The sequence below is a fragment of the Pseudomonas putida genome (genome assembly GCF_002025705.1).
Lineage (GTDB): Bacteria > Pseudomonadota > Gammaproteobacteria > Pseudomonadales > Pseudomonadaceae > Aquipseudomonas > Aquipseudomonas putida_J.
Map to the genome: position 1 here is coordinate 883,375 of NZ_CP018846.1, position 224,178 is coordinate 1,107,552.

Annotated in this window: 202 protein-coding genes, 6 tRNA genes, 3 rRNA genes, 2 pseudogenes and 1 riboswitch (2 of these 214 cut by a window edge); of the genes and pseudogenes, 108 read left to right on the plus strand and 105 right to left on the minus strand. The window is 62.9% G+C overall.

The genetic code is table 11. The annotated features are described in order from the left end of the window. Positions 1 to 458, minus strand: the start of a protein-coding gene (gene argF, locus BUQ73_RS04075) for an ornithine carbamoyltransferase (RefSeq protein ID WP_079226779.1). It extends 463 nt beyond the left edge of the window; only the first 458 of its 921 coding nucleotides appear in the window; the start codon lies at positions 456 to 458; its stop codon lies off the left edge, out of view. 384 nt (positions 459 to 842) lie between these two features. Here argF and BUQ73_RS04080 point away from each other — a divergent pair, with 384 nt between their 5' ends. After that, positions 843 to 2,951: a molybdopterin-dependent oxidoreductase gene (locus tag BUQ73_RS04080; RefSeq protein ID WP_079226780.1), complete on the plus strand. Its 2,109-nt coding sequence runs from the start codon at positions 843 to 845 to the stop codon at positions 2,949 to 2,951. Positions 2,952 to 3,042: 91 nt separating this feature from the next. Beyond that, the gene (gene grxD / locus BUQ73_RS04085; RefSeq protein ID WP_027918973.1) at positions 3,043 to 3,378 is read left to right on the plus strand and encodes a Grx4 family monothiol glutaredoxin; all 336 of its coding nucleotides are present in this window, start codon (positions 3,043 to 3,045) and stop codon (positions 3,376 to 3,378) included. A 56-nt stretch (positions 3,379 to 3,434) separates the two neighbouring features. On the opposite strand, the gene bfr is transcribed toward grxD, so the two are convergent. Together bfr and BUQ73_RS04095 are read right to left on the minus strand one after the other, a co-directional pair. After that, entirely contained in the window at positions 3,435 to 3,908 is a 474-nt protein-coding gene (gene bfr, locus BUQ73_RS04090) for a bacterioferritin (protein ID WP_003258014.1), read from the minus strand. Positions 3,909 to 4,109: 201 nt separating this feature from the next. After that, the gene (locus BUQ73_RS04095) at positions 4,110 to 4,331 is read right to left on the minus strand and encodes a bacterioferritin-associated ferredoxin (RefSeq protein ID WP_027918972.1); all 222 of its coding nucleotides are present in this window, start codon (positions 4,329 to 4,331) and stop codon (positions 4,110 to 4,112) included. A 214-nt stretch (positions 4,332 to 4,545) separates the two neighbouring features. On the opposite strand from BUQ73_RS04095, the gene BUQ73_RS04100 reads away from it, so the two are divergent. Further along, a complete protein-coding gene (locus tag BUQ73_RS04100; protein ID WP_027918971.1) occupies positions 4,546 to 5,148 on the plus strand; it encodes a peroxiredoxin in 603 nt (200 codons plus the stop codon). 83 nt (positions 5,149 to 5,231) lie between these two features. Here the strand turns inward: BUQ73_RS04100 and rnt are convergent, their stop codons facing one another. Next, positions 5,232 to 5,843 (minus strand): ribonuclease T, encoded by a 612-nt coding sequence (gene rnt, locus BUQ73_RS04105; protein WP_225923474.1) that lies wholly within the window; start codon positions 5,841 to 5,843, stop codon positions 5,232 to 5,234. Between the two features lie 59 nt (positions 5,844 to 5,902). Further along, positions 5,903 to 6,949: a dihydroorotase gene (gene pyrC, locus BUQ73_RS04110; protein WP_079226782.1), complete on the minus strand. Its 1,047-nt coding sequence runs from the start codon at positions 6,947 to 6,949 to the stop codon at positions 5,903 to 5,905. 130 nt (positions 6,950 to 7,079) lie between these two features. Between pyrC and BUQ73_RS04115 the strand changes: the two genes are divergently transcribed. Then, positions 7,080 to 8,030: a flagellar protein MotY gene (locus BUQ73_RS04115; RefSeq protein WP_079226783.1), complete on the plus strand. Its 951-nt coding sequence runs from the start codon at positions 7,080 to 7,082 to the stop codon at positions 8,028 to 8,030. Positions 8,031 to 8,264: 234 nt separating this feature from the next. After that, on the plus strand, positions 8,265 to 9,482 hold the full coding sequence (locus BUQ73_RS04120; RefSeq protein WP_060483998.1) for an argininosuccinate synthase: 1,218 nt from the start codon (positions 8,265 to 8,267) through the stop codon (positions 9,480 to 9,482). A 72-nt stretch (positions 9,483 to 9,554) separates the two neighbouring features. On the opposite strand, the gene BUQ73_RS04125 is transcribed toward BUQ73_RS04120, so the two are convergent. After that, on the minus strand, positions 9,555 to 9,995 hold the full coding sequence (locus BUQ73_RS04125) for a hypothetical protein (protein ID WP_079226784.1): 441 nt from the start codon (positions 9,993 to 9,995) through the stop codon (positions 9,555 to 9,557). A gap of 307 nt (positions 9,996 to 10,302) precedes the next feature. Between BUQ73_RS04125 and BUQ73_RS04130 the strand changes: the two genes are divergently transcribed. After that, a complete protein-coding gene (locus tag BUQ73_RS04130) occupies positions 10,303 to 10,929 on the plus strand; it encodes a response regulator transcription factor (RefSeq protein ID WP_079226785.1) in 627 nt (208 codons plus the stop codon). Positions 10,930 to 10,973: 44 nt separating this feature from the next. Here BUQ73_RS04130 and BUQ73_RS28445 read toward each other — a convergent pair whose 3' ends face one another. The 8 genes and pseudogenes from BUQ73_RS28445 to metG all read right to left on the minus strand — a co-directional run bounded on the left by BUQ73_RS28445 (position 10,974) and on the right by metG (position 17,297). Beyond that, positions 10,974 to 11,150, minus strand: a complete 177-nt coding sequence (locus BUQ73_RS28445) for a PA3496 family putative envelope integrity protein (RefSeq protein ID WP_192858684.1) — start codon at positions 11,148 to 11,150, stop codon at positions 10,974 to 10,976. 104 nt (positions 11,151 to 11,254) lie between these two features. Continuing rightward, positions 11,255 to 11,893 carry an endonuclease III gene (gene nth, locus BUQ73_RS04135; protein ID WP_079226786.1) on the minus strand — a complete coding sequence of 213 codons (639 nt, stop codon included), beginning with the start codon at positions 11,891 to 11,893 and terminating at the stop codon, positions 11,255 to 11,257. A gap of 4 nt (positions 11,894 to 11,897) precedes the next feature. Beyond that, entirely contained in the window at positions 11,898 to 12,416 is a 519-nt protein-coding gene (locus BUQ73_RS04140) for an Rnf-Nqr domain containing protein (RefSeq protein ID WP_079226787.1), read from the minus strand. Continuing rightward, the gene (locus tag BUQ73_RS04145; protein ID WP_079226788.1) at positions 12,409 to 13,011 is read right to left on the minus strand and encodes an RnfABCDGE type electron transport complex subunit G; all 603 of its coding nucleotides are present in this window, start codon (positions 13,009 to 13,011) and stop codon (positions 12,409 to 12,411) included. The genes BUQ73_RS04140 and BUQ73_RS04145 overlap by 8 nt, the downstream gene beginning before the upstream one ends. After that, positions 13,008 to 13,979, minus strand: coding sequence for an RnfABCDGE type electron transport complex subunit D (locus tag BUQ73_RS04150; RefSeq protein WP_079226789.1), 972 nt, complete (start codon positions 13,977 to 13,979; stop codon positions 13,008 to 13,010). Before BUQ73_RS04150 ends, BUQ73_RS04145 begins: the two co-directional genes overlap by 4 nt. Before the next feature lie 10 nt (positions 13,980 to 13,989). Beyond that, positions 13,990 to 14,622: pseudogene (locus BUQ73_RS04155) on the minus strand (RnfABCDGE type electron transport complex subunit B); the annotation flags it as partial. Beyond that, positions 14,619 to 15,167, minus strand: a complete 549-nt coding sequence (locus tag BUQ73_RS04160) for an Rnf-Nqr domain containing protein (RefSeq protein ID WP_079226791.1) — start codon at positions 15,165 to 15,167, stop codon at positions 14,619 to 14,621. The pseudogene BUQ73_RS04155 and the gene BUQ73_RS04160, both read right to left, overlap by 4 nt. Before the next feature lie 90 nt (positions 15,168 to 15,257). Continuing rightward, complete coding sequence (metG, locus tag BUQ73_RS04165; protein WP_079226792.1) at positions 15,258 to 17,297, minus strand: methionine--tRNA ligase; 2,040 nt, start codon at positions 17,295 to 17,297, stop codon at positions 15,258 to 15,260. Positions 17,298 to 17,453: 156 nt separating this feature from the next. Here metG and apbC point away from each other — a divergent pair, with 156 nt between their 5' ends. After that, a complete protein-coding gene (apbC, locus tag BUQ73_RS04170; protein ID WP_079226793.1) occupies positions 17,454 to 18,548 on the plus strand; it encodes an iron-sulfur cluster carrier protein ApbC in 1,095 nt (364 codons plus the stop codon). A 191-nt stretch (positions 18,549 to 18,739) separates the two neighbouring features. Here the strand turns inward: apbC and BUQ73_RS04175 are convergent, their stop codons facing one another. Beyond that, positions 18,740 to 18,949, minus strand: a complete 210-nt coding sequence (locus BUQ73_RS04175) for a cold-shock protein (RefSeq protein WP_003254922.1) — start codon at positions 18,947 to 18,949, stop codon at positions 18,740 to 18,742. Between the two features lie 328 nt (positions 18,950 to 19,277). Here BUQ73_RS04175 and dcd point away from each other — a divergent pair, with 328 nt between their 5' ends. Both dcd and BUQ73_RS04185 read left to right on the plus strand, forming a co-directional pair. Continuing rightward, positions 19,278 to 19,844: a dCTP deaminase gene (gene dcd, locus BUQ73_RS04180; protein ID WP_012313046.1), complete on the plus strand. Its 567-nt coding sequence runs from the start codon at positions 19,278 to 19,280 to the stop codon at positions 19,842 to 19,844. A gap of 98 nt (positions 19,845 to 19,942) precedes the next feature. After that, complete coding sequence (locus tag BUQ73_RS04185; RefSeq protein WP_079226794.1) at positions 19,943 to 20,170, plus strand: hypothetical protein; 228 nt, start codon at positions 19,943 to 19,945, stop codon at positions 20,168 to 20,170. Here the strand turns inward: BUQ73_RS04185 and pdeM are convergent, their stop codons facing one another. The 10 genes from pdeM to BUQ73_RS04235 form a co-directional block, all read right to left on the minus strand. Next, a complete protein-coding gene (gene pdeM / locus BUQ73_RS04190) occupies positions 20,171 to 20,830 on the minus strand; it encodes a ligase-associated DNA damage response endonuclease PdeM (RefSeq protein WP_079226795.1) in 660 nt (219 codons plus the stop codon). Further along, complete coding sequence (locus BUQ73_RS04195) at positions 20,827 to 23,277, minus strand: ligase-associated DNA damage response DEXH box helicase (protein ID WP_079226796.1); 2,451 nt, start codon at positions 23,275 to 23,277, stop codon at positions 20,827 to 20,829. The genes pdeM and BUQ73_RS04195 overlap by 4 nt, the downstream gene beginning before the upstream one ends. Positions 23,278 to 23,345: 68 nt before the next feature. Then, positions 23,346 to 24,461 (minus strand): succinylglutamate desuccinylase/aspartoacylase family protein, encoded by a 1,116-nt coding sequence (locus tag BUQ73_RS04200; protein WP_079226797.1) that lies wholly within the window; start codon positions 24,459 to 24,461, stop codon positions 23,346 to 23,348. A 96-nt stretch (positions 24,462 to 24,557) separates the two neighbouring features. Continuing rightward, a complete protein-coding gene (locus tag BUQ73_RS04205; protein ID WP_079226798.1) occupies positions 24,558 to 26,216 on the minus strand; it encodes an ATP-dependent DNA ligase in 1,659 nt (552 codons plus the stop codon). Beyond that, positions 26,213 to 27,229: a ligase-associated DNA damage response exonuclease gene (locus tag BUQ73_RS04210; RefSeq protein WP_079226799.1), complete on the minus strand. Its 1,017-nt coding sequence runs from the start codon at positions 27,227 to 27,229 to the stop codon at positions 26,213 to 26,215. Before BUQ73_RS04210 ends, BUQ73_RS04205 begins: the two co-directional genes overlap by 4 nt. A gap of 466 nt (positions 27,230 to 27,695) precedes the next feature. Beyond that, the gene (locus BUQ73_RS04215) at positions 27,696 to 30,137 is read right to left on the minus strand and encodes a penicillin acylase family protein (protein WP_079226800.1); all 2,442 of its coding nucleotides are present in this window, start codon (positions 30,135 to 30,137) and stop codon (positions 27,696 to 27,698) included. Positions 30,138 to 30,461: 324 nt separating this feature from the next. Beyond that, positions 30,462 to 30,665, minus strand: coding sequence for an SEC-C metal-binding domain-containing protein (locus BUQ73_RS04220; RefSeq protein ID WP_060486211.1), 204 nt, complete (start codon positions 30,663 to 30,665; stop codon positions 30,462 to 30,464). 7 nt (positions 30,666 to 30,672) lie between these two features. Then, positions 30,673 to 31,149 (minus strand): LEA type 2 family protein, encoded by a 477-nt coding sequence (locus BUQ73_RS04225; protein WP_079226801.1) that lies wholly within the window; start codon positions 31,147 to 31,149, stop codon positions 30,673 to 30,675. A 2-nt stretch (positions 31,150 to 31,151) separates the two neighbouring features. After that, entirely contained in the window at positions 31,152 to 31,628 is a 477-nt protein-coding gene (locus tag BUQ73_RS04230) for a YchJ family protein (RefSeq protein ID WP_079226802.1), read from the minus strand. 2 nt (positions 31,629 to 31,630) lie between these two features. After that, the gene (locus tag BUQ73_RS04235; protein ID WP_060486212.1) at positions 31,631 to 32,125 is read right to left on the minus strand and encodes a DUF6231 family protein; all 495 of its coding nucleotides are present in this window, start codon (positions 32,123 to 32,125) and stop codon (positions 31,631 to 31,633) included. 159 nt (positions 32,126 to 32,284) lie between these two features. Between BUQ73_RS04235 and BUQ73_RS04240 the strand changes: the two genes are divergently transcribed. The 4 genes from BUQ73_RS04240 to BUQ73_RS04255 all read left to right on the plus strand — a co-directional run bounded on the left by BUQ73_RS04240 (position 32,285) and on the right by BUQ73_RS04255 (position 34,904). Then, the gene (locus tag BUQ73_RS04240) at positions 32,285 to 32,974 is read left to right on the plus strand and encodes an OmpA family protein (RefSeq protein WP_079226803.1); all 690 of its coding nucleotides are present in this window, start codon (positions 32,285 to 32,287) and stop codon (positions 32,972 to 32,974) included. An 88-nt stretch (positions 32,975 to 33,062) separates the two neighbouring features. Beyond that, entirely contained in the window at positions 33,063 to 33,776 is a 714-nt protein-coding gene (locus BUQ73_RS04245) for an OmpA family protein (protein ID WP_079226804.1), read from the plus strand. Positions 33,777 to 33,877: 101 nt separating this feature from the next. After that, positions 33,878 to 34,153 carry a DUF1145 domain-containing protein gene (locus tag BUQ73_RS04250; RefSeq protein WP_079226805.1) on the plus strand — a complete coding sequence of 92 codons (276 nt, stop codon included), beginning with the start codon at positions 33,878 to 33,880 and terminating at the stop codon, positions 34,151 to 34,153. Beyond that, positions 34,146 to 34,904 (plus strand): collagen-like triple helix repeat-containing protein, encoded by a 759-nt coding sequence (locus BUQ73_RS04255; RefSeq protein WP_079226806.1) that lies wholly within the window; start codon positions 34,146 to 34,148, stop codon positions 34,902 to 34,904. Before BUQ73_RS04250 ends, BUQ73_RS04255 begins: the two co-directional genes overlap by 8 nt. Before the next feature lie 274 nt (positions 34,905 to 35,178). Here BUQ73_RS04255 and BUQ73_RS04260 read toward each other — a convergent pair whose 3' ends face one another. Beyond that, a complete protein-coding gene (locus BUQ73_RS04260; RefSeq protein ID WP_027918941.1) occupies positions 35,179 to 35,643 on the minus strand; it encodes a CopD family protein in 465 nt (154 codons plus the stop codon). A gap of 98 nt (positions 35,644 to 35,741) precedes the next feature. Between BUQ73_RS04260 and dinG the strand changes: the two genes are divergently transcribed. From dinG to BUQ73_RS04290, 6 genes are all read left to right on the plus strand, one after another. After that, complete coding sequence (gene dinG / locus BUQ73_RS04265) at positions 35,742 to 37,886, plus strand: ATP-dependent DNA helicase DinG (protein WP_079226807.1); 2,145 nt, start codon at positions 35,742 to 35,744, stop codon at positions 37,884 to 37,886. 81 nt (positions 37,887 to 37,967) lie between these two features. Beyond that, positions 37,968 to 40,205 (plus strand): beta-galactosidase, encoded by a 2,238-nt coding sequence (locus BUQ73_RS04270; protein ID WP_079226808.1) that lies wholly within the window; start codon positions 37,968 to 37,970, stop codon positions 40,203 to 40,205. A gap of 143 nt (positions 40,206 to 40,348) precedes the next feature. Further along, entirely contained in the window at positions 40,349 to 41,494 is a 1,146-nt protein-coding gene (locus BUQ73_RS04275; protein WP_079226809.1) for a serine hydrolase domain-containing protein, read from the plus strand. 99 nt (positions 41,495 to 41,593) lie between these two features. Continuing rightward, positions 41,594 to 42,571 (plus strand): OmpA family protein, encoded by a 978-nt coding sequence (locus BUQ73_RS04280; RefSeq protein ID WP_079226810.1) that lies wholly within the window; start codon positions 41,594 to 41,596, stop codon positions 42,569 to 42,571. A 19-nt stretch (positions 42,572 to 42,590) separates the two neighbouring features. Then, positions 42,591 to 43,238 (plus strand): pyridoxamine 5'-phosphate oxidase, encoded by a 648-nt coding sequence (pdxH, locus tag BUQ73_RS04285; RefSeq protein ID WP_079226811.1) that lies wholly within the window; start codon positions 42,591 to 42,593, stop codon positions 43,236 to 43,238. Positions 43,239 to 43,461: 223 nt separating this feature from the next. Beyond that, the gene (locus BUQ73_RS04290; protein WP_027594232.1) at positions 43,462 to 43,926 is read left to right on the plus strand and encodes a glycine zipper 2TM domain-containing protein; all 465 of its coding nucleotides are present in this window, start codon (positions 43,462 to 43,464) and stop codon (positions 43,924 to 43,926) included. A gap of 206 nt (positions 43,927 to 44,132) precedes the next feature. Here the strand turns inward: BUQ73_RS04290 and BUQ73_RS04295 are convergent, their stop codons facing one another. From BUQ73_RS04295 to BUQ73_RS04325, 7 genes are all read right to left on the minus strand, one after another. Further along, positions 44,133 to 45,740 carry an NAD(P)/FAD-dependent oxidoreductase gene (locus BUQ73_RS04295; RefSeq protein ID WP_079226812.1) on the minus strand — a complete coding sequence of 536 codons (1,608 nt, stop codon included), beginning with the start codon at positions 45,738 to 45,740 and terminating at the stop codon, positions 44,133 to 44,135. A gap of 103 nt (positions 45,741 to 45,843) precedes the next feature. Continuing rightward, entirely contained in the window at positions 45,844 to 46,518 is a 675-nt protein-coding gene (locus BUQ73_RS04300) for a COG3650 family protein (protein WP_079226813.1), read from the minus strand. A 237-nt stretch (positions 46,519 to 46,755) separates the two neighbouring features. Then, positions 46,756 to 47,457 carry an ABC transporter ATP-binding protein gene (locus BUQ73_RS04305; protein WP_003254879.1) on the minus strand — a complete coding sequence of 234 codons (702 nt, stop codon included), beginning with the start codon at positions 47,455 to 47,457 and terminating at the stop codon, positions 46,756 to 46,758. Next, positions 47,458 to 48,225, minus strand: a complete 768-nt coding sequence (gene livG, locus BUQ73_RS04310; RefSeq protein WP_008097486.1) for a high-affinity branched-chain amino acid ABC transporter ATP-binding protein LivG — start codon at positions 48,223 to 48,225, stop codon at positions 47,458 to 47,460. Beyond that, on the minus strand, positions 48,222 to 49,478 hold the full coding sequence (locus BUQ73_RS04315) for a high-affinity branched-chain amino acid ABC transporter permease LivM (RefSeq protein WP_079226814.1): 1,257 nt from the start codon (positions 49,476 to 49,478) through the stop codon (positions 48,222 to 48,224). Before BUQ73_RS04315 ends, livG begins: the two co-directional genes overlap by 4 nt. After that, positions 49,475 to 50,398 (minus strand): high-affinity branched-chain amino acid ABC transporter permease LivH, encoded by a 924-nt coding sequence (gene livH / locus BUQ73_RS04320; RefSeq protein WP_027918932.1) that lies wholly within the window; start codon positions 50,396 to 50,398, stop codon positions 49,475 to 49,477. Before livH ends, BUQ73_RS04315 begins: the two co-directional genes overlap by 4 nt. A 186-nt stretch (positions 50,399 to 50,584) precedes the next feature. Next, on the minus strand, positions 50,585 to 51,700 hold the full coding sequence (locus BUQ73_RS04325; protein WP_079226815.1) for a branched-chain amino acid ABC transporter substrate-binding protein: 1,116 nt from the start codon (positions 51,698 to 51,700) through the stop codon (positions 50,585 to 50,587). A 360-nt stretch (positions 51,701 to 52,060) separates the two neighbouring features. Here BUQ73_RS04325 and BUQ73_RS04335 point away from each other — a divergent pair, with 360 nt between their 5' ends. Beyond that, complete coding sequence (locus tag BUQ73_RS04335; RefSeq protein ID WP_079226817.1) at positions 52,061 to 52,366, plus strand: DUF2288 domain-containing protein; 306 nt, start codon at positions 52,061 to 52,063, stop codon at positions 52,364 to 52,366. 264 nt (positions 52,367 to 52,630) lie between these two features. On the opposite strand, the gene BUQ73_RS04340 is transcribed toward BUQ73_RS04335, so the two are convergent. After that, entirely contained in the window at positions 52,631 to 54,814 is a 2,184-nt protein-coding gene (locus BUQ73_RS04340; protein ID WP_079226818.1) for a hypothetical protein, read from the minus strand. Between the two features lie 197 nt (positions 54,815 to 55,011). On the opposite strand from BUQ73_RS04340, the gene BUQ73_RS04345 reads away from it, so the two are divergent. After that, positions 55,012 to 55,899: an NAD(P)-dependent oxidoreductase gene (locus BUQ73_RS04345; RefSeq protein ID WP_079226819.1), complete on the plus strand. Its 888-nt coding sequence runs from the start codon at positions 55,012 to 55,014 to the stop codon at positions 55,897 to 55,899. Here BUQ73_RS04345 and BUQ73_RS04350 read toward each other — a convergent pair. Next, entirely contained in the window at positions 55,799 to 58,063 is a 2,265-nt protein-coding gene (locus tag BUQ73_RS04350; protein WP_079226820.1) for a putative bifunctional diguanylate cyclase/phosphodiesterase, read from the minus strand. The genes BUQ73_RS04345 and BUQ73_RS04350 overlap by 101 nt on opposite strands. A 280-nt stretch (positions 58,064 to 58,343) precedes the next feature. After that, entirely contained in the window at positions 58,344 to 61,190 is a 2,847-nt protein-coding gene (gene rapA, locus BUQ73_RS04355) for an RNA polymerase-associated protein RapA (protein WP_079226821.1), read from the minus strand. Positions 61,191 to 61,321: 131 nt separating this feature from the next. On the opposite strand from rapA, the gene BUQ73_RS04360 reads away from it, so the two are divergent. From BUQ73_RS04360 to BUQ73_RS04380, 7 genes are all read left to right on the plus strand, one after another. Continuing rightward, on the plus strand, positions 61,322 to 62,017 hold the full coding sequence (locus BUQ73_RS04360; RefSeq protein ID WP_079226822.1) for a M949_RS01915 family surface polysaccharide biosynthesis protein: 696 nt from the start codon (positions 61,322 to 61,324) through the stop codon (positions 62,015 to 62,017). Positions 62,018 to 62,122: 105 nt separating this feature from the next. Next, the gene (locus BUQ73_RS04365; RefSeq protein WP_079226823.1) at positions 62,123 to 62,452 is read left to right on the plus strand and encodes an aspartate-semialdehyde dehydrogenase; all 330 of its coding nucleotides are present in this window, start codon (positions 62,123 to 62,125) and stop codon (positions 62,450 to 62,452) included. A 67-nt stretch (positions 62,453 to 62,519) separates the two neighbouring features. Continuing rightward, a complete protein-coding gene (locus BUQ73_RS28450) occupies positions 62,520 to 62,681 on the plus strand; it encodes a hypothetical protein (RefSeq protein WP_177326697.1) in 162 nt (53 codons plus the stop codon). Positions 62,682 to 62,816: 135 nt separating this feature from the next. Next, positions 62,817 to 62,933: a cytochrome c oxidase subunit CcoM gene (gene ccoM / locus BUQ73_RS28835; protein WP_027918924.1), complete on the plus strand. Its 117-nt coding sequence runs from the start codon at positions 62,817 to 62,819 to the stop codon at positions 62,931 to 62,933. Between the two features lie 170 nt (positions 62,934 to 63,103). Further along, a complete protein-coding gene (locus BUQ73_RS04370) occupies positions 63,104 to 65,092 on the plus strand; it encodes an FUSC family protein (RefSeq protein ID WP_079226824.1) in 1,989 nt (662 codons plus the stop codon). Further along, positions 65,079 to 65,285, plus strand: coding sequence for a DUF1656 domain-containing protein (locus BUQ73_RS04375; RefSeq protein ID WP_027918922.1), 207 nt, complete (start codon positions 65,079 to 65,081; stop codon positions 65,283 to 65,285). Before BUQ73_RS04370 ends, BUQ73_RS04375 begins: the two co-directional genes overlap by 14 nt. Positions 65,286 to 65,296: 11 nt before the next feature. Next, positions 65,297 to 66,166 (plus strand): HlyD family secretion protein, encoded by an 870-nt coding sequence (locus BUQ73_RS04380; protein WP_079226825.1) that lies wholly within the window; start codon positions 65,297 to 65,299, stop codon positions 66,164 to 66,166. Between the two features lie 135 nt (positions 66,167 to 66,301). On the opposite strand, the gene BUQ73_RS04385 is transcribed toward BUQ73_RS04380, so the two are convergent. Then, positions 66,302 to 67,060, minus strand: a complete 759-nt coding sequence (locus BUQ73_RS04385; protein WP_079226826.1) for an SDR family NAD(P)-dependent oxidoreductase — start codon at positions 67,058 to 67,060, stop codon at positions 66,302 to 66,304. A gap of 113 nt (positions 67,061 to 67,173) precedes the next feature. Between BUQ73_RS04385 and BUQ73_RS04390 the strand changes: the two genes are divergently transcribed. Then, entirely contained in the window at positions 67,174 to 68,109 is a 936-nt protein-coding gene (locus BUQ73_RS04390) for a LysR family transcriptional regulator (protein WP_079226827.1), read from the plus strand. 87 nt (positions 68,110 to 68,196) lie between these two features. Next, on the plus strand, positions 68,197 to 68,517 hold the full coding sequence (locus BUQ73_RS04395) for a DUF2025 family protein (protein WP_079226828.1): 321 nt from the start codon (positions 68,197 to 68,199) through the stop codon (positions 68,515 to 68,517). 8 nt (positions 68,518 to 68,525) lie between these two features. Here the strand turns inward: BUQ73_RS04395 and BUQ73_RS04400 are convergent, their stop codons facing one another. Continuing rightward, the gene (locus tag BUQ73_RS04400; protein ID WP_079226829.1) at positions 68,526 to 71,096 is read right to left on the minus strand and encodes an EAL domain-containing protein; all 2,571 of its coding nucleotides are present in this window, start codon (positions 71,094 to 71,096) and stop codon (positions 68,526 to 68,528) included. A 55-nt stretch (positions 71,097 to 71,151) separates the two neighbouring features. After that, a complete protein-coding gene (locus BUQ73_RS04405) occupies positions 71,152 to 72,225 on the minus strand; it encodes a diguanylate cyclase (RefSeq protein WP_079226830.1) in 1,074 nt (357 codons plus the stop codon). A gap of 130 nt (positions 72,226 to 72,355) precedes the next feature. Between BUQ73_RS04405 and BUQ73_RS04410 the strand changes: the two genes are divergently transcribed. Then, positions 72,356 to 73,450, plus strand: a complete 1,095-nt coding sequence (locus BUQ73_RS04410) for an MBL fold metallo-hydrolase (protein ID WP_079226831.1) — start codon at positions 72,356 to 72,358, stop codon at positions 73,448 to 73,450. A 2-nt stretch (positions 73,451 to 73,452) separates the two neighbouring features. Here the strand turns inward: BUQ73_RS04410 and BUQ73_RS04415 are convergent, their stop codons facing one another. Further along, positions 73,453 to 74,337, minus strand: a complete 885-nt coding sequence (locus tag BUQ73_RS04415) for a formate/nitrite transporter family protein (RefSeq protein ID WP_079226832.1) — start codon at positions 74,335 to 74,337, stop codon at positions 73,453 to 73,455. A gap of 457 nt (positions 74,338 to 74,794) precedes the next feature. Between BUQ73_RS04415 and BUQ73_RS04420 the strand changes: the two genes are divergently transcribed. The 11 genes from BUQ73_RS04420 to BUQ73_RS04470 all read left to right on the plus strand — a co-directional run bounded on the left by BUQ73_RS04420 (position 74,795) and on the right by BUQ73_RS04470 (position 87,943). After that, positions 74,795 to 76,331, plus strand: a 16S ribosomal RNA gene (locus BUQ73_RS04420). Between the two features lie 85 nt (positions 76,332 to 76,416). Next, positions 76,417 to 76,493: transfer RNA gene (locus BUQ73_RS04425), tRNA-Ile, on the plus strand. 36 nt (positions 76,494 to 76,529) lie between these two features. Next, positions 76,530 to 76,605, plus strand: a tRNA-Ala gene (locus BUQ73_RS04430). A 243-nt stretch (positions 76,606 to 76,848) separates the two neighbouring features. After that, a 23S ribosomal RNA gene (locus BUQ73_RS04435) occupies positions 76,849 to 79,740 on the plus strand. Between the two features lie 149 nt (positions 79,741 to 79,889). After that, a 5S ribosomal RNA gene (rrf, locus tag BUQ73_RS04440) occupies positions 79,890 to 80,005 on the plus strand. The 16S, 23S and 5S rRNA genes sit together here with 2 tRNA genes alongside, the layout of an rRNA operon. Positions 80,006 to 80,297: 292 nt before the next feature. After that, positions 80,298 to 81,941: an acetolactate synthase large subunit gene (locus BUQ73_RS04445; protein WP_060483672.1), complete on the plus strand. Its 1,644-nt coding sequence runs from the start codon at positions 80,298 to 80,300 to the stop codon at positions 81,939 to 81,941. Between the two features lie 179 nt (positions 81,942 to 82,120). Then, positions 82,121 to 82,675 (plus strand): UPF0149 family protein, encoded by a 555-nt coding sequence (locus BUQ73_RS04450; RefSeq protein ID WP_079226833.1) that lies wholly within the window; start codon positions 82,121 to 82,123, stop codon positions 82,673 to 82,675. 123 nt (positions 82,676 to 82,798) lie between these two features. Next, the gene (locus BUQ73_RS04455) at positions 82,799 to 83,422 is read left to right on the plus strand and encodes a glutathione S-transferase family protein (RefSeq protein WP_079226834.1); all 624 of its coding nucleotides are present in this window, start codon (positions 82,799 to 82,801) and stop codon (positions 83,420 to 83,422) included. Positions 83,423 to 83,450: 28 nt separating this feature from the next. Continuing rightward, positions 83,451 to 85,463, plus strand: a complete 2,013-nt coding sequence (locus tag BUQ73_RS04460) for a pyridoxamine 5'-phosphate oxidase family protein (RefSeq protein WP_079226835.1) — start codon at positions 83,451 to 83,453, stop codon at positions 85,461 to 85,463. 92 nt (positions 85,464 to 85,555) lie between these two features. After that, the gene (locus tag BUQ73_RS04465; RefSeq protein ID WP_079226836.1) at positions 85,556 to 86,452 is read left to right on the plus strand and encodes a LysR family transcriptional regulator; all 897 of its coding nucleotides are present in this window, start codon (positions 85,556 to 85,558) and stop codon (positions 86,450 to 86,452) included. A gap of 195 nt (positions 86,453 to 86,647) precedes the next feature. Continuing rightward, entirely contained in the window at positions 86,648 to 87,943 is a 1,296-nt protein-coding gene (locus BUQ73_RS04470; RefSeq protein ID WP_079226837.1) for an MFS transporter, read from the plus strand. A gap of 134 nt (positions 87,944 to 88,077) precedes the next feature. Here BUQ73_RS04470 and BUQ73_RS04475 read toward each other — a convergent pair whose 3' ends face one another. The 8 genes from BUQ73_RS04475 to BUQ73_RS04510 all read right to left on the minus strand — a co-directional run bounded on the left by BUQ73_RS04475 (position 88,078) and on the right by BUQ73_RS04510 (position 96,165). Continuing rightward, complete coding sequence (locus tag BUQ73_RS04475; RefSeq protein WP_079226838.1) at positions 88,078 to 88,947, minus strand: aldose 1-epimerase; 870 nt, start codon at positions 88,945 to 88,947, stop codon at positions 88,078 to 88,080. After that, positions 88,947 to 89,867: an EamA family transporter gene (locus BUQ73_RS04480; protein ID WP_079226839.1), complete on the minus strand. Its 921-nt coding sequence runs from the start codon at positions 89,865 to 89,867 to the stop codon at positions 88,947 to 88,949. Before BUQ73_RS04480 ends, BUQ73_RS04475 begins: the two co-directional genes overlap by 1 nt. 194 nt (positions 89,868 to 90,061) lie before the next feature. After that, positions 90,062 to 91,342 (minus strand): TRAP transporter large permease, encoded by a 1,281-nt coding sequence (locus BUQ73_RS04485; RefSeq protein ID WP_027918043.1) that lies wholly within the window; start codon positions 91,340 to 91,342, stop codon positions 90,062 to 90,064. Beyond that, on the minus strand, positions 91,343 to 91,870 hold the full coding sequence (locus BUQ73_RS04490) for a TRAP transporter small permease (RefSeq protein ID WP_079226840.1): 528 nt from the start codon (positions 91,868 to 91,870) through the stop codon (positions 91,343 to 91,345). It lies immediately after the preceding gene. A 67-nt stretch (positions 91,871 to 91,937) separates the two neighbouring features. After that, positions 91,938 to 92,909 carry a TRAP transporter substrate-binding protein gene (locus BUQ73_RS04495; RefSeq protein WP_079226841.1) on the minus strand — a complete coding sequence of 324 codons (972 nt, stop codon included), beginning with the start codon at positions 92,907 to 92,909 and terminating at the stop codon, positions 91,938 to 91,940. Between the two features lie 74 nt (positions 92,910 to 92,983). Continuing rightward, positions 92,984 to 93,859, minus strand: a complete 876-nt coding sequence (locus BUQ73_RS04500; protein WP_079226842.1) for a glucurono-1,5-lactonase — start codon at positions 93,857 to 93,859, stop codon at positions 92,984 to 92,986. Positions 93,860 to 93,886: 27 nt separating this feature from the next. Beyond that, complete coding sequence (locus BUQ73_RS04505; protein ID WP_079226843.1) at positions 93,887 to 94,693, minus strand: NAD-dependent epimerase/dehydratase family protein; 807 nt, start codon at positions 94,691 to 94,693, stop codon at positions 93,887 to 93,889. A 227-nt stretch (positions 94,694 to 94,920) separates the two neighbouring features. Then, on the minus strand, positions 94,921 to 96,165 hold the full coding sequence (locus BUQ73_RS04510) for an OprD family porin (RefSeq protein WP_079226844.1): 1,245 nt from the start codon (positions 96,163 to 96,165) through the stop codon (positions 94,921 to 94,923). Positions 96,166 to 96,467: 302 nt separating this feature from the next. Here BUQ73_RS04510 and BUQ73_RS04515 point away from each other — a divergent pair, with 302 nt between their 5' ends. Both BUQ73_RS04515 and BUQ73_RS04525 read left to right on the plus strand, forming a co-directional pair. Next, positions 96,468 to 98,849, plus strand: coding sequence for a glucose/quinate/shikimate family membrane-bound PQQ-dependent dehydrogenase (locus BUQ73_RS04515; protein WP_079226845.1), 2,382 nt, complete (start codon positions 96,468 to 96,470; stop codon positions 98,847 to 98,849). A gap of 205 nt (positions 98,850 to 99,054) precedes the next feature. Beyond that, positions 99,055 to 99,891 carry a hypothetical protein gene (locus BUQ73_RS04525; RefSeq protein ID WP_079226847.1) on the plus strand — a complete coding sequence of 279 codons (837 nt, stop codon included), beginning with the start codon at positions 99,055 to 99,057 and terminating at the stop codon, positions 99,889 to 99,891. Between the two features lie 735 nt (positions 99,892 to 100,626). On the opposite strand, the gene BUQ73_RS04530 is transcribed toward BUQ73_RS04525, so the two are convergent. From BUQ73_RS04530 to BUQ73_RS04545, 5 genes are all read right to left on the minus strand, one after another. Continuing rightward, positions 100,627 to 101,169 carry a hypothetical protein gene (locus BUQ73_RS04530; RefSeq protein WP_192858685.1) on the minus strand — a complete coding sequence of 181 codons (543 nt, stop codon included), beginning with the start codon at positions 101,167 to 101,169 and terminating at the stop codon, positions 100,627 to 100,629. 298 nt (positions 101,170 to 101,467) lie between these two features. Beyond that, positions 101,468 to 102,004, minus strand: a complete 537-nt coding sequence (locus tag BUQ73_RS04535) for a Bro-N domain-containing protein (protein WP_079226849.1) — start codon at positions 102,002 to 102,004, stop codon at positions 101,468 to 101,470. 201 nt (positions 102,005 to 102,205) lie between these two features. Then, the gene (locus BUQ73_RS04540; RefSeq protein WP_027918055.1) at positions 102,206 to 103,456 is read right to left on the minus strand and encodes a ribonucleotide-diphosphate reductase subunit beta; all 1,251 of its coding nucleotides are present in this window, start codon (positions 103,454 to 103,456) and stop codon (positions 102,206 to 102,208) included. 526 nt (positions 103,457 to 103,982) lie between these two features. Continuing rightward, positions 103,983 to 104,114, minus strand: coding sequence for a hypothetical protein (locus tag BUQ73_RS28820; protein ID WP_265349609.1), 132 nt, complete (start codon positions 104,112 to 104,114; stop codon positions 103,983 to 103,985). A gap of 141 nt (positions 104,115 to 104,255) precedes the next feature. After that, a complete protein-coding gene (locus BUQ73_RS04545; RefSeq protein WP_027918056.1) occupies positions 104,256 to 107,135 on the minus strand; it encodes a ribonucleoside-diphosphate reductase subunit alpha in 2,880 nt (959 codons plus the stop codon). A 658-nt stretch (positions 107,136 to 107,793) separates the two neighbouring features. On the opposite strand from BUQ73_RS04545, the gene BUQ73_RS04550 reads away from it, so the two are divergent. Further along, a complete protein-coding gene (locus BUQ73_RS04550; RefSeq protein ID WP_079226850.1) occupies positions 107,794 to 108,492 on the plus strand; it encodes a response regulator transcription factor in 699 nt (232 codons plus the stop codon). Continuing rightward, entirely contained in the window at positions 108,489 to 110,090 is a 1,602-nt protein-coding gene (locus tag BUQ73_RS04555; protein WP_079226851.1) for an ATP-binding protein, read from the plus strand. The genes BUQ73_RS04550 and BUQ73_RS04555 overlap by 4 nt, the downstream gene beginning before the upstream one ends. A 3-nt stretch (positions 110,091 to 110,093) precedes the next feature. Here BUQ73_RS04555 and BUQ73_RS04560 read toward each other — a convergent pair whose 3' ends face one another. Next, on the minus strand, positions 110,094 to 110,795 hold the full coding sequence (locus BUQ73_RS04560) for a 4'-phosphopantetheinyl transferase family protein (RefSeq protein ID WP_079226852.1): 702 nt from the start codon (positions 110,793 to 110,795) through the stop codon (positions 110,094 to 110,096). Between the two features lie 67 nt (positions 110,796 to 110,862). Next, positions 110,863 to 111,657 carry a dienelactone hydrolase family protein gene (locus tag BUQ73_RS04565; RefSeq protein WP_079226853.1) on the minus strand — a complete coding sequence of 265 codons (795 nt, stop codon included), beginning with the start codon at positions 111,655 to 111,657 and terminating at the stop codon, positions 110,863 to 110,865. Between the two features lie 129 nt (positions 111,658 to 111,786). Between BUQ73_RS04565 and BUQ73_RS04570 the strand changes: the two genes are divergently transcribed. From BUQ73_RS04570 to BUQ73_RS04585, 4 genes are all read left to right on the plus strand, one after another. Next, positions 111,787 to 112,392 carry an outer membrane beta-barrel protein gene (locus tag BUQ73_RS04570; RefSeq protein WP_079226854.1) on the plus strand — a complete coding sequence of 202 codons (606 nt, stop codon included), beginning with the start codon at positions 111,787 to 111,789 and terminating at the stop codon, positions 112,390 to 112,392. A gap of 165 nt (positions 112,393 to 112,557) precedes the next feature. Further along, on the plus strand, positions 112,558 to 113,235 hold the full coding sequence (locus BUQ73_RS04575; protein ID WP_079226855.1) for a response regulator: 678 nt from the start codon (positions 112,558 to 112,560) through the stop codon (positions 113,233 to 113,235). Beyond that, a complete protein-coding gene (locus BUQ73_RS04580) occupies positions 113,232 to 114,578 on the plus strand; it encodes an ATP-binding protein (RefSeq protein WP_079226856.1) in 1,347 nt (448 codons plus the stop codon). The genes BUQ73_RS04575 and BUQ73_RS04580 overlap by 4 nt, the downstream gene beginning before the upstream one ends. A 414-nt stretch (positions 114,579 to 114,992) precedes the next feature. After that, the gene (locus BUQ73_RS04585) at positions 114,993 to 116,315 is read left to right on the plus strand and encodes a dicarboxylate/amino acid:cation symporter (RefSeq protein WP_027918064.1); all 1,323 of its coding nucleotides are present in this window, start codon (positions 114,993 to 114,995) and stop codon (positions 116,313 to 116,315) included. Between the two features lie 57 nt (positions 116,316 to 116,372). Here BUQ73_RS04585 and BUQ73_RS04590 read toward each other — a convergent pair whose 3' ends face one another. Next, on the minus strand, positions 116,373 to 116,867 hold the full coding sequence (locus BUQ73_RS04590) for a SprT family zinc-dependent metalloprotease (protein WP_079226857.1): 495 nt from the start codon (positions 116,865 to 116,867) through the stop codon (positions 116,373 to 116,375). 130 nt (positions 116,868 to 116,997) lie between these two features. Continuing rightward, a complete protein-coding gene (locus tag BUQ73_RS04595) occupies positions 116,998 to 117,597 on the minus strand; it encodes a Yip1 family protein (RefSeq protein ID WP_027918066.1) in 600 nt (199 codons plus the stop codon). 263 nt (positions 117,598 to 117,860) lie between these two features. On the opposite strand from BUQ73_RS04595, the gene ttcA reads away from it, so the two are divergent. Together ttcA and BUQ73_RS04605 are read left to right on the plus strand one after the other, a co-directional pair. Then, positions 117,861 to 118,685, plus strand: a complete 825-nt coding sequence (ttcA, locus tag BUQ73_RS04600) for a tRNA 2-thiocytidine(32) synthetase TtcA (protein ID WP_027918067.1) — start codon at positions 117,861 to 117,863, stop codon at positions 118,683 to 118,685. A gap of 4 nt (positions 118,686 to 118,689) precedes the next feature. Continuing rightward, complete coding sequence (locus BUQ73_RS04605) at positions 118,690 to 119,361, plus strand: DNA-3-methyladenine glycosylase I (RefSeq protein ID WP_027918068.1); 672 nt, start codon at positions 118,690 to 118,692, stop codon at positions 119,359 to 119,361. Positions 119,362 to 119,462: 101 nt separating this feature from the next. Here the strand turns inward: BUQ73_RS04605 and BUQ73_RS04610 are convergent, their stop codons facing one another. The 3 genes from BUQ73_RS04610 to arsC are packed head-to-tail and all read right to left on the minus strand — an operon-like array spanning position 119,463 to position 120,824. Beyond that, positions 119,463 to 119,876, minus strand: coding sequence for a DUF2069 domain-containing protein (locus tag BUQ73_RS04610; RefSeq protein WP_079226858.1), 414 nt, complete (start codon positions 119,874 to 119,876; stop codon positions 119,463 to 119,465). Continuing rightward, entirely contained in the window at positions 119,869 to 120,474 is a 606-nt protein-coding gene (wrbA, locus tag BUQ73_RS04615; RefSeq protein ID WP_016501124.1) for an NAD(P)H:quinone oxidoreductase, read from the minus strand. Before wrbA ends, BUQ73_RS04610 begins: the two co-directional genes overlap by 8 nt. Further along, on the minus strand, positions 120,471 to 120,824 hold the full coding sequence (gene arsC, locus BUQ73_RS04620) for an arsenate reductase (glutaredoxin) (protein WP_027918070.1): 354 nt from the start codon (positions 120,822 to 120,824) through the stop codon (positions 120,471 to 120,473). Before arsC ends, wrbA begins: the two co-directional genes overlap by 4 nt. An 85-nt stretch (positions 120,825 to 120,909) precedes the next feature. Between arsC and BUQ73_RS04625 the strand changes: the two genes are divergently transcribed. After that, positions 120,910 to 121,374, plus strand: coding sequence for a TlpA disulfide reductase family protein (locus BUQ73_RS04625; protein WP_079226859.1), 465 nt, complete (start codon positions 120,910 to 120,912; stop codon positions 121,372 to 121,374). Between the two features lie 34 nt (positions 121,375 to 121,408). Here the strand turns inward: BUQ73_RS04625 and BUQ73_RS04630 are convergent, their stop codons facing one another. The 4 genes from BUQ73_RS04630 to BUQ73_RS04645 all read right to left on the minus strand — a co-directional run bounded on the left by BUQ73_RS04630 (position 121,409) and on the right by BUQ73_RS04645 (position 126,312). Beyond that, positions 121,409 to 121,813: an META domain-containing protein gene (locus tag BUQ73_RS04630; protein WP_027918072.1), complete on the minus strand. Its 405-nt coding sequence runs from the start codon at positions 121,811 to 121,813 to the stop codon at positions 121,409 to 121,411. Next, positions 121,810 to 122,247 (minus strand): hypothetical protein, encoded by a 438-nt coding sequence (locus tag BUQ73_RS04635; protein ID WP_079226860.1) that lies wholly within the window; start codon positions 122,245 to 122,247, stop codon positions 121,810 to 121,812. Before BUQ73_RS04635 ends, BUQ73_RS04630 begins: the two co-directional genes overlap by 4 nt. Positions 122,248 to 122,278: 31 nt before the next feature. Further along, a complete protein-coding gene (locus tag BUQ73_RS04640; protein WP_079226861.1) occupies positions 122,279 to 123,268 on the minus strand; it encodes a 2-hydroxyacid dehydrogenase in 990 nt (329 codons plus the stop codon). 284 nt (positions 123,269 to 123,552) lie between these two features. Next, positions 123,553 to 126,312 (minus strand): response regulator, encoded by a 2,760-nt coding sequence (locus BUQ73_RS04645; RefSeq protein ID WP_079226862.1) that lies wholly within the window; start codon positions 126,310 to 126,312, stop codon positions 123,553 to 123,555. Between the two features lie 193 nt (positions 126,313 to 126,505). Between BUQ73_RS04645 and BUQ73_RS04650 the strand changes: the two genes are divergently transcribed. The 7 genes from BUQ73_RS04650 to BUQ73_RS04680 all read left to right on the plus strand — a co-directional run bounded on the left by BUQ73_RS04650 (position 126,506) and on the right by BUQ73_RS04680 (position 134,877). Beyond that, entirely contained in the window at positions 126,506 to 127,222 is a 717-nt protein-coding gene (locus tag BUQ73_RS04650; protein ID WP_079226863.1) for a response regulator transcription factor, read from the plus strand. 3 nt (positions 127,223 to 127,225) lie between these two features. Further along, positions 127,226 to 128,662: a sensor histidine kinase gene (locus tag BUQ73_RS04655; protein ID WP_079226864.1), complete on the plus strand. Its 1,437-nt coding sequence runs from the start codon at positions 127,226 to 127,228 to the stop codon at positions 128,660 to 128,662. Between the two features lie 94 nt (positions 128,663 to 128,756). Continuing rightward, positions 128,757 to 129,656, plus strand: a complete 900-nt coding sequence (cysM, locus tag BUQ73_RS04660) for a cysteine synthase CysM (protein WP_079226865.1) — start codon at positions 128,757 to 128,759, stop codon at positions 129,654 to 129,656. Continuing rightward, positions 129,657 to 131,015, plus strand: coding sequence for a 23S rRNA (uracil(1939)-C(5))-methyltransferase RlmD (gene rlmD / locus BUQ73_RS04665; protein ID WP_079226866.1), 1,359 nt, complete (start codon positions 129,657 to 129,659; stop codon positions 131,013 to 131,015). It begins immediately after the preceding gene. A 96-nt stretch (positions 131,016 to 131,111) separates the two neighbouring features. Beyond that, positions 131,112 to 133,352 (plus strand): GTP diphosphokinase, encoded by a 2,241-nt coding sequence (gene relA / locus BUQ73_RS04670; protein ID WP_079226867.1) that lies wholly within the window; start codon positions 131,112 to 131,114, stop codon positions 133,350 to 133,352. 125 nt (positions 133,353 to 133,477) lie between these two features. Continuing rightward, a complete protein-coding gene (gene mazG / locus BUQ73_RS04675; protein ID WP_079226868.1) occupies positions 133,478 to 134,311 on the plus strand; it encodes a nucleoside triphosphate pyrophosphohydrolase in 834 nt (277 codons plus the stop codon). Between the two features lie 26 nt (positions 134,312 to 134,337). Continuing rightward, positions 134,338 to 134,877, plus strand: coding sequence for a DUF2058 domain-containing protein (locus BUQ73_RS04680; protein ID WP_079226869.1), 540 nt, complete (start codon positions 134,338 to 134,340; stop codon positions 134,875 to 134,877). 58 nt (positions 134,878 to 134,935) lie between these two features. On the opposite strand, the gene BUQ73_RS04685 is transcribed toward BUQ73_RS04680, so the two are convergent. From BUQ73_RS04685 to purM, 4 genes are all read right to left on the minus strand, one after another. Next, entirely contained in the window at positions 134,936 to 135,118 is a 183-nt protein-coding gene (locus BUQ73_RS04685; RefSeq protein ID WP_012270943.1) for a hypothetical protein, read from the minus strand. A 326-nt stretch (positions 135,119 to 135,444) separates the two neighbouring features. Beyond that, on the minus strand, positions 135,445 to 136,155 hold the full coding sequence (locus tag BUQ73_RS04690; RefSeq protein ID WP_079226870.1) for a DUF3108 domain-containing protein: 711 nt from the start codon (positions 136,153 to 136,155) through the stop codon (positions 135,445 to 135,447). 8 nt (positions 136,156 to 136,163) lie between these two features. Then, entirely contained in the window at positions 136,164 to 136,817 is a 654-nt protein-coding gene (gene purN / locus BUQ73_RS04695) for a phosphoribosylglycinamide formyltransferase (protein ID WP_079226871.1), read from the minus strand. After that, complete coding sequence (gene purM / locus BUQ73_RS04700) at positions 136,817 to 137,875, minus strand: phosphoribosylformylglycinamidine cyclo-ligase (protein WP_027918086.1); 1,059 nt, start codon at positions 137,873 to 137,875, stop codon at positions 136,817 to 136,819. The genes purN and purM overlap by 1 nt, the downstream gene beginning before the upstream one ends. 253 nt (positions 137,876 to 138,128) lie before the next feature. Between purM and BUQ73_RS04705 the strand changes: the two genes are divergently transcribed. The 5 genes from BUQ73_RS04705 to BUQ73_RS04725 all read left to right on the plus strand — a co-directional run bounded on the left by BUQ73_RS04705 (position 138,129) and on the right by BUQ73_RS04725 (position 142,583). Beyond that, a complete protein-coding gene (locus BUQ73_RS04705) occupies positions 138,129 to 139,199 on the plus strand; it encodes a DUF2066 domain-containing protein (RefSeq protein ID WP_079226872.1) in 1,071 nt (356 codons plus the stop codon). Between the two features lie 12 nt (positions 139,200 to 139,211). Then, the gene (locus BUQ73_RS04710) at positions 139,212 to 140,285 is read left to right on the plus strand and encodes an AI-2E family transporter (RefSeq protein ID WP_079226873.1); all 1,074 of its coding nucleotides are present in this window, start codon (positions 139,212 to 139,214) and stop codon (positions 140,283 to 140,285) included. A gap of 152 nt (positions 140,286 to 140,437) precedes the next feature. Continuing rightward, positions 140,438 to 141,145, plus strand: a complete 708-nt coding sequence (gene hda / locus BUQ73_RS04715; RefSeq protein WP_079226874.1) for a DnaA regulatory inactivator Hda — start codon at positions 140,438 to 140,440, stop codon at positions 141,143 to 141,145. Between the two features lie 127 nt (positions 141,146 to 141,272). Further along, positions 141,273 to 141,911, plus strand: a complete 639-nt coding sequence (locus tag BUQ73_RS04720) for a C40 family peptidase (protein ID WP_079226875.1) — start codon at positions 141,273 to 141,275, stop codon at positions 141,909 to 141,911. Positions 141,912 to 142,049: 138 nt separating this feature from the next. Continuing rightward, entirely contained in the window at positions 142,050 to 142,583 is a 534-nt protein-coding gene (locus tag BUQ73_RS04725; RefSeq protein ID WP_079226876.1) for a C40 family peptidase, read from the plus strand. Between the two features lie 3 nt (positions 142,584 to 142,586). Here BUQ73_RS04725 and BUQ73_RS04730 read toward each other — a convergent pair whose 3' ends face one another. Together BUQ73_RS04730 and BUQ73_RS04735 are read right to left on the minus strand one after the other, a co-directional pair. Next, positions 142,587 to 143,903 (minus strand): PQQ-dependent sugar dehydrogenase, encoded by a 1,317-nt coding sequence (locus BUQ73_RS04730; protein ID WP_079226877.1) that lies wholly within the window; start codon positions 143,901 to 143,903, stop codon positions 142,587 to 142,589. An 87-nt stretch (positions 143,904 to 143,990) separates the two neighbouring features. Then, on the minus strand, positions 143,991 to 144,908 hold the full coding sequence (locus BUQ73_RS04735; RefSeq protein WP_060483783.1) for a LysR family transcriptional regulator: 918 nt from the start codon (positions 144,906 to 144,908) through the stop codon (positions 143,991 to 143,993). A 124-nt stretch (positions 144,909 to 145,032) separates the two neighbouring features. Between BUQ73_RS04735 and BUQ73_RS04740 the strand changes: the two genes are divergently transcribed. Beyond that, the gene (locus tag BUQ73_RS04740) at positions 145,033 to 146,091 is read left to right on the plus strand and encodes a tartrate dehydrogenase (protein WP_079226878.1); all 1,059 of its coding nucleotides are present in this window, start codon (positions 145,033 to 145,035) and stop codon (positions 146,089 to 146,091) included. A gap of 2 nt (positions 146,092 to 146,093) precedes the next feature. Here the strand turns inward: BUQ73_RS04740 and BUQ73_RS04745 are convergent, their stop codons facing one another. Then, entirely contained in the window at positions 146,094 to 146,672 is a 579-nt protein-coding gene (locus BUQ73_RS04745) for a hypothetical protein (RefSeq protein ID WP_079226879.1), read from the minus strand. 166 nt (positions 146,673 to 146,838) lie between these two features. Further along, positions 146,839 to 147,061, plus strand: a riboswitch (cobalamin riboswitch). A gap of 118 nt (positions 147,062 to 147,179) precedes the next feature. Here BUQ73_RS04745 and cobO point away from each other — a divergent pair. The 14 genes from cobO (at position 147,180) to BUQ73_RS04810 (ending at position 158,385) form a co-directional block, all read left to right on the plus strand. Then, positions 147,180 to 147,791, plus strand: coding sequence for a cob(I)yrinic acid a,c-diamide adenosyltransferase (gene cobO, locus BUQ73_RS04750; protein ID WP_079226880.1), 612 nt, complete (start codon positions 147,180 to 147,182; stop codon positions 147,789 to 147,791). Then, a complete protein-coding gene (locus BUQ73_RS04755; protein ID WP_079226881.1) occupies positions 147,788 to 149,083 on the plus strand; it encodes a cobyrinate a,c-diamide synthase in 1,296 nt (431 codons plus the stop codon). Before cobO ends, BUQ73_RS04755 begins: the two co-directional genes overlap by 4 nt. Continuing rightward, positions 149,080 to 149,730 carry a 5,6-dimethylbenzimidazole synthase gene (bluB, locus tag BUQ73_RS04760; protein ID WP_079226882.1) on the plus strand — a complete coding sequence of 217 codons (651 nt, stop codon included), beginning with the start codon at positions 149,080 to 149,082 and terminating at the stop codon, positions 149,728 to 149,730. The genes BUQ73_RS04755 and bluB overlap by 4 nt, the downstream gene beginning before the upstream one ends. Continuing rightward, positions 149,727 to 150,635: an adenosylcobinamide-phosphate synthase CbiB gene (cbiB, locus tag BUQ73_RS04765; RefSeq protein ID WP_079226883.1), complete on the plus strand. Its 909-nt coding sequence runs from the start codon at positions 149,727 to 149,729 to the stop codon at positions 150,633 to 150,635. The genes bluB and cbiB overlap by 4 nt, the downstream gene beginning before the upstream one ends. Then, positions 150,628 to 151,620, plus strand: coding sequence for a threonine-phosphate decarboxylase CobD (gene cobD / locus BUQ73_RS04770; RefSeq protein ID WP_079226884.1), 993 nt, complete (start codon positions 150,628 to 150,630; stop codon positions 151,618 to 151,620). The genes cbiB and cobD overlap by 8 nt, the downstream gene beginning before the upstream one ends. Next, complete coding sequence (locus BUQ73_RS04775; RefSeq protein WP_079226885.1) at positions 151,617 to 153,071, plus strand: cobyric acid synthase; 1,455 nt, start codon at positions 151,617 to 151,619, stop codon at positions 153,069 to 153,071. The genes cobD and BUQ73_RS04775 overlap by 4 nt, the downstream gene beginning before the upstream one ends. A 1-nt stretch (position 153,072) precedes the next feature. Continuing rightward, positions 153,073 to 153,594, plus strand: coding sequence for a bifunctional adenosylcobinamide kinase/adenosylcobinamide-phosphate guanylyltransferase (cobU, locus tag BUQ73_RS04780; protein WP_079226886.1), 522 nt, complete (start codon positions 153,073 to 153,075; stop codon positions 153,592 to 153,594). Next, a complete protein-coding gene (gene cobT / locus BUQ73_RS04785) occupies positions 153,591 to 154,646 on the plus strand; it encodes a nicotinate-nucleotide--dimethylbenzimidazole phosphoribosyltransferase (protein WP_079226887.1) in 1,056 nt (351 codons plus the stop codon). Before cobU ends, cobT begins: the two co-directional genes overlap by 4 nt. Next, positions 154,643 to 155,200: an alpha-ribazole phosphatase family protein gene (cobC, locus tag BUQ73_RS04790; RefSeq protein ID WP_079226888.1), complete on the plus strand. Its 558-nt coding sequence runs from the start codon at positions 154,643 to 154,645 to the stop codon at positions 155,198 to 155,200. The genes cobT and cobC overlap by 4 nt, the downstream gene beginning before the upstream one ends. 1 nt (position 155,201) lies before the next feature. Continuing rightward, positions 155,202 to 155,936 carry an adenosylcobinamide-GDP ribazoletransferase gene (locus BUQ73_RS04795; protein WP_079226889.1) on the plus strand — a complete coding sequence of 245 codons (735 nt, stop codon included), beginning with the start codon at positions 155,202 to 155,204 and terminating at the stop codon, positions 155,934 to 155,936. Between the two features lie 61 nt (positions 155,937 to 155,997). After that, complete coding sequence (locus BUQ73_RS04800) at positions 155,998 to 156,402, plus strand: MarR family winged helix-turn-helix transcriptional regulator (RefSeq protein WP_079226890.1); 405 nt, start codon at positions 155,998 to 156,000, stop codon at positions 156,400 to 156,402. A 63-nt stretch (positions 156,403 to 156,465) separates the two neighbouring features. Beyond that, entirely contained in the window at positions 156,466 to 157,668 is a 1,203-nt protein-coding gene (locus tag BUQ73_RS04805) for an MFS transporter (RefSeq protein WP_079226891.1), read from the plus strand. Continuing rightward, complete coding sequence (locus BUQ73_RS28825) at positions 157,665 to 157,787, plus strand: hypothetical protein (protein ID WP_265349610.1); 123 nt, start codon at positions 157,665 to 157,667, stop codon at positions 157,785 to 157,787. The genes BUQ73_RS04805 and BUQ73_RS28825 overlap by 4 nt, the downstream gene beginning before the upstream one ends. Positions 157,788 to 157,833: 46 nt before the next feature. Continuing rightward, positions 157,834 to 158,385 (plus strand): glutathione peroxidase, encoded by a 552-nt coding sequence (locus BUQ73_RS04810; protein ID WP_079226892.1) that lies wholly within the window; start codon positions 157,834 to 157,836, stop codon positions 158,383 to 158,385. Between the two features lie 332 nt (positions 158,386 to 158,717). On the opposite strand, the gene BUQ73_RS04815 is transcribed toward BUQ73_RS04810, so the two are convergent. Beyond that, positions 158,718 to 158,978: a DUF2798 domain-containing protein gene (locus tag BUQ73_RS04815; protein ID WP_079226893.1), complete on the minus strand. Its 261-nt coding sequence runs from the start codon at positions 158,976 to 158,978 to the stop codon at positions 158,718 to 158,720. A 114-nt stretch (positions 158,979 to 159,092) separates the two neighbouring features. Here BUQ73_RS04815 and BUQ73_RS04820 point away from each other — a divergent pair, with 114 nt between their 5' ends. Further along, complete coding sequence (locus tag BUQ73_RS04820; RefSeq protein ID WP_079226894.1) at positions 159,093 to 160,022, plus strand: LysR family transcriptional regulator; 930 nt, start codon at positions 159,093 to 159,095, stop codon at positions 160,020 to 160,022. Between the two features lie 42 nt (positions 160,023 to 160,064). On the opposite strand, the gene BUQ73_RS04825 is transcribed toward BUQ73_RS04820, so the two are convergent. From BUQ73_RS04825 to BUQ73_RS04835, 3 genes are all read right to left on the minus strand, one after another. Next, positions 160,065 to 161,351, minus strand: coding sequence for an OmpP1/FadL family transporter (locus BUQ73_RS04825; protein WP_079226895.1), 1,287 nt, complete (start codon positions 161,349 to 161,351; stop codon positions 160,065 to 160,067). A gap of 146 nt (positions 161,352 to 161,497) precedes the next feature. After that, positions 161,498 to 161,980 carry a hypothetical protein gene (locus BUQ73_RS04830; protein ID WP_027918111.1) on the minus strand — a complete coding sequence of 161 codons (483 nt, stop codon included), beginning with the start codon at positions 161,978 to 161,980 and terminating at the stop codon, positions 161,498 to 161,500. A 248-nt stretch (positions 161,981 to 162,228) separates the two neighbouring features. Next, a complete protein-coding gene (locus BUQ73_RS04835; protein WP_027918112.1) occupies positions 162,229 to 162,453 on the minus strand; it encodes a hypothetical protein in 225 nt (74 codons plus the stop codon). A 953-nt stretch (positions 162,454 to 163,406) separates the two neighbouring features. Between BUQ73_RS04835 and BUQ73_RS04840 the strand changes: the two genes are divergently transcribed. Next, on the plus strand, positions 163,407 to 163,766 hold the full coding sequence (locus BUQ73_RS04840) for a sel1 repeat family protein (RefSeq protein ID WP_079226896.1): 360 nt from the start codon (positions 163,407 to 163,409) through the stop codon (positions 163,764 to 163,766). A 154-nt stretch (positions 163,767 to 163,920) separates the two neighbouring features. Continuing rightward, on the plus strand, positions 163,921 to 165,294 hold the full coding sequence (gene rmuC, locus BUQ73_RS04845) for a DNA recombination protein RmuC (RefSeq protein WP_192858714.1): 1,374 nt from the start codon (positions 163,921 to 163,923) through the stop codon (positions 165,292 to 165,294). Here the strand turns inward: rmuC and BUQ73_RS04850 are convergent. Further along, a complete protein-coding gene (locus tag BUQ73_RS04850) occupies positions 165,266 to 168,742 on the minus strand; it encodes a hybrid sensor histidine kinase/response regulator (protein ID WP_079226898.1) in 3,477 nt (1,158 codons plus the stop codon). The two genes, rmuC and BUQ73_RS04850, sit on opposite strands and share 29 nt — an antisense overlap. A 126-nt stretch (positions 168,743 to 168,868) precedes the next feature. Beyond that, positions 168,869 to 170,047 (minus strand): MFS transporter, encoded by a 1,179-nt coding sequence (locus BUQ73_RS04855; RefSeq protein WP_079226899.1) that lies wholly within the window; start codon positions 170,045 to 170,047, stop codon positions 168,869 to 168,871. Between the two features lie 149 nt (positions 170,048 to 170,196). Between BUQ73_RS04855 and BUQ73_RS04860 the strand changes: the two genes are divergently transcribed. The 3 genes from BUQ73_RS04860 to BUQ73_RS04870 all read left to right on the plus strand — a co-directional run bounded on the left by BUQ73_RS04860 (position 170,197) and on the right by BUQ73_RS04870 (position 173,197). After that, on the plus strand, positions 170,197 to 170,928 hold the full coding sequence (locus BUQ73_RS04860; RefSeq protein ID WP_027918116.1) for a GntR family transcriptional regulator: 732 nt from the start codon (positions 170,197 to 170,199) through the stop codon (positions 170,926 to 170,928). Between the two features lie 139 nt (positions 170,929 to 171,067). Further along, positions 171,068 to 172,342 carry an MFS transporter gene (locus tag BUQ73_RS04865; protein WP_060483707.1) on the plus strand — a complete coding sequence of 425 codons (1,275 nt, stop codon included), beginning with the start codon at positions 171,068 to 171,070 and terminating at the stop codon, positions 172,340 to 172,342. A 21-nt stretch (positions 172,343 to 172,363) separates the two neighbouring features. Beyond that, entirely contained in the window at positions 172,364 to 173,197 is an 834-nt protein-coding gene (locus tag BUQ73_RS04870) for an amidohydrolase family protein (RefSeq protein ID WP_079230478.1), read from the plus strand. A 198-nt stretch (positions 173,198 to 173,395) separates the two neighbouring features. Here BUQ73_RS04870 and BUQ73_RS28875 read toward each other — a convergent pair whose 3' ends face one another. Together BUQ73_RS28875 and BUQ73_RS28880 are read right to left on the minus strand one after the other, a co-directional pair. Next, positions 173,396 to 174,259, minus strand: a complete 864-nt coding sequence (locus BUQ73_RS28875; RefSeq protein ID WP_416171815.1) for a methyl-accepting chemotaxis protein — start codon at positions 174,257 to 174,259, stop codon at positions 173,396 to 173,398. Between the two features lie 39 nt (positions 174,260 to 174,298). Then, a pseudogene (locus BUQ73_RS28880) lies at positions 174,299 to 175,315 on the minus strand (methyl-accepting chemotaxis protein); the annotation flags it as partial. A gap of 267 nt (positions 175,316 to 175,582) precedes the next feature. On the opposite strand from BUQ73_RS28880, the gene BUQ73_RS04880 reads away from it, so the two are divergent. Further along, on the plus strand, positions 175,583 to 177,460 hold the full coding sequence (locus BUQ73_RS04880; protein ID WP_079226901.1) for a 1-acyl-sn-glycerol-3-phosphate acyltransferase: 1,878 nt from the start codon (positions 175,583 to 175,585) through the stop codon (positions 177,458 to 177,460). A gap of 10 nt (positions 177,461 to 177,470) precedes the next feature. Here the strand turns inward: BUQ73_RS04880 and sugE are convergent, their stop codons facing one another. From sugE to rdgC, 3 genes are all read right to left on the minus strand, one after another. Next, the gene (sugE, locus tag BUQ73_RS04885) at positions 177,471 to 177,788 is read right to left on the minus strand and encodes a quaternary ammonium compound efflux SMR transporter SugE (protein ID WP_054900524.1); all 318 of its coding nucleotides are present in this window, start codon (positions 177,786 to 177,788) and stop codon (positions 177,471 to 177,473) included. A 95-nt stretch (positions 177,789 to 177,883) separates the two neighbouring features. Next, complete coding sequence (locus BUQ73_RS04890) at positions 177,884 to 178,849, minus strand: bile acid:sodium symporter family protein (protein WP_079226902.1); 966 nt, start codon at positions 178,847 to 178,849, stop codon at positions 177,884 to 177,886. 201 nt (positions 178,850 to 179,050) lie between these two features. After that, positions 179,051 to 179,971 carry a recombination-associated protein RdgC gene (rdgC, locus tag BUQ73_RS04895; protein ID WP_079226903.1) on the minus strand — a complete coding sequence of 307 codons (921 nt, stop codon included), beginning with the start codon at positions 179,969 to 179,971 and terminating at the stop codon, positions 179,051 to 179,053. Positions 179,972 to 180,188: 217 nt separating this feature from the next. Between rdgC and BUQ73_RS04900 the strand changes: the two genes are divergently transcribed. The 4 genes from BUQ73_RS04900 to BUQ73_RS04915 all read left to right on the plus strand — a co-directional run bounded on the left by BUQ73_RS04900 (position 180,189) and on the right by BUQ73_RS04915 (position 180,690). Continuing rightward, positions 180,189 to 180,264 (plus strand) — tRNA-Val (locus BUQ73_RS04900). A 13-nt stretch (positions 180,265 to 180,277) separates the two neighbouring features. Beyond that, positions 180,278 to 180,354: transfer RNA gene (locus BUQ73_RS04905), tRNA-Asp, on the plus strand. A gap of 170 nt (positions 180,355 to 180,524) precedes the next feature. Then, positions 180,525 to 180,600, plus strand: a tRNA-Val gene (locus BUQ73_RS04910). Positions 180,601 to 180,613: 13 nt separating this feature from the next. Further along, positions 180,614 to 180,690 (plus strand) — tRNA-Asp (locus BUQ73_RS04915). 133 nt (positions 180,691 to 180,823) lie between these two features. Here BUQ73_RS04915 and map read toward each other — a convergent pair. Next, the gene (map, locus tag BUQ73_RS04920; RefSeq protein ID WP_079226904.1) at positions 180,824 to 181,600 is read right to left on the minus strand and encodes a type I methionyl aminopeptidase; all 777 of its coding nucleotides are present in this window, start codon (positions 181,598 to 181,600) and stop codon (positions 180,824 to 180,826) included. 357 nt (positions 181,601 to 181,957) lie between these two features. On the opposite strand from map, the gene BUQ73_RS04925 reads away from it, so the two are divergent. From BUQ73_RS04925 to nirD, 3 genes are all read left to right on the plus strand, one after another. Further along, positions 181,958 to 185,968 carry a bifunctional nitrate reductase/sulfite reductase flavoprotein subunit alpha gene (locus BUQ73_RS04925; RefSeq protein WP_079226905.1) on the plus strand — a complete coding sequence of 1,337 codons (4,011 nt, stop codon included), beginning with the start codon at positions 181,958 to 181,960 and terminating at the stop codon, positions 185,966 to 185,968. Positions 185,969 to 186,261: 293 nt separating this feature from the next. Beyond that, on the plus strand, positions 186,262 to 188,811 hold the full coding sequence (nirB, locus tag BUQ73_RS04930) for a nitrite reductase large subunit NirB (RefSeq protein ID WP_079226906.1): 2,550 nt from the start codon (positions 186,262 to 186,264) through the stop codon (positions 188,809 to 188,811). Further along, positions 188,811 to 189,173: a nitrite reductase small subunit NirD gene (gene nirD / locus BUQ73_RS04935; protein WP_079226907.1), complete on the plus strand. Its 363-nt coding sequence runs from the start codon at positions 188,811 to 188,813 to the stop codon at positions 189,171 to 189,173. The genes nirB and nirD overlap by 1 nt, the downstream gene beginning before the upstream one ends. 139 nt (positions 189,174 to 189,312) lie before the next feature. On the opposite strand, the gene BUQ73_RS04940 is transcribed toward nirD, so the two are convergent. The 4 genes from BUQ73_RS04940 to BUQ73_RS04955 all read right to left on the minus strand — a co-directional run bounded on the left by BUQ73_RS04940 (position 189,313) and on the right by BUQ73_RS04955 (position 193,335). After that, positions 189,313 to 190,263: a 2-hydroxyacid dehydrogenase gene (locus BUQ73_RS04940; protein ID WP_079226908.1), complete on the minus strand. Its 951-nt coding sequence runs from the start codon at positions 190,261 to 190,263 to the stop codon at positions 189,313 to 189,315. Positions 190,264 to 190,287: 24 nt separating this feature from the next. Beyond that, complete coding sequence (locus BUQ73_RS04945) at positions 190,288 to 191,046, minus strand: SDR family oxidoreductase (RefSeq protein ID WP_079226909.1); 759 nt, start codon at positions 191,044 to 191,046, stop codon at positions 190,288 to 190,290. Positions 191,047 to 191,064: 18 nt separating this feature from the next. Further along, positions 191,065 to 191,775, minus strand: a complete 711-nt coding sequence (locus BUQ73_RS04950) for a fumarylacetoacetate hydrolase family protein (RefSeq protein ID WP_079226910.1) — start codon at positions 191,773 to 191,775, stop codon at positions 191,065 to 191,067. Between the two features lie 219 nt (positions 191,776 to 191,994). Then, entirely contained in the window at positions 191,995 to 193,335 is a 1,341-nt protein-coding gene (locus BUQ73_RS04955) for an MFS transporter (RefSeq protein WP_079226911.1), read from the minus strand. A gap of 327 nt (positions 193,336 to 193,662) precedes the next feature. Between BUQ73_RS04955 and BUQ73_RS04960 the strand changes: the two genes are divergently transcribed. The 6 genes from BUQ73_RS04960 (at position 193,663) to BUQ73_RS04985 (ending at position 198,063) form a co-directional block, all read left to right on the plus strand. After that, positions 193,663 to 194,592, plus strand: a complete 930-nt coding sequence (locus tag BUQ73_RS04960; RefSeq protein ID WP_079226912.1) for a helix-turn-helix transcriptional regulator — start codon at positions 193,663 to 193,665, stop codon at positions 194,590 to 194,592. 10 nt (positions 194,593 to 194,602) lie between these two features. Next, positions 194,603 to 195,535, plus strand: coding sequence for a pca operon transcription factor PcaQ (gene pcaQ / locus BUQ73_RS04965; RefSeq protein ID WP_027918133.1), 933 nt, complete (start codon positions 194,603 to 194,605; stop codon positions 195,533 to 195,535). Between the two features lie 248 nt (positions 195,536 to 195,783). Continuing rightward, on the plus strand, positions 195,784 to 196,539 hold the full coding sequence (locus BUQ73_RS04970; RefSeq protein WP_027918134.1) for an FKBP-type peptidyl-prolyl cis-trans isomerase: 756 nt from the start codon (positions 195,784 to 195,786) through the stop codon (positions 196,537 to 196,539). A gap of 278 nt (positions 196,540 to 196,817) precedes the next feature. Further along, positions 196,818 to 197,258 carry a YkvA family protein gene (locus tag BUQ73_RS04975; RefSeq protein ID WP_079226913.1) on the plus strand — a complete coding sequence of 147 codons (441 nt, stop codon included), beginning with the start codon at positions 196,818 to 196,820 and terminating at the stop codon, positions 197,256 to 197,258. A gap of 101 nt (positions 197,259 to 197,359) precedes the next feature. Further along, on the plus strand, positions 197,360 to 197,698 hold the full coding sequence (locus BUQ73_RS04980; protein ID WP_079226914.1) for a helix-turn-helix domain-containing protein: 339 nt from the start codon (positions 197,360 to 197,362) through the stop codon (positions 197,696 to 197,698). Further along, positions 197,695 to 198,063: a hypothetical protein gene (locus BUQ73_RS04985; protein ID WP_027918137.1), complete on the plus strand. Its 369-nt coding sequence runs from the start codon at positions 197,695 to 197,697 to the stop codon at positions 198,061 to 198,063. The genes BUQ73_RS04980 and BUQ73_RS04985 overlap by 4 nt, the downstream gene beginning before the upstream one ends. An 8-nt stretch (positions 198,064 to 198,071) precedes the next feature. Here BUQ73_RS04985 and BUQ73_RS04990 read toward each other — a convergent pair whose 3' ends face one another. Continuing rightward, positions 198,072 to 199,124, minus strand: a complete 1,053-nt coding sequence (locus BUQ73_RS04990) for an EAL domain-containing protein (RefSeq protein WP_079226915.1) — start codon at positions 199,122 to 199,124, stop codon at positions 198,072 to 198,074. A 118-nt stretch (positions 199,125 to 199,242) separates the two neighbouring features. Further along, positions 199,243 to 201,324 (minus strand): carboxy terminal-processing peptidase, encoded by a 2,082-nt coding sequence (locus BUQ73_RS04995; protein WP_177331622.1) that lies wholly within the window; start codon positions 201,322 to 201,324, stop codon positions 199,243 to 199,245. Between the two features lie 142 nt (positions 201,325 to 201,466). On the opposite strand from BUQ73_RS04995, the gene BUQ73_RS05000 reads away from it, so the two are divergent. Beyond that, positions 201,467 to 202,429 (plus strand): NAD(P)H-quinone oxidoreductase, encoded by a 963-nt coding sequence (locus BUQ73_RS05000; protein ID WP_079226916.1) that lies wholly within the window; start codon positions 201,467 to 201,469, stop codon positions 202,427 to 202,429. Positions 202,430 to 202,561: 132 nt separating this feature from the next. Here the strand turns inward: BUQ73_RS05000 and BUQ73_RS05005 are convergent, their stop codons facing one another. The 6 genes from BUQ73_RS05005 to BUQ73_RS05030 all read right to left on the minus strand — a co-directional run bounded on the left by BUQ73_RS05005 (position 202,562) and on the right by BUQ73_RS05030 (position 207,869). After that, the gene (locus tag BUQ73_RS05005; protein ID WP_079226917.1) at positions 202,562 to 203,215 is read right to left on the minus strand and encodes an HAD family hydrolase; all 654 of its coding nucleotides are present in this window, start codon (positions 203,213 to 203,215) and stop codon (positions 202,562 to 202,564) included. Between the two features lie 14 nt (positions 203,216 to 203,229). After that, complete coding sequence (locus BUQ73_RS05010; protein ID WP_079226918.1) at positions 203,230 to 204,219, minus strand: ABC transporter ATP-binding protein; 990 nt, start codon at positions 204,217 to 204,219, stop codon at positions 203,230 to 203,232. A gap of 1 nt (position 204,220) precedes the next feature. Next, complete coding sequence (locus BUQ73_RS05015; RefSeq protein ID WP_079226919.1) at positions 204,221 to 205,015, minus strand: ABC transporter permease; 795 nt, start codon at positions 205,013 to 205,015, stop codon at positions 204,221 to 204,223. Beyond that, positions 205,005 to 205,844, minus strand: a complete 840-nt coding sequence (locus tag BUQ73_RS05020) for an ABC transporter permease (RefSeq protein WP_079226920.1) — start codon at positions 205,842 to 205,844, stop codon at positions 205,005 to 205,007. The genes BUQ73_RS05015 and BUQ73_RS05020 overlap by 11 nt, the downstream gene beginning before the upstream one ends. Next, positions 205,841 to 206,647 carry an alkaline phosphatase family protein gene (locus BUQ73_RS05025; RefSeq protein WP_079226921.1) on the minus strand — a complete coding sequence of 269 codons (807 nt, stop codon included), beginning with the start codon at positions 206,645 to 206,647 and terminating at the stop codon, positions 205,841 to 205,843. The genes BUQ73_RS05020 and BUQ73_RS05025 overlap by 4 nt, the downstream gene beginning before the upstream one ends. Before the next feature lie 157 nt (positions 206,648 to 206,804). Next, positions 206,805 to 207,869 carry an ABC transporter substrate-binding protein gene (locus tag BUQ73_RS05030; RefSeq protein ID WP_027918145.1) on the minus strand — a complete coding sequence of 355 codons (1,065 nt, stop codon included), beginning with the start codon at positions 207,867 to 207,869 and terminating at the stop codon, positions 206,805 to 206,807. A 317-nt stretch (positions 207,870 to 208,186) separates the two neighbouring features. On the opposite strand from BUQ73_RS05030, the gene BUQ73_RS05035 reads away from it, so the two are divergent. After that, positions 208,187 to 208,900, plus strand: a complete 714-nt coding sequence (locus BUQ73_RS05035; protein WP_079226922.1) for a UTRA domain-containing protein — start codon at positions 208,187 to 208,189, stop codon at positions 208,898 to 208,900. Between the two features lie 97 nt (positions 208,901 to 208,997). Here the strand turns inward: BUQ73_RS05035 and BUQ73_RS05040 are convergent, their stop codons facing one another. The 7 genes from BUQ73_RS05040 to minC form a co-directional block, all read right to left on the minus strand. Next, positions 208,998 to 211,151 carry a mechanosensitive ion channel family protein gene (locus BUQ73_RS05040; protein WP_079226923.1) on the minus strand — a complete coding sequence of 718 codons (2,154 nt, stop codon included), beginning with the start codon at positions 211,149 to 211,151 and terminating at the stop codon, positions 208,998 to 209,000. Between the two features lie 44 nt (positions 211,152 to 211,195). Next, complete coding sequence (locus BUQ73_RS28455; RefSeq protein ID WP_165837385.1) at positions 211,196 to 211,363, minus strand: hypothetical protein; 168 nt, start codon at positions 211,361 to 211,363, stop codon at positions 211,196 to 211,198. 207 nt (positions 211,364 to 211,570) lie between these two features. Next, positions 211,571 to 212,860: a M18 family aminopeptidase gene (locus BUQ73_RS05045; protein WP_079226924.1), complete on the minus strand. Its 1,290-nt coding sequence runs from the start codon at positions 212,858 to 212,860 to the stop codon at positions 211,571 to 211,573. A gap of 151 nt (positions 212,861 to 213,011) precedes the next feature. Then, complete coding sequence (locus tag BUQ73_RS05050) at positions 213,012 to 213,647, minus strand: RluA family pseudouridine synthase (protein WP_027918149.1); 636 nt, start codon at positions 213,645 to 213,647, stop codon at positions 213,012 to 213,014. Between the two features lie 147 nt (positions 213,648 to 213,794). Beyond that, complete coding sequence (gene minE / locus BUQ73_RS05055; RefSeq protein ID WP_003252572.1) at positions 213,795 to 214,049, minus strand: cell division topological specificity factor MinE; 255 nt, start codon at positions 214,047 to 214,049, stop codon at positions 213,795 to 213,797. 3 nt (positions 214,050 to 214,052) lie between these two features. Further along, positions 214,053 to 214,865 carry a septum site-determining protein MinD gene (gene minD / locus BUQ73_RS05060; RefSeq protein ID WP_054893840.1) on the minus strand — a complete coding sequence of 271 codons (813 nt, stop codon included), beginning with the start codon at positions 214,863 to 214,865 and terminating at the stop codon, positions 214,053 to 214,055. A 99-nt stretch (positions 214,866 to 214,964) separates the two neighbouring features. Next, on the minus strand, positions 214,965 to 215,735 hold the full coding sequence (gene minC, locus BUQ73_RS05065) for a septum site-determining protein MinC (RefSeq protein ID WP_079226925.1): 771 nt from the start codon (positions 215,733 to 215,735) through the stop codon (positions 214,965 to 214,967). 111 nt (positions 215,736 to 215,846) lie between these two features. Here minC and BUQ73_RS05070 point away from each other — a divergent pair, with 111 nt between their 5' ends. After that, positions 215,847 to 216,782 (plus strand): lipid A biosynthesis lauroyl acyltransferase, encoded by a 936-nt coding sequence (locus BUQ73_RS05070; protein ID WP_027918152.1) that lies wholly within the window; start codon positions 215,847 to 215,849, stop codon positions 216,780 to 216,782. A gap of 175 nt (positions 216,783 to 216,957) precedes the next feature. Further along, on the plus strand, positions 216,958 to 218,106 hold the full coding sequence (locus BUQ73_RS05075) for a patatin-like phospholipase family protein (RefSeq protein ID WP_079226926.1): 1,149 nt from the start codon (positions 216,958 to 216,960) through the stop codon (positions 218,104 to 218,106). Positions 218,107 to 218,160: 54 nt separating this feature from the next. Here the strand turns inward: BUQ73_RS05075 and BUQ73_RS05080 are convergent, their stop codons facing one another. After that, positions 218,161 to 218,907 carry a VacJ family lipoprotein gene (locus BUQ73_RS05080; protein ID WP_322114593.1) on the minus strand — a complete coding sequence of 249 codons (747 nt, stop codon included), beginning with the start codon at positions 218,905 to 218,907 and terminating at the stop codon, positions 218,161 to 218,163. A gap of 76 nt (positions 218,908 to 218,983) precedes the next feature. Beyond that, entirely contained in the window at positions 218,984 to 220,282 is a 1,299-nt protein-coding gene (locus BUQ73_RS05085; protein WP_079226928.1) for a serine/threonine protein kinase, read from the minus strand. Positions 220,283 to 220,471: 189 nt separating this feature from the next. Between BUQ73_RS05085 and BUQ73_RS05090 the strand changes: the two genes are divergently transcribed. After that, positions 220,472 to 220,837, plus strand: a complete 366-nt coding sequence (locus BUQ73_RS05090) for a hypothetical protein (protein WP_079226929.1) — start codon at positions 220,472 to 220,474, stop codon at positions 220,835 to 220,837. 138 nt (positions 220,838 to 220,975) lie between these two features. Here BUQ73_RS05090 and BUQ73_RS05095 read toward each other — a convergent pair whose 3' ends face one another. Beyond that, positions 220,976 to 222,544: a beta (1-6) glucans synthase gene (locus tag BUQ73_RS05095; RefSeq protein ID WP_079230479.1), complete on the minus strand. Its 1,569-nt coding sequence runs from the start codon at positions 222,542 to 222,544 to the stop codon at positions 220,976 to 220,978. A 197-nt stretch (positions 222,545 to 222,741) separates the two neighbouring features. Between BUQ73_RS05095 and BUQ73_RS05100 the strand changes: the two genes are divergently transcribed. From BUQ73_RS05100 to BUQ73_RS05110, 3 genes are all read left to right on the plus strand, one after another. Continuing rightward, positions 222,742 to 223,602 (plus strand): glycine betaine ABC transporter substrate-binding protein, encoded by an 861-nt coding sequence (locus tag BUQ73_RS05100; RefSeq protein ID WP_079226930.1) that lies wholly within the window; start codon positions 222,742 to 222,744, stop codon positions 223,600 to 223,602. Positions 223,603 to 223,824: 222 nt separating this feature from the next. After that, positions 223,825 to 224,136 (plus strand): DUF485 domain-containing protein, encoded by a 312-nt coding sequence (locus tag BUQ73_RS05105; RefSeq protein ID WP_027918159.1) that lies wholly within the window; start codon positions 223,825 to 223,827, stop codon positions 224,134 to 224,136. Next, positions 224,133 to 224,178, plus strand: partial view of a cation acetate symporter gene (locus BUQ73_RS05110; RefSeq protein ID WP_079226931.1) — the beginning only. It continues 1,619 nt past the right edge of the window; the window shows 46 of its 1,665 coding nt (coding positions 1–46); it begins with the start codon at positions 224,133 to 224,135; its stop codon lies off the right edge, out of view. Before BUQ73_RS05105 ends, BUQ73_RS05110 begins: the two co-directional genes overlap by 4 nt.

Below are 224,178 nucleotides of genomic sequence, written 5' to 3' on the forward strand. Positions count from 1 at the left end.
GTCTTGCCCTGGATCGAGCCGCGGTGCTCGAGGAAAGTCTGCATGTCGGCCAGCAGCTGGCACGGGTGCGACTCGTCGGACAGGGCGTTGATCACCGGTACACGGGATTTGGCGGCGAACTCGGTCAGGGTGCTGTGGGCGTGGGTACGGATCATCACCACGTCAAGCATGCTCGACAGAACGATTGCGCTGTCACCGATCGGCTCGCCACGGCCCAGCTGGGTGTCGCGTGGCGAAAGGAAGATGGCCTGGCCACCGAGCTGGATCATGCCGGCTTCGAACGACACGCGGGTACGGGTCGAGGACTTCTCGAAGATCATGCCCAGCACACGGTTCTTCAGGGGCTCGAACAGCACGCCGCGCTTGCGCAGGTCCTTCAGCTCGATGCCTCGGCGGATCACACCGAGCAATTCGTCGGTGGTGAAATCCAGCAGGGAGAGAAAGTGCCTAGCGCTCATGATTGACTACCTTATCTGCAACGGTATGCAGGTCGACCGTATGGTTTTTTTTGACAACGGGAGTGACCTGCGGCGTAAGCCGCACGGGGCGGACGAAATGGGGAAAGGCGCAATACTATAATTAAATGTCGCCTGAAACCAAGAGGGGAAACAGCGGCTCGTTTCAAAGGATGTTGCAAAGGGTGTCGTAACCCTTGAGCCAGTGCTGTTTTTTATTTGTTACAGACGGTTGTACACGGCTTGCTGGCAATTTGGCAAATGCCTGTCGTGAATCGTGTGCCTGATGTCGCGGGATTCACGTCGCGAAGCGCGCTGGCCGGCGCAAGGGCTGCGGCGCATAGTCGTGGCTCGACGACTCCCTAAACCAGCAAGGCAGAGGCGGCCATGACCAAGACCCTGCACCACCGTGCCTGTCACCTGTGCGAAGCGATCTGCGGCCTGAATATAGAAGTCAGCCGCGAAGACGACGGGCGGGCGCTGATCAGCTCGATCAAGGGTGACCCCGCAGACCCGTTCAGCCGCGGCCACATCTGCCCCAAGGCAGTCGCCCTGCAGGACATCCAGAACGACCCGGACCGCCTGCGCCAGCCTCACCGGCGGGTAGGGGGCGAGTGGCAGCCAATCGGCTGGGACGAGGCTTTTGCCTTGGCCGCCGACAGGCTGTGGGCTGTCCAGCAGGCTCACGGGCGCAATGCCGTGGCGGTCTATCAAGGCAACCCCAGCGTGCACAACTATGGGCTGATGACACATAGCAACTACTTCCTCGGCCTGCTCAAGACCCGTAACCGCTTTTCCGCCACCTCGGTTGACCAGCTGCCGCAGCACCTGACCAGCCATTTGATGTATGGCCACGGCTTGCTGTTGCCGATCCCGGATATCGACCACACCGACTTCATGCTGATCCTTGGCGGCAACCCGCTGGCCTCCAATGGCAGCATCATGACCGTGCCGGATGTGGAAAAGCGCCTGAAGGCCCTGCGCGGGCGGGGTGGTCGCCTGGTGGTGGTCGATCCCCGGCGCAGCGAAACTGCTGCCATGGCCGACCACCATCTCTTTATCCGGCCCGGCGGCGATGCGGCCTTGCTTTGCGGCCTGCTCAACACGCTGTTCGAGGAGCATCTGGCACGTGGCTCGCATTTGCCGGTGAGCGGCCTGGAGCAAGTGCGTGAAGCGATCCTGCCGTTCAGCGCGGAGGCGATGAGTGCTCACTGCGGCATTCCCGCAACCCAGATACGCCAACTGGCGCGAGACTTTGCAGCTGCAGACAAGGCAGTCTGCTATGGGCGCATGGGGGTCTCGACCCAAGCGTTCGGCACGCTGTGTCACTGGCTGGTGCAGGTGATCAACCTGATTACCGGCAACCTTGACCGAGAGGGTGGGGCGCTGTGTACCGAACCTGCGGTCGATCTGGTGGCAACCACTTCGGGTGGTCATTTCAATGCGTGGCAAAGCCGGGTTTCGGGCCTGCCTGAATACGGCGGCGAGCTGCCGGTGGCGGCCCTTGCCGAAGAGATGCTGGTCCCCGGGGAGGGCCAGGTGCGCGCCCTGGTGACAGTCGCTGGCAATCCGGTATTGTCCACGCCCAACGGCCGGCAGCTGGATACGGCGCTGGACGGGCTCGAATTCATGCTCAGCATCGACCTCTATATCAATGAAACCACCCGCCACGCCGACCTGATCCTGCCTTCGACTTCGGCGCTGGAAAATGATCATTACGACAGCACCTTCAACCTGCTGGCCGTACGCAATGTAACCCGTTTCAATCGCGCCATCCTGGCCAAGCCGGAAGGCGCATTGCATGACTGGGAAATCTTCGTCGGCCTGGCGCAGGCGTTCGCCGAGCGTGCCGAACTCGCGCTGAAACCGACCTGGCCGCCGGCGCAGATGATCGATGTGGCCTTGCGCAAGGGGCGCTATGGCGAAGGCACCGGATGGAATCTCTCGCTGCCGGCCTTGGATGAGCACCCCCACGGGCTTGATTTGGGGCCGCTGCGGGCCAACCTGGCGTTGCGCCTGGCGACCGCCAGCAAAACCGTCGAGGCGGCGCCGCAGGTGCTGCTGGATGACCTGCAGCGGTTGGCCTTGCAGGCACCGCCTGCGCCGGGCGAGTTGCTGCTGATTGGCCGCCGTCACGTGCGCAGCAACAATTCATGGATGCATAACTTCCATCGCCTGGTCAAAGGCAAGCCACGCCATCAACTGCTGATGCACCCGCAAGACCTGCAGCAACGGCAACTGCAGGATGGCCAGCGGGTGCGTATCCGTTCACGCACCGGCACGCTGGAGGTCGAGGTACAGGCCTGTGAAGACATGATGCCGGGGGTGGTCAGCCTGCCCCATGGCTTCGGCCACGGCCGCCAGGGCGTGCAGTTGCAGGTTGCCCAGGCACAAGCGGGTGTGAGTGCCAACGACCTCACGGATGAACGCCTGCGTGATCAGGTTTCCGGTAATGCTGCGCTCAATGGCGTCCCCGTGCAGGTCGAGGCCGCATGAGCAACGGTAAGGCCGAGCATGCTGCTCGGCTTTCCGATACAATGCGTCACCGTGCCGACGACAGTGTCGGAAAGTTCAGCCGAGGTGCTACATGGATATCATCGAAACGATCAAAGAGCAGATTGCCAACAACACCGTTCTGCTTTACATGAAAGGCTCGCCGAATGCCCCGCAGTGTGGCTTCTCCGCGCGTGCTTCGCAGGCCGTGATGGGTTGCGGCGAGAAGTTCGCCTACGTCGACATCCTGCAGAACCCGGAAATCCGCGCCAACCTGCCAAAATACGCCAACTGGCCGACCTTCCCGCAACTGTGGGTAGCCGGTGAGCTGGTTGGCGGTAGCGACATCATGCTGGAAATGTTCGAGAAGGGTGAGCTGCAGACCCTGATCAAGGAAGCGGCTGCCAAGGCCAAGGCTTCCGAAGCCTGATATCAGGCAGCCATAAAAAAACCCGCTCAAGGCGGGTTTTTTTATGGCTGGAGAATTTACTCTTCGCCCATCTGCGATTGCAGGTAGTTCTCGATGCCGATCTTGTCGATCAGGCCGAGCTGGGTTTCCAGCCAGTCGATGTGCTCTTCCTCGGATTCGAGGATGTCTTCGAGCATGTCACGCGAACCGAAGTCGCCGGCGGTTTCGCAGTGGGCGATGGCCGCTTTCAGGTCGACCAGGCCCTTCTGTTCGATTTTCAGGTCGCACTCGAGCATCTCTTTGGTGTGCTCGCCGATCAGCAGCTTGCCCAAGTCCTGAACGTTCGGGATACCTTCGAGGAAGAGAATACGCTTGATCAATTTGTCAGCGTGTTTCATCTCGTCGATGGATTCCTTGTACTCGTGCTTGCCGAGCTTGTTCAGGCCCCAATCTTCGTACATGCGCGCGTGCAGGAAGTACTGGTTGATCGCGACCAGCTCGTTTCCGAGGATCTTGTTGAGATGCTGGATGACGCTTACGTCGCCTTTCATGTCGGGTTCCTGCCCTGTAGAAGTGTGCCAATACAGGGAAGTTTGAGCCCGATACCCAGGGCTGTCAAACCTAAGTTATTGAATAATAAGTGAAAATTAATAGGAATAAGAATGTTTGTGAACCGCGTTGAAGCGCTAACTTATTGATATACAGGCATAAAAAAACCGGACACAAGGTCCGGTTCTTCAAATTCGGTAACATCAGGCAGCAGTAAATTCTACCGGGTAGGGCAGGGCGGCGTGCTGGCTCACCTGCAATTCGGTGAGGGTCTCGCGGACCACCTGCTTGGCCAGGCAGGCGCATTTGCCACACTGGCTGGCGACATTGGTCGCAGCTCGGACTTCCTTGTAACTGCAGCATCCTTCATAGATCGCATCGCGGATCTGTCCGTCGGTGACGCCGACACAAAGACACACATACATAAGGGCTGACCATCGCGGGTTGAGTCGATGGGTTGGAGCTTAATGTTAATGAGAATGCTTGTCAAAGGACTTTCTGAGAGGGCCGTGCTTGAGCGACCGACGGTTGCATTCGGCCTGTCACGGCAAGCCGTGTATGATGGTCGGCCTTTGTTGGATGTCGGGCAAGCCTGCCTTGGCCCGGCAAACGGTTCTTCACCCTCATCTGGAGATTACAATGAGCGTACTCGTTGGCAAACAAGCCCCCGACTTCACCGTCCCGGCCGTCCTCGGCAACGGCGAGATCGTCGACAGCTTCAACCTGGCTTCGGCCATCAAGGGCAAGTACGGCCTGGTGTTCTTCTACCCACTGGACTTCACCTTCGTCTGCCCGTCCGAGCTGATCGCCCTGGACAACCGCATTCCTGACTTCCAGGCGCGCAACGTTGAAGTGATCGGCGTTTCGATCGACTCGCACTTCACCCACAACGCCTGGCGTAACACCCCGGTCAACGCCGGTGGTATTGGCCAGGTCAAGTACACCCTGGCAGCCGACATCACCCACGAAATCTGCAAGGCCTACGACGTCGAGTCCGAAGGCGGCGTAGCCTTCCGTGGCGCCTTCCTGATCGACACCAACGGTGTAGTCCGTTCGCAGATCGTCAACGACCTGCCACTGGGCCGCAACATGGACGAACTGCTGCGTCTGGTCGACGCCCTGCAATTCCACGAAGAGCACGGCGAAGTCTGCCCTGCCAACTGGAAGAAAGGCGACCAAGGCATGACCGCTTCGCCAGAAGGCGTTGCTGCTTACCTGAGCGAGAACGCTGGCAAGCTGTAATTGCCACGCGCATAAAAAACCGGCCCATGTGGCCGGTTTTTTTTGCCTGGGTTCCGGGGGCATGGCGCCCCCGGAATTTCGACTCAATCGTTGAAGTCGCGCCAGCCGCCCATTTCTTTCCAGCGGTTGACGATGCCGCAGAACAGCTCGGCAGTCTTCTCGGTGTCGTAACGCGCCGAGTGCGCCTCGCGGCCATCGAAGTCGATGTCGGCGCTCTGGCAGGCCCGCGCCAGTACGGTCTGGCCATACGCCAGGCCAGCCAGGGTGGCGGTATCGAAGCTGGAGAACGGGTGGAACGGGTTACGCTTGATATCGTTGCGGGTTACTGCCGCATTGAGGAAGCCAAGGTCGAAGCTGCTGTTGTGGCCGACCAGGATCGCCCGTTTGCAGCCGTTGGCTTTCAGTGCCTTGCGCACGCCGCGGAAGATGTCGGTGAGCGCGCTTTCTTCGCTCACGGCCATGCGCAGCGGGTGGTCCAGCTTGATGCCGGTGAACTCCAGCGCGGCGGGCTCGATATTGGCCCCTTCGAACGGTTCTACCCGGTAGAAGTAGGTGTGCTCGGGGAACAGGAAGCCTTTCTCGTCCATGCCGATGGTCACTGCGGCGATTTCCAGCAGGGCGTCGGTGGCGCTGTTGAAGCCGCCGGTCTCGACATCCACCACTACTGGCAGATAGCCACGGAAGCGCTCGGCCATCGGGTGGCGCGAGCCGCTGCCGACCTGACCGTCCTGGTCGTCTTCGTAGAGGTCTTCGCTCACGCGTTGTCCTCCAGCAGGCGCCAGCGCAGTTTTTCACCGGCGCGCAGCGGGATCACGGTCTGCTCGCCAAACGGCAGGCTGTCCGGGGCAGTCCACTCTTCGCGGACCAGGGTGATGGTATCGGTGTTCGCTGGCAGGCCATAGAAAGCCGGGCCGTGCAGGCTGGCGAACCCTTCCAGCTTGTCCAGCGCATTGCGCTGCTCGAACGCCTCGGCGTACATCTCGATCGCCGCATAGGCGGTGTAGCAGCCGGCGCAACCACAGGCGGCTTCCTTGGCGTGACGGGCGTGCGGAGCCGAGTCGGTGCCGAGGAAGAACTTCGGGTTGCCACTGGTGGCCGCGTCCAGCAGCGCCACCTGGTGGGTGTTGCGCTTGAGGATCGGCAGGCAATAGAAGTGCGGGCGGATACCGCCAACCAGCATGTGGTTGCGGTTGTACAGCAGGTGCTGGGCAGTGATGGTAGCGCCGACGTTGGCCGGGGCCTCGGTCACGAACTGTGCGGCATCACCGGTGGTGATGTGTTCGAACACCACTTTCAGGGACGGGAAGCGCTCGACCAGGCGGCGCATGTGCTCGTCGATGAAGCGCTTCTCGCGGTCGAACACGTCGATTTCGCTGCGGGTCACTTCACCGTGCACCAGCAGCGGCATGCCGACCTCGGCCAGCGCCTCGATGGCCGGGAAGATGTTGTCGATGCTGGTGACGCCCGAATCGGAGTTGGTGGTGGCGCCGGCGGGGTACAGCTTGGCGGCGTACACGATCCCGCTGGCCTTGGCCGCGCGGATGTCCTCGGGGCTGGTGCGGTCTGTGAGGTATAGCACCATCAGCGGTTCAAAGCGGCTGCCGGCCGGGCGGGCGGCAAGGATGCGCTCGCGGTAGGCGCTGGCTTCGACGGCATTGCGCACCGGCGGGACCAGGTTGGGCATGATGATGGCACGGGCGAAAGTACGCGCCACATCGCCAACGGTATGGGGCAGGACGGCACCATCGCGCAGATGGATGTGCCAGTCGTCGGGACGCAGGAGGGTCAGGCGATCGGACATTGGGAATTCCAGGCGGGTCGAACTCAGGCCCCAATGCTACCGGAAAACCCCGGGCCGAGCACGGCTATCAAGTTTTCCGGCAAGTGTCCGATAGCCTGCCTGTAAGCCGTCAGAATTTGTGGAGCCGCCCGTGCGCCAGCGTTACCTAGCCCTGTTGACCCTTGTCGCCAGCCTGCCGGCCGGCGCACTGACCTTCCAGACCCGCATGGAGAATGTCGCCTGGAAAGTCGAGGGTGACCAGTTCGAATGCCGGTTGATCCAGCCGATCGACGGTTTCGGCAGTGGCGAGTTCGTGCGCAAGGCCGGTGAACAGCCGGTGTTCCAGCTGCGTTCGGCCAGCAATGTGCTGGGCGCAGGCTCCGCCACCTTGCTGGCGGCCGCTGCCCCTTGGCAGCCGGGCCGTGGTGATGTGAACCTCGGCGCCGTACGCATGGCCCGCAGCGGCGTGCTGTTCAGCTCGTCGCAGAGCCAGGCCAGCCGCCTGATCAACGGTCTGCTCGATGGCCGCAGCACAGTGGTGCGCAATTACACCGCCGAAGGTGGGCGGGTGATGGAAGTGCGAGTATTGCCGGTGAGCTTCGCCAAGGCATACAGCGACTATCAGGTGTGCGCCAGCAAGATGCTGGCGATGAATTACGACCAGGTTCGCCAGACCCAGGTCGGCTTCCCGGGCGGTGGCGTCGACCTGGACGCCGATGCCCGCGCGCGGCTGGACGTGATTCTCGATTACCTCAAGGCCGACCCGACGGTGAACCACATCGAACTCAACGGCCATTCCGACAACAGCGGCAATCGACTGACCAATCGCGACACTTCGCGGCGCCGGGCTTTGGCCGTTGCCGATTACTTCAAGGCCCACGGTGTGCCTGAAGAACAGATCGTCGTGCGCTTCCACGGCGAGCGTTATCCATTGGTGAAGAACAACAGCCCGGCCAATCGGGCGCGTAACCGTCGGGTGAACATCGAGCTGGATCGGCTGGCGGCGGTGGAAAAGCCAGCTGCTCAGCCGGCTCAACAGGCTGCCCCGGCTACACCTGTGGTCCCTCCGGCCGCTGCGGCGCCGGGTGCTAAAGCGCTCTGATTTGCCAAGAGCTTGCGGAGGCACGCCTTATCAGTTTCAGCGCCTGTGAGATCGAGCGCCGCCCCCGCGGCGCTTGATCCCACAGGCGCTGAAACTGTCACGGCAAGCACAATCCGACGTCGCGCTGCTGACAGTTCCTGTCGCTTTGTCGTCAGAAGCTGTCGCCCCACTGTAAATTTATCCGCAAGGCCGGTAGAATCGGTCCCTTTCCGTACAACCCCGTGGAGTGATGGCATGGCGGACGTAAAAAAGGTCGTACTGGCGTATTCCGGCGGCCTTGATACTTCGGTGATTCTCAAGTGGCTGCAGGACACCTACAACTGCGAAGTGGTGACCTTCACCGCTGACCTGGGTCAGGGCGAAGAAGTCGAGCCGGCTCGCGCCAAAGCTCAGGCGATGGGCGTAAAAGAGATCTACATTGACGACCTGCGCGAAGAATTCGTGCGTGACTTCGTCTTCCCGATGTTCCGCGCCAACACCGTCTACGAAGGCGAGTACCTGCTGGGTACTTCCATCGCTCGCCCGCTGATCGCCAAGCGCCTGATCGAAATCGCCAACGAAACCGGCGCCGACGCCATTTCCCACGGCGCTACCGGCAAGGGTAACGACCAGGTCCGCTTCGAGCTGGGCGCCTACGCGCTCAAGCCAGGTGTCAAGGTCATCGCCCCATGGCGCGAGTGGGACCTGCTGTCCCGCGAGAAGCTGATGGACTACGCCGAGAAGCACGGTATCCCGATCGAGCGCCACGGCAAGAAGAAGTCGCCTTACTCGATGGACGCCAACCTGCTGCACATTTCTTACGAAGGCGGTGTCCTGGAAGATACCTGGACCGAGCACGAAGAAGACATGTGGCGCTGGAGCGTCTCGCCAGAGAACGCCCCGGACCAGGCTACCTACATCGAACTGACCTATCGCAATGGTGACATCGTAGCCATCGACGGCGTCGACATGAGCCCGGCCACCGTGCTTGCCGAGCTGAACCGCATCGGCGGCGCCAACGGTATCGGCCGTCTGGACATCGTGGAAAACCGCTATGTGGGCATGAAGTCCCGCGGCTGCTACGAAACCCCTGGCGGCACCATCATGCTCAAGGCCCACCGCGCCATCGAGTCGATCACCCTGGACCGCGAAGTCGCTCACCTGAAAGACGAGCTGATGCCGAAGTACGCCAGCCTGATCTACACCGGCTACTGGTGGAGCCCGGAGCGTCTGATGCTGCAGAAGATGATCGACGCTTCGCAGGTCAACGTGAACGGCGTTGTGCGCCTGAAGCTGTACAAGGGCAATGTCATCGTGGTGGGTCGCAAGTCGGATGATTCGCTGTTCGATGCCAATATTGCAACCTTCGAAGAAGACGGCGGCGCCTACAACCAGGCCGATGCTGCTGGCTTCATCAAGCTCAATGCGCTGCGCATGCGCATCGCCGCCAACAAAGGCCGTGGGATGCTCTGAGCATCTGGCTGAACTGGCAAATGAACCCCGGCCTTGGCCGGGGTTTTTTTTGCCTGCTGGATCGTGCTCTGATCAATGCCCATGGGATAAACCCTCAGGCAAGCGGGTGGTCGAAAGAACGATACATTGGTGCAGTTCCATGTTGCACAAGCGTAACTCTCTGTTCTCGGTTGGCTGCTGGGCAATGGCTTGCATCACTTGTTGCTCAATCATTTTCTGCGCGTCAGGGCCGGAGAACATCATGGTTACTGATTCTTGCGTATCGGCCCCCCCCGCCAGCTCGGGCGTGCGCTTCAGCTCGGCCTGATCGGGTTTGTAAAAGGACTTGTAGTTGAAGTTCAGGGTGAGGAAGAACAGAGCAGTGAGGAAGAACGGAAACCCTACAAGGAACCATGTGTAGTAGGTCTGACTTTTTTCGCTGAGAAAAGGCAGTGTTGCCAAGGCAGAGGCTTCGATGATGCCAGCGAAGATAGCGATTATCGTAAGCGGAGCAACAGTTTGGTTATCGGTCATGTTATTGCCTCCGGCATGTACCGCTTATCAATAACCTACTGACCTCTTCCCCTAAATTGTGGACTTTTTCCCGGTGAGGGAATTTGTTCGCGAGGTCGATGAAAAGCGCGAATGGATTATTGTTCCTTCGCGTGTTCGCAAGAACTTTCGAGAAGATCTTGTAAATTTTTTCTTGTAGGAAAATTCCCAAACCGACGTAGGGTTCATCTATTCGGCTATTTGTACGGGGAATGGACGCGCCATTGAGCGTTCTGCTCGGTTATTGTGAGGCGGTCGTCAAAGCAAAATAACGAATGATGGATATCGCATGAATAAAGTCCTTATCGTGGATGATCATCCGGTCATACGCTTGGCAGTGCGCATGCTGATGGAGCGGCATGGGTACGACGTGGTCGCGGAAACCGACAACGGCATAGCCGCCTTGCAGCTCACGCGTGAACACCTTCCCGATATTGTCGTACTGGATATCGGCATTCCAAAACTTGATGGGCTGGAAGTCATCGCCCGCATGGCAGCTGCCAGCCCTGGTAGCCGTGTGCTGGTACTGACCTCACAAGCACCCGGGCACTTTTCCATGCGCTGCATGCAGGCGGGTGCCGCTGGCTATGTGTGCAAGCAGCAAGAACTCACCGAGCTGCTCAGTGCTATCAAGGCCGTGCTCTCCGGTTACAGCTACTTCCCCAATCAGGCCTTGCACAAGTCGCGTGGGCGGGTAGGGGGCGCAAGCGAGTCTGAGATGGTCGATCGCCTGTCGGCAAGGGAGATGATGGTTCTGCAGCAGCTTGCACGGGGCAGGTCCAACAAAGAGATCGCCGACAGCATGTTCCTCAGCAACAAGACGGTCAGCACCTACAAGACCCGTTTGTTGCTGAAGCTCAATGCCCACTCGCTGGTGGACTTGATCGAGCTGGCCCGGCGTCATGACCTGAACTGAACCGCGCATGTAAAAAGCCTCCGCGAAGGAGGCTTTGCATGGGATTACAGGTCGTAGTCGAAATCGGCGAGTTGCCGTTGCAGGCGCCGTTCTTCGAGGAGGTTGTCTATGGTGCGACGCTTGCTCAGGTTGGTCTTCGCGGTTTCCACCTGAGGCTCCGCTTCGTCGTCAGTGGTGGCAAAGTCATCTTCGATCGACAGGTCGTCTTTATCGGTACTCATGAGTCGCTCCAAGCCAAAGGGCCATTGGCCGTCCTTATAGCGAGAAAGCGGAGTCCGGTAAAAAAGATTTTTTCAATCGCGCGGCAGCAGTTTTTGCTATTGGCTCAATCGTCGGAGGTCTTGTGCTTGTATTCGCAAAGATCTTCGATGCGGCAGCTGCCGCAACGTGGCTTGCGAGCCTGGCAAACGTAGCGGCCATGCAGGATGAGCCAATGGTGGGCATCGAGCAGGTAATCTTTGGGGACGAACTTGAGCAGTTTCTTCTCGACTTCGAGCACGTTCTTGCCTGGTGCGATCCCAGTGCGGTTGCTGACCCGGAAGATGTGCGTGTCAACGGCCATGGCCGGCTGGCGGAAGGCGGTGTTGAGCACCACGTTGGCGGTCTTGCGGCCAACGCCTGGCAACGCCTCCAGTGCTTCCCGCGTCTGCGGGACTTCGCCGTCATGGCGTTCGATCAATAACCGGCACGCCTCGATGACATTCTTGGCCTTGCTGTTGTAGAGGCCGATGGTCTTGATGTATTCGCTCAGCCCCTCGACCCCCAGAGCATGAATAGCCTGCGGTGTATTGGCGACCGGGAAAAGGCGCGCGGTCGCCTTGTTGACGCCGACATCGGTGGACTGAGCAGAAAGCGTCACGGCAACCAGCAGCTCGAAAGGGGTGGTGTAAGCCAGTTCCGTTTTCGGATCGGGATTATCTTCGTGCAGCCTGCGAAAGATCTCCAGGCGTTTGGCGGCATTCATGGGGTCAACGCTTTCCTTGACGACGTGTGAGGGTGGGGCCTAGCCAATTGTACAAGGCCAGCAGGGTGCCGAGCAGTAGCAGCGCACCTGCCGGCAGGTTGGCCAGATGCATGCCCGCGACCTGGTCCAGCCATTGGCGACCAGCACCTAGCAGCAGGCAGGCGAGCAGCACGCCAGGCAAATGGAGCAACAGTTGCCGCCAGCGGCCTGCGCTTGGCAGCAGTATGTCGATGGCAAGGCATTGCAGGCAGATCAGCGCTGGGAAATAGCCAAGCGCCAGCGCCAATGGCAATGCCCAGGCGCGCAGCGCCAGTTGCAGGCAACTGACAAGCGCAGCAAGCAACAGCAAGCTTGCCAGCCAGTATTTCGCGCCGTTGAGGGTTGCCCGCAATGGGCTTAGCAAGCATTGGTGGAGTAGCGGCAGCACGAGCATGCACAGGCCGATGGCAAAAGCCTGAGGCAACGTTCGCGTTGCGCCAAGCAGTGGAGCCAGGCCGGTTGCCAGCAAGCAGAATCTATTCATGGTCGGGAGCTCCCAGCAGTTCGCTGCGATGCTGGTCAAAATAGCGCAATGCCTCTTGCTGGGCGTCGATGACTGCCCGAGACGTAACGGTCGCACCGGCCAGCTGGTCGAAGTCGCCCTGGTCGCGCCGGATCGCCCAGTGATCGCCAAGGCCATGCTTGGCAAACTGCTCCAGCCAGCCAGACTGCGGATCGGCAATCTGGGCGCCCAAGCCAGGGCTTTCCTGCTGTTCGACCACCCGAGTGCCGATCAGGCGGCCAGCGGTGTCGATGGCAATGGTCAGCCTGATAGGACCGGCATAGCCTTGTACCTGGCTCACCAGCACGATGGCGGTTGGCGAAGTGCCGCGGGTTGCGCGATAGGCAGCGAGTACCTTGCTATGCAGCGGCTGATCGGCTGGCAATGGCAACGCGCTTTCCAGCGGATGGTTATCGTAGCTTTGCGTCGGCAGCGCTGCGAGGAACTGGCTTGCCTGCAACTGGCGCTCGGCATCGACGATGGCGGGGCGGGTCCAGTGTTGCCAGGCCAACGTCACCGCCACCGCCGAGCCACCGAGGGCAAGTAGCAACAAGGTGCTGCGAATGGGCGCGATCATGGCAAGACCTGCTGGCGCCGCAAGGCGAACCGATCCAGGGCGGGCGCGGTCAGGTTCATCAGCAGGATGGCGAATGCCGTGCCATCCGGGTAACTGCCCCAGGTGCGAATCAGGTAGATCAGCGCGCCTGCGCCAAAGCCGAACAGCAGCTTGGCCAGATTGGACTTGGGGCCGGACACCGGTTCCGTGGCGATGAAAAATGCCGCCAGCATGGTTGAGCCGCTGAACAGGTGCAGCAGTGGCGAGCCGTTTGAATCCGAGCCGGAACCATTCCAGGCCAGCAGACTGAATAAGAACAGTCCGCTCAGCAGGCCTGCCGGGGCATGCCAGCTGATGACCTTGCGCAGCCACAGAAACAGCCCGCCCAACAGCAGGGTCAGGTTGATCCATTCGCTGCTGCTGCCGCCGACGCTGCCAAAACCTGGGTGGCTGGCGAACAGCTCGTCGATGGTCAGGCTGCGATTGTGGCGCAGGCCGTCGAGAATGGTCGGTCCCGCCCAAGCATCGATCTGGGTAGCACTGCCAGACACCAGCTGAAGGCTGTCGATAAAGCCAAGGGCCTGGCTGGGCCAGTGAGTCATTTGCAGTGGAAAGTTCAGCAGCACAAAGGCGTAACCGACCATCGCCGGGTTGACCAGGTTGCGGCCCACTCCGCCGAAGGCCTGCTTGCCGACGCCGATGGCAATGCATGCCGCTGTTACTGGCAGCCACCATGGTGCCGCTGCTGGCAGTGCGATGGTCAGCAGCACGGCCGTTACCAGGGCGCTGCCATCGTTCAAAGCCGGCAGAACAGGCAGGCGACGTACTGCCAACAGTGCCGCCTCGCAGCTCAGAGCACAACTGGCGCACAGCAACAGGCTGAACAGTACTCCCCAACCCTGCGTCCAGAACGAAACGAGCAAGCCGGGTATGCAGGCCAGCAACACCAGGCCCATGGCCCTGCGTAGTCGTGGGTCAGGGCTTGTCATGTTCAGGCCCCGCCGCGGCGGTTTGCTGCGCCTTGATGCGTTCGAGGGCGGCCTTGATCGGGTCTGCCGCGCCTTTTGCGGCCTCGGCCGAACGTGCCAGGCGCTGCGCTTCCCGGCGCGCCACATCGCGTAGCAGCCGGGCGCTTCGCTGTTCATGGCGCTGGCGCGCATGTTCGCGGCGCTGGCGGCGGGCCTGCAGTTGCTCGGGGGTATGGGCCAGGCCGCTGACAATCGGTACCACCGCCGCCGGCAGTGGGCGCATGTCGATGCAGTCGACCGGGCAGGGTGCCAGGCAAAGGTCACAGCCGGTGCATTCGCTGGCGATGACCGTATGCATCAGTTTTGCGGCACCGATGATGGCATCTACCGGGCAAGCCTGGATGCACTTGGTGCAGCCGATGCATTCGGCTTCGCGAATGTAGGCAACCTGGGGCGGTGCGCTGCCACGTTGCGGGTCCGGCGCCAGCAGCGGTACCTCGAGCAGCGCGGCCAACGCGGCGATGGTTTCTATGCCGCCCGGCGGGCACTTGTTGATTGCCTCGCCCGCAGCCAGGCCTTCGGCGTAGGGCCGGCAACCATTGTGGCCGCATTTTCCGCATTGGGTCTGCGGCAACAGGGCGTCGATACGTTGAATCAAGTTCATTGCGTGAAAAGTCCGTTGAAACCCGAGAACGCCAGGGCCATGACACCCGTACCGATCAATGTAATGGGCAGGCCGCGCAGCGCGGCTGGTATTTCAGCGTGCTGGCTGCGCTGGTAAAGGTCGTCAAACAGCGTCAGCGCAAGCCAGAAGCCCAGGCCGGCCAGTATCCCCACGTTCAACGTTGCAAGCGCGCTGGTGTTGTTTCCCGTCACTTGCAGTGCCAGGCCTAGCAGCAATGCATTGCCCAGCATTGGCCGCCCAAGGTGCCTGGTGGGCCACTGCGGACGTAGCCTTGCCAGCATCTGCGGCACTCCCCATGCCAGCAATCCCAGCCAGGGCAGGAGCAGGAACAGGCGCAGGTCCTGCGCATGCAAGGGCGCTACGATCACCCGTTCGAGCACTTGCCCGCCGATTATCCCGAGAGCTGTCGACAAGGCACCTGCCAGGCCGCACACGTGCAGCCGCAGCCGGCTTGGCGGCTGTTTTTGCAAGAGCAGATGGCTGAACAGCGCAGCGCTGGCCAGGATCAGCATGTAGTCGTTCATGTGAATGACAATAGCCGGGAAACGCCTTGCACGTCCGGCATTGGCGCAGCAGATGGAGCTGCCCCGGCGGTGAGGCCGGGGCAGGGGGGGTTACTTGATGCGCTGACCAGGCTTGGCGCCGCTGTCAGGGCTGAGCAGGTAGATCTCTTCGCCGCCCGGGCCGGCCGCCATGACCATGCCCTCGGACACGCCAAAACGCATTTTCCGCGGCTTGAGGTTCGCCACCATCATGGTCAGGCGGCCTTCCAGCTTGGACGGGTCCGGATAGGCCGACTTGATACCGGAGAACACGTTGCGGCGCTCGTCACCGATGTCCAGGGTCAGTTGCAGCAACTTGTCGGCCCCAGGCACGGCTTCGGCCTTGACGATCAGCGCGACGCGCAGGTCGACGGCGGCAAAGGTGTCGAACTCGATCTCGGTCGACAGCGGGTCTTTGCTCAGCTCGCCATTGCCAGCTGGTGCCTGTGCTTCGGCGGCCAGCAGGTCTTCCTTGCTGGCGGCAACCATGGCTTCGACCTTGGCCGGCTCGATGCGGCTCATCAGCGCCTTGAATGGGTTCAACTGGTGGTTTTCCAGGCGCGATTGATGATCGTTCCAGGTCAGCGGGGCGACGTTGAGGAACGCTTCGGCATCGGCGGCCAGCAGCGGCAACACCGGCTTGAGGAAGATCACCAGCTGGCGGAACAGGTTGATGCCTTGGGCGCAGATGGCCTGGACTTCGTCCTGCTTGCCTTCTTGCTTGGCCAGCGACCAAGGCGCCTTGTCGGCGATCCAGGCGTTGGCACGGTCGGCCAGGGCCATGATTTCGCGCATGGCACGGCCGAAGTCGCGGCCTTCATAGGCCTCGGCGATCGACGGGGCCGCGGCGAGGAAGGCCTCGGTCAGCTCCGGCGCTGCGTCGCCCGCGACCATCACGCCAGCATTGCCCTTGTGGATGAAGCCTGCGCAACGGCTGGCAATGTTGACGACCTTGCCGACCAGGTCGGAGTTGACCTTCTGCACGAAGTCCTCGAGGTTCAGGTCGAGGTCATCGACGCCACGGCCAAGCTTGGCGGCGTAGTAGTAGCGCAGGTATTCCGGCTGCAGGTGGTCCAGGTAGGTGCGGGCCTTGATGAAGGTACCACGCGATTTGGACATCTTCGCGCCGTTGACGGTCAGGTAGCCGTGCACGTTGACCGCGGTCGGTTTGCGGAAGCCGGCGCCTTCGAGCATGGCTGGCCAGAACAGGGCGTGGAAGTTGACGATGTCCTTGCCGATGAAGTGGTACAACTCGGCCTTGGAGCCTTCGTTCCAGAAGGCATCGAAGTCCAGTTCGGGGCGGCGGGCACAGAGGTTCTTGAAGCTGGCCATGTAGCCGATCGGCGCGTCCAGCCAGACATAGAAGTACTTGCCTGGCTCGCCCGGGATCTCGAAGCCGAAGTAGGGCGCATCACGCGAGATGTCCCACTCCTGCAGGCCGGAATCCAGCCATTCGGCCAGTTTGTTGGCCACGGCATCCTGCAGGGTACCGCTACGGGTCCATTGCTGCAGCATGGCCTGGAAGTCAGGCAGCTTGAAGAAGAAGTGCTGGGAATCGCGCAGTACCGGCGTGGCACCGGAGATCGCCGACTTTGGGTTCTTCAGTTCGGTCGGGGCGTAGGTGGCACCGCATTTTTCGCAGTTATCGCCGTACTGGTCTTCAGCCGCACATTTCGGGCAGGTGCCCTTGATGAAACGGTCGGCGAGGAACATGCCCTTTTCAGGGTCGAAATACTGGGTCACCGAACGGGTGGCGATGTGCCCGGCGTCACGCAGGCGCGAGTAGATCAGGCTCGACAGCTCGCGGTTTTCGTCGCTGTGAGTGGAGTGGAAGTTGTCGAAGTCCACCAGGAAATCGGCAAAGTCACCGCTGTGCTCGGCCTGGACATTGGCGATCAGCTGCTCGGGGGTGATGCCTTCCTTCTCGGCGCGTAGCATGATGGCCGAACCGTGGGCATCGTCGGCGCAGACATAGATGCACTGGTTGCCGCGCAGCTTCTGGAAGCGCACCCACATGTCCGTCTGGATGTACTCCAGCATATGGCCAAGGTGGATGGATCCATTGGCATAGGGCAGGGCGCTGGTGACGAGAATCTGACGTGGCTCGGACATGGTGGCTCGGCTACTTATCTGGCTCGGGTAAAAATGAGGGTGATCGGCCACTATAAAGGGCCGGCGAAGATATTTCACCCCAAGCACGCATCTGCTGACGATTGACGGGTTACGATAGGCGTCTGTTTCGTACTCAGTTTGCCAATGGGAGTGTCCATGAGTGCCGTCACCCGTGCCGCCGTCGAAGGCGTGCTTCGCCAGTACACCGACCCTTACCTGAACCAGGACCCGGTCAGCGCCGGCTGCGTGCGCGCAATCGACATCCAGGCTGGGCAGGTCGCTGTGCAGTTGCAGCTGGGCTATGCCGCCGGTTTGTTCAAGAACGGCTGGGCCCAGGTGCTGCAGACCGCGATCGAAAACCTCGACGGTGTCAGTTCGGCCCAGGTGTCGATCGACTGCCTGGTTGCCGCGCACAAGGCCCAGGCCCAGGTGCCGGCCATGGCCAACGTCAAGAACATCATTGCCGTGGCCTCGGGCAAGGGCGGGGTTGGCAAGTCGACCACCGCCGCCAACCTGGCCCTGGCCCTGGCCCGTGAAGGTGCCCGCGTGGGCATTCTCGATGCCGACATCTATGGCCCGAGCCAGGGCGTGATGTTCGGTATTCCCGAGGGTACCCGCCCGCAGATTCGCGAGCAGAAGTGGTTCGTGCCGATCAAGGCCCACGGCGTCGAAGTCATGTCCATGGCGTTTCTCACCGATGACAACACGCCAATGGTCTGGCGTGGGCCGATGGTGTCCGGTGCGCTGCTGCAACTGGTGACCCAGACTGCCTGGGACGACCTGGATTATCTGGTCATCGACATGCCGCCGGGTACCGGCGATATCCAGCTGACCCTGGCGCAGAAGGTACCCGTGGCCGGCTCGGTAATCGTCACCACTCCGCAGGACCTGGCCCTGCTGGATGCCAAAAAAGGCGTGGAGATGTTCCGCAAGGTCAACATCCCGGTGCTGGGTGTGGTGGAGAACATGGCCGTGCACATCTGCTCGAACTGCGGCCATGCCGAGCACCTGTTCGGCGAAGGCGGTGGTGAGAAGCTGGCGGCGCAGTATGGTGTCGACCTGCTGGCCTCGCTGCCGCTGTCGATGCTGATCCGCGAGCAGGCCGACAGCGGCAAGCCGACGGCGATTGCAGAGCCGGAAAGCCAGATTGCCATGGTCTACCAGGAACTGGCGCGCCAGGTGGGTGCTCGGATTGTCTTGCAGGAAGCGGCGGCGCCGGCAATGCCGAGCATCACCATCAGCGAGGACTGATCTTTGTGGGAGCGGCCTTGTGTCGCGAAAGGGCTGCGCAGCAGCCCCAGCATCTCAGCTTTGACACATCAATCGCTGGGGTCGCTTCGCGACACAAGGCTGCTCCCACAGGACCGCATTGGTGTTTTGAGCAGGCATAAAAAAACCCGCCAGAAGGCGGGTTTTTTGAAAGCTAGGAAGCTGAGATCGACTTAGGCGATCTGAACTTCTTCAGCCTGCATGCCTTTCTGGCCGCGGGTAGCGACGAAAGTAACAGCCTGGCCTTCTTTCAGGGTTTTGAAGCCGTCAGCTTGGATGGCTTTGAAGTGCACGAACAGGTCGTCGCCCGACTGAGGGGTGATGAAGCCGTAGCCTTTCTCATCGTTGAACCACTTAACAACACCGGATTGACGGTTGGACATTTTTCTGTCTCCTTGGACAATTTGATAACGGTCAGGAAAAACCCTGGCCGGGACTGAGCGCAAAGAGAGCAGAAAATTCAGCGATGGGCCGATCAGGATCGTGCATCAAACTAGAGATTCTCGGTGTCACGTGCAGCACAGTGGCGCCACCTTACCCCACTTTCCGCGAGCTGCCAATGGTCTGTGAACGCTTTACGCAAATTCGGATCGGCGGCGGCTACAGCCCCCGTCCGGCGCGGGATGTGGCGTGGAACTTTAACCCAGGCGCCGGGACCGGTAATATGCGCGTCTGGATTTTCCCCTCGCAACTCTTCAGGACACCCCCGCCATGAGCATCAAATCGGACAAGTGGATTCGCCGCATGGCGCAGGAACACGGCATGATCGAACCGTTCGTCGAGCGCCAGGTGCGCGGCGAACACGACAGCCGGGTCATCTCCTTCGGCGTCTCCAGCTACGGCTACGACGTGCGTTGCGCCGACGAATTCAAAGTGTTCACCAACATCAATTCGGCCACCGTCGACCCGAAAAACTTCGACGCCGGCAGCTTCGTCGACGTCAAGAGCGATGTCTGCATCATTCCGCCGAACTCCTTCGCTCTGGCCCGTACCGTCGAATACTTCCGCATCCCGCGCAACGTGCTGACCATCTGCCTGGGCAAGAGCACCTACGCCCGTTGCGGCATCATCGTCAACGTCACCCCACTCGAGCCGGAGTGGGAAGGCCACGTGACCCTGGAATTCTCCAACACCACCACGCTGCCGGCGAAGATCTACGCCAATGAAGGCGTAGCGCAGATGCTGTTCCTCGAATCCGATGAAGAGTGCGAAGTGTCTTACAAGGACCGTGGCGGCAAGTACCAGGGCCAGCGCGGCGTCACCCTGCCACGCACCTGATCCGACGAGCGCGGGGAATTACTTTCCCTGCTGGCACTCCAAGAGTTTGAACAGTGCCGATACGTATGCAGCGTGTCGGCCCTCGTCAGGAGCTGCCAATGAAACTCGACCCCGCAATCAGTGCGAAGCTGGCTGTACTGCAGCCCAACCAGATCGGGTTGCTGGCCTGGTCACTGCTGGCGCACCCGCTGCCCATGCAGGCCGGCGGCGTGCCGCACCAGCCAGATCCCGATACGCCGCAGCCGAAAGAGCCCGGTGAACATCCGCCGATGGAGCCGGGTGAACCAACCCTTCCCGACGAGCCGCCACCTTCTCCGGTTGCCTGACTAGAGGGCAAGTGCCCAGACCTGATCGCCGCCAGCAAGGAAAACGCGGGCGCTCAGGCCTGGCTCGACCAACCATCCCCCGGTGAATTCACCAAATGCCGGCAGCAGGCTGACCTGAGCATCGATCAGGAAGCAAGGTAGCCTGAGTTTTTGCCGAGCCCGTCCTCGCAGCACGAATACCGGATGCACGTGCCCGGCCAGCACTGGGTGGCTGGAGTGAGGCAGCGGTTCGTGCTGCAGGGCAAAGGGTTCCAGCAGCAAAGGTTCGTCCCGTACCTCGATACCCAGCGCCAGAGGTGGGTCACCGGCGTGGTGATCGTGATTGCCTCGCACCAGCACTACCTTCAGCCTGGCATGGCGGCTTCTCCATGTGTGCAGGCTTGCCAGCGTGTCGGGGGAATGCGCAGCGCGCGCGTGAAGAAAGTCGCCGAGGATGATCAACTGCTCGCAATCATGGCTGTTCAGCAATGCATCCAGGCGTGCCAGGGTGGCGGCCGTGGTGCCTCGTGGAACAGGTTGATGCAATGCTCGGTAACTGGCCGCCTTGCCGATATGGACGTCGGCCACCAGTAGGGCGCGGCGGGCTGGCCAGTAGATCGCCTTGTCCGGTAGCAGCCAGAGCGTTTCGCCACAGTGCTCGATGGGCAGATAAGCATTCATGGCCTGTTTGCTGCCTTTTCCAGGTCAGCCACCATACGCGCAATACGGTCGGCCAGTTTTTCTGTGCTCAAGGTCTCGCGCATGCCTTCCACCAACAGCGCGAACGCCAGCGGGCCAGGCCGCTGCAGCTTGCGTAGGTCCAATTGCAGGCGCTGCATCTTGAGCAGCTGGCGGTGCAGCCGCTCGATCTCCAGTTCTTCGCTCAGTACTTCATCGCGGGCCTGGCCGAGCAGCAGGTTGCCGGCATCATGTTTGCGGAACACCTCATAGAACAATCCGCTGGAGGCCTGAATCTGCCGTGTGCTCTTTTGCGCGGCCGGGTAGCCGCCGAATACCAGCCCGGCGATCTGGGCGATTTCGCGAAAACGCCGCAGCGCCATTTCGCCAGCGTTCAGGCTCGCCAGCACGTCTTCCAGCAGCTTGTCGCCCGACAGCGCCTCTGGCAGGCAACTGGCCCAATCCACGCTACTGGGGCTAAGCAGCTCGAAACCATAGTCATTCACTGCGATGGACACCGATAGCGGCTGCACCCGGCTCACTCGCCAAGCAATCAGATTGGCCAGGCCCAGGTTGGCCATGCGCCCGGCGAAAGGGTAAAGGAACAGATGCGAGCCCTGGCGCGATCCCAGCGTTTCGGCCAGCAGCGTGCCGCAGGTGGGTAAGGCCGACCACTGCGACTGCACGGCCAGCAGTGGCCGTACGGCCTGCATCTCCGGGCCGGTAAAGTGCCCATGCGCGGCTGCATCGAGTTGCTTGACCAGCGCGTCGGCCAGTTCACTGGACAGCGGCATGCGCCCGCCATTCCAGCGCGCCACGGCGGCCTTGCGTGCGGTACTACGGCGTACGTAGGCGGTCATGCCTTCGACCCGTACCAACTCCAGGACCCGCCCGGCAAACACCAGGGTATCGCCAGGGCGCAGGCGGGCAATGAAGGCTTCCTCGACACTGCCCAGGTGCTTGCCGCCGCCACCCTTGCTCCAGTACTTGAGCTGCAGGCTGGCGTCGCTGACGATGGTGCCGATGCCCATGCGCTGGCGCCGCGCCAGGCGCTCGCTGGCCACCCGCCAGACCCCGTCGGGGTGCGCCTCTACCCGCTGATAATCGGGGTAGGCAGTCAAGGCGTGGCCACCGTGATTGACGAAGTCCAGGGCCCACTGCCACTGGTCGTCGCGCAGGTCGCGGAATGCCCAGGTGCTGCGAATTTCCTCAAGCAATTCAGCAGGGCGAAAACCACTGCCCAGCGCCATGCTGACCAGGTGCTGGACCAGGACATCCATGCACAGGCGCGGCGAGCGACGCGCCTCGATATGGCCGGCAGCCAGTGCTGCACGGGCAGCGGCGGCTTCCACCATTTCCAGGCTATGGGTCGGCACCAGGGTTATGCGCGAGCGGCGCCCCGGTGCATGGCCAGAGCGGCCGGCACGCTGCATGAGGCGAGCAATGCCTTTGGCCGAGCCGACCTGCAGTACCCGTTCGACCGGCAGGAAGTCCACCCCAAGGTCCAGGCTGGACGTGCAAACGACTGCCTTGAGCGTGCCTTGCTTGAGGCTCAGCTCGACCCAGTCGCGGGTCGCCCGGGCCAGTGACGCATGATGCAAGGCAATTTGCCCGGCCCAGTCGGGGCGAGCGTCAAGCAAGGCCTGGTACCAGAGTTCGGCCTGGGCACGGGTGTTGGTGAACACCAGGCTGCTGGCACTGACGTCGAGCTCATCGGCAACCTGGTCGAGCATCTTCAGGCCCATGTGCCCAGCCCAAGGGAACCGCTCGATGGCATCGGGCAGCAAGGTGTCGACAAGCAGTTGCTTGTCCTGGCGGCCTTTCACCAGTTGGCCACCCCCTGGAAGCAGTACCTCAAGGGCGTGCGGCAGATTGCCGAGCGTGGCCGACAAACCCCAGGTCATCAGGCCCGGATGCCAGCGGCGCAAGCGGGCCAGGGCCAGTTGCAGTTGCACCCCGCGCTTGTTGCCGAGCAGTTCGTGCCATTCATCCACCACCACCAGGCGCAGGCTGGCGAAGTCATCGGCGGCCTGCCCCCGGGTCAGCAGCAAGGTCAGGCTTTCCGGCGTGGTGATCAGGGTGCTTGGCAGGCGCCGGGCCTGGCGAGCGCGCTCGGCGCTGCCGGTGTCGCCACTGCGCACACCGAGCGTCCAGCTCAGGCCGAGCTCATCCAGTGGCATTTGCAGGGCACGCGCCGTATCGGCCGCCAGTGCGCGCATGGGGGTGATCCAGAGCACCTGCAACCCTGCAGGTTGGCGTCCGCTGGCCGGCTTGGCGAAGGCACGCAATGCTGCCAGCCAGAGCGCATAAGTCTTGCCCGCGCCTGTGCTGGCATGCAGCAGCCCTGACTCGCCACGGCCGACTGCCGCCCATATCTGGCGCTGGAAAGCGAAGGGCTTCCAGCCACGGGCGGTGAACCAGGCATTGGCGAGGTCGGCAGGGGCGGGCATGGCGGCGAGAGGTCCTGAGCAGGTTGTGCTTCTACAGACCACTTGCCGCATGCATTGGTTTTAACCGATCAGTTGGCCAGCAGGTATCCGCTGCGGCATACCTGTTCACCCGCGACATGGGCAATGACCATGCCCGCCGTGGCCATGCGCCGTACGCTGCGTGCATACAGCAGGCCGGGTTGGCTGTTGCGTATGGCGGTCACCCGGTCACTCAGCGGGTCGATGATTTCGGCGATCAGTTGCCCGGCTTCCAGGTGCTGGCCGGGGCGGGCGTGATACACCAGCAGCCCGCCAAGGGGCGCGGCCACGGGTTCGACGGCGGCCAGTGGTGTGGCCGGGCGTGGTAGCGCCGGCAGTGGGGCCGCAGTGCCTTCGATGACACTTGCGTGGGTCAGGTAGTCGAGAATCGCCTGGCAGTCCTGGCTAGCCAGGTCATGGTTCACATCGGCCTGGCCACGCAGTTCGACGGTCACCGCGATGCTGCCCAGCGGAATCGGGTAACGCTTGCCGAAGCGTTGCTGCAGTTGCCACCAGACCAGGCTGAAGCATTCGTCGAACGATTGCCCGCCGGAGTCGGTGGCCAAGAGGCTGGCCTGGGCCCCCAGGTAGCGGGCCAGTGGCTCGACTTGTGGCCAGGCTTCCGGGGTGGTGTAAAGATGTTCGACAGCCTCGAAGTCACAGTGCAGGTCCAGCACCAGGTCGGCATCGCAGGCCAGCCGTTGCAAGGTCAGGCGCTGGGACTGCAACGGCGTGTGCGCTGGGTGAGCATCCAGGCCGCGACGCAGGTATTCGCGGATCAATGCCACGTTGTGGGCCGGGTCCTGGGTCAGGTGGCCTTCGATCTGGTCGCCGATGCTGTCGGACAGGTCGACGAAGTTACGGTTGAAATTCTCGCCGCTCTGCAGTTCGAAACGCCCCAGGGGCGCGTCCAGCATCACCTGCTCCAGGCCGACAGGGTTGGCCACCGGTACCAGAATGATCTCGCGCAGCAGGCGACCCTGCTGTTCCAGCTCAGCCAGGCGGCGCTTGAGGTGCCAGGCCACCAGCATGCCGGGCAGTTCATCGGCATGCAGCGAGGCCTGGATATACACCTTGGCGCCACCACGTGGGCCGTAGTGGAAGCTGTGCAATTGGCGGGTAATGCCCGGTACGGGCGAGAGCAGGTCGTGAGTCGAATGGTGCATGGTAGTCCTGGCTGCGTGGCGAAAACGGTCTGCGACGGGTCGGCAGAAAGATAGAAGCATAATTTCCGTTGTCGCGCCTCACCGCGTTGCCTTCTTTCAGACCAGCAATGCCTGCAGGCTTGCCAGGTCATCGGCTTCATCGACCGGCTTGTCCAGGCGCCAGCGCAACATCCGCGGAAATCTGACGGCGATGCCGCTCTTGTGGCGTTTGGACAGCGCAATGCCCTCGAAGCCCAGCTCGAACACCAGGGTGGGGGTGACGCTACGCACTGGCCCGAAAGTTTCCACCGTGGTCTTGCGGATGATTGCATCCACCTTGCGCATCTCTTCGTCGCTTAGCCCCGAATAGGCTTTGGCGAAGGGCACCAGTGCACGGTCGGGCGTGCCGGACGGCGCGTTCCACACGGCGAAGGTGTAGTCGCTGTAGAGGCTGGCACGGCGGCCGTGGCCGCGTTGGGCATAAATCAGCACCGCATCGACGCTGAACGGGTCGATCTTCCACTTCCACCACAGGCCCATGTCCTTGGTCCGGCCCACACCGTACAGGGCATCGCGCTGCTTGAGCATCAGCCCCTCCACGCCCAGGTTGCGCGACTGTTCGCGTTGGCGGGCGAGGTCGCTCCAGTTCTGGCCACCGAGCAGCGGTGAAAGGAGCAGCGGGGCCAAGGGGTACTCGGCCACTACACACTCCAGCTGCTTTCGCCGTTCATGTTGCGGGCGGTTGCGCCAGTCCTCGCCTTGCCATTCCAGCAAGTCATAGGCTTGCAGCACCACCGGGGCGTCAGCCAGGAGCTTCTTGCCCAGGGTCTTGCGGCCGATGCGTTGCTGCAGTACGGCGAACGGCTGAACTGCCGGTACGCTGGAATCAATGCCTGGCTTCCAAACCAGGATTTCGCCGTCGAGCACGGTGCAGTCCGGCAGGCTCTCGGCCAAAGCGTGCAATTCGGGAAAGCGCTCGGTGACCAGTTCCTCGCCGCGCGACCAAATCCACAGCTGGCCATCGCGCTTGACGACTTGGGCGCGGATGCCATCCCACTTCCATTCGATCTGCCAGGCAGCGGGCAGGCCGAGCAAGGCTTCGAATTGCTCTGGTGGGGCCTGGAGGGCGTGAGCCAGGAAGAATGGATAAGGCTGGCCACCGCGCTGGCTATGTTCATCAGCGGACTCTTCGGCGATCAACTTGTGGTAACTGGCGGCCGTAGGGCGATGGCCGATATCGGTATAGCCGACCAGTCGCTGGGCCACGCGTTTGGCATCCAGCCCGGCCAGTTGTGCCAGGGCGCGGGTGACCAGTAGCTTGGACACGCCGACGCGAAAGCTGCCGGTGATCAGCTTCAGGCACACCATCAGGCTGGGGCGGTCCAGTTTTGCCCACAAGGGGAGCAGGCGTTGCCGGGCTTCGTCAGCAGGCAGGTCGCGCAAGGGCAGCAACCGGGTTTCGACCCAGTATGCCAGGCCATGGTCGCTGGCCTGGCAGTCTTCTGGTAGCAGTAGCGAGATGGTCTCGGCCAGGTCGCCCACGGACTGGTAGCTCTCTTCGAACAACCATTCGGGTAGCCCCGCCATTGCCGTGGCCAGTTCGCGCAGCATGCGGGTTGGTACCAGCTGGCGCGGGCGCCCGCCAGCGAGGAAATACACGGCCCAGGCTGCATCCTCGGCGGGCGCTGCAGCAAAGTAGTCGCGCAGGGCCTCGAGCTTGGCATTGCTGGAAGTGGTGGCATCCAGGCGCAGGTACAGATCGGCGAAGGCTTTCATGCCTCAGGCTCCGTGACCGTGGTGTCATCCTCTTCGCCGTATTCGGTGACGAAGGCGCGGGCATCCAGGCCTTGTTCGTTGAGGTAGCGCACCAGCACATTCACCGAGCCGTGGGTAACCATGACCCGTTCTGCTTCTGTCTGGCTGATGGCCCACAGCAGCCCCGGCCAGTCGGCGTGGTCGGACAACACGAAGCCACGATCCACACCGCGCCGTCGGCGGGTACCGCGCAACAACATCCAGCCGCTGGCAAAAGCGTCGCTGTACTCGCCGAAACGGCGCATCCAGCTGCTACCTGCGGCAGACGGCGGCGCCAGAATCAACGCCCGACGCATCAGCGGGTCGTTGCGCGGGACATCACCGGCATAGCGGGTGGCCGGCAGCTGCACGCCAGCTTCGCGGTAGACCCGGTTCAGCGGCTCGACAGCGCCATGCACGAGGATCGGCCCGATGTGCGGGTCCAGCCCATGAAGAATTCGCTGAGCCTTGCCGAAGGCATAACAGAACAGCACGCTGGCCTTGCCTTGCTCACAGTTGCTCCGCCACCAGGCATTGATCCCGGCAAAGATGTTCGCCTGGCTGGGCCAGCGGTAGATGGGCAGGCCGAACGTGGACTCGGTGATGAAGGTATGGCAGCGCACCGGTTCGAAGGCGGCGCAGGTGCCATCCGGCTCGACTTTGTAGTCACCTGAAGCCACCCAGACTTCGCCCTGATACTCGAGACGGACCTGTGCCGACCCCAGGACATGGCCGGCCGGGAGCAGGCTGAGTTTGATGCCGTGATGCTGGATATGCTCGCCGTAAGGCAGGGTCTGCAGGTCGATGTCCTGGCCCAGGCGGCTGCGCAGGATGCCTGCGCCAGGGGCCGCGGTCAGGTAATGGCGGTTGCCGCTGCGGGCATGGTCCCCATGACCGTGGGTGATCACGGCCCGATCGACCGGGCGCCAGGGGTCTATGTAGAAGTCGCCGGGCGGGCAGTAAAGGCCTTCGGGGCGGGCGATGACAAGGTCCATGGCTTCTGTGCGCTGGTTTGGGGTTACCAGTTAGGAACCGTGGCCGTGGGTGGAAGTTCGGATGGAGTTGGGGCTGGCGGGTGCTTGACATGAATAGGTGTCAGGGCTACCTGGTGCTCGCCACTATAGCTGCAGCGCGTGTGAGATCGAGCGCCGCCCGCGCGGCGCATCGCGGATAAATCCGCTCCTACATCTGTTTCGGGCCAGTCACTCCTGTGAAACCAATAGGGACCGCCTTGTTGGCATGGCGATGTATCTCGGCGAGCGCTGATGCAGCTCCGCCTGTCTTGAACCATGCACCAAGGTGGACAGTGGAGACCTCACAGGAGTAAATGGCCCAAAACAGATGTAGGAGCGGATTTATCCGCGATGCGCCGCGCGGGCGGCGCTCGATCTCACACGCGCTACAGCTATAGTGGCGAGCACCTGGCAGCCTTGACCCTCCGGCCGATCTTTCCACCCGCCCTCACTTGCCCGGAACCAACGTCAACCGCTGACTGCCATAGGCCCGCCCGAAGTTCTGCGGCTGCAACGGCAGGCTCATGAACCGCCCCTTGAACCAGGCATCCAGCCCGTCGCTGTAATGCGAACTGGCCGGGTTGCCTGACTGGCCGTTGCTGGTCAGTACCTGCAACGGCTCGGCCTGGCCGAAGTCGACGATCATCCGCGCCGAGGCCGGCAGGCGAGTGTCGAAGTCGCTACCCCAGGCATAAGGGGTCAGCGCCATTGTGGTGAAGTCGCCACCGGCGGCCAGCGGCGAACGGCTCAGCACATCGCCCAGGCCGTGGTAGGCAGGGGCCGGCCAGCGGTACTGGTGCAGCTTGCCCCACTGCCAGGCGCGGCGGTCGCTGCCCAGTTGCGCGGTGCCGGCATCCACGGCGGCGGCCAGGCTGCGGGCGAGGATGGCGGGTTTGTCTTCTTTTTGCGGGGTGTTGCGATCGTCCCAGAACGGGCTGTCGTCGCGGCCCAGCAAGTGGTCGGCCTGTGCCGAGTATGACAGGCGGGCATTGCTGACGAACGCCTGCCAGGCAGGGCTCGATTCCGGGCCGAGGTCGTCGAGGAAGGTCTGCCGGGCCACTTCCTGGAGGAACAGCTCGTACAGCGCGGCATCCGCCGAAACCGGGCTCAGGCGGCCATCAAAGGCCTTCAACCGGGCAAGGGCGTCGCGCGCCTTGTCGCGCTGGGCCGCGGGCAGGGCATTGATCGCCTGCTTGAGCGGCTGGGCCATGCCAGGGGCGTCGAACATCTGCTTCAGCTTGTCAGCCAGCAGCGTCACCTGGTCGTTCTGCAAGGCCATCAGGCTGCGGCTGTCGTGGCGGCCGTTGCCGGCCAGCTGGCCCAGGCGCTCGGCGCGTTCAGGGTAGTACCAGGTGCTGGACAGCTGCATGCCATAGCCCCGCGGCAGGCTGCGCTGGTTGGCGTGGGCGATCCAGCCGGCCGGTGGGTCCTGGTCATAGGGGTGCAGCATCGGGTCGGCGTAGCCGTCCCAGTCATAGCGACCGTCCCAGCCAGGCGATGGCAACAGGCCCTGGCCTTCGCGGCGGTTCGGGTAGCGGCCGCTGACTTGCCAGCCAATATGTTCGGGCTCGGCGAAAACGAAATTGAGCGCGGCTGTTGCGACTTCACGGGTGCTGTCGAAGGCGCGCTCTATGTTCTGTGCGCGGGTCAGGTCGAACAGCGCATCGAGGCTACGGTCGCCTTTGAGCTGTGGCAGGCTCAGCGCCAGGCCCAGGCTGGCGTTCCCTGCCTGGGGGAGCAAGGTGCCGTGGCGGGTGTCGTACATCACCTCGCGCTGTGGGCGCTGGCCGCGAACAAAGAAGGTTTCGCTGCGGGCTCGGGCTGGCAGCCACTTGCCGTCGGCCAGGTAGGTCACCTGGCTGCCCGCATGGCGCAGTTGCTCCAGGTACAGGTCCTGGTTGTCGGCCATCACCGCGCTGCTGCTCCAGGCCAGCTTGCCGTTGTATCCGGCCAGCACGATGGGCAGGCCCGGCAGAGACAGGCCGGCAACCTGGTACTTGCCCGTGTGGATCTGCACCGGGCTCAAGGCCCAGGCCGCGCGGCTGTCGCTGGCCAACAGGCTCTTGCCGCTGCGGCTGCGTTGCGGGCCCAGCGCCAGGTTGGCCGAACCGGGGCTGCCGAGCAGGTCGAGGTCGGCGAGTTTCTGGCTGGCCGCCGCCAACGCTGGCAAGCCTGGCAGCTGGCTGTTGAGGTTCAGGCCCTTGAGTTTTTCCACCTCGGCGTGAGCCAAGGGCTCGTCTGGTGCGCCGGGCAGCAGCCAGGGCAGTTTGTCGTTGCCGACTTTCTGCGCCAGGGTCAGGGCACTGAGCTCTTCCTGCAGGTTCACCGACTGGCTGAAGGCGTACAGGCTGAAGATCAGTGCCGAATCTTCAGGCTTCCAGTATTCCGGGCGATAACCACTGCTGGCCAGGTTGGCCGGCAGCTTGTCGCGGTAACGGAACAGGTAGGCGTTGACCCCACGGGCATACACCTCGAAGAAGCGCTTCAGGCGTGGCGAAGCGTCGGCGTACTGCTGGGCAGCGCTTTGCTTGAGGTTGGCGGCGCGCATCAGCCGGTCGATATCCAGCGCTTCGCTGCCGGCCAGCTCCGCCAGGCGGCCCTGGGCGAGCAGGCGCATGGCGAGCATCTGCTCGATGCGATCACCAGCATGCACATAGCCGAGGGTAAACAGGGCGTCATGGAAACTGCTGCTTTCGATCAGCGGCGCGCCCATGGCGTTGCGCCGGACCGAGACATTCTGCGCCAGGCCCTTGAGCGGCTGCACGCCGGTGCTCGGTGGCACGCTGTCCTGATAGCCACCCATCTGGCAACCGGCGAGCCCGAGCATGCCGAGCAACGTGGCAGCGGCCGTTAACCGCGGGCGGAAGGGAGGAAGGACGGGGGCGGCCATGACAAGGGCTCCTGCAAGGCGTGGCGGGTGTTGTGAGAGGCGCTAAAGGTAGCATGTCGAAAGGGTTTCGGCGCCTGTGAGAACGAGCGCCGCCCGCGCGGCGCATCGCGGATGAATCCGCTCCTACATTTGTTGCAACGTGCCGAGCCTGTTACGCCATGGTCGCCTGCCTTGGCGCATGGCTTGAGCCCTACAAACAAGGCTGACAACCATGGCCTCACAGGCATGGCCACGTTGCAACAAATGTAGGAGCGGATTCATCCGCGATGCGCCGCGCGGGCGGCGCTCGATCTCAAAGGCACTAGAAGTCTTGAGGCTTGAAAATCAAGCGCCGTGGCACTTCTTGAACTTTTTCTGGCTGCCGCACGGGCACGGGTCGTTGCGGCCAACGTCCTTCAGGGCGTTACGCACCGGCTCCTGATGGCCGTGGTTGCAGTGCGGGCCGTGTACATGGCCGTGGTCGTGATCATGCTGATGATCGTGACCGTGGTTGCAGTCAGGGCCATGAACATGGGGTTGCTGGGTCATTGCAGGGTTACTCCGGTATGAGATCGCCGGGGATTATCTCACCACTGCGCGACAAGTGCAGGTCCTGATGGATGATCAGCCCGGTCTCCAGCTCGCCTTGCAGGCGATAATGCAGCGGCTTGCCGCTCTTGAGCAGCTTGGCCAGTGGCTTCAAGTGCTGCCACAGGTTGGTCCGCGCCGTGATCTTGAACGTGCGCCGCGCATGCCCGCCGACACTGCGCCAGAGGCTGACATCATCCTGCGCCAGCAGCAGGTCGTCGAGCCACACCGAATAGCTCAGGTTGCGAATGAAAAGGCGGCTGTCGTTGGGGTTGTCGACGCGCAGATGCAGGACGAACTCTTGTTGCAGCAACCGCGCCTTCACCGTTTCGACCTTGTCCAGGTGCAGCTCCGGCTCGCGCGAGTCATCATCGCCCCAGCTCGCACAGCCAGCCAGCAGAGCCAGCAAGGCGCTGAGCAGGAGCAGGCGGCTGGCGGCGATCATGCTCAGTTACCGACGTAGCTGGCGCAGCACTTCTTGAACTTCTGCCCGCTGGCGCAGGGGCAGGGGTCGTTGCGGCCGGCCTTGAGCGCGACGGTGGGGTCGATGAAGTACCAGCGTCGCTCATGCTGCACAAAAGCAGAACGCTCGCGGTGCTGATGGTCGCCCTCCTGGTCATGCCAGCGCGCAGTGAACGTCACGAAAGCATGTTCGGGCTGCCCGCCGAGCACTTCGGCGCTTTCCACCTCCAGGCCCAGCCAGGTGCTCTGGGCGCTCCACGCCGCCATGGCGGTGCGGTCCAACCCGGCCTGCTGGGCAGGCAGGGTCGTGGCGACCAGATAGTCGACCAGCCCCAAGACGTAGGCGCTGTAGCGCGAGCGCATCAGCGTCTGGGCGTCGGGCGCCGGGGTGCCGGCATGGTAATGCCCGCAGCAGGCGTCGAGCAGATTGCCGCTGCCACATGGGCAAACCGAGACACTCATCATCACCACCAGTACTTGCCGAAGTTTTCAGGGTTGGCCCAGAACTTGGCGTTGAGCCAGTCCGGGACCTGCTTGTAATCATGTAGATCATAGGTGAACAAGCTCAACACCTGCTCATCGCGGCGGAATTTCTCACTGGCCGACAGCGCCAGGGAGAAGAAATCGGTGTCTTGCCAGCCACAGGCGGGCAGGTCGGCCAGCACTGCAACCCGGCTTGCGTTGAGGTTGCGGATACCGCCCAGCAGCTGCAGGCCGGTACGCTTGGGCAAGTGTTCCAGGCAGTCCACCAGCACCGCCAGGTCAAAGCGCTGGGCCGCCAGCGCCGCCGGCAATGGCCCCGGTGCGCAAGTTTCGATGGTCACCTGCGGGTGAGCCTGGGCAAAGGCGTCCAGGGCCGGGAAGCGGGTGCCCACCAACAGCAGGCGTTGTGGGGTGAAGCGCTCTAGCAGGGCGGCCAGGGCTTGTTGCGGAGTGCGCTGGGAAAAACCTTCGGTCATTGCCAATCCTCGTTCAAGTCGTCCAAGACTAGCGGGCTGCTGTCCGCCGGCATAGAGGCAAGTGGCCGCGTCGTGGCTTATTGCTGGCAGGGATGGATTGCGCGGTCTTTACTCCCAGAGATCGGTCTTATGCCGATTCCCCTAGGAGAAGCTACGAAAATGAGCATAGTACGCACAGCGTTACCCCTGGTACTGCTCACCAGTGTGTTGACTGGTTGTGCAGGTTTGCAAAAAACCGACTGGCCGAAGTGTGCTGCCGTCGGGGGCGTCGCCGGTGCCGGCCTGGGTGCCATCGAGAGTTCCAGCTGGGCTGGCTGGGGCGCGCTGCTCGGTGGTGGCCTGGCGGCGGGCTATTGCTGGGCCCACGGCGATGGCGACGAAGACGGTGATGGCGTGCCGGACAGCCGCGACAAGTGCCCAGGCACGCCGCACGGCGTGAAGGTCGATGCCAATGGCTGCCCACCGCCACCTCCTGTCGTCGAGGAAGTGGTGGTGCAGAAAGAGGAAGTGATCGTTATTCGTGATGTGCACTTCGAATTCAACTCATCGCGCCTGACTGCGGCTGATAAAGAGCGCCTGAACACGGTTGCCACCCGCCTGAAGCAGGAAGCACCGAGCGCCCGTCTGACCGTGACCGGCCATACCGATAGCGTGGGCTCCAACAAGTACAACCAGAAACTGTCCGAGCACCGTGCCCATGCGGTAACCGATTACCTGATCGAAAGCGGTGTGCCTCGCGCCAGCTTCGTTTCGGTGGTGGGTGCAGGCGAAACCCAGCCAGTGGCGGACAACGCCACAGCCGATGGGCGTGCCATGAACCGTCGCACCGAGATCAAGATTCAGCGTTGACGCCCTGGCGCCCGCGCCTTGAGAAGTGGCGCGGGCGCGTCTTTAATCCTGTTAGCCGGTCGCGGCCGATGACACAGGAGCATTCATCATGAGTGTAATGTCGAAGGCGGCGTTGCCGTTGCTGATGGTTACCAGCCTGCTTGCAGGCTGCGCCACCCACAGTGATGGCAGTGCGCCCCTCAATCAAAGGACTTGGCCCATCTGCAGCCTGCTCGGCGGTGCGGTCGGTGGTGGCCTTGGCGCCATAGAGAGCTCGAGTTGGGCGGCCGGCGCCGGCGCCCTGGGCGCGATCGCCGGTGGCCTGATCTGCTACGCCCAGGATGGCGACGAAGATGGTGACGGCGTGTTCGACCGTCGCGACCGCTGCCCCGATACCCCGGCCAATACAGCGGTTGACCACATGGGCTGCCCGCTGCCGCAGTACCCGCCGTCCCAGCCCGCACCCGAGCCCAAACCCGAGGTGATCACCCTGGACGATCAGGGTCAGGTAATGTTTGCCTTCAATTCCGCCGACCTCACCCCGGGTAGCGAGGAGCGCCTGAAGAGCCTGCTGCCGCGCCTCAACGAGTTGGGAGTTACGCGCGTCAAAGTGGTTGGCCATACCGACAATGTCGGCTCCGACAGCTACAACCAGGCACTGTCCGAACGCCGTGCTGCCAGCGTTGCCGAGTACCTGATCGGTCAAGGCCTGGCGCCGCAGAAGGTGACCAGCGAAGGCCGTGGCGCCCGTGAGCCGATCGCCGACAACACTACCGATGAAGGGCGTGCGCACAACCGACGGGTGGACTTGCACCTCAACTGACTGCGCTGGCGTGTGCCCTGGCATGCAGGTAGTGTTGGCTGCGCGGCTCGCTGGCTCGGGCCGCGTTGGCATAACAATAAATAGACAGATAGGGGCGGGGTATGAAGTTCATCCTGGGCCTGGGCAAGGTCCTGACCGTGGCGTTCTGGGGCGTGGTGCTGTTCAATCTGATGATGCCGCAGCCGTTGCCGTTGAATTTGCTGATAAATGCGTTGGGCATTCTTGTGCTGAGCCTGCACTTTCTTGAGGTGCTTTTTTTCAATGGCAGCCTGCGAGGCCGTAGCCATCGTTGGTTCGACCGGTTGCAGATCCTGCTGACCGGTATCTTTCATGTCATGTCCATTCCCCGTCCGCAGGAGGCGCCTCGCCATGCGTAAATTGATGTTGCTGGCGGCATTGGCCGCGCCCATGGCCCAGGCGCAGAGCCTGGAAGTCGCCTCCCATTCCATGCTGCGCCTGCCGAACAAATCGGCCAGCGTGCACCTGGAGCAATTGCGCGTGGCGGATTCGGCGACTTTGCTGTTGCCAGCCACGTTGACCGAGCTGAAAGTCGATCATCTGCAACTGGGTCGCGATGCGCGGATTGCCATTGCACCCGCCGAAGCACCGCTGCTTATCGATGTACGCAGTGCTGTGCTGGGCCAGGGCAGCGAGTTCAGCGCCCCGGGGGCGCCTGGCACCTATGAACGGGCTGCCCGCGCTGGGCGTAGCCTGGAGTTGAAACTCGCCGAGGTCGATGCCGAGCGCCTGGCCATCGATGCCCGTGGCGGCGCCGGAGCGCCGGGCTACATTGGCCTTGATGGCGCCAATGGCCAGGCGGGAGGTTGTGCCTGGGGGCAGGCAAGCGGAGGGGCGAATGGTGATGATGGCGGCAACGGGCATGACGGTGCGCCTGGCGGGCGGATTCGCCTGAGCCTGCCGCAGGGCTTCTCGCAGGAGCGCATCGTGGTGCGCCTGGACGGTGGTGCGCCGGGCAAGGCCGGGGCTGCCGGCAAGGCGGGTAAAGGCGGGGCGAGCAAGGGCTGCCTGGTCTATCGCACCGACGCCGGGGCCAATGGCCGACCGGGGCAGGAGGGCCGGCCTGGGTTGGCAGGCGCCGAGGGTGAACTGATCCTGCAGCGTCTCTGAAGGGCATGCCTTTGGATCTGTGGTGCCTGTGAGATCGCGCGCCGCCCGCGCGGCGCATCGCGGATAAATCCGCTCCTACATTTGTTGCAACGTGCCACGCCTGTAAGGCCATGGTTGTCAGCCGGTTAACACGGCTCAAGTCATGCGCCAAGGCTGGCAACCATGGCATAACAGGTTCGGCACGTTGCAACAAATGTAGGAGCGGATTCATCCGCGATGCGCCGCGTGGGCGGCGCGCGATCTCACAGGCACCGAAAATGCTGCGTAGAACCCCTCACATCAACAGCCGTGAACTGGCCACCGCAACCACCGCCAGGCCCAGCAGCAGGTTGATGCCCACCATCCGCCGAATGCGTCCGAGTACCGCGGCGCCCGCCGGCCAGTCCTCGGCCTGCACCGCTGCCTTGAGCTCCGGCAGCAGCAATGCCTGGATGCGCATGAACAGTGCGAACATGGCAATCCCGCCGCCAATCATCACGTGCACATACTTGGGGGCGGTCTCGAAGCCGCTGAAGCGCATGTGCAACATGCCGATACCACTTATCGCCAGAATCGCCACGGCCAGCCAGACCCAGACGAAGAAGCGTCGGAAAACTTCCACCCACAGGCGCAGGCGGGCAGGCCCTTCAAGGGCTGCAACCGTTGCCGGGCGCAGCACCAGCCAGGCGAAGAACATGCCGCCGACCCACACCAGGGCGGCAAGGACATGCAGTGTATAAGGCAGGGCAAAGGCAACCATCCGGATCTCCATGCGGCATAAAGGGCAATAGCGGGGTATGATAGCCGCCCCATGCGAAACACTGAAAATATATCCAGCCCTCCGGGCGCCTGCAGACCATGATCAGCAACGAACTCAAAGCCACCATCCAGGGCGCCTACACGCGTTTTCTCGAAGCCAAGAGCCTCAAACCGCGGTATGGCCAGCGCCTGATGATCGCCGAAGTGGCCAAGGTGCTCGGCGACATCGCCTGTGACGACGAAGGCCGCCGCGCCGGCGAGCCCGCCGTGGTCGCGGTGGAAGCGGGTACCGGTACCGGCAAGACGGTCGCCTACGCGCTGGCCGCGATCCCGGCCGCCAAGGCCGCTGGCAAGCGCCTGGTGATCGCCACCGCGACCGTGGCCTTGCAGGAGCAGATCGTCATCAAGGACCTGCCGGACCTGATGCGCAACAGCGGCCTGAACTTCAGCTTCGCCCTGGCCAAGGGGCGCGGCCGTTATCTGTGCCTGTCCAAGCTCGATATCCTGCTGCAGGAGGGCCACGCGCAGTCGGCCACTGCCCAGTTGTTCGAAGAAGAAGGCTTCCATATCGAAGTCGACGAGCGCAGCCAGAAGCTGTTCAACAGCATGATCGAAAAGCTCGCCGGCAACCGTTGGGACGGCGACCGCGACAACTGGTCGGAGGCCATCGAGGACCAGGACTGGGCTCGCCTGACCACTGACCACAGCCAGTGTACCGGCCGCCACTGCCCGAATTTCCAGCAGTGTGTGTTCTACAAGGCCCGCGAAGGCATGGGCAAGGTCGATGTAATCGTTACCAACCACGACATGGTCCTGGCCGATCTGGCGCTGGGCGGTGGCGCGGTGCTGCCCGACCCGCGCGACACCCTGTACGTGTTCGACGAAGGCCACCACTTGCCAGACAAGGCCATCGGCCATTTCGCCCATTATTCGCGTCTGCGCTCCACCGCCGACTGGCTGGAGCAGACCGCCAAGAACCTCACCAAGCTGCTGGCCCAGCACCCGTTGCCGGGCGACCTGGGCAAGTACATCGAACAGGTACCGGAGCTGGCGCGGGAAGTGCGCACCCAGCAGCAGTTCATGTTCACCCTGTGCGAGCAGGTCGCCGACTTCCGCCCGAGCGAAGACACCGAAGGCCGCGAGCGCCCGCGCTATCGTTTCGAGGGCGGTGTGGTGCCGGAGCAGATCCGCGAAGTCGGCATCGAATTGAAAAAGGGCTTCTCCCGCCTCAATGACCTGTTCACGCGCCTGGCCGACCTGCTCAAGGAAGGCATGGACGGTGAAGTCAACATCGGCATCGCCAGCCACCAGGCCGAGGAGTGGTACCCACTGTTCGGCAGCCTGGTCACTCGTGCCCAGGGCAACTGGGAGCTATGGACCGCGTTCACTGCCGAAGACCCGGAAGACAGCCCGCCCATGGCGCGTTGGCTGACGCTGGCCGAAAGCGGCGCGCTGTTCGACATCGAGGTCAATGCCAGCCCGATTCTTGCCGCTGAAATGCTGCGGCGCAGCCTCTGGAGTGTCGCCCATGGCGCTCTGGTGACCTCGGCCACACTGACCGCGCTGGGCAAGTTCGACCGCTTCCGCATGCGCTCGGGGTTGCCCCGCGATGCCGTTACCTGCGTGGTGCCCAGCCCGTTCGTGCACGGCGATGCCGGCCTGTTGCGAGTCCCCGACCTCAAGGCCGATCCGCGCGACGCAGCGGCACACACTGCAGCGATCATCCGCGAGCTGCCGGGCATCGTCGAAGATGCCCGTGGCGCGCTGGTGCTGTTCTCCTCGCGCAAGCAAATGCAGGAAGTGTTCGATGGCCTGGACCGCGACTGGCGCAAACTGGTGCTGATCCAGGGCAACCTGTCCAAGCAGGAAACCCTGAACAAGCACAAGGCACGAGTCGACGATGGCCAGCACAGCGTGCTGTTCGGCCTGGCCAGCTTCGCCGAGGGTGTCGACCTGCCGGGGGCCTATTGTGAACATGTGGTCATCGCCAAGATCCCCTTCGCGGTGCCAGACGACCCGGTCGAAGCGGCCCTGGCCGAGTGGATCGAAGCCCGTGGTGGCAACCCGTTCATGGAGATTGCCGTACCCGACGCCTCGCTGCGCCTGATCCAGGCCTGCGGCCGCCTGCTGCGTACCGAGCAGGATCGCGGCGTCATTACCTTGCTGGATCGGCGTCTGGTCACGCAGCGCTACGGCAAGGCTATTCTCAATGCGCTGCCGCCTTTCCGGCGGGAGATTTCCTGACGGCCGGAGCACGATGCGCCGGCCCGTTGTCCATTACTCAGTCGCGGGCTCATGAGGGCCTGGAAGGAGAGCCCCAGCCCTATGATCCGCCGCACCTTGCCCGTGGTACTTACCCTGTTGTTCAGCACGCCTTTGCTGGCCGGGCAGCAAACGCTGTTCAGCTTCGTCCGCCCGGCCTCGGTGGTCAATGTGGCGACCGAAGGCACCGGCATGCCGCAGTACAACGCGGAGCAGACGGCCGAAGGCGAGGTGCTCAGGCGGGTGGTGTTCAATCCGGTCGAACGGCCGACCTTGCGCCTGGGCCCGCAGAGCGGCGTGTGGGACTGGTCGGCTGGGCAGTTCCTTACCTTGCGTATGCAAAGCGCCCAGGACTGGGCTTTGACTGTCGACGTCAGCGTGCTCGGCAGCGATGGGCGCACGCTGACCAGCCGTATCGACCTGCCCGCCGGGCCTGCGCAAACCGTCATGGTGCCGCTCAAGGCCAGTTCGCCGCTGAGCCAGGGCATGCGTGCCGGGCCGCCAATGCCATGGGCATACGAAGGGCAGCGGTTGCTGTTTGCCAGCAGTGCCGGTGAGGTCGACCTCAAGCAGGTGGTGTCTGTCAGCCTGACCATACCCAACCCGAAGGTGGCGCAAAACCTGTTGATCGAGAAGGTCGGCATCCAGGACGACGACCTGGCCTACCAGGCGGCCTACCACGAGTTGATCGATGCCTACGGCCAGTCGACCCGAGGGCATTGGCCCGAGAAGATCGCCAGTGACGACCAGCTCAAAGCCGCCGACAGTCGTGAACAGCAGCAACTCAAAAGCTGGCTGGCTGAACTTCAGAAACAGCCACTGGACAGCTACGGCGGCTTGCTGGCTGGGCCGGCGTTCGAAGCCAAGGGCTTTTTCCGCACGCAGAAGCGCGATGGTCGCTGGTACCTCGTTACGCCGGAGGGGCACCCGTTCTACTCGCTGGGCGTCAATGCCGTGGCCGCCGATGGTGGGCGTACCTACGTTGCCGGTCGCGAGAGCATGTTCAAGGCGTTGCCTGGTGACGGTGATGTGCTGTCGGCCTTCTATGGTGAAGGCAACAACGACGATGGCAACGCCTCGTCGCATGGGCGCAGTTTCAAGCAGGGCCGTTGGTTCGACTTCTATGCCGCGAACATGCAGCGCACTTACGGCAAGCCTTGCCCGCCTGCCGTGGAAGGGCAGGCCGCCCCCGAGTGCCCGTCGCTGGCGCTGGATGCCGAGCGTTGGCAGGGGCACACCCTGGACCGGCTGCAGGCCTGGGGCTTCAATACCCTGGGCAACTGGAGCGACCCGGCCCTCGGCCAGGCCAAACGCATGCCCTATACCTTGCCGCTGTCGATTGTCGGTGACTATGCCAGCATCAGCACCGGCATGGACTGGTGGGGCCGTATGCCAGACCCGTTCGACCCACGGTTTGCCATGGCCACTGAACGCGCCGTGGCCATTGCCACGCGCGATCACCGTGACGACCCCTGGCTGATCGGTTATTTCGCCGACAATGAACTGGCCTGGGCTGCGCCCGGCAATGACCCCAAGGCGCGCTATGGTCTGGCTTACGGCACCTTGCGGCTGACTACCGACGTGCCGGCCAAGCGCGCCTTCCTCAAGCAGCTGCGCGACAAGTACCGCAACCAGGAGGGGCTGTCCAAGGCCTGGGGCATCGACCTGCAAGCCTGGGAGCTGATGGAGGACCCAGGCTTCGAGGCGCCGCTGCCGAATCCCGAGCACCCGGAGATCGAGCGTGATTACCAGTATTTCCAGCAGGTATTCGCCGAGACCTACTTCAAGACCATTGCCGATGCACTGAATTGGCATGCGCCCAACCACCTGTTGCTGGGCGGTCGCTATGCCGTGAGCACGCCGGAAGCGGTCAAGGCCTGCGCCGAGTTCTGCGATGTGTTGAGTTTCAATTTCTATACCCTCAAACCCGAAGATGGCTATGACTTTGCCCGCCTGGCCGAACTCGACAAGCCAGTGCTGGTGTCCGAGTTCCAGTTTGGCTCCCGCGACCGTGGGCCGTTCTGGCCAGGGCCGGTGGAAGTGGCAAGGGAAGAGGACCGCGGGCCGGCCTACGGCAACTTCCTCAAGGCCGCCCTGGCACAGCCGATGATCGTTGGCGCGCATTGGTTCCAGTACCTCGACCAACCGGCCAGCGGGCGCTTGCTCGATGGCGAGAACGGCCACCTGGGCCTGGTGGCGATCACCGATGTGGCGTACCCGGGGTTTGTCGAGGCCGTGCGCAAGAGCAACCTGCAGGCCGTTGGTCAGTTGCGCGGCGAACTGGAGAAAAAGGCCCCCTGAACGTCTATTGGGGCGCTCTGCGCCCCTGGTACCGATGACACCTTTGTTTCGTCGCAGACCATCCAGCCCTGCCCAGTAGGCAAAACCGCCAACTACTGAAACAATGCACGCCTTTGTCAGCATGGTCGTACGGAGAACAGCGGGTGCAGATCCAGGGTCACTATGAGCTGAAGTTCGAAGCAGTACGCGAAGCGTTCGCGGCATTGTTCGAGGATCCCCAGGAGCGTGGCGCGGCGCTGTGCATCCAGGTCGGCGGCGAGACGGTAGTCGACCTGTGGGCGGGCAGCGCCGACAAGGACGGCCAGCAGGCCTGGCACAGCGATACCATCGCCAACCTGTTCTCCTGCACCAAGACTTTCACTGCCGTGACGGCGTTGCAGCTGGTGGGTGAGGGCAAGCTTGCCCTGGATGCCCCGGTGGCGCGCTACTGGCCGGAGTTCGCCCAGGCCGGCAAGCAGAACATTACCCTGCGTCAGTTGCTCAGCCACCGCGCCGGCCTGCCGGCCATCCGCGAGCTGCTGCCGGCTGAAGCCCTGTATGACTGGCAGGCCATGGTCGACGCCCTGGCGGCCGAAACGCCCTGGTGGACACCAGGCACCGAGCACGGTTATGCCGCCATCACCTACGGCTGGCTGATCGGTGAACTGATCCGCCGCGTCGATGGCCGTGGCCCGGGTGAGTCAATCGTCGCCCGTACTGCCTGGCCGCTGGGCCTGGACTTCCATGTCGGCCTGGCCGATGAAGAGTTCCACCGCGTGGCGCATATTGCCCGTGGCAAGGGCAACGCAGGTGATGCCGCGGCCCAGCGCCTGTTGCAGGTGACCATGCGTGAGCCCGAGGCGCTGTCGACCCGCGCGTTTACCAATCCGCCGGCCATCCTGACCAGCACCAACAAGCCTGAATGGCGGCGCATGCAGCAGCCGGCGGCCAATGGCCATGGCAATGCGCGCAGCCTGGCCGGCTTCTATGCCGGCCTGCTCGACGGCAGCCTGCTTGAATCCGAACTGCTTGATGAGCTGACCCGCGAACACAGCCTTGGCCAGGACCGTACTTTGTTGACCCAGACCCGTTTCGGCCTGGGTTGCATGCTCGACCAGCCCGATGTGGCCAATGCCACCTTCGGCCTCGGCGCCCGTGCCTTTGGCCATCCAGGTGCAGGCGGTTCGGTCGGTTTCGCCGACCCGGAGCACGACGTGGCCTTCGGTTTCGTGGTCAATACCCTCGGCCCTTACGTGCTCATGGATCCAAGAGCCCAGCAGCTGGTACGCGTGCTTGGCACTTGCCTTTGATCGGGTAAAGCGGGTATTACGCAACCCCTTTGACTATCCTCAATGCCAACGCCTGAAGTGCGTTGGCAAAATATCTATCAATTTCATGGTGTATCGCTGATGTCTTCACATAAAACCTTAGCTCTCGCCCTGTGCCTGGCCGCCATGACCGGTTGCGCCAGCCATTCCCAGGATGCCTCCAAGGATGGCGGCAGCAGCTGGTGGCCGTTCGGTTCGGACAAGGTTGCCGACAAGGAAGTGAAAGCGGCGGTAACCGAAAAGGTCGCCAAGGCCGATGCCAAGTCCGAGAGCGCCAGCCACTGGTGGTGGCCGTTTGGCGGTGATGACCAGCAGGCCAAAGGGCCGGTAGTACCGAAGATCGACGAAAAAGCCACCCAGGCCTGGTTGGACCAATACGAGCCGAAGCTGCGTGAAGCGGTCAAGGACAGCAAGCTGGAGCTGGAGCGCCGTGACAACGTGCTGGTGGTGACCATCCCGGTCGACAGTTCGTACAACCCGGATCGCCCGAACATGCTGCTGCCGATGACCCTGGGCCCGATCACCCGCGTGGCCAAGGCTGTCGAAGGTGACTCGAAGACTGCCGTGCTGGTGCTCGGCCATGCCGACACCAGCGGTGTGGCTGCTGCCAACCAGAAGTTGAGCCTGGAGCGCGCCGCCTCGGTATCGGCGATCTTCCGTCTGAGCGGCCTGCAACGTGACCGTCTGTCGCTCAAGGGCATGGGCTCGGAAATGCCGCGCGCCGCCAACGACAGCCCCGAAGGCCGTGCCCTTAACCGTCGTGTGGAAATGCTGCTGACGCCGCAGAACACCATGCTTGCTCTGCTGGCCAAGTACCAACAGGCGGCTCCAGTGGCCACCCCGGCGTCGATGGTCGCTGTGCAGGACGCCAAGGCGCCGGCGGCCAAGCCCGTAGAAGCCAAGAAACCGGCTGCCAAGCCAGCTGCGAAGAAAGCCGCTGCCAAACCTGCGGCGAAGACCACCGCCAAGAAAAAAGCCGCGCCAGCCAAGCCTGCCGCCAAGAAAGCCGCTACCACCGACAAGAAAGTAGCCGCCAACAGCCCTGCGAAGACCAACTGATCGTCAAGGATACGCAGCCATGACCCAATCCCTGGCCGATATGCGCCGCGACTACACCCGTGATGGCCTGGCCGAAGCCCAGGCCCCGGGTGAGCCGTTCGCCCTGTTCCACCAGTGGTTTGCCGATGCAGTGAAGACCGAGCAACCACCGGTAGAGGCCAACGCCTTGACCCTCGCCACGGTTGATGGCGAGGGCCGCCCGCATTGTCGCGTACTGCTGCTGAAGGGGCTCGACGACCGTGGTTTCACCTTCTTCACCAACTATGACAGCGCCAAGGGCCAGCAACTGCTGGCCAACCCGTTCGCTGCCATGACCTTCTTCTGGCCAGCGCTGGAGCGCCAGGTGCGAATCGAGGGGCGGGTGGAAAAGGTCACGGCCAAAGAGTCGGATGACTACTACCAGGTGCGCCCGCTGGGTAGCCGCCTGGGGGCCTGGGCGTCGCCGCAGAGCCGGGTGATTGCCAATCGTGAGGAGCTCGAAGGGTTGGTCAAGGCCACCGAAGCGCGCTTCTCCGATACCCAGCCGCATTGCCCGGAGCATTGGGGCGGTTACCGCCTGCTGCCGGAGCGGGTCGAGTTCTGGCAGGGGCGGGCCAGCCGCCTGCATGACCGCTTGAACTACCGCCTTGTCAACGGGCAGTGGGCGCGAGAGCGCCTTGCACCGTGACTACCTGGGGCCGCTTTTGCGGCCCCTTGCTTTTCTGTTGCCACAACTTCTGCACACGACGATGGAGTAATCCGTGGCTATGCTTGGTCTGAGCTGTAACGCCCGCATTACTGTCCGTCATGGCTGTACAGGGGCTGAATGGAAATAAATTTTTTGCGTTGGCGCCGTGACAGCCGTCAGTGCGCAGCGTCTAATGGACACCTGTTTTCTGGAGATTGTACCCATGCGTAAATCCGCTTTGCTGGTGGCGACGTTCACCACCATGTCGCTGCTGCTCGGTGGCTGTGCCTCGAGCCTGACCGGTGACAGCTACTCCCGTGATGAGGCCCGTCGCGTGCAGACCGTGCGCATGGGGACCATCGAATCCCTGCGTCCGGTCAAGATCGAAGGCACCAAGACGCCGATCGGCGGCGGTGCTGGCGCCATCGTTGGTGGTGTGGCTGGCAGCGCCGTTGGCGGTGGCCGTGGCAGCATCGTAGCGGCAGTGATTGGTGCCGTGGCCGGTGGCCTGGCAGGTTCGGCTGCGGAAGAAGGCATCACCCGTACCCAGGGTGTGGAAATCACTGTGCGTGAAGACGATGGCAGCATGCGCGCCTATGTCCAGGCCGTGCAGGAGAATGAAATCTTCCGCGTTGGTGACCGCGTGCGCATCATGACTGTTGACGGTACCAGCCGCGTTTCGCACTGATCGCAGCTGTAATTGAAAACCCCGAACGGGCCAGGCCTGTTCGGGGTTTTTTGTTTTTCTGGGCTGGCCTCTTCGCGGCTAAATCGGGGCGCCGAACCGCCGCTCCCACAGGTGCTGCACAGTTTTCAAGGGCTGTGCGATCCCTGTGGGAGCAGCGGTTCGGCGCCCCGACTTGCCCGCGAAGAGGCCGGCCCAGGCAATGCAGCTCAGAGGCCGAGCATATCGCGAGCGACGGCCTCGGCAATGCGGATGCCATCCACACCTGCCGAAAGAATGCCGCCGGCATACCCCGCACCTTCACCTGCCGGGAACAACCCCTTCATGTTCAGGCTCTGGTAGTCCGCGCCACGGGTAATGCGCAGCGGCGAAGAGGTGCGTGTCTCGATCCCGGTCAACACAGCATCATGCAGGTTGTAGCCTTTGATCTGGCGGTCGAATGCCGGTAGCGCCTCGCGGATTGCCTCGATGGCGAAGTCCGGCAGGCTCGGCGCCAGGTCGCCCAGGGTCACCCCGGGCTTGTACGACGGCTCGACGCTACCCAAGGCCGTGGACGGCTTGCCCGCGACGAAGTCACCCACCAGCTGCGCCGGAGCCTGGTAGTTGCTGCCCCCCATGACGTAGGCATGGGCTTCCAGGCGCTCCTGCAGCTCGATGCCGGCCAGCGGGCCGCCCGGGTAGTCGCGCTCGGGGTCGATACCGACGACGATGCCGGAGTTGGCGTTGCGCTCGTTACGCGAGTACTGGCTCATGCCGTTGGTGACGACGCGGCCCGGTTCGCTGGTGGCGGCGACCACGGTACCGCCCGGGCACATGCAGAAGCTGTACACCGAACGGCCGTTCTTGGCGTGGTAAACCAGCTTGTAGTCGGCCGCACCGAGTTTCGGGTGGCCGGCGTACTTGCCCAGGCGCGCCTTGTCGATCAGCGTTTGTGGGTGCTCGATACGGAAGCCCACCGAGAACGGCTTGGCCTCCATGTACACGCCCTTGGCGTGCAGCATGCGGAAGGTGTCGCGGGCGCTGTGGCCCAGGGCCAGGACCACATGACGCGAATGCAGCTGCTCACCGCTCTCCAGCACCACGCCGGTCAGCTGGCCGTCTTCGATCAGCAGGTCGGTAACCTTTTCCTGGAAGCGCACTTCGGCGCCCAGGGCGATCATGTCTTGGCGCATCTGCTCGACCATGCCGGTCAGGCGGAAAGTACCGATGTGCGGTTTGTTGATGTACAGGATCTCGTCCGGCGCACCCGCCTTGACGAACTCTTCCAGGACCTTGCGGCCGTGGTGGTTCGGGTCTTTGATCTGGCTGTAGAGTTTGCCGTCCGAGAAGGTCCCGGCGCCGCCTTCGCCGAACTGCACGTTGGACTCGGGGTTGAGCACGCTTTTGCGCCACAGGCCCCAGGTGTCCTTGGTGCGCTGGCGTACTTCCTTGCCGCGTTCAAGGATGATCGGCTTGAAGCCCATCTGCGCCAGCAGCAGGCCGGCGAAGATGCCGCACGGGCCAAAGCCGACCACGATCGGGCGTTCCTGCAGGCCGGCGGGGGCCTGGCCGACGAACTTGTAAGTAACGTCAGGCGCCACGCCGATGTTGTGATCGTCGGCGAACTTGCTGAGCAGCTCGGCTTCGTTGCTGGCTTCCAGGTCGATGGTGTAGATGAACAGCAGCTCGCTGTTCTTCTTGCGCGCATCGTAACTGCGCTTGAACAGGTTGAAGCTGAGCAGTTGCTCGTCGCGGATGCCCAGGCGCTGGACGATGGCTTCACGCAGGGCTTCGTCGGGATGGTCCAGGGGCAGCTTCAGTTCGGTGATTCGTAGCATGGCAGGGTCCAGTATCCCGGCCATGGGCGGCCGGCGGCTTTACACAAACCGCCAAGTATAAGCTGTTAGCCGCCCCGACTGGCAGGATAAAAGCGCCCGGCGATCAGTTGTCGCGCGCACCGCCGTAGTAACCGCAACCGTGCAGGGTCTGGCCGTCGATGCGCAGCTCGGCGCGCAGGTGGCGCACGGCTCCGGTCGCGCCATCGACGCAGCGTTGCGGGGCGACCCACAGTTCAACGTGCTGGCCGTTGGCTTCGCTGGTCAGGGTCAGGCCGCCGCCGGGTACTTCCTCTTCAAGGAACGGCAGGGGCAGCGGGTCTTTGCCGACGCGGTTGAGCACCATGCCTTTGCCGCTGGCCTTGATGTCCCAGTACGGTTCATGGCCGTTGGCGCGCAGGGTCAGTTGCTTGAAGTTGGGGTCGTCGCAAGCGCGGGTGGAAGGCTCCAGGCGGTACAGGCGGCTGACCTCCAGCTGGCCATCGTTGTCGGCCTGCTTGCTGCCGGTCAGGCGCCCGCGCACGTCGGCGAACAATTTGGCGTTGGCGTCCTTGGCCAGGCTGACGGACTCCTGAAGGATGCCGGTGCCGGCGATATCGTTGATCACGAAGTGGCGGCTTTCACCGCAGGGCTTGAACAATAGCCGGCCGCCACCAGCGCTCAGTTCGCCCTGCATGCGCGTGGTACCGATGTTCGGGTCACGGGGCTGTTCGGCCAGCAGCTGGCAGCCGGCGAACAGGGGCAGCAGGGCACTGAGCAGCAGGGTAGGGGTGAGGCGCATGGGGCGGGCTCCGGGGAATCTTTGCCAAAGAGCTGGCCACGTTACTCAGGCTGGGGGGCGATCACAAGCCCTCGATTGAATGTGCCGGCCTCTTCGCGGGTAAACCCGCTCCCACAGGGATCGCACAGGTTCTGAACACCGTGCAGGACCTGTGGGAGCGGGTTTACCCGCGAAGAGGCCGGCACAGGTCACTCATTTCTGACAGGCAGAAAAAAGGGCCCGAAGGCCCTTTTTCATTCAACCACCCAGATACGCGTCGCGCACCTTCGGGTCGGTCAGCAGTGCCTCCCCCGTGCCCTGCATCACAACCCGGCCGTTCTCCAGCACATACGCGCGGTCGGCGATCTTCAGCGCCTGGTTGGCGTTCTGCTCCACCAGGAACACCGTCACGCCATCGCGGCGCAGCTGTTCGATGATGTCGAAGATCTGCTGGATGATGATCGGCGCCAAGCCCAGCGAAGGCTCGTCGAGCAGCAGCAGCTTGGGCTTGCTCATCAGCGCCCGGCCGATGGCCAGCATCTGCTGCTCGCCACCGGACATGGTGCCGCCGCGCTGGATGTAACGCTCCTTCAGGCGCGGGAACAGTTGCAGGACCTTGTCCAGCTGCTCCTGGTAATCGCCCTTGTCGGTGAAGAAACCGCCCATGGCCAGGTTTTCCTCGACGGTCAGGCGGGCGAACACGCGGCGGCCTTCCGGCACCACCGCGATGCTCTTGCGCATGATGTGCGAGGACGGCTGGCCGACCAGTTCTTCACCGAGGTACTTGATGCTGCCGCTGTGCGCCTGCGGCGAACCGCACAGGGTCATCAGCAAGGTCGACTTGCCGGCGCCGTTGGCACCGATCAGGGTGACGATCTCGCCCTGGTTGATCTCCACGTTGACGCTGTGCAGCGCCTGGATCTTGCCGTAGAAGGTGGAAACGTTCTCGAACTTCAGCATTTACGCTTCCCCCAGGTAGGCTTTGATCACATCAGGGTTGTCGCGGATCTCCTCAGGCGTGCCGTGGGCCAGGGGCGTGCCCTGGTTGATCACGACGATGTGGTCAGAGATGCTCATCACCAGCTTCATGTCGTGCTCGATCAGCAGCACGGTGACGTTGTGCGACTCACGCAGGTAGGCGATCAGCGCCTTGAGGTCTTCGGTTTCCTTCGGGTTCAGGCCGGCGGCCGGTTCGTCGAGCATGATGATGCGAGGCTGGGTCATCATGCAGCGGGCGATTTCCAGGCGGCGTTGCTGGCCGTAGGCGAGGGTGCCGGCAGTACGGTTGGCGAACTCGGTCAGGTTGACCTTCTCCAGCCAGTACTGCGCGCGCTCCATGGCCTCTTTCTCGCTGCGGCGGAAGTTCGGGGTCTTGAACAGGCCGGCGAAGAAGTTGGTGTTCAGGTGGCGGTGCTGGGCGATCAGCAGGTTCTCCAGCGCGGTCATTTCCTTGAACAGGCGCACGTTCTGGAAGGTCCGCACCACGCCCTTGCGGGCGATCTGATGCCCGGCCAGGCCCTGGATCGGCTGGCCGTCGAGCAGGATGGTGCCGCCACTTGGCTTGTAGAAGCCGGTCAGGCAGTTGAACACCGTGGTCTTGCCAGCGCCGTTCGGGCCGATCAGCGCCACCACCTGTTTTTCCTTGACGGTCAGGGCCACGCCGTTGACCGCCAACAAGCCGCCGAAGCGCATGCTCAGGCCGCTGACTTGCAGAATTTCGCGGCTCATCGACGCAGCTCCATGTGGGGACGTTGCATAGGCAGCAGGCCTTGCGGACGCCAGATCATCATCAACACCATCAGCGCACCGAACATCAGCATCCGGTATTCGCTGAACTCACGCATCAGCTCCGGCAGCAGGATCATCACGATGGCCGCGAGAATCACGCCCAGTTGTGAGCCCATGCCGCCGAGCACGACGATGGCGAGGATGATCGCCGACTCGATGAAGGTGAACGACTCTGGTGTCACCAGGCCCTGGCGCGCAGCGAAGAAGCTGCCGGCGAAACCGGCGAAGCAGGCACCCAGGGTGAACGCCGAGAGCTTGATCACGGTAGGGTTCAGGCCCAGCGCACGGCAGGCGATCTCGTCCTCGCGCAGCGCTTCCCAGGCACGGCCGATAGGCATGCGCAGCAGGCGGTTGATCACGAACAGCGCCAGCAAGGCCAGCAGCAGGGCGACCAGGTAGAGGAAGATGACCTTGTTGATCGAGTTGTATTCCAGCCCGAAGAACTCGTGGAAGGTCTGCATCCCCTCGGCGGCCTTGCGCTCGAAGGTCAGGCCGAAGAACTCCGGCTTGGGGATGTTGCTGATGCCGTTGGGGCCGCCGGTCCAGTCGGTGAGGTTACGCAGGAACAGGCGGATGATCTCGCCGAAGCCGAGGGTCACGATCGCCAGGTAGTCACCGCGCAGGCGCAGCACCGGGAAGCCGAGCAGGAAACCGAAGGTAGCCGACATCAGGCCGGCGATCGGCAGGCAGACCCAGAAACTCCAGCCCAGGTAGTGCGAGAGCATCGCGTAGCTGTAGGCACCGACGGCATAGAAGCCGACGTAGCCGAGGTCGAGCAGGCCGGCCAGGCCGACCACGATGTTCAGGCCCAGGCCCAGCAGCACGTAGATCAGGATCAGCGTGGCAATGTCGACCGCCCCGCGTGACCCGAAGAACGGCCACACCAGCGCCGCGACGATCAGGCCGATGATCACATAGCGCTGGGTTTTCGGCAGGGTCAGGTAGTTGCTGACGGCTGGCGGAATCAGCTTGCGATCCGAGCCACGGCCCATCACCGAGCTCCACTGCTTGTCGAACAGCACACGCAGGAACATCAGCACCGAGCACACGGCGATGATACTGATGGTGAACGACCCTTGGCTGTGCACCGCCAGGCTGATGCCGTCGATGCTCAGTTTCAGGCCCAGCACCGGGAAGGCCACGGCCCAGACCAGCAAGGCGCTGAAGAACGCCTGTTTGAGATTTCTGTTCATACTTTTTCAACCTCCGGGCGGCCGAGGATGCCGGTCGGCCGGAACAGCAGGACAAGAACCAACAAGCCGAATGCCACCACGTCCTTGTACTGGTCGCCGAAGATGTCGGCGCCGAAGGCTTCGGCCACGCCCAGCACCAGCCCGCCGAGCATGGCGCCCGGGATGCTGCCGATGCCGCCCAGTACCGCCGCGGTGAAGGCCTTCAGGCCCACCAGGAAACCGGCGTTAGGGTTGATCACCCCGTACTGCATGCTCAGCAGCACGGCCGCCACGGCCGCCAGGGCGGCGCCGATGACGAAGGTCAGGGCGATGATGTTGTTGGTGTTGATGCCCAGCAGGTTGGCCATCTTGATGTCCTCGGCGCAGGCGCGGCAGGCGCGGCCCAGACGGGAACGGGAGATGAACAGGGTCAGGCAGGTCATGGCCACCAGGGTGACCACGAACACCAGGATCTGCATGTAGGAAACCAGGACTTCTTCCGCACCACCCGGCCCGAAGGAGAAGCTCCCTGGGATCAGGTTGGGAATGGACTTGTCCTTCGAGTCTTGCGACAGCAAGACCGTATTCTGCAGGAAGATCGACATGCCGATGGCAGAAATCAGCGGGATCAGGCGGTTGCTGTTGCGCAGGGGGCGGTAGGCAACCCGTTCGATGCTGTAGCCATAGGCACTGGTGACGCAGATCGTCGCGACGAAGGCGACGGTCATCAGGATCGGCAGCGAATGGATACCCATCATGGCCAGGCCCGCCAGGGCAATGAAGGCCACGTAGGAACCGATCATGTACACCTCGCCATGGGCGAAGTTGATCATGCCGATGATGCCGTACACCATCGTGTAGCCGATGGCGATCAAGGCATAGGTGCTGCCGATGGTCAATCCATTAACCAGTTGTTGGATGAAATGGTAGATCTCAGGCATTACAGCGCTCCTAAAAACCTGATTTGCATTTCGCTGGCCGGGGTATGGCCAGGAAACCGCGGGTGACGGTTTTAAGATTTTCAGGTGGGTAGGCCCCCGGATCGCGGGGATCAGGCCCATGAACCTCGTAAAACAAAGCCCACTGCTCGCACAGTGGGCTTCTACGGTCAGCTATTAGTCACGCAGTTACTGAGGGGAGACTTCGGTCTTCGGTTTGCCGAAGTGCCATTCGTAGACCACGAACTTGAAGTCTTTCAGGTCGCCCTTGGCGTCGTACGACAGCTCGCCGGTCGGGGTCTTGAAGGTGCCGGCGTGGATGGCTTCTGCCACCTTGGTGGTGTCTTCGGACTTGGCCGCTTCGATACCTTTGGCGATCAGTTCGACAGCCGAGTAGGCCGGGAACACGAACGGGCCGCTTGGGTCCTTGCCGTCAGCCTTGATGGCATCGACGATGGCCTTGTTTTCAGGGTCGGCGTCGAACGACTTCGGCAGGGTGACCAGCAGGCCTTCGGAAGCGCCCTGGGCGATCTGCGAGATCGAGTCGTTACCCACGCCCTCTGGGCCCATGAACTTGGCTTTCAGGCCTTTTTCCTGTGCCTGGCGCAGGATCAGGCCCAGCTCTGGGTGGTAGCCGCCGTAGTAGACGAAGTCGACGTTGTTCTGCTTGAGCTTCTGGATGATCGAGGAGAAGTCCTTGTCACCGGCGTTCAGGCCTTCGAAGACGGCAACCTTGGTGCCTTTCTTCTCGAGGGTCTGCTTGACCGCGGTGGCGATGCCTTCACCGTACTGTTGCTTGTCGTGCAGGACGGCAACGACCTTCGGCTTGACGTGATCGGCGATGTAGTTGCCGGCGGCCGGGCCCTGGGCGCTGTCCAGGCCGATGGTGCGGAAGATCAGCTTGTAGCCACGGGCGGTGATTTCCGGCGAGGTGGCGGCCGGGGTGATCATGATCACGCCTTCGTCTTCGTAGATGTCGGACGCTGGCTGGGTGGAGCTGGAGCACAGGTGGCCGATGACGAACTTGACGCCGTCGTTGACCACTTTGTTGGCGACTGCCACGGCCTGTTTAGGGTCGCAGGCGTCGTCGTATTCCTTGGCTTCGAGCATCTTGCCATCGACGCCGCCCTTGGCGTTGATGTCCTTGATGGCCTGCTTGGCGCCGATGAACTGCATGTCGCCGTATTGGGTCACAGGGCCGGTTTTAGGGCCCGCGATCCCGATCTTGATGGTATCGGCGGCAAACGAATGGCTGGCTACCCCGGCCAGTACCATTGCGGCGAACAGCTTGGAAATCTTGATCATAGTGCTCCACTCATTCTGTTGTAATTCTTATAGTCCTGGCGGCCAGGGCTACAGACCGGGCGGGATTTGCGGCATGGCCACGCCACACTGCATGCCCACCTTCCCCCGGAACATGTCCCGGAACTGTACCGGTACAGTGTAGAGCGCTGTTCGCGCGCTTGAAAAGCGGGCAAAAAGCGCCTGTTCCGCGGCTTGTCGCATGGTCGACACAAAGATACAAAAAAGCGCCATCACTTTGCCTGCATCCTGGGCTCCACCCCACAACTTCGGAGCCAATCGACCAAATTACATATTTGAAACCGGGTTTTTCTGCAAAAATGCCGGCCTTTTTTCATTGGCCGAATTTGCGGGTACAAACCCATGACTGATCAAACAAGCACCCTCTATGCCAAATTGCTCGGCGAGACTGCGACAATCGAGTGGAAGGCTTTGGAGCGTTTCTGGGCCAAGGGTGACCTGATTTGGGTCGACCCCACTCTTGACCTGATCGAGGTTGCCGCGGCAATGGCCGAGAATCGCAGCGAGATCTTCGCCAAGTGGCGTACTGATGGCACTGTTGGGCCGGTGAGCACCGAGCAGGCGCTCGACCTGCAAAGTCGCGATCCAGAGATCTGGGCGGTGGTGGTTTCGCCGTTCATCGTGATCCAGGTGAAACAAGCGGAATAACAGCGCGCTTTTTTAGTGCTTAAAAATACGCAACCGCCCCATGATGGTGCTTGTTGACGCTCACGTAAGGTGGAAGTAAGTAACAACGGCGGGGCGATTCGGCGGGGCGGTAACAGTTTACGGCATGCGTAATGGGGTGCTGTGCAGCCCTCGCGGGCAAGCCCGCTGCTCCCACAGGCCCGGCGCTGCTTTCATGATCCTGTGGGAGCGGCGGTGCGGCGATCCGACGTGCCTGCGAAGGGCCGCGCAGCGGCCCTGTCAGTATCAGTAATCAACTCGTCCGGTATGGCTGTTCAGCGAAATCACCCGGGTCTTGCCGATGCGGTGGCGGAAGATCTCGCGCAGGTACTTCACGGCCTTCTTCACGCATTCGCGCGACAGGCGGATGTCGTTGATCGACACGAAGCGGCTCTTGTCGTTGATCAGTTCGCGGTACTTCTTCTCATACATCGGCTTTATCGCGTACCAGTTGGTGTCGAGGATCTTCGCCGGGTTTTCGAACTCGTTGAGCAGGTCGTCTATCCGGTCCTCCTCGAAGTGCTCGCTGGTGATGAACTCCAGGATGGCATTGTCCAGGGTGTCATCGAAGCGGTAGGGGGTACGGGCAAAGCAGCGCTTGATGAAAGCCACGATCAGCGTCAGGAAGTCGTCCGACAGGCATGGGCTCTTGGCGATCAGGGTGGTCAGCGACAGGTTGGCCGATGCACCGATCACCAGTGCGTAGCGCTTGAGCGTGGTGTTGGGGAACAGGCTGTTGAGGTGGGTCTTGAGCCGATTGAGGTCCATGTAAGACAGCTTGTAGTCCTTGGGTAGCGAAACGATCGACACCACCGACGAGCAGTTCTTGAAGAAGTGCAGGTCATGCAATGCCGCGGCGTCGTAACCCGAAGCCTGGTATTGCTCCAGCGCCGCGCGATAGCGGCGCGACTCGATCGGCAGCAGGCTGATGCCTTCGATGGCCTGGGTCTGCTTGTTGAAATGCGGCAGGTCGATGGAGCGCAAGAACAGGTCGTCGATGTCCAGGCGCGGGGTTTCGCGTTCGAACACCTTGAACTTGTCCGAACCTTGAACGGGCACTTCGGGCACCACCGACTCGGCATAGGCAATGGCTACCGGGCCGGCCAGGCTCATGAACAGGTCGTTGGCGTCCAGGCGAATGGTTTCGCCAATGTCGATACCGGCACGGCGGAAGTAGTTCTGGTCGTAGTCGGTGGTCACTGCCTGGGCGGTGAGGATGTTGAAAATCTGCTGGGAGATGTACTGGTTGGCGTGCTTCTCCATGGCGTTGACGTCGATGTTGTGGATGGTCCCGTCATCGCTTTCTTCGGCGTAGCGCATGATGTCGTTGGAGATCAGCATCATCGCGTTCCAAGGGCGAATACGGCCCATCACGCTGGCTTCGCTGCTGTCTTCATTATCGAAGTTGTACGAGAAGTCCCATTCTTCCGACAGGTATTTGCACAACAGCCGGCCGGCGTTGATGTGCAGGGCTTCGGACATTTCGCTGCGGTGGTCTGTAGCATTGGGCAGCACGCAGATACCGCTGGTGAAGATCGGCTCGAAGACGAACGAATGCCCGCTCTTGCCGTCGTTCTCCTCGGCCGGCTTGGTGTCGAAGGTTTTGTTCATGTACGAGTACTGCTGGGCCAGGCCGAACTCCGAAGCCATGCCTGAACCGGTACCGCCACCGGCACTGAAGATGTAGAAGTACAGCCGCGACTGGTTGGCCTTGATGCCGCAGGAGTCGATCAGGTACGAGTGGATCAGCTTCCAGTCGGCACTGGAAAAGCGCTGGGTGTCCTTGTTGAGGATGATCTTCGCCAGGTACTGGCCGAGGATGGGCGCGTTGCCGGCACCGCCAGCATGCACTTCGGACAGGTCCATGATCTTCATCTTGCTGTAGTCGCGCAGGAACTCGCCGCGCTCGCCCTTGCGCGAGAAGCGGATACGCCCGGCGATGTCCTTGTCCAGGTCGCCCAGCATCACCAGCGGTTCGACCAGGAACACCGGCTTGATGCCCTTGTTCTGCACCAGGCGCAGGTTCTGGCGGATCCAGCGCGCCGGGCTGTAGCCCGACTCGCCCTTGAGGCGGTCCTCGTTGTTGAACTCATTGAGGAAGAACGTGCGGGCGTTGTAGACCAGTTCGGCCACATCGAGGGCGATGTTCGAGCCGCAACGGCCCAGGCCGATCAGGCAGACCGACGGGAACTGCTGCTCCAGGCGCAGTTGGTCATCGTCCTCGATGTGCTGGTTGCGGGGAAACACCAGGTCACGCAGGCCATCGAGGTTGTCGAGGATGCGCTGGATGTCTTGTTCGGTGAAGTACAGGTATTGCTGTGTCGGTGAGCTGCGTGTCGGCAGTGTGTCACGAACTCCACCGGCGGTCGCTGAGTTGGGTAGAGCCGAAGACTCGGGGACCGCATTGGCAGAAGTGTTCGTAGAGGTCATAGTGCGCCATTTGCCTGGTGTAAGTGATTATTAGTGGGTTATGCCATATGGCCATCACGCGAAATGCCGCGACTCTAGCAGTGCGCCATTTACGGATGCGATAGGGGTTTCCCTTACTTGTTTTAAGGATTTTCTGTCGGGCTGGCATTGCATCGCCCGCTTGTCACGCTTCTTTAATCTTCTGCCTGGAGTCGTTCATGAGTACTGCACTGCCTTCGCTGGGATTTGCCGGGATTGGTTTGATGGGGCTGCCGATGTGTCGGCGCCTGCTGGCCGCGGGTTATCCGCTGACGGTCTGGAACCGCAGCCCGGAAAAATGCGCCGTGTTGGTGGCTGCAGGTGCGCGGTTGGCTGCCAGCCCCGCAGAGTTGTGCCGTGACAGCGACATGCTGCTGCTGTGCCTGGCCGACACAGCGGTAGTGCGCGAGGTGGTGTTTGGCGAGCAAGGTATCGCCGAGGGCGGACGCAGCGGGCAGCTGCTGGTGGACTTCTCCAGCCTCGAGCCGACCGCTACCCGGGAAATGGCCGCCGAGCTGGCCGCCCTGTGCGGCATGGCCTGGCTGGATGCCCCGGTATCCGGCGGCACACCTGGGGCCGAGGCGGGCACCTTGGCGATCATGGTGGGTGGTGAGGCCAGTGACCTGCAGCGTGCGCGCCCGGTTCTGCAGGTACTCGGCCAGCGGGTGACGCACATGGGGGGCGTGGGGGCAGGGCAGGTGACCAAGGCCTGCAATCAGATGATCGTGGCCTGCAATGCCCTGGTGATTGCCGAGGTGGTGGCACTGGCCGAGCAGTCAGGCGTTGATGCCACTTTGATTGCTGAAGCCCTTGCCGGTGGCTTCGCCGATTCGAAGCCGCTGCAGATCCTGGCGCCGCAGATGGCCGAAAGCCGTTTCGAACCGATCAAGTGGCATGTGCGCACGTTGCTCAAGGACCTCGACGGTGCCGTCAAGCTCTCCCGCGAGCAGGGTGCGGCAACTCCCCTCAGTGGCCTCGCCGCGCAATTGATGCGCCTGCACGGTAGCCAGGGCTACCTGCAAAAAGATCCGGCGACCCTGGTAGAGCTGTATCGCAACAAGGGCTGAAGACAGTGTCCTGGCGATCGAGCTGGTCAAGCAGCGGGCGCAGCTCGCTCATTGGCACCGGGCGACTGAGCAGGTAGCCCTGCAGGTAATCGCAGCCGTTGCTGGCCAGGAACTGGTGTTGCTCGACGGTTTCGATGCCTTCGCAGACCACCTCCAGGTGCAGGGTGTGGGCCATGGCGATGATGGCCTGGATGATCTCGCGATCCTTCTGGCTGGCGGGCACATCCTGCAGGAATGAGCGGTCGATCTTCAGCACGTCCAAGGGCAGGCGCTTGAGGTAGGCCAGCGACGAGTAGCCGGTACCGAAATCGTCGATCGACAGGCCGACGCCGTGGCCACGGATGCGCTTGAGCAGGTTGACCGTCTGCTGGATATCACCCATCAGGGCATTTTCAGTGACTTCGAGCTCCAGATGGCGAGGTGCAAGGCCTGTCTGGAACAAGGTCACCTCTACTTCATTGGGCAAGCTTTCGTGGCCCAGGGTCACTGCCGAGCAATTGACCGTGACCTTGAGGCTGGCAAAACCATGCTGGTGAAGCCGGGCCAGGTCCTGGCAGGCGTGGCGCAACACCCACAAGTCGAGGTCGACAATCAGGCCGTTGGCCTCGGCAATGCCGATGAACCTGTCTGGCCCCATCAACCCGTGCAGTGGGTGCTGCCAGCGCACCAGCGCTTCGAGCTTGGCCACCTGGCCGGTGCGCAAGTCGAAGATGGGTTGGTAATGCACGCACAAGCCTCGTTCTTCGAGCAGGGCAATGCGCAGCTCTTCTTCCAGTTGCAAGGCCAGGCTGGCGCGATTTTTAAGATTGCTGTTGAAAAAATTCAGGCTGTTGCGCCCGCTGCCCTTGGATTGGTAGAGGGCCAGGTCGGCATGCTTGAGCAGTTCTTCGGCCGTCTGGCCGTCTTCGGGGAAGATACTGATGCCAATGCTGGTGGTCATGACCATGCGCCGGCCACCCAGGTCGATCGGATCTTTCATCCGTTGCATGATGCGCTGGGCCAGGTGGCGTGCCTCGTCGCGGCTGTTGAGGCTGGTAACCACGCAGAACTCGTCGCCGCCGAAGCGGGCGACCAGGTCGTGGCTGCGGGTGGCGGCCTTGATATGGTTGGCGATCACTTTGAGCAATTCGTCGCCGGCGTCATGGCCGAGGCTGTCGTTGATACGCTTGAAGTGGTCGATGTCGAGGAACATCAGCGCCAGACGGTTTTCGCTGGCATCCAGTTCTGCCAGGCGTTCGGCGAAGAGCTGGTTGAAACCACGCCGGTTGACCAGATTGGTCAGGGCATCGTAATGAGCTGCCTGCTGCAGGGATGCACGGGCCTGGTCCAGTTGGCTGAGCAGCACACCGTAACGGCGCAGGTCGTCTTCCTTGCTTTGCAGCTTCTTGTCGGCCAGGGCGGCGCTGATGCTGCTGCCGCTGATCAGCAAAGTGATGAAGGCCACGGTCAGCCCCAGCTGCAGGCTGTTGTCTGCGGATGGCAGGCTCAGGGCGGTAGAGGCCGGGATCACCAGGGTCATGGCGGCCATGGCGGTAAAGTGCGTGGCGACGATGCCGCCGGCCATCAGCAGGCTGGCGCCATACTTCATGGTCTGGTGGAGGGTGCCGCTGCCATTGCGGAAGTAACGGGCCAGCAGCAAGGCGGCCAGGCTGGTCAGCAGTGCGATGGCAGCGCTGCTCAGCAGCAGGCCGGTCTGGTAATACTGTTGGGCGCCGGTCTGCAGTGCGGCCATGCCGACGAAATGCATGATGACGATGCCCAGGCCGATGAGCAGGGCGCTTTGCAAATAGTGACGCAAGCGCATTTCGATGCGGTCGAGACTGGTCATCGCCATCCAGGCCACCAGCAGAGCGATCAGCAACGACAAGCCTGTGAGCGACACGTCGTAGTGCATTTCCACCGGAGCCCGGAATGCCAGCATGCTGATGAAATGCATGGCCCAAATGCCGCCTGCCAGGCAGCAGGCACCGAGCATGCGCCACTGCCGCTGTGCGGCGGGGTGTTCGCTGTGGGATTGGCGCTCGGCCATGTCGAGGGTGGCGAAGCAGGCTGCGCTGGCCACCGCGAAGGCGATCAGGATCAGCAGCGGCTCATGGCGGCAGTCGATGACGATGCGCCCGCTTACTGGCAGTTCAGTGAACAGTTGCAAACCCAGCCATTCCATCGCTTGCCCTTTGCTCGAGTTTTCACTCGTCTCCGTTCAAGCCCTGTGGAGACTGTCCTGGGGCAGTATAGGAACAGGTGGTTAAACCTTCCTGAATAATGGCACTTTGGCTTCTATAATTTGGTTATCAGGAAAATAGCCGGTTGGCATAACGAACCGAGGCCGCGTTGCGCCCCTTTTGCGACGCGAGGCCGCTCCTACAGAAATATGCGATCTCCTGTAGGAGCGGCCTCGTGTCGCGAAAGGGGCGCAACGCGGCCCCGTCAATTTGGCTGGCTAATCAGCCCGCAACGAGTACGCGAATGGCTTCCAGCCGCAGTGCGGCCTTGTCCAGCATGGCCATGCCCTGTTCACGTTGCTTGCGCAGTGCATCGATCTCGCTGTCACGCACGCTCGGGTTGACTGCCTGCAGTGCAGTCAGGCGCGCCAGCTCTTCGTCGGCCTCGGCGGCCAGGCGGCGTTGGGCTTCAGCCACGCGCTCGACGTGCACCGGCATGACCTTGGCCTCACCACCGCTGATGCGCTTGGCCAGCACGTCGCGCTGGGCCTGAACGAACTTGTTGGCGCTGGCACGCGGTACGCTTTCGAGCTGGTCGTTGAGGGTTTCGAACGCCACACGCGAAGCCAGGTCGTTGCCGTTGGCATCGAGCAGGCAGCGCAATGCCGCTGGCGGCAGGTAGCGGCCCAGTTGCAGGCTGCGTGGTGCCACCACCTCGCTGACGAACAGCAGTTCGAGCAGGACGGTACCCGGCTTGAGCGCCTTGTTCTTGATCAGCGCGACCGCGGTGTTGCCCATCGAGCCGGACAGCACCAGGTCCATGCCGCCCTGCACCATCGGGTGTTCCCAGGTGAGGAACTGCATGTCTTCACGCGACAGGGCCTGGGCGCGGTCGTAGGTGATGGTCACGCCTTCGTCGTCACCCAGCGGGAAGCTGGCGTCGAGCATCTTCTCGCTCGGCTTGAGGATCAGGGCGTTTTCCGAATGGTCTTCGCTGTCGATGCCAAAGGCGTCGAACAGGGTCTCCATGTAGATCGGCAGGGCGAACTGGTCGTCTTGCTCGAGGATGGCCTCGACCAGCGCCTGGCCTTCACCGGCGCCACCGGAGTTGAGCTCCAGCAGGCGGTCACGGCCGCTGTGCAGTTCTGCTTCCAGGCGCTCGCGCTCGCTGCGGGCCTCGCTGACCAGTGCGGTCCAGGCCTTGGCATCGCCACCTTCGAGCATCGGCAGCAGGCGTGGGCCGAACTGGTGCTGCAGGGCGTTGCCGGTCGGGCAGGTATTGAGGAAGGCGTTGAGGCCATCGTGGTACCACTGGAACAGGCGCTCTTGCGGGCTGTCCTGCAGGTACGGGATGTGCAACTCGATGGTGTGCTTCTGACCGATCCGGTCCAGACGGCCGATACGCTGTTCGAGCAGGTCCGGGTGGGCCGGCAGGTCGAACATCACCAGGTGATGGGCGAACTGGAAGTTGCGGCCTTCACTGCCGATCTCGGAGCAGATCAGCACCTGGGCGCCGAATTCCTCGTCGGCGAAGTAGGCGGCGGCGCGGTCGCGCTCAAGGATGCTCATGCCTTCGTGGAACACCGTGGCCGGAATGCCGGAGCGCACGCGCAGGGCGTCTTCCAGGTCCATGGCGGTTTCGGCGTGGGCGCAGATCACCAGGACCTTGGTGCGCTTGAGCATCTTCAGGGTGTCGATCAGCCAGTCGACCCGTGGGTCGAAGCGCCACCAGCGATCGTCATCGCCGATTTCACCTTGGGCCTGGAAGGCCACTTCCGGGTACAGCTCGGCGTGTTCGCCGGCTGGCAGGTCCTGATATTGCTCAGGGTTGGCCAGCGGATACGGGTGCAGCTGGCGCTCGGGGAAGCCCTGAACTGCCGCACGCGTGTTGCGGAACAGCACGCGGCCGGTGCCGTGGCGGTCGAGCAGCTCGCGGATCAGGCGGGCGCTGGCTTGGGTATCGCCATCGTTGACCGCAGCCAGCAGCGCTTCGCCTTCGGCGCCGAGGAAGCCTTGAATGGTGGCGTGGGCCTTGGGTGACAGGCGGCCCTCTTCGAGCAGCTCCTGCACGGCTTCGGCCACCGGGCGGTAGTTTTCGCTCTCGGCGCGGAACGCCGCGAGGTCGTGGAAACGGTTGGGGTCGAGCAGGCGCAGGCGCGCGAAGTGGCTGTCCTGGCCGAGTTGTTCGGGGGTGGCGGTCAGCAGCAGTACGCCCGGGATGACCTGGGCCAGTTGCTCGACCAGGCCGTATTCAGCGCTGACCTGCTCTTCATGCCACACCAGGTGGTGCGCCTCGTCGACTACCATCAGGTCCCAGCCAGCGGCGAACAGCGCGTCCTGGGCCTTTTCGTCATCAACCAGCCATTCCAGGGCGACCAGCGCCAGCTGGGCATCCTCGAACGGGTTGCTGGCGTCGCTTTCAATGAAGCGCTCGGCGTCGAACAGGGCGACCTGCAGGTTGAAGCGCCGGCGCATTTCCACCAGCCACTGGTGCTGGAGGTTTTCCGGGACCAGGATCAGCACGCGGCTGGCGCGGCCGGACAGCAGCTGGCGGTGAATCACCAGGCCGGCCTCGATGGTCTTGCCCAGGCCTACTTCGTCGGCCAGCAATACGCGCGGGGCGCTGCGGTCGGCGACTTCGCGGGCGATGTGCAACTGGTGGGCGATCGGTTGCGCGCGGCAGCCACCCAGGCCCCACAGCGACGACTGCATCTGCTTGCTGGTGTGATGCAGGGTGTTGTAACGCAGGCTGAACCACGACAGCGGGTCGATCTGCCCGGCGAACAGACGGTCGCTGGCCAGGCGGAACTGGATGAAGTTCGACAGCTGGGTTTCTGGCAGGGTGCGAGCCTGGTTCTGGCCATCCAGGCCGTGGTAGACCATCAGCCCGTCGATGTCCTCGACTTCGCGCACGGTCAGCTTCCAGCCTTCGAAGTGGGTGATCTGGTCACCTGGCGAGAAGCGCACGCGGGTCAGCGGCGCATTGCGCAGGGAATACTGGCGGGTGTCGCCAGTGGCCGGGTAGAGCACGGTCAACAGGCGGCCATCCTGCGCCAGGATGGTCCCCAGGCCGAGCTCCGCTTCGCTGTCGCTGATCCAGCGTTGCCCCGGTTGATACTGCTGCGCCATACTGCCTGAACTCCCGCGATGAAAAGCCGGCTATGTTAACGGATAGGCCGGGCGGACCATAGACCAGAAGTCCATCAGTCTAGCTGTTTCATCGCAGAACACCGTCTTGCTGACGAGGGCTACGCACCGATATGCCGCTCAAGCACCGCTGGTTGCACACTTCCCTGGCCATGAGCAGCTTGCTGCTGCTGGCTGCCTGTGAACAGAAAAATTTCGAAACCCTGCCAGCGATCCCGGTCGAGCAGCTCGAAGTGCTGGGCGTGCAGACGCCGATCAAGAGCGTGCACTTTCGCGACCGCGACGGCGAGGGGCTGCTGGTGCTCAGTCGCAGCGATGGCCAGGCAGTCGATGCCGAATCCGAGCAGGAAGTCGACAAGGTGGTGCTCAAGGCCACCCTGTACGGGCGCGCTGCCGAGGGTGACGCGTTCAAGCCGCGCTGGCAGATCGAGCAGGAAACCACCTGCCCGGGGCTGGACCTGGATGTCGACTTCTATACCGATGTCAGTGATGTCAGTGACCTGAACAAGGACGGTGTCGCCGAAGTGACCGTGGCCAGCCACGCCTTCTGTGGTGGCGGCATCGACCCGCATGACATTGCCATCGAGATGCGTGAGGGGCAGAACGCCTACACCATCACTGGCCAGTCGTTGATCACCCCGGCAGGCGAAGAGCCGGTCGGCGGTGAGCGTGAAGACAGCGCCTCGCTGAAAAATGCGCCGCAGGTGCTGCGCGAGCACATGGATTCGGTCTGGCAGCAGGTCTACAAGCGGCCCTGGAGCGAAGCCAGCCCGCCGGCCGACGACGACTCTGAGGACGATGCCGAGTGACAGCTGTCTATACTGGCATGGCGCGGCCCTGAGCGGCCGCCCCCATACCCTTGACGCTCAAGCTGGCTAACGGACGGCCGATACAGTGGGCACAGGAGAACTTCCATGCTGCCGCCGATCATCCCGCTCAGTGCCGCTCCGGTGACCTCGCAACTGGACCCGGTCAAACAGACCCCCGACATCAAGCCGGTGGTGCCTGTGCAGCCTTCGTCCAATGAAAGCGCCATCGACTTGAAGCAGCAGCGCGACCCGCAAGAACAGGTGCTGTTGCTGCGCGAGGAGCAGCGCCGCCAGCAGCAACGGCGCAGCAAAGGCGAAGAGGAGCTGTACAGCGCCGTGCCGGGTGACGAGGTCAACGCCGACAACACTGTGCCGGTGGCACCGCTGATGGGCGAGAACCCGCGCCAGGGCCTGCTGGTCGATATCGAAGTCTGACGCGGGGCTGGTCATGGCCAGCGCCTGGCTTCATGATGCAAGTCTCTGTAGACCGTCGAGCCCACTCATGAGCCAAGACAACCTCATCGACTTCGATGCCGAGCGCGCCAAGCGCATCCATGACCTCAAGGAAAAACGCCTGAACGAAGTGCGCCAGGCCTTCGAGCAGGCCATGCCACTTTCCGCCGCGAAGAAAAAGAAGCCCAAGGGCAAGCCCAAGAAGCGCTGAAACTTGACGCAGGTCAACCCTGCACCCGCCTCGCGTGCCCGGTCCCGGGCAGCATTGACCCTGATCAATTTCCCCCGCCCCCGTATTCGTTACCTTGCATCCATCGGACAACGGCAAACGAATCGGGAGGCCAGCATGTTCTTCGACAATGTGGTTATCGCGGGTGTGGTAACGGTCGGGTTGATGTTTGCATTCTTTGCCGGTCTGGGCATTTTCATCTGGAAGGATTCGCACAAGCGCAAGCCGCGCTGACCTTTCGGATTCACGAGCACGCAAGGCATTTAGGGCGACTTCGGTCGCCTATTTTTTTGTCTGCGTTTTTTGCTGATAAAGATGATTAGCTAGCTAATTAATCGTTCCAGCAGTATCCTGCTCGCCATTGTCTATCGTTTAACTGACCATTCCCCCGCAAGGTCCGATTCGTGCCCATCACCTTCCAGGCCCTGTTCGCACCCAGCAGCCTCGCCATCAAGTTCGCCATCAAGACCCTGCTTGGGGCGGGCCTGGCGTTGTGGCTGGCCATGCGCTGGGGGCTGGAGCAACCGTCCTGGGCATTGATGACTGCGTTCATCGTCGCCCAGCCGTTGTCGGGGATGGTGGTGCAGAAAGGCCTGGCGCGTCTTGCCGGCACCTTGGTCGGTACAGTCATGTCGGTGGTGTTTATTGGCCTGTTCGCCCAGACCCCATGGCTGTTCCTGATTACCTTGGCGCTGTGGCTGGCCCTGTGTACGGCGGCATCCACGCAATTGCGCAGTGCCTGGGCTTATTCGTTCGTGCTGGCCGGCTACACCGCTGCCATCATTGCCTTGCCTGCCATCAATCATCCCTTGCAGGTGTTCGATCAGGCGGTGGCGCGGTGCACTGAAATCTGCCTGGGGATCTTCTGTGCCACGGCCAGTAGCGCCCTGATCTGGCCGATGAGGGTCGAGCAGCAACTCGCCGGCCAGGCGCGCCAGGCCTGGCAGAACGGTCTGCAGGCGGCAAGCGCCATGCTGGGTGGCGAGGATGAAGCACGCAAAGGGCTGCTGGACAGCCTGGGCCGTATCGTTGCCATCGACACCCAGCGCGAACATGCCTGGTTCGAAGGACCACGCGGTCGGCAACGGGCCAGGGCCATTCGCGGGCTGAGCCAGAAACTGATGGTACTGCTGCGTATTTCACGCTCGGTGCGCCGGCAGTGGCGGCAACTGGACGAGCGCGAAGCCGGGCGCCTCGCGCCTTGGCTTGAAGAGGTACGGGCGCTGCTGGTCAACCCCGATCAACCGAGCTTGCTGCTGTTGCGTCAGCGTATCTGGGATGCCGCGCATGATGAGCAGATCAGCTCCGCCGAGCACTTCTGCCTGGCGCGCATGGCCTTGCTGCTGGACTACGCCATGGCCGCCACCCAGGCCATGGACGATGTCGAGGTGGGCAGGGCGCCAAAGGATGTGGCCCAGGGCCTGGCGGCGCATCGCGACTGGTCGCTGGCCTTGTTGTTCGGTTCCCGCAGTGCCTTGGCATTCCTGGTGATGAGCAGCTTCTGGCTGGCCACGGCCTGGCCGTCGGCGCCTGGCGGCCTGGTGCTGACCTGTGTGGTGTGCAGCTTGTTCGCCAGCCGCGAGAACGGGGCACAGATCGGCCTGAGTTTCTTGCGCGGCATCTTTCTGGCGATCCCGGCAGCCTTTCTGGTCGGGCAGATCATTCTGCCGCAATGGAGCAGCTTCGCCATGCTCTGCCTGGGCATGGGCGTGCCGCTGTTCTTTGGGGCACTGGGCATGGCCCACCCGCGCACCGGCGCCACTGCGACTTCCTATTGTCTGCATTTCATCGTGCTGGTAGCGCCGCTCAATGCCATGACGTTCGGTGTGGCGACCATGCTCAATAGCGCCCTGGCCATGTTGATGGGCGTGGGCGCTGCGGTGTTGGCGTTTCGCCTGCTGGTGTTCCGCCATCCGGCCTGGCTTGGCCGGCGCCTGCGCGCCGCGACCCAGAGCGACCTGGTGCGGCTGACCCGGCGCGAATTGCGCGGTGCCGACAGCTGGTTTGGTGGGCGCATGGCCGACCGCCTGATGCAGTTGGCCCGGCATGCCAGCGAGCTGCCGGCCACCGAGCGCAAGCGCTGGGATGATGGCCTGCACGGGCTGGATATCGGTGATGAGCTGGTGCACTTGCGCATGTGCCTGGCGGTGGCCCAGGTGCCATTGGGGGCTGCCGAGCGCGAATACCTGCAGCAGGTCGAGGCGGTGCTGGCCAAAGGCCCGGGCGCTGGCCGCGGGCAGCGCCTGGATACGGCCAGCGAGCAGTTCATCGCGGCTTTACAGCGGGCGCCGGCCAGCGACCCGTTGCGCCTTGCCCAGGGGGCGGTGCTGCAGTTGCAGAAAAGTTGGGGCAAATGGTGCCGCGCGCAGGAGGATGCCCATGGGCTTGCGTGAGTGGGAGCTGGGCGGTGTGCTGCTCAGCCCGTTTCTGATTTATGTGCTGATGGCGCTGGCGCTGACCGGGGTGTTGCGCCTGGTGGTGCAGGCCACGCCGTTGGGGCGCTGGATCTGGCATGAAGCGCTGTTCGACACGGCGTTGTTCGTTTGTGTGCTGTTCCTGGTAGTTCGCCTGTTGGGGCCTTTGTAAGGAGTGATTCAATGCGTGCCGTCGTCCGTACCCTGGTGACCCTGTGCGTGGTCGCCATTGCCGTTCTGGCCGGCTTCAAGCTCTGGCAGTACTACATGCTCACGCCGTGGACGCGTGATGCCCGGGTGCGCGCCGATGTGGTGGTGATCGCGCCAGACGTGTCTGGTTGGGTGCGTGAGCTCAAGGTTCAGGACAACCAGCAGGTCAAGGCTGGCGATCTGCTGATGAGCATCGACCGCGAGCGCTTCCAGGCGGCGTACGACCAAGCCAGCGCAGTGGCTGAAACCCGCACCCAGCAGTTGCACCTGCGTGAGCGTGAAGCGGCGCGGCGCACGGCGTTGGGCCCGGAGGCGATCAGTGCAGAATTGCGCGAGAACGCGCAGATCAACGCCGCCGTCGCCCGGGGTGAATTGCACGAGGCCGAAGCGCAGTTGCAAGTGGCCAAGATCAACCTGGCGCGCAGCGAAGTACGGGCGCCGCGCAGCGGGCATATCACCAACCTGCGCCTGGCCCAGGGCAACTATGTGAACACCGGTGAGTCGGTGATGGCCCTGGTGGATGATTCGACGTTCTACATCCAGGCCTACTTCGAGGAGACCAAGCTGCCGCGTATCCGGGTTGGCGATGAAGTGAAAGTCTGGCTGATGGGCGCGGGTGATGCGATGCAGGGCCATGTGCAAAGCATCAGCCGCGGCATTACCGACAGCAACAGCAACCCGGACAGCCAGCTGCTGCCGGTAGTGGAGCCGACGTTCAACTGGGTGCGGCTGGCGCAACGGATTCCAGTGCGGATCAGGCTGGACCAGATCCCGGAAGGGATGCATCTGAGTGCAGGGATGACCGCCAGTGTGCAGGTGCATGAGGACCAAGCAGAACAGTGATGGCCATTGGGGCTGCTTTGCAGCCCATCGCAGGCAAGCCAGCTCCCACAGGTGGCGGCGCTCTTGATACCGACGCTATACCTGTAGGAGCTGGCTTGCCTGCGATGGGTCGCAAAGCGACCCAGTTTTTCGGCCTTAAAGGAACATCCCGCCAGACACTTCCAGTCGCTGCCCGGTGATCCAGCCATTGCCTTCCTCCAGCAGCAGCGCAATGGCCGCGCCGATATCGTCCGGCAAACCGACCCGCCCCAGCGCAGTATTGCCGGCGATGAAGTCATTGACCTGCTGATTGTCGCGCACCACCCCACCACCAAAGTCTGTCTCGATCGCCCCGGGCGCGAGGATGTTGACGCGGATTGCGCGTGCACCCAGTTCCTTGGCCTGATAACGGGTCAAGACCTCCATCGCCCCTTTCATGGCCGCATAGGCGGCATACCCGGGCAGCGCAAAGCGCGTCAGCCCGGACGAGATGTTGATGATGCGCCCGCCATCGACCAACAAGGGCAACAGCCTCTGAGTCAGGAAAAACGGCCCTTTGAGCTGGATGTTCAGCAACTGGTCGAACTGCGCTTCGCTGGTTTCGCTGAACGGCACATTCAGGCCGATACCCGCATTGTTTACCAGGAAGTCCAAGCGCTCGCGGCCAAACTGTTGCTGCAAGGTTTCACTCAGCCGCTCGGCAAAGCTGGCGAAGCTGCTGCTGTCGCTGACATCCAGTTGCAACATGGCGGCCTTGGCGCCGACCGCTTCGAGGGCCGTGGCTACGCGTTGAGCTTCGTCGGCCTTGCTGTGGTAGGTGCCGATGATGTCGATACCGCGTGCGGCCAGATGTTCGGCGGCATTGCGGCCCAGGCCGCGGCTGGCGCCAGTGATCAAGGCGATCTTGCGAGTCATGTCGAATCCCTCGTGGGTGATGGAGGATTCACAGGTTATTGATCGTGCCGCAGCTGTTAAATCCAGCCAGATCGGAAATACTGTTCGCCTGGGCCGAACAGTTGAGGCGAGCTATGAACAAGTTGGAATTGCTGCGTACGTTCGTTCGCGTCAGTGAGCTGAGCAGTTTCACCCTGGCGGCAGACAGCCTGAGCCTGCCGCGCTCGACGGTATCCGAGCAGGTGAGGGCGCTGGAGCTATTGCTCGGCACTCGCCTGTTTCACCGCACCACGCGACGCGTGCAGGCAACCCAGGACGGTGCCTTGCTGTATGAGCGCAGTAAGGACCTGCTGTCGGGCATGGACGAAATCGAGAGCCTGTTCCGTGCCGACGATGCCGAACTGGCCGGCTGCCTGCGTGTCGACATGCCGACCATGATGGCCCGCCGTGTAATCATTCCGGCCTTGCCGCAGTTTCTGTCGCGATTTCCCAGGCTGGAGGTAGAGATCAGTTGTACCGACCGCCAGGTCGACCTGCTGCGTGAAGGTTTCGACTGCGTGATGCGCATCGGTACGCTGAGTGACCTGGATGTTGTGGCGCGGCCTGTCGGCCAGTTGAGCATGCGCAATTGCGCCAGCCCTGGCTACCTGGCTCGTTACGGCGTGCCGCAGAGCCTGGATGACCTGGCCGGGCACCACCTGGTGCATTACGTGCGCAACCTGGGCACGCGCAGCGCGGGCTTTGAATACCTGCAAGCCGGCCAGGAGTGCTATCAGCCCATGGCCGGCGTGGTCACGGTCAACAATGCCGAGGCCTATTCGGCGGCGTGCCTGGCGGGCCTCGGACTGATCCAGGTGCCTGCAGTCGGTGTGGCGCATCATCTGGCGAGCGGTGAGTTGGTGGAGGTGATGCAGGGCTGGCAGGCGCAGGCCATGCCAGTGTCCTTGCTGTATGCCCGGCAGCGGCATGTGCCACGTCGGGTCCAGGCTTTCATGAGCTGGCTGGGCGGGTTGCTGGCGTCGCAGGTCGACCCAGACGGTGAAAACCTTGGCACAACGATGATCACATGAGCTAGGCTGCCCACTGCGCGTCGCCCAATAGAGGCGACCGTTGCCTGCCTGGCGTGCGTCACTTCCGTTCATTTGCGAGGTTACGTCATGGCCATCACTTCTCAGGACATTTGCAGCGCTGCCGACCAGCTCAATGGTTTTGTCGGCTTTCATGGCAAGCGCGGCGTCCATATCGTGCGGTTTTCCGAAGACGCGTTCGGCATGGACGTGGCGGATGACAGCATCACCCCCTGCAGCGAATTCGTCTGGCGGCCACAACAGGGCGCGCGCATGGCGCTGTGCCGGGAACGCCTGGAGCTTTTGCTGGAACAGCATGTGGATGACCGACTGAACATTGGCGAACCGTTGCGCCTCTACCTGCGGCGTCGCGATCTGCCGGAAATCGTGGCTGAGCGTTCGCTGCGCTGACATGCGCTTCAAGAGGTACCGGCGGACCACCCAAGTTTCTGTTGCAACAATTGCTCGAAGTCGGCCTTGTCCAGCGGCCGACTCAGGTAGTAGCCCTGCACCTCATGGCAACGGTCTTTCTGCAGCGCGCGCAATTGTTGCTCGGTCTCGACGCCCTCGGCCGTCACCGTCAACCCCATCGCCTCACCCAGGTTGATGATCGCTTGTACCACGGCGCGGTCGCTGCCGGCGGTATTGGCCAACCCGGCGATGAAGCGCTTGTCGATCTTGATGCTGTCGAACGGGTAGGTCCGCAGGTAGCCCAACGACGAATACCCGGTGCCGAAGTCATCCATGTTCAGCCGCACACCCAGCTCCTTGAGCGCGAGCATGGTGCCAAGGGCTCCCTCGATGTCGTTGAGCATCACGTTCTCGGTAATCTCCAGCTCCAGCTGCTGTGCAGGGAAGCCGGTTTCCAGGAGAATTTCGCGAACATCGGCGACCACGTCACTGCGCATGAACTGTGCAGGTGACAGGTTCACCGACACCAGCAGGTGCTGCGGCCAGTCGAGTGCATTGCGGCAAGCTTCGCGCAGCACCCAGCGTCCCAGGTTGACGATCAGTTCGCTTTGCTCGGCCAGCGGGATGAAGGTATCAGGCGCGAGCAGGCCTTCTTGTGGGTGCTGCCAGCGCAGCAAGGCTTCGACCGAGACGATACGCAGGTCGCTCATGCGGTAGCGTGGTTGGTAATGCAGGACGAACTCATTGTTCTTCAGGGCGCGTCGCAGGTCGTTCTCCAGCTGGCGACGGTACTGGATCTGCTGGTTCATCTCGGCGGCGAAGTAGCGCCAGGTGCCTTTGCCATCTGCCTTGGCCTGATACAGGGCGATATCGGCGCAGCGGATCAGCTCACCGGCATCGAAACCCTGATTGCGGGTCTGGGCGATGCCGAGGCTGGCGCCGATGTGCAGCAGCTGGTTTTCAAAGGCAATGGGTTGCTGCAGCAGCTCGATCAGCCGCCGGCACAGGCGGTCGATCTCGCTGCGGTTATCCATGCCTGCCAGCACCAGGACGAATTCGTCCCCACCCAGGCGTGCCACCAGGTCGACGTCACGGGTGGTATCGCGCAGGCGCGCGGCCACTTCCTGCAGCACCGCATCACCGGCCGCATGGCCAAGCGAATCGTTGATCGGCTTGAGGTTGTCCAGGTCAAGCAGCAGCAAGGTCAACGGTGGCGACTCGCTGCCGCGTACCAGGGCCTGTTCCAGATGCCTGGCCAGCTTGTTGCGATTGGCAAGGCCGGTCAGTGGGTCGTGCAGCGACAGGTGCTGGATGCGCGCATGGGCCTCGACTTCGTCGGTGATATCGCTGGCAGTTCCGCGAAAGCCGGCGAGCTTGCCATCGAGCCGGATTGGCCGTGCTGATATACGGCAATAGCGGTTCAGGCCATTGTGGTCCCGGTAGGCGCAACGCAGGTTGGCCGGTTGTTCCGAGTCGGTGTCGGTCTGCCCATCGAGCCAGGCTGACAAGGGCGTGGTTTCACAGCTGAGCAGTTGATTCAGTGGCTGGCCAAGCCAGGCCTCGACCGGGTCGTCGGTCACACTGGCGAATCGCTGGGACAGGTAGGTGATCCGTTGCTGCCGGTCGGTTTCCCAGATCCAGTCGGATGCGGCCTCGGCCACTGCGCGAAAACGTTGTTCGCTGGCTTCCAGAGCCTGATTGCTCTTTTGCAGGCGCTGCAGGCTGAGGTCGATGGCGCGAGAACTGCGTAACGCGTGGCGGAACAGGTAAAGCATCACCAGGCCGAGTATCAGCAACGCGCAGAGCAAGGGCGGTAGCACGGCCCAAAGCAGTTGCCGCCCGGGCAGCGGGCTGATCCAGGCCAGGCGGTAACCGGTGTCGCCCAGGGCCACATGCTGGTGACCGTTCTCGTGCTCTTCGTTCTTCTCTATATGCATGCGCGCAAGGCCCGCACCTTCGCCCAGGTGCGCGAGTTTGGCTTCGGTGAGCTGATCGACGAACAGCATGACCGGTGCCTGGCTCACTTCTGCTGCGGTGACGTCCTTGTCCGGGCGTACGGCCGCGGCGCTGAGTACCGCTGGCCAGTTGTTGAAGATGACGAAACGGGTGACTTGCTCGCGGGCGCTGGCGGCCGCGCGCGCGGCATCGATGATTTCAGGCAGGGGCGCATCGATGAAACTGCCCGCAGCGGCCTCGGTAGGCGCGCCTTTGAACAGCGCGTAGGTAGTGCGCTGGTCTTCGACCACGAATACACCTTCGTAACCGCTGGCGCTGTACAGCGATTCACCGACATTCTTTTCTTCATAGGCCCACTGCCAGTCGACCTTGCCAGCCAGGTGCTCGAAGGCTGCGTCCCATACGGCGTAGCTGGACAGAAACTGCCGGGAAGCAAGCAGGCGTTGTTCCAGCGCCTGGGTGGCATGGAAGGCACTGCGCTGTTGCTCTTGCTGGTCGAGGGTGGCCGCGATGTTGAACAGTGCGCCCAGGGTAACCAGGCAGGCGAGGCCGAAGACCACGCAGAAAACGCCGATCAGGCGACGGACCTGAAGACGTGGGGGAGGGCTGGCGGTCCTGGCCATGCGCGAACAACTCCTTGATGACTGCAGTCCCCCGCCGGTCAATCAGCAAGGAGGTTCAGTCAGGATAGGCCAGCCTGAGCGGGGTGGCCTCGCCTTGCGCGAAATTGACCTGGTCGCGACCTCGGTGCTTGGCGCTGTACAAGGCCTTGTCGGCTTGTTCCAGCCAGTGCTCGGGAGACTGGAGGTCGGCGTGGAAGGCTGCCAGGCCGATGCTCAGGCTGATGCGCAGATGCGGCAGTTGCGGGTTGCGGTAGCTGGCGACCTGTTCGCGCAGGCGCTCCATGGCCTGGCAGGCCTGGGCCTCGCTGGTGGCGGGCAGGATCACGCAGAACTCATCACCGCCATAGCGCCCGGCCTGGTCGGATTCACGCAGGTTGCGCTTGAGCTCCTCGCTCATCTGGCGCAGCACGCAATCGCCGACCACATGGCCGAAGGTGTCGTTGATGGTCTTGAAGTGATCGATGTCGATCAGCGCGATCACGGCTGGCGACTGTTGCTGCCGGCAGGCCTGGAACCTGAGTAGCAGCAGGTCTTTCCAGGCACCGTGGTTGAGCAGGCCGGTCAGGCTGTCGGTCAGGCTCAGGGCCCTGAGGCGGCGCTTGTGTTCGGCCAGTTTGATCGCCAGGCGGTAGCACACCCAGCCCAGCGCCAACGGGTAGAGGGTCAGCATTGGCAGGCAGGCATAGACCTGCAGCGTCGTGGCATTCAGCTGCAGCCCGGTGCCCAGCAGTGCACTGGCCAGCAGCATGCCGGCCAGTTGAGCCATGACCCCGCGAACGATCAGGCGCTTGCCACCTGCGGCCACGTTGTTCATGGTCATCATCGATAACACGGTCACGGTCGGCAGCGGGTTGAAGTGCATGGCAGCGGTCCAGAAACCGCCCATCAGCGAATCCAGCAGCAGGTTGCGCTGTTCTGCCTGATAAGGGGCGGCCGAGCGCGATGCCCACTGATAGGCGACATGCGGCCAGAGCAAGCCATTGAACATCAGTAACAGCCAGGCCCAGGTGGGGGGCGATAGCGGTGCCACGGCAGCGGCTACGCTGAACAGGCCGATCCCCAGGCCGATGACGCGCGGCAGGTAGATGCGCTTGACGAATGAGAGTCCCTTGCCGCTGCTATTGTCCATGATGGTCGTTGTTCTTCTGCCGGGGTGCCGTTTATCGCATAACTCAGGTGAATATTGTTGAACAGTGTTTCATCGACGAAGAATGACCTTACAAGCCAATTCACGGTTGATGTGATCCCAGTGGGGTAACATGAAGCCTTTCCTCTTGCTTGGAGTGTTGCTGCTCATGGCTCCCATGGCGAATCCTGGCGACCAATCGGCGCCACAGCGGGACGGACGTTTTCACAACCAGGCCAGCTTGCCCCAGGATGGCGTGCTGAAGAAGCTGCGCATCGGCCTCAAGTACCTGTTCCTGCGCAAACCGCCGGAAACCCGGCCGGCGACGGCAATCAGCGTGCAGCCCATGACCCGCCAACAGGTGCTCGATGCGCCGGACCACAGCCTCTGGCGCCTTGGGCACTCCACCGTACTGCTGAAGCTGCGCGGTCGCTACTTCATTACCGACCCGGTTTTCGCCGAGCGCGCCTCGCCGGTGCAATGGGCCGGGCCGCAGCGCTTTCATGCCCCGCCGCTGGGGCTGGATGAATTGCCGCCGCTGACAGCGGTGATTCTGTCCCATGACCATTTCGACCACCTTGATGAGCAGGCGATTCGCCGGCTGGCTCCCCGTGCCGAGCGCTTTCTGGCACCGCTCGGCGTGGGTGACCTGTTGATCGAGTGGGGCGTGCCCGCAGCAAAGGTCACTCAACTGGATTGGTGGCAGGAGGCCGAGGTCGAGGGGGTGCGCTTCGTCGCAACACCTGCGCAACACTTCTCGGGGCGTGGGCTGTTCGACAGCAATCGCACCTTGTGGGCGTCCTGGGTAGTGATAGACGAGCAGACTCGCGTGTTCTTCAGCGGTGACACCGGTTACTTCTCCGGCTTTGCTGAAATCGGCGAGCGTTTCGGGCCGTTCGACCTGACATTGATCGAGACCGGCGCCTACAACCTGGCCTGGCCCAATGTGCACATGCAGCCGGAACAAAGCCTGCAGGCACATCTGGATCTGCGCGGGCGTTGGATGCTACCGATCCATAACGGCACCTTCGATCTTTCCACCCATGGCTGGCAAGAGCCTTTCGAACGCATCGTCAGCCTGGCCGCTGCGGCCGAGGTGCGGCTGAGCACGCCGCAGATGGGCGAGCGGGTGAGTATCGATTCACCGCACGAAGGGCAGAACTGGTGGCAGCCGCACCCGGCACGTCAGCGGGGCAGGGCGGCCGAGCGGGCTTTGGCGGCGCGCTGAGTTCAGTCCCCGGGCCGCTGCTCACGCTTTTCCTTCTTTAATAGCTGCGATGGCGGCTTGCCGCTGTCGCTGCGTACCTGGGCGTGGCTGATCAGGGCGAAGATGCAGCTGCCGCCGATGATATTGCCGGCCAGGGTCGGCAAGGCGAACGCCAGCCAGAAGCGGCTCCAGGTTTCTTCGCCGGCCCATACCAGGTAGGAAACTTCCACCGAGCCGACGACGATATGGGTGAAGTCGCCCAGAGCCATCAGGTAGGTAATCATCAGGATGATCCAGATCTTGGCGTGCTCCATGGACGGGATCATCCAGACCATGGTGGCGATCATCCAGCCCGAAACGATGCCTTTGGCGAACATCTGACTGATGTCGTTCTTCATGACCTTGCGCCCGACCTCAAGGAAGGCCACGTCGGTCTTGCCGTCGAAGATAGGCAGTTCGAGCATTACCCAGGCCACCAGCAAGGTGCCCGCCAGGTTGCCCAGCAGCACCACACTCCACAGGCGCAGCAAACGCCCGAGGTTGGCCAGGGTGGGCGTGGTCATGATGGGCAGCACCGCAGTGAGCGTGTTTTCGGTGAACAGTTGCTGGCGTGCCAGGATCACGGCAAGAAAGCCGGCGCTGTAGCCGATGCTGGCGATGACCTGGGCACTGCTGCCTTCAGGCAGGCGTGCATAGAGCAACCCCATGGCCATCAGTGAAAGGCCCATGGTCAGGCCAGCGGCCAGGGCCGACCACCACAGTGCCGCAAGCGTACGCTCCAGTTCCTGGTCGCCCTGGGAGCGAATGATCTCGTGCAATACCGCAGCCCGCGGCGGCTGGTTATGGCTGGCTTCCTTTTCTTCGTCCGCCGACAGGCCAGGGGTCTTCTCGCTCTGTGCATCGCTCATGGCCGTTACGCTCCACGGGTTGTTTCTTTACAGAGCGGTGCTTCATGCATTTAGTTGCCAAGGGGCCGAAGATGAAGAGCGAAAGTTTTTTCAGATCAAGGTGTTGACTCTGATTTCAAACCGCGTATTATTCGCCTCCTCGCAGCGTTGAACGCAACGAGGCAAGCGGTAAGTTGTTGAAGTTGAAGGCTTTTGAAAGAAAGCGGATTTAAAAAAACTTCAAATAAACGCTTGACAGCAAATGAGGAAAGCGTAGAATGCGCGCCTCGGTTGAGACGAAAAGCTCTTAACCAAACGCTCTTTAACAAATCGAATCAAGCAATTCGTGTGGGTGCTTGTGAGTACGGACTGATAGTCACAAAGATTATCAGCATCACAAGTGGCCATGCGAGAAATCACATAGTCATTTGAGATTGCTGAGCCAAGTTTAGGGTTTCTTAAAAACCCAAGCAGTATTGAACTGAAGAGTTTGATCATGGCTCAGATTGAACGCTGGCGGCAGGCCTAACACATGCAAGTCGAGCGGATGACGGGAGCTTGCTCCTTGATTCAGCGGCGGACGGGTGAGTAATGCCTAGGAATCTGCCTGGTAGTGGGGGACAACGTTTCGAAAGGAACGCTAATACCGCATACGTCCTACGGGAGAAAGCAGGGGACCTTCGGGCCTTGCGCTATCAGATGAGCCTAGGTCGGATTAGCTAGTTGGTGAGGTAATGGCTCACCAAGGCGACGATCCGTAACTGGTCTGAGAGGATGATCAGTCACACTGGAACTGAGACACGGTCCAGACTCCTACGGGAGGCAGCAGTGGGGAATATTGGACAATGGGCGAAAGCCTGATCCAGCCATGCCGCGTGTGTGAAGAAGGTCTTCGGATTGTAAAGCACTTTAAGTTGGGAGGAAGGGCAGTAAGTTAATACCTTGCTGTTTTGACGTTACCGACAGAATAAGCACCGGCTAACTCTGTGCCAGCAGCCGCGGTAATACAGAGGGTGCAAGCGTTAATCGGAATTACTGGGCGTAAAGCGCGCGTAGGTGGTTTGTTAAGTTGGATGTGAAAGCCCCGGGCTCAACCTGGGAACTGCATCCAAAACTGGCAAGCTAGAGTACGGTAGAGGGTGGTGGAATTTCCTGTGTAGCGGTGAAATGCGTAGATATAGGAAGGAACACCAGTGGCGAAGGCGACCACCTGGACTGATACTGACACTGAGGTGCGAAAGCGTGGGGAGCAAACAGGATTAGATACCCTGGTAGTCCACGCCGTAAACGATGTCAACTAGCCGTTGGAATCCTTGAGATTTTAGTGGCGCAGCTAACGCATTAAGTTGACCGCCTGGGGAGTACGGCCGCAAGGTTAAAACTCAAATGAATTGACGGGGGCCCGCACAAGCGGTGGAGCATGTGGTTTAATTCGAAGCAACGCGAAGAACCTTACCAGGCCTTGACATGCAGAGAACTTTCCAGAGATGGATTGGTGCCTTCGGGAACTCTGACACAGGTGCTGCATGGCTGTCGTCAGCTCGTGTCGTGAGATGTTGGGTTAAGTCCCGTAACGAGCGCAACCCTTGTCCTTAGTTACCAGCACGTAATGGTGGGCACTCTAAGGAGACTGCCGGTGACAAACCGGAGGAAGGTGGGGATGACGTCAAGTCATCATGGCCCTTACGGCCTGGGCTACACACGTGCTACAATGGTCGGTACAGAGGGTTGCCAAGCCGCGAGGTGGAGCTAATCTCACAAAACCGATCGTAGTCCGGATCGCAGTCTGCAACTCGACTGCGTGAAGTCGGAATCGCTAGTAATCGCGAATCAGAATGTCGCGGTGAATACGTTCCCGGGCCTTGTACACACCGCCCGTCACACCATGGGAGTGGGTTGCACCAGAAGTAGCTAGTCTAACCTTCGGGAGGACGGTTACCACGGTGTGATTCATGACTGGGGTGAAGTCGTAACAAGGTAGCCGTAGGGGAACCTGCGGCTGGATCACCTCCTTAATCGACGACATCAGCCTACTGATGAGCTCCCACACGAATTGCTTGATTCATTGTAAAAGACGATGCTGTAAAGCGACCCTGTTATAGGTCTGTAGCTCAGTTGGTTAGAGCGCACCCCTGATAAGGGTGAGGTCGGCAGTTCAAATCTGCCCAGACCTACCATTACATGGTTCAGCCGCGCTGTAGTAGCAGATATACGGGGCCATAGCTCAGCTGGGAGAGCGCCTGCCTTGCACGCAGGAGGTCAGCGGTTCGATCCCGCTTGGCTCCACCACTTCCGCCATACGCAGTCACTTGTCAGAACTTAGAAATGAGCATTCAGTTCGAATGTTGATTTCTGACTTTTGTCAGATCGTTCTTTAAAAATTCGGATATGTGATAGATATAGACTGAACACCAGTTTCACTGCTGGTGGATCAGGCTAAGGTAAAATTTGTGAGTTCTGCTCGAAAGAGCGACGTGCGAATTTTCGGCGAATGTCGTCTTCACAGTATAACCAGATTGCTTGGGGTTATATGGTCAAGTGAAGAAGCGCATACGGTGGATGCCTTGGCAGTCAGAGGCGATGAAAGACGTGGTAGCCTGCGATAAGCTTTGGGGAGTCGGCAAACAGACTGTGATCCAGAGATCTCTGAATGGGGGAACCCACTCAGCATAAGCTGAGTATCTTGTACTGAATACATAGGTGCAAGAGGCGAACCAGGGGAACTGAAACATCTAAGTACCCTGAGGAAAAGAAATCAACCGAGATTCCCTTAGTAGTGGCGAGCGAACGGGGACCAGCCCTTAAGTTGGTTTGAGATTAGTGGAACGCTCTGGAAAGTGCGGCCATAGTGGGTGATAGCCCCGTACACGAAAATCTCTTATCAATGAAATCGAGTAGGACGGAGCACGAGAAACTTTGTCTGAACATGGGGGGACCATCCTCCAAGGCTAAATACTACTGACTGACCGATAGTGAACCAGTACCGTGAGGGAAAGGCGAAAAGAACCCCGGAGAGGGGAGTGAAATAGAACCTGAAACCGTATGCGTACAAGCAGTGGGAGCCTACTTGTTAGGTGACTGCGTACCTTTTGTATAATGGGTCAGCGACTTATATTCAGTGGCGAGCTTAACCGAATAGGGGAGGCGTAGCGAAAGCGAGTCTTAATAGGGCGTTTAGTCGCTGGGTATAGACCCGAAACCGGGCGATCTATCCATGGGCAGGTTGAAGGTTAGGTAACACTGACTGGAGGACCGAACCGACTACCGTTGAAAAGTTAGCGGATGACCTGTGGATCGGAGTGAAAGGCTAATCAAGCTCGGAGATAGCTGGTTCTCCTCGAAAGCTATTTAGGTAGCGCCTCATGTATCACTGTAGGGGGTAGAGCACTGTTTCGGCTAGGGGGTCATCCCGACTTACCAAACCGATGCAAACTCCGAATACCTACAAGTGCCGAGCATGGGAGACACACGGCGGGTGCTAACGTCCGTCGTGAAAAGGGAAACAACCCAGACCGTCAGCTAAGGTCCCAAAGTCATGGTTAAGTGGGAAACGATGTGGGAAGGCTTAGACAGCTAGGAGGTTGGCTTAGAAGCAGCCACCCTTTAAAGAAAGCGTAATAGCTCACTAGTCGAGTCGGCCTGCGCGGAAGATGTAACGGGGCTCAAACCATGCACCGAAGCTACGGGTATCACCTTTTGGTGATGCGGTAGAGGAGCGTTCTGTAAGCCTGTGAAGGTGAGTTGAGAAGCTTGCTGGAGGTATCAGAAGTGCGAATGCTGACATGAGTAACGACAATGCGAGTGAAAAACTCGCACGCCGAAAGACCAAGGTTTCCTGCGCAACGTTAATCGACGCAGGGTTAGTCGGTCCCTAAGGCGAGGCTGAAAAGCGTAGTCGATGGAAAACAGGTTAATATTCCTGTACTTCCAGTTATTGCGATGGAGGGACGGAGAAGGCTAGGCCAGCTTGGCGTTGGTTGTCCAAGTTTAAGGTGGTAGGCTGAGATCTTAGGCAAATCCGGGATCTCAAGGCCGAGAGCTGATGACGAGTGCTCATTAGAGCGCGAAGTGGTTGATGCCATGCTTCCAAGAAAAGCTCCTAAGCTTCAGATAACTGGGAACCGTACCCCAAACCGACACAGGTGGTTAGGTAGAGAATACCAAGGCGCTTGAGAGAACTCGGGTGAAGGAACTAGGCAAAATGGCACCGTAACTTCGGGAGAAGGTGCGCCGGCGAGGGTTAAGGACTTGCTCCGTAAGCCCATGCCGGTCGAAGATACCAGGCCGCTGCGACTGTTTATTAAAAACACAGCACTCTGCAAACACGAAAGTGGACGTATAGGGTGTGACGCCTGCCCGGTGCCGGAAGGTTAATTGATGGGGTTAGCGCAAGCGAAGCTCTTGATCGAAGCCCCGGTAAACGGCGGCCGTAACTATAACGGTCCTAAGGTAGCGAAATTCCTTGTCGGGTAAGTTCCGACCTGCACGAATGGCGTAACGATGGCGGCGCTGTCTCCACCCGAGACTCAGTGAAATTGAAATCGCTGTGAAGATGCAGTGTATCCGCGGCTAGACGGAAAGACCCCGTGAACCTTTACTATAGCTTTGCACTGGACTTTGAATTTGCTTGTGTAGGATAGGTGGGAGGCTTTGAAGTGGGGACGCCAGTTCTCATGGAGCCATCCTTGAAATACCACCCTGGCAACTTTGAGGTTCTAACTCAGGTCCGTTATCCGGATCGAGGACAGTGTATGGTGGGTAGTTTGACTGGGGCGGTCTCCTCCCAAAGAGTAACGGAGGAGTACGAAGGTGCGCTCAGACCGGTCGGAAATCGGTCGTAGAGTATAAAGGCAAAAGCGCGCTTGACTGCGAGACAAACACGTCGAGCAGGTACGAAAGTAGGTCTTAGTGATCCGGTGGTTCTGTATGGAAGGGCCATCGCTCAACGGATAAAAGGTACTCCGGGGATAACAGGCTGATACCGCCCAAGAGTTCATATCGACGGCGGTGTTTGGCACCTCGATGTCGGCTCATCACATCCTGGGGCTGAAGCCGGTCCCAAGGGTATGGCTGTTCGCCATTTAAAGTGGTACGCGAGCTGGGTTTAGAACGTCGTGAGACAGTTCGGTCCCTATCTGCCGTGGACGTTTGAGATTTGAGAGGGGCTGCTCCTAGTACGAGAGGACCGGAGTGGACGAACCTCTGGTGTTCCGGTTGTCACGCCAGTGGCATTGCCGGGTAGCTATGTTCGGAAGAGATAACCGCTGAAAGCATCTAAGCGGGAAACTTGCCTCAAGATGAGATCTCACTGGAACCTTGAGTTCCCTAAAGGGCCGTCGAAGACTACGACGTTGATAGGTTGGGTGTGTAAGCGCTGTGAGGCGTTGAGCTAACCAATACTAATTGCCCGTGAGGCTTGACCATATAACACCCAAGCAATTTGAGCGTTAGGCGCCAAATTGTGGTGGTGAAGATGATACGAACCGAAAGTTCGCACTGTTCACAAAAGCACCACAACATCACATATCCGGATTCGCTGGGCTGTCCATCTGGACATTCTGGCTACAGAATTTCTTGACGACCATAGAGCATTGGAACCACCTGATCCCATCCCGAACTCAGCAGTGAAACGATGCATCGCCGATGGTAGTGTGGGGTTTCCCCATGTGAGAGTAGGTCATCGTCAAGATTCATTTCGCAAAACCCCTATCTGCGCATGCAGGTAGGGGTTTTGTCTTTTCCGCCCTCCGGCAATGCGGCGCTTTGACGCTGCAGCCAAATGTCTTTTGTCTGTATCCTCCTATCTGCACCGTTTGTACGGTGCGACAATATTTCTCGCAAATTAACGTGACTTGTTTGCGCTAAAGCTGCGTCAAGACTTAAGTTCGGGGCAATCCTGGCCCCCGAACCGAGCGATGCCAGCGTACCGTGCTGCGCATTTCTGGACTTCCACCGTCCGATCACTTGAGGTTACAAGCAAGATGGCCAAGGCCGCCGATGTCGTTGTGCAATGCCTGGAAAACGAAGGTGTCGAGTATGTGTTCGGCATTCCTGGTGAGGAAAACCTCGACCTGCTGGAATCCCTGCGCAAGTCGAAGATCAAGCTGGTACTGACCCGCCACGAGCAATCCGCGGGCTTCATGGCCGCCACTTATGGCCGCCTGACCGGCAAGACCGGTGTCAGCCTGTCGACCCTGGGCCCTGGCGCAACCAACCTAGTGACCGCCAGTGCGTACGCCTACCTGGGCGGTATGCCGATGATGATGATCACCGGCCAGAAGCCGATCAAGAAGTCCAAACAGGGCCGCTTCCAGATCATTGACGTGTGCGGCATGATGGACCCCATCACCAAGTACACCCACCAGTTCGCCTCGGCCGACAACATTCCGGCGCGCATGCGCGAAGCGTTCCGCCTGGCTGAAGAAGAGAAGCCGGGCGCCGTGCACCTGGAGCTGCCGGAAGACATCGCCGCCGAGCAGACCGACGCCCTGCCGATCCCGCGCAGCCTGCACCGTCGCCCGCTGGCCGAGCACGTGGCCATTGAAGCCGCCGTCGAGAAACTGCAGAAGGCGCGCAGCCCGATCCTGGTGATCGGCGCCGGCGCCAACCGCAAGATGACCGCCAAGGTCCTCAAGCAGTTGATCGACAAGACCGGCATCCCGTTCATCACCACCCAGATGGGTAAAGGTGTAGTCGACGAGCGCCACCCGCGCTTCCTCGGCAACGCTGCGCTGTCGTCCGGTGACTTCGTCCACCGCGCCATCGAAGCGGCCGACCTGATCATCAACATCGGCCACGACGTGATTGAGAAGCCGCCGTTCTTCATGGTCCGTGGCGGCACCGAAGTCATCCACATCAGCTTCCGCTCCGCCGAAGTCGATGCCGTGTACTTCCCGCAGGTCGAAGTGATCGGCGACATCGCCAACGCCGTGTGGCAGATCAGCGAAGCGCTGACCGACACCGCGCACTGGGACTTCACTCGCCTCATGGCCATCCGTGAAGCCAACGAAGCGCAGATCGCCGAAGGCGCCGACGACAACCGCTTCCCGGTCTACCCGCAGCGCATGGTCGCCGACATCCGTCGCGTACTGCCGTCCGAAGGCATCGTTGCCCTGGACAACGGTATCTACAAGATCTGGTTCGCCCGCAACTACAAGGCCCACAAGCCGAACACCGTGCTGCTCGACAACGCCCTGGCGACCATGGGCGCCGGCCTGCCATCGGCAATGGCAGCGCACCTGGTGTACCCGGACCGCCCGGTGATCTCGGTGTGTGGCGACGGCGGCTTCATGATGAACAGCCAGGAGCTGGAAACCGCAGTCCGTCTGGGCATGCACATCACCGTGGTGATCCTGCGTGACGACGGCTACGGCATGATCCGCTGGAAGCAGGCCAACATGGGCTTCACCGATTTCGGCCTGGACTACGGCAACCCGGACTTCGTCAAATATGCCGAAGCCTACGGTGCCAATGGCCACCGCGTAGAAAGCGCCGAGGCCTTCCTGCCGCTGCTCGAGCACTGCATCAAGACCCCTGGCGTGCACGTGATCGACTGCCCGGTCGACTACAGCGAGAACGACCGCATCCTCAACAGCGAGCTGCGTGAGCGCGCGTTGGCGGTATAAGGCTTAACGGCTTGATCGCCGGCAAGTCGGCTTTCACAGGTTTTTTGCAGGCCCCATGGCCGTTGCAGGACCTTGTGGGAGCTGGCTTGCCGGCGATTGTTTTTGTACAGGCAACAAATCCCTCCAGCTGATCACCATGTGCTAGGGTGCACGCAAATCTTCACCCAGGACGCCCGCACATGCTCCCCGCCCTCAGCGAAAAAGAACTCGCCCGCCTCGAAGACCTGCTGATCACCTACGGCAACGACTATTCGGTGCTTAACCTGGCCGAGCTCAACGGCTTTTTCACCGCCTTGGCCAGTTCCCCGGTCGACGTGCTGCCAGAGCAATGGCTGCCCAATGTCGCGGGTGGCAAGGTACCGAAGTTCAAGAAGCCTGCCCATGAAGAGGCCTACACTGCCTTGATGCTGCGCTATGCCCACCAGGTCGCCGAGCAACTCGCGGAAAACCTCGATAGCTTCGAGCCGCTGTTCGAGGAGAGCGAAGCCGAGGAGGGGCCGGCGATCATCATGGAGGAATGGTGCTTCGGCTACATGCGTGGTACGCAGATCGCTGCCTGGGGCGAGTTGCCGCCAGAGCAGGATCAACTGCTCAAGGCTATTTCACTGCATGGCCTGGAAGACAACTTCGAGTTGCTCGATGCCATGAGTTTCGATGAGTTGCAGGCCTGCGTGCCGCACGTGGTCGAGGCGGCGCGGGGCTTGTATCGCTATCAGAAGCAGTCGCGACACTGATATTCCGATTATTTCGCAAGGCGAAATTATGGTTTGCTCCTTGCACTGATTCTGCTGCCAGCCGAATCAGCGCAGGATGGGCTCCACCACGCACCACCCCGGTGCCTTCCTGGAGCCCAACCCATGATCCAACTCTACAACTTCCCCAAATCGGGCCACGCCCACCGTATCGAGCTGATGCTGTCGCTGCTCGACCTGCCTACCGAACTGGTGTTCGTCGACCTGGCCAAAGGTGCGCACAAGCAGCCAGATTTCCTCGCCCTCAACCCGTTCGGCCAAGTGCCGGTGATCGATGACAACGGCACCGTCATTGCCGATTCCAATGCCATCCTGGTTTACCTGGCCAGCACCTACGACAAGGCTGGCAAGTGGCTGCCCCATGACCCGCTGAATGCTGCGCGCGTGCAACGCTGGCTGTCGGTTGCCGCCGGGCCACTGGCCTTCGGCCCTGCCGCCGCGCGCCTGGTGACCGTATTCGGCGCTTCGTTCGACACCGACGAAGTCATCGGCCGCGCCCACACCTTGCTCAAGGTGATGGATGCCGAGCTGGCCAAGTCGGCATTCCTGGTTGGCGATCAACCAACTATCGCGGATGTTGCCAACTACTCGTACATCGCCCACGCACCCGAAGGCAATGTCTCGCTGGAACCCTACCCCAATGTGCGCGCCTGGCTGGCTCGCATTGAAGCGTTGCCTGGCTTCGTGGCCATGCCACGCACCGCCGTCGGCTTGCAGACTAGCGTCTGAGCCGCCACCCCACGCGAGGAATGCCGCCATGGCGCAACTCCCCAACCATCGCAGCTCGCCCTGGCATGCCGGCGAGAAACGCCTGCAGGAGCAGGTCGGTGTGTCGGAGCGCATGGACGTGTTCGGGCAGAAGGTCATTCGTGACTTCATGCCCGATCAGCACCGCATGTTCTACCAGCAGTTGCCTTTCATCGTCGCTGGGGCTGTGGACTCGGGCGGCAGGCCTTGGGCTACGTTGCTGGAAGGCCCGGAGGGTTTCATCAGCTCGCCCGACCCCCGGCATTTGCTGATCCACACACAGCTGGCCAGTGACGACCCGGCAACGCCAGGGTTGGCCTCTGGCGGGGCCATCGGCCTGCTCGGCATCGAGTTGCACACGCGCCGGCGCAACCGTATGAATGGGTTGATCGCTCAGGCCGCTGGCGGTTGCCTGGATGTGCAGGTGGAACAGTCGTTCGGCAATTGTCCGCAGTACATCCAGCTGCGCGAATACACCCGCGTCGATGAACCGGCTCAAGGGCGCATCGATGCGCAAGGGCTTGATGCCAGCACGGCCGCAATGATCGAGAACGCCGACACATTGTTCGTCGCCAGCTACGTCGAGCATCCGCACGGCCAACGTTCGGTAGACGTCTCGCACCGTGGCGGTCGCCCTGGTTTCGTCAGGGTCGAAGGCAACCGCCTGAGCATTCCCGATTATGCCGGCAACCTGCATTTCAACACCCTCGGCAACCTGCTGGAAAATCCGCAGGCCGGGCTGTTGTTCGTCGATTTCATGACCGGCGATGTATTGCAGGTGACCGGGCGCACCGAGGTGCTGCTCGACAGCCCGCTGATCAAGGCCTTCGAGGGGGCCGAGCGGCTGTGGACGCTGGACATCGAGCACGTCGTGCTGCGCCGCGCAGCGGTGAGCCTGCGCTGGGTTTTCCAGGAATATGCGCCGACCAGCCTCATGACCGGTACCTGGGCCGAGGCGGAGCAACGGCTGCAGCAACGCGAACGGCAGCGTCAGTGGTTGAGCTGGCAGGTCGCACGTGTGGAGCAAGAGAGCCGCGATATCCGCTCGTTCTACCTCGCCACGACCGAGGCGGTGGAATTCTTGCCCGGCCAGCACATTCCCGTTCGTATCTCGCTGGGCGGTGAGGCGCCGCTGATCCGCACCTACAGTTTGTCTAGCGCGCCAGCCGATGGTTTCTTGCGCATCAGCGTCAAGGCGCAGGGGCTGGCGTCGCGCTATTTGCATGAGCGAGTCGGGGCCGGAGACACGCTGGAAGTGCGCCTGCCCATGGGCAGTTTCACCTTGGATAGCAACAGCGACAGGCCGATCGTGCTGATCGGCGCCGGGGTGGGTATCACGCCGCTGATCGCCATGCTGCGCGAGTTGCTGGCGACCGGGCAGGGCCGACGCATCCATCTGTTTCAGGGGGCACGCAGCCTGGGTGAGCTGCCGTTCCAGCAAGAACTGGCCGAATTGCGCGAGCAGGCCGGGACACGCTTGAGCTGGCATCGCTCGCTGAGCCAACCTGAAGCCGAAGCGGTGCAAGGGCGTGATTTCGAACACGCAGGGCGGCTGGGCATCGAGCAGGTGAAAGCGATGTTGGCATTGGATGATTACGACTTTTACCTGTGTGGCCCAGCCAGTTTCACCCAGGACTTGTACGAAGGGCTGCGCGGCGTTCATGTGCCGGATGCGCGCATTCATGCCGAAGCCTTCGGGCCATCGACCTTGCGCCGGCATGGCGATGACAACCAGCCGACGCTGCAGCAGCCACCGGCCGCCAGCGAACCGGTACCCGTGTATTTCGCCAGTTCTGCCAAGGAGGCACGTTGGGCGCCGAGAAGCGGAACCTTGCTGGAGCTGGCAGAGGCGCGCGGGCTGGCACCAGACTTCAGTTGCCGGGGTGGGTCTTGCGGTACATGCAAGACCAAGGTGTTGAGTGGGCAGGTGCATTACCCGAATCCGCCCGCCGAATTGCCAGAAGAGGGTACTGCGCTGATCTGCTGCGCGGTGCCGGCACAGGCGTTGGTGCTGGACCTTTGAGGTGTTCTGCTGCCGGCGACAGGGCCAGTGGAGGCAGCAAAAGTTGAACATATGACTGATAATCCTCGCACCCCCGATGACCAGGAACCTGCATGGACCAGATCCACCTGATGAAGGTGTTCGTCGCCGTCGGCGAGCTGGAAAGCTTCGCCGCTGCGGCCCGTCGCCTGGACATCTCACCCGCCGCCGTCACCCGTGCCGTCAGCGCGCTCGAAGAGCAGATCGGGGTCAAGCTGCTGCTGCGCACCACCCGCAGTGTGCGCCTGACCGAGGCGGGTAGCCGCTACCTGGAAGACACCCGGCACATCCTCGCCAGCATCCATGAAGCCAACGAAGCTGCGGCGGGTATCAATGCCACGCCCAAGGGCGAACTGGCGATCACAGCGCCAATCCTGTTCGGCAAGAAGTTCGTCATGCCCTGCATCGTGCGCTATCTGCAGCAATACCCCGAAGTCGACGTATCGGCGTACTTCCTCGATCGCGTGGTGAACATGGTCGAGGAGGGTATGGACGTGGCTGTGCGTATCGGGCCGTTGCCCGACTCCGGTCTCAAGGCCCTGCGTGTGGGCCGGGTGCGGCGGATGCTGTGTGCATCGCCCGAGTACCTCGCGCGCATGGGCGAGCCGCAGCACCCGTCGGACTTGCCGGAACACGCAGTGATCGCCACCACCAACCTCTCGCCCCGCGCCGGTTGGCGCTTTGGCCTGGCCGACGAGCCGACCTTGGTGCGCATGAAGCCGCGGCTGACAGTCACCAGCAACGACGCTGCAATCGCTGCGGCAGTGGGTGGGCTGGGCATCGCCCGGTTGCTGTCATATCAAGTGGTCGATGAACTGGCCAGCGGCCAGTTGAAGGTCATTCTCGCCGAGTACGAGGAAGCACCCTGGCCGATCCACGTCTTGCACCGCGAGAGCAAGTACGGCTCGGCCAAGGTGCGTTCGTTCATCGACCTGCTGGCGCAGGACCTGCGGGCTCGGCAATTGGATTGACCTTTGAGGTCGTACAACGCAACTGGATTTAACTCGGTTACGATGTTCAAGCCCATTTTTGCTGGTTATGAGTAATTGTTGTTGTACGACGACCTATGACATGGCAATCTTCACCTGAAACAATTTGTCTCATTTAGCCCTGCCGGCGCATGAGACAGATCACCCGTAAATCTAAGAATAAAATTCAGGTGAACAATGAAGATCAAAGGCATCCGTTGGTGGATGGTCAGCCTTGTCACGGCCGGGCTCGTCGTCAACTACCTCGCCCGCAATACCCTCTCGGTGGCAGCCCCTACGCTGATGACCGACCTCTCCATCACCACCGAGCAATACGCCAAGATCGTCGCGACCTGGCAGATGTGCTATGCGCTCATGCAGCCGATCGCCGGTTGGCTCATCGATTTCATTGGTACCAAACTGGGCTTTGCCGTGTTCGCCCTGGCCTGGTCACTGGCCTGTGCAGGCGCGGCGCTGGCCAGCGGCTGGCAGAGCATGGCATTTCTGCGCGGTTTGCTAGGCATGACCGAGGCTGCCGGTTTGCCGGCCGGGGTCAAGGCCACCACCGAGTGGTTCCCGGCCAAGGAGCGCTCGGTCGCCATTGGCTGGTTCAATATCGGTTCTTCGTTGGGCGCGCTGCTGGCGCCACCGCTGGTGGTATGGGCGATTCTGCACAGTGGTTGGCAGTTGGCATTCGTCATCGTCGGCATATCCGGAGTGCTATGGACGCTGCTGTGGATGCTGCTGTACAAGCACCCGCGTGATCAGAAACGCCTGAGCGACGAGGAACGTGACTACATCCTGTCCGGCCAGGAAGCTCATTTCAAGGCCGAGCGGCGCGAGAAGGGCGCCTGGAAGCGCATCTTCAAAACCCGTAACTTCTACGCGATCGCCTCGGCACGCATTCTTTCCGAGCCGGCCTGGCAGACCTTCAACGCCTGGATTCCGCTGTACCTGATGACCGAGCGGCACATGAACATCAAGGAAGTGGCGATGTTTGCCTGGTTGCCGTTCCTCGCTGCCGACATCGGCTGTGTGCTCGGGGGTTACCTGAGCCCGATGTTCCATCGCTATTTCAAGGTGTCGCTGTTCACCTCGCGCAAGATGGTGCTGGTATTCGGCGCCAGCTGCATGATCGGCCCGGCCTGCATCGGCCTGGTCGAAAGCCCGTACACGGCGATTCTGCTGCTGTGCATTGGCGGCTTCGCCCACCAGACCTTGTCGGGTGCGCTGTATTCGATCACCTCGGATTCCTTCAGCAAGGACCAGGTGGCGACCGCGACCGGCATGGGCGGGATGTGCGGCTACCTGGGGGCGGCGCTGTTCACCTTGGTGTTTGGCATCCTGGTCACACAGATAGGCTACAGCCCGCTGTTCGTGGTACTTGCGGCGTTCGATATCGTGGCGGCGGTGCTGGTGTGGAAGGTCGCGCGCGAGGTGCAAGGGGCCGCTTCGCAAAGGCCACTGGCACCGTCGACCGAGGCACTGGCGTAAGGCATGAAATGCAGGGGCCGCTTTGCGGCCCATCGCTGGCAAGCCAGCTCCCTCTTCTGCAGCAATTAGTGCGCTCCCTGTAGGAGCGGCCTTGTGTCGCGATTGGGCTGCGCAGCAGCCCCAGTATCAGGCTGTCACAATGCCTGATACTGCATCCTGAATCCCAGGCTGCTCGTTTCGCCCTCCTGCAGCAGTCTCAGCCCCGGCCGCCCGGGCAAGTGATGCGCATTGATCGGGTGGCTCACCGGCTCGAAGCAGAAAAACGGCTGCTCCTGTGGGCAGAACAACAGAAAGTGCTCGGCGCCGTTGGCGCTGCAGGCCAACCGATAACCCGCGCTCGGCTGCTCGATCACACAGTCACCAGGCCATCCGCTGAAAGCGTGATCAACCACCGCGGCCGGCAGCGTTCGCGCAGTGGCGAAGTTCCAGTTACCAGGTACCGCAGCTTGCCGGGTAGGCAGGTTTCCATCATCTGCCAGCCACACCTTGCGCGCCTCTGCGCGCAGCCTTGTATCGCCGTACCGCGGGAAGTAAGGATGCAGCCCCAGCCCATACCAGGTGGCAGCCGAGTCCAGATGCGTCACATGCAAATCAATACTCAGGCAGCCTTCGTGCAGGTGTATGTCGAGTGCCGCCCGGTAGGCGAATGGCACAGCGCTTTCGAGGACAAGGCGGGTACGTTGCTCGCTGTGATGCTCCACCTGCCAGGCCTGTTGCCAGGCGCTGCCGTGAATCGGGTAGGGGTCATGCCCTGTGTTCGGCGTGAGGGGCAGCCAGCCATCAGGGCGCAGGAAGCCGCCCTCGGCGATGCGGTTGGACCACGGGGCCAAGGGGTAGCAGCCCAGGCGCCGAGGGCTGCCGCTGGCCAGGGCCTCCTCGTCGGATGGGCGCAACAGCGCCTGCCCGGTGGCTCTGGCCTGCCAGTTGACCAGGCTGGCGCCCAGCTCGGGGGCGATGCTCAGGCGGGTAAGGCGGTCTTGCAGGTGCAGCAGGGGGACGCTCATCAGGGCCTCCGGTAGGTCAGCAGGACAATGCCGCATACCACAACGGCACCGCCTATCAGTTGCAGGCCACTGAGTTGCTGGTCGAGCAACGCCCAGCCCAGCAGCAAGGTGGCGATGGGTTCGACGTTCATCACCGGCGCGTTCTGCGCCATGTTCAGTTTCGGCACGCAGACGAACAGCAAGGTGAAGGCCACGCCATACAACACCACGAGGCTGGCCAGCGCCATCCACCCGCTGGCGCTGCCCGGCAACGACAAGCCGGCGGGCATCACGCCGCTGATGCCGGCGACCAGCATGCTGCCGAACACGATCAGCAAGGTCAGCAGGCTGCGCACGGGGCCGCGCACGCTCGCCAGCTTGTGGTCGGTGATCCACAGTGCACAAGCGAACACGCAGGCGGCGCAGAACGCCAGGCCCACGCCCAAGGCCCAGTGCGGACTGGCGTCGCCATCGTCGGCCAGCCGTGCCGGTACATCCAGCGCCAGTACCAGGCCACACAGGATCAGCCCCATGAACAGCACCGTACGCCCGCTCGGGCGGGTACCGCCAAGTGCCCAGGTCAGCAGCGCCAGGAGCATGGGGAAGGTGTTGCCCACCAGCAGCGCCAAGGCCACCGGAATGCGTGCCACTGCCGAATACAGGCACAGGCTCTGGGTGGCGATCAGCAGGCCCAGCAGCAGTTGCCAGCGCCATGTGCCGGCTGGCATGCCCAGCGGCTGGCGCTGCCACAGCACCAGGCTGGCCAGTGCCAGGAAGGTGATACCCGAGCGGCAGAGGATGGCCAGCAGTACGCCGGTGTCGTCGTCGAAGGCGATGCGTGCGGCGATGTGGTTGCCGGCGAACGAACAGGCCAGCAGGGCGAGCAGGGCGATGGCCAGCTGGCGTGGAAAGAAGGTTGCAGTAGAAGAGGGGGCAGCCATGTGCAGGATCCGTTTGCAGGGAGAACCTCGGGCTCTGTAGGAGCGGCCTTGCCGGGGCGCCGGACCGGTCGGAAAGGGCTGCGAAGCAGCCCCAGGGTATGTGCACCAATGCCGAATCCTGGGGCCGCTTTGCGGCCCTTTCCGACCGGTCCGGCGCCCCGGCAAGGCCGCTCCTACAGGTCACCCCGTTGCAGTTACAAGACCACGCTCGGCAGCCACAGCGAAATGGCTGGAATGTAGGTCACTGCCATCAGCACCAGGAACAACGCCAGGTAGAACGGCAGCAGCGCCTTCACCGTGGCTTCGATGCTCACCTTGCCAATCGCTGACCCGACGAACAGCACAGCGCCCACTGGCGGTGTGATCAGCCCGATCCCCAGGTTGACCAGCATGATCATGCCGAAGTGCACCGGGTCTACGCCGATACCGGTAATCACCGGCAGCAGGATTGGCGTGAGGATCAGGATCAGCGGCGCCATGTCCATCACCGTGCCCAGCAGCAAGAGCATGAAGTTGATGCACATCAGGATCACGTAGCGGTTGTCCGACAGGGTCAGGAACGCCGTGGTGATCTTCGACGGGATCTGCATCAGGGTCATCACGTAGCCGAAGCTGGCGGCGAAACCGATCAGGATCATCACGATCGAGATGGTCCGCACGGTACGGTGCATCAGTTTGGGCAGGTCGCGCCATTTGTAGTCGCGGTAGATGAACATGGTCACGAAGAACGACCACACTACCGCCACTGCAGCCGATTCGGTCGCGGTGAACACGCCCGACAGAATGCCGCCGAGAATGATCACCATGGCCATCAGGCCCCACAGCGCTTCACCGGCGATCTTCAACGCCTGGCGCAGCGGGATCACCTCGCCCTTGGGGTAGTCGCGCTTCTTCGCGAAGACCAGGCACAGGCCCATCATCACCGCGCTCAGCAGCAGCCCGGGCATCACCCCGGCCATGAACAGCGAAGCGATCGACACCGTGCCACCGGCCGCCAGCGAGTACAGCACCGAGTTGTGGCTGGGCGGGGTCAGCAACGCCTGCACCGAGCCGCTGACGGTCACTGCGGTAGAAAATTCGCGTGGGTAGCCTTTGCGTTCCATCTCTGGAATCAGCACCGAACCCACCGACGCGGTGTCAGCCACCGACGAGCCAGAGATCGCGCCGAAGAAGGTCGAGGCCATGATGTTGACCAGCGACAGCCCGCCGCGCACGAAGCCCACCAGCACCCCGGCGAACGCCACCAGGCGCCGCGACATGCCACCTTCGGCCATGATCGCCCCGGCGAGGACGAAGAACGGAATGGCCAGCAGCGAGAACTTGTTAACCCCACTGGCCACCTGGATCATCATCGCCTGCAGCGGGATGTCGATGTACCACGCGCCGATCAGCGCCGACAGGCCCAGGGCGTAGGCCACCGGCATGCCCAGCAGGATCAGCGCAATGAAACTGCCCAACAGAATGAACGCATCCATTTACGCCGCCCCCTCGTTTTCTTCCACCAGGTCGAACCGCACCACCTTGCGCTGGCTCTGGTCGCCCAGCAGGAGTTTTTCCAGCACGAAGATCAGTGTCAGCACGCCACCGACCGGGATCGGCGCATAGCTCATGCCCACCCGCACGCTGGGCAGCGAGGCCATGAACTGGTTCCAGGTGGTGACGCACAGCTTGAAGCCGTACCAGGTCATGAACACACAGACACCCACCATCAGCAGTTGCGTGAACACCGCCACCAGCTGGCGCAGTGGTTCCGGCAGGCGGTCGGTAACCATCGCCACTGCCATGTGCGCACCAGCGCGGTAGCTGGCGGCGGCGCCGACGAAGGTGAACAGCACCATCAGCAGGATCGAAACCGGCTCTGGCCAACTGGAGCCGGTGCCGAGTACGTAACGGGCGAAGATGCCCCAGGGAATGATCAGCGACATGGCCAGGATCGACAGCCCGGCGACCCAGATGCAGCTGCGGTACAGCGTGTCATTGACGCGCAGGAAAAGCGTTTTCATAGGCATCACCAAAGCGGCAGGGCAACGGACGTCGCACTGCCGAGGTCATCTTGGAAAAGGTCCGGGCTTACTGGACTGCGTCGATACGCTTCATCAGGTCGGCGTACTGCGCACCGTACTTCTCGCGCACCGGTGCTGTGGCGTCGTAGAACGGCTTGGTGTCGACGGTGATGAACTCGACGCCGGCGGCCTTGAGCTTCTCTTCGCTGGCGGCGGACTTGGCGTCCCACAGCACACGCTCTTCCATCTGCGCCTCGCGGGCGAGTTTCTTCACCAGCACCTGCTGCTCGGGGGTGAGCTTGTTCCAGGTGGTCTTGGACATCACCACCGGCTCCGGCAGGATCAGGTGATTGGTCAGGGTGAAGTACTTGGCGCTCTGGTAGTGGTTGTGTTCGAGCAGGGTTGGCGGGTTGTTTTCGGCACCGTCGATCACCCCTGTCTGCAGGGCGCTGAAGATTTCGCCGGTGTCCATGGCGATGCCGTTGCCGCCCATGGCATTCATCATGTCGATGAACAGCGGGTTGCCTTGCACGCGGATCTTCATGCCCTTGAGGTCTTCGAGGCTGCGCACCGGCTTCTTGGTGTAGAGGCTGCGCGAGCCCCCATCCATCCAGGCCAGGGCGACCAGGTTGAATTCGGAGTTGGTGATCTTGTCGAGGATTTCCTGGCCGATCTCACCGTCGATGACTTTGCGCATGTGCTCATGGTCGCGGAACACGAACGGCATGTTGAACACGTTTACGTCCGGCACCACCGGGCCGACGATGCCGAGGCTGACGCGGGTCATCTGCACAGCACCGATCTGCGCCTGCTCGATGACCTCCTTCTCCGAACCGAGCACGCCGCCGGCGAACATCTTGAAGGTGATTTCGCCATTGCTGGCCTGTTCCAGCTTCTTGCCCATGTTCTGTTCGGCGACCACGGTCGGGTAGCCGGCCGGGTGAATCTCGGCGAACTTGATGTCGAGGGCCGAGGCGGGCATCGACAGGCTGAAAGCGAACGGGAGTACGGCAAGAAGCAGCTTGCGTTTGAAGGTCATGGTGAAACTCCGTGGTTTTTATTATCTGGTTTCGCGCGTGAGTGTTGGGTGCTGCGGTGTTGTGCAGGCCGCGTTCAGCCGCGCCAGGCAGGTTCCTCCAGGCCTTGCACGCCTGGGCGCAGGGCGAACACGCCACCGGCCAGGGGCTGGTCGCTGAGGTCGCCGCCGGCAGGGCGGATCGAGGTGACGAACAAGGTGTCGAGGTTGGCGCCGCCAAAGGCGCACATCGCCGGCTTCTTCACCGGCACGCTGAGCGAGCGATCGAGGCGCCCGTCGGGGGTAAAACGGTGGATCTGCCCGGCGTCGTTGCCGCAGATCCAGTAGCAACCGTCGGTATCGATGGCGGCGCCGTCGGGGCGCCCGGGGAAGGCGCGCATGTCGACGAACAGCCGCTGGTTGTGTGGTGTGCCGCTGTCGATGTCGTAATCGAAAGTCCAGATCTTCTGCACGTTGGGGTGCGAGTCGGAGAGGTACATGCGTGTGCCATCAGGGCTGAAGGCCAGGCCGTTGGGTACGATCATGTCTTTGAGCTGCTGGTGCAGCCGGCCCTCGCCATCGACCCGGTACAACGCGCCAACGTGGGCGCCTTGCTGCATGTCCATGAGCATGCTGCCGGCCCAGAATCGGCCCTGGCGATCACAGCGCCCATCATTGAAGCGCATGCCCGGTTGGGCATGCTCGACCGGGCTGAACAGGCGGCTGTGGAGGCTGCCGTCAGCGTGGGACTGCAGCTGAAATATGCCGCTTTCCATACCGGCGACCCAACCCTGCTCGGTGCGGGCGATGCAGGCGAGCATCTCGTCACCCTGCCAGACCTGATGGGCGCCGTCTCGCCAGCGGTGCAGCTGGCGGGCCGGGATGTCGACCCAGTACAGCGCCTGCTCGGTAGGGTGCCACACGGGGCTTTCGCCGGTGCCGTTGCGGGCGTCGACAATCAGTTCGCAGTGCATGCTGGAGCCTCCTGGCAGTGCGTGGGTTCAGCTGAATGGGCCGGCAGCGACAAAGGCACCGCCCTGGTAGACCATGCTCGGGTCGTCGGCAGCGGGCGCGGGCCTGGCCTCTACCGATGCGCGGAACACTTCGGAGCTGTCTTTGGGCTGGTAGCCCAGGTGTGCGGCGTAGCGGTTGTCCCACCACACGGTACGGTTGTCGGAAGCGCCGTAGACCACGGTGTGGCCGACGTCGGGGGTGAACAGGCCACGTTCGATCAGTTGGGTCAGGTCGTCGTAGCTCAGCCAGGTGCTGAGCATGCGCGGGTTCTGCGGTTCATCGAACGAGGAGCCGATGCGAATGCTGACGGTCTCGATGCCGTAGCGGTCGAAGTAGAAGCTCGCGACATCCTCGCCATAGCACTTGGACAGGCCGTAGTAGCTGTCTGGCCGGCGCAGGGCATGGGCGTCGATCGGCTGGTCCTGGCGGTAGAAGCCGATCACATGGTTGGAGCTGGCGAAGATGATGCGCTTGACCCCGTGCTTGCGCGCGGCTTCGTAGATGTGGAACACGCCGCAGATGTTGGGGCCGAGGATGTCCTCGAACGAATGCTCGGTGGACACGCCGCCGAAGTGGACGATGGCGTCGACGCCTTCGACCAGTGCATGGACCGCAGCCTTGTCGGCGAGGTCGCAGGGCATGACTTCTTCATGGGGGCCGGTGGCAGGGGCCATCGGAGCGATGTCGGAAAGGCGCAGGACCTCGGCACAGCCGGTGAGGCGTTGACGAAGAACCTTGCCCAGGCCGCCTGCGGCTCCGGTGAGCAGCAGGCGCTTGAAGGGGGTGGTGGTCATGGCAGCTCTACTTGTGATTGTTGTAAGTTGTCGTATGACTATGCTGATTATCGGCAGTGCTTTCCGGGGTTGTCAATGCTGCTTCTGCACGTTTCCATGGCCTTGTAGGATCGGCCTTGTGTCGCGAAAGGGCCGCAGCGCGGCCCCAGCATTCGCGCATGTGCTGCAATTTCTGGGGCTGCTGCGCAGCCCTTTCGCGACACAAGGCCGCTCCCACAAAGGCCGGCTTACAGCAGCGACAGCGGATAGTTGAAGATCAGCCGGTTCTCATCGAACTCGTTGTTGCTGTAGTCCCGGCGAATGGTCGAGTTGCGCCATTTCACGCTCAAATCCTTGAACGGCCCGCTCTGGATCACATAGGCCAGCTCCGACTCGCGCACCCACTCCTTGCCATCGGTTACCGCCCCGGAGTGCACATCGCGGCCGCTGATATAGCGGTTCATCAAGGTCAGCCCCGGCACCCCGAGCGTCACGAAGTTGAAGTCATGCCGCACCTGCCACGAGCGCTCGTTGGCATTGTCGAAGCTGGAGTTGTAGCTGTCGTTGGCCAAGGTCCCGCCGCTGGTGCCGTTGACCCGCATCCAGGTATCGCCGTCGACTTTCTGCAGCCCGACCCAGAAGGTGTTGCCGCCATACTTGGCCGAGAACATCCCTGAGTAGGTCTTGTTGTCCAGCTTGCCGGCGCGCTCCGAGCCGTCCTCGCCACCGTGGAAATAGCCCAGGTTGGCGCCGAGGGTCCAGTCGCCCAGCGGCTGGCTGTGGCTCAGTTGCAGGTACTGCTGTTCGTAGACATCCTTGAGTACCGCGTTCCACAGCCCGACCAAGGTCCGGTCCTGGTTGAACTTGTACTCGCCACCGACAAAGTTGAAACGGTCCGACAGGCCGCCGCCGTAGCTCATGTCTTCCATGCTTGCATCGTTGCGCGGGCTGTTGCCACGGAACTGGCCGCCATACAGGGTCAGCCCGGCAATTTCGTTGGAAGTCACCTGGCCACCGCGGAAGGTCTGTGGCAGCGAGCGGCCATCGTCCGAGCGCAGGATCGGCAGCACCGGCATCCATTCGCCGATCTTCAGCTCGGTCTTGGAGATACGCGCCTTGCCCGCCACCGCCAGGCGGCCATAGTCATCCGCCGGCCGCCCGTCGTCATGGCGTGGCAGCAGCGCCGTGCCATAGGTGCCGCCACCGCCATCGAGCTTCAGCGACCACAGCCCCAGCACATCCGCGCCAAACCCCACCGGCCCCTCGGTGAAGCCGGAGCGGGCATCGAGAATGAAGCTCTGGGTCCACTCTTCAGCCTTGCTCTGCGGATTGCTGGGGTTGGTGAAATTACGGTTGATGTAGAAATTGCGCAGGCCCAGCACGGCCTTGCTGTCTTCGACGAAACCCTGGGCGAGGCTGATGCCCGGCATGCCGCCGAGCAGGCTGGCGCCAAGCAGCGCAAAGGGGAGGGTTGTCTGGCAGATTTTCGACATGGGATGGGTCCGCTATGTTGTTTTTGTTATGTGTTGTCGTACAACTGCGGCGTTTTTTATCAAGCGGAAATACACCTGTCAACGCTGGAAAACGCAATAAATTCGCGTCGTCAAGTGAATAAGTACTGGCGATGGCTCTAACTCAAGGACTTGGATGAATTAAAAGTCATACTATGACGCAGGGCGGATTGATGCTTTCTGGCAATGCCGCGCCAATCCAGTCGCAGAATCATCTCGTAATACTATTATTCGTTATCTAACGAGCTAATCGATTCAGTTCAATGGAAACGGAGAATTTGCTGATGAGCACTACCGGTGCTTCACAAACCTCACACCTGCTGCCCAGGCTGCTGGGCGTGGTCATGCTGTTGATGGGCCTGGCCCTCTTGGCCGGCGGCATCAAACTGGCGACCCTGGGCGGTTCGCTGTATTACCTGTTGGCTGGCGTCGGTTTGCTGATAACCGCTGGCCTGCTGCTGGCCGGGCGACGTGAAGCGCTGAGCGTGTACGGTATCGTGCTGCTGCTGAGCACGCTGTGGTCACTGATGGAGGTGGGCCTGGACTGGTGGCAACTGGTGCCACGCCTGGCCCTCTGGTTCGTCCTCGGCCTGATCTTGCTGTTGCCTTGGCTGCGCAAACCGCTGACCCTTGGCCAGCCATACCCGTTGGGTACCGGCGTGCTGAGTGTGGGCGTGGTAGCGGCGGGGCTGATGGCCCTGGCCAGCCAGTTCACCAACCCCGGTACCATTGTCGGCCACCTGGATCGCGACACGGCGGGTACTGCCAGTAGCGCGCCGCAAATGCCAGACGGTGACTGGCAGTCCTACGGCCGCACCGAATTCGGCGACCGTTATTCGCCACTCAAGCAGATCACCCCCGAGAACGTCGGCAAGCTGAAGCTGGCCTGGACCTATCGCACCGGCGACATTCCCGGCCCTAACGACCCAGGTGAGACCACTGCAGAAAACACCCCGCTCAAGGTCAACGGAAAATTATACGTCTGTACCCCACACAGCCAGGTGATCGCCCTTGACCCGGATACCGGCAAGGAAATCTGGCGCTTCGACCCCAAGCTCAGCACCCAGAGCGCTGCCAACTTCAAGGGCTGGGCGCACATGACCTGCCGCGGCGTGGCCTACTTCGATACGGCCAGGTCGCAAGCGAGCCCCGCTGAAGGGCAAGCCTGTGCCAAGCGTGTTTACGTACCCACCGCCGATACCCGTCTGATTGCCCTGGATGCCGATACCGGCAAGCAGTGCGAAGGCTTCGGCGACAATGGCCAAGTCGACCTGACCCGTAACATTGGCACCTTCGCCCCCGGTGGCTACTACTCCACCTCGCCACCCACTGTGGCCGGGGGCCTGGTGATCCTCGGCGGGCACGTCACCGACAACGTATCCACCGACGAGCCGTCAGGGGTGGTCCGCGCCTACGACGCAATCACCGGCAAGCTGGTCTGGAACTGGGACAGCGGCAAGCCTGACGCCACCGCGCCGATCGCCGACGGCCAGTTCTACACCCGCAACTCGCCGAACGTGTGGTCAGTGATCAGTGCCGATGAAAAGCTCGGCCTGCTGTACCTGCCCATGGGCAACCAGATGCCCGACCAGTGGGGTGGCAACCGCACACCGGAAGCCGAGAAATTCAGTGCCGGCTTGGTGGCCCTGGATATCGCCAGCGGCAAGGTGCGCTGGAACTACCAGTTCACCCACCACGACCTGTGGGACATGGACGTCGGCGGCCAGCCGAGCCTGATCGACATCAAGACCGCCGATGGAATGAAGCCCGCGGTCATGGCCTCGACCAAGCAGGGCAGCATTTACGTGCTTGACCGCAGCAATGGTCAGCCGCTGGTGCCGATCCGCGAAACGCCGGTTCCCCAGGGCGCGGTGGAGGGTGACCACACCTCGCCGACCCAGCCGATGTCCGAGCTCAATTTCATGCCGCCGACCCTGCATGAGCGCGACATGTGGGGCGTGACGCCATTCGACCAGCTGCTGTGCCGCATCGACTTCCGCTCCATGCGTTATGACGGCATCTTCACGCCGCCGTCGCTGCAGGGCTCGCTTGTGTACCCGGGCAACTTCGGCGTGTTCGACTGGGGCGGTATTTCGGTCGACCCGGTGCGCCAGATCGCCTTCGTCAACCCCAGCTACATGGCCTTCAAGTCGCAACTGATTCCGGCTGCGAAAATTGCCAGCCAGCCTGCGCGCAAAAGCGAGACCGAAGGCATCCAGCCGAACAAGGGGGCGCCGTATGGCGTGATCATGGGCGCCTTCCTGTCGCCGCTTGGGCTGCCGTGCCAGGCGCCGTCGTGGGGTTACGTGGCGGCCGTGGACCTGACTACCCACAAGGTGATCTGGAAGCACAAGAACGGCACCGTGCGTGACAGCTCGCCCGTGCCGATCCCGCTGACAATGGGTGTGCCGAGCCTGGGTGGGACCTTCACCACCGCCAGCGGCCTGGCGTTCCTCAGCGGCACCCTCGACCAATACCTGCGAGCCTATGACGTGCGTGACGGCAAGGTGCTCTGGGAAGGGCGCCTGCCAGCAGGGGCGCAGACCACGCCGATGACCTACACCGGCAAGGACGGGCGCCAGTATGTGCTGGTGATGGCCGGCGGGCATGGTTCGCTGGGCACCAAGCAAGGCGACTATGTGATGGCGTTCGCCTTGCCGGAGTAACGCGTTTTTTGTAGGAGCGGCCTTGTGTCGCGAATGGGCTGCACAGCAGCCCCGACAATCTCAGCGCTTTCAGTGAAATCCGAGAGGGCCGCTTTGCGGCCCTTTTGCGTCGTTCGCGACCGTTTCTGAACAAACTGCAACAGGTCATGTCTCATGGCCAGCAGAGACATTGACGTTTCATTTCCCCAAGCAAGGAGGCTCCACCATGCAACCTACCCCACCTGCGTCCACCGGCAAGCTGCTCGGCAGCTATGGCTACGGCAAGGCGCTGATCATCAGCATGCTCATTCTGGGCAGTATTTTCCTCGGCCTGGCCGCCTTCGTCGGCTACCTGAGTGTTGACAGCTCCCTGAATTTCAACGGCCCGAAGAACCTTTTCTACTCCACCATCGCCTTGTTGGCAGTGCTCGGTGCAGTGATGTTCGCCCTGGCCCTGTGGCAAAAGAAACTGCGCATTGCGCGTTACGAGGTGTACGAGAAAGGCATCTGCCAGGTCATCGGCAACCAGCGCGACTATGTGCCGTTCAGCGAGATGGGCGACTTCTACCTGTTCGCCTCGGGCCAGACCGCCATTGCCGGCCTGATCAACAACCTCGCCTACCGCCGCAACGCCAGCGAGCCCTTCCGCCGGGTCAACCCACACCTGCAAAAGCTGTACGTGTTCCTTGAGCAGGTGCGTGAGCAGTACCTCAACGAACGCCTGCCGGCGGTGATTGCCACTCTGGAGAACGGCGGTGCAGTGCAGTTCAACTACCTCGAAACGTCGCAGGTGTGGGGCAAGCGCATGAGCGGCGACTTTTTCAATGTCACCACCAAACCCCTGACCATTACTCGCGAGGCCCTTGATGTCGGCGGCCGCAAAGTCGCGCTCAGCAGCCTGCGCAACGTTGATCTCAGCCAGTGGACCGAATTGGTGGTGATCAAGGACGAAAACGGGCAGACCGTGCTGTCGACCGTGGCCACCGGCATCATCAGCTTCGACCTGTTCCTGAATACGTTGCACAACCTGCTCGAAGCCCAACAGGCACAGGTGACCGTGTAGGAGCGGCCTTGTGTCGCGAAAAGGGCGCAAAGCGCCCTCTGCGATCGATCATGTGGAGCTAGTAGCCCGCTGAAGAACAGATCAGCCTGATTGGCATTCTTCGAGAAGCGTTTTTATACTCATCAACGGCCTCGCCCACGACCACGTAGACTGGCAAGTCCAGTCCCGGCACATGGCAACTGAGTGTGCCGTACCCTTCCTGTCGGCGTGGGCGAGGTCTCTTGTTTTTTATTGAGGACAGCTCCAATCGAGCTGCCCTCAAAGCCTCTTGCAGAAGCTGGAAGTCCTGATATGTCTAAAACCAAGCGTATGCGCCAGGCGCCTCAGGCGATACCGACGTCCTGTAAAGCTTCCCTGCCTGTCGATCATGCTGTTCCAAAACAGGACCTCATTGCGACTGTGGCAGATCGACTAGCCTCCCCGCAGCGCATCCGGGTTCAGCTGGAAGACCTCTAGGTACTGGAGTGCCCTGCTTCATCAGAAATGCTCCGCCATCCAATGCAACGGGCGGAAACGTTTTGGACGACCAATGTCGCTTGATCCTGATCCACGAATCATGGAACATAGCTCTGCAACTGCGGAACGACTGACCGGATGAGATTGAGCGTTCCCTGGCCCGAGAGGGTGTTCGCGCAAGGCGAACCGAGGCGAGAGCCGAAGCGGTGTCCGGATCTGCTTTACTGCATGCGAAGAAGGCGCCTATGGCGCCTTTTTTGTTTTTCATTGTTTGACTTGTCAGCGTTTGGTTGCAACCGGTTGGCCAAGATAGACCTTGCCGCAAAGCAGGATGAATCCCATCGAGCCTTTCAGGTTTGGGCCGGGCTTGTCATCCTGGTGATAGGCGCTTTCCACCACCAGGTGCAGATCCTGCCATTGCCGCCGCTCCTTCGACGCACGACGTACCTCGAAGAAGACATGATAGGGACCTTCCGGCGCATCTATGGTGATCGAGTAGCACCAGTTGCGTTCTGCTGAAGTTTCCCAGACCTTGGCTTGCGGATGGTTCAGCGCTTTGATCAGCTGCGGTAGCTGTCGGGAAAGCCGATAGCGGATGGGGCAGAACATTCGAGGTCGAGACGAGCCCATTTCTATGATCGTTTGATCATCTGCTCCGCATTCGTAGCCCCTGCTGAAGCAATGGTTGGAGAAGGTCACATGCACTCGCAGCTTGCGCTTTGCCAGCCGGCTGTCGACGACAAGGGTGAATGGAGCGAGGTGCGAGAGATCGATGCGCTCATTGGCTATTACCAGTGTTGGGAAATACTGCTGACCGGTCAAACCTGCCTCCTTGGTAAGCATCTGTCCGAGGCACGGCAGGCCAGCAGAATCAAGCGCTTTGAGTTCGAAGCCATTTTCATGCGGCTTCGAGGCACTTTCGAGCAGTGTTCAGTTTCGAAACGTGACGGCTGGCGCGATCCTTTGATCAGCGCGCAGCACCTACCGAAGCGGGCCTGTCGAGACGTCGAATTGCTACCAAGCAGGTAACACTGCGCTTGGCACCGGCTTCGCCGGTGCCAAGCCCCGCGTCGTTTGCTTCGCGGGGCAGGCCCGCTTCTGGAGCACCTGCGTAGCCCGGCTAGACCTCGTGTAGTCTGAGCGCTCGCTGAGCACACTCCCGCCAGTTCATCCGGCGTTTCACCAGCGGCGACATTCCATCACCTTCAGCCGCCATCACCACCGGCATATCCCGCATCCTCACCCAAGGCTCACTCTGCCAATACAAAAACGTCGCCGTCCGCCCGCCAGGCCAGCACATCCGCCCCAGCCGCGGCGTTTCTGCATCTCCGTCCACCTGCCCATCACGCAGCACCGCCACCACCTCATGGGTCAGCCACCAGCGCAGATGGCGGTTCTCCGGAACATGGTGATGCGCCAGTAAGGTATAGGCCCCGGACTCGCTGATCATCGTGGTCTTTTGGTACTGCCCATAGCGCAGAAGCTGCACGTTCCGGTATTGGTCCGGGTCGAGCTTGCGGATGCAGTGTTCGTCAAAGAAGCGAGCGCTCAGCCGGCCGAGTTCGTGGGCGCAGAACCAGGCTTGGGATTCGAGCCAGAGGGTGTGGAGTGGGCGGTTGTGGCGGGTGAAGAGGGTAGGGGTATAGAGACTGTCCATGCTTGGCCATCCTGATGAGGGAGAGCCGTTTCTGACGGGAACGGTATTCCGCTATGTGAGCGTTCTTAAGCGCCAGAAAACGTTATCCCGACGCCCAACATCAGGCAATCTCGGAAACTGTAGGAAAGGTCCTGTTTTCAATTCGTGCAGGCATAAAAAAGGCTGCCCTTTGGCAGCCTTCTCGATGATCAGCCCGGACGATCAGTCCCAGCTCAGCGCACCGCCAGTCTGATACTCGATCACGCGAGTCTCGAAGAAGTTCTTCTCTTTCTTCAAGTCCATGATCTCGCTCATCCATGGGAACGGGTTGGTAGTCCCTGGGTACTCTTCCTTCAGGCCAATCTGGGTCAGGCGACGGTTGGCGATGAACTTGAGGTAGTCCTCCATCATCGCTGCGTTCATGCCCAGTACGCCGCGTGGCATGGTGTCGCGGGCGTATTCGATCTCCAGCTGGGTCCCTTGCAGGATCATCTGGGTCGCTTCTTCTTTCATCGCCGCGTCCCACAGGTGCGGGTTCTCGATCTTGATCTGGTTGATCACGTCGATGCCGAAGTTCAGGTGCATCGACTCATCACGCAGGATGTACTGGAACTGCTCGGCAACGCCGGTCATCTTGTTGCGACGGCCCATGGACAGGATCTGGGTGAAGCCGCAGTAGAAGAAGATGCCTTCCAGCACGCAGTAGTAGGCGATCAGGTTGCGCAGCAGCTCTTTGTCGGTCTCGACGGTACCGGTGTTGAATTCCGGGTCGGAGATGGCGCGGGTGTACTTCAGGCCCCAGGCGGCTTTCTTGGCGACCGACGGGATCTCGTGGTACATGTTGAAGATCTCGCCTTCATCCATGCCCAGCGACTCGATGCAGTACTGGTAGGCGTGGGTGTGGATCGCCTCTTCGAAGGCCTGGCGCAGGATGTACTGGCGGCACTCCGGGTTGGTGATCAGGCGGTACACGGCCAGGGCCAGGTTGTTGGCTACCAGCGAATCGGCGGTGGAGAAGAAGCCGAGGTTGCGCATGACGATGCGGCGCTCGTCCTCGGTCAGGCCGTCCATGCTCTTCCACAGGGCGATGTCGGCGGTCATGTTGACCTCTTGCGGCATCCAGTGGTTGGCGCAGCCGTCGAGGTACTTCTGCCAGGCCCAGTCGTACTTGAACGGTACCAGCTGGTTGAGGTCGGCGCGGCAGTTGATCATGCGTTTTTCGTCAACGGCGACGCGGGCCGAGGAGCCTTCCAGCTCGGCCAGGCCTTCGGCAATGTCGAGGGCGTCGAGGGCGGCCTTGGCGCGTTTCACCGCGTCGGAGTCGGCGGCGGTGGCAGCACGGGCTTCCAGGGCGGCGGCACCACCGGCGCTGTCGAGCTTGTCGAGGGTGGCGGCGGCAGTGGCCTGCGCAGGGGTGTTGCCTTTGGCGGCTACTTCGCCGTCTTCCTTGTCGAATTCGTCCCAGCTCAGCATGGTGATTGGCTCCTGCTTGAGGGTTGCCCCTTGGGGTAACCGGTTGGATTTTAAGAATGTGATGCCTGACGCAAGGCCGTTACGGCGAATGGACAGCTCGAGAGGCTGACTCTCGTTACATCTGACTCGTGCCTGGCCAGGCCTCGGGGGAGGGGCCAGGGACATGAATGGGTGCCCTTTTCAGAGGGGGCGAAGTATACCGGAATTCGCTTTCGATCGGGGCGCGTGTCTTGCGGGCGAGGGTAATTTTTCGACCGGTTCTGTGCGCGTCCGTTCAAGGAATCTCGTGTCGTCTTTTACGGGGAGGGAGTTTAGCGGCAAATAGTGCAGTGCACTACATGTTGTGTGTTTTTATTTTGCAGGCACAAGATGCTGGGTCTGTGAAACGTTTGTAGGAGCGGCCTTGTGTCGCGAAAGGGCCGCATAGCGGCCCCAGCAATCTCGCGCTAGTGCCGAGATCTCGGGGCCGCTGCGCAGCCCTTTCGCGACACAAGGCCGCTCCTACAATGACCGTATTTTCAGTGGGCTAGCTGCACTGCTTGCGCAGCGTCTCGACCACATGGGTCTTGGGGTGGTTGCGGGCTTCTTCGACCGAGGTGAAGCGGCCGGTTTCTGCATTGCGACCAATCTTGCGAGTTGCCACTTTTTTTCGCGCCATGGGTTTGCATCCTTTCTGAGAGGTCCTGTCTTTTTACCGAGCCGCGTGAGCGGTGGGCAAAGGGCAGGACTTCTCAATGACGCAGATACAAAAATGCCGCAAAAGAGACGCCCGGAGGCACCCCTTCTGCGGCATCAGGCCTTACTGGCAGGCTTCGCAGTCAGGCTCGTCGATCGCGCAGGCCTTCGGCACTGGCGCAGGGCCGGCTGCCTGGACCGGGGCGCTGTCGCCGCCGCTGGAAACGGCGTTGAGCTTGCCGGTGTTGATGGTCGACTTCTCGGTGCTGGTCGCGGCCAGGGCACGGAGGTAGTAGGTGGTTTTCAGACCACGGTACCAGGCCATGCGGTAGGTCACGTCCAGCTTCTTGCCCGAAGCGCCGGCAATGTACAGGTTCAGCGACTGAGCCTGGTCGATCCACTTCTGGCGACGGGAGGCTGCATCGACGATCCACTTGGTCTCGACTTCGAACGCGGTGGCGTACAGGTCTTTCAGCTCTTGCGGGATACGCTCGATCTGCTGCACCGAACCGTCGTAGTACTTCAGGTCGTTGATCATGACCGAGTCCCACAGGCCGCGGGCCTTCAGGTCGCGGACCAGGTACGGGTTGATCACGGTGAATTCGCCCGACAGGTTCGATTTCACGTACAGGTTCTGGTAGGTCGGCTCGATCGACTGCGACACGCCAGTGATGTTGGCGATGGTCGCGGTTGGCGCGATGGCCATGATGTTCGAGTTACGGATGCCTTTCTGCACGCGGGCACGGACCGGCGCCCAGTCCAGCGACTCTTCCAGGTTGACGTCGATGTACTTCTGGCCACGGGCTTCGATCAGGATCTGTTGCGAATCCAGCGGCAGGATGCCCTTGGACCACAGCGAACCCTGGAAGGTCTCGTAGGCGCCACGCTCGTCGGCCAGGTCGCAGGATGCCTGGATCGCGTAGTAGCTGACCGCTTCCATCGACTTGTCGGCGAACTCGACGGCAGCGTCGGAGCCGTACGGGATGTGCTGCAGGTACAGCGCGTCCTGGAAGCCCATGATGCCGAGGCCGACAGGGCGGTGCTTGAAGTTCGAGTTACGCGCTTGCGGCACCGAGTAGTAGTTGATGTCGATCACGTTGTCGAGCATGCGCACGGCGGTGTTCACGGTGCGTTGCAGCTTGGCGGTGTCCAGCTTGCCGTCGACAATGTGGTTCGGCAGGTTGATCGAGCCCAGGTTGCAGACCGCGATCTCGTCCTTGTTGGTGTTCAAGGTGATCTCGGTGCACAGGTTCGAGCTGTGGACCACGCCCACGTGCTGCTGCGGCGAACGCAGGTTGCACGGGTCCTTGAAGGTCAGCCATGGGTGGCCGGTCTCGAACAGCATCGACAGCATCTTGCGCCACAGGTCTTTGGCCTGGATGGTCTTGAACACCTTGATCTTGTTGTACTCGGTCAGGGCTTCGTAGTACTCGTAACGCTCTTCGAAGGCCTTGCCGGTCAGGTCGTGCAGATCAGGCACTTCCGATGGCGAGAACAGGGTCCACTTGCCGTCATCGAAGACGCGCTTCATGAACAGGTCAGGGATCCAGTTGGCGGTGTTCATGTCGTGGGTACGACGACGGTCATCACCGGTGTTCTTGCGCAGCTCGATGAATTCTTCGATGTCCAGGTGCCAGGTTTCCAGGTAGGCACACACGGCGCCTTTGCGCTTGCCACCCTGGTTAACGGCAACGGCGGTGTCGTTGACTACTTTCAGGAACGGCACGACGCCCTGGGATTTGCCGTTGGTGCCCTTGATGTAGGAGCCCAGTGCGCGCACAGGGGTCCAGTCGTTGCCCAGGCCACCGGCGAATTTCGACAGCATGGCGTTGTCGTGGATCGCGTGGTAGATGCCCGACAGGTCGTCCGGCACGGTGGTCAGGTAGCAGCTCGACAGCTGCGGGCGCAGGGTACCGGCGTTGAACAGGGTTGGGGTCGAAGCCATGTAGTCGAACGACGAGAGCAGGTTGTAGAACTCGATCGCACGGGCTTCTTTGTCTTTTTCTTCCAGCGCCAGGCCCATGGCCACACGCATGAAGAACACCTGCGGCAGCTCGAAGCGCACGCCATCCTTGTGGATGAAGTAACGGTCGTACAGGGTTTGCAGGCCCAGGTAGGTGAACTGCTGGTCGCGCTCGTGGTTGATCGCCTTGCCCAGTTTTTCCAGGTCGAAGTCGGCCAGTGCAGGGTTGAGCAGTTCGAACTCGACACCTTTGGCGATGTAGGCCGGCAGGGCCTTGGCGTACAGGTCGGCCATCTCGTGGTGGGTGGCGCTGTCGGCCACTTCGAGGAAGCCCAGGCCTTCGGCGCGCAGGGTGTCCATCAGCAGGCGGGCGGTGACGAACGAGTAGTTCGGCTCACGCTCGACCAGGGTACGGGCGGTCATTACCAGGGCGGTGTTGACGTCCTTGATGGCCACGCCGTCGTACAGGTTCTTCAGGGTTTCGCGCTGGATCAGGTCGCCATCGACTTCGGCCAGGCCTTCGCAAGCTTCGCTGATGATGGTGTTCAGGCGCGCCATGTCCAGCGGCGCCAGGCTGCCGTCGGCCAAGGTGATGCGGATGCTCGGGTGCGGCTCGACCACGCTGTCTGCGTTGCTGCGGGTTGCGCGCTCCTTGGCGCGCTGGTCGCGGTAGATCACGTAGTCACGGGCGACTTTCTGCTCGCCGGCACGCATCAGGGCCAGTTCGACCTGGTCCTGGATTTCTTCGATGTGGATGGTGCCACCCGATGGCATGCGACGCTTGAACGTGGCGGTGACCTGCTCGGTCAGGCGCGCGACGGTGTCGTGGATGCGCGACGAGGCAGCGGCGGTGCCGCCTTCAACTGCGAGGAACGCCTTGGTGATGGCCACGGTGATCTTGTCGTCGGTGTAGGGGACGACAGTGCCGTTGCGCTTGATCACGCGCAGTTGGCCCGGAGCGGTGGCGGCCAGATCCTGGTTGGAATCGGCGGCCTGCGGCGCCTTGGCCTGCGGGTTCTCGCGAGTTGTGTCGGTTTGCATGGGTGGGTGTCTCCACAGTTTCTATAGTGTTCAGGCGCCTTTTGGGCGCCCACCGTTCCGTCCACTTGCTCGATGGCCCTTGCGGGGATGCGGCATGCACGCGCATCCGCCCGCTCGGGCGTACCGACTTCGGGACAGATCAGGAAATGGGGGCAAGAACCTTGCCGCTCCCTGGCCGAAGTCAAATGCTCTGGGGTGAGCCAAAGCAGGCTGTTCAGTATCCGCTAGGAGCGGTTGGATCGATGAAACCACAACGAGTTCTGCCAGAAAAATCGCTTGAATTTCTCTGCTGACTCATGCTTGGCGTTGGTGACTGAAACCCAACATCTAGTGGTTTGCTGTGCTGGGGATACAAGATAATGCGGTACAGGGGTCTTTGCAAGGCGACCGCCTGTGGATAACTTGTGCGTACTTTGTGAGTGAATAGTGGGTAATCGCTGTAGGCCTAGTGCCAAGTGGTGTGCACTATTTTTCTCTTGGTCGCTGCCCCCCAGGCAGAATTTTTCGGGCGCGAACCCTACCACAAAAAACGGTTCAGTCGAGGCTGCCGCCGGGCAGGTTGGCAGTGCCGGGAGCGGCACGTAGTATCCGAAGCTGATGTTGCCTTTTGGTTAAAGGCCGGTACCGACAGAAAAACAACAATTCAAAGGCAGGGGCCATGGACCAACCCAGCAACCGCATCCTCATCGTCGAAGACGACCAGCGCCTGGCCGAGCTCACCGCCGAATACCTGCAGGCCAACGGCTATGAAGTCGCCGTGGAGGGCGATGGCGCACGCGCTGCCCGCCGTATCGTCGACAGTCAGCCGGACCTGGTGATTCTCGACCTGATGCTGCCCGGCGAAGATGGCCTGAGCATCTGCCGACGCGTGCGTGGTCAGTACCCCGGCCCGATTCTGATGCTGACTGCCCGAAGCGACGAACTTGATCAGGTTCAGGGCCTGGACCTGGGCGCCGACGACTATGTGTGCAAGCCGGTGCGCCCGCGTTTGCTGCTGGCGCGGATTCAGGCGCTGCTGCGGCGCAGCGAAAGCCCGGACAACAAGCGCCACGACCTGGCCTTCGGCCCGCTGCGCATCGACAACCGCCTGCGCGAAGCCTGGCTCGACGCGCAGCAGATCGACCTCACCGGTGCTGAATTCGACCTGCTCTGGCTGCTGGCCAGCAACGCCGGGCGGGTGCTGTCGCGCGAGCAGATATTCACCGCATTGCGCGGGGTCGGCTACGACGGCCAGGACCGCTCCATCGACGTGCGCATTTCCAGGATTCGCCCCAAGATTGGCGATGACCCGATCCACCCGCGGCTGATCAAGACACTGCGCAGCAAGGGCTACCTGTTCGTCGGCGATGCTCCATGAACCACTCGATCTTCCTGCGCATCTACGGCGGCATGCTGGCCGTGCTGGTGCTGGTGGCATTGCTCGGCGTGCTCAGCTTGCACCTGGTCAACGAGGTGCGCGCAGCCCAGCACCGCGAGCGCCTGGCCCAGGGCACGTTCAGCCTGATGGCCGACAACCTGGCGCAGCAGAACGACACAGAGCGCAAGCGCTCGCTGCTGATGTGGGAGCGCTTGCTGGGCGTGCCGCTGACGTTGCAGCCGATGTCGGCCCGCTCGCTGGAGGGGGGGCAGCGCGCGCGCCTGTACCGAGGGTTGGTGGTGGTGGAGAAGACCGGGCCGCACGCCGCCCAGGTGCTGCGCAAGGTTGGTCAGGAAGACCTGTTGCTGGTGGCTCAGGTCAAGCAGGTCAGCGAGCAACTGGCGCGTGCCACGCTTTATCTGCTGGCCGATGAGCTGGTGCGCTACCCGGTGACCGAGCAACAGCAGCGCCTGGCAGAAATAACCCAGAGCAAGGGCTTCGGCTTCGGCGTCGCCCTGCAGCGTATCGAGCGGGTCGGCCTGGACGATGACCAGCGGCGCCGGGTGGAGGAGGGCGACACGGTAATGGCGCTGGGCCGCGACGGTGATTCGATCCGCGTGTTCGCCGGCCTGCCAGGCTCGCCCCTGGTGCTGGAGATCGGCCCGCTGTATCAGCTCAACCCCTATCCGCCGCAGTTGCTGATCCTGATTGCCTTCCTCGGCCTGTGCCTGATCGGCCTGGTAGTGTACTTGCTGGTGCGTCAGCTGGAGCGGCGCGTGTCGGGCATGGCAATCGCCGCCACACGCATCGCCCAGGGCAGCCTGGACACGCGTGTGCCGGCCGGTGATGCCGATTCGGTGGGGCGCCTGGCCGCTGCGTTCAATGGCATGGCCGAGCACCTGCAGCGCTCGCTGAGCATGCAGCGCGAACTGGTGCGCGCGGTGTCCCACGAACTGCGCACCCCCGTGGCACGCCTGCGCTTTGGCCTGGAGATGATCGAAAGCGCGACCACCGAGCAGGCCCGCGCCAAGCACCTGGCCGGCATGGATGGCGATATCCAGGACCTGGACAAGCTGGTCGACGAGATGCTGACCTACGCTCGCCTGGAGCAGGGAGCCCCGGCATTGAAGTTCCAGCGTGTCGAGCTGGATGCCTTGTTCGACCGGGTGATCGAAGAGCTGGCGCCACTCAACAGCAAGGTCCGCCTGGTGCGCGGGGTGTGCCAGGGCAACGACGGTTGCTGGGTCGAGGCCGAACCGCGTTACCTGCACCGTGCGCTGCAGAACCTGGTCAGCAATGCCCTGCGCCATGCCGGGAGTGAAGTGCGCCTGAGCTATCAGCTGGGCCAGCAGCGTTGCCGTATCGATGTGGAGGACGATGGCCCGGGTATCCCTGAAGGTGTCTGGGATCGCATCTTCACCCCCTTCACCCGGCTCGACGACAGCCGCACCCGCGCTTCCGGTGGGCATGGCCTGGGCCTGTCGATCGTGCGGCGGATCATCTACTGGCACGCTGGCCGCGCCACCGTGGGGCGCAGCGAGGCGCTGGGTGGGGCCTGCTTCAGCCTCAACTGGCCGCGCGAGCAGGCGCCGCAGTAGGGCTCAGATGCTTATCAGGCTGAGCAGGTGGCCGTCTTGCAGGCAGAACTGGCCTTCGACCTCGGCGCCGTGTCGCCACTCGGGCGACAGGTCGGTGAGCAGGCGCAGCCGTGCCAGGCCATCGCTGGACCATTCCAGCAACTCGGCATGCTCGAAATAGAAGCGCTTGCGGGTCACTGGGTAGAGAGTCTTGAACAGGCTTTCCTTCAGCGAGAAGGTCAGGGTGACCGTAAGACCCAGCTGGCTGCGGTCCAGCCGGCCGAGCTCGCCTGGTGTCAGGATTTCACCCATCAAGCGTTCGGCGCGTTCGTCATCCAGTAGCGCTTCCTGGTCCAGTCCCAGGCCGCGGCATTCGCCATCGGCGGCCACCACGGCGGCGGCCCAGCCTTTGCCGTGAGTGATCGAGCCATGGATGCCGGCGGGCCAGATCGGAGAGCGATCTTCATGGGTGCCGGGGACGTAGTCGCGACCATCCAGGCGCTGCAGCGCAGCACGGGCGCAGACTCGCCCGGCCAGGTATTCCGCCTGGCGCTTGGCCACCGAGCGCTGCAGGCTGGCGCTGGGCACGATGCCAGCGCGCTGGAAGTCATCGGCGGCCAGATGGGCGGGGTCGAAGGCACAACTGACAAGCACCGCACCGGGCAGCGAGCGGGGCAGGGGCCAGTGGTGCTGGAGCGTGGCGCAGCAGGCGGGGAGGCTGTTCATGGTGGCTATTGTGCCAGCCGTGAGTCCTGTATGGGAGATGGGGGCCATAAAGCGGCCCCGGCGACCTTTACTTGAACACTTGCTTGAAGAACGCCTGCATGTCCGCCCAGGAGCTCTTGTCCGCGGCCTCGTTGTAGCCAATATCCGGCCCGCCATGTTCGCCATGGCTCAGCCGGTCCGCATCCGGGTTGGTGAACCCATGCTTGGCTCCGGGGATACTGACGAACTGGTAGTCGACCTTGGCTGCGTCCATTTCTTTCTTGAATGCGTCCACCTGCTGCGGGGTGACCATGCTGTCGGCCTCACCGTGTTCGACCAGCAAGTGGGCCCGCACAACGCCTGGCTGGGTGACCGGTGTCTGGGTGGCCAGCGCGCCATGGAAGCTCACCACGCCATCAAGCCTGGCACCGCGCCGTGCGGCATCGAGCACCACCTTGCCGCCGAAGCAGTAACCCACCGCGCCAAGCTTGTGCCTGTTGGTGTAGGGCTGTTTCTTCAACAGGTCCAGTCCGGCGTCGAAGCGCTTGGCCGATGCCTCCGGATCCTTGCTCGCCTCGGCCATGAATGCCTGGGCGTCCTGCGGATGCTCGGTGTGCTTGCCTTCGCCATACATGTCGATGGCCAGCGCGCTGTAGCCCAGCGCGGCGAGGTCGCGGGCACGGCGTTTGGCATAGGCGTTCAGCCCCCACCACTCATGCACCACCAGCACGCCAGGGCGCTCGCCCTTCACGGCGTCATCGTAGGCGTAATAGCCGATCAGCGCGGTGCCGTCGGCATCTTGGTATCGGATCTCGCGGGTCTGTACTGCCGCCTGGGCGAGAGCGGCGCTGCACATCAGGGTAAGGGCCAGCAGGGCGCGCATGTTCACTACTCCTTGTTTTGCCGACAAATCGTTCAGCCGCGGTTCAGTCAGGGTTCAGCCGCGGTTCAGGGCACCCTGCTTACTCTAGCTTCCAGACCGCAACAGTGCCTTTAACTGGAGTACCGCGCCATGAAAACCTTCAATTCCTTGCTCGCCGCCATGGCCGTCTGCGCCGCTGGCATGACCTCCGCCCAGGCAGCGGAGGAAAACTTCGCCAGCCTGACCTACGGCCAGACCAGCGACAAGGTGCGCAAGTCCGGCTTGCTGCAGAGCAACACTGGCCACCTCAACGCCGACGGCATCATCGGCAAGGATGACACTTGGGGTGTGCGTCTGGGCCGGATCAACGACCAGGGCCGCTACTACATGACCTACGACAATGTCTCGGGCGACCACAGCGGCCTCAAGCTGCGCCAGGAGAACCTGCTGGGCAGCTATGATCTGTTCCTGCCGGTGGGCGATACCACCAAGCTGTTCGGCGGTGGCAGCCTGGGCATGACCAAGCTGACCCAGGATTCGCCAGGGGCCAGCCGTGATACCGACTACGGTTATGCAGTGGGCCTGCAGGCCGGTGTGATTCAAGAAATCACCGACAATGCTTCGATGGAGCTGGGTTACCGCTATCTGCGCACCAATGCCGCGACCGAGGTAGGCGCCAGCGGTGGGCCGAAAGAAGGCACCTTGCGCCTGACCAGCAGTGCACAAACCTATCTGGCAGCAACTTACAAGTTCTGACCGGCGAGCCGGGTTATCCTGTAACGGCCTTTTCACGGGTGGACCCGCTCCCACAGGGACTGCACACGTTTCGAAGACTGTGCGATCCCTGTGGAAGCGGGTTTATCGAGGCGTCGAACCGCCGCGAAAAGGCCTGTACAGGCAACACATCAAGAGGAGCCTTGAATGAAACTGCTGGTGGTCGAGGACGAAGCCCTGCTGCGGCACCACCTCTACACACGCCTGGGCGAAAGCGGCCATGTGGTCGAAGCCGTGGCCGATGCCGAAGAAGCCCTGTACCAGTCCGAACACTTCCATTTCGACCTGGCCATCGTCGACCTTGGCCTGCCTGGGGTCAGCGGCCTTGAACTGATCGGCCGCCTGCGCAGCCAGGGCAAGTCGTTCCCCATCCTCATTCTCACCGCCCGCGGCAACTGGCAGGACAAGGTCGAAGGTTTGGCCACCGGTGCTGACGACTATCTGGTCAAGCCGTTCCAGTTCGAGGAACTCGAGGCGCGCCTGAACGCCTTGCTGCGCCGCTCCAGTGGTTTCACTCAGTCGACCATCGCCGCTGGCCCCCTGGTCCTTGACCTCAACCGCAAGCAGGCGACCCTGGACGAGCACCCGCTGGCGCTGACCGCCTACGAGTACCGCATCCTCGAATACCTCATGCGTCATCACCAGCAGGTGGTGGCCAAGGACCGCCTGATGGAGCAGCTCTACCCCGGCGACGAGGAGCGTGACCCCAATGTCATCGAAGTGCTGGTCGGCCGCCTGCGCCGCAAGCTCGAGGGCGAGAGCGGTTTCAAACCGATCGACACGGTGCGCGGCCTGGGTTATCTGTTCACCGAGCGCTGCCGATGATCCGCTCGCTGCGGGTACGCCTGATGCTCGCGGCGGCCGTGCTGGCGCTGCTGTTCATGCTGGCGCTGCTGCCGGCCTTGCAGAAGGCCTTCAGCCTGGCCCTGCAGGAGTCGATCGAGCAGCGCCTGGCCTCGGATGTGACCACGCTGATATCCGCCGCGCGCATCGAGCATGGCCAACTGCAGATGCCCGACCTGCTTCCGGACGAGCGCTACAACCTGCCGTACACCGGCCTGCTGGGTTACATCTTCGACCGCGACGGCAACCTGGTCTGGCACTCGCGCGCCACCGCCGACCGGCACATCAATTACCGCCCGCGCTACGACGGGCGCGGCAATGAATTCGCCCGTATCCACCAAGGCGATGGCGAAGAGTTCTTCGTCTATGACGTCGAGATCAAGCTGCTCGGCGGCCAGAGCGCAGCCTTCAGTATTGTGGCGCTGCAGCCGGTGAGTGAGTACAAGGCAACGCTCAGTGGGCTGCGCGAAAAGCTCTACCTGGGTTTTGGCGCTGCCCTGCTGGCCCTGCTGGCGCTGCTTTGGGCTGGCCTGACGTGGGGGCTGCGCTCGTTGCGACGGTTGAGCGTCGAGCTGGATGAGGTGGAGTCTGGTGCCCGTGATGGCCTCAGTGGCGAGCACCCGCGAGAACTGCTGCGCCTCACCCGCTCGCTGAACCGGCTGTTACGCAGTGAGCGCGAGCAACGCGCGCGCTACCGGGATTCGCTGGGCGACCTTGCGCACAGCTTGAAGACACCGCTGGCCGTGTTGCAGGGTGTTGGCGAGAGCATGCAGCAACGTGACGGCGAGCGTGAGCAATCGCGGGTACTGCAAAGCCAGATCGAGCGCATGAGCCAGCAAATCGATTACCAGTTGCAGCGCGCCAGCATGCGCAAAAGTGGCTTGGTGCGCCATAGCGTGCCGTTGCTGCCGGTGCTGCAAAGCCTGTGCAGTACTTTGGCCAAGGTCTACCGCGACAAGCAGGTTGATGTCGATCTGCAGGTGCCTGAACAGTCGCGCGTGCCGATGGAGCGGGGCGCCTTGCTGGAATTGTTGGGCAATCTGCTGGAGAACGCCTACCGCCTGAGCCTCGGGCAGGTGCGGGTTGTATTGCAGGAAGAACCTGGGGTGCTGACGCTGTGTGTCGAAGATGACGGGCCGGGAGTGCCGGCTGACCAGCGTGAGCGGATTCTGGAGCGCGGCGAGCGACTGGACCGGCAGCACCCAGGGCAGGGGATTGGGCTGGCGGTGGTCAAGGACATCGTCGACAGCTACGACGCCGAGCTGACCCTGGGGGATTCTCCGTTGGGTGGCGCGGCGTTCCGCATCACCTTCCACCTTGACTGACCTGTAACCTGCACCGGCCGTTTCGCGGGCAAGCCCGCTCCCATGGGCGCCACACAAGATTCAGCATCTGTGGCGCCCCTGTGGCAGCGGGCTTGCCCGCGAAAGGTCCGGTGTTGGCAAAGACCAGGCAGGGCGGATTCCCGCCATAACCCTTGTACATTTCCCGCCACCGGGCGGAAATCCGCCACCCCTCCTCAGAAAATTCGCCCCGTCGTTGGGCATTTACACCCCGTAAACATTGCCTCTGCACCCAAGATGGGCATTTTGGCATCGCCCTTGCTATCTCACTTGGCAGAGGCCTGCCCAGGCAGCTCGAACACAACGACAAATCCCTCCAGGTGCAGGAGGGTTAGCGATTCAGGTGCCCAACCACCCTGGGAAGGGTGAAGCCGGCACACTTGAGGAAAATGAGCCATGACGACACGTCAGCCGCTGTACAAATCCCTGTATGTCCAGGTGTTGGTCGCCATCACCATCGGCATCCTGCTCGGCCACTTCTACCCCGAAACCGGCGTCGCCCTTAAGCCCTTGGGTGATGGTTTCGTCAAACTGATCAAGATGGTCATCGCGCCCATCATCTTCTGTACCGTGGTCAGCGGCATCGCCGGCATGCAGAGCATGAAGTCGGTCGGCAAGACTGGCGGCTACGCGCTGCTGTACTTTGAAATCGTCTCCACCATCGCCCTGATCATCGGCCTCGTGGTCGTCAACGTGGTCCAGCCGGGCGCTGGCATGCACATCGACGTCAGCACCCTGAACGCCAGCAGCGTGGCTGCCTACGCCGCCGCCGGCGCGCAGCAGACCACTGTCGGCTTCCTGCTCAACATCATCCCGAACACTGTGGTGGGTGCCTTCGCCAACGGCGACATCCTGCAAGTGCTGATGTTCTCGGTGATCTTCGGCTTCGCCCTGCACCGCCTGGGCAGCTACGGCAAGCCGGTACTGGACCTGATCGATCGCTTCGCCCACGTGATGTTCAACATCATCAACATGATCATGAAGCTGGCGCCGCTCGGTGCCTTCGGCGCCATGGCCTTCACCATCGGCCAGTACGGTGTGGGTTCGCTGGTGCAGCTGGGCTACCTGATGGCGTGTTTCTACATCACCTGCCTGCTGTTCGTGCTGGTGGTGCTGGGCGGTATCTGCCGTGCCCACGGCTTCAGTGTCCTCAAGCTGATCCGCTACATCCGTGAAGAGCTGATGATCGTGCTGGGTACTTCCTCCTCGGAGTCGGCCCTGCCACGCATGCTGGCCAAGATGGAGCGCCTGGGTGCCAAGAAGTCGGTCGTCGGCCTGGTGATCCCGACCGGTTACTCGTTCAACCTCGACGGTACCTCGATCTACCTGACCATGGCTGCGGTCTTCATCGCCCAGGCCACTGACACCCACATGGACATCACCCACCAGATCACCCTGCTGCTGGTGCTGCTGGTGGCTTCCAAGGGTGCCGCCGGCGTGACCGGTTCGGGCTTCATCGTCCTCGCCGCCACCCTGTCGGCCGTCGGCCACCTGCCGGTTGCCGGCCTGGCGCTGATCCTCGGTATCGACCGCTTCATGTCCGAAGCCCGTGCACTGACCAACCTGGTCGGCAACGCCGTGGCCACCGTGGTCGTGGCCAAGTGGGTGAAGGAGATGGACGACGACAAGCTGGCCTCCGAGCTGGCCTCCGGTGGCGCGCCGCTGGAAATGAACCTGCCTACCGATGACCTGGGTGTTGCAGAAACCCCGGTTCGTTGAGCCTGGCGCGGTAAAAAAGAAGGCGACCCTCGGGTCGCCTTTCTTGTGCCTGGCTATTTATTCGACGCGCGTTTCGCCGCTGTACACCAGGATTTCCCGGCAGCGCCGGCACAGGTAGCGCCGCCCTTGGCGCACCAGCTTGTGCCGCTGCGCGGTAAACGGGAAATCGCTCTGCGGGCAGGGGCAGCGGTAGATATAGCGGGTTACCACACGCCGCTGCACCTCATAGTTGTGGCAGCGGTTCGGGGGGAGTTCGTACACCCCGCGCATGATCAACTGCCATTCTTCGCCATGGGCCTGGATCCGCTCGCCAAACAGCTGATGGGCCACCAGGTGCGCCACTTCATGGGCGACGGTCTGGCGCAGGAAGTCGTCCTGGTTCTCGCGATACAGTTGCAGGTTGAAGCGCAGCAGGTTCTCGTGCAGGTGGGCGACGCCGGCTTTCTGGCCGCGCAGCTTGAAGCTGACTTCCGGGCGGGGGAAGGGGCGTTTGAAGAAGGCTTCGGCTTGCTGGTAACAGGTTTCGACGCGTTGTTTGAGCAGCTCGGGCATGGCGGGGTGGTTCTCCTGACCGGGCATTATGCCGCAAGCATGGCGCAGCTGCCGAGCCACCGGTCAGCAGGCAGACAAAGGCCGCCTTGCGGCGGCCTTTGCTTGATGCCCTATGTTGGCTGGATCTGATCTAGTTGGTGTACACGGGCCCCACGCCCAAACCCCAGATGATCACGGTTGCAGCCATGATCGCCACCAGAACCACGAGGCCCACCGCCAGCACCGAGCTGGAGAACAGGAAGCCTTCATCTGACGGTATGTTCATGAAGGTCGGCAAGCCGACATACAGCAGGTACACGGTGTAGCAAATGGCAGCGGTTCCCACCAGCATGCCCAGCCACAGGTGCGGATAGAGCGCCGCCAGGCCGCCGAGGAACAGCGGGGTAGCGGTGTAGGTGGCAAAGGCGATGCATTGCGCCATGGACGGGTTGGCGTCGTAGGTGCGGGCCATCCAGTGGATGAAAGCCCCCATGACCGCGACGCCGGCGAGCATCGCCAGGTAGGACATGATGCTCATCCAGATCGCGCTTTCCATGGTCAGCATCACTGCCGGCCGGCCGCCGATCACCCAGCCCACCTGGGTTGTGCCGATAAAGGCCGAAATGGCGGGAATCGCCGCCAAAATGAGCGTGTGCGTCAGGTACATGTGGCTGATGCTTTCTTCTTCGCCACGAATCTCCCGCCATTCCTGGTCGGGATGGGTAAACAGCCCCACAACGTGATGAATCATGCCGGTCACTCCTCTCTATGTTGCCAATCGCCCCCCACATGGAGCGCAAGCGGCCCGAGGCCAGGACACCGAAGCAGAACGGTAATGTGGCCTTATGTCGCAGTATAGGAAGCCAATCCCCGCACAAACCCCGCTTTTTAGAGCAAATTGCGCTGTCAGGGCCGTTGTTGATTCCCTTGAAGTCTTTATCGGAATCCCTACAGGTGAGCGTGGTTTGTGCGTAAAATAGCCGGCTTTTGTCACACCTCGCGGATCCAAGCGCTATGGGCACCCTCTCGGTCAATCAGAACAAACTGCAAAAACGCCTGCGTCGTCTCGCCGGCGAAGCCATCACCGACTACAACATGATCGAGGATGGCGACAAGGTCATGGTCTGCCTGTCCGGCGGCAAGGACAGCTACACCATGCTCGACGTTCTGTTGCACCTGCAGAAGGTGGCACCGATCAAGTTCGAGATCGTCGCGGTGAACATGGACCAGAAGCAGCCGGGCTTCCCTGAACATGTGCTGCCGGCCTATCTCAAAGAGCTGGGCGTCGAGTACCACATCGTCGAGAAGGACACCTACTCGGTGGTCAAGGAGCTGGTACCCGAGGGCAAGACCACCTGCTCGCTGTGCTCGCGCCTGCGCCGTGGCACCCTGTACACCTTCGCCGATGAAATCGGTGCGACCAAGATGGCCCTGGGGCATCACCGCGACGACATCGTCGAAACCTTCTTCCTCAACATGTTCTTCAATGGCGCGCTCAAGGGCATGCCGCCGAAGCTGCGTGCCGACGATGGCCGCAACGTGGTGATCCGCCCGCTGGCCTACTGCAGCGAGAAGGACATCCAGGCCTACTCGGACATGAAGGAATTCCCGATCATCCCGTGCAACCTCTGCGGCTCGCAGGAAAACCTGCAGCGCCAGGTGGTCAAGGACATGCTGGTGGAATGGGAGCGCAAGCACCCGGGCCGTACCGAGAGCATCTTCCGCGCCATGCAGAACGTGGCGCCCTCGCAGCTGGCCGACCGCAACCTGTTCGACTTCACCAGCCTGAAGATCGACGAGAATGCCACCCCTCGCTTCCTCGACGTGGTGAACATCTGAGGCCATGCGCGATTACCAGTGGCTGCACGAGTACTGCCTGAACCGCTTCGGCTCGGCCCAGGCGCTGGAAGCCTTCCTGCCGCAGCCGCGTACGCCGGCGCAGTTGCGCGAAATCGCTGATGACCGCTACCTGTCGACCTTGGCCCTGCGCGTGTTCCGCGCCGGGCTCAAGCACAGCCTGGTGGATGCCAAGTGGCCGGCGTTCGAGCAGGTATTCTTCGGCTTCGACCCGGAAAAGGTGGTGCTGATGGGCGCCGAGCACCTGGAGCGGCTGATGCATGACGAGCGCATCATCCGCCACCTGGGCAAGCTCAAGAGCGTACCGCGCAATGCGCAGATGATCCTCGACGTGGCGAAGGAGAAGGGCAGTTTCGGTGCGTTCATCGCCGACTGGCCGGTGACCGATATCGTCGGGCTGTGGAAGTACCTGGCCAAGCATGGCAACCAGCTGGGTGGGTTGTCGGCGCCGCGCTTCCTGCGCATGGTTGGCAAAGACACGTTCATCCCCACCGACGACATGGCCGCCGCGCTGATTGCCCAGAAGGTGATCGACAAGCAGCCGACCAGCCAGCGTGACCTGGCCCTGGTGCAGCAGGCGTTCAATCAGTGGCACGAGGAAAGCGGGCGACCGCTGTGCCAGTTGTCGGTGATGCTGGCGCATACCGTCAACCATTGAGTCCTGTCTGGACTCTTCGCGGGTAAACCCGCTCCCACAGGGACCGCGCCGCACTTGAGGTCTGTGCTGTACTTGTGGGAGCGGGTTTACCCGCGAAGAAGTTAACTCCCTTCGCCCGCCATGCGCCGTTCGAACTGGAACTTCCAGCGCACATACAGCAACCCGGCAATGAACAGCCCCAGGCTCACCAGCACTTCAACCCAGCCAAACACCGCACGCGCCGGATCGAACGCCGCCAGCACGCCCTTGATGAAATAGATATTCACCACGAAGCAGGTCCAGGCATGCGCCCGGGCGCTGCCCATCAGCATGCCCGGCAGCAGCAACAGCAGTGGCACCAGCTCGATCGCCAGGATCACTTCGACCCGCGCACCATGCAGGTTGGCGAACCACACATTGTTCACCACCAACAAGGCCATCAGGCCGAAGAACAGTGCCAGGCTCAACGCCCGCGTCAGGCGCAGGCGCGGCGCCAGCCATTCCAATGGCGGCAGCACCTTGGGCTTTTTAGCCACGCGCAGCCTCCAGGGCCTTGGCTGTGGTCGCCAGGCGTTGGCCAAGGGCACGGCACAAAGCGATTTCGTGTTGGTCCAGTTCACGCTTGCCATCGGCGCCGGCATGGTGGCTGGCGCCGTAAGGGGTGCCACCGCCACGGGTTTCCAGCAATGCCGATTCACTGTACGGCAGGCCCATCACCAGCATGCCGTGGTGCATCAGCGGCAGCATCATCGACAGCAGGGTAGTCTCCTGGCCGCCGTGCAGGCTGGCGGTGGAAGTAAACACGCCGGCCGGTTTGCCGACCAACTCGCCACCCAGCCACAGGCTGCTGGTGCCATCGAGGAAGTACTTCAGCGGTGCGGCCATGTTGCCGAAGCGGGTCGGGCTGCCCAGCACCAGGCCGGCGCAGTGGCGCAGGTCGTCGAGGGTGGCGTACAGCGCGCCGCTGGCCGGGATGTCCGGGGCGACTGCTTCGCATTCGGTGGAAATCGCCGGTACCGTGCGCAGGCGCGCTTCCATGCCGGCCAGTTCGATGCCGCGGGCAATGTGCCGGGCCATTTCGCTGGTCGAGCCGTGGCGGCTGTAATACAGCACCAGGATGTACGGCGCGCTCACGGCAGGATCTCCAGCACCTTCTCTGGCGGGCGGCCGATGACGGCTTTGTCACCGGCGATCAGGATCGGCCGTTCGATCAGCTTGGGGTGCTGGACCATGGCGTCGATCAGTTGCGTGTCGGTCAACGCCGGGTTGGCCAGGTCGAGGGCCTTGTATTCGTCTTCACCGCTGCGCAGCAGTTGGCGTGGAGCGATGCCCAGCTTGCCGAGCAGGGCCTTGAGCGTGGCGGCGTCGGGCGGGGTTTCGAGGTAGCGCACGATGGTCGGAGCCAGGCCGCGTTGTTCGAGCAGTTCCAGCGCGCCGCGGGATTTTGAGCAGCGCGGGTTATGATAGAGCGTCAAGTCAGTCATGTCGGGTCGCATCCAGCTGGGTGTGGCGGCTATTCTAACCGCAGCGACTGACCTATTTGCTTGAAACTTCGAGAAGGATTGACCCATGGCAAGGCGTCTGGCAGCAGTACTGGCCATCACCGCGAGCCTGTTGCTCGGTGGTTGCGGTGCCGATTACGGCGTGGACCAAGATGGCAAGACGGTAAAGGCGGAACAGATCGACGGGCACTGGGTAGTGCTCAATTACTGGGCCGAATGGTGCGGCCCGTGCCGAACCGAGGTACCTGAACTGAACCAGGCGGCCAAGCAGTGGGCGGCCGATGGTATCAAGGTGGTCGGGGTGAACTTCGATGGCCTGCAGGGCCCAGAGCTGAAACAGGCGGCCCAGGCCTTGGGCATCGGCTTCACCGTGCTGGCCCAGGACCCGGCAGAGCGCTATGACCTGCCACGCAGCGAGGCGCTGCCGGTTACCTACATCATCGACGACAAGGGCAAGGTGCGTGAGCAATTGATGGGCGAGCAAACCCTGGAAGGGTTGCAGGCCAAGATCAAGGCTCTGAAAGGCGCCTGATGCATTTGGGGCCGCTGTGCGGCCTCAAAGATCTTCAGCCTTCCTCAGGCCAGAAGCGCAGCGGCTTGCCTTCGGCCGGCCAGAAGCGCATCTGTTCGATGGGCGAAACGTCCCAGCGCTGCACGGTCTCCAGCGCCTGCAGGAAGTGCTTTTCCTGTTCCATCAACGCCGGTGCACACAGCTTGCGGGTCTTGCCGACCTTGCCGAAGCTCAGGTGCTCACCGTCCAGCGTATACGGCGCAAACCAGTGGTTGCAGCCGGCGTTGCCGTAGGCGCGACCATCGCTGGCCAGGGTCAGGGTCAGGTGGCTGTAGTCGATCAGCGGACGCTCGCCGATCCATTCCAGCACGTAGCTGCGTTCCTGCTGCAGCTTTGAAGGTTCGGCGGCACAGCCGAGCAGGCCGGTGGCAATCAGCGCGCCGGTCAGCAGATTCTTCACTCGGCGCTCTCCTGGCAACGCGGGCACAGGTGCTTGTCGCCACGGCTGGCCCAGCCCAGTTCGGCGATGCGGGCGCTGGCAGCCGGCTGACGGGCCGCCTTGCCGAGTTTGGCGTCGACGGCGAACTCGAAGTCCAGCACCGCGTCGCAGCTGTCGCACTCGACCTTCCAGGTGAGAATCTCCAGCTCGTTGAACACCGGGCCGCTGGCCACGGCAACCCACTGGCCGCGTGGGTTGATCAGGTGCCGTACGCTTTCCACGGTCAGGCGCATGGCCAGGTCCTTGCTGCCCTTGAGGGTCACGATCAGGACGTCGCCTTTGTGCATCGAGCCGCCGTTGCCGGTGACCTGATAACGGCCAGGAACCAGGGCACGGCACTCGATCAGGGTGTGTTGCGGGTTGAAAAGGGTGTAGCGGAAATCGTGTTCGACCATGGGTCCTCCAGAAATGCCGCGTATCCTAGCATCAACCGCTGACCAGATTCTGCGGATTACCCGCCGCCCAGCGGATGATGTTGTCCAGGGTGGTGGCGGCGATTGCGTCCAGTGCCTCACGGGTCAGGAATGCCTGGTGGGCGGTGATGATCACGTTGGGGAAGGTCAGCAGCCGTGCCAGCACATCATCCTGCAGTGGCAAGTCGGAACGGTCCTCGAAGAACAGTTGGGCTTCCTCTTCATAGACGTCCAGGCCCAGGTAGCCGAGCTGGCCGCTTTTCAGGGCGTCGATCAGTGCTGGGGTGTCGACCAGTGCACCGCGGCCGGTGTTGATCAGCATTGCGCCCGGCTGCAATTGGCTCAGGCTTTGCGCATTGATCAGGTGCCGGGTGTGGTCGGTCAGGGGGCAGTGCAGGCTGATGATCCGCGCCTCGCGCAGCAATTCGGGCAGGTCCAGGTAGCGGGCCCCCAGGGCCAGCAGCTCCGGGTTGGGGTAGGGGTCGTACGCCAGCAGCTGGCAGCCGAAACCGGCCATGATACGGGCGAAGGCAGCGCCGATCTGGCCCGTGCCGACCACGCCAACAGTCTTGCCATGCAGGTCGAAGCCGGTCAGCCCGTGCAGGGTGAAGTCACCTTCGCGGGTGCGGTTGTAGGCGCGGTGCAGGCGGCGGTTGAGCGCCAGGATCAGGGCCACGGCGTGCTCGGCCACGGCATGCGGCGAATAGGCCGGCACGCGCACCACCGCCAGGCCAAGGCGCTGCGCCGCCGCCAGGTCGACATGGTTGTAGCCGGCGGAGCGCAGGGCGATCAGCCGTGTGCCGCCATCGGCCAGGCGCTGCAGCACCTGGGCGTCGAGCTCATCGTTGATGAAGGCGCAGACGACCTCGTAGCCTTGCGCCAGGGCGGCAGTGTCGAGGGTCAGGCGGGTGGGCTGGAAGTGCAGGTCCAGGGCGCTGTCGCCAGTTGCCCGGGTGAAGCTTTCCTGGTCGTAGTGCTGGCTGCTGAACAACAGAACGCGCATGGTGAGGGGTTTCCTTTGTGGTGCATGTCTTGGGTTGTGTGGCGCCTGCGAGATCGAGCGCCGTCCGCACGGCGCATCGCGGATAAATCCGCTCCTACATTTGTTGCAACGTGGCCATGCCTGTAAGGCCATGGTTGTCAGCCATTTGTAGGGCTCAAGCCTTGCGCCAGGGCTGGCAACCATGGCGTAACCGCTTCGGCACGTTGCAAAAAATGTAGGAGCGGATTTATCCGCGATGCGCCGCGCGGGCGGCGCTCGATCTCACAGGCGCTAAAACGCTCAAATCAGGCACTCAACCGCGCCTGCGCCGCCAACCGGTTGATCGCCGCATCCAGTTCATCCAGCGCCTGCTGTGCCTGCGGGCTTTCCTGCTTGAGCAGGGTCTCGCTGCGCTGGCAGGCCGCGCGCAGCTGGGGCACGCCGCAATAACGCGAGGCACCGTTGAGCCGGTGCACCTGCTCGATCAGTGTCTCGCTGTCATCCGCCTCGCGTGCGGCGCGAATCGCCTGGCGGTCACTTTCCAGCGACGCCAGCAGCATGGCCAGCATGTCGGCAGCCAGGTCCGGCTTGCCGGCGGCCAGACGCAGGCCTTCGTCCGGGTCCAGCACCGGCAGCTCATGGCTGTCGCCATGCTGCTCGCTGGCCTGCTCCAGCGGCGACGCGCCCAGGCTCAACCCCGTCCATTTCATCACCACCTGGGCCAGCTGCCGTTCGCTGATCGGTTTGGTCAGGTAGTCGTCCATGCCGCTGTGCAACAGGGCGCGTTTCTCGTTGGCCATGGCATGTGCGGTCAGAGCGACGATCGGCAGCGGGCTGCCACTTTGGGTCTTTTCCCACAGACGGATCTGTTCGGTGCAGGCGCGCCCGTCCATGCCAGGCATCTGCACATCCATCAGCACCAGATCGAAGGGCTCCGCCTGCACCGCCTGTACGGCGGCATAGCCGTTGTCGACCGCCAGCACTTCGGCGCCCAGGTCTTCGAGCAGCGTCTGTACCAGCAGCAGGTTGGCTGCATTGTCGTCGACGCACAGTACCTTCGCCCGGCGCTGGTTGCTGTTGGCAAGCCCCGGCTCGGCCAGTGGCCGGCGCGGTTGCACAAGCTCCAGCAGCAGGCGGCGCAACTTGCGCGTGCAGGTCGGTTTGGACAGCAACTGACCATGGCTGTTAGGCAGGTAGGGGTGGTACAGCGCCTGCTCGGTGGTCGGGCACAGCACCACGCACTGGCAGCGCAAACGCTCCAGCTGCTGGTTGTACTGGCCAAGCTGCTCTGGCGAAAGCGTGCCCAGGTTGGCACCGAGCACTGCGAACTCGAACGGCATGCCGGCCTGGAAGCCCGCCTGCACACCCTGCAGCAACTGGTCGTAGGAGGCGAACAGGCTGACGCTCAGGCCGCAATCTTCGAGTTGATGCTCCAGGGCCTGGCGCGCCAGCTCATGGCCATCGACGATTGCCGCTCTGCGGCCGAGCAACGGTTGCAGCGATTGCGCCTCGATATCGTCATGAGCCTTGGGCAGGCTCAGGCTGATCCAGAACTGCGAGCCTTCCCCCGGCGTGCTGTCGACGCCGATCTCACCGCCCATCTGCTCGATCAGGCGCTTGGAAATCACCAACCCCAGGCCTGTACCACCGGGCTGGCGAGCCAGCGAGTTGTCTGCCTGGCTGAATGCCTGGAACAGGGTGCGCACGTCCTGCGGCGACAGGCCGATACCGGTGTCCTGCACGCTGATGCGCAACTGGGCGCTGTCTTCCTGTTCGTCATCGAGCATGGCCCGGACGACGATGGTGCCTTCACGGGTGAACTTGATTGCGTTGCTCACCAGGTTGGTGAGGATCTGCTTCAGCCGCAGCGGGTCACCGACCAGCGACGATGGCGTGTCGCGGTAGATCAGGCTGAGCAGTTCGAGCTGTTTGGCGTGGGCGGCGGGGGCGAGGATGGTCAGGGTGTCCTGAACCAGGTCGCGCAAGTTGAACGGGATGCTGTCGAGCACCAGCTTGCCGGCTTCGATCTTGGAGAAGTCGAGGATCTCGTTGATGATCCCCAGCAGGTTATCGGCAGACTTTTCGATGGTGCTCAGGTAGTCCAGCTGCCGTGGGGTCATCTCGCTCTTCTGCAGCAGGTGGGTGAAGCCAAGGATGCCATTGAGCGGGGTGCGGATTTCGTGGCTCATGTTGGCCAGGAACTCCGACTTGATGCGGCTGGCCTCCAGGGCCTCCTTGCGCGCCATGTCCAGCTCGATGTTCTGGATTTCGATGGTTTCGAGGTTCTGGCGGACATCCTCGGTGGCTTGGTCGATGCTGTGTTGCAGTTCCTCGTGGGCCCCGTGCAGGGTCTCGGCCATGCGGTTGATGCCGCGGGCCAGTTCGTCCAGTTCATGGCTGCCCAAGGCCGGCAGGCGTTCGTCGAGGTGGCCGTCCTTGAGCTGGTTGACCGCATGCTTGATGCGGGCGATCGGGTCATTGATGGTGCGGCTCATGCGCATTGCCAGCAGGCCGCTGAGGGCCAGGCAGGCGAGGATCAGCAGCACGCTGGTGAACAGGTTGCGATAGCCGCGCAGCAATGTGCCGTCGTGGGACAACTCGATCTCGACCCAGCCGAGCAGGCGCTCGGCCTCGGCCGGTACGGCATCGGTGGCCAGGTCGCGATGGTGGCCGAACACCGGCATCAGGTAGCGGGTAGCATCGTTGCCGGTGCGCTGCAGCAACTGCGTGCCGGTGCCGCCACTGGGGGCCTGGTTGATCATGCTCGGGCCGGCGTGGGCCAGACGGCTGCGGTCGGGGGCGAGGAAGGCCACTGCGCGCACGTCGGCCTGCTCCAGGGTCTGCGCGGCGATCCGCTCCAGCTGGGCAGGCGTCTGCCGTGCCAGGGCCGGTGCGGCCAGCGGTGCCAACTGCTCGGCGAGCATCTTGCCGCGCTGCAGCAGCTGGGTGCGCAACTCGTCTTGCTGCAGCCAGGTGAAATAGCTGCCCAGCACCAGCGCCATCAGGCTGGCCGGCAGCAGCGCCAGCAGCAGCACGCGGCTTCTGATTCCCAAACGATCGAGCACACTCGCCTCCTGTGATGTGCCTGGACGCCGTCGTCAGCGCGACGGAACAAAGCGGAAAGTTACTCCGCTGGCTGCGCTAATGCACTCTTTGCATGTCATTTCGTTACCTGGCCAAGGCGTTGGTCGCAGGGCGGTTGCCTGGACGGTGAGCATGCACAATAATTGCGCAACTGAGAATGGATGGCAGTTGCCAATGAATCCTGTAACTAATTACGCCTCCCGCATCCTGGCCATCGAGGACGATCCGGTCCTGGGTGCCTATCTGCACGAAGAGTTGCAGCGTGGCGGTTTTCATGTGACCTGGTGCCGCAATGGGCTGGAGGGCCTGGAGGCGGCCGGTCGGCAGGCTTTCGATGTGGTACTGATGGACATCCTGCTACCAGGCCTCAATGGCCTGGACGCCCTTGCACGGCTGCGTCAGCGCAGCGCCACGCCGGTCATCCTGATGTCGGCGCTGGGCGCCGAGGCCGATCGTATCAGCGGCTTCCAGCGTGGTGCCGACGACTACCTGCCCAAACCCTTCAGCATGGCCGAGCTGCAGGTGCGCATTGAAGCGATCCTGCGCCGGGTTGCCCTTGAGCGTCGTCATCTGCCTCCGCTGGAGGCTGCCGGAAGCGAGTTGCACTTCGACGAAGGGCTGTGTGATGTCAGCCTGGGTGGCCAGCCAGCCGGCATGACTCCCAGCGAATACCGCCTGTTCGACATCCTCTACCGCAATGCCGATGAAATGTTGAGCAAGCCCTTCCTTTACCAACAGGTGCTGCAACGTGGCTATTCGCGGCACGACCGCAGCCTCGACATGCACGTCAGCCAGATACGCCGCAAGCTCAAAGGTATTGGCTACCACGAGCGGCAGATCCGCACCGTGTGGGGCAAAGGGTACGTACTCAGCGTCGGCGAAGCGGAGTAAGCCATGCTTGATCGCCATTCGCTGTTCTGGAAGCTTGCCATCCTGCTGGTGGGCTTCTGCCTGTTGATGATTGGCCTGAGCTACACCTGGGGCCGGCATATGGAAACCCAGAACGCCTTTCTCGACGAGCCGGCCCGCCAGGTACTGCGCGACTATGCCAGCGAGGCAGAAAAAGCCTGGCGCGGCGGTGGGCGCGAGGGGCTGGACCGCTGGGTGGCGGCGATGCACCAGCGCGAACACGGCTGGGTCGGTGTGCTCGACCTCAACCTGCGGCCCCTCGACAGTGCCATGCTCGGCCCCGAGATCATGCAACGTCTCACCCGCCTGCGTGGTGTCGACTGGCCCATGAGCCGGCGCAGTGTCGACCAGCCGTGGTTGCGCATTCCGTTCCCCGGTGCGCCGGAGCAGGGCATGCTGGTGATCGAGCTGCCGCATCGGCTCAATCCTGGCCACTATCGGGTGTTCTGGCAGATCATCACCAATGGCATCATCCCCGGCCTGTTCACCTTGCTGCTGTGCGTCGGTCTGTACCGCATGTTGATCGTCCCGCTCAATCAGCTGCGCGAGCAGGCCAATGCCTGGCGTGCCGACCAGCTTTGCGCACGCCTGGATTCCCGTACCACGGCCCGGCACGACGAGCTGGGCGAACTGGCCCGTGCCTTCGATCAGATGGCCGAGCGGCTGCAAGGCACTGTGATGATGCAGCAGCAGTTGCTGCGCGACCTGTCCCATGAAATGCGCACTCCGCTCAGCCGTCTGCGCGTGGCCTGCGATGGCGAGACCGACCTTGCGCGTCTGCGTGAGCGCCTGAGCCGCGAAGTGGACGGCATGCAGCAGTTGGTCGAGAACACGCTGCAACTGGCCTGGCAGGATGCCGAACGGGCGCCGATGAACCTTGAGCCGATCCAGGTTCAGGCGCTGTGGGACCTGCTGAGCGAAGACGCCAGCTACGAAAGCGGCTGGTCGCCCGAGCGGTTGCGCTGCGAGCTGCCGGGTACTTGCTGGGTGCAGGGCAACCTCAATCACCTGGCCCAGGCCTTGGAGAACATACTGCGCAATGCCATCCGCCATTCGCCGGAAAACGGCCTGGTGCGACTCGGCGGGCAGCGCGAGGGCGGGTATTGGCGTTTGTGGCTGGAAGATGAGGGCGGTGGTGTGGCCGATGAGCATCTGGAGCGGATCTTTGCACCGTTCTCCCGGCTCGATGGCTCACGGCCGGGGGATGGCGGATTTGGCCTGGGGCTGAGCATTGCTCGCAGCGCCATTCAGCGCCAGGGCGGCACACTGTGGGCGGAGAATGGCAAGCGCGGGCTGCGCCTGTGCATGCGCTTGCCGACTCATGTGCCGGGCTCTTTGCCCCACAGGTACAACACTGTGCTTGAGAGCGGCGCTGTCCGTGTGGAAGCAGGCTTGCCCGCAAAGCAGGCGGCGCCGTTATAGCTTGTAGCTATAGCGACCACAGATTGCGTGATATGGCCAGAAGGGGTTTGCCGGTATGATAGGCACCCCTGCCGTCCGGATTGTGAAATACGCCATGACCTTGCAGTACCCAACCATCGCCGATTGCGTCGGCAATACGCCTCTGGTTCGCCTGCAGCGCATCGCTGGCGAAACCAGCAACACCCTCCTGCTCAAGCTCGAAGGTAACAATCCCGCCGGCTCGGTGAAGGACCGCCCGGCACTGTCGATGATCACTCGCGCCGAACTGCGCGGCCAGATCAAGCCAGGTGACACCCTGATCGAAGCCACCTCCGGCAACACCGGCATTGCCTTGGCGATGGCGGCTGCGATCAAGGGTTACAAGATGATCCTGATCATGCCTGACAACTCTACCGCCGAACGCAAGGCCGCGATGACCGCCTACGGCGCCGAGCTGATTCTGGTGACCAAGGAAGAGGGCATGGAAGGCGCCCGCGACCTCGCCGAGAAGCTGCAGGCCGAAGGCCGCGGCCTGGTCCTGGATCAGTTTGCCAATGGCGACAACCCGATCGCCCACTACAACAGCACCGGCCCGGAAATCTGGCAGCAGACCCAGGGCACCATTACCCATTTCGTCAGCTCCATGGGCACTACCGGCACCATCATGGGCTGCTCGCAGTACCTCAAGGAGCAGAACCCCAATGTGCAGATCGTCGGCTTGCAGCCGATGGAAGGCTCGGCCATCCCGGGTATCCGTCGCTGGCCCGAGGAGTACCTGCCGAAGATCTTCGATGCCACGCGTGTCGACCGCGTGATGGACATGTCCCAGCAGGAAGCAGAAGACACCACCCGCCGCCTCGCTCGCGAAGAGGGCATTTTCTGTGGTGTGTCTTCCGGTGGTGCGGTGGCAGCCATGCTGCGCCTGTCCCGCGAAGTCGAAAACGCCGTGATGGTCGCGATCATCTGTGACCGCGGCGACCGCTACCTGTCCACCGGCCTGTTCGACCCGAGCTAAATGTCCAAGAAAAAAAGCAACAGCGGCCTGCGCTTCCAGCCAGCCGGCGGCAACCGCACACCCCAGGTCCCCGTGGGCAAGAAACAGCGCCTGGATATCGAGCGCCTGGCCGGTGACGGCCGCGGCATCGCCTTCCTCGACGGGCGCACCTGGTTCGTCAGTGGCGCCCTGGCCGGTGAAGCGGTCGAAGCGCGCGTGCTCAATGCCCGTGGCAAAGTCGTCGAGGCGCGCCTGGAGCGGGTGCTGCAAGCCAGCCCCGAACGCCGCCAGGCGCCGTGCCGTCACTACGAGCGTTGCGGCGGCTGCAACCTGCAACACCTGCCCCACGATGCCCAGCTGGCACTCAAGCAGCGCACCCTGGCGGAACAGCTGCAACGGGTGGCCGGCGTGCAACCCGAAGAATGGGCCGCGCCCCTCAGCGGGCCGGAATTCGGCTACCGGCGCCGGGCGCGGGTGGCAGTGCGCTGGGACGTCAAGGACAAGCACCTGGATGTCGGCTTCCGCGCTGAAGCCAGCCAGGAAATTGTCGCCATAGATGACTGCGCCGTGCTGGTACAGCCTTTGCAATCTATTCTTCGCCACTTGCCGACTGTGCTGCGTTCGTTGGCCAAGCCGCAAGCGATCGGTCACGTGGAGCTGTTCAGTGGTACCGCCGAAGCCGTGCTGGTACGTCATGTGGCACCGCTGCCAGCCGACGACCTGGCGCGCCTGCAGGCGTTCTGCGACGAGGCCAGGGCGCAGCTCTGGCTGCAAGGCGAGGGTGAGCCGGCACCAGTGGATGCCGAGGCGAAACTGGGCTTTGCCCTGGAGCCTTGGCAGCTCGAACTGGCCTGGCGCCCGGGCGACTTCGTCCAGGTCAACGCCCAGGTCAATACGGCGATGATCGAGCAGGCCCTGGCCTGGCTCGCACCACAGGCTGACGAGCGCGTACTGGACCTGTTCTGCGGCCTGGGCAACTTCGCCCTGCCGCTCGCCCGCCAGGCACGTGAAGTAGTGGCGGTGGAAGGTGTGCAGGCCATGGTCGATCGGGCCGCGGCCAATGCCCGAAACAACGATGTGCATAACGCCGCGTTTTTTCAGGCCGATTTATCGCAGCCTTTGGCAGGCGCCGGATGGGCCGCCGAAGGCTTTTCTGCGGTACTCTTGGATCCACCGCGCGACGGTGCATACGAGGTGGTGCAAGGCATCGCCCGCCTCAACGCCAAGCGCTTGGTGTATGTATCGTGCAACCCGGCCACGCTGGCGCGAGACGCCCAGGTGCTGGTCGGCCAGGGGTACCGGTTAAAAAGGGCCGGGATTCTCGACATGTTTCCTCAGACGGCGCATGTCGAAGCCATGGCGTTATTCGAAGCGGGCTAGCAGGCTGGCCCCTTGGTGCGGCTTCCACGGAAGCGAAGCTGCACGGTGATAGCCAGTGCACCCGTGTGGTGCGCTGTATGGAAAGGTAAAACAAAGATGGTACAGGTGAGAGTGCACCAGCCGGTCAACACAGACGGCAGTATCAATCTCGAAGCATGGCTGGATCACGTGGTGAGCGTCGATTCGGCACTGGATCGCGTGGCGCTGAAAGAGGCTTGCGAGTTCACCCAGGAAATCGAAAAGAAGGGCAACCCGGCCAAGCATTCATGGGCCGATGGTACGTCCAGTTATCAGGCTGGCCTTGAGATCGCCGAAATCCTCGCCGACCTCAAGCTCGACCAGGATTCGTTGGTCGCGGCGGTGATCTATCGCTCGGTGCGTGAAGGCAAGGTGACCCTGGCCGAAGTCGGCCAGCGCTTCGGCCCGGTGGTGTCCAAGCTGATCGACGGCGTGCTGCGCATGGCCGCCATCAGCGCCAGCCTCAGCCCGCGGCAGTCGCTGGTGCTGGGCTCGCAGGCGCAGGTCGAGAACCTGCGCAAGATGCTCGTGGCCATGGTCGACGACGTGCGCGTGGCGCTGATCAAGCTGGCCGAGCGTACCTGTGCGATCCGGGCGGTAAAATCTGCCGATGACGAAAAACGCCTGCGCGTGGCGCGCGAGGTGTTCGACATCTATGCGCCGCTGGCCCACCGGCTGGGCATCGGCCACATCAAATGGGAGCTGGAAGACCTGTCCTTCCGCTACCTGGAGCCTGACCAGTACAAGCAGATCGCCAAGCTGCTGCACGAGCGCCGGCTGGACCGTGAGCGCTTCATCAGCGATGTGATGAACCAGCTGCAGAACGAGCTGCTGGCCACTGGGGTCAAGGCCGACATCAGCGGCCGGGCGAAACACATCTATTCGATCTGGCGCAAGATGCAGCGCAAAGGCCTGGAATTCAGCCAGATCTACGACGTGCGTGCGGTGCGCGTGCTGGTGCCGGAGGTGCGTGACTGCTATACCGCACTGGGCATCGTGCACACCCTGTGGCGGCACATCCCCAAGGAGTTCGACGACTACATCGCCAACCCCAAGGAAAACGGCTATCGCTCGCTGCACACTGCGGTGATCGGCCCCGAGGGCAAGGTGCTGGAAGTGCAGATCCGTACCCACGGCATGCACGAGGAAGCCGAGCTCGGCGTCTGCGCCCACTGGCGTTACAAAGGCACCGACGTCAAGCCAAGTTCCAACCACTACGAAGAGAAGATCTCCTGGCTGCGCCAGGTGCTCGAATGGCATGAAGAGCTGGGCGATATCGGTGGCCTGGCCGAGCAGCTGCGGGTCGATATCGAACCGGACCGGGTCTATGTGTTCACCCCGGATGGCCACGCCATCGACCTGCCAAAGGGTGCCACACCGCTGGACTTCGCCTACCGCGTGCACACCGAAATCGGCCACAACTGCCGTGGCGCCAAGATCAACGGGCGCATCGTGCCGCTCAACTACAGCCTGCAGACCGGCGAGCAGGTGGAGATCATCACCAGCAAGCACGGCAACCCGAGCCGTGACTGGCTGAACTCCAACCTGGGCTACGTCACCACTTCGCGGGCGCGTGCCAAGATCGTCCACTGGTTCAAGCTGCAGGCGCGTGACCAGAACGTCGCTGCCGGCAAGACCTTGCTCGAGCGCGAGCTCAGCCGCCTGGGGCTGCCGCAGGTGGACTTCGAACGCTTGGCCGAGAAGACCAACGTCAAGACCGCCGAGGACATGTTCGCCTCGCTCGGTGCCGGTGACCTGCGCCTGGCGCACCTGGTCAACGCCGCCCAGCAGTTGCTCGAGCCCGAGCGCATCGAGCAGATCGAACTGGTGCCGCGCAAGCCCACCGGCCCGCGTACCGGCAAGCGTGGCGACATCCAGATCCAGGGCGTCGGCAACCTGCTTACGCAGATGGCCGGCTGCTGTCAGCCGCTGCCGGGCGATGCCATTGTCGGCTACATCACTCAGGGCCGCGGCGTCAGCATCCACCGCCAGGACTGCGCCTCGGCGCTGCAGCTGGCCGGGCGCGAGCCGGAGCGCATGATCCAGGTGAGCTGGGGGCCGATCCCGGTGCAGACCTACCCGGTCGACATCGTCATCCGCGCCTACGACCGCCCAGGGCTGCTGCGCGACGTGTCGCAGGTGCTGCTGAACGAGAAGATCAACGTGCTGGCGGTCAACACCCGCTCGAACAAGGAAGACAACACCGCGCTGATGTCGCTGACCATTGAGATTCCGGGCCTGGATGCGCTGGGGCGCTTGCTGGGGCGGATTTCGCAGTTGCCTAACATCATCGAGACGCGGCGTAACCGTACGCCTTGAGACCGCGGCGCCTGATTAGCGGGCAAGCCCGCTCCCACAGGTACAGTGCACATCTTCAGACTTGCACAAATCCCTGTGGGAGCGGGTTCACCCGCGAAGAAGGCGCCACCGAAGGACCTGCTTAAATGACCTACACCCTCGAAGACCTGCTGCACCTCATGGCCCGCCTGCGTGACCCGCAGTACGGCTGCCCATGGGACCTCAAGCAGAATTACGCGAGTATCGTCCCGCACACCATCGAAGAGGCGTACGAAGTCGCCGATACTATCGAGCGCGGCGATTTCGAGCACCTGCAGGGCGAGCTCGGCGACCTCTTGTTCCAGGTGGTCTACTACAGCCAGCTGGCCCGGGAAGAAGGGCGTTTCGAATTCGACGGCGTGGTCGACAGCATCACCCGCAAGCTGATCCGCCGCCACCCCCACGTATTCCCCACAGGCGAGCTGTACGCGCCGCTGGACACGCCCAGCCTGAACGAGGCCCAGGTCAAGTCACGCTGGGAGGAGATCAAGGCCGAGGAACGCGCCGAGAAAAGCCCCCCTGAACAACTGTCGTTGCTCGATGACGTGCCGGCGGCATTGCCGGCGCTGTCGCGGGCGGCCAAACTGCAGAAGCGCGCGGCCACCGTCGGTTTCGACTGGCCAGCGGCGCTGCCGGTGCTGGACAAGGTGCGCGAGGAGCTCGACGAAGTGTTGCAGGCCATGGCCGACAACGATGCCGACGCCCTTGAGGATGAAGTCGGCGACCTGCTGTTTGCCGCTGTGAACCTGGCTCGCCACCTCAAGCAAGACCCCGAAAACGCCCTGCGCCGCGCCAACCGCAAGTTCGAGCGGCGTTTCCGCTTCATTGAGCAGGCATTGCGCGACAGCGGCCGGCCGATTGAAAATTGTAACCTTGACGAGCTGGACGCCCTCTGGGGCGAAGCCAAACGTCAGGAAAAGAACCTGCCCAGCTGCGGCTGAGCTGTTGCATAAGTGAGTGAACATTCATGAGCCTTTCCCTTCGCGACCAATTGCTCAAAGCCGGTCTGGTCAACCAGAAACAGGTCTCGCAGACCAACAAAGCCGAGAAGAAACAAAAACGCCTGGAGCACAAGGGCCAGGTCGAAGTCGACGACAGCCAGCAGCGCATCGCCAAGGAAGCCATGGCCGAGAAGGCCAAGCGTGACCAGGAGCTCAATCGCCAGCAGCAGGAAAAGGCCGAGCAGAAGGCCCGTGCGGCGCAGATCAAGCAGTTGATCGAAGCCACCCGCCTGCCCAAGCTGACCACCGAGGACTATTACAACTTCGTCGACGACAAGAAGGTCAAGCGCATTGCCGTCAACGCCTTGATGCGCACCCGCCTGAGCAATGGCGCGCTGGCCATCGTGTCGCATGCCGGTGGCTACGAAGTGATCCCGCGCGAGGCGGCGGTGAAAATTCAGGAACGCGACCCGAACCGCATCCTGCTGCTCAATACCCATGTCGAGGAGGCCGACGAGGACGATCCGTACGCGGCCTACAAGATCCCGGACGATCTGATGTGGTAAACACGAAAAACCCCGCCTTGGCGGGGTTTTTTATTGGAAGACTGTGTGAGTGCATGGGTCATTGTGTGGTGCGCTGGTTTTCCAGGTCTTCGAGCTCCACCCGGTACTGGTGAGCTTCATGTTCATTGTGGAACATACCTACCAGCTGGCCTTGTTGGTGCACATCCCAGATCCGCACGCCAGCGGCCAGGCCTTCGTGGGACATTTTCGATTCGTCGCGTTCGGTTACTTGGACTGTCATCGTTAAACTCCACTGCTTGAGTTGGCTGCGACACTGTGTCGCACAACCCCTTTATAGAGTTTGTTAGCAGGCTAAGTAAATAAAACGGGCATGAAACAAGTTTCATGAAGACCGGAATGCGGTCAACTTTGTAGGAGCGGCCTTGCCGGGGCGCCGGACCGGTCGGAAAGGGGCGCGCAGCGGCCCCAGGATCTCGGCTCTGTCACAAGATTGCCGGGGCTGCTGCGCAGCCCATTCGCGACACGAGGCCGCTCCTACAAGGGCATCATCCGGGCACAAAAAAGCCCCGCACTGGCGGGGCTCCGGATATTACGGGCTTTAGCGGATCAGTTACCCTTCACCGTCTTGCCATCAACCGTGCCTTCCTGCAGCACGATCACGTACTCCTTGCCATCGGTCTCGACCTGGCGCAACTGCACCAGCAGGTAGTCCCAGTCCTTGGCGAACCACAGCTCGGTGACGCGCTTGTTCTGGCTTGGGGCACGCACACGCTCGACCTTCACCGCCTCGACCTGGCCGGTCTTGGTGGTGATCTTCTCGGTACCGAGCACGCGGAAGTCATAGTTGTCGATCTCGTCCCCGTCGACCACCTGGTAAGTCATGCTTTTCTTGCCGGCTGCCACATCGTGCTGCAGGGCCAGCTGGTAGGACGATTTGTCCAGCACACCGCGGTTGAGCGGCAGGCTGATCGGGTCCTTGCGGTCGGTGCCGGTGATCTTCTTGGCGTTCCAGTCGAAGGTCAGGTCGACGGTCTTGGCCTTGCCCAGGCCGCCGCGCTCGAAGTGGTACTTCTGCGGCAGCAGGGTATCGTTGTCCAGGCGCAGGGTGCTTTGCTCGGTCAGGCTGGCGATCATCATGGAAGCCTTGAAATTAAGGTCCCAGGTACCGTTGGCATTCTTGACCAGGCTGCGTTCGGCAGTGCCGCTCATGGGCAGCTGCTTCCAGTCAGCGGTGTAGCTGGCCGAGAACGGCTTCAGGTCAGCTGCCTGGAGAGGCAGGGCGAGCACAGCGAGAGCCAATAGCAGGGCGCGACGCATAAATTCTCCTAGGGTCGGATCAAGTGACCACTGGCCGGCAGCGGTTGGTCATCCAGTAAGGCACCCTGTTCACCCAGGCGCAAGCGCCCTTGGGCAAACCAGTGCACCGCCAGCGGGTAGATCTGGTGTTCCTGATGGTGGACCCTTTGGGCCAGGCTTTCCACCGTGTCGTCAGACAGCACCGGTACCACAGCCTGTACGACCAGAGGCCCGCCATCGAGTTCCTCGGTGACGAAGTGGACGCTGCAGCCATGTTCGGCGTCGCCTGCCTCCAGTGCCCGGCGATGGGTATGCAGGCCCTTGTAGCGGGGCAGCAACGACGGGTGGATGTTGAGCAGACGGCCCTGGTAGTGGCGCACGAAGTCGCCACTGAGGATGCGCATGAAACCGGCCAGCACCACCAGGTCCGGGGCAAAGCCGTCGATGCGCGCCATCAGCGCGGCATCGAAGGCTTCACGACCGTCGAACTGGGTGTGGTCGAGCACCAGGGTGTCGATACCGACCGCCTGGGCCCGTTGCAGGCCATAGGCATCGGCGCGGTTGGAAACCACCGCGGCGATGCGCACCTGGCTGTCCTGCGCGCGGCAACTGTCGATCAAGGCTTGCAGGTTGCTGCCGGAACCCGACAGCAGTACCACTACATTGCAGGGCTTGCTCGGCATCAGTGTGCCTTGAGGTTCTGCAGTTCGACCTGGGCGGCGCCTTCGGCGGCTTCGGCGATGTGGCCGATGACCCAAGGCTGCTCACCGGCGGCGCGCAGTTCGTTCAGGGCAGCTTCGACCTGGTCCTGGGCAACGCAGATGACCATGCCGACGCCGCAGTTCAGGACGCGGTGCATTTCGTGCTCGTCGACGTTGCCTTTTTCCTGCAGGAAGTCGAACACCGCCGGGCGCTGCCAGCTGGCCACGTCAACCACGGCCTGGGCATTTTTCGGCAGTACGCGCGGGATGTTGTCCAGCAGGCCGCCACCGGTGATGTGGGCCATGGCCTTGACTGCGCCGGTATTCTTGATCAGTTGCAGCAGTGGCTTGACGTAGATGCGGGTCGGCGCCATCAGCAGGTCGGTCAGCGGTTTGCCGTCGAGCTGGGTGTTTTCGATGTCGGTGCCGGACACTTCGAGGATCTTGCGGATCAGCGAATAGCCATTGGAGTGCGGGCCGGAGGATGGCAGGGCGATCAGCGCGTCACCGGTGGCAACCTTGGAGCCGTCGATGATCTCGGCCTTTTCCACCACGCCGACGCAGAAGCCGGCCAGGTCGTAATCTTCGCCTTCGTACATGCCCGGCATTTCGGCGGTTTCGCCGCCAACCAGGGAGCAGCCAGCCAGTTCGCAGCCGGCGCCGATGCCGGTAACCACGGTGGCGGCGACGTCGACGTTCAGCTTGCCGGTGGCGTAGTAGTCGAGGAAGAACAGCGGCTCTGCGCCGCAGACCACCAGGTCGTTGACGCACATGGCGACCAGGTCCTGGCCGATGCTGTCGTGCTTGTTCAGGTTCAGCGCCAGGCGCAGCTTGGTGCCGACGCCGTCGGTGCCGGAGACCAGCACCGGCTGCTTGTAGCCGGCCGGGATCTCGCAGAGGGCGCCGAAGCCACCCAGGCCACCCATGACTTCAGGGCGTGCGGTGCGTTTTGCCACGCCCTTGATGCGTTCGACCAGTGCTTCGCCGGCGTCGATGTCTACACCGGCGTCCTTGTAGCTCAGGGAGGGTTGCTTGCTCATTGATCCAGGCCTTTAAGAGGGAGGGATTCGTAAAAACGACCATGACGGCCAAGGCCGGCTGGGAAGCGGCGGCTGCCTGAAACGTCAGTGGTCTGTGAAGGCGCGCGATTTTATCAGGGTTGCCGTGCAGCGGCCATCCTCAGGCCGACGGGCAGGGCGGTTAATTGCTGAAAAAGGTGTGCGGGTGGTTGATACGCCGCCTTCTGTATAAGCTGCAGGCACATGCTTCATGCGCAACCGGACAGGAATCCCCATGCGACTTCTCAACTTTCTGGCGGCAGGCTGTCTCGTGCTGGCCAGTGTCACCGCGCAGGCCGAAACCGTCTCCGGGCTTTATCAGGTGCGCGAGCCGGTCGAGGGGCAGGGCGCCGAAGCCCGTTCCGCGGCCACTGCCAAGGCCCTCGATACCTTGGTGCTGCGCCTGACCGGCGACCCCAAGGCGGTGCAGAACCCGGCGCTGGCCGGGCTGCGCAAGGACCCGCAACAGATCATCAACCAGGTCGGTACCGAAGCCGGGCCGCCGGAATCGGTACTGGTCGAATTCGACCCCGGCAGTACTGAGCGTGCCCTGCGCAAGGCTGGCCTGGCGCTGTGGGGCAGTAACCGGCCATCCATCCTCGGCTGGTGGCTCAACGACAGCGCCGAAGGCAGCAACCTGGTCGGTGACGGCCAGGCCAGCGCCCAGCCGCTGCGCCGTGCTGCTCAACACCGAGGCTTGCCGCTGCGCCTGCCGCTGGCTGACCTCCAGGAACAACTGGTGGCCAACGCCAAGCAGCTCGAAGGCAACGACCCGGCGGCGCTGCGCAATGCCGCAGAGCGCTACGGCGCCGATGCCTTGCTGGCGGTGCACGCCCAGGAAGCCGATGGCAAATGGCAAGGTAAATGGCAGCTGTGGCTAGGCGACCAGCGTGAGCAGGGTAACGCCGAGGGCGCTGACCAGGCTGCCCTGGCGGACGCTGTCATGCTGGCGGTCAGCAGCCGCCTGGCCCCGCGCTACGTGATCAAGGCCGGTGCCAGCAGCCAGTTGCAGTTGCAGGTGCAAGGCATGAACCTGCGGCGGTATGCCGAGCTGAGCCGTGTGCTGGAGCCCTACGGCCCCCGCCTGCAGATGGCCGAGGGTGGCACGTTGACCTACGCGGTCACTGGCAATCGCGAGCAACTGCGTGCGCAGCTGGGCCTGGCCAAGCTGCAGGAGGTGCCGGTCGAGCAGGTGCCGTCTGCCCCGGTCACACCCGCGCCCGGCGCTGGGGCTGCGCCAGGCCAGCCAGCAACGCCTGCACCTGCCTCGACCAAGCCGTTCGACGGCCTGCGATTCCGTTGGTAAAGGGGCCTATCGATGACTGACATGCGTCGCTGGATCGGCTGGGGTGCTGCACTGCTGATCGCCGTGCTTCTCTATAGCCTGCACAATATTCTCACACCATTCCTGGTAGGCATCTTGCTGGCCTACCTGGCCGACCCGCTGGTCGACCGCCTGGAGCGCCTGGGCCTGTCGCGCACTTGGGGTGTGGTGGTGGTGTTCGGCCTTTTCACTCTTCTGCTGATGGCCTTGCTGCTGGTGCTGGTGCCGTTGCTGGCCAAGCAGTTGCTGCGCCTGTACGAACTGGCGCCGCAGATGCTCGACTGGCTCGAGCATGTGGCGCTGCCCTGGGTGCAGGGCCGCCTGGGCCTTGCCGACGGGTTCTGGAAATTCGACAAGATCAAGGCCGCCATTGGCGCGCACATGGGCCAGACCACCGACATCGTCGGCATGTTGCTGTCCCATGCCACTGCCTCGAGCCTGGCGCTGATGGCCTGGCTGGCCAACATGGTGCTGATCCCGGTAGTGGGTTTCTATCTGCTGCGTGACTGGGACCTGATGATGGCCAAGCTGCGTGGCCTGCTGCCGCGTCAGCGTGAGCCGCAGGTCGTAGGGCTGGCTGGTGAATGCCATGAGGTACTGGGGGCGTTCGTCCGTGGCCAGCTGATGGTGATGGTCGCGCTTGGCGTCATCTATTCCGCCGGCCTGATGCTGGTCGGGCTTGAACTGGGCCTGCTGATCGGCATGCTCGCGGGGCTGGCAGCCATTGTGCCGTACATGGGCTTCATCATCGGTATTGGCGCGGCGTTGGTGGCCGGATTGTTCCAGTTCGGAGGGGACCTGTACCCGATGCTCGGCATCGTCGCGGTGTTCATGGTCGGGCAGGCACTGGAGGGCATGGTGCTGACTCCGCTGCTGGTCGGTGACCGCATCGGCTTGCATCCGGTAGCGGTGATCTTCGCCATTCTCGCCGGCGGCGAACTGTTCGGCTTCACGGGAGTGTTGCTGGCGTTGCCGGTGGCGGCGGTGATCATGGTGCTGCTGCGACATGTGCACGACCTGTACAAAGAATCGGACATGTATGCCGGGGATGTCGACCCGGATCTGTGAATGAGGGGCTGCCATGCAGCCCCTGCAACAGCGCAACTTGTTGATTTTGCTTGTGCTATCCGCCTGCATGATTGTGCGCCCTGCTTTGCGGGTATAGACTTTGCACATTGTTCACCAAAGGCCCCCTGCGGTCCTGCTGACCGCCCGCGAGCATGAAACCACCGATCCAGTTGCCCCTGGGTGTGCGCCTGCGCGATGACGCCACCTTCATCAACTACTATCCGGGCGCCAATGCCGCGGCGTTGGGCTATGTCGAGCGGCTGTGCGAAGCCGACGCCGGCTGGACCGAGAGCCTCATTTATCTGTGGGGCAAGCAGGGCGTTGGTCGCAGCCACCTGCTGCAGGCGGCCACCCATCGCTTCCAGCAGTGTGGCGAACCTGCCGTTTACCTGCCGCTGGCGCAGTTGCTGGATCGTGGTGTGGAGCTGCTCGATTACCTGGCTCAGTACGAACTGGTGTGCATCGACGACCTGCATGTGATCGCCGGCAAGGCAGACTGGGAAGAGGCGATGTTCCACCTGTTCAACCGCCTGCGTGACAGCGGCCGCCGCCTGCTGCTGGCTGCCTCGGCTTCGCCCCGTGAACTACCGATCAAGTTGCCCGACCTCAAGTCACGCCTGACCCTGGCCCTGGTGTTCCAGATGCGCGGCCTGTCCGATGAAGACAAGCTGCGTGCCCTGCAATTGCGGGCCTCGCGCCGCGGCTTGCACCTGACCGACGAGGTCGGCCATTTCATCCTTACCCGCGGCACGCGCAGCATGAGCGCGCTGTTCGACCTGCTCGAACGCCTTGATCAGGCCTCCCTGCAGGCTCAGCGCAAGCTCACGATCCCTTTCCTGAAGGAAACCCTCGGCTGGTAAGCCCCGTAAACACTGGGCTTTGAGCTGCAAAACGAAAAAGTCACATCTTTTTCGATAAAATTTGCAAATGGCCATGATAGAGGGCATAGTTTCACCCTTCTAAAGGATTACAGACACGGTCGTGCCCATGCTGAAGCGCTTCGCACCCCTCGTGCCACTCGCACTCGTGACCCTGCTTTTTGGCTGCGCGGCTCAAGGCCCGGTTTCCCAGCCCCAGGATCACACCCCGATTGCCTCGCAATCGGTCAACAAGGCCAAAGCTTCGCCTTCGTCGGTTTTCGGCGAAGAAGAGCAGGCCACTGAAGATGACCTGGAGGCCTTCTCCAGCAGCAAGCCTTATCAGCTTCCGGTGCTGGCTGACAGCATCCTTGAGCGCGGCATGTCGCTGATCGGCACCCGCTACCGCTTTGGCGGTACCTCGGAAGCCTCAGGTTTCGACTGCAGCGGTTTCATCGGCTACCTGTTCCGCGAGGAGGCTGGCATGAACCTGCCGCGCTCGACCCGCGAAATGATCAACGTCGATGCGCCGAAGGTGGCCCGCAACAAGCTCAAGCCAGGCGATCTGCTGTTCTTCAGCACCAATGGCCGTGGCCGTGTCAGCCATGCCGGCATCTACCTGGGTGACAATCAGTTCATCCACTCCAGCAGCCGCCGCAGCGGCGGTGTGCGCATCGACAGCCTCGGTGACCGCTACTGGAGCAAGACCTTCATCGAAGCCAAGCGTGCCTTGGCCATGGCGCCGACCACCAATATCGCGCGCAACTGATATCAAAATGATATATCCTGCCACGGCGGCGTAGCTTGAAAAAAGCTCGCCGCCGTGCGCATTTACAGAAAGCGTCTAATCTAAATTCTCAACTCTTTTCGGCTGCGGCCGTTCGGTCTCAGACAGGAAGTTCTGGCCATGGCGATGATGGCGCGCTTCGCATTTCTTTCCCTGGTGGCATTGCTAGCCGCCTGCTCCAGCCGTGCCCCGGCACCGGCCCCTGTGGTGCAGCCACAAATCACCTACAGCCAGCCCGAGGGCTCGCCACTGGCTGACGACGTGCTGATCCGTGCGATCGGCCTGGTCGGCACGCCTTACCGCTGGGGTGGCAACACGCCGGACTCCGGGTTCGATTGCAGCGGCCTGATCGGCTACGTGTACCGCGACGCTGCCGGCATCAGCCTGCCGCGCTCGACCCGCGAGATGATCGTCATGCGTGCGCCGACCGTGGATATCAGCGCGCTGCAGTCGGGAGACCTGGTGTTTTTCGCCACCGGTGGCGGCTCGCAGGTCAGTCACGCGGGTATCTATGTGGGCGAAGGGCGTTTCGTGCATGCACCCTCTACCGGCGGCACCGTGCGCCTGGACTACCTGTCCAACAGCTACTGGTCCAAGGCCTACCTGCAGGCCAAACGCGTGATTCCCCAAGGGAATCTCGCGCAGAACCGTTGAGCGCTAGCGTGCCTTGGTCACTCGCCACACCACGTTGCCCACGTCATCGGCGACCAGCACGCCACCGCGCTGGTCGTTGATGACGCCCACCGGTCTCCCTTTGGCCTTGCCATCCTCGTCGAGAAAGCCGGTCAGCAGGTCTATAGGCTTGCCTGCGGGTTTTCCGGCGCTGTCGAACGGTATGAAAATTACCTTGTAGCCACTGTGCGGCTTACGGTTCCAAGAGCCATGCTGGCCCACGAACGCTCCGCGATCGAATGGCGAGGGCAGTACGCCGGGCTCGGCGAAGGCCAGCCCCAGTGACGCCGTATGTGGGCCTACGGCATAGTCCGGCACGAGCGCCGTGGCGACTTTCTGCGGGTTCTGGGGCGCAACCCGTGCATCCACATGCTGCCCGTAGTAGCTGTACGGCCAGCCATAGAAGCCGCCGTCCTTGACCGAGGTGATGTAGTCCGGCACCAGGTCGCTGCCGATCTCGTCACGCTCATTGACCGCTGTCCACAGTGCTCCGCTGTCTGGCTGCCAGGCCAAGCCGTTCGGATTGCGCAGGCCTGATGCGAACAGGCGATGCTGGCCGCTGGCCGGGTCCACCTCCCAGATCGCTGCGCGCCCCTGCTCCTTGTCCAGGCCGTTCTCGCCGACATTGCTGTTGGAGCCTACGGTCACGTAGAGCTTGCTGCCGTCGGGGCTGGCGATCACGTTCTTGGTCCAGTGATGGTTGAGCGGGCCGCCTGGCAGGTCGGTGACCTTGTGGCCTTCCCCGGCAATCTGCATCGCTCCCGGTTCATAGTGGAAGCGCAGCAGCTGGTCGGTATCGGCGACGTAGAAGTCCTTGCCCACCAACACCATGCCGAAGGGGGAATTGAGGCCTTCGATGAACGGTGTGCGAATTTCTGCGACGCCGTCGTGGTCGGCGTCGCGCAGTAAGGTGATGCGGTTGGCGCTGGCTACGCCGGCACCGGCCCGTTTCATCGCCTTGCCCATGAACCAGCCTCGCAGCCCCTTGCCGTCGTCAGGCTTGGGCGGGGCGTTGGTCTCGGCAACCAGGACGTCACCATTGGGGAGCACGTAGAGCCAGCGCGGGTGTTCGAGGTTGTCGGCAAATGCCTGTACCTGGGTGCCCGGGGCTGACTTGGGTTTAGCCCCGTGCGGCCAACCTGTGGCAGGGGCGATGTTGACGGTCGGGATCAGGCTCTGGCGGGGTGGCGGAAGTTGCGGCAAGGGGCCGCTGCCATCGCTCACCTTCAGGTGGGCAGTGTCGCCGCAGCCTCCAAGGCAGGCGAGCAATGTCCACGGCAACAGCATGACGGTGCGTTTCATGTTCGCAGCCCTTTGTGCCGGTGTATGAACATGTGAGCGCGCGCTGTTGCTCAAGGTTCACCGAGCACCGCTCCCGATTGACGAGGCTTAACCGGCCTCTTCCAGGTCCAGGTGATCGATGCGTTCGAAACGCTCGGTGAGAAAATCGATCAGGCGTCGTACCCGTGCCGACAAATGCAATTGCTGCGGATATACCGCGTAGACATCGGCCCGTGTCGGGGTCTGGTCCTCCAGCAACAGCCGCAGGCGCCCGCTGCGCACATAGCGGGCGATGTCCCATTCTGCGCGTAGCAAGATACCGTGCCCCTGCAAGGCCCAGTTCAGTGCCACTTCCCCGTCATTGCAACTGAGCGCGCCCTGTACCTTGATGTTCTGCGTGCGGCCGCCACTGGTGAAGCGCCATACGCCATACGGCGATTCGTTCTGGCGCAAGAAAATGCAGTTGTGCTGGGCCAGTTCCGAAAGCTTCTGTGGGGTGCCGTGCTTTTCCAGGTACAGGGGCGAGGCGCACAGCAGGCGGCGGTTGGAGGCGATCTTGCGGGCGTGGAAGGAGGCGTCCGGCAGGGTGCCGAAACGTATGCCCAGGTCAAAGCCGTGCGACGCCAGGTCCAGTGGGTGGTCACTGATCTCCAGTTGCACTTCGATATCTGGATGGCGCGCATAGAAGTCTGCCAGGGCCGGGCCAATGTAGCGCCGGCCGAAACCCAGTGAAGCATTCACCCGGATCAGCCCTTTGGGCTCCGCGCGGTGCTGGCCGAGCAACTGCTCCACCTCGTCGACCTGGGCGAGGATTCGCGCGGCATGGGCGAAGTACAGCTCGCCCTCTGCAGTCAGGCTCATGGAACGGGTGGTGCGGTTGACCAGGCGAATGCCCAGGCGTGCTTCCAGCGCGGCCAGGCGTTTGCTCACTGCCGGTGGGGTCACGCCCAGTTCGCGTGCTGTGGCGGCCAGGCTGCCTTGCTTGGCCAGCAGGTGGAAGAAGCCCAGGTCCTGTGTCGGATTCATCATTAACCCATGGTTACTTGAGACGTGATTCAGGGTTAACTGCTGCCCTGAGTTCACTACATATACTCGCCTCATCCCCGCTGGCACAAGCCTGGTGGGCCACAACGAGCATGGGAGTCGAGACATGAACAACTACAAGATCGCCGCCATCCCGGGTGACGGCATCGGCGTCGAAGTGATCGCGGCGGGTGTGGAAGTACTGCAGGCCCTGGCTGCCAGGCGCGGTACCTTCACCATGGATTTCGAACACTTCGACTGGGGCTCGGAACGTTACCTGCGTGAGGGCCAGTACATTCCCGAGGATGGCCTGGAGTCACTCAAGGCGTTTGACGCCATCTTCTTCGGTGCCGTGGGCAGCCAGGAGGTGCCTGATCATGTGTCTCTGTGGGGGCTGCGCCTGCCGATCTGCCAGGGCTTCGACCAGTACGCCAACGTGCGCCCGGCGCGCGTGCTGCCCGGGGTTAGCAGCCCGCTGGCCAAGGGCAAGGCCATCGACTGGGTGATCGTGCGCGAAAACTCCGAAGGCGAATACTCCGGCAGCGGTGGCCGAGTACACCAAGGCCTGCCGATCAAGGTGGCTACCGAGGTCTCGACGTTTACCCGCGTGGGCGTGGAGCGCATCCACCGCTTCGCTTTCGAACTGGCCCGCACCCGGCCGGCGAAGCACCTGACGCTGGTGACCAAGTCCAACGCCCAGCGCCACGGCATGGTGCTGTGGGATGAGGTGTTCGCGCAGGTGGCCAAGGATTACCCGGATGTGCGCACCACCCGCGAACTGGTGGACGCCGTGACCACCACCATGGTGCTCAAGCCCGAGCAGCTGGATGTGGTGGTGGCGACCAACCTGCATGCCGACATTCTCTCGGACCTGGCCGCCGCGTTGTCCGGCAGCCTGGGCATCGCGCCCACCGCCAACCTCAACCCGGGCCGCGAGTTCCCATCGATGTTCGAACCGATCCACGGCTCGGCCTTCGACATCACCGGCAAGGGCGTGGCCAACCCGATCGCCACCTTCTGGACCGCAGTGATGATGCTTGAACACCTGGGCGAAGCCGCTGCTGCGCGCGAGCTGATGGCGGCCATCGAAGCGGTGACCGAAAGTGGCCTGCACACGCCGGACCTGGGCGGCAACGCCACTACTCGAGCAGTGACCGATGCCGTGCTGGCGCTGCTGCGCCGCTGAGTTCAGGCCTGCTTCAGCAGCAGCGCCACCCCCGGGAAATACTGGCCCAGCTCGTTGTGCAGCTTGCGATAGGCATAAGGGAAGTACCAGGCGATGGCGCAGGCTGTGTGTTTCTGCAGGTCATCGACCAGGTCTTGCAGTTCTTCCGGGCTGGCATGCTGGCCTGCCTTCCAGGGGGTGATGAACAGCGCCCCCGCTTTCAGCTGGCTGGGGTAGGCCACCTGACGGGCGAGGGCGGTGGTTTCCTGCAGGGCTGCGGCCATGTCCAGCCGGGCGATTTTTGGCCAGCGCTGGCTCACGCTCAGGTAGAGCGCCTCGTCGGCGCTGCAGATCGACAGGTCGCAGCGCCCCTCCAGTTCGCCCTCGTCACGCTGCTTCTTGCTGGCAAACTGCGGCAGGGCTGCCCGTTCGGCCTGCCAGGCAGCTGCGGCGAGCATGCCGATGTTGGCGGCGCTGCCATGCCAGTAGGGGGCTTCGGCATCGCCATTGAACTGGTTGAAGCGGTCGATGCAGTCGACCCAGCGCTCCAGGACCGGCTGCAGAAACTCCAGGCGCGGGTTATTGATGATCTGGCCTTGCATGCTGAGCTCTCCTGTTGTCGTTATGATCGCGTCCAGCGAAAAGTGATGGCTATGTGACATCATTTTATTCAGTGTGGCACAACCTGACGGATCGGCCATTGACCCAGGCCAGTTCGGCCGAAGTAAAAGGCCCCGTCCGATTGACGCTCCCGGTGCAACCCTCTAACCTTCGCGGCGTGTTTCAGGTGCCCTGCCAGCCCCGACTGGGCAGGGTGAAACTGGGAAGCCGGTGGTCGCCAGCATGGCGCGATTCCGGCGCTGCCCCCGCAACGGTAGGTGAGTAGCGGCCGCGCAGGGCCACTGGGTACAGGTACCCGGGAAGGCGCGCAGGCCTGGGCCGAACGGCCCGCTCACAAGCCCGGAGACCGGCCTGAAACTGCCAACGGCATCACGGAGGGTGATGCGCGGTGCACCGTGGCTCCGGCCATGGCTCCTGCGCGTTCTCCGTCTGCCCGCCTATTACCTGTCGCCGCTGTTCACGTGGCGTCAGCCTGCGGAGAACCCTTCATGAGCGAATCCACCGACCGCGACGAACGCCACCTGGCGCGCATGCAGCGCAAGAAGGCGGTCATCGACGAGCGCATCGCCAATTCCCCCAATGAATGCGGCCTGCTGCTGGTGCTCACCGGCAACGGCAAGGGCAAGAGCAGTTCGGCCTTCGGCATGCTCGCTCGCGCCCTGGGTCATGGCATGCAGTGCGGCGTGGTGCAGTTCATCAAGGGCCGCAACAGCACCGGCGAGGAGCTGTTCTTCCGCCGTTTCCCCGAGCAGGTGCGCTACCACGTGATGGGCGAGGGGTTCACCTGGGAGACCCAGGACCGTCAGCGTGACATCGCTGCCGCCGAAGCTGCCTGGGCGGTATCGCGCGCGCTGCTGCAAGACCCGAGCGTGCAGTTCGTGGTGCTCGACGAGCTGAACATCGCCCTCAAGCACGGCTACCTCGATCTGGACCAAGTGCTGAGTGACATTCAGGCCCGGCCACCGATGCAGCATGTGATCGTCACCGGTCGCGCAGCCAAGCCTGAAATGATCGAACTGGCCGATACCGTCACCGAGATGGGGATGCTCAAGCATGCCTTCCAGGCCGGTATCCGCGCGCAGAAGGGCGTCGAACTGTGAGTGAAACGCGCAGCTGCCCGGCGGTGCTGATCGCAGCACCTGCCTCTGGCCAGGGCAAGACTACCGTGACTGCAGCCCTTGCCCGCCTGCACCGCAACCTTGGGCGTAAAGTCCAGGTGTTCAAATGCGGCCCTGATTTCCTCGACCCGATGATCCTTGAGCGGGCCAGTGGCGCACCGGTGTACCAGCTCGATCTGTGGATGATTGGTGCCGAAGAAAGCCGTCGACTGCTGTGGCAAGCTGCACAAGAGGCCGACCTGATTCTGATCGAGGGTGTGATGGGTCTGTTCGACGGCACCCCGTCCAGCGCTGATCTGGCCCGCCACTTCGGTGTGCCGGTGCTGGCGGTGATCGATGGCACGGCCATGGCCCAGACCTTCGGCGCCCTGGCCTTGGGCCTGGCGCGTTATCAGGCCGACCTGCCGTTCGCTGGCGTGCTGGCCAACCGGGTCGGTAGCCTGCGCCATGCGCAACTGCTCGAAGGCAGCCTGACCGAGGGCCTGCGCTGGTATGGGGGCTTGTCACGCGAGCGCGGCATCGAGCTGCCCAGCCGCCATCTGGGATTGGTCCAGGCCAGCGAGCTGAACGACCTGGATGCCCGCCTTGACGCTGCCGCCGAAGCCCTCGGCGCCAGCTGCGACGCTACCTTGCCGCCGCCGGTGGCCTTCGCCGCGCCCGCGCCACAACCGTGCGCTGCGTCGCTCAGCGGTGTGCGCATCGGCGTGGCGCGTGACGAAGCGTTCGCCTTTACATACGGCGCCAATCTCGACCTGCTGCGTGATCTGGGCGCACAGCTGGCATTCTTTTCGCCGTTGCATGATCGTGAGTTGCCAGCAGTAGACAGCCTGTACCTGCCAGGAGGCTATCCGGAACTGCATCACCACGCGCTGGCTGCCAATGCGCCGATGTGCGAAGCGATCCGTGCCCATCACGCCCAGGGCAAGCCGTTGCTGGCCGAGTGCGGCGGCATGCTGTACCTGCTCGATGCGCTGACTGATGTTGCTGGCGAGCGTGCCAAGCTGCTCGGCCTGCTGCCAGGCGAGGCGACCATGCAGAAGCGCCTGGCGGCCCTGGCACTGCAAGCCGTGGAACTGCCCGAAGGCACTCTGCGCGGGCACACCTACCACCACTCGCTGACCAGCACCGAGCTGGAGCCGATCGCCCGGGGCCTGAGCCCCAACGGTGGGCGCGGCAACGAAGCGGTGTATCGGCTGGGCAGGCTGACGGCGTCCTACGTGCACTTCTACTTCCCGTCCAACCCTGACGCGGCGGCGGCGCTGTTGCGGCCATGAGCGATCACGCCTACAGCGCCGCCGAGCGCGCCGCGATCTACCGCGCCATTGGTGAGCGCCGCGACATGCGCCACTTTGCTGGTGGCTCGGTCGCTCCCGAGCTGCTCGCTCGCCTGCTGGCCGCCGCGCACCAGGCGCCGAGTGTCGGCCTGATGCAGCCTTGGCGCTTCATCCGCATCAGCCAGCGTGAACTGCGCGGGCAGATTCAGGCCTTGGTCGAAGAAGAGCGGGTGCGTACCGCCGAAGCGCTGGGCGAACGCTCTGATGAGTTCATGAAACTCAAGGTGGAGGGCATCAGCGACTGCGCTGAAGTGCTGGTGGCAGCGTTGATGGACAACCGCGAGTCGCACATCTTCGGCCGCCGTACCTTGCCGGAGATGGACCTGGCTTCGCTGGCCTGTGCGATCCAGAACCTGTGGCTGGCCGCCCGAGCCGAGGGCCTGGGGCTGGGCTGGGTCTCGCTGTTCGAGCCGCAGGCCCTGGCCGCGCTGCTGGGCATGCCCGCTGGGGCCAAGCCGGTGGCGGTGCTGTGCCTGGGGCCAGTCACCGCGTTCTACGCGCAGCCGATGCTGGTACAGGAAAACTGGGCCGAGGAACGCCCCTTGAGTGACATGCTGTTCGAGAACCAATGGGGAGAACGCCCATGAGCGTCGCTTTGCTGACCGTAGCCGGTGTGGCCCTGGATGCGCTGCTGGGTGAGCCGCAGCGACGGCATCCTCTGGTGGGCTTCGGCAACCTGGCGTCGAGCCTGGAGCGCCGCCTGAATGCCAGCGGGCGCGGCTGGCGCAGCCATGGCGTGAGCGCCTGGTTCCTGGCCGTGGTACCACTGACCCTGGTGGCGTTGATATTGTCCTGGTTGCCCTATGTCGGCTGGTTGGTGGACGTGCTGGCGCTGTATTGCGCCCTCGGTTTGCGCAGCCTCGGGGAGCATGTGCTGCCGGTGGCCAACGCCTTGCGCCAAGGGGATCTGGAAGAGGCGCGGCGCCGCGTCGGCTACCTGGTCAGCCGGGAAACCCGCGAACTGGACGAACCAGCAGTCGCTCGCGCAGCCACCGAATCGGTACTGGAGAACGGCAGCGATGCGGTGTTCGCCGCGCTGTTCTGGTTCGTCGTGGCCGGGGCGCCGGGGGTGGTGCTGTACCGCCTTAGCAACACCCTGGACGCCATGTGGGGTTACCGTAACGAACGCTTCGAGCGCTTCGGTTGGTGCGCGGCGCGCATCGACGATGTGCTGAACTATATTCCCGCCAGGCTGGTGGCGCTGACTTACGCGCTACTTGGTAAAACGCGCCTGGCCCTGGCCTGCTGGCGTAAACAGGCACCGCTGTGGGACAGCCCCAACGCTGGGCCAGTGATGGCCTCGGGGGCCGGTGCGCTGGGTGTCGAACTGGGCGGCCCGGCGGTGTACCACGGTGAACTGCACGAGCGCCCACGCCTGGGTGACGGGCCGATGGCCGATGCCGATGCCATCGAGCGCGGCTGGAGCCTGGTGCAGCGTGGTGTGTGGTTGTGGGTACTGCTGATCTGCGTGGGAGCCTATCTGAATGCTTGAACACGGTGGCCGCCTGCTGCGTGCGGTGCGGCAGTACGGGATCGCGCGGGAAGACTGGCTCGACCTGTCCAGCGGCATCGCGCCGTGGTCTTATCCGATTCCGCCGATTCCACTGGATGCGTGGGCCCGGCTGCCAGAGACCGACGACGGCCTCGAAGACGCGGCGCGGCGTTACTACCGCGCCACCCAGCTACTGCCGGTGGCCGGTTCGCAGGCGGCGATCCAGGCGCTGCCGACATTGCGCCCGGCCGGGCGAGTCGGTGTGCTGTCCCCCTGTTATGCCGAACATCCCCAAGCATGGCGGCGCGCCGGGCATGAGGTGGTCGAACTGGATGAAACCCAGGCCGAAGCCGAGCTCGACAGCCTTGATGTGCTGGTGCTGGTCAACCCGAACAACCCCACCGGTCGCCGGGTATCGCGCGAGCGTCTGCTGGCCTGGCACGCGCGGTTGGCCGAGCGCGGCGGCTGGCTGCTGGTCGACGAAGCGTTCATGGACAACACCCCCGAGCACAGCGTGACCGACTGCGCCGAACGCCCGGGCCTGATCGTGTTGCGTTCGTTCGGCAAGTTCTTTGGCTTGGCCGGCGTACGGTTGGGCTGCGTAGTGGCCGAACCCTCGTTGCTGCAGCGCCTTGCCGAGCTGCTCGGGCCCTGGACCGTCAGTGGTCCGACCCGGGTGCTGGCGCAAGCCTGCTTTGCCGACCACGCGGCGCATCAAGCTCAGATCGAACGCTGTGCGCTGGCCAGTCAGCGCCTGGCAGCACTGTTGCAAGGCGTTGGCCTGGCGCCCAGCGGTGGCTGCGACCTGTTCCAGTACGTGCGCAGCGCGCATGCAGCCCACCTGCATGATTTTCTCGCCCGCCGCGGCATCCTCGTGCGCCTGTTCGAGCAGCCTGCCGCCGTGCGCCTTGGCCTGCCGGCGAATGCCGCAGACGAGCAGCGCCTGGCCCGGGCCCTGGCCGATTATCAGAAGGAAACGGCATGACCACCCTCATGGTGCAAGGCACCACCTCCGATGCGGGCAAGAGCACACTGGTTACCGCCCTGTGCCGCTGGCTGTTGCGCCAGGGCGTCGGCGTGGTGCCGTTCAAGCCCCAGAACATGGCGCTCAACAGCGCCGTGACCGCCGACGGCGGTGAAATCGGCCGCGCCCAGGCGGTACAGGCCCAGGCTTGCCGGCTGGCCCCCCACACCGACATGAACCCGGTGCTGCTCAAGCCCAACAGCGACACCGGAGCCCAGGTGATCATCCATGGTCGCGCGGTCACCAGCATGAATGCGGTGGCCTATCACGACTACAAGGCGATTGCCATGCAGGCAGTGCTGGCCTCGCACCAGCGCCTCACAGCTGCCTACCCGGTGGTGATGGTAGAGGGCGCGGGTTCGCCGGCCGAAATCAACCTGCGCGCCGGTGATATCGCCAACATGGGCTTTGCCGAGGCGGTCGACTGCCCGGTGATCCTGGTTGCCGACATCAACCGCGGCGGGGTGTTCGCCCACCTGGTCGGTACCCTCGAGCTGCTTTCGCCGAGCGAGCAGGCGCGGGTCAAGGGCTTCGTCATCAATCGTTTTCGCGGCGACATCGCGCTGCTTCAACCGGGCCTGGACTGGCTGGAGCAACGCACTGGCAAACCTGTGCTGGGCGTGCTGCCCTATGTCACCGACCTGCACCTGGAAGCCGAGGATGGCATCGACATCCGCCAGGGCGCCAAGGAGGAGCACGTGCTCAAGGTGATCGTCCCGGTGCTGCCGCGCATCAGCAACCACACTGATTTCGACCCGTTGCGCCTGCACCCGCAGGTCGACCTGCAGTTCATCGGCCCGGGCCAGCCGATTCCGGCCGCCGACCTGATCATCCTGCCCGGCTCGAAGAGCGTGCGCGGCGACCTGGCGCAACTGCGCGAGCGTGGCTGGGACAAGGCCATCGAGCGGCACCTGCGCTATGGCGGCAAATTGATCGGCATCTGCGGTGGCCTGCAGATGCTTGGCCGTGAAGTGCACGACCCGCTCGGCCTGGAAGGCGCCGCCGGTTCCAGCCCCGGGCTGGGCCTGTTCGATTACGTGACGGTGCTTGAAGCCGACAAGCAACTGCGCAACGTTGCCGGCGTTCTGAGCCTGGAAGCCGTGCCGGTCGCCGGTTATGAAATTCATGCAGGCGTTACCGCAGGCCCTGCCCTGGAACGGCCCGCCGTGCAGCTCGCCGATGGCCGTTGTGACGGCGCGATCAGTGCCGACGGCCAGGTCCTCGCCACCTACCTTCATGGCCTGTTCGAGGGCAGCCAGTCGTGTGCCGCGCTGCTGCGCTGGGCGGGGCTGGAGAATGCGCAGACCATCGATTACGAGGCCCTGCGCGAACGTGATATCGAGCGCTTGGCCGACCTGGTGGAAACCCACCTGGATACCGCGCACCTGCGAACGCTTTGTGGAGTCGCCTGAGATGCGCAACCTGATCCTCGGCGGCGCCCGTTCGGGCAAAAGCCGCCTGGCCGAGCAACTGGCCAGCGACAGCGGCCTGGCGGTCACCTACATTGCCACCAGCGAGCCGCTCGATGGCGAAATGAACGAGCGCGTGCGCCTGCACCGCCAGCGCCGGCCAGCCGATTGGGGGCTGATCGAAGAACCCCTGGCGCTGGCTGCTGTGCTGCGTGCAGAGGCCGCTGAAGGTCGCTGCCTGCTGGTGGACTGCCTGACCTTGTGGTTGACCAACCTGCTGATGCTCGACGATCAGCAGCGGCTGGCCGCAGAGCGCGATGCGCTGCTCGACTGCCTGGAGCAATTGCCCGGCACAATCATTCTGGTCAGCAACGAAACCGGCCTGGGCGTGGTGCCCATGGGCGAGCTGACCCGCCGTTACGTCGACCTGGCCGGCTGGCTGCACCAAGCCATTGCCGAACGCTGTCAGCGTGTGGTGCTGACCGTGGCCGGCCTACCCCTCATGCTCAAAGGACCCGCTCTATGAACCAAGCCTGGTGGCGTGATGCCTGCCAACCTCTCGACAACGCTGCCATGGACCAGGCCCGCACCCGTCAGCAGCAGCTGACCAAACCTGCCGGCTCGCTCGGCCAGCTCGAAGGCCTGGCAGTGCAACTGGCCGGCTTGCAAGGGCGTGAGCGGCCAACCCTGGATCAGGTCGCCATCACGATTTTCGCGGGCGACCATGGTGTGGTCGAGGAGGGCATTTCGGCCTATCCACAGGCGGTCACCGGGCAGATGCTGCGCAACTTCGTGGGCGGTGGCGCGGCGATCAGCGTGCTGGCGCGGCAACTGCAGGCCAGCCTTGAAGTGGTCGACCTGGGGACCATTGACCCTGAGCTGGAACTGCCCGGGGTGCGTCATCTGCGCCTCGGCGCCGGCACTGCCAACTTCGCCCGCCAACCGGCCATGACCGATGCGCAGCTGCAAGGTGCATTGCAGGCCGGTCGTGACAGCGCCCTGCGCGCAGCGGCCAATGGCGCGCAGCTGTTCATCGGTGGCGAGATGGGCATTGGCAACACCTCTGCCGCCGCCGCGCTGGCCAGCACCTTGCTGGCCTGCCCGGCAAGCGAGTTGAGTGGGCCGGGTACCGGCCTGGACAGCGCAGGTGTGCGCCACAAGGCCGAAGTGATCGAGCGCGCCCTGGTGCTGCACGGCCTGCGCGCCGATGAGCCGCTACAGGCCCTGGCTTGTGTCGGCGGCTTCGAGATCGCCGCACTGACTGGTGCCTACCTCGCCTGTGCTCAGCAGGGCATCGCGGTGCTGGTGGATGGCTTCATCTGCAGCGTCGCCGCACTGCTGGCGGTACGCCTCAACCCGCAGAGCCGTGACTGGCTGCTGTTCGCTCATCAGGGCGCGGAGCCTGGGCACAAGACCCTGCTCGCAGCGCTGCAGGCCGAGCCGCTGCTGGCCCTGGGGTTGCGCCTGGGCGAGGGCAGTGGAGCCGCCTTGGCAGTGCCGCTGATGCGCCTGGCCTGCGCCCTGCACGGGCAAATGGCGACCTTCGCAGAGGCTGCGGTAGCGGACCGCCCGGCATGATTCTCGACCTGCTGCGCCACGGTGAAACCGAGCTGGGCGGCGGCCTGCGCGGCAGCCTGGATGATGCCTTGACCGACAAGGGCTGGGGCCAGATGCGTGACGCGCTGGCAGGCGCAGGCCCCTGGGATGTGCTGGTCAGCTCGCCGTTGCAGCGCTGTGCGCGTTTTGCCGAGCAACTGGGCATGCCGGTTCAGCTTGAAGCCGGTCTGCAAGAGCTGCATTTCGGTGAGTGGGAAGGGCGCAGCGCCTTGCAGATCATGCAAACGCAGGCTGATGCGCTTGGGCGCTTCTGGGCCGACCCTTACAGTTACACTCCGCCCGCAGGGGAGCCTGTCGCGGCCTTCGCCGAACGTGTGCTGTCCGCCATCGCCCGCCTGCACCAGCAACATGCTGGCAAGCGCGTGCTGCTGGTCACCCATGGCGGTGTCATGCGCCTGCTGCTGGCGCGTGCCCGTGGCCTGCCCCGGGAGCAGTTGCTGCAGGTCGAGGTTGGCCATGGCGCCTTGGCGCGCCTGGCGGTGGACGAAGATGGCGCGCTGCTCGAGGTGCTTTGACATGCTGCCGTTCTGGATCGCCTTACAGTTTCTCAGCAGCTTGCCGGTGCGTTTGCCGGGGATGCCAGAGCCCCGTGAGATGGGGCGTTCGCTGCTTTGCTATCCGCTGGTGGGGGCGCTTTTCGGCCTGTTGCTGTGGCTGGCCAGCTACCTGATGCAGGGCGTCGCGGCGCCGTTGCACGCGGCCATGCTGCTGGCACTGTGGGTGCTGCTCAGTGGTGCGCTGCATCTGGATGGCCTGGCCGACAGTGCCGATGCCTGGCTGGGCGGCTTCGGTGACCGCGAGCGCACGCTGCAGATCATGAAGGATCCGCGCAGCGGGCCGATTGCCGTGGTCACTCTGGTGCTGGTGTTGCTGCTGAAGTTCTGTGCCCTGTGGGTGCTGGTGGAGCGGGGCGCAGGTGCCTTGCTGATGCTGGCGCCGGTGGTGGGGCGGGTGGCGATGCTTGGCTTGTTTCTGGTTACGCCCTATGTACGCAAGGGCGGTTTGGGGCAGGCGCTGGCTGAGCACTTGCCGCGTCGCGCGGCGGGTTGGGTGTTGATGGGCAGTGTGTCGCTGTGCCTGTTGATGGGAGGGTGGCTGGCGCTATGGTCGGTCTTGGCCTCGCTTGCAGTGTTCTGCTGGCTGCGGCGGTTGATGTGCCGGCGGTTGGGCGGCACCACTGGGGACACCGCGGGGGCGGTGCTGGAATTGTTGGAGCTGACGGTGGTGTTGGGGCTGGCGTTGAGCATGTGAGCTTGAGCGTGCACATTGAAACTTGTTGCAACAACTCTGACACGGGTATATACACGTATCCATGTTGACCAGTGAATGCATCTGCACCCATCTGCGTCGCGCCGCCCGAGGGGTGAGCCGGCACTACGACGAGGCCCTTGCCGGCTTCGGCATCAATGTCGCCCAGTTTTCCCTGTTGCGCCACCTGCAACGGCTCGATCGCCCCAGTATCACTACATTGGCCGATGCCATGGGCCTGGAGCGCAGTACGCTGGGCCGTAACCTGCGCGTGCTGGAAGCAGAAGGGCTGGTAGCCCTGGCCGACGGCGATGACCAGCGCAACCGCATGGTGTTGCTGACCGGGGCGGGCGAGGCGCGCTTGCAGGCGGCTCACCCAGCCTGGGAGCAGGCGCAGTTGTCGCTGGTCGAGCAGTTGGGCGAAGGGCAGCGTGACGAGTTGGTGCGTTTGCTGGAGCGGCTAGCCTGAATCATTACCACTAGAAGCGGGTATATACCCGTACAACCTTGTGATGTGCTGGAGATAACGACAATGACTTCGGTGTGGCGAACCAGCGGGTGGGTACTTGCGGGGGCGGCGTTGATCCTGGCGCTGTCGCTGGGTGTGCGTCACGGTTTTGGCCTGTTCCTGGCGCCGATGAGCGCTGATTTTGGCTGGGGCCGTGAAGTGTTCGCCTTTGCCATCGCCCTGCAAAACCTTATCTGGGGGCTGGCGCAGCCGTTTGCCGGTGCGTTGGCCGACCGCCTTGGCGCGGCGCGGGTGGTGATTATCGGCGGCATACTCTATGCCGCTGGCCTGCTGCTGATGAGTACCGCCGATTCGGCCTGGTCGCTGTCGCTCAGCGCCGGCCTGTTGATTGGTATCGGTCTTTCTGGCACTTCATTCTCGGTCATCCTCGGTGTGGTCGGCCGCGCGGTCCCGGCGGAAAAGCGCAGCATGGCCATGGGTATCGCCAGCGCTGCCGGCTCCTTCGGCCAGTTCGCCATGCTCCCCGGAACCCTCGGCCTGATCGAATGGCTGGGCTGGTCGTCGGCACTGTTGGTGCTTGGCTTGCTGGTGGCACTGATCGTGCCCTTTGTCGGCCTGCTGCGTGACCGGCCGCTGCCCAGTCATGGTGCGGAGCAGACGTTGGGCCAGGCCCTGCGCGAGGCGTGCTCGCACTCCGGCTTCTGGTTGCTGGCCCTGGGTTTCTTTGTTTGTGGCTTCCAGGTGGTCTTCATTGGCGTGCATCTGCCTGCTTACCTGGTCGACCAGCATCTGCCAGCGACTACCGGCACCACGGTGCTGGCGCTGGTAGGGTTGTTCAACATCGTCGGTACCTATACCGCAGGCTGGCTGGGTGGGCGCATGTCCAAGCCCCGCTTGCTGACCGCGCTGTACCTGCTGCGTGCGGTGGTGATCGCGCTGTTCCTGTGGGCGCCGGTAACGCAGGTCAGTGCCTACTTGTTCGGCATTGCCATGGGCCTGTTGTGGCTTTCGACCGTGCCTTTGACCAACGGCACGGTTGCCACGGTATTTGGCGTGCGCAACCTGTCGATGCTCGGTGGCATCGTCTTCCTGTTCCACCAGCTTGGCGCATTCCTTGGTGGCTGGTTGGGGGGAGTGGTGTACGACCATACCGGCAACTATGACCTGGTCTGGCAGATTTCGATTCTGCTCAGCTTGCTGGCTGCTGCGCTCAACTGGCCGGTACGTGAACGCCCGGTCGCCCGTTTGCAGGCGCAAGCGGCATGAACCGCTACCTGGCCCGTGGGCTGCTGCTTGCGACCTTGGCGTTGCTGCTGGCGCTGGTGTGGTGGGGCTGGCAGCGAGGCGGGTTGGCGTTGATGCAGCTGGGCATGAGCGTTTGTTAAGCGCTACCCTGCAAGTTCAAGGATTATCTTGCAGGAGAAACGAACGATGCGTGCTCATTGGTTGACGATGCCGTTGCTCGCTCTGCTGGCCGCAAGCTCCAGCTGGGCCGCTGATTGTCCGGCGCTGTTGCAGGGCAGCTTGCCTGAGTTGCGAGGCAAGGAGCAGGTCGACCTGTGTCAGCGCTTCGCCGGCAAGCCGCTGGTGGTGGTCAACACGGCCAGCTATTGCGGTTTCGCGCCGCAGTTCGAGGGGCTGGAGGCGACCTACAAGGAATACCACGAGCAGGGCCTGGAAATGCTCGGTGTGCCGTCCAACGACTTCAAGCAGGAAGACGCCGACAGCGAGAAGACTGCCAAGGTCTGCTACGCCAACTACGGTGTGACCTTCACCATGACCAAGACCCAGGCGGTGCGCGGCAAGGATGCGATACCGCTGTTTGCCGAGTTGGCGCACCAGAGCAGCGCGCCAAAGTGGAACTTCTACAAGTATGTGGTGGATCGCAAGGGCAAGGTGATTGGTAACTTCTCGAGCCTGACCAAGCCTGACGATCCAGCGTTCAGGGCCGTGATCGAGAAGGCGATAGCGTCGCATCCGTGAGTGCCTGTCTTGAGTGCTTCAGCGCTTGTGAGATCGAGCGCCGCCCGCGCGGCGCATCGCGGATAAATCCGCTCCTACATCTGTTTCGGGCCAGTCACTCCTGTTAAGCCAACAGGGACCGCCTTGTTGGTATGGTGATGCATCTCTGCGGGCATTGATGCAGCCCCATCCGTCTCGCGTCATGCACCAAGGCGGACAGCGGTAACCTCGCAGGAGTAATTGGCCCGAAACAAATGTAGGAGTGGATTTATCCGCGATGCGCCGCGCGGGCGGCGCTCGATCTCAACGGCGCTGAAATACTCAAGGCTGGCACTTGCCGCCCCCACGCAACCTCAGTGCGTATGCACCGTGATAGCCACCAGCTTTAGCACCACCGGCCTCACCATCAGTACGCACACGAACGCCACTGGCATCGCAAGCTGGTAAGCCTTCAGCACATTGCCCAGATACTCCGGGTTCACTCCGGCATTTGCGGCTGTGATCACGAAGCACATCAGCAGCGCCATGATCGATGACATATAGAACGCGAACACATACGGCGTAGCGCTTGGGCGTAGTTTGCGCCGGCTGCGCGTGTTGGAAAGATTGCTCATGTGAGCTCCTGAATGTTGGCTGAGGGCGCAGGTTAGCAATGCCTCCGGCAGCGGTTGTAGACCAGCTCGATTGAGTTCTTTATAAAGAGATTCTTACGAATCAAAGAACTTGCCATGGATCTGCTCAACGCCATCCGCAGTTTCATCAAGGTGGTCGAAGCCGGCAGTATCGCCGCCGGCGCCCGCAACCTTGGCCTCAGCCCGGCAGCGGTCAGCCAGAACCTGGCGCGCCTGGAAGGGCACTTGCAGGTGCGCCTGCTCAGCCGTACCACGCGCAGCATGGCGCTGACACCTGCCGGAAGCCAGTACTACGAGCGGGTCAGGCACATCGAGCGCGACCTGGCTCTTGCCGAACAAGCAGTCACCACCCCCGATAGCGAGCCGCAGGGTCGGTTGTGTATCGCCTCGACCTCGGCATTCGGTCGTCACGTCCTGGCACCGTTGATCCCGGCGTTCAGCGCCCGCTATCCATTGCTTTCGATAGAGTTGGTAACGACTGATCGCAAGGTCAATCACACCCGCGAAGACGTGGACGTCAGCCTGCGCATCACCCCGCAACTGGACGACCAGTTGCTGGCGCGGCATATTGCTCGGATCCCGTTCATCTGCTGCGCGTCACCGGGTTACCTCGCCAGCGCAGGGTTGCCGACCACCCCCGAGACGTTGCGTGATCACTGCTGCCTGGTATTCCGTTATCCGGTGGATGGCCGTTTCCTGCGTTGGGGCTTCGTGCGTGACGGCATGCGCTTCGAGGCGGAATTTGGCCGCGTATTGATCAGTGACGATATCGATGCCCTGACCCAGATGGCCCTCAACAATGGCGGCATCACCCGTTTGGCCGAGTTCATCGTCAGGCCGCATCTGGCCTCGGGGGCGTTGGTGCCGTTGTTCGAATACAGCGACAGCGGCCAGGCATATGCCCAGACCGAGCCGATGGACATCTATCTGTGCGTGGCTGATCGCTTTGCCCTGACGCCAAAGGTTCGCGCCTTCATGGGCTTCCTGCGCGACGCGCTGGGCGACAGCTGGCAGGTCCAGGCATGAAAAAACCGCCACGAGGGCGGTTTCTTGTGGAGCAGGTACGAATCAGAAACGGTAGGTGAGGGAAGCACCGATACCGTGAGCGCTGTTCTCGTACTTGGCCTGGTAGCTGCCTTTGAGCAGGGCTTCGTTAGCGGAGCTTGGCTGGTTGTTGACCTTGGTGTCTTCCTCCCACAGATAGGAGTAGGCGACATCGATGGTCATGTCGTCGTTCGGGCTCCAACCGGCACCGAAACTGACCGCCTTGCGATCGCCGGTAGGGATGCGTGGCGAGCGGTCGTGGTTGTTGGTCGGCGACTGGTCGACGGAGAAGCCTGCACGCAGGGTCCACTCCTTGTTCACCTTGTAGGAAGCGCCAATGGCATGTGCCCAAGTGTCATGCCAGTTCTGCTCTTCGGTGATGGTCTCCAACGCATACCCTGCTGGTGCATCGTTCTTGACGGTGATGTTTTCCAGGCGGCTCCAGCGGGTCCAGGTGCTACCGGCATACAACGTCCAGTTGTCATCCAGTTCATGAGTGATCGAGAAGTCCACCGACTCTGGCGTCTTGATTTTCAGAGTGGCGTCAAACTTACCGCTCAGGCCGAGCCGCGGAACTGGATAGGAAACACGGGTATCACCTTCGAGTTTGTAGTCGACCATCGAGTGATAGGTCAGGCCCACTCGGGTGCGATCTGTCGCTTGCACGAGGACGCCGATGTTGTAACCGACAGCGGTATCGTCGCCCTTGATCTTCACTTCGCCATCGGGACCACCGCCCAGGAAGGCAGGAAGGGCACGGCTGCTCAGGTTCGAGCCCAGTTCACCCTTGATATGGTTGATGGTTGGGCCAAAGCCGATCGACACCTTGTCGTTGAAGGCATAGCTGACGGTAGGCTGGAAGGTGATGACCTCGACCTTGCTCTTCTTGCCCCAGTAGCGTGCCGCATCACCGTTGCCGTAGTCGGTGACAAGGCCGAATGGTACGTACACACCGAAACCTACGCTCCAGTGGTCATCGATCGGTTTGACGTAATAGCCCATCGGTACGCCGACAGTCGGAACCATATCGCCGTCGGTTTCCCCCCCGAAGCTGCTACCGGGTCCCGAAATGTCAGTTTTGGCGATGACAGCTGCGCCACCCACGGTGACTTGTTCGCGCTTGAGGCGCGACATGCCGGCAGGGTTGCCATACACGGTGCTGGCATCGTCGGCAGATGAAGAACGACCAGCAAAACCGGTACCCATGCCGCTGATACTTTGTTCATTGAGGGCGAAGCCCGAAGCGAACAATTGGCTGGATGCCAGAGCAACGGCTACGCCGAGGGAGGTTTTGAGCATTGCTTTTTTCATTATTAGAAACTCCTTGTGATCTCCGGGGCGAAAAGCTACCAACAAATCACGCGCCGCGCTATAGCCTGAATCACAGGAGATAGAGCGCTTTTGTAGGACAATCCGACCAAAATTCCCTTTTTTCCGATAGTGGTGTAGGACGCTTCTTAAGATGCCTGTGGCAATTTCTGAGCAATGCACAATTGCCAGGCCTGAGTGAAGTCGCGCAGGCGACCTTGAGGGTGGAAAATCTGCCGCCAGATACGCGCCAGGCCGAGCAGGTCATCGGCTGCAGGCAGCAGCGTGGACTGCTCTTCGATGAGCATCCAGGCGATGGCGGTGGAGTAACGCAGGTTTACCGTGAGCTCCAGGTGGGGCCCGCCAAGGAAGGCGTGCTGGCTGGCCAGGCCACGTACCAGGCTGGCCAGCTCTGGATCACGGGCAAGAAAGTCGTCCCAGACGGCCTGGTGACGGCTTTCGCCTATGCGGTAGAGGCCATGGCCTCGGCGGTCGTGCAAGGCTGAACCGAGTGCCGACTGGCTGGCCGCGATACCGAGCAGGAGAGCCTCGGCGCTGGCGCAATGACGATTCAGATAGACCAGGGTTGGTCGGATCACATACTGACACAATTCATTCGCCGCGATACCCATGATGCCCTCGAGCAGTAAGGGACCGACGGGCGCTGGAGCTTGGCAGCTGGTAATTTGTCAGGCCCGCCGGAAGCGGAAAGGACCGCTCGAGTTGAAGTGTAGTGTGATAATCGTGGTGTAAAGGGCTGTTTTTAAATCGATTGCTGCCTGCTTCCTAGTGCTATATGCCCTACGGCAATTAGGCCAAGAACGATCAGGCAGTAGTCGGCAGATGCTATTCAGGCCCTGAATGCCCCGATATTCGCCGCTCACGCGGTAAGCGATTGACGTGTGCGGGCGATTACGGCCTGCAGCGGTTCCGAGCGGCTGTACTGTTCTGGGTACAGGCGTTCGGTGTGGCAGGCGATGCCGTGCTCGTCCACCAGAGTGAAGCTGAAGTTGCCCTTGCGTGGGGCAGTGATCAGGCACTTCAACGGCGAGAAGGCCTGGGAAAGGGTGCCAATGGCAGCCTGAATTTGATGATGAGTTTGCATGTTGTTGGAGGTTCCTGCTTTAAACACGGGGGATATGATCCGTGCATGATAGAAACGTTCCAGTGACGCCTTTATTAAGGGACGAACGAACCTGACTGGAACAGGGCAGCCAGAGAGAGCGCAATCAAAGTGTGGGCGCTTGGGCTGACTGGTAGGTACTTCAGAAGGCAGGCAGCACACCGGGGCCAAGGTTCTAGGCCGTCGGGTGGAATCCTGATCAATCTTCCGGTTGATTCGTGCTTGAACAGCGCTGGGCTGGCGAGGGAATCATCGAGTGGGCCGGTCCTGGTTTCAGCAGCGGTCGTTCGGGAGAGCGATGGGCTGCAAGGACGCTTATGGCCAATTGACTTTCAGCTTGGGTACTAACGAGGCGCACCTTACCGGAAAGGTGCAGCCTTTGCAAGCTTTGCACGTTTCGTCAGGCGAGCCGCGCAGTATGGCGCGTCTTTCGCCTGATGGGAAGAGGGGGCAACTGGCCTCCAACCGGGCCGATGTGCCAATTTCGTGCATCCAAACGCAGGCTTTCGGTGCACTTGTTCACATTCGAGGCGTGACTTGTAACAGCCCGGCAACAGCCCCGTCCAGGCTCGCCAATGACTTGACTGGCACCTTAAGTCAATGAAAAAAAACACTAATTTTTGCTGGTGAAAAAATCGTCAGTTTGACTGTAGGCCCCATTTCACGGGGGTTTGCGGGCTCATTGAAGGGGTTGTCCACCGAGTTATCCACAGGAACTGTGGATTGTCCCGAGCGCTTGCTCTAGGACGGGCGTGCCAGCAAATTAGAGAACTGTCCGACAATCGACAGGCATCAGCCGACCAGCCGGTCATCCACCCGGCAACGTCAAGAAAAGATCATTGAAAAAAAATTTCAATCCTCCGGAAATCGACAGGTCATGCACGAAAAAAAGGAGTAGAGTGGCGCGCCTTTCGAGTTGCCACCCTGCCACAGTCATGAAGTTTCGCGGTAAACCCCTCGCCAGCCCCGCTGTTGCCTCGTCAGCCCCTTCGCCCAAGCGCTTTTCCCTGAAAGTGGCCCTCTGGCTGCTCGACAACCCGCGCCTGGGTGACAAGCATCAGGTCAAGCACATCGCCGGGCGCCTGCTCAAGCAGCCCGCGCGCGAAGGTGTGGTGGTAGCGCAGAGCCGGTTGGGGCAGATGCTCTGCCGCGATTGCGGCAACGCCCGGGACCGCCGCATTGGTCATGAATTACTGCGCCAGGCGGCGCGGGCCGGAGATCGGCACGCGCAGCTGGAGTATGCGCGGCTGTTCCAGGGTGATGCGCCGGAGCAGGCGCCCGATCAGTCAGACTGATAAGCTGCACGCAACTCGCAATAGTGTGGTCGGGGTAAGCATGGCAGTGGATCTGACCAGCATTCTGCTGGGCTTGGTGGCAGGGGCCTTGCCTTGCCTGGCTTGGGTCATGCAGGTGCAGCGCCGTCAGGGTGCGCGTCAGGGCGAGCAGGCCCTGCTCGAGGAGCGTCTGGGCAGTGCGCAACTGGCCCAGGCCGGCCTGCAGGCGCAACTGGACGCCAGCCGCGACGAGGTCAGCGACCTCAGCGAAGCCAACACCGTCAAGCAGACTCAACTGGCCGCCCAGGGCCGTGAACTGGAGCTGCTGCAGATCGATCGGGATAACGCCCGTGATGCTGCCCACGCCTGGCACCTGGAACGTGCCACTCGTGAAGCTGAACTGCGTCGCCTGGAAGCCCAGGCCGCTCGCCTGGAAGCCGAGCTGCGCGAACAGCAGGACAGCCACCAGCAGCGCCTGGAAGACCTTCAGGAGGCCCGTGACACCCTGCGTGCCCAGTTCGCCGACCTGGCCACGAAAATTTTCGACGAGCGCGAACAACGCTTCGCCCAGACCAGCCAGCAGCATCTAGGGCAACTGCTCGACCCGCTCAAGGAGCGCATCCAGGCGTTCGAAAAGCGCGTCGAGGAAAGCTACCAGCAGGAAGCCCGCGAACGCTTCTCGCTGGGCAAGGAGCTGGAGCGCCTGCAACAGCTCAACCTGCGTCTGTCTGACGAAGCCACCAACCTCACCCAGGCACTCAAGGGCCAGAAGACCCAGGGCAACTGGGGTGAGCTGATCCTTGAGCGGGTGCTGGAGCATGCGGGCCTGGAAAAGGGCCGCGAATACCAGACCCAGGTCAGCCTCAAGAGCGCCGACGGCGAGCGCTTCCAGCCCGATGTGCTGATCATGTTGCCCGGCGACAAACAGGTAGTGGTCGATGCCAAGGTCAGCCTCACCGCCTACCAGCAGTTCGTCAGCAACAACGACGAAAACGCCCTGAAGCAGCACGTGCAGTCGCTGCGCAGCCACGTCAAAGGCTTGTCGAGCAAAGACTACAACCGCCTCGAAGGCCTGCACAGCCTGGACTTCGTGCTGCTGTTCGTGCCCATCGAAGCGGCGTTTTCGGCGGCCCTGCAAGCTGAGCCGAATCTGTTCCAGGAGGCCTTCGACCGGCAGATCGTGATCGTCAGCCCCACCACCTTGCTCGCCACCCTGCGGGTCATCGACAGCTTGTGGAAGCAGGAACGCCAGGGCCAGAACGCCCGAGAAATCGCCGAGCGCGCCGGTTGGCTGTACGACAAGTTCGTGCTGTTCATCCAGGACCTGGACGAACTGGGCAACCGCCTGCAGCAAGTCGACAAGGCCTACGCCGCAGCACGCAACAAACTGTGCGAAGGGCGCGGCAACCTGGTCAGCCGCAGCGAGCAGCTCAAGCTGCTCGGGGCCCGTGCCAGCAAAAGCCTGCCGGCCGAGCTGCTGGAGCGGGCACTCGCGGATGAAGCACTGGCCGACGAGGTGGTTATTGAACCAGGCTCAGATGGCGATTGAGCAGGGCGCGCAAGGCCGCCGGCTTCACCGGTTTGGCCAGGTAATCCAGGCCAGCGGCATGCACGGTAGCCAAGGTTTCCTTGCTGCCGTCGGCGCTGATCACCACACCGGGCACCGGCTCGCCCAGGCGCGCCCGTAACCAGCCCATCAGCTCGGTACCGGTTTCGCCGTCATCCAGGTGGAAGTCCACCAGCGCCAGGTGCGGGCGCATGCCCTTGGCCAGCAGTGCCTCGCATTCGGCGCGGTTGCGTGCGGTCCAGACCTGGCAGCCCCAGCGGCTGAGCAGGCTGTTCATGCCGATCAGGATGCTGTCTTCGTTGTCCACGCACAGCACCTGCAAACCGGCCAGCGGCTGGCTCGCCGTTTCCACCGGGGCGCTTGGTGCCGCCACAGCCTGCAGGGCAATAGGCACATTGACGCGGAATACCGTGCCCTTGCCGGGCCAGGAGCGCACTTCCAGCTTGTGGCCGAGCACCCGGCACAAGCCATCGGCGATCGCCAGGCCCAGGCCCAGGCCTTTTTCAGCGCGGGTCTGGTGGCTGTCCAGGCGCTTGAACTCCTGGAAAATCACCTGCAGCTTGTCGTCGGCAATGCCCGGCCCACGGTCCCAGACTTCCAGCCACAGGTGCTCACCCTGGCGGCGCACCCCCAGCAGGATCGGGCTCTTGCCATAGCGCAGGGCATTGGTGAGGAAGTTTTGCAGCACCCGGCGCAGCAGCTTCATGTCGCTGTCGACCCGCAGGCGGCTGCCGCGCAAGCGGAACTCCAGGCCCTTTTCGGCCGCCAGTACCTTGAACTCGGCACCAAGGGTGTCGAACAGTTCGTTGAGGGCGAAAGGTTTGGCGTCGGGAGTGATCTTGCCGTTCTCCAGGCGTGAGATGTCCAGCAGGTCGCTGATCAGTTCCTCGGCCGAACGCAGCGAGCTGTCCATATGCTGCACCAGTTGCTGGGCCTCTTCGTTCATGCCTTCGGCCTGCTGCGACAGGGCGGCGGAGAACAGCCGGGCAGCGTTCAGCGGCTGCATCAGGTCATGGCTGACGGCAGCGAGGAAGCGAGTCTTGGACTTGCTTACCGCTTCGGCCTGGCTCTTGGCTTCCGACAGTGCCTGGTTCAGCTGCGACAACTCATGGGTGCGCTCTGCCACACGCTGCTCCAGCCCTTCGTTGGAATCGCGCAGCGCCTGCTCGGCCTCGCGGAAAGGGGTGATGTCGGTGAAACTCATCACGAAGCCGCCACCGGGCATCGGGTTGCCAATCAGCTCGATCACCCGGCCGTTGGGGAACAACCGTTCGGAAGAGTGGGCACGACCCTGGCGCATCCAGTGCAGGCGCCGCGCCACATGCACTTGCGCCTCGCCTGGGCCACACAGCCCGCGCTCAGCGTTGTAGCGGATGATGTCGGCGATCGGCCGGCCGACGCTGATCAGCCCGTCGGGGTAGTTGAACAGCTCCAGGTAACGGCGGTTCCAGGCCACCAGGTGCAGGTTCTGGTCGACCACGCTGATGCCCTGGTTGATGTTCTCGATGGCGCCCTGCAGCAGGGCGCGGTTGAACTGCAGCACCTCGCTGGCTTCGTCGGCGATGCGCACCACGTCTTCGAGCTGCATGTCGCGGCCTTCGATGGCGGCCTTGACCACGGCGCGGGTCGAGGAACTGCCGAGTACACCGGCAAGCAGGCGTTCGGTGTGCTCGATCCAGTCACCGTCGGCATTCTGGTTGGGGTTGAAACCCTTGCCCTGGCGGTAGGCGAAGCGGATGAAACTCTGCCGCGCGCGTTCCTCGCCGACGAAGCGCGAGGCCAGGTTGAGCAGGTCATCGATCTGTACCGCCAGCAGCGGTTTGCTGCTGGGGCGGGCGCTGGTCTGCTGGCCGATGAAACGGCCCGCCTGCCAGTGCTCCGACACGCGGGTGCGCGACAGCATCGACACCCACACGAACAGGGTGAAGTTGCCTGCCAGCGACAGCACCACGCCCTGGGTCAAGGGGCTGATCGGCAGGTCGAGCGGGTTGCCATGCAGCCAGGCCAGGCCCGGGAACAGCCCGAGCGACAGGCCCAGGCTATGGGCGATGATCGGCAGCACCAAGGTGTAGAACCACAGGAAGATGCCCGCCGCCAGGCCGGCGAACACGCCACGTCGGTTGGCCTGCTTCCAGTACAGTGCACCGAGCATGGCCGGGGTCAGCTGGGTGACGGCGGCGAAGGCGATCTGGCCGATGGTCGCCAGGCTCGCGGTGGAACCGAGCAGGCGGTAGCTGACGTAGGCCAGCAGCAGGATCACCACGATGGTCACCCGGCGCACCGATAGCATCCAGTGGCGGAATGCCTCGAACGGTCTTTCGGCGTTGTTGCGGCGCAGCAGCCAGGGCAGCAGCATGTCGTTGGAGACCATGGTCGACAGCGCCACGGCCTCGACGATGACCATGCCAGTGGCGGCCGAAGCGCCGCCGATGAAGGCGAGCAGGGCCAGGCTCGGGTGCGCTTCGGCCAGCGGCAGGCTGATGACGAAGGAGTCGGATATCACCGTACCCGGCAGCAGCATCTGCCCGGCCAGGGCGATTGGCACCACGAACAGCGCAGCCAGGGCCAGGTACAGCGGGAACACCCAGCGCGCCAGGCGCATGTCCTGGGGTTCGATGTTCTCCACCACGGTGACGTGGAACTGCCGCGGCAGGCAGATGATCGCCATCATCGCCACCGCGGTCTGCACCACCATCGACGGCCAGTTGATGGTTTCCTGCCAATAGCTGTCCAGCTGCACCGACTGGCGTGCCTGGGTAAACAGGTCGTCGAAGCCGTCGTACAGGTTGAACACCACGAACACACCCACGGCGAGGAACGCCAGCAGCTTGATCATCGACTCGAAGGCGATGGCCAGGACCATGCCGCGGTGGTGCTCGGTGACGTCCAGACTGCGTGTGCCGAAGACGATGGCGAACAGCGCCAGCACCAGCGATACCACCAGCGCAGTGTCCTGCACGCGGGTGCCGGTGGCGTCGGCGTTGGCGCCGATCAGCAGGTTGACGCCGAGCACGATGCCCTTGAGCTGCAGGGCAATGTAAGGCAGCACGCCAACCAGGCAGATCAGCGCCACCACCACCGCCAGGGACTGTGACTTGCCGTAGCGGGCGGCGATGAAGTCGGCGATCGAGGTGATGTTCTGCTGCTTGCTGATCAGCACCATCTTCTGCAGTACCCAGGGCGCGAAGATCAGCAACAGGATCGGCCCGAGGTAGATCGGCAGGAACGCCCAGAGCTGTTCGGCAGCCTGGCCGACCGCGCCGAAGAACGTCCAGCTGGTGCAGTACACCGCCAGCGACAGGCTGTACACCCACGCACGCAGACGCGGCGGCAACGGCGTGCTGCGGCGGTCGCCGTAGAAGGCGATGGCGAACATGATGGCCATATAGGCCAGGGCGACCACGGCGATCAGCCCGCTGGACAACGACATGAAAACTCCGGAGCAAAAAAGATAACGCGGTCCCGATCAATCAGTCTGGCACGCAGGCGGCGGTTCGTCAGCGCCGACGATGGTTGTAGGAGCGGCTTTAGCCGCGATTGGCCGGTACGGACGACATCAATCCCGACGGGTACCCAGCCAGTAGAACACGCCGGCCAGTATCACCGACATCACCAGCAGGTAGAAGACCACCCCCGGCCACCACCGCCCCAGGGCGAACCCCACTATCACCGGCCCCAGCGCTGCGCCAAGGTTGGACAGGTTTTGCGCCCCGTAATACACCCCGCGCAGGTGCTCCGGGGCAATCAGGTCGATGAACATGTACTCGGCAGGTATGACGATGATCTCACCGAGGGTGAACACCAGCATTGCCAGGCACCAGCCCATGACCGACCCGGCCATGGCAAAACCTAGCAACCCGGCAATGAACAGCGCCATGCCCGCCAGCAGCCAGGGCATCAGCTGCTGGCGGCCGATGCGCCGGCCAATCAGGTACTGCAGGGCGATCACCGTGACCGCGTTGGTGGTCACCAGGTAGCCGACCAGCCGTGCTGCCTCGCTGGCGCTGCTGGTCACCACCAGGTACTGCGACAGGTAGGCAGTGAACTGGCCGAAAACCACCGCGCTCAGCACGCCTCCGAGGGTGAAGCACACCAGCCGACGGTCACGTGCCAGTCCCAGTGCCACTTGGGCGAAGCCTGCAGCTGGCTGCTCTGGGGTACTGGCCTGCAGCCCTCGGTCGCCCAGGCGCCAATAGGCCAGGCACATGCCAAGGCCGGTCAGCGCCGAGGCGATGAAGGGCAGATGATCGTCGAGCTCCAGCATGGCCACGCCGAGCATCGGACCGACGGCGTAACCGACGTTGCTCAAGGTGTACTTGATGGCAAATACCTCGGCCCGTTGCGCCACTGGCAGCAGTGCGCAGAAGCCCGCCTTGGCGGCGATGTCGACCACGGCCAGGGCCAGGTTGATCAGCACCAGGCAGAAAAAGAACAGCAACGCCGATCGACTGGCAATGGCGGCCACGAAGGCCAAAGCGAACACCAGCGTACTGGCGCTGACCAGGGTGTGATTGCGCACGGTGTCGACCAGGTGCCCGCCGTACAGGCTCAGCAGTGACGCGACGATCAGCGCGCCACCGATCAGCAGGCCGATATGGCCCACCGCAAGCTGGAAATTGTCGGCCAGGTAGACCACCAGGTAGGGCAGGGTGAGGGCCCGGGCCACGGTGAGGGTGAACGTGGTGGCCAGCAGCAGGCGGACGCTGGCGGGGTAGCCTTTCAGGGCGGCGAGCATTGCCACGTCCTTGTTGTGGAGATTTCCGATGCCTGAGCATAAGTGAGGCCGGCAGCGGCGACCAGCGGAGGATTGACAGCCTGCCACCCACGGGGAATACTCTCGAAAAATTCATATATATGTTTACATAACAAGACGAGAGCCGACCCATGCACCCACTGTCCGGTGATGCTCGACTGCCACGCTATCAACAACTGCGCGATCACCTGATCGAGCAGATCGCCAACAACCGCTGGCGCCCGGGCGAGGCCATTCCGACCGAAGCGGCCCTGGCCACCGAGTTCGACATGTCCGTCGGCACCGTGCGCAAAGCCGTCGACGTGCTGGTCGCCGAGGGCGTGCTGGAGCGTCAGCAGGGCCGCGGCACCTTCATCCGCCGCCCGCAGTTCCAGTCTTCACTGTTCCGCTTCTTCCGCTTCGAGACCGCCACCGGCGAGCGGGTGATGCCGGAAAGCCGCATCCTCTCCATCGAGCCGGTACCGGCACCGTCGGCCGTTGCCGAAGCCCTGGGCCTGGCCGCCGAGGCCCAGGTCATTCGCATCGTCCGTACCCGTCTGCTGGGCGCCCAACCGGTGCTCGCCGAAGAGATCTGGCTGCCGCGTCAGACTTTCCAGCCGCTGCTCGACGTCGAACTGCAAAGCAAAGGCCCGCTGCTCTACCCGATCTACGAGGAACTGTGTGGCCAGGTGGTCGCCTATGCCGAAGAGACCTTGACCGCCGAAGCGGTCGACGCGGCCCACGGCCGCTTGTTGCAACTGCCGGTCGACAGCCCGGTGGTGGTGATCGAGCGCCTGGCCCGCGATTACGCCGGCAAACCTCTGGAATGGCGCCGCTCGCGCGGCCACGCGCAGCACTTCCGCTACCGCGTCGACATTCGCTGAGCCGTTAAGCCGGCCGCTTCGCCTTTTACCCGTCTGCGCCGTTCTGCCACGGCGCAGTGGCTTCGCCTGCCCGGTCGCCAGCGTGCCAAGAGCTTCGGCACGCCCGGCCGTAACACACACGACTAGAAGGATAACAATCATGTTCAGCTGGTACCGCCAGATCACTACACGGGAACGCAAGACGTTCTGGGCCTGTTTCGGTGGCTGGTCGCTCGATGCGCTGGAAGTGCAGATGTTCGGCCTGGCCATCCCCGCGTTGATCGCCGCATTCTCCCTGACCAAGGGCGATGCCGGCCTGATCAGCGGCCTGACCCTGGTCACCTCGGCGATCGGTGGCTGGCTCGGTGGCACCCTGTCGGACCGCTACGGCCGCGTGCGGACCTTGCAGTGGATGATCCTCTGGTTCTCCTTCTTCACCTTCCTGTCGGCGTTCGTCACCGGCTTTTACCCACTGTTGTTCGTCAAGGCCATGCAGGGCTTTGGTATCGGTGGCGAGTGGGCGGCCGGCGCGGTGCTGATGGCCGAGACCATCAACCCGAAATACCGCGGCAAGGTCATGGGCACCGTGCAGAGTGCCTGGGCCGTGGGCTGGGGCCTGGCAGTGGGCCTGTTCACCCTGATCTATTCGCTGGTGCCGGCCGAATACGCCTGGCGGGTGATGTTCTTCGTCGGCCTGCTGCCATCGCTGCTGATCATCTGGGTGCGCCGCAACGTGCCGGAGCCGGACAGCTTCCAGCGCCTGCAAAAAGACAAGGCCATCCCCGGCAGCTTCTTCAAGTCCATGGCCGGCATCTTCCGCCCCGAACTGCTGCGCGTGACCCTGCTCGGCGGCCTGCTGGGCCTGGGCGCCCACGGTGGCTACCACGCGGTGATGACCTGGCTGCCGACCTTCCTGAAGACCGAACGCAACCTGTCGGTACTCAACTCCGGCGGCTACCTGGCGGTGATCATCTTCGCCTTCTGGTGTGGTTGCGTGGTCAGTGGCCTGCTGATCGACCGTATCGGCCGACGCAAGAACATCCTGCTGTTCGCCCTGTGCTGCGTGCTGACCGTGCAGGCCTACGTGTTCTTCCCGCTGAGCAATACCCAGATGCTGTTCCTCGGCTTCCCGCTGGGCTTCTTCGCCGCTGGCATCCCGGCCAGCCTGGGGGCGTTCTTCAACGAGCTGTACCCGGCTGACGTGCGCGGTGCCGGGGTCGGCTTCTGCTACAACTTCGGCCGTGTGCTGTCGGCGGTATTCCCGTTCCTGGTCGGCCACATGAGCGAATCCATGTCGCTGGGTAGCGCGATCGGTATCGATGCCGGCATCGCCTACGGCGTGGCCATGCTCGCCGCGCTGTGCCTGCCGGAAACCCGAGGCCGCAACCTTGAGGCCACACCAGCGCCGGCCATGGCTGGCGCTGTCGCCAAGTAACCTGACTGCCCTGTGAAAACCATGCCCGACGTTCCAGCTCCACACCTGACCGCCATCGACAGCCATGCCCATGTCTTCAGCCGTGGGCTGAACCTGGCCAGCGAGCGGCGTTACGCGCCCAGCTATGATGCGCCGCTGGGCGATTACCTGGGCCAGTTGCTGGCCCACGGTTTCAGCCATGGCGTGTTGGTGCAGCCCAGTTTCCTGGGCACCGACAACCGCTACCTGCTCAGTGCCCTGCAGACCGTGCCGGGGCAACTGCGCGGCGTCGTGATGCTTGACCGCGACGTCGAGCGTGAGACCTTGCAGGAAATGGCCCGGTTGGGCGTCAGGGGCGTGCGCCTGAACCTCATGGGGCAAGGCCTGCCAGACCTGACGGGTAGCGAATGGCGACCCATGTTTGAGCGCATCGGCGAACAAGGCTGGCACCTGGAGCTGCATCGCCATGTGGCGGACATTCCTGCGCTGGTGCGGGCACTGGAGCCTTATGGCCTGGATATCGTGGTCGACCACTTTGGTCGGCCCGATGCCCGCCTGGGCCTGGGGCAGCCGGGCTTTGCCGAGCTGCTGACGCTGGGCGGCAAGGGCAAGGTGTGGGTCAAGGTATCGGGTATCTACCGGCTGGAAGGCACGCCGGAGCAGAACCTGGCATTTGCTCGGCAGGCCCTGTGCGCGCTTGAAGCCCACTATGGGGCCGAGCGGCTGATGTGGGGCAGCGATTGGCCGCATACCCAGCATGAGTCGTCGGTGAGCTTCAGCACGGCGGTCGAGCAGTTCGAGGCCCTGGGTTGCTCGGCGCAATTGCGCCGTGCGCTGCTGGTGGAGACTGCGCGGGCGCTGTTCGGCTTCGAGTAATCCGCCAACTTGAAGGCGCCGCAGTATCTGTAGGAGCGGCCTTGCCGGGGCGCCGGACCGGTCGGAAAGGGCCGCAGCGCGGCCCCAGGGTCTTGCGGTTTTGCAGCAATTGCTGGGGCTGCTACGCAGCCCTTTCCGACCGGTCCGGCGCCCCGGCAAGGCCGCTCCTACAGTCAGTACAGCTTTCAGATCAATGACTCAGAAGCGGAACCGGCTGATCATCTGCTGCAACTGCCCACCCAACCGCGCCAGTTCCACACTGGACGCCGAAGTCTGCTGACTGGCTTCAGCGGTCTGTTCGGAAATGTCGCGCACCGTCACCACGCTGCGGCTGATCTCTTCAGCCACCGCACTCTGCTGTTCCGACGCTGCGGCAATCTGCTGGTTCATCAGCTGGATCCCCGACACGCGCTGGGTAATCCCCTCCAGTGCCACCCCAGCCTCACGCACCAGCGCCACGCTGCTTTCGGTCAGGCTCTGGCTCTGTTCCATCAGCTCGCTCACCGAGCGGGTGCCTTCTTCAAGGCTGCCGATCGCCGACTCGATCTCCAGTGTCGATGCCTGGGTACGCTGCGCCAGGCTGCGCACTTCATCGGCCACCACGGCAAAGCCACGGCCAGCCTCACCGGCCCGGGCCGCTTCGATAGCGGCATTGAGTGCCAGCAGATTGGTCTGCTCGGCCACGGCCTTGATCACATCCATGACCTTGCCGATACGCTGGCTTTCGGTGCGCAGGGCGTCCATGGCTGCGCCAGTGGCATCCACCTGGCTGGCCAGGCGGCCGATCTGGGTAACGGCGCGGTTGACCACGCTGTCACCTTCACGGGCTTCGTCGTCGGTGGCGCTGGCGGCCTGGGAGGCTTCGCCAGCATTGCGCGCCACCTCTTGCACGGTGGCAGCCATTTCCTGCATGGCCGTGGCCACCTGGTCGGTTTCCACCTTCTGGTTGTTGGCGCCGGCGCTGGTCTGCTCGGTGATCGCCGAAAGCTCCTCGGTGGCGCTGGCGATCTGCGAAATGCCATCGCGTACCTGGGCGATCAGCTCGCGCAGGTTGCGGGTCATGCCCTGCAGGGCGTTCTGCAATTGGCCGACCTCGTCGCGGCGGCGGCTGGTCGGTTGCTCGCTGAGGTCACCGGCGGCCACCTGCTCCATGGCGCTCAGTGCCTGGCGCAGCGGCTGGCTGATCTGCCGGGCGATCACCACGGCAGCCAGTGCCCCGATCAGCAAGGCAAGCAGGGTGGTGGCGATCTGCAGGGTGCGGGCGAAATGGCTGTCCTTGGCGACCAGCACAGCCTGGTCATCGAGCAGTTGGCCAATGACGCCATTGAGGGTTTCGATGTCCTTGGCCATGGCCGCGCGGTAGCCGACCAGGTTGCTGACCTCGCCGCGGAACGCTTCGACAGCGGTGGCATAGGCCTGTACCTGCTGCTGCAATTGCTGGAACTGCTGCGGGAAGTTGCCATTGAAGCGAGCGACCAGCCCAGGCAGATCGTTCACCGTGGTGGCGATCTGGGTGTTCATCAGCTGCTCGGTCTCGGCGCTGGTGTTACCCGTGTAACCGCGAACGTGGTAGCGCAGCAGGATCAGGTTCTCGCGGATCTGGTTGATCGCCTCGATGCGCACGAAACGCTGTTCGGCATCGGGCAGGGCACGCACCTGGTTGCGAATCTGCTCGATGCTGGCGAACGACTGACTCGCCAGCACGCCCATTTCCTTCTGTGCGGCGCGCATCTTTTCATAGGAACGGAAGCTGGCGGCCTGGTTGGCGCTGTAGCCCTGCAGAGCCTGGTCGGCAGTATTGATCAGCACCTGGCTCTGCGCCCGGATCATCACTTCACGCAGCTTTGCCAGGGTTGGCTTGAACGCCTCCAGCGCGGCCTGCAACTGCTTGCTCTCGGTTGGCGCGCCATTGGCCATGGCGTGGCGCAGGCGCGCTTCGCGCAGGTCGCCCAGGGTGTCGTTGAGGCGTGACACATCGCTGACCACCTCGCTGCGCCGTACCAGGCTGCCCATACCGTCCCAGCTGATGAGCGACTGCACCAACGTCAGGCACAGCACCAGGCCGAAACCGAGGAAGAGTTTATGGGCGATCCTGAGGTCGCCGAACCAGGTAAACATATACTGCCGAGCTCCTTTTCTTATGGGTTGGAGGAGACCTGAGGTCCATTCCTTCTATTAGATATAGTCATCTATATGAATTATCGGCATGTGTAACAAAATCTGAACAGTGCTTTTCATGAAATTGGTGTCACTGTGATATCAAACTGTGCGCTGGTTCCTGAGTCATGCCGTGTCGCTTGCCAGCCCAAGGCTTTCACGTGCAGATTTGTGGCTTGTCGCGCTCCGCGTGCCTCCAATGACAAAAGACACTCAGGAACAAGGACGATGAGTCACCCCTCGCAATTCACCTTGCTCGGCAAGCGGCGTTTCCTGCCGTTCTTCGTCACCCAGTTGCTGGGTGCCTTCAACGACAACCTGTTCAAGCAGTCGCTGATCCTGGCGATCCTGTTCAAGCTCAGCCTGGGCGACGGCGACCGTTCGATCTGGGTCAACCTCTGTGCGCTGTTGTTCATCCTGCCGTTCTTCCTGTTCTCGGCACTGGGCGGGCAGTTTGGCGAGAAGTTCGCCAAGGACGCGCTGATCCGTGCGATCAAGCTGGCCGAGATCGGCATCATGGCGGTCGGTGCCATTGGCTTCGTTACCAACCACCTCACGCTGATGCTGGTGGCCTTGTTCGGCATGGGCACCCACTCGGCGTTGTTCGGCCCGGTGAAGTACTCGATCCTGCCCCAGGCCCTGCGCGAAGAAGAGCTGGTCGGCGGCAACGGGCTGGTGGAGATGGGCACCTTCCTCGCCATCCTGGTCGGCACCATCGGCGCCGGGGTGATGATGGCCACCAACAGCTACGCCACGGTGGTGGCCGGTGGCGTGGTCGGCACCGCCGTGCTGGGCTACCTGGCCAGCCGCTGGATCCCGCGGGCGGCGGCTGCGTCGCCGCAGATGGCGCTGGACTGGAACATCTTCAAGCAGTCGTGGGTGATCCTGCGCATGGGCCTGGGGCAGACCCCGGCAGTGTCGCGCTCGATCGTGGGCAACTCGTGGTTCTGGTTCGTCGGTGCCATCTACCTGACCCAGATCCCTAAGTACGCCCAGGATTGGCTGCACGGCGACGAGACCGCAGTGACCCTGGTGCTGACCCTGTTCTCGGTGGGCATCGCCCTCGGTTCGCTGCTGTGCGAACGGCTCAGCGGGCGCAAGGTGGAAATCGGCCTGGTGCCGTTCGGCTCGTTCGGCCTGACCCTGTTCGGCCTGCTCTGGTGGTGGCATTCCGGTGACGTACCGGCGGGCGCCCAGCCGCACGACTGGCTGGCGCTGCTGGGCATGCATCAGGCCTGGTGGATTTTGCTGTCGATCGTCGGCCTTGGTGTGTTCGGCGGTTTCTACATCGTGCCGCTGTACGCCCTGATCCAGGCGCGCACCGCCGAGGATCAACGGGCCCGGGTCATCGCCTCCAACAATATCCTCAATGCCCTGTTCATGGTGGTCTCGGCGATCTTCACCATTGTCCTGTTGAGCGTGGCCAAGCTGAGCATCCCGCAGCTGTTCCTGGTGGTGTCGCTGTTGAACGTGCTGGTCAACGCCTACATCTTCAGGATCGTGCCCGAATTCACCATGCGCTTCCTGATCTGGCTGCTCAGCCACTCGATGTACCGCGTGCAACACCGTGACCTCGAGCGGATCCCTGATGAAGGCGCGGCACTGCTGGTGTGCAACCACGTGTCGTTCGTCGATGCGCTGCTGCTGGGCGGGGCGATTCGCCGGCCCATCCGCTTTGTCATGTACTACAAGATCTACAACCTGCCGGTGCTCAACTTCGTGTTCCGCACGGCGGGCGCCATTCCGATTGCCGGGCGCAACGAAGACCAGGCGACCTACGAGCGAGCCTTCGCCCGCATCGCCGAATACCTGGCGGACGGTGAGCTGGTGTGCATCTTCCCGGAAGGCAAACTGACCGGCGACGGCGAGATCGATGCGTTCAAGGGCGGCGCCAGCCGTATTCTCGAAGAAACCCCGGTACCGGTGATCCCGCTGGCGCTGCAGGGGTTGTGGGGGAGCTTCTTCAGCCGCGATCCGGCCAAGGGCTTCTTCAAGCGCCTGTGGTCGCGGGTGACCATCGTGGCAGGCGCCGCCATCCCGGTGGAGGCGGCGCAGCCAGAGTCGTTGCGTGAGCAAGTCAGCCGCTTGCGCGGCGACCTGCGTTAAGCGGAAGTGGTCAGCTGGCGCTGACCTTCAGGCCGATCAGGCCGCAGACGATCAGCGCCACACTGACCAGTCGCACCAGGGCCATGGATTCACCGAACAGGATGATCCCGGCGATCACAGTGCCAACTGCGCCCACGCCAGTCCAGATGGCATAGGCGGTGCCCAGCGGCAGCTCCTTCATGGCCAGGCCCAGCAGGCCCAGGCTGATGACCATGGCGCCGACGGTAAGCACAGTGGGGAGTGGGCGGGTGAAGCCGTCGGTGTACTTCAGGCCGACAGCCCAGCCTACCTCGAACAGGCCGGCGAAAAACAGGATGATCCAGGACATGATGCGTCTCCATCGTTGCGAATGATGGGGCCGTCCCCGGGATGGTCACGCGGTGCGTCGTGAGGTCGTCCTCACAGTGGCCATCAGGGTACACATCAATGCCTGGCTGGCTCAACCTCTTCTATGGGGGCCGATGAATCCTCCATCCTGCGGAACCAGGTCGACAGCAGCGCCCCGGAAATGTTGTGCCAAACGCTGAACAGCGCACTCGGCACTGCCGCCAGCGGGGAGAAGTGCGCCGCCGCCAATGCCGCCCCCAATCCCGAGTTCTGCATCCCCACCTCAAGCGCCAGCGACTTGCGCTGGGCCAACGGCAGCTTGCAGAGTCGGCCAGTAAGGTAACCCAGCAGATAGCCGAAGGTGTTGTGCAGCATCACCACCGCCATGATCAGCAGGCCCGACTCGGCGATCTTGGCCTGGCTGGCCGCTACCACCGCGCAGACGATCATCACGATGCTCACCACCGACACCAGCGGCAGCACCTGCACCGCCATCTGCACCCGTGCACCCAGCAGGCGCTGGGCCAGCACGCCGAGCACGATCGGCAGCATCACCAGCTGCAGGATCGACCAGAACATGTCCATGAAGGATACCGGCAGCCAGGCAGAGGCCAGGAACCAGATCAGCGCCGGGGTCAGCAGCGGGGCAAGCAGGGTGGTCACTGCGGCGATCGCCACTGCCAGTGCCAGGTCGCCCTTGGACAGCCAGACCATCACGTTCGACGCCGTGCCGCTCGGGCAACAGCCGACCAGGATCACGCCCACGGCGATTTCCGCCGGCAGGTGGAACAGCTGGCACAGCAACCAGGCCATGCCCGGCATGATCACGAAGTGCGCCACCACGCCAAGGGCCACTCGCCAGGGCTGGCGGGCGAGGGCGGCGAAGTCGTCGAGCTTGAGGGTCAGGCCCATGCCGAACATCACCAGGCCCAGCAGCGGCACGATGGCGACCTTGAGGGCGATGAACCACTGGGGTTGCAGGAAGGCCAGTACAGCGAACACCAACACCCACAGGGCGAAGGTGTTGCCGACGAAGCGGCTGAGGGCGGCGAGGGCGCGCATGGGGCAATTCCTTTTCTATTTATAGCTTTATGAATTTCACTGGCCCCTTCGCGGCGGTTCGACGCTTCGACAAGCCCGCTCCCACAGGTATCGCCACAGTATTCGAGCCTGTGGTGATCCCTGTGGGAGCGGGCTTGCCCGCGAAGAGGCCGGTCCTGGCTAGCGCTTTGAATCAGGCCAGCACCGGTCTTTCAAACCACCTCAGACCCCTTGCGGAATCTCCTCCCCACCCAGCGCTTCGAACAGCACCGGCAGGAATTCGGCAAAGGTCATCATCATCAGCTGGAAGCTGGCATCGAACTGCTGCGCGGCTTCATCACCACCGTCCTGTTCGGCCTGTTCCTGCAGCAGCTCTTCGAACTTCAGGCGTTTGATCACCATCTTGTCGTCGAGCACGAACGACAGCTTGTCCTGCCAGGCCAGGGCCAGCTGGGTGACCACCTTGCCGGTGCTCAGGTGCAGCTGGATTTCCTCGCTGGTCAGGTCCTGGCGTTTGCAACGCACGATGCCGCCGTCTTCGGCGGTGTCACGCAGTTCGCACTCGTCCAGTACATAGAAGCCTTCGGCAGCCTGTTGCGACTTGACCCAGTCGGTCATGGTCGCGGTCGGGGCGATCTTCACCGTGGCCGGGCGCACCGGCAGCGAGCCCATCACTTCACGCAGGGTCGACAGCAGGTCTTCGGCGCGCTTGGCGCTGGCCGAGTTGACCAGGATCATCCCCAGGCGCGGGGCGATGGCGGCGAAGATCATCGAGCGGCGGATGAACGCGCGCGGCAGGAACGCCTGGATGATCTCGTCCTTGATCTGGTCGCGCTCTTTTTTGTAGACCTTGCGCATCTGCTCGGTCTCGATCTCTTCGACCTTTTCCTTCACTGCATCGTTGACCACGCTGCTCGGCAGGATGCGTTCTTCCTTGCGCGCGGCCACCAGCAGGAACTCGCCGCTGACGTGCACCAGGGGAGCGTCTTCGCCCTTGCCGAACGGCGCGACGAAACCGTAGGTGGTCAGCTCCTGGCTGGCGCAGGGGCGGGCCGGCTTGGAGGCCAGGGCGGCTTCCAGCGCTTCAGCCTCGAACGGTACTTCCTGGGTCAGGCGGTAGGACAGCAGGTTCTTGAACCACATGAGGGGCAATCTCTCCTTAATGCATAAGGCGGGCATTATTCTCCGAGCAGTGCTCCGAGGCCAGCCCTGTCATAGGGCCAGCAGGGTCATATAAGGAAAGAAAAGCCCCGGCTGCGCTAGGTCTTTGAAAGGGCTGGGTTTTTTTTTTGAAAAAAGTTTAAAAAGTGCTTGCCAGGGTAGCAGCTCGTCCGTAGAATGCGCGCCACACCGAGACGAAGGGTGATTAGCTCAGCCGGGAGAGCATCTGCCTTACAAGCAGAGGGTCGGCGGTTCGATCCCGTCATCACCCACCACTCGATGTATAGCGCAGCGGTAGTTCAGTCGGTTAGAATACCGGCCTGTCACGCCGGGGGTCGCGGGTTCGAGTCCCGTCCGCTGCGCCATATTCCACTTCCAGGGCCCACTGAACACCCGGAAGTAACAGAGAAAGCGACCTTAGGGTCGCTTTTTTTGTGCCTGAAATTTGTGGCTGATAATTTTTGCGAAAAAGTTGCATCAATGGCTTGCCAGGCTTCTGGTTCGTCCGTAGAATGCGCGCCTCACCGAGACGAATGGGTGATTAGCTCAGCCGGGAGAGCATCTGCCTTACAAGCAGAGGGTCGGCGGTTCGATCCCGTCATCACCCACCACTCGTTGAATAGCGCAGCGGTAGTTCAGTCGGTTAGAATACCGGCCTGTCACGCCGGGGGTCGCGGGTTCGAGTCCCGTCCGCTGCGCCATATTCCGCTTCCAGGGCCCACTGAACACCCGGAAGCCACAAAGAAAGCGACCTTAGGGTCGCTTTTTTTGTTTCTGCATTCTGAATAATTGCGGCGCCTGGTCGCAAAGGGGCGCAAAGCGCCCCCAGCAATCTCAGCGATTACGCTCCTCTTCGCGCAACGTCAGCACCTCGACCCCATCCTCGGTCACCGCCACCGTGTGCTCCCACTGCGCCGACAGGCAATGGTCCCGGGTAATCACCGTCCAGCCATCCTTCAGCGTTCGCGTCCCGCGCCCACCCTGGTTGATCATCGGCTCGATGGTAAACACCATCCCCGGCTGCAACTTCATGCCCATGCCGCGCTGGCCGAAATGCAGTACTTCGGGGCCTTCGTGCATCTGCTGGCCGATACCATGCCCGCAGTATTCGCGTACCACACTGTAGCCAGCCGCTTCGGCATGGGCCTGGATGGCATGGCCGATATCACCCAGTGTCGCCCCGGGGCGTACCTGCTCGATGCCTTTCCACAGTGCGTCGTAGGTGGTGTCGACCAGCCTTTGCGCGTCTTCACTGATCGGCCCGATGCTGTACATCTTCGACGAGTCGGCAATGTAGCCGCCCTGTTCCAGGGTGATGTCGACGTTGATGATCGAGCCTTCCTTCAGCACTTCATCGGCCTTGGGGATGCCGTGGCAGACCACGTGGTCCACCGACGTGTTGAGCGAGTAGGGGAAACCGTACTGGCCCTTGCTGGCCGGGCGGGCCTTGAGCGTATCGACAATGAATGCTTCGGCGCGGTCGTTGATCTGCATCGTGGTCACGCCGGGGCGGATGAAACCGTCGAGTTCGGCAAACACCTGGGCCAACAGCTGGCCGGCGTTGCGCATCAGTTCGAGTTGGGCGGGGGTCTTGAGGATCACCTTGGACATGGAGTGCGGGCTGTAGCTCTTGCTGGAAATTGCCCCAGCATAGCGCCATGGGTCATGTGCTTGCCACCGCGTGGTGCGCGGAGCTCTTGTGGGAGCGGCCTTGTGTCGCGAAAGGGCCGCAAAGCGGCCCCAGGATTTTTGCGGTATCGCTTGAGTTGCTGGGGCCGCTCTGCGGCCCTTTCGCGACACAAGGTCGCTCCCACAAGGGCTGGCCCGCTAATTGCTGAATGACCGCTATCCAGGGCTATCAACGTCGACAGCCCGAAAACCTCACGACAAAGGCGCCGTGTTGCCCCGCTTGCCCAGCAAGTAGGAGCAGCCGGCGCCTTTTTGCGTTCCTGAAAGAGGAGACCGCCCATGACCACCCGCGAAATACGCAGCGTCTGCCCCTACTGTGGCGTCGGTTGCGGCATCGTCATGAGCGTCGCCGACGGCAAGGTCGTCAAGATCAGCGGCGACAAGCAGCACCCGAGCAACTTCGGCCGCCTGTGCACCAAGGGCCTCACCGCGCACCTGCCGCTGACCGCCGCCGGGCGCCTGGAAGACGCCTACGTTCGCCAGCAACGCAGCCAGCAACCGGCACGCAGCAGCATGGACCAGGCCATTGCCCAGGCCGGCGAGCGCTTGCGCGGCATCATCGAACAGCACGGCCCGGACTCGGTGGCGCTCTATGTGTCCGGTCAGATGTCACTGGAGGCCCAGTACCTGGCCAACAAGCTGGCCAAGGGCTTTATCCGCACCCGTCATATCGAGTCCAATTCGCGGCTGTGCATGGCCAGCGCCGGCAGTGGCTACAAGCTGTCGCTCGGTGCCGACGGCCCGCCCGGCAGCTACCAGGATTTCGAACGCGCTGATGTGTTCCTGGTGATCGGCGCGAACATGGCCGACTGCCACCCAATCCTGTTCCTGCGCCTGCTCGACCGGGTCAAGGCCGGCGCCAGGCTGATCGTCGTCGACCCGCGGCGCACCGCTACCGCCGACAAGGCCGACCTGTTCCTGCAGGTGCGCCCCGGCAGTGACCTGGCCCTGCTCAACGGCCTGCTGCACCTGCTGCATGACAACGGCCATACCGATCCTGACTTCATCGCCCGTCACACCGAAGGCTGGGACGAGCTGCCGGCGTTCCTTGACGATTACACCCCTGAACGTGTGGCCGCCATGACCGGCCTGAGTGAAGCCGACATCCGCCAGGCCGCAGAATGGATCGGCACCGCCGGGGAGTGGATGAGCTGCTGGACCATGGGCCTCAACCAGAGCGTCCACGGCACCTGGCACAGCAACGCCATCTGCAACCTGCACCTGGCCACCGGCGCCATCTGCCGCCCGGGCAGCGGGCCGTTTTCGCTGACCGGCCAGCCCAATGCCATGGGCGGCCGCGAGATGGGCTACATGGGCCCGGGCCTGCCGGGGCAGCGCTCGGCCTTGGTGGCCGCGGACCGCGCCTTTGTCGAGCAGCAGTGGGGCTTGCAACCGGGCAGCCTGCGCAGCGAAGGCGGCGAGGGCACGATCGCACTGTTCGAGCAGATGAAAGCAGGCGAGGTGAAAGCCTGCTGGGTCATCTGCAGCAACCCGGTGGCCAGCGTCGCCAACCGCCAACAGGTAATTGACGGCCTGCGCCAGGCCGAGCTGGTGATCACCCAGGACGCCTTCCTCGACACCGAGACCAACCGCTACGCCGATATTCTGCTGCCCGCTGCGCTATGGGCCGAAGGCGAGGGCGTGATGATCAACAGCGAGCGCAACCTGACGCTGATGCCACGCGCGGTCCAGGCACCGGGCCATAGCCTGGCGGATTGGCAGATCATCGCCCGGGTCGCCTGCGCCATGGGCTACGCCGACGCTTTCGACTACCCCAACGCCGAGGCGGTGTACGACGAGATCCGGCGCTTCTGGAACCCGGCCACCGGCTACGACCTGCGCGGGATCGGCTATGAGCAATTGCGCGACAGCCCACGGCAGTGGCCCTGCGCACCCGGCCACGCAGGTGACCGCAGCCCGCTGCGTTACCTGAACGATGGCAGCAGTCAGCAACTGTGGCGCGATGCCGAGGGCAACCTGCCTGAACTGGCGTTCCCCACCGCCAGCGGCAAGGCGCGCTTCTTCGCTCGGCCCTGGCTGCCAGCGCCCGAACTGCCGGACGCCGACTACCCGTGGGTGCTCAATACCGGCCGTGTGCAGCACCAGTGGCACACCTTGACCAAGACCGGCAAGGTTCCGGCGCTGAACAAGCTGGAGCCCGGCCCCTTTGTTGAAGTCCACCCCGAAGATGCCGCCCGCCTGGGCATCGCCGACAAGGACCAGGTCGCCATTCGCTCGCGGCGCGGCCAGGCCGTGTTGCCAGCGCGCATCAGCGACCGGGTCATGCCCGGCAACTGCTTTGCCCCGTTCCACTGGAACGACCTGATCGGCGAGCAATTGGCGATCAATGCCGTGACCTGTGATGCAGTCGACCCGCTGTCGCTGCAGCCGGCGTTCAAACATTGCGCCGTGGCCCTGGAGCGGGTCGCTGGCGAGCGCATAGATGCCCTTGAGCTGAATACCACTATTCCGGAGCCTGCCCGCATGCCGACCGCGACCCTGTCCCGCCTGCTTGGCCTGGACACCTTGCCAGCCCCGGTGCTGGCCGATGACGAGCGTCATTACTTGCAAGGCTTTCTGCTCGGCCTCGATCAGACGCGTGCCGAGGGTGTACCCAGCCTGCCGGCCAGCGCGCCGCTGGCCGCATCCCGGCGGCTGTTCGTAGATGGCTTGTTGGCTGGTCTGTTCGCGCAGCCAGCAGCCACGCCGGTTATCACGATGCCGCGCCATCAGGTGCTGTGGGCGTCGCAGACGGGCAATGGCGAGGGGCTTGCCCAGCGGTGTGCCGAGCGTCTGCGTGGCGCTGGCCTTGAGGTGCAGCTCAGCTGCATGGAGGCGGTAAGCCCCAGCCAGCTGCAAGGCGCGGCCAGTGTGGTGCTGATCACCAGCACCTTCGGTGACGGTGACGCGCCCGACAGTGCCAAGGCGTTCTGGCAGGCGCTGCAAGGCGAGCAGGGTGCCTGCTGCGCGCTGCTGCCTTATGCCGTGCTGGCCCTGGGCGACTCCAGCTACGACCAGTTCTGCGGCTTTGGCCGCAAGCTCGACCAGCGCCTGGCCGAACTGGGTGGGCGCCGCTTGCTGCAACGGGTCGATTGCGAACCGGATTTTGATGACGCCTTCGCCGGCTGGCTCGAAGCCCTGTTGCCGGAGCTCGGCGGCACGGGCACTTCGGCAGCGGTCAGTGAACCAGCACCCATAGCGAACTACAGCAAGCAACAACCGTGGTCGGCCCCGCTGCTTGCAAACCAACTGCTCAACGGCCCGGGGGCGAGCAAGGAAACCCGCCAGTTGGTATTCGACCTGTCCGGCAGCGGTTTCACCTATGCAGCCGGTGATGCCTTGGGCGTATGGCCGCGCAACTGCCCGGCGCTGGTCGAGGAGCTGCTGGCGCTGACGCACCTCGATGGCACGGCGTTGGTGGAATTGAAAGGGCGGCCTGCGATGCCACTGGCCGAGGCCCTGGAAGCGCATCTGGACATCGCCAAGGTCACTCCGCAGCAACTGCAGGCGTTCAGCGCGCATGCCGCCGACCTGCAGCGCCTGCTGCAGCCCGAGTGCAAGGCCGAACTGCAGGACTGGCTGTGGGGGCGGCAGTTGGTCGATGTGCTGCGTGCGTTCCCTCAGCAATTGCCGCTGGATGCCTGGCTCGGCTTGCTCAAGCCGTTGCAGCCGCGCCTGTATTCGATCAGCTCCAGCCCGTTGGCTCATCCGGATCAGGTGCACCTGACCGTTTCCACCGTGCGCTACGGCGAGCGCAAAGGGGTTTGTTCAACGTTCCTCGCTGACCGGACGCAGGCGTTGAAGGTGGCGATCTTCCCGCAGGTATCGAAGCACTTTCGCCTGCCCGAGGACAACGACGTGCCAGTGATCATGGTCGGGCCCGGCACCGGTGTCGCGCCGTTCCGTGCCTTCCTTGAAGAGCGCGAGGCGCGGGGTGCCAAAGGGCCTAACTGGCTGTTCTTCGGCGAGCAGTATGCGGCCACGGATTTCTACTATCAGGAACAGCTTCAGGCCTGGCAGGCGGTCGGGCATCTGCGCCTGGACACGGCGTTCTCGCGGGACCAGGCCGAGAAGATCTACGTGCAGCAACGCATGCTGGAGCAAGGCGCGCAGCTGTGGCAATGGCTGGAGGCGGGGGCGTACTTCTATGTCTGTGGCGATGCCCAGCGCATGGCCAAGGATGTGGATGCGGCGTTGCGTGAGGTGATCGCCGTGCATGGCAAGGTGGATGCGGATGCCTATGTCGAAGCATTGAGCAAGGCCAGGCGGTATCGGCGTGATGTGTATTGAAGTGCCCCAGGATGGTGAGCTCTGCACTTGAAATGTGCATTGGTAGCACTGGCACCTTCGCGGGCAAACCCGTACCCACAAGTGCTTGAGACCAGTGGAGGCCTTGTGGGAGCGGGTTTACCCGTGAAGAGGCCGGCACAGGTAACAGGCTTGGCACAGTCCCTGCTAGATCTCTGTTACAACAAAGCCCACTGATCAACGGCGATCAACCCGGGCCCCCACCGTGATGAATACAGGCAAAGGCGCCTGGAGCTTCGGCTCCAGGCGCTTTTTTTTTGATCGAGGATCGGCTTATGAAGGCAACAGCGAGCGGGCAACGAGAGCGACTGGTCATCGTCGGCAACGGCATGGTCGGCCACCATTGCGTCGAGCAACTGGTCGAACGCGGCGCGCTCGGGCGCTTCGAGCTGCACGTATTCGGCGAAGAGCGCCAACGTGCATACGACCGCGTGCACCTGTCGGAGTATTTCGCCGGCAGCTGTGCCGAGACCTTGGCCCTCTGTGGGCAGGACTACTACGGCAACAGCGGCGTGCACCTGCACCTGGGCGAAGCGGTGCTGGAAATCGACCGCGAACGCTGCGAAGTGGTGACTGCCGAGGGCCGCTACGGCTACGACCAGTTGGTCCTGGCCACCGGTTCCTACCCGTTCGTGCCCCCGATCGAAGGCTCAAGCGGCAATGCTCGCCTGGTTTATCGCACCCTCGACGACCTTGATGCCATTCGCGCCGCAGCAGGCGCAGCGCGCCGTGGCGTGGTGGTCGGAGGCGGCCTGCTCGGCCTGGAAGCTGCCAACGCGCTGAAGTCCCTCGGCCTGGAGGCGCACGTGGTGGAGTTTGCCCCGCGGCTGATGCCGGTGCAGCTGGACGGTGAGGGCGGCGCCGCGCTCAAGGCGCAGATCGAAGCGCTGGGTGTGGGCGTGCACCTGTCGCGCGCCACCCAGTCGATCAGCGCCGGTGAGGCCTACCGCTACCGCATGAATTTCGACGGCGGCGAACACCTGGAAACCGACCTGATCGTGTTCTCCGCCGGTATTCGCCCGCAAGACGCCCTGGGCCGTGCCAGCGGCCTGGAAATCGCCCCGCGCGGTGGCGTGGTGATCGACAACCACTGCCGCAGCAGCGACCCACGCATTTTCGCCATCGGTGAATGCGCCTCGTGGAACGGCAGCGTGTTCGGCCTGGTTGCCCCGGGCTACAGCATGGCGCGCAACCTGGCAGCGTTGCTGATGGGCGAAGCCGCCAGCGAATTCACCGGTGCCGACATGTCGACCAAGCTCAAGTTGCTGGGCGTGGATGTCGGCTCCATTGGCGATGCCCACGGCGCCACACCGGGTTCGCGCAGCTACCGTTTCATCGACGAGGCCAACAGCGCCTATCGCCGCCTGGTCGTGGATGCCAGCGGCAAGCACGTGCTCGGTGCAGTGCTGGTGGGCGACAACAGCTACTACGACACCCTGCTGCAGTACGCGCAGAACGGCATCGTTTTGCCGGCCGACCCTGCAGCGCTGATCCTGCCGCAAGGTGGTGGCGCACCGGCCCTCGGTGCCGACGCCCTGCCCGATAGCGCAACCATCTGCTCGTGCCACAACGTCAGCAAGGGCGCGGTGTGCGCGGCCATCGACAGTGGCTGCGGCGACCTCGCTGCGGTCAAAGGCTGCACCAAGGCGGCCAGCGGCTGCGGCGGCTGTGCGGCGTTGCTCAAGCAGGTGTTCGAACACGAACTCACTGCACGCGGCGTGGTTGTCGACAAGAGCCTGTGCGAACACTTCGCCTACACCCGTCAGGAGCTCTACGGGCTGGTGCGGGTCGAAGGCATCCGCAGCTTCAACGAGTTGCTCGAACGCCACGGCAAGGGCCATGTCGGCTGCGACATCTGCAAGCCGGCGGTGGGCTCGATCCTCGCCTCATGCTGGAACCAGCCGATCATGGACCCGGCGCTGGTCCCGCTGCAGGACACCAACGACACCTTCATGGCCAACATGCAGAAGAACGGCACCTATTCGGTGGTGCCCCGCATCCCTGGCGGCGAGATCACCCCAGAGAAGCTGATCGTGATCGGCCAGGTGGCGAAAAAGTACGACCTCTACACCAAGATCACCGGCGGCCAGCGCATCGACCTGTTCGGCGCCCAGCTGCACGAGTTGCCGCTGATCTGGGGTGAGCTGATCGCGGCCGGTTTCGAGACCGGCCATGCCTACGGCAAGTCGACCCGTACCGTGAAGTCATGCGTGGGCAGCACCTGGTGCCGTTACGGCGTGCAAGACAGCGTTGGCATGGCGCTGCGCCTGGAGGACCGCTACAAGGGCCTGCGCAGCCCGCACAAGCTCAAGTTCGCCGTCTCCGGCTGCACCCGCGAGTGCGCCGAGGCACAGAGCAAGGACATCGGCGTCATCGCCACCGACAAGGGCTGGAACCTTTACATCTGTGGCAACGGCGGCATGCGCCCACGGCACGCCGAGCTGTTCGCTACCGACCTGGATGACGAAACCCTGGTGCGCCTGATCGACCGCGTGCTGATGTTCTACATCCGCACAGCCGACAAGCTGCAGCGCACTTCGGTCTGGCGCGAAAGCCTGGAAGGTGGCCTGGATTACCTCAAGCAGGTGGTGCTCGACGACAGCCTGGGCCTGGCGGCCGAGCTGGAGGCGCAGATGCAGCATGTGGTCGACCAGTATGAGTGCGAATGGGCCAACGCCCTCAACGACCCCGAGAAGCTCAAGCGCTTCCGTACCTTCGTCAACGACCAACGCGCCGACCCGGACGTGCACTTCGTGCGCGAACGCGAACAACGCCGGCCGGTTGCACCCCTGCACCTGATTCCAACCGTCGAGGAGGCTGTCTGATGAACCTGTCCAATGTTGCTGTGAAAACCCAAGAGAACTGGCAGGCGGTATGCCAAACCGAAGACCTGGTGGCCGACTCGGGCGTGGTGGTGTGGCTTGACGGTGCCCAGGTAGCACTGTTCTACCTGCCCGCGCTGGAGCAAAGCCTGTATGCGGTGGACAACCGCGATCCGCGGTCGGGGGCCAATATCATCGGGCGTGGGCTTGTCGGTAGCCTGCAGGGGGAACTGGTGGTAGCGGCGCCGCTGTACAAGCAGCACTTCAGCCTGCAAAGCGGGGCTTGCCTGGAAGATGCCGGGCAGCGGTTGCGGGTGTGGCCGGTGCGGATGAATGGCGGCGCTGTGGAGCTGGCGGTGGCCTGATAATTTGCTGGGGGGCGCTTTGCGCCCCTTTCGCGACACGAGGCCGCTCCTACAGGGGAAGGCGAACTCATGTAGGAGCGGCCTTGCCGGGGCGCCGGACCGGTCGGAAAGGGCTGCAGAGCAGCCCCAGGATCTTGCGTCAGATAACCAACCCCTGCGGCTTGCGCCCGGCAAACACATCCACCAGGCTGGCCACCACCATCTCGCCCATGCGCGTGCGGGTCTGCACCGTGGCGCTGGCGCGATGCGGCTGCAGCACCACATCCTCACGCCCGAACAAGGCCTCGGGCGCCCGGGGTTCATCGGCAAACACGTCCAGCGCCGCGCCGGCGATCTCCCCGGCCTCCAGCGCCGCGATCAACGCCGGCTCATCCACCAGCTTGCCGCGCGCGATATTGATCAGATACCCCTCGGCCCCCAGCGCTTGCAGGACTTCGCGATTGATCAGCGCTTCGCCTTTGTCGGCGGCCGCCGCCAGAATCAGCGCATCGCTGTCCTTGGCCAACTGCACGAGATCCGCCTCGAAGCCGTAAGGCACTTCCAGTGCCTGCAGGTCGGTGTAGCGGATCGGGCAACCGAATGCCGCTGCCCGTTGAGCCACTGCACGGCCGACACGGCCCATGCCGACGATGCCTACGCGCATGCCCGACACCTGGCGGGCCAGCGGCAGTGGTGCCAACGGTGTGGCGCTGGTGGCCCATAGGCCTGCGCGCACGAAACGGTCACCCGTGCAGATACCCCGGCACAAGCCGATCAGCAGGCCGATGGCGAGGTCGGCGACATCTTCGGTGAGGGCGCCGATGGTGGCGGTAACCTGGATACCACGGTCGCGGGCGTAGGCGAGATCCACCGCATCGGTGCCGACGCCATTGACCGCGATCACTTCAAGGTTGGGCAGGCGCGCCATCAGCGCCTGGCTGATACCGGTGTGGCCACCGGTGATCACGCCGCGAATGTGGCTGGCATGCTGGCTGACAAAGGCGTCCTTGTCGGCCTGTTCGTAGTAACGGTGCACGGTGAACAGCTGTTCCAGCCGCTCACGGATTTGCGGGATGAGGATCGGGCTCAGTTGCAGGACTTCGGGTTTCATCGGTCACTCCATCAGAATCAGCGGTCAGCCACGGCCAACGAACGGCATGTTGCTGGCCATCACGGTCATGTTCAGTACGTTGGCGTCCAGCGGCAGGGCGGCGATGTAGCGCACCGCATCGGCCACATGACGCACGTCAAGCATGGGCTCGGCAGCGATCTCGCCATTGGCCTGGCGCACACCACGGGTCATGCGCTCGGACAACTCGGTCAGGGCGTTGCCGATGTCCACCTGGCTGCAGACGATGTTGTACGGCCGGCCATCCAGCGCCAGTGCCTTGGTCAGGCCCAGTACCGCGTGCTTGCTGGCGGTGTAGGGGGCGGTGAACGGGCGTGGGGTGTGCGCCGAGATCGAGCCGTTGTTGATGATCCGCCCACCTTGCGGCTGCTGGCGGCGCATCAGGCCGAAGGCGGCGCGGGCGCACAGGAACACGCCGTCGACGTTGGTGGCGATGACGTTGCGCCAGTTCTCCAGCGGCAGCTCGTCGACCGGTACGGCGGGGGCATTGATGCCAGCGTTGTTGAAGATCACATCAAGGCGGCCGTGCACCTCTTCGATGGTGGCGAACAGGTGCGCGACGCTTTGTTCATCGCGCACGTCGGTGGGCACGGCCAGGGCTTCACCGCCCGCTGCCAGCGCCTGCTCAACCACCGCTTGCAGCGGCTCTGCGCGGCGCCCGGCGAGGACCAGGCTGAAGCCGTCCTCCAGCAAGGCGAGGGCGACGGCGCGGCCGATGCCGCTGCCAGCGCCGGTGACCAGGGCGATTTTCTTGTTCTGATTCATGTTGGAGCTCCGCAAGGTTCAGGCTGCGTTGGCTGTTTGCCCGGCAGGGCGGGGGCCGACGCGCAGGTGCAGTTCGCCGATGCCGTCGATGCCGGCGTGGATCGTGTCGCCCGGGTTCAGTGGCGCGACGCCGGGTGGGCTGCCGGTCATGATCAGGTCGCCCGGGCGCAGTGGTAGCTGGCGGGACAGCCGGCTGATCACCTCGGCCAGAGCCCAGGTCTGCTGGCTCAGGTGGGCGCGCTGGCGCTCCTGGCCATTGACCTGCAGCCACAGCGAGGCATCCAGTGGCCAGGGGCATTCGCTGGCGGGGACGATGGCAGTCATTGGTGCCGAGGCTTCGAACACCTTGGCACCTTCCCAGGGCAGGCCCTCGGCCTTGGCCTTGCGCTGGTGATCGCGGCGGGTCATGTCGAGGCCAGCGGCAAAGCCGAACACGTGTTCCAGGGCATGTTCCGGGGCAATGTCGGCCCCACCCTTGGCGATGGCGGCTACCAGCTCGATTTCGTGGCAGAACTCATCGGTCTGCGGCGGGAAGGGCAGTTCCCCTTGCGCCTCGACCACATTGCTCGCCGGTTTCATGAAGAACACAGGCTCTTGTGGCGCCGGCCCGTAAGCTTCCGGCCAAGGGTAGTTGCGGCCCAGGCAGAACACCCGGCCGACCGGGAAGCGCGCAGCGCTGCCGCGGATCGGCAGGCTGACGATGGCCGGCGGGTTGAACAGGTAGGTCATGGGTGAATCCTCCGTACTGGAGTGGCCAGCGTAAGTCAGAGGCTGGCCGGCAAAGTTGGACGAAAACGGGGTTGGCTTGGACTATCCAAGTAACCTGCGCCGGCCTCTTCGCGGCTAAAGCCGCTCCTACAGAAACAGCGCTGTTCTCAGGTTTGGAGCTATTCCTGTAGGAGCGGCTTTAGCCGCGAAGGGGCCGGCAAGGCCAATGCATTGCTTGGATCAGGCTGCAGTTTTCAGCTCGATGCGGTACAGCTTGCCGAGCAGCAGCGAGTAGGACAGGGTGCCCATCAACGCGACCCCACCGATGAACCAGAACGCCATGGCAAACGAGCCGCTGGCATGCACGATCGCGCCAATCACGATCGGCGTGACGATGCCGCCGATGTTCGCCGCGAGGCTGGTGACCCCGCCGGTCAGGCCGATCAGTTGCTTGGGCGCCACTTCCGACACTGCTGCCCACGACGCCGAGGCGATGCCCTGGGCGAAGAACGCCAGGGTGAGGATGGCGATGCACAGCACATTGGAGTCGGTGAAGTTCACCAGCACGATCGACATGCCCAGCATCGAACCCACCACCAGCGGCAGCTTGCGGGCGAACGACAGCGAGTAGCCCTTGCGGATCAGCAGGTCCGAGACGATCCCCGCCAGAAGGATGCCGACCGTGGCACCAATGAATGGCATGACCGCGAAGATGCCGACCTTGATCAAGGTCAGCTGGCGCTCTTCGATCAGGTAGGTGGGGAACCAGGTGAGGAAGAAGTACAGCGCCGAGGTGCTGGCGAACTTGCCCAGGCAGATGGCCCAGACCTGGCGATAGCGGAACAGCTCGGCGACCTGGCGCCAGTCGAAGCGGGTGCGCTCCTGGCTGCTCTTCACCAGCCCGCCGCCCTCTTCGATGTAGGCCAGCTCTTCCTTGCTGACCTTCTTGCAGTTCAGCGGGTCGCGGTACAGCCACAGCCACACCGCGCCGAACAGGATGCCGACCAGGCCGGTGCTGTAGAACACGTGGCGCCAGTCATAGGTGGTCGCCAGCCACAGTAGGGCGCCGGTGAACAGCGCGGTGCCCAGGTACTGGCCGCACACGTAGATGCTGCTGGCCATGCCGCGTTCGCGGGCGGGGAACCACACCGTGACCGCGCGGCTGTTGGCCGGGAACGCCGGGGCCTCCATGGCCCCGACTGCCAGGCGCAGGCCGAACAGCGAAGCGAAGCCGCTTGCCAGGCCTTGGGCCACGGTGACTGCCGACCAGCTGATCAGCGATACGCCGTAGGTCAGGCGCGAACCGAAACGGTCGGCGATGAAGCCGGCAGGTACCAGGGCCAAGGCGTAGGTCCAGGCGAAGGCGGAGAAGATCAGGCCCATCTCGACCTTGTCCAGGCCCAGGTCCTTGGCCATGAACGGCGCTGCGATGGAAATGTTCACCCGGTCGACGTAGTTGATGATGGTCGCCACCAGCAGCAGCGACAGCATGAACCAGCGGCGGCGGGTGGGCAGGCGCTGGGCAGGGGCCGCGTCCAGCGCGTACGACGACGCGGCGCGGGGGGTAGGCGTGCTCGACATGAGTCGACCTCGTTTGTTGTTGTTGGTAGAGGTTGGGCTGCAGTCCCTTTTCTAAAGTGGTCGTACAACATTTCGAATGCAACGGTTGTTTTAGACCGTTTTTTTCACACGAGGCGGGGTATGGCGGCCCTGTCCAAGAAAATCAGCGGGCGGGGTTTTACTCGGTTTTCTTGCGGAATGTCGCGATTTTGGCGGGTTGCGCGGATTTTTGGTTGCACTGTTTTTTGTAGAAGGGTTTAAATTGCCAAGTCTAGACATCGTACAACATGGCTTTGCCTGTCCAGGCCTCTTCGCGGGCAGCGCCACACACAGATTGGAGCAAGCCGAATGCCCCCCAAACGCGAGGTCCCGACCTACGTCATGCAGCAGCGCAGCGAGCTGATGGATTTCTACATCCGCGACCAGCGCGGCCGCCCCGCCGAGATCGCGCCACATCGTCACGAGTACTTCCAGATCCAGGTCAACTTGGGTGGTGACACGGTGCAGCACATCGGCAGCGTGCAGCGCCCCTTCCCGCGCAACACCCTGGCTTTCATCCTGCCGCACCGGGTGCATGTGATTCCGCACCCGGCCGACAGCGACTTCGTGGTGATCAATTTTTCCCAGACATTCTTGCTGCCGCACCTGGCCTGCGACCCGATGGACCTGGAAGAGGTATCGATCCTGCAGGCGCCGGAACTGTCACCGTTCCGCTTCCAGGAGCATCTCGATTTCTGTCTCGATGAGGCCGACTTCGCCGAGGTGCGGCAGCTCCTCGAACGCATGCGGGCGCTGGACGGCAACCGCCGCTTCGGGAGCCGCGAAATGCTCAAGGGCCTGTTGCTGCAGCTGATCGGCCAGGTCTGCGGCCTGTACGCCGAGCCGCTGCGCGAACTGGCCGACAGCAATGCCGCCCAGCTCAGCCGCCGCGCCGCGCTGGGCCGCATGAGCGAGTACCTGCGACGGCATATCGACGACCCCGACCTGAACCTGCAGAAAGTCGCCGCCGCTACCTACCTGTCGCCGACCTACCTGACCCACTGGTTGCGCAAGGAAATCGGCAAGACCTTCAGCGAGCTGGTACTGGAGCGGCGCATGCACACTGCGCGCAACTACCTGCTCAATGGCAGCCGCCCGGTGGGCGAGGTGGCGCGGCTTTGTGGCTTCGCCGACGAAGCCTACTTCTCCCGGCGCTTCCGCCAGATTCACGGCCTGCCACCGGGGCAGTTCCGCCGCCAGCAGCGCGACCCGGATACGCCGCAGGTGGCGATGCGGTAAGCTTGCCGGCATGAACCTCGACACCCGCATCAAGTACCGCCACCTGCTGTGTTTCCTGGAGATTGCCCGGCAGGGCAGCCTGGCCAGGGCTGCCGATATTCTGGCGATCAGCCAGCCAGCGATTTCCAAGACCCTCAAGGAGCTTGAGGACCTGCTCGAAGCGCGCCTGTTCGAGCGCAGCCGCCAGGGCGTCGAGCTGACCCCGGCCGGCACCCGCTTCATGCGTTATGCCGGGCCCAGCGTGCAGGCACTGCGCGATGGCGTCAGCAGCCTGCGCGGTGAAGCGCGGGCACCGTCGCAGGTGCGCATTGGCGTGCTGTCGACGGTCGAGGGGCTGCTGATGCCCGAGGTGCTGTGCCGCCTGCATCAGCGCCACGACGCTTTGGTGATCAGCGTGGTGACTGGGGTCAGTGCGCAATTGCTCGGGCAACTGCACCTGGGCGAGCTGGAACTGGTGGTCGGGCGCATGACCGACAGCCCGCAGATTCAGGGGTTGTCATTCGAGCACCTGTACAGCGAGTCCATGGCCGTGGTCGTGCGCCCCGGCCACCCCTTGCTCGCGAGCGCACCCGTGGAGCGGCAGCGGGTCGGGCAGTATCCGTTGGTGCTGCCACCACCGGGCACCACCATCCGCCAGCATGCTGACAGCCTGTTCGTGCAATGCGGTATCCAGATGCCGGCGCAGCGCCTGGAGACCTTGTCGCTGGCGTTGAGCCGGCGATATCTGCTGGGCAGTGATGCATTGTGGGTGGCGCCGCGTGATGCGGTACTGCTCGACTTGCGCCGAGGGGAATTGGCGGAGCTCGACCTGGGCGTGAGTGAACCGGGTGGTTCGGTGGGGATCTGCCGCAACGCCGCCTTGCCGTTGAGCTTGCCGGGGCAATGGGTTTGCGAGGTGCTGCGTGAGCTTGCCGAGCAGTATCGCGAGGGGCGATACCCTTGAGGAGCAGGGGACAATCTCACCTCGCACCACCTCAGAACCCGCAGAAATAAAAAGCCACAAAAACCAGGAAAACCCGCCACAAAGGGTCAATACTGGCCAATGGCTGTAAAGCTTCCATGAAGAAGCCTTTACCTACTGAACTTCCTTATAAAAACCCGCTCTTATGCCGGTAGCCATTGGTGATGGCCGCCTGATAAGCTCGCGGCTTTACCCTGATTGCCCTTATGGCGCATGAACAAGGAAATAGCATGAAACAGCATCGTCTGGCGGCTGCGGTTGCCCTGGTAGGCCTGGTACTGGCTGGCTGTGATCAACAAGCCAGCAGCCCCGAGCTGAAGACTCCGGCACAGAAAGCCTCCTACGGTATCGGCCTGAACATGGGCAAGAGCCTGGCTCAGGAAGGCATGGAAGACCTTGATTCGAAAGCGGTCGCCCTCGGCATCGAAGACGCCGTTGGCAAGAAGGAGCAACGCATCAAGGACGAAGAGCTGGTAGAAGCCTTCACCGCGCTGCAGAAGCGCGCTGAAGAGCGCCTGGCCAAGGCCAGCGAAGAAGCCGCCAGCGCTGGCAAGAAATTCCTCGAAGAAAACGCCAAGAAACCTGGCGTGGTCACCACCGCCTCGGGCCTGCAGTACGAAGTGGTGAAGAAGGCCGACGGCCCACAGCCGAAGCCGACCGACGTGGTCACCGTTCACTACGAAGGCAAGCTGATCGATGGCAAGGTGTTCGACAGCTCGGTCGAGCGTGGCAGCCCGATCGACCTGCCAGTCAGCGGTGTGATCCCAGGCTGGGTCGAAGGCCTGCAACTGATGCACGTTGGCGAGAAGTACAAGCTGTTCATCCCGGCTGAGCTGGCCTACGGTGCCCAGAGCCCGAGCCCGCTGATCCCGGCCAACTCGGTCCTGGTGTTCGACCTGGAACTGATCGCCATCAAAGACCCGGCCCAGCTGCAAGGTGGCGAAGCGCCGGAAGCTGAAGCCCCGGCCGAAGCACCTGCCAAGTAATACTGCCGGTACCTGCACAACGCCCCGTTCTGACGGGGCGTTGTCGTTTCTGGGTGATCATTTGCCGAACCTCATGCGGCTGGCATTGTCCGAGCAAGAGCAGTGTGAAGAAGCCGGAAGCTTCTGACGCAAATCGTTTGCGGATCTGAAACGACTGTGTAAAAAACGCCCGATCTGACCGGGGCCCTTGCCTTGTGGGCGCCTGCCGTCTCAAACTTCGCCCTGTTCACAAGGTTATCCACAATAAATGTGGATAACCTGTCCCTGCCGGAGGCTCCATGAGCGCACCCTGGAATTTTGCCCGTTTCCTGCCCCTGGCCGAGCGCCTGCTCAGTCGTGGCCGGTTGCCGGCCTTGCTGTTCGCAGTGGCCCGCAAAGGCCCGCGCATCGGCCAGTTGCGCGACGACGTCAAGCTGCTGCAGTCGCTGTGCCTGGCCTGGTGGCGCGGTGAGTATCGAGCCATCAGCCCCAAGGCGCTGGTGACCATCGTCGCGGGCCTGCTGTACTTCGTCAGCCCTATCGACGCCATCCCTGACTGGATCCTGGGTGTCGGCTTTCTCGATGACATTGCCGTGCTGGGCTGGGTACTGAAGACCGTGGCCGATGAACTGGCGCGCTTCAAGGCCTGGCGCGACAGCCAGGCGCCTGAGCGCCTGCGGGTGGTCGAACGCCTGCCAGATACCCCTCAAGCGCTGCGCCTGGAGCGCAATACGCACTGAAAAAGAGCAAGTCCCCACAGACTCCCGCGCTTGGTAATATAATTGGCATAAGCGTTATGCCTACGGATTACATGCGGTAATCCTTACGTAAGGGGGTTGTAATGGGTATTCAGGTTATTAGCCGGGACGGTCAGCCCGAGTACGCAGTCGTGCCCTGGGAGCAATATCAGGCGCTGCTCAAGGCAGCCGGGCAGGCACCCGCCGAGGTGGTTGCCGAGTCCGCGCAACAGAGCACCCCGCCAGCCAGCCTGCCAGCGTTCAGTGAAGTAGCTCAATTGCGCCAGGCCAAAGGCATCGCTCCTGAGCAGTTGGCGCGTAATGTCGGGGTCAGCCCGGCTTACCTGGCCATGATCGAATCGGGCGAGCGCCAGCCGGATGCTGCGATCCGCCGTGCCCTGGCCTGGCATCTGGGGGTGGCTGGCTGGAGCGAGCCGTCATGAGCCAGGTCAGGATCAGCCGTCAGCATTGGCAAAACCTGCTGGACGAGCTTGACCTGGCCCGCCGTCAACGCCACCTGCTCACCTACCGTGCGCTGATCGAGCGCCTGCAGTTGCCCAGCCCGGCCATGCAGACCCTGACCGCCGCGCTGGAATACCTCGCCGTGCTCGATGCCCGTGCCGAGCAGCCGCTGCGCAGCTCGTTGGTGATCAGCCAGGGTGCCAGCCGTTTGCCGCGCACCGGCTTTTTCGAATGCGTGGAGCGCCTGGGGCGCTTCTCGGGGCCGGTCGATGGCATGGAGGCGGCGTCCTGGCATGCCTCCGAGGTTGTCAGGGTGTTCGAGTACAGCTATCCCGAGACGGCCTGATGCATCGCTCAAGCCTGGTGCGATGCCTGTAGGAGCGGCCTTGTGTCGCGATAGGGCTGCGCAGCAGCCCCGGCGGTGCAGGCAGTGACGCTGAAACCCTGGGGCTGCTGCGCAGCCCTATCGCGACACAAGGCCGCTCCTGCAACAGGCAGTGCATTCCTGTGAATGAATCCGCAAGACCGGCCATGGGTGTCTACCACTTCCAAGGTGTCGAGGTGCTGGTGCCGATCAAATAGATCCAGCAGTTGGCCAAGCGTCGCATTGAGCCGTACCGTTGGCTGTTCGGCCATCGGTACACTCATCAGCGCTGGCAACTGCCGACTCTCCCGCACTCCCAACTCCTGTGGCCGACCCAGCAGGTAGCCCTGTACCAGGTCCACACCCATCTCGGTCAACACCGCCAGCTCTTCCGGCAACTCGATCCCTTCGGCAATCACCTGCGCTTTCGACGCCCGGGCAATCTGCAGAATGGAGCCGACGAACTCGCGCTTGAGCGGGTCGCGGTGAATGCCATCGATGAAATGGCGGTCAATCTTGACGTACTCCGGGCGCAGCTCCGACCACAGGCGCAGGCTCGAATAGCCCGCACCCAGGTCGTCCAGGGCAATGGAAAAGCCCATGTCACGGTAGTGGTGCAAGGCGTTGGACAGCAGTTGGAAATCGTCGGTAGGGGTCTGCTCGGTCAGTTCGATCACCACCCGGCCAGGTGCCAGCCCTACTTGCTCGAGCAGCTTGAGGGTGAGCCCGGAAGGGTAGTGCGGTTCCAGCAGCGATTCGGGCGAGATGTTGAGAAACAGCTTGCCGTCGAGCCCTTGCTCGCTGAAACGCCGGCATGCGCTTTCCCGGCACGCAGCCTCCAGTTCGGTGAGGTGACCGGCCTGGCGGGCAATGGCGAACAGGTTCAACGGTGAGTGCAGCGGGCTGTTGGACGGGCCACGGCTCAGGGCTTCATGACCGAACACACGCCGCTCGCTGACGCAGACGATCGGCTGGAACAGGCTGTGAATGCTGCGCTGAGCCAGAATGGCGCTCAAGGCACTGAGCTGTTCGGCGACGGTCATGACGGTATCCTGAAAATGAAAGGGCCGGGCGTTCGCACGCCCGGCCCCTCTATTTCACGACAGCGCTATGACTGTTTGATGACAGGTCACATTAATCTGCCATCACCGTCGCGGTGCCTTATTTCTTGGCTACCTTGGTGCTTGCGCTCAGGTAGTCGATCAGGATGCGCCCGGTCTCCGAGAGGTAGGCGTCGTCTTCCGGCTTGGTGTTTTCATCCTCGGCCGGCAGGGCGTCCTCGTCCTCTTTCTTCAGCTCCTTGAGTGGCTCTTCGCCCTTGGCCTTGCGACGGGTGTTCTCCAGTGCCAGTTGCTTGGCCTCGACGTCGTCGTGGCGGGCACGGCGCTCCTGCTCGTTGAGGCTGACGGTCTTCTCGTCCATCAGCTTCTTGGTCAGGGCCAGGCGGTCGCGGATGTAGATGAACTCCGCATCCTTGTCGCTACGTGCTTCATGCTGTGCCTTGAGCTGTGCCAGGAACGGTTTGAACGGGTCGGACGCCGGCTTGACCACCGGGCGGATGGTGTCCCACGGCATAGCCTCCGGCAGGGCGCTTTCGCCGATTTCCTTGGTGTCGATGATCGACGGGTAGTCGATATCCGGGAGCACGCCCTGGTGCTGGGTGCTCTGCCCGGAAACCCGGTAGAACTTGGCCAGGGTCAGCTTCAGCTCGCCATGGTTGAGGGGCTGGATGGTCTGTACGGTGCCTTTGCCGAAGGTCTGGCCACCGATGATCAGCGCACGGTGATAGTCCTGCATGGCGCCGGCGAAGATCTCCGAGGCCGAGGCAGACAGGCGGTTGACCAGCAGCGCCAGCGGGCCTTTGTAGAAGGCGCCCGGGTTTTCGTCTTCGAGCACGTCGACGCGGCCGTCGCTGTTGCGTACCAGTACGGTCGGGCCTTTCTCGATGAACAGGCTGGTCAGCTCGGTGGCTTCCTGCAGGGAGCCGCCGCCGTTGTTGCGCAGGTCGATGACCACGCCGTCGACCTTTTCCTTCTGCAGCTCGGTGAGCAGTTTTTTCACGTCGCGCGTGGTGCTCTTGTACTCAGGGTCACCGGCACGGTAGGCCTTGAAGTCCAGGTAGAAGGCCGGGATCTCGATGATGCCGAGCTTGTAGTCACGCCCGTCCTGCTTGAGCTTGAGCACCGACTTCTTCGCCGCCTGCTCTTCGAGCTTCACGGCTTCGCGGGTGATCGAGACGATCTTGCTGGTCTGGTCGCTTGGCGCATTGCTGGCCGGGATCACTTCCAGGCGCACTACCGAGCCTTTCGGGCCACGGATCAGCTTGACCACTTCGTCCAGGCGCCAGCCGACCACGTCGACCATTTCCTTGTTGCCCTGGGCGACGCCGATGATCTTGTCAGCCGGTGCCACCTGCTTGGTCTTGGCGGCCGGGCCTGCCGGCACCAGGCGCACGATCTTGACCTGGTCGTTGTCGCTCTGCAGCACCGCGCCGATGCCTTCGAGCGACAGGCTCATGTTGATGTCGAAGTTTTCGGCGTTGTCTGGCGACAGGTAGTTGGTGTGCGGGTCGTAGGACTGGGCGAAGGTGTTGATATAGGCCTGGAAGATATCCTCGGCACGGGTCTGGTCCAGGCGCGCCAGCTGGTTCTTGTAGCGCTTGGTCAGGGTTTCCTGGATCTGCTTCGGCTCTTTGCCAGCGATCTTCTGGCGCAGCACCTCGTCCTTGACGCGTTTGCGCCACAGGTCGTCGAGCGCGGCCTGGTCCTTCTCCCACGGGGCATCCTTGCGGTCGATCAGCAAGGTTTCCTTGGTGGTGAAGTCCATCTTGTCGACGCCCTTGGCCAGTTCGGCCAGGGCGAAGTCCAGGCGCTGCTTGACGCGGTCGAGGTAGCGCTTGTAGATGGTGAAGCCGGGGTCGAGGTTGCCGCTTTTGAGGAAGTCGTCGAACTGCGTCTTCCACTTGTCGAATTCGGCGATGTCGGCTGCGGTGAAGTAGCTGCGGGCCGGGTCGAGCAGCTTGATGTAGCTGTCGTAGATGATCACCGAGCGGGCGTCATCGAGCGGCGGCTTGCTGTAATGGTGGCGCTTGAGCAATTCCACCACGTTGAGGCTGGCGACGATTTCGTCACGATCCGGCTGCAAGCTGTCCCACTTGTTGGCGGCCGCCGCATTGCCGCCGAGCGTAAGGCTGCCCAGGCCAACCATCAGGGCCAGGGCGGTGCTAGGAAGGAAATGCTTCATGCTGATTCGACGTGGAGGCAATTGATCACGCATAGTAGGCCGTCTTTTCCGTTCGCCGGTTCCATCGGAGCCGGGCAAATACTGCAAAAAGCCTGAGGAGTGGCTCCTCAGGCTCAGTCTGTGATTCAACTATGGAGGCACTGTGAAGGCATTGCAAGGCGTTGACGGACATGTGGCCTGGGTCGAGGCCGAACGCCCGGCCTGTGACGCGGGCCAAGTGCGCATTCGAGTGGCTGCTGCGGGGCTGAACCGAGCCGATCTGCTGCAAATGAAGGGCTTGTATCCACCACCGCCAGGCGCCAGCCCTTACATGGGCCTTGAGTGCGCCGGGGTGATCGAGGAGGTTGGTGCCGGCGCTGACTGGCGTGTGGGCGACCGCGTTTGCGCGCTGCTGGCCAGCGGCGCCATGGCCGAAGAAGTGGTGGTCGATGCCCGCCATGTGTTGCCGGTGCCAGAGGGCCTGAGCCTGCACGAAGCGGCGGCGCTGCCGGAGGTGTACGCCACGGCGTGGTTGAACATCTTCCAGCTGGGCAAAGTGAAGGCCGGTGAAAAGGTGTTGGTGCATGCCGGTGCCAGTGGTGTGGGCTCGGCGGCGATCCAGTTGTGCAAGGCCTTCGGCAGCCCGGTATGGGTCAGCGTCGGTTCCCAGGACCGCCTGGACTACTGCATAGCGCTGGGCGCTGCGGGTGGCGTGGTGCGTAACGGGAACCTCGACGCACTGGAAGGCTTCGGGCCGTTCGACGTGATTCTGGACCCAGTGGGTGCCAGCTACGGCGAGCTCAACCTGAAGCTGCTGGCCCGTGACGGGCGTTGGGTGATCATCGGCTTGATGGGCGGGCGCAAGTTCGAACTGGACCTGGCCCAGGTGCTGGGCAAGCGCCTGGAAATCACCGGCTCGACCCTGCGCAACCGCGATGACGGCTTCAAGGCCGAGCTGCTGCGTGAATTGCAGCAGCAGGTGTGGCCGCTTTTTGCCGAGGGGCGGTTGTCGCCGCAGTTGGTCGATACCTACCCGGTCGAGTTTGCCCAGGCGGCGTATGCCGAGCTTGAGACCAATCAGGTATCCGGCAAGCTGGTCATGGTTATCGACCCGAACCTGGCTTGAATCCGCTGGGGCTGCTTTGCAGCCCTTTCGCGACACGAGGCCGCTCCTACAGGAAATCGCATCCCCCTGTAGGAGCGGCCTCGCCGGAGCGCCGGACCGGTCGGAAAGGGGCGCAAAGCGCCCCCATGGCCATCAGCTCCAGCTCAAGATCGGCCAGCCATTGGTCTCGGCATGCTCCCTGAGCACCGCATCCGGATTAACCACATGCGGATGATCCACCTTCAGCAACAGCGGCAAATCATTGCGCGAGTCGGAATAGAAACTCGCCCCCTCCAGGTTCTCCTGCTCCTGGTCCAGCCATTCCAGCAGCCGGGTGATCTTGCCCTCGCGGTAGGTCAACACCCCATGGGTCTTGCCGGTATACACCCCGTTCACCGCTTCCAGCTCGATCGCCAGGTACTCGTCCACCCCCAGCCGCGCCGCAATCGGCCCGACCAAATGCGTGCCTGAAGCAGAAATGATCAGGATGCGATCGCCCCGCTTGCGGTGCTCGGCAATGCAGCGGCAGGCGTCGCCGTAGATGATCGGCTCGATCACCTCTTCGACCCACGGCTCCACCAGGTGCTCGACTTCCTCCAGCGTGCGCCCGGCAATCGGCTCCAGGCTGAACGCCATGTAGTCTTCCATCCGCAGGTGGCCCTTGCCGTAAGCCTCCATCAGTTCATGGTCGCGGCGCAGGAATTCCTTGCCGTCGACCCAGCCCAGCCGGGCCATCTGTTCACTCCACAGCGACGCGCAGTCGCCGTGAATCAAGGTTTCGTCCAGATCGAAAATTGCCAGTGCCATGGTGTTGATTCTCCTTAGGCCACTTCGCGCAGCGCCGTGGGGTCGATCGACAGGGAAACCCGCTTGCCGTCGGCATGCAGGTCGCCAGGCGAACGGTTGAGCACGTCGACCACCAGTTCCACCTCACGCACTTGTACGCGGTAGCGGACGACGTTGCCAAGCAGGCTGTGACTGCGCACCTCTGCGTCCAGTTCACCGTTGACGCCCAGGGTGATCGACTCCGGGCGAATGGCCAGGCGGCCGGCTACCGGGCGCTGCAGCAGGCGGCTGGCGCTGTCGGCGTCAAGCAGGTTGTAGTTGCCGATGAAGCCGGCGGCGAACAGGTCCACAGGCGCTGTATAGAGGGTTTCAGCATCGCCGCTCTGGACGATGCGCCCCTGGTTCATCAGGAAGATGCGGTCCGACATTGTCAGTGCCTCTTCCTGGTCGTGGGTGACGAAAATGGTGGTCAGCCCCAGCTCGCGCTGGATCGCACGGATCTGCTCGCGCAGGTGCTTGCGGATACGCGCATCCAGCGCCGACAACGGCTCGTCGAGCAGCAGCAGGCGCGGGCGGGTGACCAGCGAGCGGGCCAGGGCCACGCGTTGGCACTGGCCGCCGGATAGCTGATGCGGGTAGCGCCCGGCGAAGTTGCCCAACTCTACCAGCGCCAATGCTTCGCGCACGCGCTGCTGGCTTTCATCGGCCTTGACCTTCTGCATGCGCAGGCCAAAGGCGACGTTCTGTTCCACAGTCATGTTGGGGAACAGCGCATAGCTCTGGAACACCATGCCGATGCCGCGCTTTTGCGGGCTTAGCGGCACGATGTCGTGGCCGTCGAGGAGGATCTTGCCACCGTCCACAGGGGTCAGCCCGGCGATGCAGCGCAGCAGGGTGGACTTGCCGCAACCGGACGGGCCGAGCAGGGTGACGAACTCGCCGCGTTCGATCTGGCAGTCGATGTTCTCGAACACCGGGCTGCCGGCGTAGCTTTTTTGCAGGTTCTGTACGCTGACGAAGCTCATGTCAGGTTTTGTCCTTGTTCAGGCGGTTGGCGACCCAGGTCAGCACCAGCACGAAGGCGAAGTAGGAGATCACCAGCGCGCTGTTGAAGTGGCCGCTGCTGTTGCGCATGTTGTTCAGGTACACCTGCAGGGTCTCGTAGCGGGTGCCGACCAGCAGGTTGGCGAACACGAACTCGCCGAACAGGAACGAGAACGACAGCAGCAGCGCCACCATCAGGCCCTTGCGCAGGTTCGGCAGTACCACCAGCAAGGCGGCCTGCCAGGTGCTGGCGCCGAGCAGCTGGGCGGCATCCATCAGGTCGCGCAGGTTGATCGCCTGCAGGTTGTTGGTGATCGCCCGGTACATGAATGGCAAGGCGATGGTGAAGTAGCAGCCGATGAGGATCCACGGCGTGCCGACCATCGCCATCGGGCCGCTGCCATAGAGCTGCAGCAGGCCCACCGATGACACCACCGGCGGCACCGCGAACGGCAGCAGGATGAGGATGTTCATCAATGCGTCGAGTTTCGGGAAGTGGTAGTGCACCACGAACAGCAGCGGCAGGATCAGCACCACCGACAGCAGCAGCGAGCCCAGGCACACCAGCAGCGACTGGCCGAACGCGGCCAGGAAGCGTGGCTCGCTCCACAGCGCGATGTACCATTTGAAGGTCAGGCCGCTGGGCAGCAGGCTGGCCGACCAGCTGGTGGCCAGCGAGTAGAGCAGGGTGCCGGCCAGCGGCAGCAGCAGGATCAGGAACAGCAGGTACACGACCACGCGGTGGTACAACCCGGTGGATGGCTTTTCAGCGCGCATGGTAGCTCCTCTTGAGCAGCCATTGATGAACCACCGTGACCAGCGTCATCAACCCCACCAGCACCATCGCCAGAGCGCTGGCCAGGTTCGGGTCGAGGCTGATGTCCCCGGCTACCAGGCCGGCAATGCGGATCGGCAGCACGTTGAAGTTGCCGGTGGTCAGGGCATACACGGTGGCGTAGGCGCCGAGGGCGTTGGCCAGCAGGATGACGAAGGTGCCGAGCAGTGCCGGGGCCAATACCGGCAGGCCGATATGCCGCCAGAACTGCCAGTGGCTGGCGCCGAGCAGCGCGGCCGATTCACGCCAGTCTTCGCGCAGGGCGTCGAAGGCGGGGTAGAGCAGCAGCACGCCGAGCGGGATCTGGAAATAGGTGTACACCAGGATCAGGCCGCTCTTGGAATAGATGCTGAAGTCTTCCAGCAGGCCGATCTGTTTCAGCAGCAGGGTCAGCGCACCGTTGAAACCAAGCAGGATGATGAAGGCGAAGGCCAGCGGCACTCCGGCGAAGTTGCTGGTCATGTTGGCGAAGGCACTGACGAAGTCGCGCAGCTTCGAGTCGACCTGGCGCAGCGAGTAGGCGCCGAGCGTAGCGATGACGATGCCGAACAGGCTCGACCAGAAGCTGATCTCCAGGCTGCGTTGCAGCGCCTGCAGGTAGAACTTCGAGGCGAACACCTTGCTGAAGTTTTCCACGCCCCAGCCCGCTTCCGATTGCAGGCTGTTGATGGCGACCCAGGCCAGCGGGGCGATCTGGAAGATGACGAAGAACACGGCGAACGGCAGCAGGCAGAGCAGGGCCAGGTAGCGGCCACGGTTGCCGGCCCTCACTTGAGCAGCTCCCGGCAGACGGTCTTGTCGTGTGCCGCACCGAGCAGCTCGCAGATGGTCCCGCACAGTTCGGTCTGCAGCGGCTTGGCGGCCGGGTCGAGGCTGAAGGCGTCGCCGAACACGAACAGCGGCACCTCACGCTCCTCGGCCAGCAGGCCGTTGTGCGAGCGGTCGTTGTTCATGCCGTGGTCGGCGGTGACCAGCACCTGGTAGCCCTCTTCGAGCCAACCCGGCAGGTAGTCGGACAGCAGGATGTCGGCGCTGCGCGCGGCATTGCGGTACTGGCTGCTGTCCAGGCCATGGCGGTGGCCGACATCGTCGATGCTCATCGGGTGCACCAGGAGGAAGTTCGGCGCATGCCGGCGACGCAGGTATTCGCCGTCGGCCAGCAGGTGCGAATCAGGGTAGCGATCGTCCCAGTAGAACAGGCCGTGCTGGATTGGCAGCTTTGGCGCATGGGTGTGGCGGTCGCGTTGCGGGTCGAAGGGTGAGCGGTTGTACAGCTCGCTCATCCAGTGATAAGCCGCCGCGGCAGTGCCCAGGTTGGCTTCGCGGGCATAGTGGAACACGCTGCGCTGGTTGGACAGGCGGTTGATGTTGTTGTGCACGATGCCACTGTCGATTGGTGCCACCCCCGTGAGGATGCACTCGTACAGCGGCCGTGACAGCGACGGCAGTTCGCATTCCACGCGGTACAGCGCGGCGCGGTCGGCCTCGACGTAGGCGTGCAGGTGGCCCATGGCGTGGTGGGCGACCTGATAGTTGAGGCCGTCGAGCAGGACCAGGATGACGTTGTGGCTCATTCAATACTCCGCAAAGGAACCGGGGAGGGCTTCGCCCTCCTTTCGCGACACAAGGCCGCTCCCACAGGGACAGCGAAAACCTCTGGGGCGACGCTGGCCCTGTGGGAGCGGCCTTGCGTCGCGATGGGCTGCACAGCAGCCCCGGGATGGTCCTGCCTTATTCCATCTCGATGATCACTTGCTCCTGCCACTTCTGTGGCAGTGCCTTGGAGGTCGCTTCCCAGGCCGCGGCATCCTTGATCGGCTGCGCTGCCTTGTACTGCTCGTTCGGCAGCAGCTTGGCCTGCACATCCTCCGGCAGCTTCAGGTGCTCGGCACGGATCGGCCGCGCATGCCCTTTGGCCAGGTTGATCTGCCCGGCGTCGCTGAAAATGTACTCGCGCGCAAGCTTCGCCGCGTTGGGGTGCTTGGCGTACTTGTTGATCACGGTGGTATAGCCCGAAATCACCGAACCGTCGGACGGGATCAGCACCTCGAAGCGTTTCGGGTCGATCTGCTCGCGGTAGCTCAGGCCGTTGAAGTCCCACACCACACCGACTTCCACCTCGCCCTTCTCCAGGGTCTGGATGGTCGGGTTGGCCAATGACAGGCGTTTCTGCTGGGCCAGTTTGGTAAACAGCTGCAGGCCAGGCTCGATGTTCTTCTCGTCACCTTTGTAGGCGATGGCCGCAGCCAGAACGCCGTTGGCGGCCTGGGCAGCGGTGCCGACGTCACCGATCGCGACCTTGTACTTGCCTTTCTCCAGGTCGTGCCAGCTGGTCGGGCGATCGCCTTCCTTGACCAGGTCCTTGTTGATGATGAAGGCGATGGTGCCGGTATAGGCCAGCGCCCAGTGGCCGTCCTTGTCCTTGGCCCACTCAGGCACCTGGTCCCAGGTGCTCGGCTTGTACGGCTGGGTCACGCCCTTGCTGGCGGCGATCGGGCCGAAGGCGGCACCGACGTCGCCGATGTCGGCGCTGGCGTTGTCCTTCTCGGCTTCGAACTTGGCGATTTCCTGGGCCGAGCTCATGTCGGTGTCGCTGTGCTTGAGGCCGTACTTGCTGGCCAGGTCGTCCCAGGTGCCTTTCCAGTTGGCCCAGGCATCGGGCATGCCGACGCTGTTGACGTTGCCTTCCTTGCGGGCGGCGTCTTCCAGGGCCTTGAGGTCGGGGCCGGCGGCCATCGCCGAGGTACACAGGGTAATGGCCGAGCCGAGCAGTGACGCCATGAACAACTTTTTCATCCGAAGCTCCTTGGGTGGGTGCCTTTAGCGATCGTTGTTATGAGTGAAGCTGTTATTGCTGACCGTTGGTCTAGGTCAGCAAAGCTTGAGCCAAGGTAGGCCGCTTGCGTGACAGTTTGATGTAGGGCAGGGCCAACACAGGCCTTGAAGCTACAGCGTAGACCACCCAATCACCCCGGCTCTGCTGGCTTGGCGCGTTTCTGGCAGTGCCTGGCCAAAGCCTTTGTCACAGGATGTTCATCAGCCCTGCCTAGGCTTGCACTATTCTCCAAAGGCCCCGTCATGGGGCTGGACTAGTCCAGATAGGTAACCTTTTGATGCAGTCGACGCCACCGCGTGCGGTAACAGCCATCTGCCATGCCCTGCAAGAGCAGATCGAGCACGGCCTGCTGGCGCCGGGCGGCAAATTGCCGGCTGAACGCAAGCTCAGCGAAGTGTTCGACACCACGCGCATCACCCTGCGTGAGGCGCTTGTGCAACTGGAGGCCCAGGGCTTGATCTACCGCGAAGAACGGCGCGGCTGGTTCGTCGCACCGCAGCGGCTGACCTACGACCTGATCGAGCGTAGCCATTTTCATGCGATGGTGCGGGACCAGGGGCGGGTGGCCATTACCGAGTTGCTCTCGGCGCGCCTGCAGCCAGCTTCGGCGGCGATCTGCGCGCGCCTGCAACTGCCGGCGCTGTCCAGCGTGGTGCGGATCTGCCGCTTGCGGCGCATCGATGGGCGGGCGGTGCTGTATGCCGAGCACTATCTGAACCCGAAGTACTTCCCCGGGATCCTCGATCAGGACCTGGCGCAGTCGCTGACCGAGATCTACGGGCGGGTGTATGGCATCCAGTACGGGCAGGTGTGCTTCGAAATCTTGCCGACCGCCTTGCCGGTGGAAGCGGCGGGGGCATTGAAGGTGTCGGTGGGTAGCCCAGGTTTGCAAATCACCCGGGTCAACAGCGACCAGCATGGGCACCTGATCGACTGTGACCTGGAATATTGGCGGCATGATGCAATCCGCATCCGCGCCCAGGCTGGCTGAGGTGTTGGATTCTTCGCGGGTATCCGCGCCCACAGGTACTGCACAGGTTCAAGGCCTGCGCAGCCTCTGTGGGAGCGGGCTTGCCCGCGAAAGGGCCCTAGCTGGAAGAACTCTTTTCTGCCATCCCGCCACCTCCGGCGGTGACCACCTGCACCGACAGGCGCGGCGTTGCCAGGTCCAGCCCGGCCGCATCGAGCTGGCGCTTCAGCGCCAGGTTGAATGCCCGTGACACTTCCCATTGCTTGATCGGCGCGGTCTTGAACCGTGCCCGCAGGATTGCCGAGCCCGACTCGAAACTCTCCACCCCCTGCAATTCCAGCGGCGACCAGATATTGCGGCGCATCAGCGGGTCGTTGCGCAGTTTCTGCCCCACTTCGCGGATCAGCGTGATCGCCTGGTCGATGTTCATGCTGTGCGGGATGGCCACGCGGAAGATCGCATAGCCGAACTCGCGGGAGTAGTTCTTGATGCTCTTGATCTCGCTGAACGGGATGGTATGCACGATGCCGTCGATGTCACGCAGGCGCACGGTACGGATGGTCAGGCCCTCGACCGTGCCCAGGTGGCCGCCGACATCGACATAGTCGTCGATCGCCAGCGAGTCTTCGATGATGATGAACAACCCGGTGATCAGGTCGGCCACCAGCGACTGTGCGCCAAAACCGATGGCCAGGCCGATCACACCGGCACCGGCCAGCAGCGGCGTGACGTTCATGCCCATGTTGGCCAGGGCGACGATCACCGCGATGATGAAGATCACCACGAACATCACGTTGCGGATCAGCGGCATCATGGTCTGCGCGCGGGCGTTGGCCAGGCCCCGGCGCGAACGCACCAGGGCATGGTGCACCGCGGTGTCGGCGAGGATCCACACCAGCCAGGCGACGATCAGTGTGCCGGCCAGGCCCAGCAGGCGCACGCTCACCTCATGGCCGTCACCCTCGGCGAAGCTGATCATCGACAGCCCCCACACGCGCAGCCCCAGTTCGATGAACGCCAGCCAGATGAACAGATGCACCAGCAGGTAGCCGAAGTTGCGCAGGCGCTCGGCGTACACCGCCTGGCGCTTGCTGGCGCGTTTGGGGTTGGCGGCGTGGCGGCGCACCAGGCCGTTGAGCACCATGCACACCACCACCAGCACGGTGCACATCAGTGACTGGCGCAGGGCGGTACTGGTGTCACCGGCTGAAATGAAGGTGGCGAACAGCGACACGGCCACCAGGATCAGCGCCGGCACGAACCAGAAACTGCCGAGGATCTCGATGGTGTCGCTCAGGGTGCGGCGGGTCAGGCGCCGGGCCAGCGGCTGGTTGCGGATCAGGTGGGCGATGGGCCGGCGGAAGCGCAGGATGAACAGGCCGGACGACAGCGCCGCAATGACATTGGCCAGTGTCGCCAGTGCATGGGCCAGGTGAGTACCCAGGGCGACCAGCATGCGCGGGTCGCTCATGGCCTCGCCAAAGGCGGCGAAGCTGCCGATCAGCCACAGCGGGCGGAAGGCCTGGTGGCGCAGGATGTGCAGGGCGCGGTGGCGATGGGGGCCGTCGAGCAGCGAGAAGGCGATCACGCAGATGGCCGAGAAACAGGTCCCGACCACCAGTGCATAGGCCAGTACCATGGCCAGCGACTTGCCCAGCGATGGAGGCAAGGCGAAGCTCAGGTACACGGTGAAGATCAGTGCCACCAGCCACGGCCCCAGCTTGCGCAGGGCAAAGCGCACCAGGTCCCAGGTGCGCGGGTGTTGTGGCAGTTCTTCGGTCAGGCCGAAACGCACCCGCACGCGGTGGCCAACCCAGTTGAAGGCATAGGCCAGCAGGCTCCATACCGCGATGACTGCGGCAAAGCCGAACAGGATGGCCGGCCACTGATGCACCGGCACGATCAGTTCGGTCAGTTCGGCCTGGGCCTGCTCGATTTCCTGCGACCAGCGGTTGAACGGGCTGGAGTCACCGCTGAACTGCTTTTCGAAGTCGTGCAGGGCGCCGCCGATCAGGCCCAGAACACCCTGTTCGACGGTGGGTTGCGATTGCTTGGTGGCGTCGCGCAGTTTCTTCAGGTCGGCCAGCAGCTTGGCGCGTTGCTGGTCGTTTTCGAGGTTTTTGATCACCTCGTCCAGCGACTTGCCCAATGGCTCGGTGGCTTCGGGCTGGGCGGGGGCGCTGGAGCCCAGCAGGCTGGGCAAGCCCGCCGCCTGTACCGGGGACATGAAGATGAACAGCAGCAGGGCTAGGCAACGCAGAAAGGCTGGCACCGGGAAATCTACCTCAGGTCAAACGATGGACCGAGTGTAGAGGTTTATGTCGGCAGTTTCTCCAGGATCGTCCAGCAGGTGAGGCCGAAAATGCCCAGCGTGCCGATCCACATCATCAGCACGCCGATATTGCGCTCGCGCATGCTGAAGCCGATGGTCAGCAGCATCAGGAACAGGAACACCGGCACGAACAGTGAAAGGAAAGGTGACATGGACAGCGGTCCTTCTGCTTTTGGGGGCCATACAACAAGCATAGCGGGTTGGGCAGAAGGGGGATTGATCCTGAGCAGGAATTGGCCTGAGAAATTCAGGGGCTGCTGCGCAGCCCTTTCGCGACACAAGGCCGCTCATGCAGCGGCTATGCGGTTCCTGTAGGAGCGGCCTTGTGTCGCGAAAGGGGGCGCAGCGCCCCCAGTACCTCAAGGCAGCTCGCGGCTCCGGTAGAACGCCGACAGCACCTTCACCAGATGCGCCAGGTCATGGCTGCCACACAGCTCACGGATCGAATGCATGGCAAAGGTCGGCAAGCCGATATCCACCGTACGCACGCCAAGATGGCTGGCCGTGATCGGCCCGATGGTCGAACCACAACCCATGTCGCTGCGTACCACGAAACTCTGCACCGGCACTTCCTCGGCCATGCACAGGTGGCGGAAGAACCCGGCGGTTTCGCTGTTGGTGGCGTAGCGCTGGTTGTTGTTGACCTTGATCACCGGCCCGGCGTTGAGCTTGGGGCCGTGGTTGCCGTCGTGCTTGTCGGCGTAGTTGGGGTGCACGCCGTGGGCGTTGTCGGCCGAGACCATCAGCGAGCGCTGGATGGTACGCACGTAGGCGTCGCCGTCCGGCAGCAGGCGCTGCAGGGTCTGTTCGAGCATCGGGCCGTCGGCACCGCAGGCCGAGCAGCTGCCGACTTCTTCATGGTCGTTGCACACCAGCACGCAGGTTTCGTCGCTGTCGGCGGCCAGCAGCGCCTGCAGGCCGGCATAGCACGACAGCAGGTTGTCCAGGCGGGCGCCGGCGATGAAGTCACCATTGAGGCCGATCAGCGCAGCGTCCTGGGTATCGTAGAAGCTCAGCTCGTAATCCAGCACCACATCGGCGTTGAGGTCGTGCTCGCGGGCCAACTGCTCGGTGAGCACGGCGCGGAAGTCGATGCGCTCGTCACCGGCCACCTGAGCCAGAATGGGTGGCAGTTCGTTCTGTGGGTTGATCTGCCAGCCTTCGTTGGCGGTACGGTTCAGGTGGATGGCCAGGTTGGGAATGATCGCGATCGGCAGCTTGAAGTCGATCAGCTGGCTCTCGACCTTGCCGTCACGGCGGAAGGTGACCCGCCCGGCCAGCGACAGGTCGCGGTCGAACCACGGCGCAAGCAGCGCGCCGCCATACACTTCCACGCCCAGCTGCAGGAAGCCCTGGCGCTGCAGTTCGGGCTGCGGCTTGACCCGCAGGCACGGGCTGTCGGTGTGCGCACCGACCATGCGGATGCCGTTCAGCAGCGGCGGCTGCTTGCCCAGCTTGATGGCGATGATCGAGGAGTCGTTGCGGGTAACGTAGTAGCGGCCACCCGGCACCGTGGCCCAGCTGTCACGCTCGTCCAGGCGCTGGTAGCCGGCCGCCTCCAGGCGCTGGGCCAGGCTGGCGGTGGCATGGAAGGGCGTCGGGGAGGCCTTGAGGAATTCAATCAGGCCGGTATTCAGTGCTTCGCGCATAACTCACTCCAGACAGCAGTGGCGCGAGTTTAGCCTATTGAGTCGACAATTTGTGTCAGCCTCTTCGCGGCTAAAGCCGCTCCTGCAGGTATTGCACAGCACCTGTAGGAGCGGCTTCAGCCGCGAAGAGGCCGGTACAGGCCCAGCAAGATCAGAACGGGGCAGGGCACTCGAACTTCAAGCGCTCGCCGCTGACCGGGTGGGTGAAGCTCAGCATCGAGGCATGCAGGCACAGCCGCTCATGGGCCGCCAGCGCCTGCGGGTTGGCATACAGGCGGTCACCCAGTAGAGGATGGCCGATCGACAGCATGTGCACGCGCAACTGGTGCGAGCGGCCGGTGATCGGCGTCAGCTCGACCCGGCAGTGATCCCCGCAACGCTCGACGATGCGCCAGAAGGTCAGGGCGTGCTTGCCCTGTTCATGGTCCACCACGTGCCGCGGTTTGGTGGGGGGGTCGTAGCGCAGCGGCAGGTCGATGCTGCCGCTGTCCAGCGCCGGTTGGCCCCAGCACAGCGCGGTGTAGGCTTTTTCGGTTTCGCGGTCGTGGAACTGGCGCGACAGCTCGCGGTGGCTGTCGGCATCGCGGGCCAGCAAGATGATGCCGGAGGTTTCCCAGTCCAGGCGGTGCACGATCAGCGCATCCGGGTAGCCGTTTTCCTGCAGGCGGGTGATCAGGCAGTCCTTGTTGTCCTCGGCACGGCCGGGTACCGACAGCAGCAGGGTCGGCTTGTTGATCACCAGGATGGCGGCGTCTTCATGGAGGATCTGGATGTTGGACAGCGGCATTGCGGAGTCTCTGTAAAAAATGGGGAAAGCATTGGGGCCGCCGTGCGGCCCTTCGCGGGCAAGCCCGCTCCCACAGGTTATGTGCTGCACCTGTGGGAGCGGGCTTGCCCGCGAAGGGCTGCACGGCAGCCCCAGCTTTCAGCCGGATCAGCGATCAGGCAAGGTGATGTTCAGCTCCAGAATCGAGCAGCTGCCCTGGTTTTCCAGCTCGATGTGCACATCATCGTTGCCGATGTTCACATACTTGCGGATCACTTCCAGCAGTTCTTTCTGCAGCGCCGGCAGGTAGTCCGGTTCGCTGCGCTGGCCGCGCTCATGCGCCACGATGATCTGTAGACGCTCTTTCGCTACCGACGCGCTGGTCTGTTTCTGTCTGCCACGAAAGAAGTCAAAAAGGTTCATGGTTTACTTGCCTCCAAACAGGCGCGCGAAGAATCCTTGCTTCGGCACTTCGATGAAACGCAGGGGTTTCTCTTTGCCCAGGAGGCGGTCGACAGTGTCGCTGTACGCCTGGCCGGCATCGCTCTGGTCGTCGAGGATGACCGGGATACCCTGGTTGGAGGCCTTGAGCACGGCCTGCGACTCGGGGATCACGCCCTTGAGCTTGATCGCCAGGATTTCTTCGACGTCGGCGATGCTGAGCATTTCACCCTTCTCGACGCGCTCCGGGTGATAGCGGGTGATCAGCAGGTGTTCCTTGATCGGCTCTTCGCCGTTCTCGGAGCGGCGCGATTTGCTCGACAGGATGCCCAGCATGCGGTCCGAGTCACGTACCGAAGACACTTCAGGGTTGGTCACGACAATGGCTTCGTCGGCGAAGTACATCGCCAGGTGCGCGCCTTTCTCGATACCGGCCGGCGAGTCGCAGATGACGTAATCGAACTGTTCTTTCAGCTCCATCAGCACCTTTTCCACGCCTTCCTGGGTCAGCGCGTCCTTGTCGCGGGTCTGGCTGGCAGCCAGCACGAACAGGTTTTCGAGGCGCTTGTCCTTGATCAGGGCCTGCTGCAGGTTGGCTTCGCCGTTGACCACGTTGACGAAGTCGTACACCACGCGGCGCTCGCAGCCCATGATCAGGTCGAGGTTACGCAGGCCCACGTCGAAGTCGACGATGACAGTCTTGTGGCCGCGCAGTGCGAGGCCGGTGCCGATGGCGGCGCTGGTGGTGGTCTTGCCCACACCCCCTTTGCCGGAAGTAACGACGAGAATCTTGGCCAAGGTGTTTCACCCCTAAATAAGTCGGGACACGTGTCCCAGCAAAATGCAAAAAACGGCAACAGGTAAAAAAGTTGCTCTAAAAATGACGGCAAGTATCCGTTAAAGACGGGTGATGTTCAACACGTCACCGGACAGGCTGACTTGCACGCCGGCGCCCCACAGCGGGTCGCGGCGCAGGTCTTCGCACACCTTGTACTGGCCGGCGATCGAGACCATTTCGGCGGTCATCTGCTGGCAGAAGATACGCGCCTTGGTATTGCCCTTGATCCCGGCCAGGGCGCGGCCGCGCATGGCGCCGTACACATGGATGTTGCCATCGGCGAGAAGTTCCGCGCCCGGGCTGACCGAGGCGGTGACGATCAGGTCGCCACCCTGGGCGTAGATCTGCTGGCCGCCACGCACGGGCGAAGTGATGATGCGGGTCGGGCGCACCTCTTGCACAGGCTCCGGGGTTGGCGCCGGAGCCGGGGCCGGGGCGGGCTCGGCCTTCTTCACCTCGGGCTCGGGCTCCAGCGGCCGTTCGCGGGCGCCGGATGGCGGCAGCACCGGCAGGTCGATGGCGATCGCCGCAGCGATGTCCTCGATGCGGTTGGCGCGGATCGCCAAGGTTCGCAGGCCATGGTGGCGGCAAATACGCATCAGCCCGGGCAGGTCGATTGCCCCTTCGTCGGCCGGCAGCTTGTCCAGCGCCAGCACCAGCGGCGTGTTGCTGAAGAAATTGGGGGCCTGGGCCACTTTCGCCGCCAGCTGGCGGTCGAGGGCTTCCAGGTCGTTGCGCCCCAGTTCCAGCACAGTGATGGCGAGCATGCTGCCCTTGAGCTGGAACACGGAGGCGGTGTCGGGTGTGTGGTTTGGGCTCATGGTCTGCATAGACGGCTTGTTGCGAAAAAAGTGCCCTGACTTATAACGATAAGACCGGTTGGCCGCAACCGGTGCCGATCCGATGTAGAATGCTCGGTCTTTGTCTTGCCGGAAGCTTCAATGGAACGCCCGCGTTTTCGACCCTACTTCCTCCACCCGCGATTCTGGGGCCTGTGGCTTGGTCTGGGCCTGCTGTGGCTGGTGGTGCAGTTGCCTTACCGTGCCCTGCTGTGGCTCGGCAGTGCCTTGGGCGCGCTGATGTACCGAGTGGCCGGCGAGCGCCGGCGTATTGCCGCGCGCAACCTCGAACTGTGCTTCCCGGAGCTGTCCGACGACGAACGGCGGCGCCTGCTCAAGGCCAACTTCGCTTCCACAGGTATCGCCTTCTTCGAAATGGCCATGAGCTGGTGGTGGCCAAAGGCCCGCCTGGCGCGCCTGGCCCACATCGAAGGCCTCGAACACCTGCAGGCTGCGCAGCAGGCCGGGCAGGGCGCCATTCTGATGGCGGTGCACTTCACCACCCTGGAAATCGGCGCCGCGCTGCTTGGTCAGGCCCATACCATCGACGGCATGTACCGCGAGCACGGCAATCCGCTGTTCGACTTCATCCAGCGCAGTGGCCGTGAGCGGCATAACCTCGATTCGCTGGCGGTGGAGCGTGATGATGTACGTGGCATGCTCAAGCTGCTGCGCTCGGGCCGGGCGATCTGGTACGCACCAGACCAGGACTACGGCGCCAAGCAGAGCATCTTCGTGCCGTTGTTCGGAATTCCGGCGGCCACGGTCACCGCGACCACCAAGTTCGCCCGCCTGGGCAAGGCGCAGGTGATTCCGTTCACCCAGAAGCGCCTGGAGGACGGAAGCGGCTATCGTCTGGTCATTCACCCGCCACTGGAGGGCTTCCCCGGTGAGAGCGAAGAGGCCGATTGCCTGCGCATCAACCAGTGGGTCGAAGGCGTGCTGCGCGAATGCCCCGAGCAGTACCTGTGGGCGCACCGGCGCTTCAAGTCGCGGCCTGAAGGTGCGCCGCGGCTGTATGACAAGAAAAAACGCTGAACCTTGTGTTGACTGTGCTGGCCCTTTCGCGGCGGTTCGACGCTTCGATGAACCTGCTCCCACAGGTCCTGCACTGCCCATGAAAGCGGTGAGGTCCCTGTGGGGGCGGGTTCATCGAAGCGTCGAACCGCCGCGAAGAGGCCAGGCCTGAAACAGCTGATCCAGGAAGGAATCCATGGCACCACCCCCGGTAACCGGTCTGATCCTTTCTGGCGGCGGCGCCCGTGCCGCCTATCAGGTCGGCGTCCTCGCCGGCATTGCCGAGCTGCTGCCTCCCGGCGCGCACAACCCGTTCCCGGTCATCGTCGGCACTTCGGCCGGTGCCATCAACGCAGTGACCTTGGCCAGTGGCGCCACCCGCTTCAACGACGCCGTGCAGCGCCTCACCACGTTCTGGCAGAACTTTCGCAGCCATCTGGTCATCCGCAGTGACTGGCCCGGCGTGGTGCGCCAGGCCAGCCGCTTCGTCGGCCACAGCCTGCTGGGCCTGGGTGGTCAGGTGCCGGTGGCCTTGCTCGACAGCAGACCCTTGCGGGGGCTGTTGGCCTCGCACCTGGACCTGGATGGCATCGGCCACGCCATCGCCGCCGAGCAGCTAAGGGCAGTCGCCGTGACCGCATTCGGCTACGAAAGCGGCCAGGCGGTCACCTTCTACCAAGGCCGCGGCACCATTGACGCCTGGCTGCGCCACCGCCGCATCGGTGTACCTACGCCGTTGACCATCGATCACCTGCTGGCCAGCGCCGCGATCCCGTTGCTGTTTGCACCGGTGCGCCTGGGCGACGAGTACTACGGCGACGGTGCGGTGCGCCAGTCGGCACCCATCAGCCCGGCCCTGCACCTGGGTGCCAGCCGGGTGCTGGTGGTCGGGGTCAGTGGCAACCCGCAGCGCCCGGCGGCGCCGATGACAGTGCAGCGCATGTTCAGTGGCCAGCAGCCGAGCCTGGCGCAGATCGGCGCGCACATGCTCAACAGCACCTTCATCGACAGCCTCGAAGACGACATCGAACTGCTGCAACGGCTCAACCACCTCAGCCGGCTGTTGCCAGCGCACCTGGATGCACGAGGCCTTGGGCTGGCACCGATCGAAGTGCTGGTGGTGGCTCCAAGCCAACCGCTGGATGAGATTGCAGCGCGCCACCGGCGCGAGCTGCCGGCGGCGCTGCGCCTGTTCCTGCGTGGCCCGGGCGCGACCCGGACCAGTGGGGCGGGGGTGTTGAGCTATCTGCTGTTCGAGGCCAGTTATTGCAGCGAGCTGATCGAACTGGGGCGGCGCGATGCCTTGGCCAAGAAGCGCGAACTGTGCCAGTTCCTGGGCATTTGATGTCGCCTGTCCCGGCCTCTTCGCGTCGAACCGCCGCGAAGAGGCCGGGCCTGCTTACTCGGCGATCTGCAGCTTGCGCGCCTGGGTATACACATACCGCACTTTCTCGTACTCGAACGGCGAGTTGAGCTGCCCATAGCGGAATTTGGTGGTGTAGCGCTTGTCCACCACGCGCAAGGCGAAGATCTCCGGGTGATTCTCGCTGGCCTCGGCCACGTTCAGGTAATTGACCGCCTGCTCGCCGGCATAGTCCACCACCAACCCGGTGGTATCGCGAAGGTTCGAAGGGCCGAGCACCGGCAGCATCAGGTACGGCCCCTCCGGCACGCCGTAGAAGCCCAACGTCTGGCCAAAGTCCTCGCTCTGGCGCGGAAGGCCCATGCTGGTGGCCGGGTCCCACAAGCCGCCCACACCGATGATGGTGTTGAACATCAGCCGCGCAGTGATCTCTGCCGAGCGCTTGGCCTTGAGCTGCAGCACGCTGTTGAACAGGTTCGGCACGTCACCCAGGTTGTTGAAGAAGTTACTGACCCCGGTGCGCACGAAGCTGGGCGTGACGTACTGGTAGCCGCTGACCAGTGGCAGCAGCACCCATTGGTCGAGGCGGTAGTTGAAGTGGTAGATGCGCCGGTTCAGCGACTCCAGCGGGTCATACACGTTCAGCGCTTCCAGGGTCGAGCGTTCGAACTCACGCTGGTCGAGCCCCGGGTTGAATTTCAGTTCGCGCAGCGGGTCGAGGAAGCCGTCGGCCTCCGGTGCCAAAGGTGCAGCGCTGGTCAGTTGCGGGTCGGCTTCGACCACGCTGGCCCGTGGCGCGGTTTCCGCGGCCAGGGCATTGCCGGCGACTACTAGCAGCGCGGTGGCGAGGAGGAATTGGTTAGCCACGGAAGAACTCCAGCATGGCGTCGCTGTTGACGCGGTAATTGAGGTTGCCGCAATGGCCGCCATGGGGGTAAAGGGTCAGCCGATCACCAAACACCTTGCGCAGGAAGCCGATGTCGCCGGGGCCGAGGATGACGTCGTCGGCGTTGTGCATCACGGCGATCTTGTCGCTGTTGTGCAGGTAGTCTTCCAGCGCATACAGGCTGACCTGGTTGACCAGCTGCAGAATGCTGTTGCCATCGGTGCGGGCGCGCCACATAGGGATCACCTGCTCGGTCATGTAGCAGTCGAAGTCGCATTGCAGGGCACGCTTGAAGAACGGCGTCAGGCTGCTGCCCTCGGTGATCGGGAACTTCGGCGGAATGATCAGGCCGCGGCGGTTGATCAGGTCGGAGGTGAAGGCGATGTCGGCCGCCGAGAAGCGGAACGAGGTGCCGATGAGCATGGCCATCTGTTCGTTGGACAGGTGCTGTTTCGACTGCTGGAAGTCATACAGCAGGGCGTCGTTGAGGTCGATGTAGCCCTTGTCCTGGAAGTAGCGGGTGAGCTTCTCCAGCATCAGCTCATAGAACGTTGTGCTGCGGTCGATGCCCTTGACCTGGGTCTGCACCAGTTTGTCGAGGTTATTGATCGAGGTGTACAGGTTGACCGGGGGATTGAGCAGCAGCACGCGCTTGAAGTTGAAGCTGCGCCGGGTTTCGTCCAGGTGGCTGACGAATGCGGCGTCCAGCGCGCCCAGGCTGTAGCCGGTGAGGTAGTACTCGCTGACCGGCAGGCGCGGGTGCTGGGCACGCACGGCCTGCATCACCCGGTACATGTCTTCGGCGTCTTCCTGGCTGACCCCGGGGGTGGCAAAGCGCGAGGCGGCGCTCATGAAGTCGTAGCTGGTCGGCGACGACAGCTGCACCACGTGGAAACCGGCCTGGTAGAACAGCTTCTTGAGGTATTCGTTGATGCTGCTGGAGTAGGGCGCACCGGTACCAGCGATAAGGAAGATCAGCGGTGCTTCATGGTCCTGACGTGCCAGTCGGTACTTGAGCTTCTTCACCGCCCAGAAGTTGTCGGGCAGGGTGAACTCGCGCTCGGGGCGCAGGTTCAGGCTGTAGTCGGACTGGTCGATGTCATCGTCGCTGGGCAGGGTCGGGCGCTGCTCCGGCGGCGTGGTGGCGATGGTCGCCTCGAACGGGTTGGTCAAGGGGTAGCCGTAGCTCGCGGCGTCGATATCCCGCGCCGAAGCGGCCGCAGCCATGAGCAGGCCGCCAAGAAGGGCGGCGAGGCGCCAAGATCGAAGCATGTATTCCCCCAGAAGGTTCAAGGTCGTGCAGTACGCAGGCTAGGACCACGGTTGCCTTGGCAAAGTTGCCAAGTGCGGGGGCCTTTGGTGTGCTTGTTATCTGCAACATAGCTGCAGGGTTGGGATTTTGCCTTAGAACTGTGCTTGGGTGATCATGGATGATTTCGATTACCGCTATTGGAGAATGGGATGTCTCGATCGCTGCCAGCCGCTCTACTGCTGATGTTTCTGGCGCTCTGGCTCGCTGCCAGTTATGGCGTGCGCTATGGGTTGATGGAGGATGGACAGTGGGTCGGGTTGTGCACGGTGCCAGGCGACCACTGGCAGTGCCAGGTGCGCGCGCTGCTTGGGTTGGGCATTCACTTCCAGCTAATGGCCTGGGCCGGGTTGGTGTTGGCCTTGCTCGCGCAGCTGGTTACCGGGCGCGTCGGGTGGTGGCTGGCGGTGCTGGCGCTGGTGTTCGGCATTCCCGCACTGGTGCTGTATACCGCCAGCATTGCGGTGTTCGTGGTGGTGCTGGCGGGGTTGCGGCTGGTGCGGCATACCGTTGCCTGAAGACATGCACAATCTCTGTGGGAGCGGCCTTGCGTCGCGAAAGGGACGCAGAGCGGCCCCAGGATATCAGCGGCGACGCCGATAATGCTGGGGCTGCTGTGCAGCCCTTTCGCGACGCAAGGCCGCTCCCACAAGAGCTCAGTGACTTCTGCTGTACCGCAAGCTTCGCCAGAGGGCCGAAGTCATCAACACACTGACCACCGCCCAGCCCCAGGCCTGCTGATTCTCCAGCCCTTCCCGATACAACTGCGGCAACACCCCGGCCCCGACGATGAACGCCAGCAATGCTACCTCCGCTCGCCGTGAAGCCACCGGCCTAAGCAGGTACACCACCGCCGGCAATGCCAGCGCCACGCTCGGGAAGCTGCGGTAGCGCGGGTCGAACACCATCGCCAGCATGCTCACCGCCGCGGCAAACCCCGCCGCCAGCAACAGCCATCCCGCGCGCGCCTGTAACCAGCCGAACAGTCGCTCGCGCCATCCTGAGCGGTGCACCAGAGCCAAAGCTGCATGGGCCAGCACCAGCAAGTTCAACCCGGCCAGCACCACTGCCCACAGCCATTCCCCGGCAAACCGCGCATGGGTGCGCATCAACTCGCCCCACAGCCCCAGGCAGTCCGCGCCAAAGGCAGCCAGCAGCGGTAGCAGCAAGGCCGCCAGCGGTGTAGCGGGGCGCCCGGCCATCAGCAGCGTGGCCACCATCAACAGCGCGCTTGCCAGCAACCACTGCGGCCAGTAATGCAGGTTGCTGACCGGCCCTTCGAGCACACCCTTGTCCTGGCGGTCGGCATCGTAGAGCCCCCAATAACCACCCACAGCGCCTTCACTGGCGCGCTTCCACGGCTGGTCGAACGCTTCGATCAGGTTGTAGTGCCAGCCATTGGCCTCGGCCATGCTGACGAAACCACGAATGAAGCGCGCCTCGTTGGCCCGGCTGGGGACGGCGGTCTCGCGTTGGCGGCCTTCGCTGGGCCAGCCGGTTTCGCCAATGAAGATGTCCTTGGGCGCAAAGCGGGTGCCGAATGCCCGGCGTACCTCGGCGACATGGGCCAGTGCGTCGTCGATGCCGCGCGGGTCGTCTTCCCAGTAGGGCAACAAGTGGATGGTCAGAAAGTCCACTGCTGGCGCCACCTGCGGGTGCTGCAACCAGAATTCCCAGACATCGGCGTAGGTCACCGGCACCTTGACCTGGCTTTTCACCCTGTTGATCAGCGTGGCCAGCTGTTCGCCGGTGACTTCCTTGCGCAGCAGCGCCTCGTTGCCGACGATTACCGCGCTGACCACGTCCGGGTTGGCATTGGCGGCGGCAATCAGCGCGGTCACCTCCTTCTCGGTGTCGACCGGGTTGGCGTTGACCCAGGCGCCGAGCATTACCTTCAGGCCATGCTTGCGCGCCAGCGCCGGGATTGCCTCAAGGCCGGTCATCGAATAGGTGCGGATGCACTGGAATCGCTCGGCCAGCAACGCCAGGTCGGCGTCCATGCGCGCCGGGCGCAGGCGGAAGGGCTGGTCGAATGGCGACTGGTCCTTGTCGAACGGCGTGTACGAGGCGCACTGCAGTTTATGCGTGGGGCTGGCCGCGTCGGGCAGCACGACGGGCTTGCCCAGCCCGTACCAGAGCGCCCCCAGGCCGAGCAGGGCAAGCAGGCAGGCGAGCAGGTACAACGGCAGCAACAAGCGGGAAGCATCAGGCATCGGGCGGTCCATCGTCAGGCGCAAAACGTTAGATAGTAGCCCGGCGCCAATCCTTTGGCATGCAAGGATCGCGCAGGCCGGCGTAGGTCGATGCCGCTAATGGCACAGTGCTGTCGCATATGGGGCAGGTACAGGTCGTAGTGGGAGCAGGTCGCCCTTTGTGGCAGGAAGATGATGCAATCTCCAAGACCTGACGAGGGGATGCTTTGATGGCTACTTTTACAAGAATGCGCCGTTTCCTGGGTGTGGGCACCGCCCTGGTATTGGCCATGGGCGCTGCACAGGCCATGGCCAAAGAAGTAAGCATTGGTTACGTGGATGGGTGGGCCGACAGTGTGGCAACCACCAACGTGGCCGCGGAAGTGATCAAGCAGAAACTCGGCTACGACGTGAAGCTGCAGGCGGTGGCCACCGGCATCATGTGGCAGGGTGTGGCCACCGGCAAGCTCGACGCCATGCTCTCGGCCTGGCTGCCGGTGACCCACGGTGAATACTGGGCCAAGAACAAGGACAACGTGGTCGACTACGGCGCGAACTTCAAGGATGCCAAGATCGGCCTGATCGTCCCCGAGTACGTCAAGGCCGCGAGCATTGCCGACCTCAAGACCGACAGCAGCTTCAAGCAGAAGATTGTCGGTATCGATGCCGGCTCCGGGGTGATGATCAAGACCGAGCAGGCGATCAAGGATTACGACCTGACCGGCTACAAACTGCAGGCCAGTTCTGGTGCGGCGATGACCGCCGAGCTGGGCCGCGCGTATGCCAAGCAGCAGTCGATTGCAGTGACCGGCTGGGTGCCGCACTGGATGTTCGCCAAGTGGAAGCTGAAGTTCCTCGAAGACCCGAAAGGCGTGTATGGCGCGGCGGAGACCGTGAACAGCATCGGCAGCAAGGAACTGGCCACCAAGGCACCGGAAGTGGCGGACTTCCTGAAGAAGTTCAGCTGGCAGTCCAAGGATGAGATCGGCGAGGTGATGCTGGCGATCCAGGAAGGCGCCAAGCCTGAGGCAGCGGCCAAGGACTGGGTGGCCAAGCACCCGGATCGCGTGAAGGAGTGGACTGGCAAGTAACTGCCGCTAGGGCCAGTTTTGATTCATCGCGGATAAATCCGCTCCTACAGGGGCATGCAACGCCTGTAGGAGCGGATTTATCCGCGAAAGGCCCGTCAGTTTGTTACGCAATCTGTAAAACACCGTTGCATCTAAGACTAAGGTCGTCTGGTTGGCGTCCAACAGCTGCATAAAGTAAGGGTGTGGGTTCCATCCCCTACCTGTGCTGCTAGGACAAAAACAATGAACGACAGCATTTACCTCTCGATACAAAACAGCCCGCGCTTCAAGGAGCTGGTCAGCAAACGTGAACGGTTCGCCTGGATTCTTTCGGCGATCATGCTCGGCCTCTACTGCGCCTTCATCCTCCTGATCGCCTACGGTCCTCAGATACTGGGCGCCAAGCTCAGCCCTGACTCGTCGATTACCTGGGGTATTCCCCTGGGCGTCGGCCTGATCGTTTCGGCATTTGTCCTGACTGCCATCTACGTGCGCCGCGCCAACGGCGAGTTCGATGAGCTGAACAAGGCCATCCTGAAGGAGGCGCAACAATGATTCGCCACGCCAAAGCCTTGGCCGTACTGGCCTGCGGAGCCT

What these genes read in the sequence shown, in the direction of transcription:
- rlmD (WP_079226866.1), top strand. Translation starts at nt 129,657, where the DNA reads ATGTCCAAGAAAAAAAGCAACAGCGGCCTGCGCTTCCAGCCAGCCGGC.
- BUQ73_RS04200 (WP_079226797.1), bottom strand. Translation starts at nt 24,461, where the DNA reads ATGCACCATTCGACTCACGACCTGCTCTCGCCCGTACCGGGCATTACC.
- BUQ73_RS04740 (WP_079226878.1), top strand. Translation starts at nt 145,033, where the DNA reads ATGAACAACTACAAGATCGCCGCCATCCCGGGTGACGGCATCGGCGTC.
- minC (WP_079226925.1), bottom strand. Translation starts at nt 215,735, where the DNA reads ATGCAGACCATGAGCCCAAACCACACACCCGACACCGCCTCCGTGTTC.
- BUQ73_RS04655 (WP_079226864.1), top strand. Translation starts at nt 127,226, where the DNA reads ATGCTTGATCGCCATTCGCTGTTCTGGAAGCTTGCCATCCTGCTGGTG.
- BUQ73_RS04710 (WP_079226873.1), top strand. Translation starts at nt 139,212, where the DNA reads ATGACTGACATGCGTCGCTGGATCGGCTGGGGTGCTGCACTGCTGATC.
- BUQ73_RS04805 (WP_079226891.1), top strand. Translation starts at nt 156,466, where the DNA reads ATGACTTCGGTGTGGCGAACCAGCGGGTGGGTACTTGCGGGGGCGGCG.
- BUQ73_RS04795 (WP_079226889.1), top strand. Translation starts at nt 155,202, where the DNA reads ATGCTGCCGTTCTGGATCGCCTTACAGTTTCTCAGCAGCTTGCCGGTG.
- BUQ73_RS04245 (WP_079226804.1), top strand. Translation starts at nt 33,063, where the DNA reads ATGAGTGTAATGTCGAAGGCGGCGTTGCCGTTGCTGATGGTTACCAGC.
- BUQ73_RS04730 (WP_079226877.1), bottom strand. Translation starts at nt 143,903, where the DNA reads ATGAAACGCACCGTCATGCTGTTGCCGTGGACATTGCTCGCCTGCCTT.
- BUQ73_RS04080 (WP_079226780.1), top strand. Translation starts at nt 843, where the DNA reads ATGACCAAGACCCTGCACCACCGTGCCTGTCACCTGTGCGAAGCGATC.
- BUQ73_RS04945 (WP_079226909.1), bottom strand. Translation starts at nt 191,046, where the DNA reads ATGAATCAGAACAAGAAAATCGCCCTGGTCACCGGCGCTGGCAGCGGC.
- BUQ73_RS04565 (WP_079226853.1), bottom strand. Translation starts at nt 111,657, where the DNA reads ATGCGCGCCCTGCTGGCCCTTACCCTGATGTGCAGCGCCGCTCTCGCC.
- BUQ73_RS04840 (WP_079226896.1), top strand. Translation starts at nt 163,407, where the DNA reads ATGAAGTTTCGCGGTAAACCCCTCGCCAGCCCCGCTGTTGCCTCGTCA.
- BUQ73_RS04150 (WP_079226789.1), bottom strand. Translation starts at nt 13,979, where the DNA reads ATGACAAGCCCTGACCCACGACTACGCAGGGCCATGGGCCTGGTGTTG.
- dinG (WP_079226807.1), top strand. Translation starts at nt 35,742, where the DNA reads ATGATCAGCAACGAACTCAAAGCCACCATCCAGGGCGCCTACACGCGT.
- BUQ73_RS04970 (WP_027918134.1), top strand. Translation starts at nt 195,784, where the DNA reads ATGAAACAGCATCGTCTGGCGGCTGCGGTTGCCCTGGTAGGCCTGGTA.
- BUQ73_RS04800 (WP_079226890.1), top strand. Translation starts at nt 155,998, where the DNA reads ATGTTGACCAGTGAATGCATCTGCACCCATCTGCGTCGCGCCGCCCGA.
- BUQ73_RS04120 (WP_060483998.1), top strand. Translation starts at nt 8,265, where the DNA reads ATGGCGGACGTAAAAAAGGTCGTACTGGCGTATTCCGGCGGCCTTGAT.
- cysM (WP_079226865.1), top strand. Translation starts at nt 128,757, where the DNA reads ATGACCTTGCAGTACCCAACCATCGCCGATTGCGTCGGCAATACGCCT.
- BUQ73_RS04515 (WP_079226845.1), top strand. Translation starts at nt 96,468, where the DNA reads ATGAGCACTACCGGTGCTTCACAAACCTCACACCTGCTGCCCAGGCTG.
- purM (WP_027918086.1), bottom strand. Translation starts at nt 137,875, where the DNA reads ATGAGCAAGCAACCCTCCCTGAGCTACAAGGACGCCGGTGTAGACATC.
- BUQ73_RS04490 (WP_079226840.1), bottom strand. Translation starts at nt 91,870, where the DNA reads ATGAAAACGCTTTTCCTGCGCGTCAATGACACGCTGTACCGCAGCTGC.
- BUQ73_RS04405 (WP_079226830.1), bottom strand. Translation starts at nt 72,225, where the DNA reads ATGGACAATAGCAGCGGCAAGGGACTCTCATTCGTCAAGCGCATCTAC.
- BUQ73_RS04495 (WP_079226841.1), bottom strand. Translation starts at nt 92,909, where the DNA reads ATGACCTTCAAACGCAAGCTGCTTCTTGCCGTACTCCCGTTCGCTTTC.
- BUQ73_RS04585 (WP_027918064.1), top strand. Translation starts at nt 114,993, where the DNA reads ATGACGACACGTCAGCCGCTGTACAAATCCCTGTATGTCCAGGTGTTG.
- BUQ73_RS04140 (WP_079226787.1), bottom strand. Translation starts at nt 12,416, where the DNA reads ATGAATAGATTCTGCTTGCTGGCAACCGGCCTGGCTCCACTGCTTGGC.
- rapA (WP_079226821.1), bottom strand. Translation starts at nt 61,190, where the DNA reads ATGGCGCAGCAGTATCAACCGGGGCAACGCTGGATCAGCGACAGCGAA.
- BUQ73_RS04825 (WP_079226895.1), bottom strand. Translation starts at nt 161,351, where the DNA reads ATGAAAAAAGCAATGCTCAAAACCTCCCTCGGCGTAGCCGTTGCTCTG.
- BUQ73_RS04375 (WP_027918922.1), top strand. Translation starts at nt 65,079, where the DNA reads ATGGGCTTGCGTGAGTGGGAGCTGGGCGGTGTGCTGCTCAGCCCGTTT.
- BUQ73_RS05010 (WP_079226918.1), bottom strand. Translation starts at nt 204,219, where the DNA reads ATGAGCTTCGTCAGCGTACAGAACCTGCAAAAAAGCTACGCCGGCAGC.
- BUQ73_RS04940 (WP_079226908.1), bottom strand. Translation starts at nt 190,263, where the DNA reads ATGAAACCCGAAGTCCTGCAACTGAGCCCGATCCTCATCCCGCAAATC.
- BUQ73_RS04815 (WP_079226893.1), bottom strand. Translation starts at nt 158,978, where the DNA reads ATGAGCAATCTTTCCAACACGCGCAGCCGGCGCAAACTACGCCCAAGC.
- BUQ73_RS28825 (WP_265349610.1), top strand. Translation starts at nt 157,665, where the DNA reads ATGAACCGCTACCTGGCCCGTGGGCTGCTGCTTGCGACCTTGGCGTTG.
- BUQ73_RS28450 (WP_177326697.1), top strand. Translation starts at nt 62,520, where the DNA reads ATGAGCCAAGACAACCTCATCGACTTCGATGCCGAGCGCGCCAAGCGC.
- rdgC (WP_079226903.1), bottom strand. Translation starts at nt 179,971, where the DNA reads ATGTGGTTCAAGAACCTGCTGTCCTACCGCCTGACCCAGGAAGTACCG.
- BUQ73_RS28455 (WP_165837385.1), bottom strand. Translation starts at nt 211,363, where the DNA reads ATGTCACCTTTCCTTTCACTGTTCGTGCCGGTGTTCCTGTTCCTGATG.
- BUQ73_RS05045 (WP_079226924.1), bottom strand. Translation starts at nt 212,860, where the DNA reads ATGCGCGAAGCACTGAATACCGGCCTGATTGAATTCCTCAAGGCCTCC.
- BUQ73_RS04925 (WP_079226905.1), top strand. Translation starts at nt 181,958, where the DNA reads ATGACCACCCGCGAAATACGCAGCGTCTGCCCCTACTGTGGCGTCGGT.
- BUQ73_RS04850 (WP_079226898.1), bottom strand. Translation starts at nt 168,742, where the DNA reads ATGTCGTTGTCCAGCGGGCTGATCGCCGTGGTCGCCCTGGCCTATATG.
- purN (WP_079226871.1), bottom strand. Translation starts at nt 136,817, where the DNA reads ATGCCGAGCAAGCCCTGCAATGTAGTGGTACTGCTGTCGGGTTCCGGC.
- BUQ73_RS04350 (WP_079226820.1), bottom strand. Translation starts at nt 58,063, where the DNA reads ATGGAATGGCTGGGTTTGCAACTGTTCACTGAACTGCCAGTAAGCGGG.
- BUQ73_RS04250 (WP_079226805.1), top strand. Translation starts at nt 33,878, where the DNA reads ATGAAGTTCATCCTGGGCCTGGGCAAGGTCCTGACCGTGGCGTTCTGG.
- BUQ73_RS04690 (WP_079226870.1), bottom strand. Translation starts at nt 136,155, where the DNA reads ATGCGTCGCGCCCTGCTATTGGCTCTCGCTGTGCTCGCCCTGCCTCTC.
- cbiB (WP_079226883.1), top strand. Translation starts at nt 149,727, where the DNA reads ATGAGCGTCGCTTTGCTGACCGTAGCCGGTGTGGCCCTGGATGCGCTG.
- BUQ73_RS04230 (WP_079226802.1), bottom strand. Translation starts at nt 31,628, where the DNA reads ATGAGTGTCTCGGTTTGCCCATGTGGCAGCGGCAATCTGCTCGACGCC.
- BUQ73_RS04605 (WP_027918068.1), top strand. Translation starts at nt 118,690, where the DNA reads ATGCGCGATTACCAGTGGCTGCACGAGTACTGCCTGAACCGCTTCGGC.
- BUQ73_RS04485 (WP_027918043.1), bottom strand. Translation starts at nt 91,342, where the DNA reads ATGGATGCGTTCATTCTGTTGGGCAGTTTCATTGCGCTGATCCTGCTG.
- BUQ73_RS04720 (WP_079226875.1), top strand. Translation starts at nt 141,273, where the DNA reads ATGCTGAAGCGCTTCGCACCCCTCGTGCCACTCGCACTCGTGACCCTG.
- pdeM (WP_079226795.1), bottom strand. Translation starts at nt 20,830, where the DNA reads ATGAATGCTTATCTGCCCATCGAGCACTGTGGCGAAACGCTCTGGCTG.
- BUQ73_RS04290 (WP_027594232.1), top strand. Translation starts at nt 43,462, where the DNA reads ATGCGTAAATCCGCTTTGCTGGTGGCGACGTTCACCACCATGTCGCTG.
- nirB (WP_079226906.1), top strand. Translation starts at nt 186,262, where the DNA reads ATGAAGGCAACAGCGAGCGGGCAACGAGAGCGACTGGTCATCGTCGGC.
- BUQ73_RS04535 (WP_079226849.1), bottom strand. Translation starts at nt 102,004, where the DNA reads ATGGACAGTCTCTATACCCCTACCCTCTTCACCCGCCACAACCGCCCA.
- BUQ73_RS04580 (WP_079226856.1), top strand. Translation starts at nt 113,232, where the DNA reads ATGATCCGCTCGCTGCGGGTACGCCTGATGCTCGCGGCGGCCGTGCTG.
- BUQ73_RS04380 (WP_079226825.1), top strand. Translation starts at nt 65,297, where the DNA reads ATGCGTGCCGTCGTCCGTACCCTGGTGACCCTGTGCGTGGTCGCCATT.
- BUQ73_RS04175 (WP_003254922.1), bottom strand. Translation starts at nt 18,949, where the DNA reads ATGTCCAACCGTCAATCCGGTGTTGTTAAGTGGTTCAACGATGAGAAA.
- BUQ73_RS04225 (WP_079226801.1), bottom strand. Translation starts at nt 31,149, where the DNA reads ATGATCGCCGCCAGCCGCCTGCTCCTGCTCAGCGCCTTGCTGGCTCTG.
- BUQ73_RS04360 (WP_079226822.1), top strand. Translation starts at nt 61,322, where the DNA reads ATGCCGCTCAAGCACCGCTGGTTGCACACTTCCCTGGCCATGAGCAGC.
- BUQ73_RS04390 (WP_079226827.1), top strand. Translation starts at nt 67,174, where the DNA reads ATGAACAAGTTGGAATTGCTGCGTACGTTCGTTCGCGTCAGTGAGCTG.
- bluB (WP_079226882.1), top strand. Translation starts at nt 149,080, where the DNA reads ATGAGCGATCACGCCTACAGCGCCGCCGAGCGCGCCGCGATCTACCGC.
- BUQ73_RS04385 (WP_079226826.1), bottom strand. Translation starts at nt 67,060, where the DNA reads ATGACTCGCAAGATCGCCTTGATCACTGGCGCCAGCCGCGGCCTGGGC.
- BUQ73_RS05070 (WP_027918152.1), top strand. Translation starts at nt 215,847, where the DNA reads ATGGAACGCCCGCGTTTTCGACCCTACTTCCTCCACCCGCGATTCTGG.
- BUQ73_RS04205 (WP_079226798.1), bottom strand. Translation starts at nt 26,216, where the DNA reads ATGAAAGCCTTCGCCGATCTGTACCTGCGCCTGGATGCCACCACTTCC.
- BUQ73_RS04335 (WP_079226817.1), top strand. Translation starts at nt 52,061, where the DNA reads ATGACTGATCAAACAAGCACCCTCTATGCCAAATTGCTCGGCGAGACT.
- minE (WP_003252572.1), bottom strand. Translation starts at nt 214,049, where the DNA reads ATGAACCTTTTTGACTTCTTTCGTGGCAGACAGAAACAGACCAGCGCG.
- BUQ73_RS04185 (WP_079226794.1), top strand. Translation starts at nt 19,943, where the DNA reads ATGAAACTCGACCCCGCAATCAGTGCGAAGCTGGCTGTACTGCAGCCC.
- BUQ73_RS04550 (WP_079226850.1), top strand. Translation starts at nt 107,794, where the DNA reads ATGGACCAACCCAGCAACCGCATCCTCATCGTCGAAGACGACCAGCGC.
- BUQ73_RS04830 (WP_027918111.1), bottom strand. Translation starts at nt 161,980, where the DNA reads ATGGGTATCGCGGCGAATGAATTGTGTCAGTATGTGATCCGACCAACC.
- BUQ73_RS04975 (WP_079226913.1), top strand. Translation starts at nt 196,818, where the DNA reads ATGAGCGCACCCTGGAATTTTGCCCGTTTCCTGCCCCTGGCCGAGCGC.
- BUQ73_RS05100 (WP_079226930.1), top strand. Translation starts at nt 222,742, where the DNA reads ATGGCTACTTTTACAAGAATGCGCCGTTTCCTGGGTGTGGGCACCGCC.
- BUQ73_RS05050 (WP_027918149.1), bottom strand. Translation starts at nt 213,647, where the DNA reads ATGCCGCTGTCCAACATCCAGATCCTCCATGAAGACGCCGCCATCCTG.
- BUQ73_RS04510 (WP_079226844.1), bottom strand. Translation starts at nt 96,165, where the DNA reads ATGTCGAAAATCTGCCAGACAACCCTCCCCTTTGCGCTGCTTGGCGCC.
- cobT (WP_079226887.1), top strand. Translation starts at nt 153,591, where the DNA reads ATGAACCAAGCCTGGTGGCGTGATGCCTGCCAACCTCTCGACAACGCT.
- BUQ73_RS04365 (WP_079226823.1), top strand. Translation starts at nt 62,123, where the DNA reads ATGCTGCCGCCGATCATCCCGCTCAGTGCCGCTCCGGTGACCTCGCAA.
- BUQ73_RS04465 (WP_079226836.1), top strand. Translation starts at nt 85,556, where the DNA reads ATGGACCAGATCCACCTGATGAAGGTGTTCGTCGCCGTCGGCGAGCTG.
- sugE (WP_054900524.1), bottom strand. Translation starts at nt 177,788, where the DNA reads ATGTCCTGGATCATCCTGTTTTTCGCCGGCCTGTTCGAGGTAGGCTGG.
- BUQ73_RS04640 (WP_079226861.1), bottom strand. Translation starts at nt 123,268, where the DNA reads ATGCGCGTTCTGTTGTTCAGCAGCCAGCACTACGACCAGGAAAGCTTC.
- BUQ73_RS04340 (WP_079226818.1), bottom strand. Translation starts at nt 54,814, where the DNA reads ATGACCTCTACGAACACTTCTGCCAATGCGGTCCCCGAGTCTTCGGCT.
- BUQ73_RS04595 (WP_027918066.1), bottom strand. Translation starts at nt 117,597, where the DNA reads ATGATTCATCACGTTGTGGGGCTGTTTACCCATCCCGACCAGGAATGG.
- BUQ73_RS04955 (WP_079226911.1), bottom strand. Translation starts at nt 193,335, where the DNA reads ATGTCGAGCACGCCTACCCCCCGCGCCGCGTCGTCGTACGCGCTGGAC.
- ccoM (WP_027918924.1), top strand. Translation starts at nt 62,817, where the DNA reads ATGTTCTTCGACAATGTGGTTATCGCGGGTGTGGTAACGGTCGGGTTG.
- bfr (WP_003258014.1), bottom strand. Translation starts at nt 3,908, where the DNA reads ATGAAAGGCGACGTAAGCGTCATCCAGCATCTCAACAAGATCCTCGGA.
- livG (WP_008097486.1), bottom strand. Translation starts at nt 48,225, where the DNA reads ATGAGCCGCGAAATTCTGCAAGTCAGCGGCCTGAGCATGCGCTTCGGC.
- BUQ73_RS04990 (WP_079226915.1), bottom strand. Translation starts at nt 199,124, where the DNA reads ATGACCGTCGCCGAACAGCTCAGTGCCTTGAGCGCCATTCTGGCTCAG.
- BUQ73_RS04400 (WP_079226829.1), bottom strand. Translation starts at nt 71,096, where the DNA reads ATGGCCAGGACCGCCAGCCCTCCCCCACGTCTTCAGGTCCGTCGCCTG.
- BUQ73_RS04860 (WP_027918116.1), top strand. Translation starts at nt 170,197, where the DNA reads ATGCACCCACTGTCCGGTGATGCTCGACTGCCACGCTATCAACAACTG.
- BUQ73_RS04095 (WP_027918972.1), bottom strand. Translation starts at nt 4,331, where the DNA reads ATGTATGTGTGTCTTTGTGTCGGCGTCACCGACGGACAGATCCGCGAT.
- BUQ73_RS04100 (WP_027918971.1), top strand. Translation starts at nt 4,546, where the DNA reads ATGAGCGTACTCGTTGGCAAACAAGCCCCCGACTTCACCGTCCCGGCC.
- BUQ73_RS04455 (WP_079226834.1), top strand. Translation starts at nt 82,799, where the DNA reads ATGATCCAACTCTACAACTTCCCCAAATCGGGCCACGCCCACCGTATC.
- BUQ73_RS04480 (WP_079226839.1), bottom strand. Translation starts at nt 89,867, where the DNA reads ATGGCTGCCCCCTCTTCTACTGCAACCTTCTTTCCACGCCAGCTGGCC.
- BUQ73_RS04255 (WP_079226806.1), top strand. Translation starts at nt 34,146, where the DNA reads ATGCGTAAATTGATGTTGCTGGCGGCATTGGCCGCGCCCATGGCCCAG.
- cobC (WP_079226888.1), top strand. Translation starts at nt 154,643, where the DNA reads ATGATTCTCGACCTGCTGCGCCACGGTGAAACCGAGCTGGGCGGCGGC.
- BUQ73_RS05035 (WP_079226922.1), top strand. Translation starts at nt 208,187, where the DNA reads ATGCAGTCGACGCCACCGCGTGCGGTAACAGCCATCTGCCATGCCCTG.
- BUQ73_RS04160 (WP_079226791.1), bottom strand. Translation starts at nt 15,167, where the DNA reads ATGAACGACTACATGCTGATCCTGGCCAGCGCTGCGCTGTTCAGCCAT.
- BUQ73_RS04215 (WP_079226800.1), bottom strand. Translation starts at nt 30,137, where the DNA reads ATGGCCGCCCCCGTCCTTCCTCCCTTCCGCCCGCGGTTAACGGCCGCT.
- BUQ73_RS04855 (WP_079226899.1), bottom strand. Translation starts at nt 170,047, where the DNA reads ATGCTCGCCGCCCTGAAAGGCTACCCCGCCAGCGTCCGCCTGCTGCTG.
- map (WP_079226904.1), bottom strand. Translation starts at nt 181,600, where the DNA reads ATGTCCAAGGTGATCCTCAAGACCCCCGCCCAACTCGAACTGATGCGC.
- BUQ73_RS04650 (WP_079226863.1), top strand. Translation starts at nt 126,506, where the DNA reads ATGAATCCTGTAACTAATTACGCCTCCCGCATCCTGGCCATCGAGGAC.
- nth (WP_079226786.1), bottom strand. Translation starts at nt 11,893, where the DNA reads ATGAATGCCGCCAAACGCCTGGAGATCTTTCGCAGGCTGCACGAAGAT.
- BUQ73_RS04235 (WP_060486212.1), bottom strand. Translation starts at nt 32,125, where the DNA reads ATGACCGAAGGTTTTTCCCAGCGCACTCCGCAACAAGCCCTGGCCGCC.
- BUQ73_RS04725 (WP_079226876.1), top strand. Translation starts at nt 142,050, where the DNA reads ATGGCGATGATGGCGCGCTTCGCATTTCTTTCCCTGGTGGCATTGCTA.
- BUQ73_RS04590 (WP_079226857.1), bottom strand. Translation starts at nt 116,867, where the DNA reads ATGCCCGAGCTGCTCAAACAACGCGTCGAAACCTGTTACCAGCAAGCC.
- BUQ73_RS05095 (WP_079230479.1), bottom strand. Translation starts at nt 222,544, where the DNA reads ATGGACCGCCCGATGCCTGATGCTTCCCGCTTGTTGCTGCCGTTGTAC.
- grxD (WP_027918973.1), top strand. Translation starts at nt 3,043, where the DNA reads ATGGATATCATCGAAACGATCAAAGAGCAGATTGCCAACAACACCGTT.
- BUQ73_RS04270 (WP_079226808.1), top strand. Translation starts at nt 37,968, where the DNA reads ATGATCCGCCGCACCTTGCCCGTGGTACTTACCCTGTTGTTCAGCACG.
- BUQ73_RS04325 (WP_079226815.1), bottom strand. Translation starts at nt 51,700, where the DNA reads ATGATCAAGATTTCCAAGCTGTTCGCCGCAATGGTACTGGCCGGGGTA.
- BUQ73_RS05105 (WP_027918159.1), top strand. Translation starts at nt 223,825, where the DNA reads ATGAACGACAGCATTTACCTCTCGATACAAAACAGCCCGCGCTTCAAG.
- BUQ73_RS04570 (WP_079226854.1), top strand. Translation starts at nt 111,787, where the DNA reads ATGAAAACCTTCAATTCCTTGCTCGCCGCCATGGCCGTCTGCGCCGCT.
- BUQ73_RS04575 (WP_079226855.1), top strand. Translation starts at nt 112,558, where the DNA reads ATGAAACTGCTGGTGGTCGAGGACGAAGCCCTGCTGCGGCACCACCTC.
- BUQ73_RS04745 (WP_079226879.1), bottom strand. Translation starts at nt 146,672, where the DNA reads ATGCAAGGCCAGATCATCAATAACCCGCGCCTGGAGTTTCTGCAGCCG.
- BUQ73_RS04315 (WP_079226814.1), bottom strand. Translation starts at nt 49,478, where the DNA reads ATGAACAGAAATCTCAAACAGGCGTTCTTCAGCGCCTTGCTGGTCTGG.
- BUQ73_RS04890 (WP_079226902.1), bottom strand. Translation starts at nt 178,849, where the DNA reads ATGCGCGCCCTCGCCGCCCTCAGCCGCTTCGTCGGCAACACCTTCGCC.
- BUQ73_RS04820 (WP_079226894.1), top strand. Translation starts at nt 159,093, where the DNA reads ATGGATCTGCTCAACGCCATCCGCAGTTTCATCAAGGTGGTCGAAGCC.
- BUQ73_RS04870 (WP_079230478.1), top strand. Translation starts at nt 172,364, where the DNA reads ATGCCCGACGTTCCAGCTCCACACCTGACCGCCATCGACAGCCATGCC.
- BUQ73_RS04410 (WP_079226831.1), top strand. Translation starts at nt 72,356, where the DNA reads ATGAAGCCTTTCCTCTTGCTTGGAGTGTTGCTGCTCATGGCTCCCATG.
- BUQ73_RS04835 (WP_027918112.1), bottom strand. Translation starts at nt 162,453, where the DNA reads ATGCAAACTCATCATCAAATTCAGGCTGCCATTGGCACCCTTTCCCAG.
- livH (WP_027918932.1), bottom strand. Translation starts at nt 50,398, where the DNA reads ATGCCTGAGATCTACCATTTCATCCAACAACTGGTTAATGGATTGACC.
- relA (WP_079226867.1), top strand. Translation starts at nt 131,112, where the DNA reads ATGGTACAGGTGAGAGTGCACCAGCCGGTCAACACAGACGGCAGTATC.
- BUQ73_RS04300 (WP_079226813.1), bottom strand. Translation starts at nt 46,518, where the DNA reads ATGCGCCTCACCCCTACCCTGCTGCTCAGTGCCCTGCTGCCCCTGTTC.
- BUQ73_RS04500 (WP_079226842.1), bottom strand. Translation starts at nt 93,859, where the DNA reads ATGCACTGCGAACTGATTGTCGACGCCCGCAACGGCACCGGCGAAAGC.
- cobD (WP_079226884.1), top strand. Translation starts at nt 150,628, where the DNA reads ATGCTTGAACACGGTGGCCGCCTGCTGCGTGCGGTGCGGCAGTACGGG.
- BUQ73_RS04195 (WP_079226796.1), bottom strand. Translation starts at nt 23,277, where the DNA reads ATGCCCGCCCCTGCCGACCTCGCCAATGCCTGGTTCACCGCCCGTGGC.
- BUQ73_RS04475 (WP_079226838.1), bottom strand. Translation starts at nt 88,947, where the DNA reads ATGAGCGTCCCCCTGCTGCACCTGCAAGACCGCCTTACCCGCCTGAGC.
- BUQ73_RS28445 (WP_192858684.1), bottom strand. Translation starts at nt 11,150, where the DNA reads ATGAGTACCGATAAAGACGACCTGTCGATCGAAGATGACTTTGCCACC.
- BUQ73_RS04540 (WP_027918055.1), bottom strand. Translation starts at nt 103,456, where the DNA reads ATGCTGAGCTGGGACGAATTCGACAAGGAAGACGGCGAAGTAGCCGCC.
- nirD (WP_079226907.1), top strand. Translation starts at nt 188,811, where the DNA reads ATGAACCTGTCCAATGTTGCTGTGAAAACCCAAGAGAACTGGCAGGCG.
- BUQ73_RS04705 (WP_079226872.1), top strand. Translation starts at nt 138,129, where the DNA reads ATGCGACTTCTCAACTTTCTGGCGGCAGGCTGTCTCGTGCTGGCCAGT.
- pdxH (WP_079226811.1), top strand. Translation starts at nt 42,591, where the DNA reads ATGACCCAATCCCTGGCCGATATGCGCCGCGACTACACCCGTGATGGC.
- BUQ73_RS04280 (WP_079226810.1), top strand. Translation starts at nt 41,594, where the DNA reads ATGTCTTCACATAAAACCTTAGCTCTCGCCCTGTGCCTGGCCGCCATG.
- BUQ73_RS04960 (WP_079226912.1), top strand. Translation starts at nt 193,663, where the DNA reads ATGCCCCCCAAACGCGAGGTCCCGACCTACGTCATGCAGCAGCGCAGC.
- BUQ73_RS04525 (WP_079226847.1), top strand. Translation starts at nt 99,055, where the DNA reads ATGCAACCTACCCCACCTGCGTCCACCGGCAAGCTGCTCGGCAGCTAT.
- BUQ73_RS04985 (WP_027918137.1), top strand. Translation starts at nt 197,695, where the DNA reads ATGAGCCAGGTCAGGATCAGCCGTCAGCATTGGCAAAACCTGCTGGAC.
- BUQ73_RS04260 (WP_027918941.1), bottom strand. Translation starts at nt 35,643, where the DNA reads ATGGTTGCCTTTGCCCTGCCTTATACACTGCATGTCCTTGCCGCCCTG.
- BUQ73_RS04810 (WP_079226892.1), top strand. Translation starts at nt 157,834, where the DNA reads ATGCGTGCTCATTGGTTGACGATGCCGTTGCTCGCTCTGCTGGCCGCA.
- pyrC (WP_079226782.1), bottom strand. Translation starts at nt 6,949, where the DNA reads ATGTCCGATCGCCTGACCCTCCTGCGTCCCGACGACTGGCACATCCAT.
- BUQ73_RS04775 (WP_079226885.1), top strand. Translation starts at nt 151,617, where the DNA reads ATGACCACCCTCATGGTGCAAGGCACCACCTCCGATGCGGGCAAGAGC.
- apbC (WP_079226793.1), top strand. Translation starts at nt 17,454, where the DNA reads ATGAGTGCCGTCACCCGTGCCGCCGTCGAAGGCGTGCTTCGCCAGTAC.
- BUQ73_RS05015 (WP_079226919.1), bottom strand. Translation starts at nt 205,015, where the DNA reads ATGCGCGCTGAAAAGCCATCCACCGGGTTGTACCACCGCGTGGTCGTG.
- rnt (WP_225923474.1), bottom strand. Translation starts at nt 5,843, where the DNA reads ATGGCCGAGCGCTTCCGTGGCTATCTGCCAGTAGTGGTGGATGTCGAG.
- arsC (WP_027918070.1), bottom strand. Translation starts at nt 120,824, where the DNA reads ATGACTGACTTGACGCTCTATCATAACCCGCGCTGCTCAAAATCCCGC.
- BUQ73_RS05075 (WP_079226926.1), top strand. Translation starts at nt 216,958, where the DNA reads ATGGCACCACCCCCGGTAACCGGTCTGATCCTTTCTGGCGGCGGCGCC.
- BUQ73_RS04625 (WP_079226859.1), top strand. Translation starts at nt 120,910, where the DNA reads ATGGCAAGGCGTCTGGCAGCAGTACTGGCCATCACCGCGAGCCTGTTG.
- BUQ73_RS04240 (WP_079226803.1), top strand. Translation starts at nt 32,285, where the DNA reads ATGAGCATAGTACGCACAGCGTTACCCCTGGTACTGCTCACCAGTGTG.
- BUQ73_RS05005 (WP_079226917.1), bottom strand. Translation starts at nt 203,215, where the DNA reads ATGGCACTGGCAATTTTCGATCTGGACGAAACCTTGATTCACGGCGAC.
- metG (WP_079226792.1), bottom strand. Translation starts at nt 17,297, where the DNA reads ATGTCCGAGCCACGTCAGATTCTCGTCACCAGCGCCCTGCCCTATGCC.
- BUQ73_RS04460 (WP_079226835.1), top strand. Translation starts at nt 83,451, where the DNA reads ATGGCGCAACTCCCCAACCATCGCAGCTCGCCCTGGCATGCCGGCGAG.
- BUQ73_RS04470 (WP_079226837.1), top strand. Translation starts at nt 86,648, where the DNA reads ATGAAGATCAAAGGCATCCGTTGGTGGATGGTCAGCCTTGTCACGGCC.
- BUQ73_RS28820 (WP_265349609.1), bottom strand. Translation starts at nt 104,114, where the DNA reads ATGGCGCGAAAAAAAGTGGCAACTCGCAAGATTGGTCGCAATGCAGAA.
- BUQ73_RS04125 (WP_079226784.1), bottom strand. Translation starts at nt 9,995, where the DNA reads ATGACCGATAACCAAACTGTTGCTCCGCTTACGATAATCGCTATCTTC.
- BUQ73_RS04980 (WP_079226914.1), top strand. Translation starts at nt 197,360, where the DNA reads ATGGGTATTCAGGTTATTAGCCGGGACGGTCAGCCCGAGTACGCAGTC.
- BUQ73_RS04995 (WP_177331622.1), bottom strand. Translation starts at nt 201,324, where the DNA reads ATGAAGCATTTCCTTCCTAGCACCGCCCTGGCCCTGATGGTTGGCCTG.
- BUQ73_RS05090 (WP_079226929.1), top strand. Translation starts at nt 220,472, where the DNA reads ATGTCTCGATCGCTGCCAGCCGCTCTACTGCTGATGTTTCTGGCGCTC.
- BUQ73_RS04395 (WP_079226828.1), top strand. Translation starts at nt 68,197, where the DNA reads ATGGCCATCACTTCTCAGGACATTTGCAGCGCTGCCGACCAGCTCAAT.
- BUQ73_RS05030 (WP_027918145.1), bottom strand. Translation starts at nt 207,869, where the DNA reads ATGAAAAAGTTGTTCATGGCGTCACTGCTCGGCTCGGCCATTACCCTG.
- BUQ73_RS04210 (WP_079226799.1), bottom strand. Translation starts at nt 27,229, where the DNA reads ATGGACCTTGTCATCGCCCGCCCCGAAGGCCTTTACTGCCCGCCCGGC.
- BUQ73_RS05085 (WP_079226928.1), bottom strand. Translation starts at nt 220,282, where the DNA reads ATGCTTCGATCTTGGCGCCTCGCCGCCCTTCTTGGCGGCCTGCTCATG.
- BUQ73_RS04545 (WP_027918056.1), bottom strand. Translation starts at nt 107,135, where the DNA reads ATGCAAACCGACACAACTCGCGAGAACCCGCAGGCCAAGGCGCCGCAG.
- BUQ73_RS04680 (WP_079226869.1), top strand. Translation starts at nt 134,338, where the DNA reads ATGAGCCTTTCCCTTCGCGACCAATTGCTCAAAGCCGGTCTGGTCAAC.
- BUQ73_RS04415 (WP_079226832.1), bottom strand. Translation starts at nt 74,337, where the DNA reads ATGAGCGATGCACAGAGCGAGAAGACCCCTGGCCTGTCGGCGGACGAA.
- hda (WP_079226874.1), top strand. Translation starts at nt 140,438, where the DNA reads ATGAAACCACCGATCCAGTTGCCCCTGGGTGTGCGCCTGCGCGATGAC.
- BUQ73_RS04865 (WP_060483707.1), top strand. Translation starts at nt 171,068, where the DNA reads ATGTTCAGCTGGTACCGCCAGATCACTACACGGGAACGCAAGACGTTC.
- BUQ73_RS04880 (WP_079226901.1), top strand. Translation starts at nt 175,583, where the DNA reads ATGAGTCACCCCTCGCAATTCACCTTGCTCGGCAAGCGGCGTTTCCTG.
- BUQ73_RS04345 (WP_079226819.1), top strand. Translation starts at nt 55,012, where the DNA reads ATGAGTACTGCACTGCCTTCGCTGGGATTTGCCGGGATTGGTTTGATG.
- BUQ73_RS28875 (WP_416171815.1), bottom strand. Translation starts at nt 174,259, where the DNA reads ATGACCCGCAACCTGCGCGAGCTGATCGCCCAGGTACGCGATGGCATT.
- BUQ73_RS04450 (WP_079226833.1), top strand. Translation starts at nt 82,121, where the DNA reads ATGCTCCCCGCCCTCAGCGAAAAAGAACTCGCCCGCCTCGAAGACCTG.
- BUQ73_RS04505 (WP_079226843.1), bottom strand. Translation starts at nt 94,693, where the DNA reads ATGACCACCACCCCCTTCAAGCGCCTGCTGCTCACCGGAGCCGCAGGC.
- BUQ73_RS05025 (WP_079226921.1), bottom strand. Translation starts at nt 206,647, where the DNA reads ATGAGCCACAACGTCATCCTGGTCCTGCTCGACGGCCTCAACTATCAG.
- BUQ73_RS04950 (WP_079226910.1), bottom strand. Translation starts at nt 191,775, where the DNA reads ATGACCTACCTGTTCAACCCGCCGGCCATCGTCAGCCTGCCGATCCGC.
- pcaQ (WP_027918133.1), top strand. Translation starts at nt 194,603, where the DNA reads ATGAACCTCGACACCCGCATCAAGTACCGCCACCTGCTGTGTTTCCTG.
- BUQ73_RS04130 (WP_079226785.1), top strand. Translation starts at nt 10,303, where the DNA reads ATGAATAAAGTCCTTATCGTGGATGATCATCCGGTCATACGCTTGGCA.
- cobU (WP_079226886.1), top strand. Translation starts at nt 153,073, where the DNA reads ATGCGCAACCTGATCCTCGGCGGCGCCCGTTCGGGCAAAAGCCGCCTG.
- BUQ73_RS04145 (WP_079226788.1), bottom strand. Translation starts at nt 13,011, where the DNA reads ATGATCGCGCCCATTCGCAGCACCTTGTTGCTACTTGCCCTCGGTGGC.
- BUQ73_RS04735 (WP_060483783.1), bottom strand. Translation starts at nt 144,908, where the DNA reads ATGAATCCGACACAGGACCTGGGCTTCTTCCACCTGCTGGCCAAGCAA.
- BUQ73_RS04555 (WP_079226851.1), top strand. Translation starts at nt 108,489, where the DNA reads ATGAACCACTCGATCTTCCTGCGCATCTACGGCGGCATGCTGGCCGTG.
- ttcA (WP_027918067.1), top strand. Translation starts at nt 117,861, where the DNA reads ATGGGCACCCTCTCGGTCAATCAGAACAAACTGCAAAAACGCCTGCGT.
- mazG (WP_079226868.1), top strand. Translation starts at nt 133,478, where the DNA reads ATGACCTACACCCTCGAAGACCTGCTGCACCTCATGGCCCGCCTGCGT.
- BUQ73_RS04445 (WP_060483672.1), top strand. Translation starts at nt 80,298, where the DNA reads ATGGCCAAGGCCGCCGATGTCGTTGTGCAATGCCTGGAAAACGAAGGT.
- cobO (WP_079226880.1), top strand. Translation starts at nt 147,180, where the DNA reads ATGAGCGAATCCACCGACCGCGACGAACGCCACCTGGCGCGCATGCAG.
- BUQ73_RS04305 (WP_003254879.1), bottom strand. Translation starts at nt 47,457, where the DNA reads ATGCTGAAGTTCGAGAACGTTTCCACCTTCTACGGCAAGATCCAGGCG.
- BUQ73_RS04295 (WP_079226812.1), bottom strand. Translation starts at nt 45,740, where the DNA reads ATGCTACGAATCACCGAACTGAAGCTGCCCCTGGACCATCCCGACGAA.
- BUQ73_RS04220 (WP_060486211.1), bottom strand. Translation starts at nt 30,665, where the DNA reads ATGACCCAGCAACCCCATGTTCATGGCCCTGACTGCAACCACGGTCAC.
- dcd (WP_012313046.1), top strand. Translation starts at nt 19,278, where the DNA reads ATGAGCATCAAATCGGACAAGTGGATTCGCCGCATGGCGCAGGAACAC.
- BUQ73_RS04560 (WP_079226852.1), bottom strand. Translation starts at nt 110,795, where the DNA reads ATGAACAGCCTCCCCGCCTGCTGCGCCACGCTCCAGCACCACTGGCCC.
- BUQ73_RS04635 (WP_079226860.1), bottom strand. Translation starts at nt 122,247, where the DNA reads ATGGTCGAACACGATTTCCGCTACACCCTTTTCAACCCGCAACACACC.
- BUQ73_RS04685 (WP_012270943.1), bottom strand. Translation starts at nt 135,118, where the DNA reads ATGACAGTCCAAGTAACCGAACGCGACGAATCGAAAATGTCCCACGAA.